Source organism: Blautia sp. SC05B48 (assembly GCF_005848555.1).
Taxonomy (GTDB): domain Bacteria; phylum Bacillota; class Clostridia; order Lachnospirales; family Lachnospiraceae; genus Blautia_A.
The window spans coordinates 57,672-288,357 of record NZ_CP040518.1 but is presented as its reverse complement, the minus strand read 5'-3'; the positions used below and the strand labels follow the sequence as shown (position 1 = coordinate 288,357).

The window sequence follows — 230,686 nt, the reverse complement described above, 5'->3', positions numbered from 1 at the left end:
CCGACAATACTGAGAACGATCCAGCTTAAGGCAGTGGTAACAAGACCTTCACGGGCGTAGAATGCTTTTTTGGAGGGCTTGCGGCTGACCAGAGGAACACCGATAGCCAGACATGCCAGGATCGTGATCAGGAAGGCAATACCGGATTTTTCGCGGTAGATAAGGGCAGTGATGCCGGGAACCAGCATACAGACAGCCTCCACATTCATGATCCATCCCAGGATATAAATAATAATCGAATAATTCATTTGTCAGTACCTCTATTTTTCCAGTATATCTGTGATGTCGCGAAGCCCCTTGTGAGTGGTTACGATGATCACGGTATCTCCCACCTGGATCATATCCTGACCACGGGGAATGCGGATGCGGCCGTTGCGGTTCAGGCATCCCACCAGAAGATTTTTGCGGAGATTCAACTCTGCAAGAGGGATATAAGTTACGGCAGATTCCTCACGGATCGCAAATTCCAGTGCTTCTGCATTGCCATCCAGAATATGATAAAGAGTTTCTACATTGCTGCCGATGCTGTTCTGAGTGGCGCGGACATACTGCAGGATATAATCAGCAGTGATATTTTTCGGGTAGATGACACTTCCGATATCCAGGGAGTCGATGACATCATCAAATTCCAGACGGTTGACCTTGGCAACCAGCTTGGCATCGGAGATGCTTTTGGCAAAGAGGGCAAGAAATACATTCTCTTCATCCAGATTTGTCAGAGTGACAAAAGATTCGGACTCGGAAAGTCCTTCTTCGAGAAGAAGAGAACGGTTTGTTCCATCACCATTGATGATAGTCGCATCCGGAAGCAGTTCGCTTAAGTGCTCGCAGCGATTTTTGTTCTGCTCGATGATCTTGACATCGATCTTCATATCGAGAAGTGCATGGGCAAGATAGTATGAAATGGTTCCGCCACCTACGATGATACAGTTTTTGACCTGATTGGTCTTGAGACCGATCTTACGGAAAAATGCCGCTGCATTAAGCGGAGAGGCCAGAATGGAAACCATATCTCCGTCGTGTATAATGTGATCACCACCAGGAATGGATACATTGTCACGGCTCTCGATCGCGCAGACCAGAATATCACTTCGGAAAGCATCTGAGATCTGGGAAACGCTCATTCCGTCCAGCTTGAATTCCGGGAGAACTTTAAACTTGAGAAGTTCTACACGACCACGTGCAAAGGTGTCAATCTTGATCGCAGATGGAAAACGGAGAAGCCGTGAAATTTCCTGGGCAGCAGCAAACTCCGGGTTAATGATCATGGTAACACCAAGACGTTCTTTGATGAATCCGATTTCTTTTTCATAAATGGGATTACGGACGCGGGCGATAGTCTGGCAGTGGTTGGCCTTCTGCGCGATCAGACAGCAGAGAAGGTTCAGCTCGTCAGAAGCGGTAACTGCGATCAGGATATCTGCAGTATCAACACCTGCCTCCATTAAAGTATTGATGCTGGCACCATTACCGACGATTCCCATAGCGTCGATATTTTCGCAGAGATCATTGATCTTGTCGGCAATAACGTCGACAAGAGTGATATCAATATCCTCTGCCTGAAGCTGCTCTGCAAGATTTCTACCGACTTTTCCGCAGCCTACAATAATTACCTGCATAATTTCCTCCTTCAATAGCCGGTCAGGCTACAAATCATAAGTAAAAGCGCCCATCCGTGTAAAGATAGGCAAGGATATTATAGCACTGTATATCTGATTTTTAAACAGTAATATTTTCCTGTATATATAGAAAAAAATGGCAGAAAGACAGATATATGTGAAGGAAAGTGAACATTCCCGTTTTCACAAGTTTAAAAAACGGTCATAAAATATAGCGTGATCATGAATGAAAGGATTTCGATTATGGACCGATTTCAGATGAATCGTTCGGGCTGCCGGCCATATCAGTATACCTGTGGGATGAATAGCGGGATGGCAGGCCGGACGGATCAATCATTTTCTGATATGGCAAAACAGGTTCCTGCAATGGCGTATGTGCCATATCAGGAATTTGCGCCTACCTTTGAACTGAAAAAAGCTCTTCAGGTCGGAACTATCTTCCCTGAGCTTTGCAAGCCGTTCTGCGGCAGGAGAGGAGGGTGCCGATGATGTCCGGAAATTGTACTTCAAAAAAAGAACTGCTGCAGTTTATTGACCAGGTAAGCTTTGCCATTGACGATCTTCTCCTTTTTCTGGATACGCATCCAAAAGAAAAAAGGGCTCTTGAATATTACAGTGAGCTTTCAGCCAGAAGAAATGAGCTCCTGGAAAAATATGCAAAGTTTTATGGACCGCTGACCATTGATACCGGAAACGACAGCAATCTTAAGTCATGGCAGTGGATGGAACAGCCGTTTCCATGGGAACAGGAAGGAGGGTGCAGATAAGGTATGTGGAATTATGAAAAAAGACTCCAGTATCCTGTAAATATCAAGACGCCCAATGCAAAGCTGGCACAGTTTATATCCAGCCAGTATGGCGGACCGGACGGAGAAATAGGAGCTTCCATGCGGTATCTTTCCCAGCGTTTTACCGCACCGAACCGGATGGTCGCGGCTGTGCTCAATGATGTGGGAACAGAAGAACTGGCACATTTGGAAATCGTGTCCACCATTGTCCATCAGCTGACAAAGGATCTCTCGATGGAAGAAATTGAGAACAGCGGACTTGGGCCGTATTATATTGACCACACGGTGGGAATCTGGCCGCAGGCTGCAGGTGGAGTTCCGTTTAATGCATGCGAATTCCAGAGTAAGGGTGATCCGATCACGGATCTGTTTGAAGATCTGGCAGCAGAACAGAAGGCACGCTCCACCTACGATAATATCCTCCGGGTGGTGAAAAACATCCCGGAAGTTGCAGATCCCATACGTTTCCTTCGGGCAAGAGAGGTGGTTCATTTCCAGCGCTTCGGTGAAGCATTGCGTTCTGTGCAGGAGCAGCTGGATGCTAAAAATTTCTATGCCTTTAATCCGAGCTTTGATGCTCCGTGCAAAGCCTCCTGTGAAGAATGATGGATCAGAGAAAAACATCTGTCTGACAGGAATCATATCTGAAATAAAAAGAGCTGCACAGCCGACAGTGATCCTGCGGCTGTGCAGCTTTGAATTTGTTTTTTGGGAAAAAATATTTGTAACCTGCATTTATTGTTATGCGTCTTTTTTATCGTTTTTATGCAGATTCTTCTGTGCTGTGGAAAGCATAAGCTTGATCCTGTTCAGCTGATTTACTTCGCTGGCACCTGGATCGTAGTCGATGGCAACAATGTTGGCTTCCGGATGCTCACGGCGAACTTCCTTGATGACACCTTTTCCTACGATGTGGTTCGGCAGGCATCCAAAAGGCTGGATGCAGACGATGTTCGGGACACCGCCGTGGATGAGTTCCATCATCTCTCCGGTCAGGAACCATCCCTCACCGGTCTGATTTCCGGCAGAAACGATGGGCGCAGCCATTTTTGCAAGATCACGGATATCTGCGGCCGGTGTAAAGTGGCGGCTCTGCTCCAGGGCCTCATTTGCTGTTTTTCTCAGCCAGTCGATGGCTCTGAGACCAAGATTTGCGATGGTTGCCTTGGATTTCTTGAATCCAAGCTTTTCAACCTTGAAATTCTGGTTGTAGAAGCAGTAGCAGATAAAGTCGATAAGATCCGGAACAACCGGTTCAGCACCTTCTGCCTCCAGAAGATCTGCCAGGTGGTTGTTGGCAGCAGGCAGGAACTTGACCAGGATCTCACCTACGATACCAACGCGAGGCTTTTTCTCATCGGAAATCGGGATCGTATCAAAATCATGGACCATCTCACGGCACATTTTTTTGAAGGTACCATGGCTGACGCTGCTGCCTGTTACGAAGGCAATGACGCGCTGCTCCCAGATCTTGTGCTTGCGGTTTACGATACCCTTTTCCAGTTCGTAAGGGCGCATGCGATATACGCATTTCATCAGGATATCACCAAATACGGCACCGTAAACGATACGCTTGATCAGCGGCAGTGTCAGCTTAAAGCCAGGGTTGCTCTCCAGTCCGCTTAAGTTGAGGGAGATAACCGGGATCTGCTCCATGCCGGCTTTTTTCAAGGCACGGCGGATGAATGCGATATAGTTGGAGGCACGGCAGCCGCCGCCTGTCTGAGACATGATGACTGCAGTTTTGTTCAGGTCATATTTGCCGGAAAGAAGAGCATCCATGATCTGTCCCACAACCATCAGGGACGGATAGCAGGCATCGTTGTTTACATATTTAAGGCCCACATCAACAGCATGCTTGTTGTCGTTGGGGAGGACTTCCAGGTTATAGCCGGATGCCTTAAAAGCAGCCTCAAAGATTCCGAAATGGAATGGAGACATCTGCGGGCAGAGAATGGTGTACTCCTTACGCATCTGCTTGGTAAAGGATATCTTCTCAATGGAAGCCGGCTTGATGTTCCTTTTTTTATTCTGTGCCTGTTTTGCACGGATAGCAGCGATCAGGGAACGGATACGGATCCTTGCCGCACCCAGGTTGTTGACCTCATCGATCTTCAGGCAGGTGTAGATCTTGTCACTTCCATCCAGGATCTCATAAACCTCATCGGTGGTAACGGCATCAAGTCCGCATCCGAAGGAATTCAGCTGGATCAGATCCAGATCCTCTCTTGTTTTTACAAAATTTGCGGCAGAGTAGAGACGGGAGTGATACATCCACTGGTCGTTGACACGGATGGGACGCTCCAGATGTCCAAGGTGTGCAACGGAGTCTTCGGTAAATACGGCGATTCCGTAGCTGTTGATCATATCCGGGATACCGTGGTGGATTTCCGGGTCAATATGGTATGGACGGCCTGCAAGAACGATTCCGCGGCGGCCGGTTTCTTTCAGGTACTGCAGGGTTTCCTCACCCTTTTTCTGGATATCCGTATGTACGGCTGCAAGTTCTTCCCAGGCCTTATGGGCAGCAGCTTTGACCTCGGCAGCAGGAATATCCTGAAATTCTTCCACAAGGCGGTTTGTCAGGATATCCTCGGAAGTAAATGCCAGGAACGGGTTGCGGAAGGTGATGGATGGATCACTGAGCTCGTCCACATTGTTTTTGATATTTTCCGCATAGGAAGTAACGATCGGGCAGTTATAATGGTTGACCGCATCCGGGAACTCGTTGCGTTCGTAAGGGATGCAGGGGTAGAAGATAAACTTCACACCGTTACGGATCAGCCATGTGACATGTCCGTGCGCAAGCTTGGCCGGGTAGCATTCGGATTCACTTGGGATGGACTCAATACCCAGCTCGTAGATCTTACGTGTGGAAGTAGGAGAAAGCACCACCTGGTATTTCAGCTCTGTGAAGAAGGTATACCAGAACGGGTAATTCTCAAACATATTCAGAACACGTGGGATACCAACCTGTCCACGGGTAGCCTTATCTGCGGAAAGAGGTTCATAGGAAAAAATCCTTTTATATTTGTAATCGAAAAGGTTCGGGATATGATCCTTGTTCTTTTCCTTTCCAAGTCCGCGCTCACAGCGGTTTCCGCTGATGTATTTACGGCCGCCGGAGAATTTGTTGATGGTCAGACGACAGTTGTTGGTACATCCGCGGCAGTTTGCCATGGAGGTGGTGTACTGGAGGCTGTTGATCTGATCGATGGAAAGCATGGAGGTTTTTTCACCCTCCTGATAGCGCTCCCTTGCGATCAGAGCAGCACCGAAGGCACCCATGATCCCGGCGATATCCGGACGGATGGCCTGGCAGTTGGCAATCTTCTCAAAGCTGCGGAGAACTGCGTCATTATAGAAGGTACCACCCTGTACAACGATATGCTTGCCAAGCTCGGAAGCATCGGAAACCTTGATAACCTTATAGAGGGCGTTTTTGATAACGGAGTAGGCAAGACCAGCGGAGATATCGGAAACCTCAGCGCCTTCCTTCTGGGCCTGCTTAACTTTGGAATTCATAAATACAGTACAGCGTGTTCCAAGATCAATGGGATGTTTTGCAAAAAGAGCTGCTTTTGCAAAGTCCTGTACTGTGTAGTTCAGAGATTTTGCAAAGGTTTCGATAAAGGAACCGCAGCCTGAGGAACATGCTTCGTTGAGCTGTACACTGTCAACAGTCTGGTTACGGATCTTGATACATTTCATATCCTGACCGCCGATATCCAGGATGCAGTCTACTTCAGGATCAAAGAAAGCAGCTGCGTAATAATGGGAAACGGTTTCGACTTCACCTTCGTCAAGAAGAAGTGCCGCTTTGATCAGGGCTTCGCCGTAACCGGTGGAGCAGGAAAAAGCAATTTCTGCATCTTCCGGAAGAAGGCTGTAAATCTCCTTGATGGAGTTGATGGTGGTTTTCAGCGGGTTTCCGTTGTTACTGCTGTAGAAGGAATAAAGAAGAGTTCCGTCTTCGCTTACCAGCGCGGTTTTTGTTGTGGTAGAGCCGGCGTCGATCCCCAGGAAGCATTTTCCCTTATAGGTGGAAAGATCTCCGGTTTTTACCCTGTAGGCACTCTGACGGTCATGGAAAGCCTGGTAGTCGTCCTCTGTGGCAAAAAGCGGCTCCATACGTTCTACCTCAAAATCCAGCTTGATGGTGGTCCGCATGCGTTCCTTCAGTTCAGTCAGGGAAACGGTAACATCCTGCTTTGCATTCAGGGCGGAGCCGATGGCTGCGAACAGATGAGAGTTGTCCGGTGCGATAATATGTTCATCATCCAGCTTCAGGGTTCGGATAAAAGCAGTCTTCAGCTCAGAAAGGAAGTGAAGAGGCCCGCCAAGGAAGGCAACGTGTCCGCGGATCGGTTTACCGCAGGCAAGACCGGAAATGGTCTGGTTGACAACTGCCTGGAAAATGGAGGCAGAAAGGTCTTCCTTAGTTGCTCCGTCGTTGATCAGTGGCTGGATATCTGTTTTTGCGAAAACACCGCAGCGTGCCGCAATGGGATAAAGTGCCTTGTAATGTTTGGCGTATTCATTAAGACCTGGTGCATCGGTCTGGAGCAGAGATGCCATCTGGTCAATGAAGGAACCGGTACCGCCGGCACAGATGCCATTCATACGCTGCTCTACATTTCCGTTTTCGAAATAGATGATCTTGGCATCCTCGCCTCCAAGCTCGATAGCAACATCCGTCTTTGGTGCCAGCTTCTGCAGGGAAGTGGATACGGCGATAACCTCCTGTACAAAAGGTACTTCCAGATGATTGGCAAGTGTCAGTCCGCCGGAACCTGTAATGACCGGACAGAGTGTCAGTTCACCAAGCTGATCCTCAGCTTTCTGAAGAAGATCTGCAAGGGTTTCCTGGATATTTGCAAAATGTCTCTCATAGTCGGAGAAGACAAGCGTATCGTTTTCGTCTAAGATCGCAATCTTAACAGTGGTGGAACCAATGTCAATTCCAAGTGTGTGTTTCTTCATAAAAAATTGATTTCCTCCTCGTTGTATCTATACAGGGGTTTCCCGACTCTGACATTTCTGTCAGATGGGAGTTGTTTCTTCTTATTATAAAGGATTTTTAAGCGAATATTCTATATTATACGATATCGTTTAAAAAATGGCAATGTAAAAGTTTAACAATCAGTAGCCGTAAAGAAAAAAATGTGTTATGATATTGACTAAAAGTTTTGAAAGATATTTGCATCGGCAGCTGGTTATGGCTGTACTTGTAACACAGATGCCGGACAGGGACAACTTTAAAATGTTTTTAGAAGGGAAATGAAATGGCAGAATATAAACTGATCACAACAGAAGGAAGAGCGAAAAGGGGCGAGTTTAAGACGGTCCACGGAACGATCCAGACTCCTGTTTTTATGAATGTAGGAACGATTGCAGCAATTAAAGGCGCAGTTTCCACTGTGGATCTTCATGAGATCGGTACACAGGTAGAGCTGTCCAATACCTATCATCTTCATGTGCGCCCTGGTGACAAGGTGGTAAAGCAGCTGGGAGGTCTTCATGAATTTATGAACTGGGATAGACCGATCCTTACCGATTCCGGCGGATTCCAGGTGTTTTCGCTGGCGAAGCTTCGTAAGATCAAGGAAGAGGGCGTGTACTTTAACTCTCATATCGATGGTCATAAGATTTTTATGGGACCGGAGCAGAGCATGCAGATCCAGTCAAATCTGGCCTCTACCATTGCAATGGCCTTTGATGAGTGCCCAAGCAGTGTGGCAGACAGGGATTATGTACAGAAATCGGTAGCGCGTACAACACGCTGGCTTAAAAGATGCAAGGATGAGATGGCTCGTCTGAACAGTCTGCCGGATACCATTAACAAGAACCAGCTTCTTTTTGGCATTAACCAGGGGGCTGTTTATGAAGATATCCGTATTGAGCATGCCCAGGCTATCGCGGAGATGGATCTGGACGGCTATGCAGTGGGCGGCCTTGCAGTTGGTGAAAGTCATGAGGAGATGTACCGGATCCTGGATGAGGTGGTTCCGCATTTGCCACAGAACAAGCCGACGTATCTTATGGGGGTTGGTACCCCGTCCAATATCCTGGAGGGGGTTGAGCGTGGTATTGACTTTTTTGACTGTGTATATCCCAGCCGTAACGGCCGTCATGGTCACGTGTATACCAATCATGGCAAGATGAATCTTTTTAATGCAAAGTATGAGCTGGATTCCAAACCGATCGATGAGGAGTGCCAGTGCCCGACCTGCCGTCATTACAGCAGAGCGTATATCCGTCATCTTCTGAAGGCGAAGGAGATGCTTGGTATGAGGCTTTGTGTTCTGCATAATCTGTATTTCTATAATCATATGATGGAAGAAATCCGGGATGCGCTGGATGCAGGGAATTTTGCGGCTTATAAGAAGATGCGTCTGGAAGGCTTTGAGGAAGGCAGGATCAACGGGAACCGGTAAATTTTATTTATAAAATTTGTGTAAATTGCTTTGATTTTATAAGAAAACCCTTGAAGGTTTTTGGGTTTTTGTGTATGATAGTACGAAGTGACACTTTTAGAGGTCAGTAACGGCGGGGGTACCGCAGATTATTTGTTTTTAGCAGGAGGAATTTGAAATGATCGCATCATCTACAGCGGCAGCTGGCGGACTTAGCGCGGGTCTTGGTATTGTCTGGATCGTAGTTCTGTTTGGAATTATGTATTTTATGATGATCCGTCCGCAGAAGAAGGAGCAGAAGAGAACTCAGACTATGTTGAACAGCATGGAGGTTGGTGACAGTGTTGTTACTACCAGTGGTTTTTATGGTGTTGTTATTGATATGACTGAGGAAGATGTTATTGTTGAGTTTGGTAATAATAAGAATTGCCGTATTCCTATGAGGAAGCAGGCGATTGCTGAGGTTGAGAAGGCTGATCAGGCTTCTGCCTGATGCTTTTTTCGCAATAACGGGAATATGTGAAAGGCACTGCGTTTTTTGTGACGCGGTGTCTTTTTTTGTATGTGTATGGACGGATGAAGGTACGCCGGGGAAGGGGATGCTGGATGGTCTGCGGCTTCGTCGGGGGCTGGCTTCTAGGACGCCGAAAATCTGCTAAAAACGTTTTTAAAAAGTCCGAACTCGCGGCCTGCTGCCGCTCAGACAGCGGACTTTTGAAAAACAACGCAGATTCCCGCCGTCCAAGAATCAGCTCCCCTCCTGCAGAAGCAGAGCCATCCAGCATCCCCTTCCCCGGCTGGTGCTTCCGGTGAGAAATAGTGTCGTTTGACGGTTGGTTGTGGGTCGTCAGCGCTGCGCTGGACGACTGCAGTGGATGAGTTTGGGTTTGGGTGATGGGACGGCTGAGGCGCTGCGCTGTCAGCCTGGGATTGTGGATGTGCCTGGGATTGTTGATGTGCCTGGGATTGTGGATGTGCCTGAGATTGTGGATGTGCCTGGGATTGTGGATGTGCCTGGGATTGTGGATGTGCCTGGGATTGCGGATGTGCCTGGGATTGTGGATGTGCCTGGGATTGCGGATGTGCCTGGGATTGCGGATGTGCCTGGGATTGCGGATGTGCCTAGAATTGCGGATGCGATGGGAATATGACAATTGTAATATTGTATAGAAATAAGTGGATTTTTGGTAAAATTCGTGTAATAATGATGTTACTATCAGAAATGAGAGTGACGATAGCTTTGGAATATCGTAAAATCGTAAATAAGAATGAATTTTCAGAAAGGGGTTGGAGTTATGGGTCTTATCAGAGCAGCTGTGGGTGCAGCGGGTGGTACGTTGGCGGATCAGTGGAAGGAGTTTTTTTACTGTGAGGCTATGGATAAAGAAGTGATGGTTGTGAAGGGGACGAAGAGGTCTTCTTCCAGGTCTTCCAATAAGCATGGGAGTGATAATATTATTTCCAGCGGCAGCGGGATCGCTGTGGCGGATGGACAGTGTATGATGATCGTGGAGCAGGGGAAGGTTGTTGAGGTTTGCGCGGATCCGGGAGAGTATACGTATGATGCTTCTACGGAGCCGAGTATTTTTTCAGGCAGTCTGGGTGACGGAATCAGGAAGACCTTTGATACGATCGGGAAGAGGTTTGCTTTTGGCGGTGATACGGGTAAGGATCAGAGGGTGTATTATTTTAATACCAAAGAGCTTGTGGATAACAAGTTTGGTACTGCTAATCCGATCCCGTTCCGGGTTGTGGATTCCAGGATCGGGCTGGATGTGGATGTGGCTGTGAGATGTCATGGTGTTTATTCCTACAGGATCGCAGATCCCCTTCTTTTTTATACGAATGTGTGTGGGAATGTGGAGCGGGAGTATACCAGGGAGGAGCTGGACGGACAGCTGAAGGCGGAGTTTATCAGTGCGCTGCAGCCTGCTTTCGGAAGGCTTTCGGAGCTGGAGATGCGTCCGAATCAGATCGTGACTCATAATACGGAGCTGGAGAATGCCATGAATGAGGTGCTTTCTGCCAAGTGGGAGGAGCTTCGTGGGCTTAAGGTGGTCAGTGTGGCACTTGGTTCTGTGACATTGCCGGATGAGGATGCCGAGATGATCAAGCAGGCTCAGCGTACGGCTATGATGCGTGATCCTGCTATGGCTGCGGCTACTCTGACCGGGGCCCAGGCGGATGCTATGAAGGCTGCGGCTTCTAATTCAGCAGGGGCTATGACTGGTTTTATGGGCATGGGTATGGCTGCTAATGCAGGTGGCCTGAATGCTCAGCAGTTGTTTGAGATGGGTCAGAAACAGCAGGCGCAGCAGCAGAGTGTACAGCAGCAGGCAGCGCAGCCGGTTTCGCCGGCAGGGAACGGAGCAGGGGCTACGGCTGGTTCCTGGACCTGCAGTTGTGGTGCGGTTTCTTCGGGAAAATTCTGTCCGGAGTGTGGTGCATCGCGTCCGGTGGAGGACAGCTGGACCTGTTCCTGCGGTACGGTGAATAAAGGCAAGTTCTGTATGAACTGCGGAGCGAAGAAACCGGAGAAGAAGATGCAGTATCGCTGCAGCAGGTGCGGATGGGAACCGGCAGATCCGGAGAATCCACCGAAATTCTGCCCGGAGTGCGGCGATCCGTTCGGACCGGAGGATGCAGTATAGATCAGAAAGAGAGATGGTCAGGAGCAAAATGCAGGGTAACTCCTGCCGGTTGTTGGATACAGAATGATGAAGAGAGGTGAATATATGGCGAAGATGCAGGAGTTTAAGTGTCCGTGCTGTGGTGGCTCCATAGAGTTTGACAGTTCTGTGCAGAAGATGAAGTGTCCGTTTTGTGATACGGAGTTTGATGTCGGGACGTTATCGGAATATGCCCAGACTGTGGAGGAAGAGCAGCCTGAGGATATGAGCTGGTCGGATGAGGCCGGCAGTGAGTGGCAGGACGGGGAGAGTGAGGGGCTGCGTACCTATGTTTGCAAGTCCTGTGGCGGTGAGATCGTGGGAGATGTCAATACGGCAGCAACGGCCTGCCCGTTTTGCGGAAGTCCGGTGGTAATGACCGGGCAGCTGTCCGGTGCACTGAAGCCGGATTATGTGATCCCGTTTAAGCTGGACAAGAAAGCGGCAAAGGAGAGGCTGAAAAAGCATCTTACCGGTAAGAGGCTTCTGCCGAAAGCATTTAAGTCAGAGAATCATATCAGCGAGGTTAAGGGCATCTACGTTCCGTTCTGGCTGTATGACACAGACGCAGATGCAGATATCCGTTACCGTGCAACAAAGACCCGGTTCTGGAGCGATAGTGATTATGATTATACGGAGACCAGCTATTATGCAGTGCACAGAAGTGGTTCTCTTGGTTTTGATCATGTGCCGGTGGATGGCTCTGCAAGCATGGAAAATGATCTGATGGAGTCTATAGAGCCTTTTGATTTCAAAGAAGCGGTAGATTTTCAGACTGCGTATCTGGCTGGATATTTTGCAGATAAATATGATGTGACAGCGAGCGAGTGTGAGGAACGTGCCAATGAGCGTATCCGCCGCAGCACAGAGGCTGCATTCCGGGATACGGTGAGAGGATACGTCAGTGTGGTACCGGAGAACACCAGTATCCGGCTTCATAACGGGACAACGAAATATGCGTTATATCCCGTATGGATCCTGCAGACGAAGTGGAAGGGCAATAATTACATATTTGCCATGAATGGTCAGACAGGGAAATTTGTGGGAAATCTGCCTACAGACAAGAACGCTTTTGCACGATGGTTCCTGGGAACAACGGGGGTCGTGGGTGTGATCGCTTATATTATCCTGTATCTGATCTGGGTTTTGTAGGGAGGTGGATGCCATGAAAAAAAGAATATCCGTATTTTTGATATCAATCCTTTTGTGTCTGGCATGCGCTTTTCCGGTATGGGCAGGCACCGTAAGCCGTCTGGATGACCAGGCGGGACTTCTGGATGCAGAGCAGAAGGAGAGCCTGAGCAGTACTCTGGATGAGATCAGTGAGCGGGAACAGGTAGATGTTGTGATCGTTACCGTTAACAGTCTTGAGGGAAAAACAGCCCAGGCGTATGCTGAGGATTATTTTATTGACCGTGGATATGGACAGGGGGAAAATGGTGACGGTATTTTATTCCTGTTGGATATGGGAGACCGTAATTGGGCCATTGCAACACACGGATATGCGATAGAAGTGTTTACTGATGCCGGACAGTCCTACATCATGGATCAGGTGAAGCCTTATTTAAGTGACGGTGACTATAACGAAGCGTTTCATAAGTTTGCCACGGAATGCGACGATTTTATCACACAGGCAAATGAGGCAGAGCCATACGATGTGGAAAATCTTCCGAAGGAGCCTTTTGATGTGGGGGTAAATCTGCTGATCGCTCTTGCAGTGGGGCTTGTAGCAGGATTACTGGTGACCGGAAATATGAGAAGAAAGCTGAAAACTGTGCGAAAACAGGATCGGGCGGCTTCTTATGTGCGACAGGGCAGTATGGAGGTGACCAGAAGTAATGATTTTTACCTCTACAGTACAGTATCAAAATCCGCAAAACCGAAAAATGAGGATAGTAACGGTGGTTCCAGCACCCATACATCATCTTCCGGTGATACCTTCGGTGGTTCCAGCGGGAAATTCTGAGAAGATTATCAGGAAAAATAGAATATGATAAAAAAAGTAAGACTGCTGTACCGTAATGGTAGGGCAGTTTTTCTTTTTCTGTTGCGAAAGGATGTCTCCGCAGCGGCAGAAACAGCGAATTACTGTTTTTTTTGCATTCCGGAAATAACTTTATCTATTTAATAGGTTGAAATCCGTCGAAAAGTGCGTTATGATAATAACAATTATCCACACCAGTGCGTTAAAATTTTACAGCACAGGGGAAATCGGAGGAGTGAATAAAATGGAGTACAAAATTGCCCTGATTCCGGGAGACGGAATCGGTCCGGAGATTGTTGCCGAGGCCAAAAAAGTTTTAGACAGAGTATGTGAGAAATACAGTCATAAATTTTCATACACAGAGGTTCTTTTAGGAGGGGCATCCATTGATGCTCACGGAGTACCCCTTACAGAGGAAGCCATTGCCCAGGCAAAAGCTTCTGATGCAGTACTGATGGGTTCCATTGGCGGTGATGCCAAGACATCCCCGTGGTATAAGCTTGAGCCATCCAAACGTCCGGAGGCAGGTCTTCTTGCGATACGTAAGGCGCTGAACCTGTTTGCAAATCTTCGTCCGGCTTATCTTTACAATGAGCTTCGTGATGCATGCCCGCTCCGTGATGAGATCATCGGAGATGGTTTTGACATGATCATCGTAAGAGAGCTTACAGGAGGTCTTTATTTCGGAGCAAGAAAGACTACTGAGGAGAACGGAGTCCGCACAGCAGTAGATACTCTTTCTTATAATGAGAATGAGATTCGCCGTATTGCAATTAAGGCATTTGAGATCGCACGTAAGAGAAGAAATAAGGTTACAAGTGTAGATAAAGCCAATGTTCTTGATTCTTCTAGACTCTGGAGAAGTGTAGTGGAGGATGTGGCAAAGAATTATCCGGATGTAACACTGGAGCATATGCTGGTTGATAACTGTGCAATGCAGCTGGTACGTGACCCGAAGCAGTTTGATGTTATCCTTACAGAAAACATGTTTGGAGATATCCTCTCTGATGAGGCAAGTATGGTGACCGGTTCTATCGGAATGCTTTCCTCCGCAAGCTTAAATGAGACAAAGCTTGGTCTCTATGAGCCGAGCCATGGTTCAGCACCGGATATCGCAGGCCAGAACAAGGCAAACCCGATCGCAACCATTCTTTCCGCTGCCATGATGCTGAGATATTCTCTGGATCTTGATAAAGAAGCAGATGCTGTGGAAACAGCAGTACAGAAGGTTCTTACAGATGGTTACAGAACAGGAGATATCATGTCTGACGGATGCAAGCTTGTCGGAACCAAAGAGATGGGCGATCTGATCGCAGATGCCATCGCATAAATAAAGACGAACAAAACGAAACAGAACAAAAAGAACCGATATCAGGTAAAAGAAGACAATAAGCAGATACCGGATCATATCGTAAAAAATAAAAAGGAGAGACCCTGAAAATGAGAAGTGATACCGTAAGAAAAGGCACACAGCAGGCACCACATCGTTCCCTGTTCAATGCCCTTGGAATGACAAAGGAAGAAATGGACAAACCACTGGTAGGAATCGTAAGCTCTTATAACGAGATCGTACCGGGACATATGAACCTTGACAAAATTGTAAATGCTGTGAAACTTGGCGTTGCAATGGCTGGCGGCACACCGGTTGTATTTCCGGCGATCGCAGTATGTGACGGAATCGCAATGGGACACGTTGGAATGAAATATTCCCTTGTAACACGTGACCTGATCGCAGATTCCACAGAGGCCATGGCACTGGCTCATCAGTTCGATGCTCTGGTCATGGTTCCCAACTGTGACAAAAACGTACCTGGCCTTCTGATGGCAGCGGCAAGGATCAACGTTCCGACTGTATTCGTAAGCGGCGGTCCGATGCTTGCCGGCCACGTAAAAGGACACAAAACAAGCCTTTCCAGCATGTTTGAGGCAGTAGGTTCCTATGCAGCAGGAACTATCACTGCAGATGACCTGGCAGAGTTTGAGAACAAAACCTGTCCGACCTGTGGCTCATGTTCCGGTATGTACACTGCAAACAGTATGAACTGCCTGACAGAGGTTCTCGGTATGGGACTGAAAGGAAACGGTACCATCCCGGCCGTATACTCCGAGCGTATCCGTCTTGCAAAACATGCAGGAATGCAGGTAATGGAAATGTACAGAAGGAACATCCGCCCAAGAGACATCATGACAAAAGAGGCAGTTTTAAATGCTCTTACCGTAGATATGGCACTTGGATGCTCCACAAACAGTATGCTTCATCTTCCGGCTATTGCACATGAGATCGGAATGGACTTTGACATCAGCTTTGCAAATGAGATCAGTGAGAAGACTCCGAACCTTTGCCACCTTGCACCGGCAGGCCCGACTTATATGGAAGACCTCAACGAGGCCGGCGGTGTCTATGCGGTTATGAACGAGCTGAACAAGCTTGGACTTCTCCATACAGAGTGCATGACAGTAACCGGAAAAACAGTAGGTGAGAATATCAAAAACTGTGTAAACCTGAATCCGGAAGTTATCCGCCCGATCGACAATCCGTATACAAAGACAGGCGGACTTGCCGTACTGAAAGGAAACCTTGCACCGGACGGCGGCGTTGTAAAACGTTCTGCAGTTGTACCGGAGATGCTGGTACATGAAGGTCCTGCACGCGTATTTGACAGCGAGGATGACGCAATTGTTGCCATCAAGAGCGGTAAGATCGTAGAGGGAGATGTTGTGGTTATCCGCTACGAGGGACCAAAGGGTGGCCCTGGAATGAGAGAGATGCTGAACCCTACATCTGCTATCGTGGGAATGGGACTTGGTTCTTCCGTAGCCCTGATCACCGACGGACGTTTCAGTGGTGCATCCAGAGGAGCCGCTATCGGACACGTATCACCAGAGGCAGCAGTAGGCGGCCCGATCGCACTGGTTGAGGAAGGCGATATCATCAGTATCAATATTCCGGAGCTGAAACTGGAGATCAAGGTTTCAGATGAAGAGATGCAGGCCAGAAGAGAAAAATGGCAGCCAAGAGAGCCGAAGGTGACAACCGGATATCTGGCAAGATACGCTGCCATGGTAACATCCGGAAACCGTGGCGCGATCCTGGAAGTACCGAAAGCAAAATAAGGAGGAACGAAAGATATGCAGTTTACAGGTGCAGAGATCATCGTAGAATGTCTGAAGGAACAGGGCGTTGATACCGTATTTGGATATCCGGGCGGCGCGATTCTGAATGTTTACGATGCCTTATATGAATACAAAGATGAGATCACACATGTACTGACCTCCCACGAGCAGGGTGCATCCCATGCTGCTGACGGTTATGCAAGAGCGACCGGAAAGGTAGGGGTCTGCCTGGCAACATCCGGTCCGGGAGCAACTAACCTGGTAACAGGAATCGCGACTGCATACATGGATTCCGTACCGATGGTAGCCATTACTGCAAACGTAGGAAGACCACTCCTGGGAAGAGATTCTTTCCAGGAGGTTGATATCGCAGGTATCGTAATGCCTGTAACAAAATACAGTTTCATCGTAAAGAATATCGAAGATCTTGCAGATACGTTAAGAAGAGCATTTTATATTGCAAAAAGCGGAAGACCCGGTCCGGTGCTTGTGGATGTCCCGAAGGATATCACAGGAATGAAATATGAATATGAGCCATGTCATCCGGCTACTGTTAACCGTGAGATCAAAAGTATCCGTAAAGAAGATATTGATCAGGCACTGGAAATGATCAGAGAGGCAGAGAAACCGTTTATTTTTGTTGGCGGCGGATGTGTGATCTCCGGTGCTGACCAGGAAGTACGTGAGCTGGCTCGCAGGATCCAGGCTCCTGTCTGTGATACTCTGATGGGCAAGGGTACTTTCCCGGGAGAAGATCCTCTCTATACAGGTATGGTAGGTATGCATGGAACCAAGGCTTCCGATCTTGGCGTAACAGAGTGCGATCTTCTTATTGTTCTTGGTGCACGCTTCAGTGACCGTGTAACAGGAAATACAAAAACTTTTGCACATAATGCAAAAATCCTTCAGATCGATGTGGATGCTGCGGAGATCAATAAAAATATCAAAGTGGATGCCAGTGTGATCGGTGATGTGAAGGAAGTGTTGAAACGTCTTCTGGAGGAAATCCCGAAGAAAGAACATCCGGAGTGGACCGCACATATCCAGGAGCTGAAAGAAAAATATCCGCTGAATTATGATCACACACAGCTTACAGGTCCGTATATTATAGAGAAGCTTTATGAGCTGACCAACGGTGATGCGATCATCTCCACAGATGTTGGACAGCACCAGATGTGGGCGGCACAGTATTATAAATACAAAGAGCCGAGAACTCTTCTTACTTCCGGCGGCCTTGGAACTATGGGCTACGGCCTTGGCGCTGCAATTGGCGCGAAGATGGGCAGACCGGAAAAAACAGTTGTAAATATAGCAGGTGACGGATGCTTCCGTATGAATATGAATGAGCTGGCAACAGCTGCACGCTGTGGCAGACAGCTGATCCAGATTGTTATGAACAATCATGTACTTGGAATGGTGCGTCAGTGGCAGACGCTCTTCTATGGAAAGAGATACTCTTCTACAGTACTGGATGACGCCGTTGATTTTGTGAAATTATCAGAGGCGTTGGGTGCAAAAGCCATTCGTGTGACAAAGATGGAGGATGTGGAGCCTGCACTTAAGATGGCACTGGCAGCAGAGGGACCTGTCGTTCTGGATTGCTGGATCGATCAGGATCTGAGTGTGTTCCCGATGGTACCGGCCGGTGCGAACCTTGATGATGTATTTGATGAGGAGGATATGAAGAAACATGAGTAGAGTGTATAATTTTTCTGCCGGACCGGCAGTGCTTCCGGAGGAAGTACTCAAAGAAGTAGCTGATGAGATGATGGACTATAACGGCACAGGAATGTCTGTTATGGAAATGAGTCACAGAAGTGCAGCTTTTCAGGAGATCATTGATACTGCAGAGAAAGATCTCCGTGAGCTTATGAACATTCCGGACAACTACAAAGTACTTTTCCTTCAGGGAGGAGCATCCCAGCAGTTTGCCATGATCCCGATGAACCTTATGAAAAACAAGGTCGCAGATTATATCGTAACAGGACAGTGGGCAAAGAAAGCTTATCAGGAAGCTCAGAAATACGGAAAAGCAAACAAGATCGCATCTTCTGAAGATAAAACCTTCAGCTATATCCCGGACTGCAGTGATCTGCCGATCAGCCCGGATGCAGACTACGTATACATCTGTGAGAACAACACCATTTACGGCACAAAATTCAAAAAACTTCCAAACACAAAAGGCAAGACGCTGGTAGCAGATGTATCCTCCTGCTTCCTGTCTGAGCCGGTGGATGTAAGCAAATATGGTATTATCTATGGCGGTGTTCAGAAGAACATCGGACCGGCAGGTATGGTTATCGTGATCATCCGTGAGGACCTGATCACAGAGGATGTTCTTCCGGGAACCCCAACCATGCTTACTTATAAGACACATGCAGATGCAGGCTCTCTTTACAATACGCCGAATGCTTACTGCATCTATGTATGCGGAAAAGTATTCAAATGGCTGAAGAAGATGGGCGGTCTGGAAGTGATGAAGCAGCGCAATGAGGAAAAAGCAAAAATCCTTTATGATTACCTGGATTCCAGCAAGCGGTTCAAAGGAACTGTAGTTCCGGAAGACAGATCTCTTATGAATGTACCGTTCGTAACCGGTGACAAGGAAATGGATGCCAAGTTTGTCAAAGAGGCAGCTGAAGCAGGACTTGTAAACCTGAAAGGACACCGTACTGTTGGCGGAATGCGTGCCAGCATCTACAATGCCATGCCAAAGGCCGGCGTAGAGGCCCTGGTTGCATTCATGAAAAAATTCGAGGAGGAGAATGCATAATGTTCCAGTATCATTGCCTGAATCCTATCGCTGAAAAAGGTCTGAAATTTTTTGGCGATAATTATAAAAAAACAGAGACAGCTGACCAGTGTGATGCAATCCTTGTAAGAAGTGCAAAAATGCACGACATGGAGCTTGCGAAGAGTGTTTGCGCAGTTGCACGTGCAGGTGCAGGCGTCAATAATATTCCGGTTAAGGAGTATGCAGAGAAGGGTGTTGTTGTATTCAACACACCTGGAGCTAACGCAAACGGCGTGAAAGAGCTGGTACTTGCAGGTATGCTCCTTGCATCCAGAGATATCGTAGGAGGTATCGAGTGGGTTGCACAGGAGAAAGATAAAGAGCACATCGGCAAGCTTGCCGAGAAGCAGAAAAAACAGTTTGCAGGATGCGAGATCAGTGGCAAAAAGCTTGGTATCATCGGACTTGGAGCCATTGGAGCCATGGTGGCAAACGCAGCATGCGGTCTTGGTATGGAAGTATATGGCTATGACCCATATCTTTCTATTGATGCGGCATGGAACCTGTCCAGAACCATCAAGCACAGCAAGAGCCTGGATGAGATCTACAGCCAGTGCGATTATATCACCATTCATGTTCCGCTTCTTGACAGCACTAAGAAGATGATCAACAAAGAAGCTTTCGATAAGATGAAGGATGGCGTGGTTCTTCTGAATTTTGCAAGAGATCTTCTTGTTGATGAGGATGCGCTGATCGAGGCTGTTGAGAGTGGCAAGGTTAAGAAGTATGTAACTGACTTTGCAAATGAGACAGTTGCAGGACGTGAGGGTATTCTGGTAACTCCGCATCTTGGCGCGTCTACAGAGGAATCAGAAGAAAACTGTGCAGAGATGGCTGTAAAGGAGATTCGCGATTACCTTGAGAATGGTAATATCAAAAATTCAGTTAATTATCCGAACTGTGATATGGGTACCTGTGTGGCTGTCGGAAGAATCTCTCTTGCGCACAGCAACACACCGAATATGATCAGTCAGGTTACAAAGATCCTTGGTTCCGAGGGATTGAATATTGCGGATATGACCAATAAGAGTAAAGGGGAGTTTGCTTATACTCTTATTGATCTTGAGAGTGCGGCGTCTGCTAAGGCGTTGGATGAACTCAAGGAGATTGAGGGAATGTACAGAGTGCGTGTTGTTAAGTAACAAAATGTAAAAAAATACTTTTGAAAAATACTGTGTTTCGTTCGGGGTGGCGAACGGACGCAGTATTTTTTTGCGAAAATAGGAAAACCGCAAAGGGGCCGCAAAGCCGCGGCCCCTCTGCACACCCCTCGGGCTTTTTTTTGAGTGCTTGGTTGTGGAGGGTGGGAGTTTTGTTGACTTGTGTCTGTATGCAGCGGTATTGGATACGGAAGGTTGAGCCGATGGAGGAGAACGGCCTGAGGGGGGTGGTAGGTCTCGATGTGCGGGGCACATCTGCGGATTTTTTGGAATATTATAGAAGTGAATTTGAATGGTAAATATATCAAATGGGAATATATTAAATGGGAATATATTAAATGGGAATATATCAAATGGGAATATATTAAATGGGAATATATCAAATGGGAATATATTAAATGCGAATATATTAAATGGGAATATATTAAATGGGAATATATCAAATGCGAATATATCAAATACAAACATAATGTGTAAATATAATATACGTAATGGTAGTGGATATAAATTTTTATACGATAAGATATTAATAAAAATATATGATATAACAGGGAAAATATGTAGAACATTTAATAATTGGCGGACAGGCGCGAAGCGCCGCCTCCGCGGTACGTGCCCGGAAAGAGGGGGTGCAGGGGGAGAAAAGCGGGCTTCGTAACTCCGAGTGCTTTCTCCCCCTGCGGTTTTCCTCAGCTTTTCAAAGCTAATAAATAAGAACTATAAGAAAAAATAAAAACTAATTACTTGCGAGATGCGATGAAGTCAAGAACTTCATCCCTTGCAGGCATCACGCGAAGCGCGCCCTTCTTTGTTGTGATAAGAGAAGCTGCCGCATTTGCAAAAGTAAGCAGTTCTGCAAGGTTCTCGTCTGTGAGATCATCAAGCCCGTGCTCAAGTACATAGTTCAATGTGCTTGCGCAGAAGGTGTCACCGGCGCCGGTGGTTTCGATGGTGTGTTCCTGAAGGAAAGGAGCAGCCTCAACCTTCCGTCCGCGATAATAAGCGCGGCTTCCATCTTTTCCCATTGTGATCAGCACAAGCGGGATATGATATTTTTCTTCGATAAGGGCAGCACCCTTATCATAATCTGTTGTGTCAAAAAGAAATTCCACTTCATTATCAGAAATCTTCAGTACATCACAGCGTTCCATGCCGTATTCGATCTCTTTGCGGGCATCGTTCAGATCCTTCCAGAGTGGAGGGCGTAAGTTCGGGTCAAAGGTGATGATGCATCCGGCTTCTTTTGCCACGTCAAGAGCATAACGGGTTGCTTCACGGACACCCTCATGTGTGGAAGAAAGTGTGCCGAAATGGAAGATCTTGGAATTGCGGATCAGATCAGCATCTACCTCATCCTTTGTCAGCATCATATCTGCACCTGGATTACGGTAGAAAGAAAAATCACGGTCTCCGTCCGGGTAAGTATGTACAAAAGCAAGGGTAGTGTGAATTTCATCGTCCATGACAAGATTTCTGGTATCAATGCCGCATTCTTCTACGGCAGCCTTCAGCTGCTTGCCGAACATGTCGTTTCCGACCTTTCCGATAAATGCAGTTTTTTTGCCAAGACGGTTCAGCATGGCAAGAACGTTACAGGGAGCTCCGCCCGGGTTTGCCTCAAAAGTAGGATTTCCCTGGGAACTGTCACCGTTTTCTGTGAAGTCGATCAAAAGCTCGCCGAGAGCTGTTACATCATACTGTCTGTTTTCCATTGATGATTCCTCCTGATAGGTTATTTGTTTCATATTCTGTTTCATATTATAATCGTTATACATGATTTTGGGAAGAACCAAATCGAATTATTTTCTATTCGGTTACCGGTTACTTACAGCACTTTTTGTGAAGATTAGAGTTGTTAGCTTTATTTTTCAGTAAAAAAGTGGTAAACTGGGTCTATAAAACAACAAATATGATGGAGGAGACGATTATGGCTGATAAAGCATATGAATATATGGATTGGCCCCGGATCGAGGCGATCGTTTACGGGGAGGAGGCATCACCTCGTGATGTGATGCAGCCAAGGGTAACAGAGGATGGCGTTCTGATACAGGGATTTTTTCCGGGAACGGATTCTGCAGAGGTTGTTGTAGGGGAAAAAAGTTATCCGATGACCCTGGAAGATGAGGCTGGTTATTATGCTGTAATGCTTCCGCTGAAAAGGATTCCGGAATATCGTTTCCGTGTGATAAGAGGAAGCAGGAAAGAGACTTTTTACGATGCTTATGAATGTCCATGCCAGATCACGGAAGAGGAGGAACGAGCTTTTTGTGCCGGTGTCTATTACAAGGCATATGAGAAGCTGGGAGCGCATCCTGGGACCTGTGGCGAGGTAGAAGGAACATATTTTGCTGTCTGGGCACCCAATGCGATCAGTGTAAGTGTGGTCGGTGATTTTGACAGGTGGGATGGAAGGCGTCTTCCGATGCATCGGATGCCAATGTCCGGAATTTTTGAGATTTTTGTTCCAGGTGTACAGGCAGGGGCCTCTTACCAGTATGAGATCAAGATCAAAGGCGGCAAGGTACAGAGGAAATCGGATCCTTATGGAAATGGAACCCAGGGAGCGCCGTCTGTGATTTCTGTTGTAACAGAACTGGGAGAGTTTTCCTGGAAGGATGAAGCGTGGATGAAGAAACGTGAAGGGTTTGCCAGTCGTGAAGTTCCGGTTTCCATTTATGAAACTGATGTAACCGAGTGGAAAAACAGTGGCGAACTGGTGGAGTTTCTGAAGGAAACCGGTTATACGCATGTAGAATTTCGTCCGGTGATGGAGTATCTTGACCGAAGTTCAGGAGGATATTCTACGTCTGCATATTATGCTGTGACTACCCGTTTTGGGACTGCGGCAGATTTCCGGACACTGGTGGAGGATCTTCATCAGGCAGGGATTGGTGTGATCCTGGACTGGACACCGGCTCAGTTTCCTCGGTTTGATGCAGGGCTTGAAAAATTTGACGGAACTCCTCTTTATGAAGTACAGGATCCGGCTATGGCGGTTCATCCGATGTGGGGCACCATGCTTTATAATTATGGAAGTCCTATGGTCAAAGATTTTCTTATTTCCAATGCGTTTTTCTGGCTGGATGAATTTCATGTGGACGGATTTCGGATGGATGATGTAGATGCGATGCTGTATCTGGATTTTGGAAGAGAGGCGGGACAGTGGACGGCTAATCTTTATAGTTCCAATGAGAATCTTCAGGCACTGGAGTTTCTGAAGCATCTGAATTCTATTGTGAAGAAGCAGTATCCGGGGATTCTTCTGATTGCACAGGAGGATGGTTTATGGCCGCAGCTTACAGACAGTGTGGAGAATGATCATCTGGGATTTGACTATAAATGGAGTGGTGGTTGGACAAAGGATCTTCTTTCTTATCTGGAAGCAGAGCCTTTGGACAGACGAAATTATTATGATCAGCTGACTCTTTCCATGATGTATGCATACAGTGAGCATTATGTGCTGACGCTTGGTAAGAGAGATGTGGGTACGTTAAAAGAGTTTCTGGAGAAGCTTCCGGGTTCTTCCAGACAAAAGGATGCTCAGCTGCGTGCTGCGTATGGTTATCTGATGCTTCATCCGGGTGTGAAAATGACTGCGCCGGATGGAGATGTAGGGCCGGAAATGAAGGCGTATCTTCATGATCTGAATGAACTTTACAGGAATCATCCGGCGTTGTATGCAATGGATGGTAATTCGGATGGGTTTGAATGGATTCAGTTTACCAGCTATGATGAGAATGTGGTTGCGTTTCTTCGCAAGACGGAAAAGTCGGAAGAAACGATTCTTGCGGTGTGTAATTTTTCGCCGGTGTCTTATGACAGTTATCGGGTTGGTGTGCCTTTTGCGGGGAAATATAAGGAAATTTTCAATAGCGATAGTGAAAAGTTTGGCGGACAGGGTGTGGTGAACGTACGGGCGAAAGCTGCTGTTCATATGGAGTGTGATAACAGGGAGTTTTCTTTGAAGCTGAAGCTTCCGGCTTATGGTGTGGCGGTATTTGGGTGTACACCGGAGAAGGGGGATGTGAAGAAAAGTTCTGTGAAGAAAGGAAATGTGAAAAAGACTGCGGGGAAAAGTAGTGGAAAGCGTATGGATAAGGCGAGAATGACGGTGGTTGAAAAATCTGCGGCTGTAAAGGATGCGGTAAAGGTTGTGAAACGGGTGGCTTCTCGCAGGAAGGGTTCTTCCGGGGATGAGTGATGGTTTGTGAACATGGGAACATGTTTGTGGATGATCGGTGTGATGAGGATTTAAACGGATTGTAGGAAAAAGGGCTTGCATTTTTTGTAAAATACGGTATAATATCAGTTGTGTTTAGCACAAGCTGGAATAGCTCAGTCGGTAGAGCACTTCACTCGTAATGAAGGGGTCGTGAGTTCGAGTCTCATTTCCAGCTTATATATGACTGATGGGAGTCCGGTGTCTTTGGAATATGAAGATGCCGGGCTTTTTTTGTGTGTATGGATGTGGTTGAGGGAGGCCGGGGAAGGTGGCATCGGTCCGGGGGTGGATGGAGTTGTGGATGCTGTTGAGGTTTTGTGGGGTGGATGGAGAGAGGGACGCCAGAGGAAGGTGGCATCGGTCCGGGCAGGGACTCCGTCGGGGGATACTACTAGGGCTCCGTGAGACGGCTAAAAGCATTGCGGCAGGGCCAGAACTCGCCTTCGGCTCAGACAGCAGACCCTGCCGCAATAACGCCGTCTCCCGCAGCCCTAGTAGTAATCACCCCTCCTCCGCAGCAGCCCGGCCCGATGCCACCTTCCTCTGGCTGACGCTTCCAGCCGACAGGAAAAAAACATGCGGGGGATGGAAGCGGACTGGGCGTCCTGTCCTGATGTTGTGGAAGTGAAGCTGTGTCGACGTGTTGTTTCACTATAAGCAATGAAAAATCCAGGAAGCAGGTCAGCACAGCGTTCCATCATAAGTCCCGAAGAATCCCAGGAAGCAGGTCAGCACAGCATTCCACCATAAATATCGAAGAATATAGGAACCAGATCGGCGTAGCGTATCACTATAAATATCGAAGAATACAGGAACCAGATCGGCACAGCGTTCCACTTTGAGTACCGCAGCATACAGACAAAAGTCAATAACGCAGCACACACAACAACGAAGAACTACTTCCGTGCCCAACGGGGTGGGAGCGCGAGGGAGGGCGTTCGGGCTACGGAACTCTGAGATCGCCTTCCCTCGCACTTACCGCATTGAAAATGCGACCGGCGTAGCGCCATCCAGCGAAGAGACTTATTATTAAAAAACAACACGATAAACAACACAATAAACAACAATAAAGATAATCCTAAAATTACAAATAAGAATAAAAAATTGTCCTATAAAAATAAACTTCCAGGAAAATCTAAAAAAATTGAATTTTATGGTTGACAAGCATAAAACCCTATGGTAATATAACTGAGCTGTCGCAAATAATTGTTTTCAAAAAACAAACAATTAAAAAGAATTTCAGAAAAATGAAATTCACAGTTGACAAAAGACAGAAGATATGATAAAGTATCCAAGTCGTCAACGAAACGACAACAAAATCTTAACTCAAAAATGTTTGAAAAAAACTTAAAAAAGTGCTTGACAAACAAAAAGAGATGAGATAAAATAAACGAGCTGTCTGAGAGACAGACACAACAAACCTTGATAACTAAACAGTGAAACACATACGATTCTCGAAAATTTCTTTACATTTAAAGAACGGTTTAAACAAACCAAAAGCAGTAAAAACGAGAGATAGCCAAACGGTTGTCTTGAGTAAATGAATCAAACATTTTATCAGAGAGTTTGATCCTGGCTCAGGATGAACGCTGGCGGCGTGCTTAACACATGCAAGTCGAACGGGAATTACTTTATTGAAACTTCGGTCGATTTAATTTAATTCTAGTGGCGGACGGGTGAGTAACGCGTGGGTAACCTGCCTTGTACAGGGGGATAACAGTCAGAAATGACTGCTAATACCGCATAAGCGCACAGGACCGCATGGTCCGGTGTGAAAAACTCCGGTGGTATAAGATGGACCCGCGTTGGATTAGCTGGTTGGTGAGGTAACGGCCCACCAAGGCGACGATCCATAGCCGGCCTGAGAGGGTGAACGGCCACATTGGGACTGAGACACGGCCCAGACTCCTACGGGAGGCAGCAGTGGGGAATATTGCACAATGGGGGAAACCCTGATGCAGCGACGCCGCGTGAAGGAAGAAGTATCTCGGTATGTAAACTTCTATCAGCAGGGAAGAGATTGACGGTACCTGACTAAGAAGCCCCGGCTAACTACGTGCCAGCAGCCGCGGTAATACGTAGGGGGCAAGCGTTATCCGGATTTACTGGGTGTAAAGGGAGCGTAGACGGATGGACAAGTCTGATGTGAAAGGCTGGGGCTCAACCCCGGGACTGCATTGGAAACTGCCCGTCTTGAGTGCCGGAGAGGTAAGCGGAATTCCTAGTGTAGCGGTGAAATGCGTAGATATTAGGAGGAACACCAGTGGCGAAGGCGGCTTACTGGACGGTAACTGACGTTGAGGCTCGAAAGCGTGGGGAGCAAACAGGATTAGATACCCTGGTAGTCCACGCGGTAAACGATGAATGCTAGGTGTCGGGAAGCAAAGCTTTTCGGTGCCGCCGCAAACGCATTAAGCATTCCACCTGGGGAGTACGTTCGCAAGAATGAAACTCAAAGGAATTGACGGGGACCCGCACAAGCGGTGGAGCATGTGGTTTAATTCGAAGCAACGCGAAGAACCTTACCAAGTCTTGACATCCCTCTGACGGACTCTTAACCGAGTCTTTTCTTCGGGACAGAGGAGACAGGTGGTGCATGGTTGTCGTCAGCTCGTGTCGTGAGATGTTGGGTTAAGTCCCGCAACGAGCGCAACCCCTATCCTCAGTAGCCAGCATTTAAGGTGGGCACTCTGGGGAGACTGCCAGGGATAACCTGGAGGAAGGCGGGGATGACGTCAAATCATCATGCCCCTTATGATTTGGGCTACACACGTGCTACAATGGCGTAAACAAAGGGAAGCGAACCCGCGAGGGTGGGCAAATCCCAAAAATAACGTCCCAGTTCGGACTGTAGTCTGTAACCCGACTACACGAAGCTGGAATCGCTAGTAATCGCGGATCAGAATGCCGCGGTGAATACGTTCCCGGGTCTTGTACACACCGCCCGTCACACCATGGGAGTCAGTAACGCCCGAAGTCAGTGACCTAACCGCAAGGAAGGAGCTGCCGAAGGCGGGACCGATGACTGGGGTGAAGTCGTAACAAGGTAGCCGTATCGGAAGGTGCGGCTGGATCACCTCCTTTCTAAGGAAAAAAGTAGAGAAACAAGATGTGTTTTACTGTTTAGCTATCAAGCTAAGATATTTCTGGTGCCGATGCGGTTGGGGGACACACCCGTTCCCATCCCGAACACGACGGTTAAGACCCAATCGGCCGATGGTACTGCACTGGAGACGGTGTGGGAGAGCAGGTGGGCGCCAGATCAAAAAAAAGAAAAACAGGAGAGATCCTGATGAGGATAGATGCTGGTTTTACCAGTGATCTGAGAGAAAAAGCTATTTTCCTTTCAGATGGCTGATAAAACATCAGCCAGTATTGTACCTTGAAAACTGCATACATGAGATTTGATTAAGTTAATCAAATATCCTTAAACGCAAAGTATTAAGAAATTAATGCAAACGCAAAGATAGAAGACATCGATTTATCTGTTATTGAACAGAGTAATCAAACACCGTTGTAAAACGCGAGAGCGTGATACAACAGAGAATCAAGAGACCGCATCACCTACGCTAGGGTGATGAAGCGAAAGGTCAAGCAATAAGGGCACAGGGCGGATGCCTTGGCACTAAGAGCCGATGAAAGACGTGATAAGCTGCGAAAAGCTTCGGGGAGGAGCAAATATCCCGTGATCCGGAGATGTCTGAATGGGGAAACCCGCATGAGCAGACCTCATGCATCCATACGCCAATCCATAACGTATGGAGGGGAACCCGGGGAACTGAAACATCTAAGTACCCGGAGGAAAAGAAAGAAACATCGATTCCGTAAGTAGCGGCGAGCGAACGCGGAGGAGCCTAAACCGGTGTGCGTGCATGCCGGGGTCATGGACTGCATTTAAGATTCAGCGAAGTTAACAGAACGGTTTTGGGAAAGCCGGCCGGAGAGGGTGAAAGCCCCGTACGTGAAAGCAGAGCTGACTGAGCAGGATCCGGAGTACCACGAGACACGAGGAACCTTGTGGGAAGTAAGGGGGACCACCCCCTAAGGCTAAATACTACTTAGTGACCGATAGCGCATAGTACTGTGAAGGAAAGGTGAAAAGGACCCCGGGAGGGGAGTGAAAGAGAACCTGAAACCCTGTGTCTACAAGCTGTGGGAGTACTTTATATGTACGACCGCGTACTTTTTGTAGAACGGTCCGGCGAGTTACGCTTACTGGCAAGGTTAAGCACTTCAGGTGTGGAGCCGTAGGGAAACCAAGTCTTAAGAGGGCCAGAGTCAGTAGGAGTAGACCCGAAACCGGGTGATCTATCCATGTCCAGGTTGAAGCTGCCGTAAGAGGTAGTGGAGGACCGAACCCACATCCGTTGAAAAGGGTGGGGATGAGGTGTGGATAGGGGAGAAATTCCAATCGAACCCGGAGATAGCTGGTTCTCCTCGAAATAGCTTTAGGGCTAGCCTCGGTGTGAGTCTTGCGGAGGTAGAGCACTGAATTTCCTAGGGGGCGTCAAAGCCTACCGAAGAATATCAAACTCCGAATGCCGTGTAGATATCACCGGGAGTCAGACTGCACGAGATAAGTTGGGCGGTCAAAAGGGAAAGAGCCCAGACCTACAGTTAAGGTCCCAAAGTGCGCGTTAAGTGGAAAAGGATGTGGGATTTCGAAGACAACCAGGATGTTGGCTCAGAAGCAGCCATACATTCAAAGAGTGCGTAATAGCTCACTGGTCGAGAGGTCCTGCGCCGAAAATGTCCGGGGCTGAAACGCGCCACCGAAACTAAGGAATCTGAAAAGATTGGTAGAGGAGCATTGCATGCGGGAAGAAGCAGTACCGAAAGGAGCTGTGGACTGCATGGAAGAGAGAATGCCGGAATGAGTAGCGAGATAGAGGTGGGAATCCTCTAGGCCGAATATCCAAGGTTTCCAGGGTAAAGCTGATCTGCCCTGGGTGAGTCGGGACCTAAGGTGAGGGCGAGAGCCGTAGCCGATGGACAACAGGTTGATATTCCTGTACTGCAGTATAACAGAACTGTGGGGACACGTAAGGAGAGCGGGAGCCGGGAATGGAAAGCCCGGTACAAGCGAGGTACCAGTACGGTAGGAAAATCCGCCGTGCAATGGGAAGACGTGATGTGGAGCGAAATATAGTAGCGAAGCCCGTGAGCCATGCGTCAAGAAAAGCCGCTATTGTTTATACTGTACCCGTACCGTAAACCGACACAGGTGGATGAGGAGAGAATCCTAAGGCCGGCGGAAGAAGTATTGCCAAGGAACTCGGCAAAATGGCCCCGTAACTTAGGGAGAAGGGGTGCCTGCGAGAGCAGGCCGCAGAGAATAGGCTCAAGCAACTGTTTAGCAAAAACACAGGTCTATGCGAAACCGAAAGGTGAGGTATATGGGCTGACGCCTGCCCGGTGCTGGAAGGTTAAGAGGAGAGGTTAGCAGCAATGCGAAGCTTTGAATTTAAGCCCCAGTAAACGGCGGCCGTAACTATAACGGTCCTAAGGTAGCGAAATTCCTTGTCGGGTAAGTTCCGACCCGCACGAAAGGCGTAATGATTTGAGCGCTGTCTCGGCAATACATCCGGTGAAATTGAAGTGCCAGTGAAGATGCTGGCTACCCGCGCCAGGACGGAAAGACCCCATGGAGCTTTACTCCAGTTTGGCACTGGGGTCCGGTGTTGCATGTACAGGATAGGTGGGAGGCTGAGAAACGGTAACGTCAGTTGCCGCGGAGCCGCTGTTGGGATACCACCCTTGTGATATTGGGCTTCTAACCAGCCGCCGTAATCCGGCGGTGGGACAATGCCAGGCGGGGAGTTTGACTGGGGCGGTCGCCTCCGAAAGGGTATCGGAGGCGCCCAAAGGTTCCCTCAGAATGGACGGAAACCATTCGAAGAGTGCAAAGGCAGAAGGGAGCTTGACTGCGACACCGACGGGTGGAGCAGGTACGAAAGTAGGGCTTAGTGATCCGGTGGTATTAAGTGGGAATGCCATCGCTCAACGGATAAAAGCTACCCTGGGGATAACAGGCTTATCACTCCCAAGAGTTCACATCGACGGAGTGGTTTGGCACCTCGATGTCGGCTCATCGCATCCTGGGGCTGTAGTAGGTCCCAAGGGTTGGGCTGTTCGCCCATTAAAGCGGTACGCGAGCTGGGTTCAGAACGTCGTGAGACAGTTCGGTCCCTATCCGGCGTGGGCGCAGGATATCTGAGAGGAGCTGTCCTTAGTACGAGAGGACCGGGATGGACGGACCGCTGGTGGACCGGTTGGCTTGCCAAAGCCATGGCCGGGTAGCCAAGTCCGGAAGGGATAAACGCTGAAGGCATCTAAGCGTGAAGCCCCCCTCAAGATGAGATATCCCATTCTTAGTGAAGTAAACCCCCTTGAAGACGACGAGGTAGATAGGGCAGAGGTGGAAGTGTGGCAACACATGGAGCTGACTGTTACTAATCGGGTGAGGGCTTGACCAAGAAACGCAGGTTAAGAATTGATTCAAAAAAGATTAACGATCATCAACAGAACATGTATGTAGTTTTGAATATACAATCGTAAAAAAGTGGCTTAAATGGCCACTTTTTTTGTGCTATAATAAAGGAATACTTTACCATCAATTTCTCTGTCAACTGAAAAAAGTTTCTCTATTCACAGTTCACAGCAAAACGAAAGGATTTGTTTATGAAAACATTATACGTATCAGATCTCGATGGGACTCTTTTGAGAAAAAATGAAACTTTATCTCCATATACAATAAAAACGATCAATGCTTTAACTTCTTCAGGCATGTTATTTTCCTATGCAACAGCCCGTTCCTTAAATACGGCAAAAAAAGTAACAGAAAGCCTTAACACACATTTCCCGCTTATTATATACAACGGGGCATTTGTGAAAGATAATATAACAGAGGAAATCCTTATTGCCAATTATTTTGCAGAGGATATATATGAGGTATTGAGGGATCTTTTTGCGCATGAAATATATCCGATCATATATTCATATCAGAATAATATTGAAAAGTTTTCTTATATAGCGGCAAAGGCAACAAGTGGAATGCAGGCATTTTTAAACAGCCGGAAGGGCGACAAACGTACAAATATTGTAACTACAGAATCTGAACTGATGTATGGAGATCTTTTTTATATTACCTGCATTGATAAGCCGGAGAAGCTTGAACCATTTTATCATAAATATAAAAATAAATATCATGTTGTTTATCAAAAAGACATCTATACAGGAGAGCAGTGGCTGGAGATCATGCCGCAAAAAGCATCCAAAGCGCAGGCTGCTTTGCAGTTAAAACAAAAACTGGAATGTGACAGATTAGTTGTTTTTGGTGATGGAAAAAATGATATTGATATGTTTGAAATAGCGGATGAAGCCTATGCAGTGGAAAATGCAGTGAGTGAACTGAAAGCTGTGGCAACCGGGATCATCGGCTCCAATGAAAATGACGGAGTAGCGAAATATCTCCAAAAAATATCTATTTTCAAACCAACTGTTTTATGATATCATATAGCTTAACCTGCGGAAAATGGAGGTTACGAAACATGAATCATATTGAAGAAAAAATCATTCAGACTATAGATGAACATAGAGAAGAAATCATAGCCCTTGCGAAGGATATTCAGAGTCATCCGGAGCCAGGGTTTTATGAGGAGAGAACAGCCGCACACGTAGCGGCTTTTTTGCGTGGCCTTGGACTCCGTGTACATGGGGGACTTGCACGCACAGGGGTTCGCGCTGAGTGGATGGAACAGGACGGACCGAACGTTACTATTATCGGAGAACTTGACGCCATCGGATGTAAGTCGCATCCGATGGCTGATCCCGTTAACGGGACAGCACATGCATGCGGACACCACGCACAGATTGCAGCCATGATCGGCGCAGCATTGGCACTGACCAATGAGGAGGTTCAAGCCTCTCTGTCTGGGTCCGTATCTTTTTTTGCCGTTCCGGCGGAGGAATACATCGATGCAGATAAACGTGCACGGCTTCGTAAAGAGGGAATCGGTTTTCCTGCATCCGGAAAAAGCGAACTGATCCGTCTTGGAGAATTTGACCATTCTGACATTATTCTGACAACCCACGTGCACATGATGCAGGTGGAGGAAGATTTTTACCTGGGGAATGCGGCTTGCAATGGATTTTCCGCAGAACGAGTGACAGTAAGAGGAAAAGCCGCACATGCAGCTATTGATCCATGGGATGGTGTCAATGCATTAAGTATTACTTCCAGTGCCATCCAGATGATGGGACTGATGCGTGAAACGTTCCGGGAGGAAGACCATGTGCGTCTTCACAACGTGATCCGAAAAGCCGGAGATGTGATCAATGCAGTTCCGGACGAAGCGGTGATCGAAACAAAAGTCCGTGCAGCGTCTCTGGATGCGATCCGGGCAACACAGGAAAAAATGGATCGCGCCTATGACGGAGCTGCCTATGCATTCGGTGGTACGATCGAAAGAGAACCGCTTCAGGGATATATGCCGATCCTGCACAGAGGTGCGGATAAAGTGATGGAAGAATCTGTAAAGCTTCTGGATGCTTCATACCGGTGTTCAAAGCCGGCAGATTTTAACAACGCCTGTACCGACGTAGGAGACCTGACCCATCTGTTTCCGGTGCTGAATTTTACATTCGGAGGATTTGCGGGGAAACTTCACGGAGCAGATTTTAAGATCATGGATGAAGAACTGGCTTATATCAAACCAGCCAAGCTTCTGGCACTGACTACGTATCGTCTTCTCTGTGACCAGGCAAAAGAAGCAAAAAAAATCTGTCAGGAATTTAAACCTGTATTTAATAAAGAAACTTATTGTCAGTATATACGAGATAATTTTCATGAAAATGAGTAGTTAACCTATAGCAATCCCATGCGTGGTACAATAAGCAATCCTGAACCAGGAACGCCCTTGCGAGAGTGCAATAAGCAATCTTATATCAGAGACGCCCATGCAGGGAGCAGATATCATGGCAAACAGAAGGAGAACCAGATGTCCGAAATTTCATTAGAACTGAAAAACATAAAAAAGAGCTTCCAGGAAGGTGAGGACATCCTGGAAAGCATCTGTCTTACAGCAAAAAAAGGAGAATTTGTCACCCTGCTGGGGTCTTCCGGCTGTGGAAAAACCACCACACTGCGGATCATTGCAGGTCTGGAACAGCCGGATTCCGGCCAGGTTTTTCTGGATGAAAAGGATGTGACATCTCTGGAACCGAATCAGCGCAATGTGAATACAGTGTTCCAGAATTATGCACTTTTTCCCCATATGAATGTAGCAGATAACATTGGATATGGGCTGAAACTGAAAAAAACACCGAAAGCAGAGATCAGCAGAAGAGTCAAAGAAATGCTGGAGCTTGTTCAGCTTCCGGGCTTTGAGAGGCGTAAGCCGTCAGAGCTTTCCGGCGGTCAGCGCCAGCGCGTGGCCATAGCCAGAGCACTTGTGAACAATCCGGAGGTACTTCTTCTGGACGAACCCCTTGGTGCGCTGGATCTGCAGCTGAGGCGTGCCATGCAGCAAGAGCTGAAGCGCCTGCAGAAGAAGCTGGGGATCACTTTTATCTATATCACCCACGATCAGGAAGAAGCTATCAACATGTCTGATACGATCGCTGTGATGAACCACGGACGCTTTGAGCAGATCGGGACGCCGGATGAGATCTATAATCATCCGAAGACCAGCTATGTGGCAACCTTTGTTGGAAATGCCAATATCCTGACCGGTATTGTGGAAAGCATTGCGGAAGAGGAGATTGACGGTACTTCCGCTCAGATCACCGTAAGAACTGATGCCGGAAAAGTAAAAGTATCAATGAACACCGCAGCCAAATCTGACAGAGGATTTTTTCCGCAAAAAGGAGAAAAGGTTACTATTGCAGTAAGAAGCGAAAATATCCGGTTTGAAGAAAATAAAAAAATTGCACAACAAAGCACGCCAAATTGCACATCAGAAAACACACAAAAGAGTGTACAGGAGCCCGCAGAAAAAACCACAGATGACAGCTGCGATGGCTTAACCGCCGAAGTCATTGAAAAAACCTTCGCCGGCGGCCAGCTCCGTGTTGTTTTGAAAACTTCGGAAGGTCAGGAAATCGTGGCAAGCCGTTACGGCATTGATACAAATGTCAGTGTAGGAGAAAAGGTGCGTTGCTGTTTTCTTCCTACAGATGCAGTGCTGGTAGATAGGGAAGAAAGATCAGAAGAAGTATTGCCGGCTCAGTCAGGTCCCTGTGCAGGAGGAACCAATGCGTAAGCATAGAGCAGGCTCCGTATGGATGATCCTGCCGCTGTATCTCTTCACGCTGATCTTTGTTGCACTGCCCCTTCTGTATGTGGTCGCAATGAGCTTTTCCACAGCAGACGGCGGCTACGGCGTGAACTGGAAATTTACTCTGGATAATTACAAGCAGATCCTGGAGCCTGTATACCTGCAGACCTTTACGGGATCCTTCCGCCTTGCGCTCACCAGCACTTTGATCATCTGTCTGGTGGGCTACCCCTTCGGATACTTTATGGCAAAGCTTTCCGAGGGCAAAAAGAAGCTGGCCATGCTTTTCCTGATGCTGCCTTTCTGGGTGAACTCCCTGATCCGTCTTTATGGCTGGATCATCATTCTCCAGAAAAAGGGCCTTCTGAATTATCTGCTGATGAAGCTTGGCATCATCCAGGAGCCCTTAAAAATCCTGTACAGCTATCCGGCGATCGTGATCGGTATGATCTATGTATTGCTGCCGTTTATGGCACTGTCCGTATATTCCAGTGCGGAAAAGCTGGACTGGTCCCTTGTGGAAGCTGCCAGAGACCTTGGAGCCAGCAGATGGAAGGCCTTCTGGAGCGTCACCTTTAAGCTGACTTTGCCGGGACTTCTTTCCGGAGTGATACTTACCTTTATTCCGTCTATGGGTCTGTTTTTTATTGCGGATATCCTGGGCGGAAACAAGATCGTACTAGTGGGAAGTCTGATCCAGGAGCAGATGACAAGAGGCAATAACTGGCCCTTTGCCGCAGCACTGGCTGTGGTACTGATGATACTGACAACTCTGATGATCGTATTATATCGGAAGCTTACCAATGTGAAGGAACTGGAGGGAATCGGATGAAAAAGAACTCAAAGCTTTCAGGACTGTACCTGGGAATCCTGTTTTTCCTTATGTATCTGCCCATTGGTGTGGTAGTGGTATTTTCGTTTAATGAAGCAAGACTTCCGGTGCGCTTTACCGGATTTTCCCTGAAATGGTATCAGGAACTGTTTCAGGACAGGGATCTGATCCAGGCATTGAAAAACAGTTTGATCCTGGCGGTGTCCAGCTGTGGGGTATCTGCAGTGATCGGAACACTGGGGGCTGTAGGACTTTCCAGGATCCACTGGAAAACAAAAGGGGTGATGGAGTATATTTCCATCCTGCCTCTGATGATCCCGGAAATCATTCTGGGAATGGTACTGATGGCATTTTTCTATATGCTGAACCTGCCATTTGGAATGCTGACACTTCTGATCGGACACACGGTTTTCTGTGTGCCCTATATTTTGATGGAGGTAAAAGCAAGGCTTGTGGGAATGAATCCGTCCCTAGAAGAGGCAGCCAGAGATCTTGGTGCTGGTTCCTTTCGGGCCTTCTGGGACATTACCCTGCCGCTGATCATGCCGGCTGTTATATCCGGCTCTCTGCTGGCCTTTGCCATGTCCATGGACGATGTGGTGATCAGCATTTTTGTAACCGGGCCACGTGTATCCACGCTGCCGATAAAAGTTTACACACAGATGAAAACAGGCGTTACGCCGGAGATCAATGCACTTTGTACCATAATGCTGGGAGTGATCCTTCTGGTACTGGCAGTATATCTGATCGCAGAAAAACGCGGGAAAGGGAATATAAAAGATGAGCAATAAACTGATCGAGTTAAAAAATCTCACAAAAAACTTTGATGACCAGCAGGTGCTCCGGGGTATTAATCTGGACATCCACGAAAACGAATTCCTTACGCTTCTGGGCCCCAGCGGCTGTGGAAAAACAACAACCTTAAGAATTATCGCAGGATTTGAGGAGCCAAGCGGCGGAGAGGTGCTGTTTAACGGTATTGAGATCTCCAAGCTGCCTCCATATAAAAGAGAGATCAACACGGTATTCCAGAAATATGCATTGTTTCCGCATCTCAATGTTATGGACAATATCGGTTTCGGCCTGAATCTGAAAAAGGTAGATAAATCTGTTATTGAGCAGAAGGTAAAAAGAATGCTGAAAATGGTAGGGTTGGAAGGCTTCGAAAAAAGAGATGTCACACTTCTTTCCGGTGGACAGCAGCAGCGAGTTGCCATTGCCAGAGCTCTTGTCAATGAGCCGAAAGTCCTTCTGCTGGATGAGCCGCTTGGTGCTCTGGATGCCAAGATCCGTAAGCAGATGCAGATCGAGCTGAAAAAAATCCAGAGAGAGGTAGGGATCACCTTTATCTATGTCACCCATGACCAGGAAGAGGCACTTTCCATGTCTGATACCGTAGTTGTTATGAACAACGGTGAGATCCAGCAGATCGGCAGCCCGACAGATATCTACAATGAGCCGGAGAACCGTTTTGTGGCAGGATTTATCGGAGAGTCCAATATTATAGAAGGAACTATGATCAAAGATTTCCTGGTGGAATTTGATGGTTTCCGGTTTGAATGTGTGGATAAAGGATTTGAGGACAACGAAGCCATTGAGGTTGTTCTCCGCCCGGAGGATCTGGATATTGTGGAACCGGGGCAGGCCAAGATCAGAGGAACTGTACGGAACATTACGTTCAAGGGCGTGCATTATGAGATCCTGATCGAGACGGAGCTTCGCACATACATGGTTCACACTACCGATTATGCAGAAGTGGGACGTGAAGTGGGACTGAAGTTTGGTCCTGAGGATATCCACGTTATGTGCAGAATGGGAGGATACTAATGAAACAGTTCAAGCATCTGATCAAGCCGTATATCATCTGGGCTTCGATCCTGATCGTGGTACCATTGATCCTGATCGTGCTTTATGCATTTACCTCAGATGGAAATGAAGTTCTGACCCTGCATTTTACATGGGCGAATTTTGCAAAATTTCTGGAAGCTACATATTTAAGTGTTATCCTGAAATCCTTCCGCCTGGGTATCCTGACCACACTGATCTGCCTGGTCTGCGGGTATCCGCTGGCGTACATTATCTCCAAATATTCCGAAAAGGTGCAGAGCTTTCTGATCCTTATGGTCACCATTCCCATGTGGATCAACATGCTTCTCCGTACCTATGCATGGATGAACATTCTTTCTGACAATGGTCTGGTGAACAACCTTCTGAAAATGCTGGGAATCTCACCGATCACCATGATGTATACAGATTTTTCCGTTATCGTGGGCCTTGTCTGTAACTTTATGCCGTTTATGATCATTCCGATCCATACATCCTTAAGTAAAATGGACAAGTCACTGATCGAAGCGGCCAACGACCTTGGTGCCAATCCCTTCCAGACCTTCTGGAGGATCACCTGGAAGCTTTCCATGCCGGGTGTTGTCAATGGTATCATGATGGTATTCCTTCTGTCCATATCAACCTTCGTTATTCCAAAGCTTCTCGGCGGCGGCCAGTACATGCTGATCGGTAATCTCATCGAGTCACAGTTTATTTCTGTAGGCGACTGGAACTTCGGAAGTGCCATCTCTCTGATACTGGCAGTGATCATCCTGATCTTTATGAGCCTGATGAAGAAGATGGATACCCAGGACGATTAAAGGAGGCAGGAGATGAAAAGAAAAAATACCATATTTTCAAAATTATACGTAGTGCTGTGTCTGGCATTTTTTTACCTTCCGATCCTTGTGACCATGATCTTTTCCTTTAACTCATCCAAGTCCCTGACCAGATTTACAGGATTTTCCCTGCGCTGGTACGGGGAGCTGATAAACAACATGGAGATCAGTAAGGCGGTTTATGTTTCGGTCACAGTGGCAATTCTGGCAACCGTTATTTCCACAGTGCTGGGAACCATCACAGCCATCGGACTTTCAAAATCCAGAAAGGTGCTGAAGGAGATGGTCCTTACCATCAATAACTTTCCGATCCTGAACCCGGAGATCGTAACCGCAATTGGTCTGATGCTGCTGTTTTCTTCGCTGGGAATGACGAAAGGCTATCTGACCATGCTGCTGGCACATATCGCATTCTGTACGCCCTATGTGATCACCAGCGTATATCCGAAGGTACGAAGCCTGGATCCGAACCTTGCCAATGCAGCCATGGATCTTGGCGCAACGCCATATCAGGCACTTACCAAGGTTATTGTGCCTATGATCAAAGAAGGGATTTTTGCGGGAGCGCTCCTGGCATTTACTATGTCCTTTGACGATTTTGTAATTTCCTACTTTGTTTCCGGAAACGGAGTAAAAAATATTTCCATTGTTGTATATAATATGACAAAGCGTATCAATCCCACCATCAACGCTCTTTCTACCATTGTGATCGTGGTTATTGTACTGGTGCTTCTTTTTGCAAATCTGATCATGCCGAAGCTACAGGCTTCCACCGTAAAAAAAATGGATCCGAAAAAAAGAAGGATCGTTGCGGTTATCACAGCTGCTGCGGTTGTTCTGGTATTGGGAAAGTGGACGATTGTAAGCCAGGGAAACCACGTGCTTCGTGTATATAATGCCGGAGAATATATGGACCTGAGTCTTCTGGACAAATTTGAGAAGCAGTATAACTGTACTGTTGTATATGAAACCTTCGAGTCCAATGAGATGATGTACACCAAGCTGGCCAGTGGTGAAACCTACGATGTTCTGGTTCCGTCAGATTATATGATCGAAAGACTGATCAAGGAGGAATATCTTCAGGCCCTTGACTGGAAAAAGATCCCAAACAGCAAAAATCTTCTTCCCGAGGTACAGAATAAGGACTATGATCCGGGAAATCGTTATTCCTGTCCGTATTTCTGGGGAACTGTAGGAATCCTTTATAATAAGAATGTAGTCTCTCAGGAGGATCTTGACAAAGAGGGCTGGAATATTCTCTGCGATGAAAAATATAAGGGAGATCTTTATATGTATGATTCCGAAAGGGATTCCTTTATGATCGCCCTGAAAGCGCTGGGGTATTCCATGAACACAAAGAATCTTGATGAGATCCAGCAGGCTTATGAGTGGCTGATCCGGCAGAGAGATACCATGGATCCAATCTATGCAGGTGATGATGTGATCGACAACATGATCTCAGGAAACAAGGCAATGGCGGTTGTTTATTCCGGAGATGCTTCCTATATTATCAGCGAAAATCCGGAGCTTGGCTATTATACTCCGCAGCAGGGAACCAATACCTGGTATGATGCCATGGTCATCACTAAGGACTGCAATGAAGTAGATCTGGCTCATGAGTTCATCAATTTTATGCTGGATGATGAAAATGCTCTTTCCAATACCGAAGAAGTAGGATATACTTCTACTGTAAAGAGTGCATTCGAGGAGATGAAGAACGGAACTTATGAGGGAATTTCTTCCTATATTCCGCAGATCGACAATCCAAAGAATGAGATCTTCGGATACCAGAAGCCAAAGATCAAACAGAAATTCGCAGAGCTTTGGACAAAGGTAAAAGCAAAATAACAAGACGTCAGAGAGAGACATGAAGGAGGTTCTATGAAATCAAAAAAAGCAGCAGCGATCATGTTATGTGCGATACTTGGAACATCTATGATAACAGGTGTCAGTGTCAGTGCAAAGGATAAGGATGAACTGGTACTTTATACATGGGACGGAATGTTTCCGCAGGAAGTGCTGGATGATTTTGAAAAAGAAACAGGGACCAAGGTGGTATATTCCAACTTTGATACCGATGAGACCATGCTTGAGAAGCTTTCCCAGGCAAAGGGCGGCGATTACGATGTGGTAATTGCAGATGATTACATTATCGACAGCGCGGTAAAAGAGGGACTTGTTCAGAAGATCGACAAGGATACCGTTTCCAATTTTAAGAACATCAACCCCCTTTATCAGGGACAGTTTTATGATCCGGATGACGAATATACAGTACCTTACGGAGCAGGAATCCCACTGATCGTTTATGATCCGGAGCAGGTAGATATCGACATTAAAGGATACAAGGATCTCTGGGATAAGTCTCTGGAGGACAGCATTGCCATCGTAGGTAATTACCGCGTGATCTGTGGCATCACACAGCTTTCCATGGGAGAGAGCATGAACGAAGAAGATGTATCCGTGATCGACAAGACCGGTGAGAAGCTGAAAGAGCTGGCACCGAACATTCGCATGATCCAGGATGACAATACACAGAATGCACTTCTCAACGGAGAGGCAAGTGTGGCATTTCTTTATACATCACAGGTAACACAGGCACTGAAGGATAATCCGGATCTTAAGGTGGTTTATCCGGAGGAAGGTCTTGGATTTGGTATTATGGGAATGTTTGTGCCGAGTGAAGCACCGAATGCGAAGGCTGCCAATGAATTTATCAATTATATCCTGGAGCCGGAAGTATCTGCACAGTGCATCAACTATATCGGATACTACAATACAAACAAGGCAGCAGATGATCTGGTAGACGAGAGCCTGGTTGTTCCGGACAGTGTGACAAAGGGTGAGATCGTACAGAATGTAAGCCAGGAAGCAGAGCAGGAATACAATAAGATCTGGACAGAGTTTAAAGCTGCCTGCGATTGAGCAGACGGACCAGTAAGGGGGTTTTTCAGTTGGAGATATACAAAGGTACATCCGCTTTTTCCGGAATAGCCATTGGAAAAATACTGTATTACCACAGAGGCGAATATCAGATCCGTCAGTCCATGGTAGACAATGTAAAAAAGGAACTGGATCGTCTGGATAATGCAAGAACAGCGGTAAAGAACCAGATCCAGCATATGTATAAAAACGGAGCACCCCTCCCAAAAGAGCAGGAGCTGACCCTGAAACGGCAGCTGAAGCTCTTAAGTGGCGGCAGCTTCCAGCGGGCCGTGGAAAGCATGATCACGACAGAAAAGGTCAGTGCAGCTTACGCAGTCCAGATAACCAGGGATGAGCTTGCCAATGTGTTCCGCAAGCTGGAGGACGAGGCTGTCAAAGAACAGATCGAAAATATCAGGGAGATCTCCGAGCTGCTGATCGGCGCCATGGGTGGCTCCCATGCACGGATCAATCTGGGAGATGAGCCGGTGATCCTTGCAGCAGAGCAGCTTTCCCCCAATGAACTTCTGGAGATGAACAAAGCCAGTCTTCTGGCGGTAGTCATGCATCAGGGGTCTGTTATTTCCCATGTATCGATCATGGCAAAATCCATGGAAGTCCCCACCCTGGTCGAGGTGGAGATAGAGAAAGAATGGGATGGCCATATGGCTATTGTAGATGGGTATACAGGAACACTGTATATCGATCCGGAGCCGGAGCTTCTTAAGGAATATGAGATCCGTCATGCAGCAGATAAGGAAGAACGGGAAGAACTTTTGAGACTTCGGAACCAGAAGGATATCACAGTCGATGGCAAGGAGATCAAGCTTCTGGCAAACATCGGAAATCTGGACGATCTGAATACGGTTCTTTATTACGGAGCGGCAGGTATCGGCCTTCTCCGAAGTGAATTCCAGTATCTCGGAAGAGAGAATTATCCAAGAGAGAATGAGCTGTTCCGTGCCTATAAAAAAGTAGCCGAGGGTATGGATGAACGTCCGGCAGTGATCCGTACCGTGGACTTGGGGGCAGACCGTCAGGCAGAATATATGGCAATTCCTGATGAGGTCAATCCTATGATGGGAAACCGTGGCATCCGCCTCTGCCTTGATCGCAAAAAAATGTTCAAAGCGCAGCTTCGGGCTATTTACCGTGCAAGTGCCTATGGAAATATCAACCTGATGTATCCGATGATCACGTCCGAGGATGAGCTGGATGAGATCGAGAAGCTGATCCGGGAGGTAAAAAAGGGTCTGGATGAGAAGAACATTCCTTACAAAAACATCCGTACCGGAATTATGATCGAGACACCGGCAGCGGTCATGATCAGTGAAGAACTTGGAAAACGTGTAGATTTTCTGAGCCTTGGAACCAATGACCTGACCCAGTATACTCTGGCCATGGACAGGCAGAATCTTCTTTTGAAGGATAAATACAACGATCATCATCCGGCGCTTGTAAAGATGATCCGCATGGTAACAGAGGCAGGACATAAGTCAGGATGTGAAGTTTACATATGCGGAGAGCTGGCAGCAGATTCCAATCTTACCGAAGCTTTTATCCAGATGGGAGTGGACGGCCTTTCCGTTGTTCCCGCCTGTGTACTTCCTGTGCGAAAAGCAATCCGCAGCTCCTATGCGGATGAGGCAAACCGGCCGGCGGAAGCAGTAAAAGAGAAATAATATCCGAAAAAACAAAAATCCTGAGAATTTCTATGTTGATATCTGTTGATATCTCACATAGGATCCTCAGGATTTTTTTGACGGAATCTTCCACTCACGGCTTATTGCTGTTCTCAATTGAAGCAGTGCGTGGAAACATATCTGTTCCGGTTAAAGTTATCGAAGTCCAAGCACCTGCGCGGTTTCCGAAATAAACTCCGGTGTGGTACCACAGCATCCGCCGATCACGGAGGCACCGTTGTCCACAAGCACCTTCATATAACCTGCAAAATCAGCAGGCGTCATGCTGTAAACTGCATTTCCAAGATCATCGATCTGGGGCATTCCCGCATTGGGTTTGGCGATGACAGGAATGGAAACGTTCTCTTTGATATTGCGGATAACCGATACCAGCTGATCCGGGCCAACCGAGCAGTTGATGCCGACAGCGTCTGCACCTGCAGCTTCCAGGGACATGGCAGCCTCTATGGCATTTCCGCCGCTGAAGATACTTCCGTCTGCTTCTACAGTCACGGTACAGATGATAGGAAGCTCGCAGACACTCTGGCAGGCGTCTACAGCAGCCAGTGTCTCCTCGATGTTGATCATGGTTTCCGCTACGATCAGGTCCACACCTGCGTCACGGAGATAGCCGATCTGTTCCTGATAGACTTCGAAGGCTTTTTCGTAAGTCATGTCACCGGCCGGTGCCATCATCTTGCCGGTGGTGGTGATATCACCTGCTACTAAAACACCCTCCGGTGCAATCTCCTTTGAATAGCCGGCCAGGGTATGATTGATCTGTTCGATCTGATCCTCCAGCCCGTGCATAGTGAGGTTAATACGGTTTCCGCCGAAGGTAGGCGCATAGATGATATGGCTTCCCGCCTCGATGTATGCCTTCTGCAGGGACTGGATCACATCCTTGTGCTCAAGCACCCAGCTCTCTGTGCAGACACCACGTGGCATGCCGGCCTTCATCAGGTTGGAGCCGGTAGCACCATCCAGCAGCAGGACATGATCTTCGGTCAATTTCTGAAATTCCTGTTTTGTCATATGTTTATATCCTCCTTATGGCAGCCAATCACGGTTGGCAAAAAATAAGGCTCCTCCTGTAACCGCTGCACTCATTGCCGTGGGTTTATTTTAACACAGGGAATAAAAATAATCTATCCTGTTTCTGAGTCGGAAAATAAAAATTAGGCAAATTGTACATATTTGGCGGCTTTTCTGTCGAATAAAGAACTTGCGTATTAAGAAATGAGATTGTATAATAATCTGTAGACATGCCCAAGGGGCAAGACTGTCATCAGATAGAACATAAAGGTAAAGGTGAAAAGGAATTATGATTAAAGTTAAACTGAGCAACTGGAAGTCTGATCACCAGATGGATGAGGCTTATAAAGCTCTGCGAACAAATATCCAGTTCTGCGGAGCAGATAAGAAAGTGATCGCACTTACCAGCTGTACTCCTAATGAGGGAAAGAGCAGTGTGGCATTTAATCTTGCTGCCTCTCTTGCTGAGAGCGGCAAATCTGTGCTTCTGATCGATGCCGATCTGCGTAAATCCGTTTTGATGGGACGTGTGACAGTAGACCAGGAGGTTATGGGACTTGCCCATTATCTTTCCAAGCAGGCCAAACTTTCCGACGTGATCTGTGCCACTACACTTCCGAAGTTCCATATTATCTTCTCCGGTATCGTACCTCCGAACCCGGCAGAGCTTCTCGGAAACAGACTTTTCAAGGATATGATCCGTGTGGTAAGAGATGTTTATGATTATGTTATTGTAGATACACCGCCGCTTGGACTGATCATCGACAGTGCTATCATAGCAGATTCCTGTGACGGATCTGTAATCGTCGTTGAATCCGGTACCATCAGTTATCGTTTTGTACAGGAAGTAAGAGATCAGCTTGCCAAGAGCAACTGTCCGATCCTGGGAACTATCCTGAACAAGGTGGACTACAGCAAGGCCGGCAATTACGGTCACTATGGCAAGTATGGTAAATACGGCAAGTACGGCAAGTATGGTTCCTACGGAGATTATGGTGAGAGCAGCAGTAAATAAAAAGACATTGACAACAGAAATGAGTGGGTTATTTTAATGAAGGGACTTTATGATATTCATTGTCATATCCTCCCCGGGGTGGATGACGGTGCAAGAAACATGGAAGAATCACTCTGGATGCTCAATAAGGAGTATCAGGAGGGCGTACGTCATGTGATCCTGACACCACATTTCCGGTATGATATGTTTGAGCCGCATATGAACATTGTGACAAGACAGTTCATGCAGCTGCGCAGAGCAGCCATGAATATTGGTGATGAAGGCATGAGGCTTTATCTGGGCTGTGAACTCCATTCCAGTATGGATATGGTGGAATGCCTTAAGAAGGGACGGCGGCTTACCCTTGCAGGTTCCAGATATGTGCTTGTGGAATTCAGCAACGGAGATGAGAAAAATTATATTGAAGAACGGGTCAGAAGTCTTCTGATGAATGGTTTTATCCCGATCATCGCTCATGTGGAACGTTATAAGGCTACCCGGAACGATATCGGATTCCTGACAGAGCTGAAGGATATGGGAGCACATATCCAGGTCAACGCAGATACCATCAGCGGTCAGGACGGATTCGGGGCAAAAACCTTCGCACGGAAAGTCATGAAGCATGGGCTTCTGGATTTTGTCGGTTCCGACGGACACCGTAAGACGGAGCGTATCCCGGAGATCGGCAAATGTGTCGCCAAAATGGAAAAAACAATGGGGAGCGAATATGTAAAGAAGATCTTTATCAAAAATCCCCGGAAAATCACAGGGTAATGGAGAAAAGAAATGGAAAATCAGACTGTTAACAACAACGACGAAGTAGAGATCGATCTTGGTGAGGTATTTCACCTGTTACTGAGCAAGCTGGGTGTTATCATTTTATCCGGTATTGTTTTCTGCCTGGCAGCTGTTATGGGAACCATGCTTCTGATCACACCGAAGTATGAATCCACAACCAAGATCGTGGTACTGTCCAAGCAGGACAGCAGCACACTGACCAATCAGGATATCCAGACGAGTACATCACTGACAAAGGACTATGCGGAGCTGATCAAGAGCCGTACAGTTACCGAGGGTGTGATCGCACAGCTGAACCTGGATATGACACATGAGAAGCTCCTTAAGAAGCTTTCCGTAGATACACCAACCGATACACGAGTAGTATCCATCACAGTTACAGATACCGATCCTTATACAGCGGCAGAGATCGCAAACGCAGTAAGAGATATTGCTTCCAAGCATATCCAGCAGGTTATGGATATCAAGGCAGTAAATGTGGTAGAGACAGCAAACATTCCGGATGAGCCGTCAAGCCCAAGCGTACCGAAAAACGGTGTGATCGGCGGACTTCTGGGTATCCTTCTGGCAGCAGCCGTTGTGATCATCGTATATCTGACAAACGATACCGTAAAGACACCGGAAGACGTAGAGAAATATCTTGGATTAAGTGTACTTGGTACGATTCCGTACTCTTCCAAAATGGGCAAGAAATCCAAAAAGAAAAAGAAACGTCACGCATAAAAATAACAACAACGGATCAAAGTGTTGGGAAAGGCCGGGAGCAGCAAAAATATGAAGAAATTTTTTGTGTTTTTATTAGTGGTCATCTGCCTTGGTATGGGAGCCGGTGTAGTATACATGAAGAGCTCTGAGGATAATGAAGGACCGAAGATCACATTTGAAGAGGGAAAAGATACAAATTATATATCCGATATGACAGAAGAAGATCTTCTGAAGGGTGTAAAGGCACAGGATGACAGGGACGGAGATGTTACAGATTCTCTTACCGTAGAAACCATATATCCGAAGAACGACGGAAAACAGGTTTCCGTTATCTTTGTTGCAAAAGACAAAAACAACAATGTAACAAAAAAAGAATTTACCATGGAGGCTCAGGACGGCAGCGCCGAAAATCCGCAGCTGGGACTGATCGATAATGATGGACTCCCAGAGGACGGAGATTCCACAGACACCACAGAGCCGGTAGAAGAGACAGATATGCAGGATGGGACAGAGGCAGACAGCACAGATGCTGAAAGCGGAGATTCCACAGAAGGAGAACTGACCCCGGAGGAACAGGCGCAGAAGACACAGGAAGACAAGATCGAGCAGCTCTCTCCGCAGGATCCAAAGATGTATCTGACTACCTATTACGTAGAGGTACCAGTAGGAACTACGTTGGATAAATTAAGCTACGTAAAGGATATCCAGGATGATACAGACTCAACCAGTGATCTTTTCAAAAAAATCCAGATCACCGGTGATGTAAATACAGCCGCACCGGGAACTTACGAGCTTACATATTATGTAGTCGACAACAGTGGAAACAGCTCCAACGGAGCCGTACTGACTGTTGTTGTAAAATAGTGCATGATACCCCTCCTTGGTCTTCAAAATACCGGGGGGGGGGTAAAATAAACACAGTATAACATACTGTAAGCGAGGGAAGGCGTATAAAAGGATATGTATCAAAAAGAAAACAGTAGCTGGGTAAAACATGCGGATTTTGCGATCTGCGATATGCTGTGTCTGCAGCTTGCGTTTGTACTTGCATACTGGATCCGAAACGGGATCGATCAGCCATACGAGACTGAGCTGTACCGAAATGTGGCAGTGGTGATGTTTCTTATCCAGCTGATGGTCACATTTTTTAATGAGAGCTTCAGCGGAGTTCTGCGAAGAGGAATGCTGGTGGAACTGAAGAAAACCTTTGAACAGTGTACACTGGTCTGCCTTCTGGTTCTGGCATATATGTTTCTTTTAAGAATTGGAAACAATTATTCCAGAATGATCCTGCTGATCACCTATGTGCTTTATACCTGCTTCAGCTATTGCGGCAGACAGGCACTGAAGAAATTCCTGAAGGATCGCAGATACGAAGAAAGCGAGAAACGATCTCTGCTGATCGTTACAGTCAGTGAAGATGCAGACAATGTGGTGGAAACCATCCGCAAGAATAATTACGGAACCTATCATCTGGCAGGAATTGTTTTTATGGATTGTGACAGGAAGGGAGCATCCGTCTGTGGAGTTCCGGTAGTAGCCGGGAAGGAGGATATGATCTCCTATATCCATAAGAACTGGATTGACGAAGTATTTTTTGCAGTACCTAAGCAAATTCCGATCCCGGAGCAGATGATCAAGGATTGTTCTGCAATGGGAGTTGTCATCCATATGAGACTGGCAACCATGAAATCCCTTGGCAAGAACCAGGTGGTGGAGGAGCTTGGTGGATATACCGTGCTTTCCAGCAGTATCCACATTGTAACGCCGCGCCAGATGTTTGTTAAGAGAGCCATGGATATAGCAGGCGGTCTGGTAGGCTGTCTTTTTACAGGAATCGCAGCGATCTTTCTGGTTCCGGCCATCAAGATCAAATCTCCGGGTCCTGCATTTTTTTCACAGGTCCGCATGGGAAAGAACGGTCGTCCGTTCAAGATCTATAAATTCCGCTCCATGTATATGGATGCAGAAGAACGCAAAAAAGAACTAATGAAACAGAATAACGTAAAAGACGGAATGATGTTCAAAATGGATGATGATCCACGAATCATCAAAGGAGTAGGACATTTTATCCGAAAGACATCCCTGGATGAATTTCCGCAGTTCTGGAATATTCTGAAAGGAGATATGAGCCTTGTAGGAACCAGACCGCCGACAATGGATGAGTGGGAGAAGTATGAGCTTCACCATCGCAAACGTCTGGCCATCAAGCCGGGACTTACCGGTATGTGGCAGGTAAGCGGCCGAAGTGATATCACGGATTTCGAGGAAGTCGTAGAGCTTGATACGAAGTATATTGCCGAATGGTGTCTGAAGCTGGACATTGAGATCCTGGTTAAGACAGTTATGGTCGTTTTCCGCGGAAGCGGCGCGAAATGATCAATACATATTGAGATTGAATATAATGACCCGGACTGCGGAGGTGCAGTCCGGGGATAAAAATAAATTAGATAAGTTATAAATATAAAAGAGGAAGTTAAAAATGCAGATTTTATTGATCATGCTGATCGTAGTACTTCTCGCGTTCTTGGTCCTGCTTCTGGCACTGGCAAAACAAAGTCCCAGAGAAAAGCAGACAGAAGACAAAGAGCAGGAAGAATACATCAGGGATTATGCAGAAACAGTAAGACAGACCGGAGGAAGTATGAAGAAGTTAGAACATTGGAAAGTAATTGCGATATATCTGATCATCTATGACGTGATAGCTGTTAATTTTTCTTATTTTATGGCGCTGCTGGTGAGATTCGATTTTCGGTATTCCTTGATCCCCACAGATTATTTTGCTGCATGGAGGAGTTTTGCACCAATCTATACCATTATCATTCTGGCAGTGTTCGGATGCATGCATCTGTATAACAGTGTATGGCGTTTCGCAAGCTTCCATGAGCTGATCAAGATCACGGTAGCAACTGTGATCACAGGCGTTCTGCATATTGCGGGTATCACGATCTTCTGGGAACGGATGCCCGCCTCCTATTATCTGATCGGTATCATGCTGCAGTTTTTCCTGACTGTAGGCGTACGTTTCTCCTATCGTTTTGTACTTCTTGAGCGGAACCGCAGAGAAAAGAGTGAGCGTGAGGAGCGGAGCAAAAACGTGATGATCATCGGTGCAGGAGAAGCGGGAAGAACCATTGTCCGGGAGCTTCAGAATGCAAAGGAAACCAATTCCAGAGTACGCTGCCTGATCGATGACAATCCGAATAAATGGGGAAGATACATGGAAGGAGTTCCGGTGGTAGGCGGAAGAGACGATATTTTTCTCAATGTGGACAAGTATCATATCAATCAGATCCTTCTTGCAATCCCGACGGCAACACCGCATCAGAAGCGGGATATCCTGAACATCTGCAAGGAAACCGGGTGCGAGCTGAAGCAGCTTCCGGGTGTATATCAGCTTGTAAACGGAGAAGTATCCTTGAGCAAGATGAAAAAAGTAGCAGTGGAGGATCTTCTCGGACGAGACACCATCAAAGTCAACATGTCAGAAATCTTTCAGTATCTGAAGGGCAAAAGGATCCTGGTAACAGGAGGCGGCGGCTCCATCGGAAGCGAGCTCTGCCGTCAGATCGCAGGTCATGAGCCGGAGCTTCTGGTGATCTTCGATATTTATGAAAATAATGCTTACGACATTGAACAGGAGCTGAAGGCCAGTTATCCGAACCTGAACCTGAAGGTACTGATCGGCTCCGTCCGTGACAGCAAAAGGATCAACTGGGTATTTGAAACCTACAAGCCGGAAATCGTATATCATGCAGCCGCACATAAGCACGTGCCGCTGATGGAGAACAGCCCCTGTGAGGCGATCAAGAACAATGTGGTAGGAACCTATAAGACTGCGTATGCGGCAATGATGAACGGCTGTCAGCGATTTGTGCTGATCAGTACCGACAAGGCCGTAAACCCGACAAACATCATGGGCGCCAGCAAACGACTCTGCGAAATGGTAGTCCAGAGCATGAACATGGTCAGCCACAACGGACACACCGACTGGCTGCCACGACTTGGCGGACACAGAAAGGATACCCTGGATGCACTTCACGATAACGAAGGCCAGGCATATGTAAGTGAGAACCCTGCACCGGAAGCAGGAACCGGCACAGAATTCGTAGCTGTACGATTCGGAAACGTTCTCGGCAGCAACGGAAGCGTGATCCCGCTGTTCAAGCGCCAGATTGAAAAAGGCGGTCCTGTCACTGTCACACATCCGGACATCATCCGTTACTTTATGACCATCCCGGAGGCCGTAAGCCTTGTCCTCCAGGCAGGAACCTACGCCAAAGGCGGCGAGATCTTCGTCCTGGACATGGGCGCCCCGGTAAAGATCGACACCCTTGCCCGAAACCTGATCAAGCTTTCCGGCTACACACCGGATGTAGACATTAAAGTCACCTACACCGGTCTCCGCCCGGGCGAAAAGCTCTACGAAGAAAAGCTGATGGCCGAGGAAGGCATGGAGAAAACTCCAAACGACCTCATCCACATCGGCAAACCCATCGAAATGGACGTACAGGAATTCTTCAAACAGCTGGAAGTCCTGGCAGCATACGGCTCCGCCAACAGCGAAAAGATCCGAGACATTGTAGCCGCGATCGTACCGACCTATCACTCTGCGGATTCCGACCTGAAGCTGCATAAGAAGGTGTATGAGGAGCTGATGAGTGAGGCGGCTGTGGCTGCGGAGAAGAATTGATAACTGATCAATAATTTACATATAAGAAAACGAAGGAGTGTTGAAAAAATGAAAATCCCATTTTCACCGCCAGATATTACAGAGGCAGAAATCGAACAGGTAGCAGAAGCTTTAAGATCTGGATGGATCACCACAGGACCGAAAACAAAAGAACTGGAAAGAGAAGTAGCGGATCTGTGTGGTACCAGCCGTGCAGTCTGCCTGAATTCACAGACAGCATGTGCGGAAATGACATTACGTCTTCTGGGAATTGGTGAAGGAGATGAAGTGATCACATGTGCTTACACCTATACTGCAAGTGCATCTGTGGTGTGCCATGTCAGTGCAAAACTTGTTTTGATTGATACACAGAAAGATTCTCTGGAAATGGATTATAGCAAGCTGGCAGAAGCTATTACAGAAAAAACAAAAGTGATCATTCCGGTGGATCTTGGCGGAGTGCCATGCGACTATGACAGGATTTTCTCTATCGTAGAAGAGAAAAAGAAGCTTTTCCATCCAGACAATAAGCTTCAGGAAGCAATCGGAAGAGTCATTGTAATGGCAGATGCGGCACATGCATTTGGTGCGACCTGGCATGGAAAACCAGTGGGCAGCATTGCGGATTTTTCAAACTTCAGCTTCCATGCAGTGAAAAACTTTACAACAGCGGAAGGCGGCGCTGTGGCATGGAGAGATATCGAAGGAATTGATAATGAAGAAATCTATCATCAATATCAGCTGTTATCACTTCATGGTCAGTCAAAGGATGCCCTTGCCAAAACGCAGCTTGGAGCATGGGAGTATGACATTATCGGACCTTGGTTTAAATGTAATATGACCGATGTAGTTGCCGGAATCGGACTGGCGCAGATGAAACGGTATAAAGCTTTGCTTGCAAGAAGAAAAGAAATCATCAGCAGATATGATGCAGCATTTAAACCACTTGGCATCGAAGTACTGGATCATTACAACGAAGAGCATCAGTCCTCCGGACACCTGTACATCACCAGGATCCCGGGGATCGCTCTGGAGCAGAGACACGAGATTATCGTCAAAATGGCAGAAAAAGGTGTTGCCTGCAACGTACATTACAAACCACTGCCAATGATGACTGCTTATAAAAATATGGGATTTGACATTAAGGATTACCCGAATGCTTATAAGCGATTTGAAAATGAGATTACATTGCCGCTGCATACAAGACTCAAAGATGAAGAAGTGAAATATGTGATTGAACAGTATTGCAAAATTGTAGGGGAGCATTTATAAAAATAGATTGAGATGGGAGATTGTTATGTTACGAGAATGGGATAAACTGCCAAAGAGTATGCGGACAGAAGCTGTCCGTCCATATTATGAAAGACTGAAAAAGAAAAAAGTAAGCCTGGCATTAAAAAGAATTTTTGATGTGATTGCATCCTCTATTATGCTTGTAATACTTTCTCCCCTGCTGCTCATCATTTCAATTCTGATTGTGACAGATTCAAAAGGTGGAGTATTTTACCGTCAGGAGAGAGTTACCCAGTATGGAAAGAAATTCAAGATATTTAAATTCCGGACAATGGTAGCAAATGCGGATAAAATCGGAACGCAGGTAACGGTATCAAATGATAATAGAATCACAAAAATTGGTGCTATGATTCGGAAATATCGTATTGATGAGATACCACAGCTGCTTAATATTCTGGCCGGTGATATGTCACTGGTAGGTACCCGCCCGGAAAGTGTGCATTATGTAAAACATTATACTCCGGAAATGATGGCAACATTGCTTCTACCAGCAGGTGTGACATCAGAGACGAGCATCCTTTATAAAGATGAGGCAGAACTGTTGGATAAGGCAGATGATGTAGATAAAGTTTACATAGAAAAAATCCTTCCAGAGAAGATGAAATATAATCTGGAAAGTATTAAGAAATTCAGTTTTATCCGGGAAATAGAAACAATGATTAAAACTGTTATAGCGGTGGTTAGGTAGGAGAATATGGAAAAAGGATTAGTGTCAGTTATTACGCCAACATATAATTGTGCGAAATTTATAGGGGAAACAATTGAATCTGTTCAGGCACAAACTTATCAGCAATGGGAAATGATTATTGTTGATGATTGCTCGACAGACAATACAAAAGAAATTGTCGATAAATATATAAAAGAAGATAGTAGAATAAAATATTTTTGTTTGAAAAATAATTCTGGAGCTGCCGTTGCAAGAACTAAGGCAATGGAATTGGCAAATGGGGAATATATGGCTTTTTTGGATTCTGATGATATTTGGACAGAAGAAAAATTGAAAAAGCAATTAGCATTTATGAAAAAGCATGATGTTGCATTTTCTTGTACAGCGTATGAACAAATTGATGAAAATGGGAAATTATTAAATAAAATTATAAAGACAGTACCAAAGGCTGATTATAATCGAGTGCTTTTAGATTGTCCGGTAGGAAATTCTACGGTTATGTACAACGTAGAAAAGATGGGGAAATTTGAAGTACCTAATATTAGAAAACGAAACGATGATGCTTTGTGGCTTCGAATGTTAAAAAAAGAAAAGTACATTTATGGTATGAAATCGGTGCTTATGAAATATCGAATAAGACAGAATTCTATTTCAAGTAATAAATTCAAAGTGATTAAATATCATTGGATTTTATATAGAAATATAGAACATCTTAGTATAGTTAGAAGTATTTTTCATATTGCATATTGGTGTGTGATTAAATTGTTAAAAATTAAGTAAGGAAGTAAATATGAAAATATCAGTATTAGTTCCTACGTTAGGAAAAAGAGAAAAGGAAATTAGACGATTATTAGAAACATTGGAAAAACAGTCATATAAAGACTTTGAAATTATATTTGTAACGCAGGATAATCATGAAATTGTAAAAGATATAATTTGTAAATATGGTAATTTGGATATAAAGCAAATTGAAATGAGTGTAAAAGGACTATCACGAGCTAGAAATAGAGGATTAGAGCAGGCATCAGGCGAGATAGTAGTATTATCCGATGATGATTGTTGGTATCCTACAAATGCATTTGAAATTATTGTAAATGCGTTTGAAAAAAGACAAAGTGCGATAATTGTATTATCACAGATTTTTGATCCAGAAAAAAATATTTCATATAAAAATTATACTTCCAACGAAGAGTATGTAAGAAACAAATTACAGCTCATGTCAAAATCGTCTATTGAAGTTGCATTCAAGAAAGATTTAGTGATGAATAAAAAATTTGATGAACGTTTAGGTTTGGGAGGCGAATTTGTATGTGGAGAAGAAGTGGATTTCCTTTTAAGTAATTATGAAAAAAATGCAATTTTTTATATACCAGAGGTAACGGTTTATCATAAAAAGAAAGAAAATGGTAGTAGTAACAAACAAATTATTGCTAAAGGGGCAGTTTATGGAAAGAATTTTAATATATTTATTTGCTTATTAGTTTTACTTAGAGATTTGGTGCTAAAAAAAGAAAAGAATTTTAAATACTTTTTTGAGGGATATAATGAATATTTTAAAAGAACAAATTAAACTGTCAGTAGCTTATCCTGGATGGCGCTCGGCAATAAAAAAATTAAGATTAAATAAAAATAAAAAGATTTTTTTATTTGGAACGCCTATGCATGGCAACTTGGGAGATCATGCAATCGCAATTCAAGAACAATATTTTTTTGAAGATTTTTTTTCAGATTATGACTATTTTGAAATATTGATGCCTATGTATCATACACAAAAAGAAATAATAAAAAATACAGTAACGCCTGAAGATTTAGTTGTAATTTCGGGTGGTGGATGGATGGGAAATTTATGGATACATAATGAATGTGTTATACGTGAAATTGTGCAAAACTATCCAAATAATAAGATTATTATTCTTCCACAAACAGTATATTATACTTCAGATGAACTGGGAGAGAAGGAATACAGAATAACAAATGAAATATTAAAAAGACATAGTAATTTACATATATTTGTAAGAGAAAGAAAGTCTTACAATTTTATAAAACAAAAATTTGAATTTACAGGAAACTCAAATATATATTTAGTGCCAGATATGGTTTTGTATGGAAAAAATATAATAACAAGGGAAAAATGTACTGGATATGAGAAAGTGATAAATGTATGTATTCGAGAGGATTGCGAATCTGAGCAAGAAAATATTGATGATTTTTATGAAAAAATAAAACAAAATTATAATATTAGAAAAGTTAGTACTGTTATAAAATCGCCAGTTGTTTTAAGAAAGCGAATAAGTGAGTTGCAAAAGTCGTGGGAAACTTTTGAAAATGCGGAAGTTACTATAACAGATCGTTTACATGCAATGCTGTTTTCTGTATTAAATGGGACTCCATGCATTGTTTTAAATAATAAAACAGGTAAAGTTTTTGGAGTGGCAGATTGGCTTGACGATACAAATATGATTGTAAGAGCTAATTCTTTAAGTGAAGTGCTTGAGAAATTAGAAAGAACAACTATATGGGAACATAAAAAATATAATAGAGAAAAATTGCTAAACTATTTTGAAAAAATGGCAGACGTAATACGAAAGGATTAAATATGAAAATTAAAAGATTGTTAGTTATCAATGTACCAATTAAGAATTGTAATCTTAAATGTGAATATTGTTATATTTCAGCGTTGAAAGAAAATGAAAAAGGAGCAGCTAAATTTTTATATACTCCAGAGCATGTTGGCAAATGTCTTTCAAAAGAAAGGTTAGGAGGTACTTGTATTATAAATCTAACGGGAGGAGGGGAAACACTTATTCCAAAAGAAATGCCGCAATATATTTATCAATTATTATTACAAGGGCATTTTTTAGAGGTTGTAACAAATGGAACATTGACAAGTCGATTTGATGAAATTGCTGAGTTTCCAAGAAATTTGTTAGAGCATTTGGAATTCAAATTCTCTTTCCACTATGCTGAGTTAAAGAAAAAAGGATGGCTAGATAGATACTTTTCAAATGTGAAAAAGATGTGGGAAAAGGGATGTTCGTTTACTGTTGAGTTAATGCCATATGATGGATTGATTGATGATATTGATGAAATTATAAATCTTTGTAAATTAGAACTAGGAGCAGCATGTCAAATTACAGTAGGACGAAATGATTTGACGGAGAAAAAAGATCTTTTGACATCTATGTCAAGAAAAGAGTATGAGTCTGTTTGGAGAAAATTTGATTCTACAATGTTTGATTTCAAATTGGATATTTTTCAGAAAAAAATAGATAATTTTTGTTATGCGGGAGTTTGGACTTTGTATGTTGATTTGGGAACAGGGGCATCTAAGCCATGTTATGGACAGCTTAGTAATCAAAATATATTTAACAATCCTGAACAACCAATAATCTTTAATCCAGTGGGAAAACATTGCAGGCAGCCATATTGTTATAATGGTCATGCATTTTTAACCTTGGGAGTAATTCCAGAATTAGAAACACCAACATACGCTGACATTCGTAACAGAGTATGTGAAGATGGTAGAGAATGGTTATCGAAAGAAGTTAAAGATGCATTTTCACAAAAATTAGCTGATAACAATGAAGTATGGGATGAAGAGAAAAAGAATAGTTATGAAAGAAAGTATCCGTTTATATTTTTCAAAACGGCATTGTATGACTGGAAAGAAATATATAATAAAGTTATAAGAAAACACAAGAAGTAAGGTGCGATATGAGTAATGGACAAAGAAATATAAAACAGAAAAGTACAATACTTGCAATTATATTGGTAATATATATTTATGTTCCATACTTTGCGAATATTTTAGAAAACACTTTTAAAATTTCATCGTTATATGAATATATAATTTATATGATGCTTGCGATAATAGCAATAGGAGCGACAATGAGCATGAATAAACGTGTGCTTACATTTTTGTTTATTTTTTGTTTGGCGATAATCATTAATTATATGGCAGTGTCTTATCAGTATTATGTATTTATAGAAGGTATACAAGCGTTGGTTGGCATAGCAGTTCCATGCTTGTGTGTTTCAAATAATATATTTGATTTACGAATATTTGTTGAAAAATGGTGGAAATTTTCTAAATTAAATTTACCATTAGTATTAGTTGCGGTTGTCTTACTTAAACAAGGGCTAGTGCATTATTCAATATTTACAAGTATATGCGTACCAAATGTATTTATTGGTTCTTACATGGTGTTTCAGGGAATTGAAAAAAGAAAATGGCTATATATTAATGTAGCCATTAATATTCTTGTGACTGCAATTTTGGGTGGACGTATGTCGGCAGTAATATCAGCGTGCATGATTTTATTTGCATATGTATATTCAGGTAAAATAAAGTTATGGAAGAAACTAATAATTATTGTAGGACTGGTAGTAGCGGCATATATTTTGCTAAACAATTTAATAGATATTTTATATTGGGTAAGCCAAAAACTAGCACAATATGGAATGCAATCTCGAAGTGTTACTTTGTTGATAAATCAAATAAAAAGCAATGAGATATACTTGACTAATAGAGATTATATTTATACGGCATGTGTAGAGTATATAAGAGGTAGAGTCGGTTTGCCAGGAGGATTTGGAATTCCGCTATATATTACTTCGGGTGAATATTATTATGCACATAATGTTGTTTTACAATTTTTAATATTTTTCGGAATATGGGGGACTATCATTATTCTTGGAATTACATTGATTCGTGCAAAAACGATAAAGTATATTGCACCTTTAAAGTGTAAAAAATTTATGTATTTTATGCTGCTATGTTATATAGGCATCGGAATGACAGGATCAAGCATATGGATTCATTATTTATCAACTATTTTTATTGCTATTTTCTTTTTTGGAAATAGCAAGATTTATCAGTCAATAGAAGTGAGTTAGATATGAAATTTTTTCTTAAAAAAATCATAAAAAAATATAGAGATATGTCAGTAGAAATGAAAGCTGCGTCTTGGTATGCAGTGGGAAATATAATACAAAAAATTGCGCCTTGGTTGGTAATGATTATACTGACACATTACTTAGCTACTGAGGAATATGGAATATATAGTATATTTATGTCCTGGCTAGAAATATTTGAGATTATTATAACATTGAGGATATACAGCAATGGTTATGTCGCAGGATTAGTAAGGGACGATGAAAATAGGACAACATATACAGCAACTATGCAATCATTGAGTATTGTATTGATTGCGATTTGGACGTTAATATATTTAATGTTTCACAAGGGCATTAATTATATTACAGGAATACGGACCACATTAAGTATACTGATGATATGTTCTTTTATAGGAACTATCAGTTTCGGATTGTGGTCATCAAGACAAAGAGTTGATAACCAATATAAGAAAATGTTATTTGCAATAATTGTATATGGTCTTATCGGACCTATCGTTGGTGCATTAACTGTTTTCCTTAATTTGGATAATCCTATATTTTATGTTGTGGCTACAAGGACAGTAATCCAGTTAGGTGTTGCAATTCCGTTTTTTATATCAAATTATAAAGGAACATCCACATTATGGAAAAAAGACTACGCAATAGATGCATTGAAATATAATTTGCCATTGATGCCATATTACTTATCGATGATATTATTAAATCATTCGGATCGTTTGATGATACAAAAAATTGATGGTTATGAAGATGCTGCTTTATATAGTGTATCATATAGTGCAGCTATGGTCATTTTTGTTATAAGTGGTGCGTTGAATTTATCTTTACAGGCATGGCTGTTTAAGGAATTAAAGTTAAATGATTCGTCGAAAGATAAAAGTAGATTGATAACAGTCGGGACAATTATAGTTGCTTTTTGTGCTATTGCGGAAATTGTGATGGCTCCAGAAATTATTTTGATTTTAGGGGGAAAAAAATATTTAGAGGCAATATGGGTTATGCCGCCATTAGCAATCAGTGTTATTGTTATGTATATATATCAACAATATGTAAATGTCTTGTTTTACTATAAAAAGACAAAATTTATTTTGTTTGCGTCAGTATTTGCAGCAGTGTGCAATATAATTTTAAATGCTATTTTTATTCCGATTTTTGGATATGTTGCTGGTGGATACACGTCATTAGTAAGTTATTTAATAGTCATGATTTTATATTTTGTATTAGCAAGAAAAGAATGTATTAATAATGAGATACAAATGAAAAAATATTTTAATACAAAATTGCAAATGACAATACTTATAGGTACGAGTATTTTGGCATTGGCTATGGTTGCTGTATATAAAAATGCAGTTGCTAGATATTTGTTGGTTTTAATGATGTTTGTACTGTTGGTTGCAACAAGGAAAAAATGGATACCAGAACTGAGAAAAGGAAAGAAAGTATGAAAAAGAAAAAACAATTAATTTTTATGTTATTTTTTCTCATAATACTTTTTATAGTAGGATATATAATTTTACCACGTATTAGAATAAAAATTGAACAAGAGAAATGTGACAAAATATATGCAAATAAGATATTAAAATTACCGGACAAAGAAAAAAACAATGTAGGATTTACGTGTACAGGGCTTTATTGGGATAAAGAAGAAGAGTACTTTTTTATAGGGAATGCAGGTAAATATAAGCCTAACGATAAAACTTTCCAGGCTTCTATCGAAATAGTTGAAAAGGATTTTTCGATTATTAAAGGAGATATACCTTGTTATTTAAAGTTTGAGAATATGAGAGATATACAAGGAGTTACTAAGTCAATAGATGGAACTATTTGGTTATGTTCTTATGGAGAAAATAAAGTTCGTCATATAGATGAAAAAGGAAATGAAATAGGATATTTTGATATAAAAGAACCATCTGGCATTGCAAATGATAGTAGGAGTAATACGCTTTGGATTTTGACAAATAATTATTTATATAATTGTTCATATGATGGTGTAGTACAAAAAACAGTTAAAATCCATATAAAAGGACAAGATCAATTATTTTTAGACGAAAAAAATGATTTGATATATTTTTCAGCAGGTGCAGACTATCACGGAGATAGCTATATTTATACAGTTGACTTGAAAACAAATAGAGCTAAACCATTGTATGTATTGAAAGATTCATATGCAATTGAAGGGATTACAATTGTTGATGATGTGTTGTACGTACTTAATGATGGTTATTATCATGACGCTGAAACGTCAGTTAATCAAGTTAATATATATTTTTTAAATAAGATACAAACTAAAGAAAATTACCAGTAATTAAAAGAGGAAAAATACAATGAAAATAGCAGTAGCCGGAACAGGATATGTTGGCTTGTCCATTGCAACATTATTATCGCAGCATCATGAGGTAATGGCAGTTGATATAGTCCAAGAAAAGGTAGAAAAGATTAATAAAAAAATCAGTCCAATTCAGGATGAGTATATTGAAAAGTATTTAAAGGAAAAACAGTTAAATCTGACAGCTACGTTAGATGCAGAAACAGCATATAAAGATGCGGATTTTGTAGTTATCGCTGCACCTACAAACTATGACAGTAAGAAAAATTTTTTTGATACATCAGCGGTAGAAGCTGTAATTAAGCTGGTTATTGAATATAACCCGGATGCAATTATGGTAATAAAATCTACAATTCCGGTAGGGTATACCGCAAGTATTAGAGAAAAATTTCACTGTGATAATATCATTTTCAGTCCAGAATTTTTACGAGAGTCAAAAGCATTATATGATAATCTGTACCCATCCAGAATTATTGTGGGAACAGATGTTGAAAATGCTAGACTTGTAAAAGCTGCGAATACATTTGCCGGATTATTACAGGAAGGTGCTATTAAAGAGAATATTGATACTTTGATTATGGGATTTACAGAAGCGGAAGCAGTGAAGTTATTTGCTAATACATATTTGGCTCTTAGAGTATCATATTTTAATGAGCTTGACACATATGCCGAAATGAAAGGGTTGAATACACAGCAGATCATTAACGGTGTGTGTCTTGATCCAAGAATTGGATCACATTATAATAATCCGTCATTTGGTTATGGTGGATATTGCTTACCGAAAGACACAAAGCAGTTGCTGGCAAATTATGCAGATGTTCCGCAGAACATGATGTCAGCAATCGTTGAATCTAACAGAACAAGAAAAGATTTCATAGCAGATCGTGTTTTGCAGAAAGCAGGATATTATGCTTATGGAGATGAGAATACATATGATGCTTCTATGGAAAAAGAAGTTGTAATTGGTGTATATCGTCTTACAATGAAATCAAATTCAGATAATTTCCGTCAGTCTTCTATACAAGGTGTGATGAAGCGCATTAAAGCCAAGGGTGCCACCATTATTGTTTATGAACCGACATTGGAGGATGGAACAACATTTTTTGGAAGCAAAGTCGTAAATGATCTTGAGGCATTTAAAGAGCAGAGTCAGGCAATTATTGCAAATAGATATGATAAATGTCTGGATGATGTAAAAGAACGAGTATATACAAGAGATATCTTTTACAGAGATTGAAAGATAAGTTATAAATTTAAATGGATATTTATAAAACAATTACTAAGCAAAATCCTAGTTGGGGAATAACTGGGGTTTGTTGGTTTTTCGTACTTTTATCGTGTTTTAGCCGGATCATAAAACAGTCATACAAAAGTAACAGAATTAGTTTTTCACAAAGTCTGGCATATGTCGCAATTTATATATATATTTGGACAGTATTGGAATCTACAGTTTTTACCCGCATTCCACAGGCATATCCTCAATATGAACTTCATATATTCTGGTCCTGGAAAGCACTTTTTGTATATCATCACAATGAGATGCTGAAGGAAAATATTCTAAATTGCATATTATTGATGCCGTATGGCTGTTTATTGCCAGTTGCTTTGAATAAGAGAATCAGCTGGAAAAGAGGTTTGATGATTGGAATGGGAACATCGTTTGTGATAGAACTATTGCAGTTGATTACTTTTCGAGGATTGTTTGAGTTTGATGATATTATCCACAATGGGATTGGATGTATGATGGGAGCTGTTTTGGGTTCCTGGTGCTGGCTGAGAATGTTAAAGAAATTTAAAATGCCCAGGAAGCTTCACGCTTCCTGAGCATTTTCTCAAATTCATCATTTCTCCCGCAATTTCAAAACATCCTCAAGTGGAAGTCCTGAGAATCTGCTGATATCCTCCGGCGAGAACCTGGGATCCTGCAGCATGCGTTGCGCAGTGAGTAGAGCCTGGTCCTGAAGGCCTTGGGCGTGACCTTCGGATAGTCCGGAGGCATGACCTTCTGCGCGTGCGTCATCACACATTTCCTGAACAGCCTGACACATATTAACGCTCCTTTCTGTTTCTGTGAAACGTAAGTTGATACCGGTTATGGAGTCAATGACCCGGGCTGCTTTGAGCTCGAGTGACTGGAAACTGGAGTTCTCGGATGTGAGCTCCTTAAGTTTCCGTTTATCTTTGGCATACTTGATGAAGAGCATGACTTCTCTTAGATTACTCTGAAGTTTATTAAGTTCTTCATCCTTTATCTCGGCAGGTGAGAAGAGATTAATCCGGTAATCTGGGACCAGAGAAAGAATCTCGGGATCCTGGACAGAGAGCATTTCGTGGAGGCTCCTGGGAGCTTTCCAGGTATCGGAGCCGAAGTATACGACTACGGTGATGACCGGAATCAGCCGGTCATCTTTGTAGAAGCCGGTGAGATATTCTCCGGATGTGGAGGGCCATTGTTTTGCTTCTCTGTGGGTTGTCAGCCATGTAATCTTTGGTGATGGTATCCTTTGTACCCATAGGTTTCACCACCTTCGATCTTGTTATGTGATCAGAGTTATTTTATCATCTGATCCATTTTCAAGGTAACATAGTTTATTGCTTTTGGAAAGAGGATTTTTGTGAAAAAGCTTCAGAGCTTCGCAGGTAAAGCGGATATGTTTGTCGAACGGAGTCGAAATAAATCAATAGACAAAAAGAGCGTATTGTGCTACTCTGAAAGCACGAATTATATATAGCATTGTAAGAAAAAATAGGGGTGAGATACAGATCATGCTAGAAAATGATGTTCTTATGGAGAAAAGCACAGTTCAGATACAGCAGGAAGAGGCATCCGAGGAATATATAAAACGGTTTCCGACAAAGTTGCATGAGATGTTAAAAGACTCAAGGGTAAGAGATAAATTTTTTAAAAGTATATCCAAAGAATATGCGGACATAATTGTATATAGAGGAATTCATCGAGAGAATAGAATTGAGAGAGATGATTTTCTGGGAAACCTGGATGAAGCAGAGTTGTATGATCGTCCTGTCAGGAAATCGACATTTCAAATGTGCGGTGTTTCAGTTAATGAAGATCCGATGCAGTTGATCAAGGCGCTACATATTCCGAATCCTGGAAGACCAACTCTTGGAATAGTCAGAGGAATCATGAAATGTCAGTATGGACCAGCAGATTTTCAAGAGGGAAAAACACATCATAATTGGTATTTATTCGAAGATAAAATTGATTCAGCTAGCAGTGAATTCAAAATCATAGAGGTGGACGAACTATGCCAGAAGAATATTGGGACGAAATCAGGGGAATAGGTAAATTATATGTAGAAGAGGAACTGGTTGTGGGGATAGAACCTGTACTCCTTGTATGTATTGATGATAAGAATAATAGATATTTGGTTATGACATATGATTCCTACAACGGAATATATATATATCGGAAAATAGAATCTGATGAATTGTTGGATATGTTGGAAAATCGCAATACAATGGAACGTACTTTCCGTTTAGGTAAAAGAATTTATAAGACATTTATAGAAGAAAATAGCAATATACTTGGCGTAGAAGAATATGATTCGCAAACATTTTCGGGATCAATGCTTCCAGATGTGGGAGAATATTACGAGATACACTCGGAATATATACAAAAATATATTGAAAAGTTGCGAGGTTGTAAAATCAATCAAAGATAAGAACAATTCTGATTAACCCTGTATGACACAACCATATATGAGATAAGTTATAAATATTAACACACAAAGGAGAACTGAAATGGGAAAATATTTTGGTACAGATGGCTTCCGTGGAGAAGCGGGTGTTTCGTTGACGGCGGATCATGCATTTAAGATCGGGCGTTTTCTGGGATGGTATTATAATGAACTGCGCAGGAGGGCCGGAGAGACGGCTGCAGCCAGGATCGTGATCGGCAAGGATACCCGACGTTCCAGCTATATGTTTGAGTATTCGCTGGTTGGCGGACTGGTGGCGTCCGGAGCGGATGCTTATCTTCTCCACGTGACAACAACGCCGTCTGTGGCTTATGTTGCCCGTACCGATGGCTTTGACTGTGGTATTATGATCTCTGCCAGCCATAATCCCTATTATGATAACGGGATCAAGCTGATCAATGGCCAGGGTGAGAAAATGGAAGAGGAGATCATCGCTCTGGTGGAGGATTATCTGGATGATCGTCTTCAGCTGTTCGGACAAAAATGGCATGAGATTCCTTTTACAAAGGGCGGTGAGATCGGCAGGACGGTGGATTATTCGGCAGGCCGGAACCGTTACATAGGATATCTGATCTCCCTGGGAGTATATTCCTTTAAGGGAATGAGGATTGGTCTGGACTGTGCCAACGGAAGTGCATGGAATATCGCAAAGGCGGTTTTTGATGCGCTGGGAGCGAAGACTTATGTGATCAATGCTGAGCCGGATGGTACCAATATCAATAACAATGCCGGTTCCACCCATATCGAGGGTCTCCAGAAGCTTGTAGTGGAGAAGGGGCTGGATGTTGGATTTGCCTACGACGGAGATGCGGATCGTTGTCTCTGTGTGGATGAGAAGGGAAATGTGGTCAGCGGGGATGCGATCCTTTATGTGTACGGCCGTTATATGAAGGAGCGCGGAAAGCTTCTCACCAATACAGTTGTAACTACGGTAATGTCCAATTTTGGCCTTTACAAGGCTTTTGATGCTCTTGATATCGATTATGCGAAGACGGCAGTAGGGGATAAATATGTTTATGAATATATGATGCAGAATGGTTGCCGTATTGGTGGTGAGCAGTCCGGGCACATTATTTTTTCCAAGTATGCATCTACCGGGGATGGTATCCTTACAAGTCTGAAGATGATGGAAGTTATAATGGCAAGGAAGAAAAAGCTCAGTGAGCTTACCGCTGATCTGGCAATCTATCCCCAGGTTCTTGAGAATGTGCGTGTCCATGACAAGGCAGCGGCGCAGGCAGATGTGGATGTGCAGGCAGCAGTAGAGAGTGTGGCTGAGGTGCTTGGAGACACCGGAAGGATCCTGGTGAGAGAATCCGGCACAGAACCCCTGCTCCGTGTTATGGTAGAGGCAGAGAGCGAGGAGCTTTGCAGAAAATATGTGGATCAGGTGGTTGAGATCGTCCGTAAGAAGGGGCATGTGGCAGAGTAATGTCCTGGATGCAGACCGCAGGTGTCTGAAGAACGGAGCAGTCAGAAGAATATAAAAATGCAATAAGAGGAGAAAAAAATCATGTGTGGAATTGTAGGTTTTACAGGCAGGCATCAGGCAGCACCCATCCTTCTGGACGGGCTTTCCAAACTGGAATACAGAGGATATGATTCCGCCGGCATCGCAGTGCGTGACGGGGAAAAGGATATCGAGATCATTAAGGCGAAGGGGCGTCTGAAGGTTCTTCTGGAGAAAACAAACGCAGGTGAATCTGTTCCGGGTATGTGCGGAATCGGTCATACCCGCTGGGCAACTCATGGAGAGCCATCAGAGGTCAATGCCCATCCTCATGTCAGTGATAACGGAAATGTGGCAGCTGTGCATAACGGCATTATCGAGAATTACCAGGAGCTGAAGGAGAAGCTTCTCCGCAGGGGATATTCTTTTTATTCTTCCACAGATACGGAGGTTGCTGTGAAGCTGGTGGATTATTACTACCAGAAATACGGCGGATCTCCGGTTGAGGCAGTGCGTCATGCCATGGTGCGTATCCGTGGTTCCTATGCGCTGGCAATGATGTTCCGTGATTATCCGGAAGAGATCTTTGTAGCGAGAAAAGACAGCCCTATGATCCTGGGGGTGGAGAATGGAGAATCCTATATCGCATCGGATGTTCCTGCGATCCTGAAGTATACAAGAAATGTTTATTATATCGGAAATCTGGAACTGGCATGTGTAAAACCGGGTGAGATCACTTTCTACAATCTGGATGGTGAGGAGATCGAGAAGGAGCCTAAGATCATTGAGTGGGATGCAGAGGCGGCGGAGAAAGCCGGTTTTGAGCATTTCATGATGAAGGAGATCCATGAGCAGCCGAAAGCAGTTGCAGATACACTGAATTCTGTTATCCGGGAGGACAAGCTGGATCTGACAGAGATCGGTCTGGATGATGAGAGGATCCGCAGCATCAGCCAGGTTTATATCGTGGCCTGCGGCTCTGCTTACCATGTGGGAATGGCTGCACAGTATGTGATCGAGGATCTGGCAGGTCTTCCGGTGCGTGTGGAGCTTGCTTCGGAGTTCCGTTACCGGAAGCCGCTTCTGGATCCTGATGGCCTGGCAGTGATCATCAGTCAGTCCGGTGAGACTGCGGACAGTCTGGCTGCACTTCGGGAATGTAAGGAGAAGGGGATCCGCACGCTGGCTATTGTCAATGTGGTGGGCTCTTCCATTGCAAGAGAGGCGGATCATGTATTTTACACACTTGCAGGACCGGAAATCTCGGTCGCTACCACCAAGGCGTACAGTACACAGCTGATCGCTTCCTATGTGCTGGCATTGCAGATGGCACTGGTCCGCGGAAAGATCTCAGAGGAGCAGTGTGAGTCCTACATTAAGGAACTGAAGACACTTCCGGACAAGATCAGCAGGATCATCGAGGATAAGGAAAGGCTTCAGTGGTTTGCCTCCAAGCAGGCCAATGCAAAGGATATCTTTTTTATCGGAAGAGGGATCGATTATGCCATCAGCCTTGAGGGCAGCCTTAAGATGAAGGAGATCAGCTACATCCATTCTGAGGCGTATGCGGCTGGCGAGCTGAAGCATGGCACCATTTCCCTGATCGAGGACGGCACTCTTGTGATCGGTATCCTGACACAGCCGGAGCTTTATGAGAAAACAGTCAGCAATATGGTGGAGTGCAGAAGCCGCGGGGCATATCTGATGGGGCTTACTACGTTTGGAAACTATAATATCGAGGATACTGCTGACTTTACGGTTTATATCCCGAAAACAGATCCGCATTTTGCAACTTCGCTGGCAGTGATCCCGCTGCAGCTTCTGGGCTACTATGTCAGTGTAAATAAAGGTCTGGATGTGGATAAGCCGAGAAATCTTGCCAAGAGTGTTACCGTGGAATAAGGAGATCCATTTTACAGAAGGAACATTTTAGCGGCAGTTCCGTGACATCGTGAGAGCATAAAAGAATCATGATATCACGGAACTGTTTTTGCATTTGGCGATTTACGATATTTCTTGCTTTTATCAGTAAAAAAGCGTAAAATGATTAGGATATTTGAATCTGTACAGAGAGTGTCCATATGGAATATTTTCTGTACCAGCAAAAATGGAGGATTGCATATGAGAAAAATGGGAAAACATATCCCAGGGCTGATCGTGACGCTTGTGGTTCTGATCACAGCGATCGTATTTGCGGTCATGCTTCTGAATATGAAGGTGATCCCGACGAAGTTCATTGCAGTGATCGGACTGGTAATGCTGGTTCTGGTCGTGATCGTCGGAGCGCTTGTATGGAGTACGGATGGTAAGATAAGATTTGTAGTGGGAGTGATCCTTGCAGCAATCTTTGCAGCAGTATTCATTCTCGGAAGTATGTATGTTTATAAGACACATTCCACACTGGCAGGGATTTCCGGTGTGAACACAGAGATTACGGAGGTCGGCATTTATGTCCGTGCAGATGATTCTGCAGATTCCATAGGGGCTACAGCAGATTATGTGTATGGTGTGCTGACAGATCTTGACAGAGCCAATTCTGACAAGGCTATCCAGGAGGTGGATTCCGAGACAGGCAAGACCGTGCAGGTCCAGGAGTTTGCAGGACTTACAGAGCTGGTTGACGGTCTTCTGAACGGACAGACAGGTGCGATCGTGCTGAACAGCGCATATTTAAGCGTTATTGAAGAGATGGATGGATATTCCGATATTTCTTCCAGGATCAGAGAGCTGACTGTGAAGAAGGTGGAGACGACCATTGAGCCGCAGGAGACAGAGGCGAAGGTAGAAGAGAATACCAATGGCGGTTCTGTATATACCATCTTTATCAGTGGTATCGACAGCCGTAGCGGCCTTGTTGCAAAGAGCCGAAGCGATTCCAATATCATTGCTACGGTAAATACAGCTACCAGACAGGTGCTTCTGGTTTCTACACCTCGTGATTATTTTGTACCGCTTTCTATTTCAGGCGGACAGAGAGATAAGCTGACACATGCAGGTATCTATGGTATCAATGTATGTATGGATACTCTGGGAATGCTTTACAACGAGGATGTCAACTATTATTTCCGTATCAACTTTGCAGGATTTGAGCAGCTGATCAATGCGCTTGGCGGAGTTACCGTTTATTCTGACTATGACTTTGATTCCAAGAATGAGACAGGATATCACTTCAATCAGGGAGAGAACTACCTGAACGGTGAGCAGGCTCTGGTATTCAGCCGTGAGCGTTATGCCTTTAAAGAGGGCGACCGTCAGCGTGGCAAGAACCAGATGGCTGTGATCAAGGGTGTGATCAACAAGGCTCTTTCACCGGAGCTTCTGAAGAATTATTCTTCCGTTCTTTCCAGCATCCAGGGATGCTTTGAGACCAATATCTCCTACGAGGAGATCGCCAGACTGCTCCAGCAGCAGCTGAACAACGGCGGTGACTGGAACATCGTAAGCTACAGTGTAAATGGTACCGGTGACACACAGAAGCCGTATTCTATGAGTCAGAAGGCTTACGTTATGATTCCGGATGAGTCTACTGTTCAGAAGGCAGAGGCCATGATGAAGAAGGTTCGTGACGGAGAGACTGTTTCCCAGGAGGAGGCAGACAGTGCAACATCAGCGGCAGTAGCTACGGATAATGATGCACAGGCAGCTGCAGAGGGAAGTACAGCAGAAGCGCAGGGTGAGACTGCAGATGCCACACAGAATGGCACAGCAGATGCCCAGAGTGCAGACGGAACTGTTGCACAGCAGTAAGATAAAATTATTAAATTTTAGCATAAGAACAGCCGGGGAAGCGTAAAACTTTCCACCGGCTGTTTTTTCATGAGAAACAGAACGAAAAAAATCCACCGGCGATCACCGATGGATTTTTTTTACAGGATCTCTTTCAGATATCTTTCCAGGGCATCCTGCCATGTTGGAAGTGGCTGGAAGCCGTTTTTTACAAGCTTGGATTTATCCAGGCGGCTGTTGAATGGACGTACAGCCTTGGAAACGCCGTACTCTGCAGTTGTGACAGGAGATACCTCTACTTTTTCGTATTCCTTGTGGCCGAGGGCAGCAGCCTGGCGGAAGATCTCTTTAGTGAAATCATACCAGCTGATGAAGCCGCCTTCGTTGGTTGCGTGATAGTAGCCGTATTTCTCTGTCTCGACCATGTCTACCAGAAGACGTGCAAGGTCGTAGGTGTAGGTCGGAGTTCCAATCTGGTCACTGACTACGGTAAGCTTGTCATGGGTTTTTCCCAGATTTACCATAGTACGGATAAAGTTCTTGCCGTTTTTGCCGAATACCCATGCAATACGTACGATAAAGAATTTATCTACAGTGCCGGATACTGCCAGTTCACCGTCAAGCTTGGTCTGACCGTATACGTTCTGTGGAGCGTAGTCCTTGCAGTCCGGATCCCATGGTGTGGTTCCCTGGCCGTCAAAAACGTAGTCTGTGGAAATATACATCATCTTGATGCCAAGCTCCTTGCAGATGTCCGCAATGTTCTGTGTTCCTACAACATTGACAAGACGTACCTTTTCACGGTTTTCCTCGTCCTCTGCAGCGTCTACGGCTGTCCATGCGGCACAGTGTACCACTGCATCAGGCTTTACCTCACGGATGGTTTTTGCTACCGCTTCTTTATCTGTGATATCAAGCTGCACATAAGGCATGGTGGTAACAGGAGTACCATCAGCGATGCCGCTGTAGGAAGGAGCAATGTCACTTCCTACGCCTTCATGTCCACGGCCGGACAGTTCATTCATTACGTCATGGCCAAGCTGGCCGCCAACACCTGTTACGAAAAATCTCATGCTTTAACCTCCTCGCGGTTTCCATACATTTTTTCGTAGTAGTTCTGATACTCACCGGAGATGATGGTTTCCCACCATTCCTTGTTGTCAAGGTACCATTTGATGGTCTTTTTGATTCCGTCTGCGAATTTTGTTTCAGGAAGCCATCCAAGCTCGTTGTGGATCTTGGTCGGGTCGATAGCGTAGCGCATGTCATGGCCTTTACGGTCTGCTACATGTGTGATCAGGCTTTCCGGTTTGCCAAGCTCCTTGCAGATCAGTTTTACGATATCGATGTTTTTCATCTCGTTATGTCCGCCTACATTGTAAACCTCGCCTACACGTCCTTTGTGGATGATCAGGTCGATGGCACGGCAGTGATCCTCAACATAGAGCCAGTCGCGGACATTTTCACCCTTTCCGTAAACCGGGAGTGGTTTGTCGTTCAGAGCGTTGGCGATCATCAGCGGGATCAGCTTTTCCGGGAAGTGATACGGGCCGTAGTTGTTGGAGCAGCGGCTGATGGTCACAGGCAGGCCGTAGGTTCTGTGGTATGCGAGAACAAGAAGGTCAGCACCTGCTTTGGAGGAGCTGTACGGGCTGCTTGTATGGATCGGAGTTTCCTCTGTGAAGAAGAGGTCCGGTCTGTCAAGAGGAAGATCTCCGTAAACCTCATCTGTGGAAACCTGATGATAACGCTGGATTCCGTATTTACGGCAGGCATCCATGAGAACAGCAGTACCCTTGATGTTGGTGTCAAGGAATACCTCCGGGTTTTCGATGGAACGGTCTACGTGGCTCTCAGCTGCGAAGTTTACCACGATGTCCGGATGCTCTTCCTCAAAAAGCTTGTAAACAGCGTCACGGTCTGTGATGCTCTCCTTTACAAAGCGGAAGTTCGGTTTGTCCATAACCGGTGCAAGAGTGGAAAGGTTTCCTGCGTAAGTCAGGCAGTCCAGGCATACGATACGATAGTCCGGATGAGCCTCCATCATATGAAAAATAAAGTTGCTTCCGATAAATCCGGCACCGCCGGTAACAATGATTGTCATAAAAAATCTCCTTTATAATATGAATGATTGATCTTATGCGGATTCCGTCGGAACGGAGCCCGCCGGTAAATACAGTGTTAAAAAACAGATCGGCTCAGTGAAGAGCGTCCAGATATTTTCCGTCCAGAACATCCTTGAGATACTGACCGTACTGGTTTTTCTTAAGGATTTCGTAAACCTTGAGCACGTCCTCCTTTGTGATCCAGCCGTTTAAGTAAGCAATCTCCTCAAGGCATGCGATCTTGCGGTGCTGATGCTGCTCCATGGTTTTTACGAAGTTGGTTGCCTCTACAAGGCTTTCGTGTGTACCGGTATCCAGCCATGTGAAGCCCTGGCCCAGAAGCTCAACGTTCAGCTGTCCCTTCTCAAGGTAGATACGGTTCAGGTCTGTGATCTCAAGCTCGCCTCTTGCGCTTGGCTTCAGATTTTTTGCGTACTCTACAACCTTGTTGTCGTAGAAGTAGAGACCGGTTACACAGTAGTTGCTTTTTGGCTTTTCCGGTTTCTCTTCAATGGAAACAGCTTTTCCGTTCTGGTCGAATTCCACGATGCCGAAACGCTCCGGATCATCTACATAGTATCCGAAAACAGTGGCACCTTTGCCTGTTTCTGCATTGTCTACAGCAGCTTTCAGGCGCTTTTTGAGGCCATGTCCTGCGAAAATGTTGTCACCAAGGACCATACATACGGTATCGTTGCCGATGAATTCCTCGCCGATGATAAATGCCTGAGCAAGTCCGTCCGGGCTTGGCTGTACAGCATAGGTAAGGTTGACACCGAACTGATGGCCGTCACCGAGAAGCTCCTCAAATCTCGGGGTATCCTGCGGGGTGGAGATGATCAGGATATCACGGATGCCTGCGTTCATAAGAACAGACATAGGATAGTAGATCATCGGTTTGTCAAAGATCGGCAGAAGCTGTTTGGAGGTCACCATGGTAAGCGGGTAAAGACGTGTTCCGGAGCCTCCGGCTAAAATAATTCCTTTCATATGTTTTCTCCTTTGCGTGATGATGTGCAGCATAAGTCGTGCCTGCACATAACTTTGTTACTGTAACTGTATTATAAAAGGTGACGCAAGGTCACCTTCAAGAGCTTTTTTCATATTTTTTATTTTTGGCTATTTTTCACAAAGAAATACGCCGGCATCCTTGGTAATGCGGAATCCTTTGGCAGTTTTTCTGGCGGTGTAGGCCCGGAATTCCTTGTAACGGTCCAATATATACTGATTCTGGTTGCCGTGGCAGGAGAGGACGTAGGAGATCAGCGGCTCCGCATCCTGGACCAGAAGGCAGTCTTCATAAGAAAGCCACTGAGCCTTTGGGAAAAAAGGCGTCAGGATACTCTGGCCGTTTTCACGTCCGAACCGCTCATAAAGCCGGTCTGCGGAAAGCACGATCCGTTCATCAAAATCCTGCACCAGCTGGCTGACCTCCTGCATATGTGCCTTTCCGTAAGCGCTGCAGAGAAATCTCCCGCAGGGAGCGAGGACACGGCGAACTTCTTTCAGGACGGAGGGAATATCATCGCAGTAAAAAAGCACGTGATTGGCGATCACCAGATCAAAGCTTTCGTCCTTGCAAGGGATTTTTCTGCAGTCAAAGGCCCGGAACGCAAACCGGGTATCCGAGGAACCGATGGCTCGTCTGGCATCGCGGAGCATACCGCTGGAAATATCGGAAAGTGTGATGGAGATATCCTCCGGAAGAAGGGAAAGATTGTCAGTCCATAACGTTCCGTCACCGCAGCCCAGCTCCAGAATACGAAGACCGGGTGAGATCCGGCATTGCTCAAAGATCCAGGGAAACCATCCCTGTTTGTTCTGGGAGTACAGGCTGTGGAGGTTGATCCTGGAGGAAATGTTGGTAGCATTCTGATACTGATTCTTGAGGCTTTTTTCCATGCCGGTCAGGTGGATCAGGTTCAGCATCTGGCTCCAGTCAATGGTGTGCTGTTCATTTATCACCTGTGCGGTATCCTGGATCGCTTTTTCTACCAGCTGCATTTGTTCGATCCGGTCACGGACCAGACGAAGCTGGATATTCAGAGAATTCAGCATGAAATGATAATCGGAATCACCGATGGTCATTTCACGGATGTCATCCAGGGAAAAGCCCAGGTATTTCAGAAGGAGGATCTGCTGAAGCCTTGCAAAATCCTCGTCTGTATAAAAACGTGCGCCGGATTCGGTGACGAGAGAGGGTTTCAGGATATCCTGTTTATCATAATAGCGGACAGTACGCAGAGTTACATGTGCCATGCGTGCAAATTCGCCGGAAGAATAGTAGCCGTCTTTTTTCATAAAAAAATAGAATCCTTTCTGAGGAAATAACAAACATCCTGTCATGAAGTCATAAGAGAATTATAATTCAGATCCGGAAGCCGTACAAGAGTAAACCGCATAAGAGTAAACCGTACAGGAGAAAACAACATTGACAAAATTCTGCTGGTTTGTTAGTATATCGTTTCGAAAAAAGGAAACCCCGGAATTATATTTCCGGGATAAGCGTTCGATATAAAAAGGAGTAATTTTTATGCGAAACTGTACTCTGGATATGGTAAAGGCAATCAGTGCTTATGCAGTTGTGCTTCTTCATGTCCATTTTCCGGGAAATGCCGGAATCATAGCCAATGTACTTGCCAGATTCGCAGTACCTGTTTTTTTTATGGTATCCGGATATTTCTGCTTCCGTGGCGATGATACGGAATTTGTAAGGACTGGAAAAAAGATCCGGCATGTTCTGAAGCTGATGCTTGTGGCATTTCCGGTCTGCTGTCTGTGGGAGCTGATCCAGAACCACATCGACGGAGCAAGCCAGAAGGAATGGCTGGAAGCCCTGGTTTCGGGGGAACATATCCGTCAGTTTCTTCTATATAATAACAGTTCTCAGGTGAAATGGCATCTGTGGTTTCTCCCGGCACTGCTCTATTGTTATCTTCTTTTTGCCCTGACAGCAAGATTTCGGCTCTGTAAACAGGCATATGTTCTGATACCGGTGCTTCTTCTGATCCATTTCGGAATGGAGGAATTTTCGACCTTCCTGTTCCCGGAAAAGCATTTCCGTGTTATGCAGTTTCGAAACTATCTGTTTACCGGATTTCCGTTTTTTATGTTGGGACATTTGATACACAGACATCAGGAAAAGCTGGAAGCCTGGTTTGCCGGAAAAAAAGTGCTTTTTTTGTATGGCATGGTAGCTGGCGGCGGGATCGTAAGTCTGCTGGAATACAGGTATTTTGGCAAACTGGAATTGTTTCTGGGTTCAGTATTTATGGCTGTTGGTCTTTTTCTCATTGCGATCATGGGAAAGAATCGGAAAGTGCCCGAGATTCCGGCAGCCATCGGTCAGAAATATGCATTTTTTATTTATCTGTTCCATCTCTGTGTGGCTGATATCCTGAAGGATGTGGCTGTGGCAGCAGGAATTCAGAAAAATCTTTTATATCTGTGGATGAGACCTGTGATGGTCTGTGTTCTTGTGACTGCTGTGGCGGTAATGTATGGATATGGAATGAGGATCTGCCGGAAATAGAAGAGTTTATGGGTTATTGTTCACTGGTAATATTTCGCGAAGCGTGTTACTGAGAACGGAGTGAACAGTAAAGTTTATGGTATTTTCATATTTATGCGCTGTGATTTTGTACCAAAATATGCTAAAATATCCTTTATTGATAAGTCACAGCACCCACCCGGAGGATGCGGGGAAAGCGACTGGAATATCCCGCTTCAGGGTAAAAAATACTGAGACATGAAAGAAAAAGGAGATTTTTATGGATTTACAAAACAGAGCGGAGGCCGGCAGTGACGGACACGATGAGAGTGTACTGAATCCGGAGATGCCCAACGAAACTGATCTGACGAAGAAGGAACGCCGCCGGATCGAAAGAGAGAAACTGAAGGGAATGGGAACAGGGAAGAAGATTCAGTATATCTGGATGTATTATAAGATACATATGCTGTGTGTGCTTCTTGCCATTGGCGGAGTCTGCCTGGGAGTGAATATTTACCGGCACGCACAGATGAAGACGGTGCTTTCCATTGCGGTGGTGAATGCAGGGAATTACGACTCTGAGAAGGTGGAAGAGGATGCTCTGAAGACACTGGGAACAGAGGATAAATATGCAGAAGTCAGTGTGGCGCAGAATCTGATGACGGACGAGACAGGAGAGGATTTTGATTACTATGCCAGGATCGCATATGTGACGGAAATCCAGAGTGCTACCGTTGATGTCCTGATCATGCCGAAGGAGCTCTATGAACATGAGAAAGACAGCGGAATGTATGCAGATCTCAGGGAAACGTTTGGAGATGAGGTGTTTGAGTCTCTGGGCGCTGTGGATGATCAGCATCTGGAGCTTGACGGCAGCAGTAGTGTTGCTCAGGAATTTGGCCTGAGATATGATCCGGTGTGCATCTGCCTTCCGGGTAATGTGAAGAATAAAGATAATGCGTTGAAATGGATCCAGTCTGTTCTGAAATGATGGATCCATATGTCTGGCTGAGTACAGAGATAAATAGGGCCTCCGGTTCATAACACAGGAACCGGAGGCCTTATTATATATGAATATTACAGTGTATCGTTACGTTTGATGTAGCCGGGCTCATCTGCAGGACAGATGATCTCCTTGGCATGTGTGATCTTGGCATGCTTGTCTACGACCAGATTTTCGATATGGACATTTTCACCGATGGTGCAGTCTGCAAGAACTACACAGTTCTTGATAACAGCGCCCTTTTTGATGGTACAGCCACGTCCGACAATAGAATTCTCTACAGTTCCCTCGATCATGGAGCCGTTGGAGATAACGGAGTTGGAAACATTGGCTGTGTCAAAGTAATGGGTCGGGCAGGAGTTATTGGTGCGTGTATAGATCGGCCAGTTATCATGGAAAAGATCGGTTGCAGTTTTGTAGTCGATCAGATCCATATTTGCATCGTGATAGCTCTTGAAATCAGTGATCGTTGCAAAATATCCGCGATGAGATACACCACGCACATCCAGCTCACCGTCTCTGCAGCCGGCATTGATCACGTCTGCAAGGGTATAAAGAGAGGAGATCTCTTTTGCCTTATGGATGAGGCTGATGAAAAGCTCCTTGCTCATTACGTAGGTATCCATGAAAATGTTGCGGTTCTTCGCATTGCCGTGGTTGTGCTCAATGGAGAGAACACCCTTCTGACGGTTCAGGTTCAGGATGTGGCAGTTCAGATGGTTCTCCTTGGCATTATCAACGGAATGATAAAGCATGGTCACATCTGCACCGGATTCGATATGGGCATCGATCAGCTTGGAGTAGTCGGTAGTGTAGATCATGTAATTCGGGGCGATAACAACATACGGATAATGAACTGCTTCGATGCACTCCAGATTGGAGTAGTAGTTGTCGATATCGGTGTTATAGATATCGTTGACTCCGGAATGCTCTGAAAAGAGAATCTGGAGATTACCACTCTTGGAATTGATGTTGTAGTGACGTCCGGTTCCGAGATGTTCCACAAGAGAACGGGGTTTGTTCTTTACATAGACCTGAATGTACTCAATTCCGCTGTTGGTCATATTTGAGATCGGGAAGTCGATGACACGATATCTTCCGAGAAATGAAAAGGCGCCGATCGCACGGTAGTCCTGAAGCCCCTCCACATGAATATTTCTTTCTGAGGAATTCACGATTCCAAATGCTTTAAACATATTACTCAGCCCCCTTTACACGTTTTGATACAAGTTCGATGTGCTCACTGTCTTTGGAACCGACACGAGCATTGGCACCGATCACGACTCCGCCTGCAACGAGAGCACGCTGGACAACGGCACCTGCCTCAACAACAACACCCGGCATCAGGACACTGTCGATGATCTTGGCACCAGGACCGACTTTGACGCCTGTGAAAAGTACGGAGTTGGTGATCTCACCCTCCACAACACAGCCCTGAGTGATGAAAGCATTGTTGATCACAGCTGTATCACAGATATACTGTGGAAGAGATGTAGCATCCTCAGTGTAGATCTTCCAGGTAGGATCGTTAAGATCAAGTTCACTGTTTGGACTGAGAAGATCCATGTTTGCTTCCCAGAGGGAATCGATGGTTCCTACATCCTTCCAGTAGCCTTTGAACTTGTAGGCGTAGAGCGCCTTGTCCTGTGCAAGGAGTGTAGGGATGATGTCTTTACCGAAATCGTGATTGGAATCCGGATTTTTGATATCTGCCAGCAGGAGTTTGCGCAGAAGCTTCCAGTTGAATATGTAGATACCCATGGAGGCAAGATTGCTCTTCGGGTGTTCCGGTTTCTCCTCAAATTCCACGATGCGGTCATCTTCACCGGTGTTCATGATACCGAAACGGCTGGCTTCCTTCATGGGAACCTCGATAACTGCAATAGTCGCATCTGCCTTATGCTGGATATGGTCATCAAGCATTTTTGCATAATTCATCTTATAGATGTGGTCACCGGAAAGGATCAGAAGGTATTCTGGGTTCTGTGAGTCGATGAAATCAATATTCTGAGAGATCGCATCAGCTGTTCCACGGTATACATCCAGACCGGCATCAGCCTTCTCACGTGGAGGAAGTACATAAACTCCGCTGTCCTTGGCATCAAGGCCCCAGCGGCCACCGGCTGCTACATAGCTGTTCAGTAAAACTGATTCATACTGTGTCAGTACACCTACGACATCAATGCCACTGTTGGCACAGTTACTGAGCGGAAAATCCACGATACGGTATTTACCACCATAACCAACGGCTGGCTTGGCAACTTTATTCGTCAATTCGTGAAGACGACTTCCTCTTCCACCGGCCAGGATCATTGCTAACATACTGTTTTGTTTCATGGCGAATCCTCACTTTCATTTCTTGTTTACTGCCAGGTGTCTTTAACCATAAAAACAATAAACTTTGTTAATATTATACACCTTTTAAAAAAGAAAATCCAGTTTTTTGTGCAAAAAAACGTTATTTTTATGTTAAAAAATTAGACGAATTTGGAAAAATTGCCGGAGGATCTGTCGAAAAAAGAAACGTTTAAGAAGGTTCCGGGATGCTGAAAAAAAGTAACATTGGAAATATCCGGATTTCGGATACATCGGCGAAGATTCTTGCGGAAAATGTGAAAGCAGTGTATTCTGTAAAAAAAGTCCGGAATACAGCGGAGGAAGAATATCGATATCAGACAGGAGAAGACAGGATGAAAGAAGAAAGAATGTCCAACTATGTAAAACTATGTGAAGAGTGGGCACAACGCTTTTTGAAGATGGACCAGGCAGATCTGCATAAACGGGTGCCGGAACTGAAGGAAGAAAACGGGTTTCTCACGATCATTCATTTCGGAAGAAAATATGGGGTGAGTCTGGAAGACGGCAGTATCCGGAGCCTGGATGGACAGAGAGAACCGGATACTACGGAGATGCTGAATATTTATACGCTTCTGGGGTATGCGAAAGAGGGGGCTTTTATTATGGATAAGTGGGTCCCTTTTGCTGATCTCAGGAATGCAAGACCATTTGCGCCGGCGTATCAGATCGGAGAGACGGATGTGTTCGGTGCTACATTTTCCGGTCATGAAAAGGAACTGAGGGAAGCGTTTCACAAGCTTGACGGAAGGGAACTGCCCCAGGGTGATGTGGGATATGAGATCAGGGCCTTTGACTGTATGCCTATGAGATTCTTCTTCTGGGAGCGGGACGAGGAGTTTGAAGCTCAGGGAAATATCCTGTTTGATTACAGTGCCACAGATTTCAATCATGTGGAGAGTGCGGTATCCATAGCAGATTCCGGGATCAAAAGGCTTGCGGAGCTTGCCGGAGTCCCTCTCAGGGGGAAATCTTTTCAGATGCGCTGATAACCGAAATATAATAAAACCAATATGAAAAATAAAAATAAATAATTACGAAAGATAATTGCGATTATCAGAAAAATCGTATACAATGAAGGCATATTTGCGGATTTTGAGACAGTAACTGTCACGAAGGATCTATGAGAAATTTACGAATCCGGAGGTGATGATTGTGGGGAAAAATACATCAGGAATGTATGTCATAGATGAGGATTATAAGATTATCAGCTATAATCAGGCAGCACGTGAGCTCTATCCGCAGCTGAGAAGTGGCGAGAAATGCTATCGCTGTCTGAGAAACAGAGAAACTCCCTGTGAGGTCTGTCCGATCATTAACGGGATCAAAGGTCCGAAGAACTATCTGGAACCGGGACGGAATATCCTGCGTGTGGTTGATGCTGTGGAGATTCCGCTGGAATCCGGCGGGACAGGACATGCCCTTGTTTTTTCGGATACAGAGACTAATGCTGAGATCAGCAGCGGAATGATGGAGAATCCACTTCTTATGGGGATCATTAATGTCCTCGGAAAAAATTTTGTCAATATCTACTCTGTTGACAGAGAAACTCATAAGGTCCAGGTGTACCGCTTCCAGGGGCAGGGCGGAGCTTATGTGGAAGAGGGACTTCGCAGGGATGAATCCTATGAGAAGATCATGGATATTTATATTGAGAGCAGTGTTGCGGCGGAGGACAGGATCCGGATGCATCAGATGATGGATTTTGAGAAGATATGCCAACGCCTTACCAGGATTCCCCAGTTGATGGTACATTATCGTGTACGCCGAAGCAACGGGAGGATTGAATATTTCTATGTGAAATGTGCCAGAGTAGGAACGGCTGAGGATTTTCAGGCCGTGGTGTTTGCTTTTGCCAATGAGGATATGGATGTACGGTACAGTGAGATGGAGGCCATACTGGAACCAGGAGGAACAGCATCCGGAAGAAAACTCCTTATCGTAGCGAATGACGAAACGGATCGGAAAGCGCTTACAGAACATCTGGAGGGCAGTTTTGAGGTTATCACTGCGATGAATGAAGCAGAGGGGATGAAGTGTCTGTCTGAGAATTACAGAACCCTTTCTGCAATTCTTCTTGATATGAGTGTGCCGGTATGTGATGAATTTCAGTTTCTGGAGTTGATCCGTGATGATGTGATGCTGACCTCTGTACCTGTGATCATCATAACCGGAAGTAACCGGTTGGAGGATGAGGTGCGATGTCTGGAACTGGGAGCAGTGGATTTTGTACGGAAACCGTATAATGTCCGCATATTAAAAAGTAAGATCAACAATGTGATCAAGCTGAGAGAGTCCGTGATGGTCCTCTCAGCTCTGGAATATGATGATCTTACAGGGCTTTATACCAGATAGGCCTTTTTCCATCATGCAAAGACGCTGATGCGCTTTAATACGAATCAGTATTTTCATGTGGTGGTGGCAGATATAAAGAACTTTAAATGGATCAACGGAACCTATGGAGAGAAGACCGGAGATCAGGTTCTTACCTATCTGGGAGATACGTACAGAAATCAGGTTCGCTACGGGACGGTGGGCAGATATGGAGGAGACCAGTTTGTAGCCATCATATATGGAAAGAAAGAGATACGTATGGCAGATATGGAGAAATTTATCCACAGGGTCGAGAGCGGAGCGCCGATTCCTAATCTGGTGGTCAACTATGGGGTCTATGAGAATGTGGATAAGACACTGCCTTTTACCCTGATCTGTGACAGAGCTTTTCTGGCCATGAAGAGTATCCGGGATGATTATGAGCACCAGATCGCTTTTTATGATGATGAGATGAGACGGAGACATATCCGTAACGGACAGATAGAGAATGCTTTCGAGGAGGCTATACGCAATGAAGAATTCGTAGTCTACCTGCAGCCGAAATACAGTGTGGAGACAGAAGAGATCGTTGGGGCGGAGGCACTGGTGCGCTGGAAGAGAGCGGAAGGGACTATAGTTTCGCCGGGAGAATTTATCCCTCTTTTTGAGAAGGACGGTCTGATCGTACGCCTTGATGAATATGTTTTCCGAAAAGTATGCAGCATTCAGGGGGAACGTATAAGATTAGGGAAAAAGATACTTCCGATTTCGGTGAATCTGTCACGTGCCAGTATCCATTACGATAATATGATCTGTCGTTATGTGAAGATCGTGGAAGAAAATGGCATTCCGTTTTCTTCTGTTCCCATTGAATTGACAGAAACTGCTGCGTTGTATAATGATCAGATCAGCAAGATCATAGAGAAGATGGTGGATGCAGGATTCAAGCTGCATATGGATGATTTTGGCTCCGGCTATTCATCTATGACAAGCCTGACCCAGCTGCCGTTCGATACTCTGAAGCTGGATAAAAGTCTGATCGATTACATAGAAAATTTTCGTGGGCAGCAGGTGGTCCGTCATACCATTTCGCTGGCACACAGCCTGGGAATGAAGGTTCTTGCCGAGGGCGTGGAGAAAGCAAAACAGGTGGAGATCCTGCGAAGCCTGCACTGCGATGGGATCCAGGGCTTTTATTATGCACGGCCTTTGCCGTGGGAAAACTTTGAAACAGAGGTTATAAGAGCAAAAGGGGCGTGTAAAAAATGAGAGATCATTTTTACACGCCCTTTTTACAGCTAATGCTTTCGGACCTGCTTTTCAATAAGATAAAGTGCAAAATACAGCAGCATGGCAATGATGCAGAGGATCACAATGGACATCAGGACCCATGTAAGCCTGAATGTCTGGCTTCCGTAAATGATCAGGTATCCCAGGCCTTTTCGGGCACCGATAAATTCTCCGATGATCACGCCCACCAGGCAAAGCCCGATGTTGACCTTCATCACACTCAGGATAAGAGGAACGGAGGAGGGCAGGACGATCTTCAGAAGCTTTTCCTTTTTGTGTCCCCCCAGAGTTTCGATCAGCTTCAGCTTTTCCGGATCTGCCTGGCAGAAGCCTGAGTACAGATTGATAACGGAGCCGAAGATGGCTACAGACATGCCGGCGACCACAATGGTACGTTCGTTGGCACCAAGCCATACGATCAGAAGAGGGGCCAGTGCAGATTTCGGGAGACTGTTCAGTACCACCAGACATGGCTCCAGGATCCGTGCGATCCGTCGGGAGCACCAGAGAAGTACTGCGGTTCCTACACCCAGGATCACAACAAAAAAGAAACTGATAAGAGTTTCTGCCAGTGTCACGGCAATATGTGTAAACAGGGACTGATCCCTGCACATGGAAAGAAAGGTCTCTGCGATCAGGGAAGGACTGCTGAAGATAAAGGAATCGATCCATCCAAGATCAGAGGATATTTCCCAAAGTCCCATAAACAGGACAAAAAGAAGTATCCGTGCAGTAAGGATGATGTGTTTTTCTTTTTTTTGCTGTGCAAGATATTGTTTCTGTTGTCTGGAAATTTCAGGCATTTTCATTGAGCTCCTTCCATATGATGTTAAAATATTTCTTGAAATCCGGAGCATTTCTGGAGGAGAGGGGAGTGCGGTCGCTGATATCCAGATCGATATCAATGATCTTTCGTACAGTGGCAGGACGTGCAGAAAGGATCAGTACCCGGTCGGCCATGCTGATGGCCTCTGAGATATCGTGAGTGACCAGGATCGCAGGCTTGCCGGAGCTTTTGAGAATTTTTCCGATATCATCACTGACATTTAAGCGGGTCTGGTAGTCCAGTGCAGAAAAAGGTTCATCCAAAAGAAGGAGTTCCGGTTCCAGCACAAGGGTCCGGATCAGTGCAGCACGCTGGCGCATTCCGCCGGAAAGCTGGGAAGGGCGGGCATCGCGGAAACGGTCCAGACCGTAGGTCTGAAGAAGGGCTTCTGCATGTGCCAGCTTTTCGGGTGTGAGCTCTTTCCGGATCTCCAGGCCGAGAAGGATATTTTTGTAGATGCTTCGCCATTCCAGAAGATGATCCTTCTGGAGCATATATCCTACAGCGGCACTGCCGGAGGATACCGGCCGGCCTCCCAGAGTAATGGAACCGTGCTCCGGAGTGAGCAGGCCGGCAATGAGATTCAGAAGAGTGGATTTTCCGCATCCGGAAGGTCCTACAATGGACAGGAATTCACCGGGCATCAGGTCAAAGGATATATGAGAAAGGGCGGGTGTCTCACCGGACAAGGTGTGATAGGAGAGACACACGTCCCGCACTTTCAGGACAGGATTCATGGATGTTGCCTCCTTTTCGTAGATAATGGTATAATATTATCATATGTCTGAAACGGGAGAAGGCCAATGGCAGGGATGTATACTCCGATGTCTGCCTGAAAACAGTCATAGAGAAAGGAATTACAAACATTGAACAAGAGAAATTACCAGAAAGAACTGGATAAACTGATTGAAAGAAACCGGAAAGAGGGGAAAACTCCCAGACTTTTTCTGCATGCCTGCTGTGCGCCATGCAGCAGCTATGTGATGGAATACCTGTCACAGTATTTTGAGATCACGATATTTTTTTATAATCCCAATATCGCACCGGAGGAGGAATATTCACACCGTGTGGCTGAGATCCGCCGCCTGATCGGGGAGATGGAATTTGTCCATCCGGTAACTCTTATGGAGGGCCGGTATGACCCGAAGGAATTTTATGAGATGGCAAAAGGCCTGGAAGATGTTCCGGAAGGAGGAGAGAGGTGCTTTCGGTGTTACCGCCTGCGGATGGAAGAGGCGGCAAAACTGGCGAAGGAGGGAGGATATGATTATTTCACCACAACCTTAAGTATCAGTCCTCTGAAAAATGCACAGAAGATTAATGAGATCGGTGAGGAACTGGCGGAAATCTATAAAGTGCCACATCTGACTTCAGATTTCAAGAAAAAGAATGGCTACAAGCGTTCTATTGAGCTGTCTCATGAGCATGCTCTGTACCGGCAGAATTACTGCGGCTGTGTATTTTCAAAGAAAGAAGCCATGGACAGAGAACGGCTGGTTACTGAGAACAGAGTGAACAGTAACAACGGCTGAAGGCAGCAAACGTATAATTATGAAAAACTTTGCATTTTTATAAAAATATGTTACACTAACACAGAAAAGTGCAGACGTCCGGGAGACGGATCTCATATATGTCCGGATAAGATAGTTCTGCCGCAAAAAAGAAAAGTGAGGAAGAATTAATATGGCACAGTTATGGGGAGGCCGTTTCACAAAAGAAACGGACAAGCTGGTTTACAATTTTAACGCATCCATTTCCTTTGATCAGAAATTTTACAGACAGGATATCCGCGGAAGCAAGGCACATGTTGCCATGCTTGCAAAGCAGGGGATCCTGACAGAGGAAGAAAAGAAGCAGATCACAGAAGGACTGGACGGTATCCTTGCAGACGTGGAAGCAGGAAAGCTGGAGATCACAGCTGAGTATGAGGATATCCACAGCTTCGTGGAGGCGAATCTGATCGATCGTATCGGAGACGCCGGAAAGAAGCTTCATACAGGGAGAAGCCGTAATGACCAGGTAGCTCTGGATATGAAGCTTTATGTCCGCGACGAGATCGATGAGACAGATAAGGAACTGAAGGACCTTCTTCTTGCCCTGCAGAAGATCATGGAAGAGAATGTTCACACCTACATGCCGGGATTTACTCACCTTCAGAAGGCACAGCCGGTAACTCTGGCACACCATGTAGGCGCATATTTTGAGATGTTCCGGAGAGACCGTGACAGACTTTTTGATATCCGTAAGAGAATGAACACCTGTCCTCTTGGAGCCGGAGCACTGGCAGGAACCACTTATCCGCTGGATCGTGCCTATACTGCAGAGCTTCTCGGCTTTGATGCACCAACCAGAAACAGTATGGATTCCGTATCTGACAGAGATTATGTCATTGAGCTTCTCAGTGCATTCTCTACGATCATGATGCATCTGAGCCGCTTTTCAGAAGAGATCATTCTGTGGAATTCCAATGAGTACCGTTTCGTTGAGATCGATGACGCATACAGCACAGGCAGCAGTATCATGCCGCAGAAGAAGAATCCGGATATCGCAGAGCTTGTCCGTGGAAAAACAGGCCGTGTTTACGGAGCGCTGACATCTATTCTTACAACCATGAAGGGAATCCCGCTTGCATACAACAAAGATATGCAGGAAGACAAGGAGCTGACCTTTGATGCCATTGACACCGTAAAGGGCTGTATCGCCCTGTTTACCGGCATGGTTTCCACTATGCAGTTCAACAAAGCCAATATGGAGGCAAGTGCAAAAAGAGGCTTTACAAACGCCACAGACGCAGCAGACTATCTGGTTAACCACGGTGTACCGTTCCGTGATGCTCACGGCATCGTCGGAAGACTGGTCCTTCTCTGTCTGGATAAGGGAATCTCTCTGGATGAGCTTCCGCTTTCCGAGTACAAAGAAATCAGTCCTGTGTTTGAGGAGGATATTTATGAGGCCATCAGTATGAAGACCTGCGTGGAAAAACGTGTGACTTTGGGAGCGCCGGGACCGGACGTGATGGAGCAGGTGATCGCTCAGAATAAAGAATATCTTGAAAAAAATTAAGATAATGCTTGCATTTTCGGAAAAATTGGTATAGTATTTACAGAAAAGACAAATGTGTGCCATAGAGGGACACGAGATGAGGAGAGTTTTATTATGAGTGAAAAGCTTAAAGTCGGTATTTTAGGTGCAACTGGAATGGTTGGTCAGAGATTCATTTCTCTTCTGGAGAATCACCCGTGGTTTGAGGTGGTTACTGTAGCTGCAAGTCCGAGAAGCGCAGGTAAGACCTACGAGGAGGCTGTAGGCGGCAGATGGAAAATGGATACTCCGATGCCGGAAGCAGTAAAGAAGCTGGTTGTTATGGATATCCACGAGGTTGAGAAGGTTGCAGCTACTGTTGACTTTGTATTTTCAGCAGTTGATATGACTAAGGATGAGATCAAGGCGATCGAGGAAGAATATGCAAAGACAGAGACACCGGTTGTGTCCAACAACAGCGCACACCGCTGGACACCGGACGTTCCGATGGTAGTTCCGGAAATCAATCCGGAGCACTTCGAGGTTATCGAATTCCAGAAGAAACGTCTCGGAACAAAACGCGGCTTCGTAGCTGTTAAACCGAACTGCTCTATCCAGAGCTACGCTCCGGTACTTACCGCATGGAAAGAGTTCGAGCCGTATGAAGTAGTTGCCACTACATACCAGGCTATTTCCGGAGCAGGAAAAACATTCAAGGACTGGCCGGAGATGGAGCACAACATCATTCCTTACATCGGTGGTGAGGAAGAGAAGAGTGAGAAGGAGCCATTAAGACTCTGGGGCAAGATCGAGGACGGCGTGATCGTTCCGGCTACCACACCTGTCATCACATGCCAGTGTGTACGTGTTCCGGTCCTCAACGGACATACAGCAGCTGTATTCGTTAAATTCCGCAAGAAACCTACCAAAGAGCAGCTGATCCAGAAGCTGGTTGAGTTTAAGGGACTTCCGCAGGAGCTTGAGCTTCCAAGCGCTCCGAAGCAGTTCATCCAGTATCTTGAGGAAGACAACCGTCCGCAGGTACAGATGGATGTGAACTATGAGAATGGAATGGGAGTATCTGTAGGACGTCTTCGTGAGGATACTGTTTATGATTACAAGTTCATCGGACTTTCCCATAACACAGTAAGAGGTGCCGCAGGCGGAGCAGTTCTCTGTGCAGAAACTCTGAAAGCGAAAGGATATATCCAGGCTAAATAAGAACTGGATCCTTTACAGGAAATAAAGAAAATCATCAGAAACGGGATATCGGTTTTTCCGGTGTCCTGTTTTTGCGTGTGTGGAAGGAACAAAGGAGATATGCGAAGAAAAGTAATTACTACAGTTGTGACATTTTCCACAACCACGGCTGCCATGAAAATGGAAAGAACGGCCAAGGAATCTGAATTTCCGGGAAGGCTGATCCCGATCCCTTCAGAGATCAGTGCCCAGTGCGGACTGGCATGGAAATGCGTGGAGCAATCAGAGGAGGAAACAGAAAATTTCCTGAAAAAAAAGGAACTGGCCTGGGATGGCATCTATCGTGTTCTGGTATAAAACGGATATTGTTTGTTGTATGTAACAAAACGGAAATTTTTGAAAATTTTCGCATTTTCATTGTGGAATAATTGGTAAAGTGTTACAATATAACAAGCAGATTTCCGGAAAGCGTGTTACTGTGAACAAAGAAGCAGTAACAAAGTGCCACGCTTGCTAAAAATATGTGGAGGTGCTATTTATGAACAGGGAGGATGTAGAGAAACTGTCAACCGCTGCGAAGGGTAAGATAAACTTACTGAACAGCAATTTCGGAAAATACTTTATGCGGGCGATCATGGCCGGATTTTTTATTGATGTGGCGATGATCTACAGTAACGTTGTTGGAAATGTATTTTCCAAAACTTTCCCGGAATGGGGGAAATTCCTTGGAGCCATCGTGTTCTCCATTGCGGTCTTGCTGATCGTAATGGTAGGAGGAGAGCTGTTTACCGGTAACAATCTGGTAATGGCTTTTGGTGCGTATGACAAGAGCGTATCATGGAAAGACGTAGGCAAGGTCTGGGGAATCAGTTACATCGGCAATTTTGTGGGATGCCTGATCCTGGCGCTGATCTTTGCAGGTGCAGGAGCGTCCGGTACAGCAGATTATTTTGCCGGATTTATAAACGGAAAACTGAGTATTCCGGCAGGACAGATGTTTTTCCGTGCGGTACTTTGTAATTTCTTCGTCTGTCTTGCTGTTCTCTGCGGCATTAAGCTGAAGAGTGAGTCAGGCAAGTTCCTGATGATCGTGATCTGTATTTCAGGTTTCGTTGTCAGCGGATTTGAGCATTGTATTGCAAATATGGGTATTTTTACAGTTGCATTCTGTATGGTGCCAGGATTGTCTGTCGGCGCTATGCTTAAAAGCATGGTGATCGTAACACTGGGAAATATAGTTGGCGGAGCTGTGCTTCTGGCATGGCCGCTTAGAAAGATGAGTGCAGATAAATAGTATGGCAAAGGCTTTATACATAGCGGAGAAGCCCAGCGTGGCACAGGAATTTGCGAAGGCTTTGAAGATCAACGGTCAGAGAAAAGACGGATATCTGGAATCTGATGATTCTGTGGTAACCTGGTGTGTAGGACATCTGGTTACCATGAGCTATCCCGAAAAATATGATATCAAGTTTAAAAGGTGGAGTTTTGATACCCTGCCTTTTTTGCCGCGCGAATTCAAATATGAAGTGATCCCCGGGGTCAAAAAGCAGTTCGAGATCGTAAAAGGACTGCTGAACCGGCCGGATGTGGATACCATTTATGTGTGTACCGACTCCGGACGTGAGGGTGAATATATCTACCGTCTGGTAGCCCAGATGGCAGGAGTAAAGGGAAAAGTCCAGAAACGTGTGTGGATCGATTCCCAGACAGAGGAAGAGATCTTAAGAGGGATCCGTGAAGCGAAGGACATCTCGGAGTATGATAATCTGGCAGCGTCTGCGTATCTCCGCGCAAAGGAAGATTATCTTATGGGAATCAATTTTTCCAGAGTTCTGACCCTGCGCTACGGAAGCAGTGTCACCAATTATCTCCATTCCAAATATCAGGCTATTGCAGTTGGGCGTGTGATGACCTGTGTTCTTGGCATGGTGGTGCGGAGAGAACGGGAGATCCGTGTCTTTGTGAAGACACCCTTCTATCGTGTCCTTGGCAGTATTGGACTTGCAGGCGAAAATTTTGACGGTGAATGGAGAGCTGTGGAAGGCAGCAGGTATTTCCAGTCCCCGTATCTTTATAAAGAAAACGGCTTCAGGAAAAAAGAGCATGCACAGATGCTGATCGATCAGCTGATGGTGAACCAGCCCCTTTCCTGTATTGTGGAAAAGGTGGAACGAAAAAAAGAAAACAAAAATCCGCCGCTTCTTTTTAACCTGGCGGAGCTTCAGAATGTGTGCTCAAAGCTGTTTAAGATCAGTCCGGATGAGACACTCCGGATCGTACAGGAGCTTTATGAGAAGAAGCTGGTGACTTATCCGAGAACGGATGCCAGAGTTCTTTCCACGGCAGTGGCCAAGGAGATATACAAGAATATATCCGGTCTTCGAAATTATCAGCAGGCCGGTGCTGCGGCGGCAGAGGTTTTGGGGATGGAATCCTGGAAAAGCATTGCAAAGACCAGATATGTGAATGACAAGCAGATCACAGACCATTATGCGATCATTCCTACCGGTCAGGGATTGAATGCGCTTGGAAGCGTGTCTCTTACTGCGCAGCGTGTGTACGAGACTATTGTACGGAGATTTTTGTGTATTTTTTATCCGCCGGCCGTTTATCAGAAGGTGAGTCTTGTGACGAAGCTGGACGGCGAGGCATTCTTTTCATCCTTTAAGGTTCTCAAAGAAGAAGGCTATCTGAAGATCGCCACCAATTCTTTTTCGCGGAAAAGGGCTTCAGACAGTGAGAAAAACAGAAATGGAGAGGAAGACGAGGTTTCCTGTGATACTGTGCTCCTGGAGGCGTTGCAGAAGCTGAAAAAGGGTGATATACTTCCTGTGAACGGTTTGAGTATCAAGGAGGGTGAGACTTCACCGCCCAAACGATACAATTCCGGTTCCATGATCCTTGCCATGGAAAATGCAGGACAGCTGATCGAGGATGAGGAGCTTCGAGCCCAGATCAAGGGAAGTGGGATCGGCACCAGTGCTACCCGTGCCGAGATCCTAAAGAAGCTTTTTAACATCAAATATCTGGCACTGAACAAAAAGACCCAGGTAATCACTCCAACGCTTCTTGGGGAAATGATCTTTGATGTGGTAAATTGTTCTATCCGGCAGCTTCTGAACCCGGAGCTTACGGCAAGCTGGGAAAAGGGGCTCACCTATGTGGCAGAGGGCAGCATCACGGAACAGGAATATATGGACAAGCTGGAGCATTTTGTGCGGGTACGTACCCGGCAGGTGGAGGCAAGCAATTATCAGTATAACCTGCGGCAGTTTTTTGATGTGGCCGCTGTAAACTACAGGAAGCCGGAGCGAGCTTCCGGACAGGGAGGAAAGAGATCATCATGATGAAAGATTTTACTATCAGCAATATGCTGGATCTGAATGAGACCATTGCAGCAGAGCTTTTTGAGGGAAAAACCTATCCGTGGGAGGTTCTTCCGGAGATCGGAGATTTCATTATTAAGCTGGGAAAAACACTGGATCCTTCTGAATATGAGGAGAAGGGCGAAAATGTATGGATCGCAAGATCCGCTACAGTTGCGCCGACTGCAAGTATCACCGGACCGGCTATCATTGGCAGAGACGCCGAGGTGCGCCACTGTGCATTTATCCGCGGCAAGGCTATCGTTGGTGAGGGCGCAGTTGTGGGAAATTCCACAGAGCTTAAGAATGCAGTGCTGTTTAACAAGGTTCAGGTTCCTCATTATAATTATGTTGGAGATGCTGTGCTGGGATATAAGTCCCACATGGGTGCCGGATCGATCTGTTCCAACGTAAAATCAGACAAGAAGCTGGTTGTCGTAAAAGACGGGGATGAAAAGATCGAAACCGGTCTTAAGAAATTCGGAGCGATGCTCGGAGATCATGTTGAAGTCGGATGCGGTTCTGTGCTGAATCCCGGTACTGTGATCGGACGGAATTCCAATATCTACCCGCTGTCACCGGTACGTGGATGTGTTCCTGCAGATTCCATTTATAAAAATGCAAAAGAGATCGTAAAGAAAAAATAAGAAACAGATTCTTCTGGACACGCATTTAGGCTGCACTTTTGAGAGAGTGCAGCTTTTTTTGATGGGGTGATGGATGCAACAGTATTGGTCGTGGAAGGATGAACCGACCGGGAGCGGGCGGGATTAAGATAAAAACAAAAGCTGTCGAAGTATGACCAGTCCTATAATATGGACTGGGTAAAACCAGTAAAAGAAATATTTTGCTGATTTTCCGCGGATGAAGCCTCTTTTTTCATTGTACAGGTTAATGGACAGAAAGGCAAAGGAGGCTCTCCATTCATAGTAAAGCCAGCAGCTTCCGAGGATTGCCTGGCCTGGCTTATCGTTTCGCATATAGTACATGATCAGCAGGAAGATATACCCCCGCCATCCATAGTCTGCTTTCAGAAAAATGGAAATGACAAGCAGTCCCAGGATGCAGAGAAGCTGCATCGAAGGTCTGGTCTGGAAATATTCGATGGCACAAAAGGCCAGATATCCGAGGAAAAGCGTGAAAAACACATTTTGTCTTTCGTAACGCAGCGTATTTGTAAACATCAGATTCCACGGAATTTCTGAGAGCAGCGCAAAAAGAAGGAGATTTCTTCCATAGAGGAACCGGCTCCGTGTATGACGGAAGCCTTCCAGCAGGAGAAAACAGAAGATGGGAAAAGCAGCTCTTCCGATATCGCGGAAAATAAGATATACAGTATATTCTCTGCCGAAAAGTGTAAACAGGATTTTCTGTGCAGGCTGATACATACTGAGCAGCACAGCTCCGATATGATCGATCAGCATGGTGATGACCGCGATCATCTTCAGAGCGCTTCCGCTGAGAATGCGGTATTTTTCTGGAAAAACAGAATCCACAGATGCATTCATGAAAAATATACCTCCAGGGTTAAACTTGCTAATATATTATCACATACATACAGCAGTTGCCAGAAATATTTGACAGTTAGGCATGCAATACTGCCGGAATAACTACCAATATTATGCGTTTTATGGCAAAATTTTATTAAATATGACTGGACGAAACAAAGGTTTTGTGAGAAAATAGCGATAGGGTGTTATCGAACTTTTTTTCTCAATAACATCGGTCAATCTATACTTGAAAGGAGTTTTAAAATGATTTATTCACGCGAAGTAGAAGAAATGTGTCCAGTGGCACAGGGCGTACATCATGGTGCCGCTCCGATCCCGGAAGAAGCAAAATGGGTTCAGGCAAAAGAAGTAAAGGATATCTCCGGATTTACACACGGTGTTGGCTGGTGTGCTCCGCAGCAGGGTGCTTGTAAGCTTTCCCTTAACGTTAAAGAGGGAATCATCCAGGAGGCACTTGTTGAGACAATCGGATGTTCAGGAATGACTCACTCTGCAGCTATGGCTTCTGAGATCCTTCCAGGACTTACCGTTATGGAGGCACTGAACACAGACCTTGTATGTGATGCAATCAATACAGCTATGAGAGAGCTTTTCCTTCAGATCGTTTACGGACGTTCCCAGTCTGCATTCTCCGAGGACGGACTTGCAGTAGGCGCTGGTCTTGAGGACCTTGGAAAAGGACTTCGTTCTCAGGTTGGTACAATGTATGGAACTCTGAAAAAAGGACCTCGTTACCTTGAGATGGCTGAGGGTTATGTTACAGGTATCGCTCTTGATGAGAACGATGAGATCATCGGATATCAGTTCGTAAGCCTTGGAAAAATGACTGACTTCATTAAGAAAGGTGATGACCCGAACACAGCATGGGAGAAAGCAAAAGGTCAGTACGGCCGTGTTGCAGATGCTGTTAAGATCATCGACCCAAGAAAAGAGTAATTACACTTCGTAAGGTAAAAATATCAGGAGGTTACAGGAAATGGCTTTATTTGAATCATATGAGAGACGAATTGACAAGATCAATTCTGTTTTAAACAGCTATGGAATCGCTTCTATCGAAGAAGCTGAGAAAATCACTAAAGACGCAGGACTGAACGTTTACGATCAGATCAAAGGCATTCAGCCGATCTGCTTCGAGAACGCTTGTTGGGCTTACACAGTAGGTGCAGCTATCGCGATCAAAAAAGGCTGCAGAAGAGCCGCTGACGCAGCAGCAGCTATCGGAGAAGGCCTTCAGGCTTTCTGTATCCCGGGATCCGTTGCAGACACACGTAAAGTAGGTCTTGGACATGGAAACCTTGGAAAGATGCTTCTTGAGGAAGAGACAGACTGCTTCTGCTTCCTTGCAGGACATGAGTCTTTCGCAGCAGCTGAGGGTGCGATCGGTATCGCAGAGAAAGCAAACAAGGTTCGTAAAAAACCTCTTCGTGTTATCCTGAATGGTCTTGGAAAAGATGCTGCTCAGATCATCTCCCGTATCAACGGCTTTACATATGTAGAGACAGAGTATGATCCATATAAGAACGAGGTTAAGGAAGTATTCCGTAAATCCTATTCTGAGGGACTTCGTGCAAAGGTTAACTGCTACGGCGCTAACAGCGTTCCGGAAGGTGTTGCGATCATGTGGAAAGAGGGCGTTGACGTTTCCATCACAGGAAACTCCACAAACCCGACTCGTTTCCAGCATCCGGTAGCAGGAACATACAAAAAAGAGTGCAACGAGAAAGGCAAAAAATACTTCTCCGTTGCTTCCGGCGGTGGTACAGGACGTACACTTCATCCGGACAACATGGCAGCAGGTCCTGCTTCCTACGGTATGACTGATACACTTGGACGTATGCATTCTGACGCTCAGTTCGCAGGATCTTCTTCCGTACCGGCTCACGTAGAGATGATGGGTCTTATCGGCGCTGGAAACAACCCGATGGTTGGTATGACAGTTGCTGTAGCTGTTTCCGTACAGGAAGCTGCAGACGCTGGCAAGTTCTAAAACACATAGGCTGAAAAGCATAGGAAAAGGCGCAAACTCAAGGGTTTGCGCCTTTCTTTGTGCCTGGAGAAAAATAGAACAAAATATTCTTAAAAAGTGCGGAAAAACAGTAATAGTGAACACGTGGCTAACATTTTTTTTGAATTTATGCGCCAGAAGAAAGCCGCTCAGAACAGGATGAAGGTAATTTGCGGAAATGCCATAATTGAGATTCGGAGAAAATATATCATAAAAAGGAAGGACACATCATGCATGAGCAGATGTATCCTTCCTTTTTGAATTGGTTATTTATGCATTTTTCAGTGCCTGATCCAGATCTTTGATAATATCATCCACATTTTCGATACCGATGGAAAGACGGATCATTCCAGGAGAAACTCCTGCTTCAACCAACTGCTCGTCGTTCATCTGGCGATGTGTATGGCTGGCTGGGTGAAGGACCATAGTGATGGAGGCGGCAACGTGAGTTGCGATGGTGGCAAGCTTCAGACTGTCCATAAAACGGACTGCTGCATCACGGCCACCGGTCAGTTCAAAGGAGATAACGCCGCAGGTACGACCATCCTTCATATATTTCTGAGCCAGTGCGTGATATTTATCCTCCGGAAGTCCTGCGTAATTTACATGAGAAACCTTTTCGTGTGCGTTCAGGTATTCTGCAATTTTCTGGGCGTTGGAGCAATGGCGTTCAACACGCAGCGGAAGCGTTTCCAGACCAAGGTTCAGAAGGAAGCAGTTCATCGGAGACGGAATAGAACCCAGATCACGCATCAGCTGGGAAGTAGCCTTAGTGATGTAAGCTTTTTTTCCGAACTGCTTTGTATAGATGACGCCGTGATAGGATTCATCCGGCTCTGTCAGGCCGTGATATTTATGGCCGTAGGCATCCCAGTCGAAGTTACCGCTGTCGACAATGGCGCCGCCTACCTGAACGGCATGTCCGTCCATATATTTGGTGGTGGAGTGGGTAACGATATCTGCACCCCACTCGAAGGGACGGCAGTTTACCGGTGTGGCAAAGGTGTTATCCACAATAAGAGGCACGCCGTTCTGGTGTGCAACGTGTGCAAATTTCTCGATGTCCAGGACGACCAGAGCCGGATTAGCGATGGTTTCTGCAAAGAGAACCTTTGTGTTCGGTTTAAATGCGGCAGCGATCTCTTCTTCTGTTGCATCGGTATCAACAAAGGTGCAGTCAATGCCAAGTTTCTTGAAGGTGACGGCAAGAAGGTTGAAGGTTCCTCCGTAAATGGTAGAAGCGGCAACAACGTGATCGCCTGCCTCACAGATATTAAAAACTGCGTAGAAGTTGGCTGCCTGTCCGGAAGAAGTCAGGATTGCAGCAACACCGCCTTCCAGATCTGCGATCTTTGCGGCTACGGCATCGTTGGTAGGGTTCTGGAGACGGGTGTAAAAATATCCGTCTGCCTTCAGATCAAATAACTGGCCCATTTCGTCGGTGGTGTCATATTTGTAAGTGGTGCTCTGATAGACAGGAAGTGCACAGGGCTCGCCTTTGGATGGGGTATAGCCGGAGTGGATACATTTAGTCTCTAAATTATAGTCGCTCATAGGGATAAGTCCTTTCTGCTGTGTTTTTCGTATGAATCTAACCGAATCAGGGAAGTTTGCTGCTTCAGATGCGGATACCCCATTGATCTGGATTAAGGAAGCTTCCTGTATTTCCGGATACTTCATTCCTGTATTATGCGTTTCAGGGATTTCTGAGAGAAGCTTTGATCCTTATAGTTCGGCTAAATAAAGTATGAAAAGTGCATTTGTGTATTTTAAATAAAACTACATATAAGTATAACTCTTTATGTGTTGAAATACAACAATATTCTACATAAACTCTACTAGAGTATAAGGAAACTAAAATGTTGCGTTCTGGTGCACATAATAAAATGACATATGATCAACGTTTGTAATAACATAGTAAGTCATTTTATAGATGCGAAAATATGATCAAATGCCGGAAAAATACTGTAAAACAAACAAAATATGTGAATAAAGTAACAAATGGTGAAAATCGCATAAAAACAAAATGGAAATTTTGTACAAAAAAGATATTGCGTTCACGTGCACAAAATGATAATATAACATCATCAAAAAGAACACAAAAACAGAAAACAATAAAAAATAAAAAAATGAACGGAGGAATTTAAAATGTTAAGAGTAGGAGTTATCGGATGCGGCGGAATGGGAAGAGATCATATCAGAAGACTGACAGAGAAGATCCAGGGAGCAGAAGTAGTAGCTGTTTCCGATGTATTTGAGGAAAGTGCCAGGAAAGCAGCCGAGATCTGCGGAGCAAAAGTCTATGCAGACAGTAAGGAGCTCATCAATGCAGAGAACGTAGATGCAGTATTTATCGTATCTCCGGGCTTCGCACATGTAGATTCTCTTCTTCAGGCAATTGAGGCCGGTAAGAGGATTTTCTGTGAGAAACCATTATGTACAACTGCTGAGGACTGCCTGAAAGTAGTAAAGGCAGAGGAGGCAGCCGGCAAACACCTCATCCAGCTTGGATTTATGAGACGCTATGACAAGGGATACCAGCAGATCAAGGAAGCACTTGCAACAGGAGAGTACGGCGAGCCGCTAATCCTTCACTGTACACACAGAAATCCGGAGGTAGGTACCAATTACAACACACCAATGGCTGTGCACGATACCGCAATCCATGAGATCGATGTTCTTCACTGGCTTGTAGATGATGAGTATGAATCAGCACAGGTAGTAATGCCAAGAGTGACGAAATATTCCCACTCTGAGCTGAAAGATCCGCAGATCATGATGCTTCGTACTAAAAAAGGTGTGTGCATTGATGTAGAAGTATTTGTAAACTGCAAGTTCGGATATGATATCAATTGTGAAGTTGTATGCGAGGACGGTGCACTGAAAATGGCACAGCCGGCTTACCCGTCTATCCGCAAGAATGCGGCAGTGTCCACTGCTATTGACACAGACTGCTTCGTAAGATTTAAAGACGCTTATGATAAAGAGGTTCAGGATTGGGTTGATAATGCAGAGGCAGGAGTGATCACAGGACCGAATGCATGGGATGGATACCTGGCAGCGATCACTGCAGATGCTCTTGTAAAAGCGCAGGAAACCGGACAGATCGAGAAAATCGTTACAGCAGTTGAGAAGCCGGAATTTTATAAATAAATATATTTTACGAGCTCCACCTCATCAAGTGTGAGTTATCATACCAACTTATTGCTGCAGGCTTCCCCAATGAGTCTGCGGCGGCAGTTACCGGCAGGCTCCGATTCCGCTACGGCTTTGTTGAAACTGCGGCGGAAAACCTGCCGGTGAGATTAACTGGAAAAATTGGCTGAAAAGTAAAAACATATGGAGGGTATTGAAGATGAAATTAGGATTTAATGAAGCAACTGCACTGGAATGCAAAGGACAGTCTCTTATGGCAGACCTGGAGATGTGCGAGAAATATGGCTTTGATTATATTGAGATCCGTTTTGACTGCGTAAAGGATTATCTCAAAGAGCATACACTGGAAGAGCTTGCAGACTGGTTTAAGAACCATAATCTGAAGCCATGGGCATATAACACTCTGATCTTCTTTAACCAGAGAGATGAGGCAGGAGAAAAAGAAATCGACGAAGAGGTTGATTTTATCCTGCAGGTTTCCAAAGCGATCGGAATGAAAATGCTGATCACAGTTCCGAGCTTCGACGTAAAAGACAAATCTGTCAGTGAGATCAAAGAAGAAGCAGTTGCACGTCTTCGTTATCTTTCCGATAAGGTTGGCGCAGACATGAAAATTTCTCTGGAGTTCTGCGGTGCACCGAATTGCTCCATCAATCAGTTTGGAACAGCCTATGATGTGGTAAAAGCAGTAGACAGAGATAATGTAGGCGTTACTGTGGATACCTTCCATTTCCATGAGATGTGCTCCCACCTTGAGGACCTGAGAGCTGCGGATGGAAAGAAGATTTTTGCATATCATTTAAATGACTGTGAGGATCTTCCGCTTGGCTCCTGCGGAGATGACAAGAGACTGTGGCCGGGTGAGGGTGTTGCAGATCATGCAGGAATCGCAGCTGCACTGAAGGAGATTGGTTTTGATGGCGTTTGCACCATTGAAGAGTTCCGTCCGGAATACTATGCAATGAGCCATGAGGACAACGTGAAAAAGGCTGCGGAAGTTACCAGAGACTTTGTGCAGAAATATTTCGGATAATTCATTCAGAAAGGTCCGACCTTAAACCGATAGGAGGTAGATACTATGGCTGGTAAGGGAATCCCTGAATTGTTGAATTACAAGCAGAAGGGGAAAGACTTGAATGAATTCATCAAGGTTCCGTTGTCGGAAAAGCTGGCATACTGTTTTGGTGATCCGGCACTGACCTTGATGTATACCATGACTACAACTCTGCTGATTTATTTTTATACCAACGTTGTTGGAATATCAGCAGGTGCGGTAGGAATGATCATGCTTTTGTCCCGTGTTTTTGATGGATTTTCCGATGTGCTGATGGGAACTATTATCGACCGGACTCATTCCAAGTATGGAAAAGCTAGGATCTGGATCTTAAGACTTGCGGTTCCTTATGCGCTGGCAGCGGTGCTTTTGTTCACTATGCCGCCAATGGGAAATATGGGAAAGATCATCTATGCTTTTGTTACCTATAATATCATGAATACGGTTGTATACACTGCTATCAGCCAGCCATTCCATGCACTGGGATCTCTGATGAGCCGTGACCGTCGTGAACGTGATGTGATCTGTAACATCCGCATGGTATTGTCGATCACAGCAAGTATGATCATTACTGCGTTCACACTGCCGCTGATCAATATCGTAGCGAATATTACCGGCAATCAGCAGATGGCCTGGATCCTGGTAACTGCCGGCTATGCGATCATTTCTGTCGGTGTACTTGTGAATACTTATATGGTCTGTACAGAGCGTGTTTCTGCAGCAAAACAGGAAAAGGAAGATATTCCTTTTGTGGAAGCATTTAAAGCAACCGTTACCAACCGGTATTTCCTTATCGCTCTGGGGCTGATGATCTTTTATACCGCATATCAGATCATTATCGGAACGGACCTTACCTATTACTGCCAGTATGTACTCGGAAATGTAGACCTCGTCATGCCTCTTTCCGCAGCTGAGAAACTGGCAACTGTGGCAGGAATTGCCCTTCTGCCGAAGGTGCTTCCCCGCTATGGAAAAAGAAATCTCATCTGTGCCGGCTGCATCCTGGGTGTTGCAGGACAGCTGCTGTTCCTGATGAATATTACCAGTGTTTCGCTTGGTGTTGTAACCTGTATCATGAGAGGTATCGGAATCGCCCCATTCTATGGTGTGCAGTATTCTCTTCCAAGCGATGCAATTGAGTATGGCCAGTGGAAAACAGGCAAGCGTGTGGAGGGCCTGATGTTCTCATCTATGAGCATGGGCCAGAAGGCCGGTTCCGGACTGACTTCTGCTATTATGGGCGGGATTCTTTCGGCGGCATACTTTGACGGAACAAAGGCGACAGCGGCAGAGCAGTCTGCAGAGGCAATCCGCGTGATCAAGGGATTTTATCTGTATGTTCCGATAGCAATCTGGGTAGTGATGTTTGTGATCGCAGCATGCTACCAGCTGGACAAAGTTTATGACAAAATGATGCGTGAACTGATCCAGCGAGAATCGGGAGAGGAAAGCGTCTCTGTGCCGGGCGAGATTCAGTCCATGCCGTTACCGGAAGCTTCCGGAAACCGGATCAATGTGGCAATTGGAAGACTGTATGGCAGCAGTGGAAGAAAGATTGCCGAGGATGTTGCAAAAGCACTGGACTGCAAGGTTTATGATCGTCAGATCATCTGTCTTATGGCAGAAAAGTTCGGTATGGAAAAAGCAGATCTGGAAAGTGTAAGGCAGTATCTGGATTCCTACAATTATGAGGATTCTGAGCTTACATTTTCCCCGTATGGACATTCATCGGCAGGTGCGGCAGCAGATTATACAGGTGTTCAGATGTTTGAGGTGCAGAGCCGGATCATCCGTGAGCTTTCTGAGAGAAGACCAGGTGTATTCCTGGGAAGATGTGCCAACTATGTGCTTCGTGGAGAGCCGCATACATACAGCTTTTTCGTTTATGCAGATGATGCTTACCGGGAAAAAGAGGGCCAGGAATATTATAAAGGCCAGTCTCTTGGAGAACTGAAGAAACGTGATCAGATCCGAAATGAATATTATGAGAAGTTTACCGGAATCCGCAGAGACGATCCCCATTATTACGATATGGTGATCAATGTATCCAAAACAGGTGTAGCCGGAGCGGCCAGCCTGATCCTGGATTATATCCGGAATAAAGAAGAGGAAAAAGGAGGGAATGCATCATGAAGATTGCATTTGACGTAGATGTTCTTGCGAAACAGATGGATATCAACCGTATGGTCCATCAGGTGGCAGACTGGGGATATAAATATATTGAACAGTCTCCGCATCCGAGGATCAATCCGTTCTATAAGCATCCGTTGTTTTCAAAAGAATGTGAACAGGAATACAGACAGGCTCTTAAAGAGACTGGTGTTGAGATTTCGTCCTTTATCGTGGTGTATCGCTGGTCTGGTCCGACGGAGGAACAGAGACAGTTTGCAGTTGCAAACTGGAAACGGATGATCCAGATCGCCGGAGATATGGGAGTGAAGGTTATCAATACAGAACTTTCGGGTGATCCGAACCAGCAGGAAATCTGCAATGGAATGTGGTTTAAATCCATGGAGGAATTGCTTCCGCTGATCGAGCGTGAGGGCATCCGCGTGGAAATCCAGTCTCATCCTTATGATTTCTGTGAGTTGAATAATGAGACCTGTGATATGGTGAAATCGTTTCGTTCTCCAAACCTTGGTTATGTGTATTCTTCTCCTCACGGCTTCTTCTACGATGAGGGTAAAGGTGATGTGCGGTCCATGCTGAAATATGCGGGAGATGAACTGACCCATGTACTTTTTGCGGATACCTTTAACCAGACCATGGACTGCAGGTACATTTTAAATCCGCCGTGGCTGAATGGCCGTGGAAAAGCGGATGTGACGGTGCATCAGCATCTTGCAATGGGTGAGGGAGATGTGGATTTTGATGGTATTTTTGAAACATTGAGAGAAATGGATTTTGCCAGCAAGCAGCTGAAACCGGATGCACCGAAAGCCGGCGGCGATAACATTGCCTGCGTTTCCATGTTTGGTTTTCCGGAAAAGATGGATAAGCAGGCACCGGAAGCAAGAGAGAGGATTGAGAGAGAACTGCTGGGGAAATGATCGGGTGATCGCGGCAGATCAGAAAGAAAGCTGCAATAAATGAGCAGCTGACAGTACGCAGAACGGTGAAAAAGACTGATAAAATAATGAACGCGTGCAGAAACACGGTTTTCAGGATGAAAGTTTCATTGTGGAAACCGTGTTTTTGATGCCTTTCTTTACAAAAAAACTTTACATATATCAAACAACTGTCTTGTCACATGTAAAGTGTTGTGGTATTATGTGTAAGATGTTTTGAAAAAAGTTGCATGATAATTAAAAAGCAGATCAGAAGCATCTGCATAATAAAGACTAGTACAGCAAAAGCAGGAATTCAAAAAAAGAAATCCTGCAGGAAAGGTGAAAGATAATGACAGTTGCAGAAGAAATCCAGAAATTAAAAAAAGAAAAAGATGCCATCATCCTTGCACACTACTATGTGCGTCCGGAAGTGCAGGATGTAGCTGACTATATAGGAGATTCCTTTTATCTCAGCAAGATCGCTGCCAGCGCGAAAGAGAAGACGATCGTGTTCTGTGGAGTAGGATTTATGGGAGAGAGCGCGAAGATATTAAGTCCGGATAAAACTGTTCTGATGCCTGCCATGGATGCAGACTGTCCGATGGCTCATATGGCAACAGAAGAAGGCATCCGCAAGGTGCGGGAGGAATATGATGATGTGGCAGTTGTCTGTTACATTAATTCCACAGCTGCATTGAAGGAGTTTTCTGATGTATGTGTTACTTCCGCAAATGCAGTAAAGATCGTAAAAGCGCTTCCGAACAAAAACATCTTTTTTATCCCGGACAGAAACCTTGCACATTTTATTGCAGAACAGGTTCCTGAGAAGAACTTTATTTATAACGAAGGTTTCTGTATTGTCCATGAATTTATGGATCCGGAAGAAGTAAAAGCAGCAAAAGAAGCGCACCCGGATGCACTGGTTCTGGCACATCCGGAATGTCCTCAGACAGTTCTGAAACAGGCTGATTACATCGGAAGTACATCGGGGATCATCAAATATGCACAGGAAAGTGACAACAAAGAATTTATCATCTGCACAGAATGCGGTGTTCAGTACAAGCTGGAAACTACCTGCCCGGATAAAAAATTCTACTTCACAGAAACCGTACCGGTCTGCAAAAACATGAAAAAAGTACTTCTGGAAAAAGTCCTCCACGTTCTGAAAACCGGGGAGAATGAGGTCCATGTAACAGACGAGACACGTGAAAACGCGAAGAGACCGCTGGAGCGGATGCTGGAACTGGCAAAATAAAGAAAACACATTTGTATAAAGATTTGTCTGAGTTGGCTGAAAAGAGAAATCAAGACAGAGAGGCGAAAAGCAATGAGAATTAAAACAGACGTAGTGATCGTAGGAACAGGTGTTGCAGGTATGTTCAGTGCATTGAAGCTTCCGCGGGATAAAAAGATCGTGATCATCACAAAAGAGGATATGAGAAGCAGTGATTCTTTCCTGGCGCAGGGTGGAATCTGCGTGCTCCGTGATGAAAATGATTACGACAGTTATTTTGAAGATACCATGAAGGCAGGACATTACGAAAACAGAAAAGAGTCGGTAGACATTATGATCCGAGGCTCCAGGGACATCATTAATGACCTTGTTGGATATGGCGTGGATTTCAAGATGGATGGAGATGATTTTGCCTATACAAGAGAAGGTGCACATTCCAGACCGAGGATCCTTTATCATGAGGATATCACAGGAAAAGAAATTTCCGAAAAGCTTCTCCAGCAGGTGCTGAAGCTTGATAATGTAACAATTCTGGAATATACTACCATGCAGGATATTCTTGTGGAAAATGGCAAATGTACAGGCCTGAAGGCAGTTTCTTCAGAAGCGAACAGGGTACGTCTCGAAGCTATGGAAGCCGGAAAAGCAGTGAAAACCCAGGAAGAGATCCAGCCTGGCGGAGAGATCCCGGTAGAGATTTATGCACAGGATACGATCCTGGCCAGCGGCGGGATCGGAGGAAGATATGCGCATTCCACCAATTATCCGCATCTTACAGGGGATGCTCTTGATATTGCAAAAAAACACAATGTGCGTCTGGAACATCTGGATTATGTGCAGATCCATCCGACAACGCTGTATTCCAAGAGACCAGGCCGCAGATTCCTGATCTCAGAATCAGTCCGCGGAGAAGGTGCAGTGCTTTATAACAGCAAAAAAGAGCGTTTTGTCAATGAACTTCTTCCAAGAGATGTAGTAACAAATGCGATCCGGGAAGAAATGAAAAAAGAAGGAACAGACCATGTATGGCTTTCCATGGAAAATATTGATGAAGATACGATTCTGAACCATTTTCCGAATATTTATCAGAGATGCCTGGAAGAAGGCTATGATGTGACAAAAGAATGCATCCCTGTTGTTCCTGCCCAGCATTATTTCATGGGCGGTATCTGGGTGGATTCTGACAGCAAGACCAGCATGGATCAGCTTTATGCAGTGGGAGAGACCAGCTGCAACGGTGTACATGGCGCGAACAGACTGGCAAGTAATTCCCTGCTGGAAAGTCTTGTATTTGCAAAACGTGCAGCCAAAGCAATCTCAGCAGAAAAGAAAAGCGCTGCAGGTGCGGCGTGAATGCAGCCTGCAATATAAATATCCGTATTATGAAAGACGGGAGCAGCCTTGTTTCAGAGAACGGGGCTGCTATGATAATTAAGAAAGAGAAGGTATTGTAAAATGAATAAAATTACAATGACACTTCAGGTAGATCACCTGATCCTGGAGGCTTTAAAGGAAGATATTTCAAGCGAAGACGTTACCACAAACTCTGTTATGAAAGAAGCAGTTCCGGGAGAGGTAGATCTGATCTGTAAAGAGGATGGAATCATTGCGGGACTGGAAATCTTCAGCCGTGTATTTACGCTTCTGGATGCTGACACAAAAGTGGAACTGTTCTGTAAGGACGGCGATGAAGTAAAAAAAGGTCAGAAAATGGGAAAAGTTACAGGAGATATCCGCGTGCTTCTTTCCGGCGAGCGTGTGGCACTGAATTATCTTCAGAGAATGAGCGGGATCGCAACTTACACACATTCGGTTGCGTCTCTTCTTGAGGGAACAGGGATCACTTTGCTGGATACCAGAAAAACAACGCCGAATATGCGTATTTTTGAGAAATATGCAGTTCGTGTAGGTGGCGGACAGAACCACAGATATAATCTTTCAGATGGAGTCCTTCTGAAAGACAATCACATCGGAGCAGCAGGAAGCGTTGCGAATGCTGTAAAAATGGCGCAGGAGTACGCTCCTTTTGTCCGTAAGATCGAAGTTGAGGTGGAAACTCTTGCTCAGGTAAAAGAAGCTGTTGAGGCTGGAGCAGATATCATCATGCTTGACAATATGACTCCGGAAATGATGAAAGAAGCAGTAAAACTCATTGACGGAAGAGCGAAAACAGAATGTTCCGGAAATGTTACAAAAGAAAATATTGCAAAGATCAGGGATGTTGGTGTAGACTATGTATCAAGTGGTGCATTAACACATTCCGCACCGATCCTTGATATTTCGCTTAAGAATCTTCATCCGCTTTCCTGAAAATCACAGAATTTTGCAAAATACCGAGAGCTGTGACAGGAAATATCCGGAATATCAGAAAAAAAGAAGCGAGAATTGTCGGAAGCAGATGCATAACAGGTAATATCTGAGCCGGGTGGGAGATATTGAGAGAATGAAGGAGAGAGGTACAGGAACAAAAAGTACAGGCACAGCCAGGAAAGGGGAACTTAAATGACTGGTTCAGAACGCAGGACAGCGATCATGGATCAAATTAAAAATAGTGACCGGCCGGTCTCAGGAAGTGCTTTGGCCAGAACATTTCAGGTCAGCAGACAGGTGATCGTGCAGGATATTGCGTTGATACGCGCGGAGGGGAATGACGTGATCTCCACCAACAGAGGATATATTTTTACTGCTCCCCATACTGTGAGCCGGATATTCAAGGTGCATCATACAGATGCGGATCTGGAGAACGAGCTCTGCGGGATTGTGGATCTTGGCGGAAAAGTGATCAACGTAATGGTGAATCACAGAATTTACGGACATATCGAGGCAGAACTGAATATCAGTTCCAGACGCCAGGTTGAGAATTTTATGGAGGATATCCGAAGCGGCAAGTCCAGTCCTCTGAAGAATATCACATCTGATTATCATTATCATAAAGTAGAAGCAGAATCCGAGGAAATCCTGGATATGATTCAGGATATGCTGAAACGGCGAGGATTTCTGATCGAAGCAGAATAGCAGAAGTCTGAAACAAAAAGAAAAGATATACAGAATGAGAAAATTCTGTTAATATGAAAATATAGTGATCACGAAAATAGGAGAAGGAATCCTGCATGGCAGGGTTCCTTCTTGCACCCTGCAGAAATGTGCACCCTGTGGAAATGTACAGACAGGGAAAACAGGATGCAGATATTAGGGTGAGAAAAAATACGGTCGGACATGTATGGAGGGGAAAATGGATTATCAGAGTATGTTTACATTTATGCTGGAGATGGCAGGAACTATTGCGTTTGCTGCTTCCGGAGCTATGGTGGGAGCACAGAGAGGAATGGATATTTTCGGGGTCTGCGTTCTTGGCGTGGTAACTGCAGTGGGAGGCGGAGCTACCAGGGATATTATTCTGGGAATCGTGCCACCGGGAATGTTTCAGAATCCGCTGTATACCATTGTGGCAACAGTGACATCCTGTATTGTTTTTGCAGTGATGTACTGGAAACAGGAGCTTCTGGAAGGCGGGAACCGGCTGGTCTATGATAAGGTGATGCTGGTGATGGATACGGTTGGACTTGGCGTATTTACCGTTATGGGTGTTGATAAGGGGATTTCCCAGGGATATATGGGAAGAATATTTTTTCTTGTATTTCTTGGAACTGTCACAGGAGTTGGAGGCGGTCTGATCCGTGATATGATGGCAGGAGTACCGCCATATATTTTTGTGCGCCATATTTATGCCTGCGCATCCATTGTAGGGGCTATTGCATGTGTCTGGACATACAGGCTGTGGGGAGGAGTGCCTGCCATGGTGATCGGAACGATAGTAGTGATCCTGATCCGGTATCTGGCGGCACATTACCGGTGGAATCTGCCGAGACTGAGGAGAGAATAAAAAAAGAAATGTTGATATCGAAATGCAGATACCCGATCTGCATGGTCAGATGAGGCAGCCGTTTGAAATAATGAAGGGCTGCTGCCGGATAACAGGAATGGATATATGAAAAGCTCCGGATCATTTAAGGAATAATGTTCCGGAGCTTTTTATCTTATATTTGGTTTATATTGCGTAGAAAAATCTTATCTGTTTTGATCATAAGAGGATTATGCGTCTGTATCCTGCAGAGCCAGGAAACCTTCCTCGCCGGTACGGATCTTGACAACGTTTTCGATATCGTAAACGAAGACTTTACCATCGCCGATCTGACCGGTATGAAGAACTTCTTTGGCAGTATCAATAACCTTCTGAACCGGTACAAGACTTACAACGATCTCAATCTTAACCTTCGGACGGAGGTTCATGTCAACCTCAACACCACGATAGTAGGTTGGAGCACCCTTCTGAACACCACATCCCATAACGTTTGTGATAGTGATACCGGTTACGCCAATCTCGTTCATAGCCTGCATAAACTCATCCAGCTTGTTCTGACGTGTGATGATAACAACCTTTGTCAGTTTGTGTACGCCGTCTGCAGGAATCTCAGGAACAGATTCAGCAGGAGCAGAAGGAGCATGTTTTACAACAGGGGCTTTTACGGAAGTTCCCATTGGAGTCGGAGCCTTTGTCATGGTATCCTGTACAAAGAATCCATCGTATGCACTTGCGAGGCCATGCTCTTTCATATCCAGACCTGCGATCTCTTCCTCAGCGGAAACACGAAGTCCGATAGTGTGTTTGATCACCTGGAAGATGATTGTCATAGTAACAGCAACCCATGCGATCGTGATAGCCATACCAATAAACTGAACACCGAAGCCATGGAAACCACCGCCTGTGAGAAGACCTTTCCATCCGGTACCTGCACCGTCGGAGAAAAGACCTACAGCAAGAGTTCCGAAAGCACCGTTAAGACCGTGAACGCCAACAGCACCAACCGGGTCATCAATTTTGAGAACTTTATCAATAAATTCAATACCAAATACTACAATGAATCCGGAGAGGATTCCGATGATAGCTGCAGACGTAGGAGATACGGTATCGCAGCCTGCGGTGATGGCTACCAGTCCCGCAAGAGAACCGTTCAGGGACATGGAAACATCCGGTTTTTTGTAGCGGATCCATGTGATCAGCATGACTGTTACAGTAGCGACAGCAGCGGCAAGGTTTGTTGTTACGAAGATTTTTCCGGCGCTTACAATGGCGTCGCCTTCCATGCTGACAGTAGATGCACCGTTGAAACCGAACCAGCAGAACCAGAGGATGAATACACCAAGCGCACCAACAGTAAGGTTATGTCCCGGGATCGCTCTGGATTTACCGGATTTGGAATATTTTCCGATACGAGGTCCGAGGATGATGGCACCGATGAGTGCAGCAACACCACCAACCATATGAACAGCACAGGAACCTGCAAAATCATGAAATCCCATCTGGCTGATAAATCCGCCGCCCCAGATCCAGTGACCGGATACCGGATATACAACGAGACTGATCAGCAAACTGTAGATACAGTAGGAGATGAACTTGGTACGCTCTGCCATGGCACCGGATACGATGGTAGCAGAGGTAGCGCAGAATACAGTCTGGAAGATGAGAAATGCCCAGAAAGGAACTCCATCCGGAAGCATTGCGTTTCCGTAGTTTGCCTCTGAGGCGATTCCGCCGATCTTGCCGAAGAAACCGTTTCCTGCACCGAACATGATGCCAAATCCAACCAGCCAGAAGACCGGTGTACCGATACAGAAGTCCATCAGGTTTTTCATAATGATATTGCCTGCGTTTTTTGCTCTTGTGAATCCTGTTTCGACCATTGCGAATCCAGCCTGCATGAAGAAGACCAGTGCTGCGCCGACGAGGACCCAAGTTGTGTTTACTGAAGAATACATAGTAACACTCCCTTTCCCAATTTTTTTCCTTCTTATTATATATGAAAGGATTATTTATAATACCGGACAGAAAAAAGACAGAATCTATCCAGCATCAGTATAACGAAAAAGCGCAGGAGAGAGGAAATTCTCTTCCGCGCCTTTACGAAATCAAAATAGTTATATGTAAAACAGGGGATATCTGTATCGTGTGATTAATGGATGAGGAAATCGATAATGAATTATGAAGTAGAGTTCATAAGGGATATCCCCCGTATTTACCGTATGAAATTTTTATCTGATATCTGTGATCAGATTGAGAATAACAGCTCGTCGTAGGTCGGATATGGAAGTAACTCATCCGGGATCAGAGCCTCTGCCTCATCAGCAGATTTTCTTAAAACTTCCATATCTTCCAGAACAGTTCCCTGATAAGCCTTAGAGCATGCAAGCACATCGTTAGAAGAAGCAAGAGCTTTTGCTGTGTCTGCCTTCAGAGTTTCCAGATCCTTTGCCATGGTGTCTGCAAGTGTACTCAGTTTGGAGATCAGAGCAGCTTCACTTGCTACAGAAATATCAGCTACTACGGATTTCTTAGCAGCTGCAGTATCTGCAAGCTTTTCAACATATGTATATACAGAAGGAATTACCTGCTTCTGGATCATCTCAGCCAGAGTGTTGGATTCGATATTGATGGTCTTGTAATAGTTCTCAAGCCAGATATCGTAACGGGAGAAGAGTTCTTCCCTTGTAAAAATGCCATGCTTTGTAAACAACTCAATGTTCTTCTCAGCAATGAAATGCGGAAGTGCATCCGGAGTTGTTTTAAGATTGTAGAGACCACGTTTCTCAGCTTCTTCAACCCATTCGTCTGTATAGCCGTTTCCGTTAAAGATGATGCGTTTATGCTCTTCAATGGTCTTCTTAAGAAGTGCATGTACTGCGCTTTCCATTTCTTCCTCCGGAACATCCTTAAGAGATGCGCTGAATTCTGCAAGAACCTCTGCAACAGCGGTATTCAGTACGATGTTCGGGTTTGCAACAGATGCTGCAGAACCAAGCATACGGAACTCAAATTTGTTTCCGGTAAATGCAAATGGTGAAGTACGGTTTCTGTCTGTGGTATCCTTTATGAAGTGCGGAAGTACCTTTGCTCCGATATCCATCTGTACCGCATGCTTATTGCTGAAGAAGGTATCGTTTTCAATAGATTTCAGTACGTCTGTCAGCTCATCTCCAAGGAAGATGGATACGATCGCAGGCGGTGCCTCGTTTGCTCCGAGACGATGATCGTTTCCGGCGCTTGCAACAGATACGCGGAGAAGATCGGCATAATCGTCAACGGCTTTGATGACAGCTACCAGGAATACCAGGAACTGTGTATTCTCTGCCGGTGTTTTTCCCGGATCAAGAAGGTTTACACCTGTGTCTGTGCTCATGGACCAGTTGTTGTGTTTACCGCTTCCGTTGATTCCCTCAAATGGTTTCTCGTGAAGGAGGCAGACCATGTTGTGCTTGTCGGCAACCTTCTTCATGATCTCCATGGTCAGCTGGTTGTGGTCAACAGCAACATTTGTGGTATCAAATACAGGAGCTAGTTCGTGCTGTGCAGGAGCAACCTCGTTATGTTTTGTTTTTGCCGGAATGCCAAGCTTCCAGAGCTCTTCGTCAAGATCATGCATGTAAGCAGCAACGCGAGGCTTCAGGGCTCCGAAGTAATGATCTTCCATTTCCTGTCCTTTTGGTGCAGAAGCGCCCAGAAGAGTACGGCCGCAGAAGATCAGGTCTTTTCTCTTCTTGTAAAGATCCTTGTCAACCAGGAAGTATTCCTGCTCAGGTCCTACGGTTGTGTCGATGTGACGGACCTCTTTGTTTCCGAGGATGTGAAGGATACGAACCGCTTCTTTGTTCAGAACATCCATGGAACGGAGAAGAGGAGTTTTCTTATCCAGTGCCTCTCCGCTGTAGGAACAGAATGCAGTAGGAATGTAAAGAGTTTTATCTTTGATGAATGCAGGTGAAGTAGGATCCCATGCTGTATATCCTCTTGCTTCAAAAGTAGCACGAAGTCCGCCTGACGGGAAGCTGGATGCATCCGGCTCACCTTTTACCAGCTCTTTACCGGAGAAATCCATGATCACCTGTCCGTCACCTGTAGGGGAGATGAAGCTGTCATGCTTCTCAGCAGTTACGTTTGTCATCGGCTGGAACCAGTGTGTGTAATGTGTCGCACCATTTTCAGTAGCCCACTCTTTCATTGCAACTGCTACGGAATTTGCAACATCCAGTTCCAGATGAGTTCCGTTTTCAATTGTTTTCTTTAATGCCTTGTACATGTCCTTTGGCAGTTTACTTCGCATCACTTTGTCATTGAATACAAGGCTGCCATACATTTCAGGGATACTCTGTGCCATATAGGTACACTCCTTTCGATTTCACTCATTCATTATAATTTTTAATTATTTTATAAGGACCGCCGCCGGAAGAGCCGGGTATAAACGGACCGAAAACAAAAAAAGCGCTTCAGATACTTGTCGTATCCAAAGCGCCTTTGCTTTATGTGATGCAGTATACACCAAAATAAAATAATGTCAAGAGCTTTTTGGAAAAAATCTAAAAAATCGACCGGAGCGATGGGACTGTCGGAAAATAGGCAGGGTTGACAAATCTTGTCTTTTTATTATAATCTGATATCGTAGTTATACAGTTGAAAAGTCATTGATTTCTATAGAAAGAGCTTTTTGACCAGTAACCAAGACACACAACACGGAAAGAACAGATGGAGGAAAATATGTCAGGAGTAAAGGAAGAATGTGGCGTATTCGGGATTTATGATCTGGATGGAGGGAATATTGCACCATCTATTTATTATGGTCTTACCTCGCTGCAGCACAGGGGACAGGAGTCCTGCGGAATGGCCGTTTCAAGGACGGACGGAGAAAGAGGAAACGTACAGTTCCATAAAAATCTCGGACTGGTAAGCGAAGTTTTGCGAAAAGATGTTGTACATAATATGAATGGTGATATCGGAATCGGGCATGTTCGTTATTCCACAACCGGAGAATCTGTTGCAGAGAATGCACAGCCGCTGGTACTTTCTTATATCAAGGGAAGTCTGGCACTTGCGCACAACGGAAATCTGGTTAATACAGAAGCTTTGAAATGGGAGCTGATCCAGACAGGCGCAATTTTCCATACAACTACCGACTCAGAGGTTATCGCGTTCCATATCGCAAGGGAACGTGTGCATTCTGCCACTGTAGAGGAAGCAGTACATAAAACCGTAGAGAAGATACGCGGAGGATATGCTCTTGTGATCATGAGCCCTCGGAAGCTGATCGGTGCCCGTGATCCTTACGGACTGAAACCCCTCTGTCTTGGAAAAAGAGATAATGCCTATGTCCTTGCATCTGAAAGCTGTGCGCTGACATCTGTAGGGGCGGAATTTATCCGTGATATTGAACCGGGTGAGATCGTCACGATCACCAAGAACGGATTGAAATCCAGCAAACTGACTGAGAAGAAAAAACATGCTCATTGTGTTTTTGAATATATTTATTTTGCAAGACTGGACAGCACCATGGATGGAGTGAAAATCTATGATGCAAGGATCCGTGGAGGAAAATCTCTTGCAAAATCCTATCCGGTAGAAGCGGATCTGGTAACCGGTGTACCGGAATCCGGACTTCCGGCAGCAAAAGGCTATTCTGAGGAATCCGGAATCCCGTTTGGCTTTGCATTCTATAAGAATAGTTATATTGGAAGAACTTTTATCAAGCCTACACAGCAGGAGCGAGAGTCCAGTGTCCATTTGAAGCTGAGCGTTCTGGAATCCGTGGTTAAGGGGAAGAGAATCGTTCTGGTGGATGATTCCATTGTCCGCGGAACTACCATTGCCAATCTGATCCACATGCTGAAAGAAGCAGGAGCAAAAGAAGTCCATGTACGTATCAGCTCCCCGCCATTTTTACATCCCTGTTATTTTGGTACCGATGTGCCGTCCAATGACCAACTGATCGCAGCACAGCACAGCACGGAAGAAATCCGTAAGATGATCGGCGCAGACTCCCTGGGTTATATGCAGATCGATTATCTGGAAGGCATGGCAGGCGGACTTCCGCTGTGCAAAGCATGTTTTGATGGCAATTATCCGATGGAAATACCGGCAGAAATCAAACAGGATTAATAAACTATGTGGAATTAATCTCACAGTAAAAAATAATGGATTGAAAAACAAAAATGTGAAAACTACACAATAAACATATAAAAACCCGGATTTTGTTATGCAAAATCTGGGTTTTTATAGATGGACTCTTAAAAACGATAAAAAACATCAACTTGACAAATCTGACAATATGAGACATAATGTGGGACGACCAGATAAGAAAAGACCGCTGGTCTGGAAAATACAGGAAAATAGCGCGGTCGAAATAAGGCCGGTTTTTTGCCGAGATAAAAGAGAGGATGATATTTATGTCTAAAAAAATTAGATTGAATGCGACAGAGGATGTTAAAGAATTTGTTAAGGCTGCAAGTAAATGTGATTTTGATGTAGATATTTCATATAACAGAATTTTAATTGATGCAAAATCTATTCTTGGAATCCTCAGCATGGATCTGACTAAGGTTCTTACAGTAACCTGTCAGGGAGAGGATTATGAGTTTAACTGCTTCCTTCAGAAATATGCAGTTGCCTGACAGACAGTGCAGAGACAGATAGGATATCATAAAAAGAAAAGGCAGACGTGACTGCAGAGACGGGAGATCAGATGAAAATCCCCGGCAGGCGTCTGCTTTTTTCTTTACAACCATTTCATAGGAAGAAATTCCGCAGACTATATGAAAAATCAGTGTTACTGTTCACTGGTAATATTCCGCGAGGTGTTTTTTGTGAGTGAAGGTCACAGAAAACCCGAGACATACCGCGCGAATTTATGCGATTAGCATAAATTCTGTGCATCGCGAAGCGTGTTGCTGAGAACGGAGTGAACAGTAACAAATCAGTTATTGACAAATAAAAAAAAATAGTTTATAGTAAACCATATTTTATATGAAAGATAACTGACAAAGGCGTCAGGAACGGATACCACAGGGGAGTTCTCACCCCTTGGAACCTGTTCCGGACGCCTTTTTGTTGTGGAACACAAAATGGAGGAGGAAATCGAAGATGGCAGTAAAGTATGTTTTTGTAACGGGTGGAGTTGTTTCCGGTCTGGGAAAAGGAATTACAGCAGCGTCTCTTGGGCGCCTTCTGAAAGCCAGAGGATATCAGGTGACTATGCAGAAATTTGATCCCTACATCAATATCGACCCGGGAACTATGAATCCCATTCAGCATGGAGAGGTTTTTGTAACCGATGACGGTACAGAGACAGATCTTGACCTTGGACATTATGAGCGTTTCATTGATGAAAGCCTTGATAAAAATTCCAATGTGACAACCGGTAAGATTTACTGGTCTGTTCTCCAGAAAGAGCGTCATGGCGATTTCGGCGGTGGTACCGTTCAGGTGATCCCGCATATCACCAACGAGATCAAGAGCCGTTTTTACAGAGCAAAATCCGCAGACGAAGACAGAATTGCGATCATTGAGGTTGGCGGTACAGTCGGTGATATTGAGAGCCAGCCATTCCTTGAATCCATCCGTCAATTCCAGCATGATGTGGGACATGACAATGCGATCCTTATCCATGTAACTCTGATCCCATATCTTCGTGCTTCCGGAGAGATGAAGACCAAACCCACCCAGGCCAGTGTAAAAGAACTTCAGGGAATGGGGATCCAGCCGGATGTTCTGGTATGCAGAAGTGAGTATCCTCTTACCGAGGATATCCGTGGAAAGATTGCCCTGTTCTGTAATGTGCCTGTAAGCAATGTGCTTCAGAACCTGGATGTGGAATATTTATATGAAGCTCCTCTTGCAATGGAGAGAGAAAAGCTTGCAGACGTAGTACTGCAGAGCTTAAGACTGGAGAATCGCAAACCGGATCTTACAGACTGGGAAAATATGGTAGAAAATCTCCGCCATCCGGATAAAACTGTGAAGATTGCCATGGTTGGTAAATATACACAGCTTCATGATGCATACCTGAGTGTTGTGGAAGCACTGAAGCATGGCGGGATCTCTTGCCGTGCAAAGGTTGATATCACCTGGGTGGACTCCGAAGAACTCAATGAAAAAAATCTGGATCAGACTCTCCATTCTGTAGATGGAATCCTGGTTCCGGGGGGATTCGGAAATCGTGGTACAGAAGGAATGATCCTTGCGGCACAGTATGCAAGAGTTCATAAGATCCCATACCTCGGGATCTGCCTGGGAATGCAGATGGCTATTGTGGAATTTGCCCGCCATGTGCTTGGATATGAAGATGCCAACAGTATTGAGCTGGCACCGGAAACAACACATCCGGTCATTGCCCTGATGCCGGATCAGGAGGATGTGGAAGATCTTGGAGGAACCCTTCGTCTTGGAAGCTATCCGTGTGTGCTTGCAGAAGGCTCCAGATCCTATGAGCTTTTTGGAAAGAAAGAGATCCAGGAACGTCACAGACATCGTTATGAGGTAAACAACGCATTCCGTAAGGAACTGGACGAAAAGGGAATGTCCATTGTAGGAACATCCCCGGATGCTCACATTGTTGAGATGATCGAAATTGCCGGACATCCGTTCTTTGTGGGAACACAGGGACATCCGGAATTTAAATCCAGACCAAACCATGCACATCCGCTGTTCCGTGGATTTGTGCAGGCGGCAGTTGATAAAAAGACGGCAGAAGAAGCTGCAATGAAAGGATGAGAAAAATGAGAGAAGTAGTAAATCGGCAGCAGGGCCTCTACCGCCCTGAATTTGAACATGATAACTGCGGTATCGGAGCCGTTGTTAATATAAAAGGAAAGAAAACACATGATACAGTTGCCAATGCTCTTAAGATCGTAGAGAATCTTGAGCATCGTGCTGGTAAGGATGCAGAAGGAAAAACCGGTGATGGTGTCGGTATCCTTCTTCAGATCTCCCACAAATTTTTTAAGAAGGTCTGTAAAAAAGAAGGCTTTGATATCGGCGGAGAGAGAGAATACGGTGTAGCCCAGCTCTTTTTCCCGCAGCAGGAGATCAAACGTGCCCAGGCAAAGAAGATGTTCGAGATCATCGTGGAAAAAGAGGGTCTGGAACTTCTGGGATGGCGTACAGTGCCGGTTTTCCCGGAGGTTCTCGGTCATAAAGCGAAAGAGTGCATGCCGTGCATCATGCAGGCATTTGTTAAAAAGCCGGAGGATGTGGAAAAAGGTCTTGCTTTTGACCGTATGCTTTACATCGCACGTCGTGAATTTGAACAGAGTAATGATAATACTTACGTGGTTTCCATGAACAGCCGTACCATCGTATACAAAGGTATGTTCCTAGTAGGACAGCTCCGTACCTTCTTTGGCGATCTTCAGAGCCAGGATTACGAGTCTGCCATTGCAGTGGTACATTCCCGTTTCAGTACCAACACGAATCCAAGCTGGGAGAGAGCACATCCGAACCGTTTCATCGTACATAACGGTGAGATCAACACGATCCGCGGAAACGCCGATAAGATGCTTGCCCGTGAGGAAAATATGGAGTCTCCGTATCTGAAGGATGAGCTTCACAAGGTCCTTCCTGTAGTTAACCGCAATGGTTCTGACTCCGCAATGCTTGACAATACCCTGGAATTCCTGGTTATGAGTGGAATGGATCTTCCACTTGCAGTGATGATCACAATTCCGGAGCCGTGGGCAAACAACGATACGATCTCTCAGGAGAAGAGAGATTTTTATCAGTACTATGCGACCATGATGGAGCCATGGGACGGCCCTGCGTCCATTCTGTTCTCAGATGGTGATGTGATGGGAGCAGTTCTTGACAGAAACGGTCTTCGTCCATCCAGATACTATATCACATCTGATGGCTATATGATCCTTTCCTCCGAGGTTGGTGTTCTTCCTGTGGATGAGGAGAAGGTCGTATTAAAAGAACGTCTTCATCCGGGAAAAATGCTCCTGGTTGATACCGTTCAGGGTCGTGTCATCGATGACAATGAGCTCAAAGAAAAATATGCGAAAAAACAGCCTTATGGTGAGTGGCTGGACAGCAATCTGGTACAGCTTCGTGATATCAAGATCCCGAATCAAAGAGTTGTCGAATACACTCCGGAAGAGAGAGCACGCCTTCAGAAAGCTTTCGGATATACTTATGAGCAGTACCGTACTTCAATCCGAAACATGGCATTAAACGGCTCAGAAAGCATCGGAGCCATGGGACATGATACTCCCCTTGCAGTATTTTCCAAGGAACATTATCCGCTGTTCGATTACTTCAAGCAGCTTTTTGCCCAGGTAACAAACCCGCCGATCGATGCGATCCGTGAAGAAATCGTTACTTCTACAAGTGTATATGCAGGTAAAGACGGAAATCTCCTGATCCAGAAGCCGGAGAACTGTCAGGTGCTGAAGATCAACAACCCGATCCTGACCAACACCGATATGCTAAAGATCAAGAATATGAAAAAGGACGGCTTCAAGGTTGTGACCATTTCTACCTTATATTATAAGAGCACAAAGCTCGAACGTGCCATTGACCGTCTGTTCGTAGAGGTAGACAAAGCCTTCCGTGAGGGAGCAAACATCCTGGTTCTTTCTGACCGCGGCGTGGATGAGAACCATATGCCGATCCCGTCCCTGCTGGCGGTTTCCGCAGTACATCAGCATCTTGTAAAAACAAAGAAGAGCACTTCCCTTGCCCTGATCCTGGAGTCCGGTGAGCCAAGAGAAGTTCATCATTTCGCAACACTTCTCGGATATGGTGCAAGCGCAGTCAATCCGTATCTGGCACTGGATACTATCCATGAGCTGATCGATACACATATGCTGGATAAGGACTATTACGCAGCCGTTGATGATTACAATCATGCGGTGATCAGCGGTATCGTAAAGATCGCTTCCAAGATGGGTATTTCCACTATCCAGTCCTATCAGGGATCTCAGATCTTTGAGGCGATCGGAATTTCCCAGGATGTGATCGATCGTTACTTTACAGGAACTGTAAGCCGCGTAGGCGGAATCACACTGGAAGATATCGAGGATAATGTAGAAAAACTTCATTCTGAGGCATTTGATCCCCTTGGACTTGCCACAGATCTTACACTGGACAGCGTAGGTGCCCATAAGATGAGAAGCCAGGGTGAGGAGCACAAATATAACCCGCGTACCATTCATCTTCTCCAGCAGTCCACAAAACAGGGCAGCTATGAGATGTTCAAGGAATATACAAAGCTGGTAGATGACGAGGGACATGGAAACTTAAGAGGTCTTCTGGACTTCAAGTTTGCCAAGGAGCCTATTCCGATCGACCAGGTTGAGAGTGTTGAGGACATTGTAAAACGATTTAAGACAGGTGCCATGTCCTACGGTTCTATTTCCCAGGAAGCACATGAGACACTGGCTATTGCCATGAACCATCTCCATGGAAAATCCAATACCGGTGAGGGTGGTGAAAGCGATGAGCGTCTGGATTCTGCAGGAACAGACAATGACCGGTGCTCAGCGATCAAACAGGTAGCCAGCGGACGTTTCGGCGTTACCAGCCGTTATCTGGTTTCCGCAAGAGAGATCCAGATCAAGATGGCACAGGGTGCAAAGCCGGGTGAGGGCGGACATCTTCCTGCAAAGAAGGTATATCCGTGGATCGCAAAAACCCGTCATTCCACACCAGGAGTCAGTCTGATCTCTCCGCCGCCACATCATGATATATACTCTATCGAGGATCTGGCAGAGCTGATCTATGACCTGAAAAACGCCAATAAATATGCGGATATTTCCGTAAAGCTGGTTTCTGAGGCGGGCGTTGGTACGGTTGCAGCCGGTGTTGCAAAGGCCGGAGCACAGACTGTTCTGATCTCCGGATATGACGGAGGTACAGGAGCAGCGCCAAGAAGCTCTATCCATAATGCAGGACTTCCATGGGAGCTTGGACTTGCAGAAACACATCAGACGCTGATCATGAACGGACTTCGTAACCGTGTACGTATCGAGACAGACGGTAAGCTGATGAGCGGCCGTGACGTTGCCATTGCAGCACTTCTCGGTGCAGAGGAATTCGGCTTTGCAACAGCGCCGCTTGTAACGATGGGCTGTGTGATGATGAGAGTCTGCAATCTGGATACCTGCCCGGTAGGTGTGGCTACACAGAACCCGGAGCTTCGTAAGAGATTCCGCGGAAAACCGGAGTATGTGGAGAACTTCATGCGCTTTATCGCACAGGAGCTGAGAGAGTACATGGCACGTCTTGGTATTGCCACCATTGATGAGATGGTAGGTCGTACAGACCTTCTTACAGTTTCTGACAGTGTGCAGGAGCCGCATAAGGGTAAGGTTGACTTAAGTGCCATCCTGAATAACCCATATGCAGGAAAGGGCAAAGTAACCTTTGATCCGAAGGCTGTATACAATTTCAATCTTGAGAAAACTCTGGATGAAAAAGTTCTGGTCAGGAAATGTGCACCGGCGATCCAGAAGGGTGAGAAAGTTTCTGTTGATGTAAACGTTACCAATACAGACCGTGCATTTGGTACCATCCTCGGATCTGAGATCACAAGAAATCATAAGAATGGACTTCCGGAGGATACGGTAACTGTAAACTGTACAGGTGCAGGCGGACAGAGCTTCGGTGCCTTTATCCCGAAAGGACTGACATTGAAACTGACCGGTGACAGCAACGACTACTTCGGAAAAGGCCTTTCCGGTGGAAAGCTGATCGTTAAGGTTCCGGAGAAGGCCGGATACAAGGCTGAAGAGAACATCATCGTCGGAAACGTGGCACTCTATGGTGCGACCAGCGGAACTGCATTTATCAACGGTGTTGCCGGTGAGCGTTTTGCAGTACGTAACTCCGGTGCGGTTGCAGTTGTTGAGGGTGTTGGCGAGCATGGCTGCGAGTACATGACAGGCGGCCGTGTGGTAGTTCTTGGAAAAACAGGAAAGAACTTTGCAGCAGGTATGAGCGGCGGTATCGCTTATGTCCTTGATGTGGATAACGTTCTTTACAAGAACCTCAATAAAGCAATGATCTCCATTGAAAAAGTGGATAATAAATATGATAAAAAAGAGCTTCGTGATCTTATCGAGGCTCATGTGGAAGCAACAGGCTCTGAGATCGGTAAGAAGGTGCTGGCTGATTTTGATTCCTATCTGCCTCACTTCAAAAAACTCATTCCGGATGAGTACAAGAGAATGATCACATTAAGTGCAAAGCTGGAAGAAAAAGGTCTGACCAGCCAGCAGGCACAGATGGAAGCGTTCTATGAGAGCATCGGCGTGAAACATTAAGGAGGATGAGGAAATGGGAAAGCCAACTGGATTTTTAGATTATAAAAGAGAAACGGCAAAGGTTTTGCCGCCAAAGGAACGTATTCAGAATTTCAACGAATTTCGTATTCCGTTAAATAAAGAAAAACAGAAACTTCAGGGAGCACGCTGCATGGCCTGCGGCGTTCCCTTCTGTCAGGCAGGTATGATGATCGGCGGAATGGCTTCCGGCTGTCCGCTTCACAACCTGGTTCCGGAGACCAACGATCTTGTATACACAGGAAACTGGAAACAGGCATTCCTTCGTCTGAACAAGACGCACAGTTTTCCGGAGTTCACATCCAGAGTGTGTCCGGCGCTCTGTGAGGCGGCATGTACCTGCAACCTGAACGGAGATCCGGTCAGCACAAAGGAGAATGAGAAAGCGATCATTGAGACAGCCTATGCAGAAGGATGGGTAAAACCGCAGATCCCGCCTGTCCGCACAGGAAAGACGATCGCAGTCATCGGAAGTGGTCCTTCCGGACTGGCAGCAGCACAGCAGCTGAACCGCCGTGGCCACAGCGTAACCGTATTTGAGAGAAACGACCGTATCGGAGGACTTCTCCGCTACGGCATTCCGAACATGAAGCTGGAGAAAAAGGTCATTGACCGCAGACTGAAGCTGATGGAAGAGGAAGGCGTGAAATTTGTTACCAATATCAATGTTGGTGTTGACATCACTGCAGAACAGCTTTTGAAGGATTATGACCGTGTCCTTCTCTGCTGTGGAGCTTCTCATCCGAGAGATATCAAGGTTCCGGGAAGAGATGCTAAGGGAATTTACTTTGCAGTGGATTTCCTGAAGCAGGTAACAAAAAGTCTTCTGGATACAGATTTTGCAAAATTCCCATATGAGCTTGCAAAGGGCAAAAATGTTCTGGTCATCGGCGGTGGTGATACCGGTAATGACTGTGTGGGAACATCCATCCGTCTGGGGGCGAAATCTGTAGCACAGCTTGAGATGATGCCGCAGCCTCCTGCAGCAAGAACTCCTTCCAATCCATGGCCGGAGTGGCCGAAGGTCCTGAAAACCGATTACGGCCAGGAAGAGGCTATTGCAGTATTCGGCCATGATCCTCGGATCTATCAGACAACCGTTACCGAGTTTATCAAGGACAAAAAAGGAAATGTCTGCAAGGCCAAGATCGTAAAACTGAAAAGCGTAAAGGATGAAAAGACCGGAAGATTCAATATGGTACCGGTTGAGGGCAGTGAGGAAGTGATCCCTGCAGATGTGGTTCTTATTGCGGCAGGCTTCCTTGGCAGCGAGAAATATGTGACAGATGCTTTCCGTGTAGCGCTTACACCAAGAACCAATGTGGAAACAAAACCGGAGCAGTATGCAACAAGCGTAGATCGTGTGTTCACAGCAGGTGATATGCATCGTGGACAGTCCCTTGTCGTATGGGCGATCCATGAAGGACGTGAGGCTGCGAAAGCAGTGGATGAATCACTGATGAGCTATTCATATTTACAGTAAAATAACAGATACCAGGGGCAAAAGATCAAAAAAACTGTTCGTGTTTCCGCGATAAAGCTTTTGAACTTTTGCCCCTTTTAAAAAATGGTTGACAAAGAATTGACCGATTGCTATAATTACGTCCATGAACAAGGGTGTTCTTCAGGAGCGGAAGCTCTCTGAAGTGCACCCTTTTTCTGATTTTGAGGGTAATTATTTTGTGTGATGAGGAAATAAAGGAGAGAATACTATGGGGAATTATACCAGAGAAGAGATTCTTGCAATGGCAGAGGAGGAAGACGTAGAGTTCATCCGCCTCCAGTTTACAGATATGTTTGGAACTCTGAAAAATATTGCGATCACAGCAAGAGAGCTTCCAAGAGCCCTGGATAACCAGTGCGTTGTATATGGCTCTCATATTGCGGGCATTGTGGGAGAAAAGGAGCCGGATCTGATCCTGTATCCGGATTATAATACTTTTTCAATTCTTCCATGGCGTCCTCAGCAGGGAAAGGTTGCAAGACTGATCTGTGATATGCGCCGTGCAGACGGATCAGAGCATGAGATGAGCTCCAGATATATTCTGAAAAAAACAGCGCAGGCAGCAGAGGAGGCAGGGTATACCTGTTATGTTGACCCGGAATGCGAGTTTTTCCTGTTTCATATTGATGATAACGGAATGCCTACAACGGTTTCTCACGAAAAGGCCGGATATCTGGATGTAAGTCCGGTGGACTTAGGCGAAAATGCAAGACGTGACATGGTACTGACTCTTGAGGATATGGGATTTGAGGTGGAATCCTCTCATCATGAGACAGCACCTGCACAGCATGAGATCGCCCTTCATTACGGGGAAGCACGTGAGATGGCAGACGAAGTTATAACCTTTAAGATGGCAGTAAGAACTGTAGCCAAACGTCATGGACTTCATGCGACATTTATGCCGAAGCCAAGACGGGAAGTAAACGGTTCAGCCATGCATATCCATTTTTCACTGTTTAAAAATGGAAAAAATATTTTCGTGGATCCGGAGGATCCGTCCAGATTAAGTGAAGAGGCATACTATTTTATCGGAGGTCTTCTGGCTCACAGCCGTGAGATGACTCTGATCACCAATCCGCTTGTAAATTCTTATAAGCGTCTTGTACCTGGATTTGATGCGCCTACAGAGCTGACCTGGACGAGAAATAACCAGAATTCACTGGTAAGGATCCCGAGAGTCAATGGTGCTGATACCAGGATCGAGCTTCGAAGCCCGGATGCTGCATCCAACCCATACCTTGTTTTTGCGGTATGCCTGGCAGCGGGCCTGGATGGAATCCAGAAGAAGATCTATCCTACAAAAGCTTCTAACCGTTCTCTTTCCGAGTCGGATCAGAAGGAACAGGGTATCGAGAATTTACCGGAGAACCTGCGGGAAGCGATCACACTGTTTGAGGACAGCAGCTGGATGAAGGAAATCCTTGGAGAAGCTTTCTGCAAACAGTATGCGCAGGCAAAGAGAAAAGAGTGGCTGCGTTATTCCCAGGAGATTTCCGACTGGGAGATCGAGGAGTATCTGTATCGGATCTGATGAACGAGGCATAATGGGACGAAAGAGAGTGGCGGCTTATGAACACGAGTATCGTGATTGCATTACCGAAAATAGAAGATGCAAAAAAGATCCGCACAGTCCTTAACCGATATGGATTCACGGTGGCGGCAGTATGCAATTCAGGTGCCAATGCCCTTGCCAGTATCTCGGAGCTTGATGGCGGCGTTCTGCTTTGCGGTTATCATCTTCAGGATATGTACTACCGTGATCTTCTGGACTATATGCCGGATTATTTTGAAATGCTGCTTATGGCCTCCCGGGGAGTGATCAGTGAGGCGCCAACATCCGTTTTATGTGTGGGAATGCCTCTGAAAGTCGGAGATCTGGTAAATACGGTAAGCATGATGCTTTCCCAGATCGAAAGGCGTTGGAAAAAAGATAAGAAAAAGCCGAAGCAGCGTTCATGGAAAGAACAGAATTATATTTCAAATGCAAAGATGCTTCTAATGGAAAGAAATCACCTGAGCGAGGATGACGCATATCGCTATATCCAGAAATGTAGTATGGATTCCGGGACCAATATGGTTGAGACGGCCCAGATGGTTCTGATGCTTTTATATGATTCTGTGTAAAAAAAACAGGGCGGACAGAAATGATCTGCTCTGAATGCCTGATATCACACCGGATCGGGAAAAATTCCGCAGGGGATTTCCTGATTCGGTGAAACTACTTTGAATTGGAGGATGAGGGAATGGAATTTATGGATGGAATCTGTAAGACTAGAGAATGTGCCTGGGACGTGCTTCTTTCTGAAAGCATGAAAGACCAGGAAGCGACAGTGGAAGGAGCAATACACAGCATCCGTAATATGGGTGATGTGGCATTTGTGATACTTCGAAAAAAAGAGGGACTTTTTCAGACAGTATATGAGAACGACAAAACAAATGTTTCCATTCATAATCTGAAAGAGGCAATGTGTGTGCGCCTCACAGGAACTCTTCATGAGGAAGAAAGAGCGCCTCACGGAAGAGAACTCCGCATCAGCCATGTGGAGATCCTTTCCTCACCTGCAGAGCCTCTTCCACTGGCCATCGACAAATGGAAGCTGAACACTTCACTGGAGGCAAAGCTGAATTATCGTCCTATCGCCCTGCGTAATGTGCAGGAGCGTGCAAAATTCAAGATCCAGGAGGCTCTGGTGCGGGCATTTCGTGATTACCTCTATGAGAAGGGGTTCACCGAGATCCACACACCGAAGATCGGAGCCAGAGGTGCAGAGGGTGGTGCAAACCTGTTCAAGCTGAGTTATTTCCATAAACCGGCAGTTCTGGCACAGAGCCCGCAGTTTTATAAACAGATGATGGTAGGTGTTTTTGACCGTGTATTTGAGACCGGCCCTGTATTCCGTGCAGAGAAGCATAACACAAAACGTCATCTGAACGAATATACAAGCCTTGATTTTGAGATGGGCTATATCAACGGATTTGAGGATATCATGGAGATGGAAACCGGATTTCTCCAGTATGCGGTAGAGCTTCTTAAGAAAGACTACGCTCATGAGCTTTCCATTCTGAAGGTGGAGCTTCCGAAGGTGGACAAGATCCCGGCAGTACGTTTTGACAAGGCCAAAGAGCTGGTAGCTGAAAAATATAATCGTAAGATCCGCAACCCATATGATCTGGAGCCGGAGGAAGAAGCGCTGATCGGAAGATATTTCAAAGAAGAATATGATGCTGATTTTGTTTTTGTCACACATTATCCGTCTAAGAAGCGTCCGTTCTACGCAATGGATGATCCGTCAGATGAGAAATTTACATTAAGCTTTGACCTTCTGTTCAAGGGACTTGAGGTAACTACAGGCGGACAGCGTATCCATGATTATCAGATGCTGAAGGATAAGATCGCAGCCCGTGGTATGGATGAAGAGGGTATGGAGCAGTACCTGGATACCTTCAAGCATGGAATGCCGCCTCACGGAGGACTTGGAATCGGACTGGAACGTCTTACCATGCAGATCCTCGGAGAAGAAAACGTTCGTGAGACCTGTCTGTTCCCACGTGATATGAACAGACTTGAGCCGTAATAAGGAGAAAAAAGATGGCAAAGATAATCGATGATGAAACAATGGAAAATGTCTGCATCCTTGCAAAGCTTTCTCTGACAGAGGATGAAAAGGAAAAAGCAAAAGAGGACATGCAGAAGATGCTGGACTATGTAGACAAGCTGGATGAGCTTGACACCTCTTCCGTAGAGCCCATGTCCCATATTTTTGAGGACGAAAACGTATTCCGTGAGGATGTTGTGACAAACGGAGATAATCATGAGGCAATGCTTGCCAATGCACCGAAGAAGAAAGAAAACCAGTATCAGGTTCCGAAAACAATTGGATAAGACAGGAGACAGGACATGGATTTGGGAAAATTAACCGCATTACAGCTTGCGGAAAAGATCAAGCAGCATCAGATAAGCGTCCTGGACGGTGTGAAATACGTATTTGATCAGATCGAAGCAAAAGAGGACAAGGTCCACGCTTATCTTGATACTTACAAAAAAGAAGCCTATGCAAGAGCAAAAGAGGTACAGAAGGGCATTGAGGATGGAACCTATACAGGACCTCTTGCCGGTGTACCTATTGCAATTAAGGATAATATCTGCATCAAGGGAAAAACAACTACCTGTGCATCAAAGATCCTTGAGAATTTTGTGCCGCAGTACAATGCCGAGGTTATTGACCGTCTGGAACAGGCAGGTCTTGTGATCATCGGAAAGACAAATATGGATGAGTTCGCCATGGGAAGTACCACAGAAACATCCGCTTACGGCGTCACCAGAAACCCGTGGGATCTGGAGCATGTTCCGGGCGGCTCCTCCGGCGGCTCCTGTGCGGCAGTGGCAGCAGGGGAAACTTACCTGGCACTTGGCTCCGATACCGGCGGTTCCATCCGTCAGCCAAGTTCCTACTGCGGTGTTACCGGAATCAAACCGACCTACGGAACAGTATCCCGTTACGGACTGGTTGCCTACGCATCCTCCCTGGATCAGATCGGACCGGTAGGAAAGGATGTTGCAGACTGTGCGGCACTTCTTGAGATCATTGCCGGACACGATGCCAAGGACAGCACCTCCATGAAGAGAGAGGATCTTGACTTCTCCGCTTCTATGACAGATAAGATCGTGGGAATGAAATTCGGCGTGCCGAAGGAATATCTCTCAGAGGGACTGAACCCGGAGGTAAAAGAGGCCTTTATGAATACGCTGAAGAGCCTTACCGAGATGGGCGCAGTGGTAGAATTTTTCTCCATGAAGACAACAGAATATATGATCCCTGCCTACTACATCATTGCCAGCGCAGAGGCCAGCTCCAATCTGGAGCGCTTTGACGGTGTGAAGTACGGCTTCCGTGCAAAAGAGTACGAGGGACTTCATGATATGTACAAGAAGACAAGGACTGAAGGTTTCGGCGAGGAGGTAAAGCGCCGTATCATGCTTGGCTCCTTTGTGTTAAGCTCCGGTTACTACGATGCTTACTATCTGAAAGCACTTCGCACAAAAGCCCTTATCAAAAAGGAATTTGATCAGGCCTTTTCCAAATATGACGTTCTTCTTGCCCCGGCATCACCCTTTACGGCGCCGAAGCTGGGAGAGAGCCTGAAAGATCCTCTTGCCATGTATCTTGGCGATATTTATACGGTAGCAGTAAACCTGTGCGGACTTCCCGGAATCACCGTTCCATGCGGAAAAGACGTAGCAGGCCTTCCGATCGGGATCCAGATGATCGGTGACTGCTTCAAAGAAAACAACCTGTTCCGCGCAGCACACGCCTATGAGAAAAAACGCGGTGATTTCGGAACAGCAATGGAAGGGGGAGAAAAGGCATGAAACAGTATGAGACAGTCATAGGACTTGAGGTGCATGTGGAGCTTGCCACAAAAACAAAGATCTTCTGCGGATGCTCCACAGAATTCGGAGGCGCACCAAATACACATACCTGCCCGGTCTGCACCGGTATGCCGGGCTCTCTTCCGGTCCTCAACAAAAAAGTGGTAGAGTTTGCCATCAAGGCAGGTCTTGCGGCAAACTGTCATATCCATCAGTACTGTAAGTTTGACCGTAAGAACTATTTTTACCCGGATAACCCCCAGAACTACCAGATCTCTCAGCTGTATCTGCCGATCTGCTATGACGGAGCTGTTGAGATCGAGACTTCCGCAGGCAAAAAGACCGTACGTATCCATGAGATGCATATGGAGGAGGATGCTGGTAAGCTGATCCATGATGAGTGGGAGGACTGCTCCCTGGTTGACTACAACCGAAGCGGTGTACCGCTGATCGAGATCGTATCCGAGCCGGATATGAGAAGCTCCGAGGAGGTTATCGCATATCTGGAAAAGCTCCGCTGCACCATGCAGTATCTTGGAGTTTCTGACTGTAAGCTCCAGGAGGGCTCCATGCGTGCCGATGTCAACCTTTCCGTCCGTGAGGTGGGAAGTGAGACCTTCGGAACAAGAACAGAGATGAAGAACCTGAACTCCTTTAAGGCCATTGCGAGAGCAATCGAAGGAGAGAGAGAACGTCAGATCGAGCTTCTGGAAGAAGGCAGAGCCGTTGTCCAGGAGACAAGAAGATGGGATGACAACAAAGAGTCTTCTCACGCCATGCGTTCCAAAGAGGATGCCAAAGATTACCGTTACTTCCCGGACCCGGATCTTCCGCCGATCCATATTTCCGATGCATGGATCGAAGAGCTGCGTACTTCCATTCCGGAGCTTCGTGAAGCCAAGATGGAGCGTTATCAGAAGGAGTATGAGCTTCCGGCTTATGATGCAGGGATCCTGACCGAATCCAGACATCTGGCAGGACTTTTTGAGGAGACAGCAGTTCTTCTCGGAAACCCGAAAAAGGTGGCAAACTGGTTTATGGTGGAGGTTCTCCGCCTGACAAAGGACAAGGGCCTTGATCCGGAAAGGGTAAGCTTTACCCCGAAGCATCTGGCAGACCTTCTTTCCATGGTGGAGAAAAAAGAGGTCAGCGCACAGAATGCCAAGAAAGTATTTGAAAAAGTGTTTGACGAGGATATTGATCCGGTTGTATATATAGAAGAGAATGGCCTTAAGATCGTAGAAGATACAGGCCTTCTCACCGAAACTGTGAAAAAGATCGTAGATGCAAACCCCGGACCGCTGGCAGAGCTTCTGGGCGGCAAGGATAAGGTTATGGGATTTTTTGTAGGACAGCTGATGAGAGAACTGAAAGGCAAGGCAAATCCTGACAGCGTCAGAAAAGCACTGGCAGAGGAAATTGAGAGAAGGAGATAAAATACTATGGTTACAGTAAATCAGAATTATTTAAAACTTCCGGGAAGCTATCTGTTTTCCAATATCGCAAAGAAGGTAAGCGCATATAAGGAGGCCAATCCGGAATTTAAGGATTCTGTGATCAGTCTTGGAATCGGTGATGTGACACAGCCCCTTGCACCGGCGATCATCGATGCCCTTCATAAATCCGTAGACGAGATGGCACACGCAGAAACCTTCCACGGATATGCTCCGGATCTCGGATATGAGTTCTTAAGAAGTGCCATTGCAAAAAATGATTATCAGTCCAGAGGCTGCGACATCAGCGCAGACGAGATCTTTGTTTCCGATGGAGCAAAAAGTGATTCCGGAAACATCCAGGAGATCTTCGGACTGGATAACAAGGTTGCAGTTTGCGACCCGGTTTATCCTGTATATGTAGATACTAACGTTATGGCTGGACGTACTGGCCTTTATAACAAAGAGCGTGAGAACTTTGACGGTGTGATCTACATGCCCTGCAAAGAGGAGAATGGTTTCCTTCCGGAGATTCCGGCAGATGAGGTACCGGATCTGATCTATCTCTGCTTCCCGAACAATCCCACCGGTGGTGCTATCACAAAGGCAGCTCTTCAGGAGTGGGTCGACTACGCCAACAAAAACGGCTGCGTGATCATCTATGATGCAGCATATGAGGCATATATTTCTGAGGAGGATGTCCCGCACAGCATTTATGAGTGCGAGGGTGCGAGAACCTGTGCCATCGAGCTTCGAAGCTTTTCCAAAAATGCTGGCTTTACAGGCGTTCGTCTTGGATTTACTGTTGTTCCGAAGGAACTGGTGCGTGATGGCGTAGAGCTTCACAGTCTCTGGGCAAGACGCCACGGAACCAAGTTTAACGGTGCTCCGTACATTGTACAGAGAGCAGGCGAGGCTGTTTACTCTCCGGAGGGAAAAGCACAGCTGAAGGAGCAGATCGCTTATTACATGCGTAATGCAAAGACGATCCTCGAGGGCCTTTCCGCAGCAGGATTTTCCGTGTCCGGTGGAAAAAATGCTCCATATATCTGGCTGAAAACACCGGATCAGATGACCTCCTGGGAGTTTTTTGATTATCTCCTTGAGAAAGCACACATCGTAGGAACACCAGGTTCAGGCTTTGGTGCACATGGTGAGGGATATTTCCGTCTGACAGCATTCGGAAGCTATGAGAATACTCTTGAGGCAATTGAGAGAATTAAAAATCTGTAATATGAGTATAAATTGCGGAGCAGGTCTTTGTAAAAGAGCTGCTTCGTTTTTTTACCGAATCAAAGAAATATTCTGCTTCATTGCGAATATCCACTTGATCTGGATCAAAGAAGCTCCCGGCAGGGTTGCGAAAAGCAATAAGCAGTGGGGAAAATTTGCCTGTAAGTTAATTTGTGAAAATAACAATAAGGATTGCGAAAATTTATCATATCATTTATAATTGTACAGGAAGTAAGGCACAGGCCGCAGAAAGCCTGTGTTCATAAAATTTCACAAATTTACGCAATCACGAAAGGGGATTTTATCATGGGTATCAGAAGAGTAGAAAATATGTGCGGCGGTAAAGGCCATGTGATCATCAAAGACATTCTTGAGGGAGACGAGCTGAAGGGAAAATGCGGACTTTACGCACAGGTTACCATCGAAAAAGGATGTTCTCTGGGATACCATGAGCATCATGGCGAGACAGAAACCTACTATATCTTAAGCGGTGAAGGCGAGTACGACGATAACGGTGTGAAACGCCCGGTAAAGGCCGGCGACATCACCATCACACCGGATGGAAAAGGACATGGTCTTACAAATACAGGCGACACAGATCTTGTGTTCATGGCACTGATCATTTTTGACTGATCCATATAGAAAAAAACAGAAGTGAGACAGAAGGGCGGCCTTTTTGAAGAGGCTGCTCTTTTTACGACTGAGGCGTAACCGGTGTCGTAGTATAAATTCTGGGATGAAAAATTAGCTGTCTCAGATTGTTATTGAACGAAATGTATTAATTGTATAAACAAAAAATATTTTTGGATTTTTTTAGAAAAAACTGTTGACATACAAAAAGCACTTTGCTATACTATCACTTGTCGCGAGGGAGAGAATAAAAAATCCCAAAGAAATGCGATATGCGGAAGTGTCGGAACTGGCAGACGAGCAAGACTAAGGATCTTGTGAGCATTGCGCTCGTGTGGGTTCAAGTCCCATCTTCCGCATTATTATTTTGAGAGCCTTGTAAATCTGATGGTTTACGGGGCTTTTTGTTTTGCTTATCTATAGGTTATCGCTGAACTACATTTTCAGGACAGCCCCTTCTTAAAAATTTCTTTTTTATTCTGAAATCAACCAATCAATCAAGTTGATGGATTTAATACCATCGTAGGAAGAATCCATTCCGGTATTTAAGGATAGAACTATTTTTTCGTAGTTATCGCTGATTTTCTGGAGTGGTGCTAATTCGCGTTTGCGAACATCTTCGCTGGTCATGGATTCTGTGACCTGAACATAAAGTTTGTCATCTACTTTTGTTGCGATAAAATCCACTTCGGAATTATCCACTTTGCCGATAGAGACATCATAGCCTCTACGTAGCAGTTCAAAGTAAACAACATTTTCTATTGCATGTCCGCTATCACGGTCTCTGAATCCAAGCAGATAGTTTCTAAGTCCGATATCAACGATGTAATATTTTCCAAGAGTACGTAAGAATTCCTTTCCTTTAATATCAAATCTCTTGATGTCATAGAAGAAGTATGCTTCCAGTAGTGCATTCACATAGGCCTGAACGGTGTGAGCGCTTGGAGTTCCTTTTCGCTTTCCATCTTCTAGAAGACCTTCATTAACTAAGGTGTTGCCAATGGAAGAAACAGAAATACTGCTTCCGATGTTATCTGCAAGAAACATGACAATCTTTTTCAAAAGCACAGGGTCGGTGATTCTCTTTTGACCTCTGCGATTTTCACGTTCGAGAATATCTCTCATAATAACAGTTGAGTAGATACCCTCAAGTAGCACCAGAGCCTTTTCTTGGTCCAGTCCAACATCAGCAATTCCCGGCATTCCGCCAAAACGCATGTAAGCATCGAAAACCTCTCGGAGTTCATAGTGTTCGCCGGTTTTATCAAATGCTTGCTTGCGTGTGCCACCTAACGCACTTTTGGTTTCTCTTATTTCAAAATCATGGAATGTTAAAAATTCAGAGAAAGACAATGGAAGCATCTTTATCTCTACGCATCTGCCTGATAAATAGGTAGCATATTCAGAGGAGAGCATATAAGCATTCGAACCAGTGACATAGATATCGCAATTGAAGTCAATACGGAAAGAGTTGATTGCATCCTCCCAGTTAGGAACCCGTTGAACCTCATCAAAGAAAAGGTACATTCTTTTATCTGGCTGGATGTGCTGCTTGACGTATTCGTAGAGAGAATCGCTAGTCATGTTCTTAAATTTATGTGACTCAAAATTCATTTCAAGGATCTGGTTGTCTGTGATTCCGGTTTCTTTCAAATGAATAGTCATTAGTTTGAGTAGGCTGGACTTGCCACATCTACGAATTCCAGTTACAACCTTAACTGGCTCGGTATCTTGAAATGCTATAATCTTATTTAAGTATAAATCTCTTTTTTTGAGTTCGTGAGTATCTATCATTTGGCATTCCTCCTTGTGAAAAGAGTATAGCATAAACTTACAGAAAAAACAAGTTTATGCACTGAAATGCAGAAACTATTAAAATTCGACAATTTTTGCATTTTATAAGAAGGGAATGCCTCTATCATCGTAGACAGAAGCACCGGATGACCACCGTGAGCCAGCGTTAGCTTCATGAGTTCTTTTGTCGGTGGAGACATATCCTTAAATCCCTGACCAAATGGAACAACAGTAAAGCACATCGAGACAATGCAATAAAAAATGAGTATAATCTCTCTTTGTCCGGAATCACAGCCGGATTCCTTCTTTTGCATAGGATAGTATGCCAGAGATATCTTTTTTCGGTCGATAATAGAAAGAGGAATGCTGTTTTTTTTTGAATCGGATCTGCCGTTTGGATGATTGCTGTTTGTAAGCACGGTTGATTCTGTTACAGGATATCCTTTGCAGGCGGGATTCTTTTTTGTATGTGGTGTGTGGGAATCTGTGACAGAAGTGGGCGCTTTTTCTTTCAAAAGGAAATACAGGATAGAAAACATTCCAACTGTACGTTCAAAGTGCCGGCATCCAAAGTAACTGCATACAAAAAACTCCTGAAAGCAAAAGGAGCAGGGCCAAAGATAAAAGTGACAAAATAACAGAAAAAACAAGAAAATACAAAACTTTTGAAAAAAGGTGTTGACATACAAGATCCACTTTGCTATACTATCACTTGTCGCGAGGGAGAAAATAAAAAATCCCAAGGAAATGCGGTCATGCGGAAGTGTCGGAACTGGCAGACGAGCAAGACTAAGGATCTTGTGAGCATTGCGCTCGTGTGGGTTCAAGTCCCATCTTCCGCATTGGAAGTTTCCAATGAAATGCGATATGCGGAAGTGTCGGAACTGGCAGACGAGCAAGACTAAGGATCTTGTAAGCATTGCGCTTGTGTGGGTTCAAGTCCCATCTTCCGCATGACTTTAAAACAGAGCTGTGAATCGCAGCTCTGTTTTTGGCTATATGAAAGTAAATTATTGCCTGCCTGTACTGACGGAGAAGCTGAAATGGAAGATTTCCGTGATATATTTGTATTCATTTCATATACAATAGGATAATTTTGGACATCTTAAGGGCTGATCAGACCGTAACTCCAATATTTTTTGAATTATTTTTTCAGAAAAGAGGAATTTGTGGTTTTGTGTAGAATATAATTAACAGAGGGTATTTTGTCGCCGCTGTTTGTCAGACTGTGGAGGAAATGCTTATGAACATCAGAGAGAGCATGGAACAGAGAGAACGGGAGCTTTTGAGTCCTTATGCTTCGCACAGCGCAGATACCAGAGGCCGGGAGCACCCGGAAGAGGAATGCGATGTGCGGACAACGTATCAGAGAGACAGAGACAGGATCCTTCACTGTAAGGCTTTTCGCCGTATGAAGGATAAGACACAGGTGTTTCTGGCACCACAGGGAGATCATTACCGGACCAGACTGACACATACACTGGAGGTATCGCAGATCGCCCGGACTATTGCCAAGGCACTTCGCTTAAATGAAGATCTGGTGGAAGCGATCGCTCTGGGACATGATCTGGGGCATACGCCTTTTGGACATGCAGGAGAGAGAGCGCTGGATCAGGTACATCCGGGTGGCTTTGCCCACTATAAGCAGAGCGTCCGGGTTGTGGAAGTACTGGAGAAAAACGGAAACGGGCTGAACCTTACCTGGGAAGTCCGCAATGGGATCATGAATCACCGCACCAGCGGAAATCCTTTCACACTGGAAGGACAGGTGGTACGTTTTTCTGACAAGATCGCCTATATCCACCATGATATGGACGATGCCCAGCGGGCAGGGATCATCACAGAAGATGATATTCCGGTCACAATGAGAACTTTTCTGGGCTATACCACGAGAGAACGGCTGAATACTTTCGTACATAATATTATAGAGAACAGTATGGGGAAAGACAGCATCTCCATGTCGCCGGATGTTTTTGAGGCGATGATGGAGCTTCGGGCGCTGATGTTCCGGAATGTCTATGAGAATCCGGTTGCCAGGAAAGAAGAGGATAAAGTGATCCAGATGCTGAGTGAACTGTACGGATATTATACCGACCATCCGGAGGCAATGTCCCGGGAATACAGGGAACTGGTGGAATACCGGGGAGTACCTAAGGGACAGGCAGTATGTGATTATATTTCGGGAATGACGGATCAGTATTCCATGGAGAAATTCAGGGAGATCTATATACCGAGAGCCTGGGAGGTCTATTAAATGGAAAAGAGGGATAAGCATGCGATATTCAGATGACATCATAGAAGAAGTCCGAATGAAAAATGACATTGTAGACGTGATATCCCAGTATGTGAAACTGACACGGAGGGGGAGTTCCTATTTTGGGCTGTGTCCCTTCCATAATGAAAAAACCCCTTCCTTTTCCGTAACACCATCCAAGCAGATGTATTACTGCTTTGGCTGCGGGGCAGGAGGAAACGTATACAATTTTATCATGGAGTATGAGAATTACTCGTTTGGTGAGGCTTTGTCACATCTGGCTGACCGGGCAGGGGTAGAGCTTCCGAAGATCGAGTATTCCAGAGAAGCCAGAGAAAAAGCAGAACAGAGAGCAAATCTTCTGGAGATCAACAAGCTGGCAGCACAGTATTTTTATTATCAGCTCCGGAGAGAAGGCGGAAAGACGGCTTACGGATATCTCACGGGAAGAGGTCTCTCCGAGGAAACCATCCGTAAATTTGGTCTTGGATATTCAGACAAGTATAGTGATGATCTGTACAAATATCTTAAGGGTAAGGGCTACAGTGATGAACTTCTCAGGGAATCCGGCCTGTTCAATGTAGATGAGCGGCGAGGCATGTATGATAAGTTCTGGAACCGTGTGATCTTCCCGATCATGGATGTAAACAACCGGGTCATTGGTTTTGGAGGTCGTGTCATGGGAGATGGCAAGCCCAAGTACCTGAATTCACCGGAGACGAAGATCTTTGATAAGAGCCGGAATCTTTACGGGCTGAATGTGGCCAGGACCACCAGGAAGAATTATCTGATCCTTTGTGAGGGATATATGGATGTGATCGCCATGCATCAGGCTGGCTTTACCAATGCAGTGGCGTCGCTTGGAACTGCACTGACCTCCGGACATGCAAGTCTTGTGAAACGTTACACCAAGGAAGTTCTGCTTCTTTATGACAGTGACGGTGCAGGAATCCGGGCAGCACTTCGTGCGATCCCGATCCTGCGGGAGGCGGGAGTCACGTCCAGGGTAGTAAGCCTGAAGCCCTGGAAGGATCCGGACGAGTTCATCAAGAACGAAGGAGCGGAGGCCTTTGAGGAACGTCTGAACCGGGCCATGGACAGCTTTATGTTCCGTGTGCACATTGCGGAACAGGAATTTGCCATGGATGCACCCCAGGGACAGAATCAGTTTTTTGAGCGGTGTGCCGGGATGCTCCTGGAGCTTTCCGATGAACTGGAGCGGAATCTTTATATAGAAGCCATCGTAAAGGAATATGGACGCTATGGAGTGGGCACGGAGGATATCCGGAAAAGGGTCAACACACTGGCTCTGAAGGGGACGCCTGCAGAGAAACGGATCCAGCCAAAGTCCGGGACTCCGGAAACAAAGAAAAAGGAATCCGCCGCAGACAAAGCGCAGAAGCTGATGCTGACCTGGCTTGTGAATTATCCGGGTATTTTCGAACAGGTGGAAAAATACATTTCCCCTTCCGATTTTGTGGTACCGCTGTATAAAGAGGTAGCCCAGATGCTGTTTGACCAGCATAAGGAAGGAGAGACCAATCCGGGAAAGCTTCTCAACGCCTTTACAGACAGTGAGGAGCAGCGGGAGGTGGCATCTCTTTTTAACGCTACCATTCATCTGGAAAACGAAGGAGAACAGCAGAGGGCTTTTTCCGATGCGCTGCTTCGGATCAAGGAAGAAAGCCTCAAAGAAAAAAACCGTACCTGGGATCCGTCAGACATGACCGGGCTTCAGGAACTGATAAAAGCAAAAAAAGAACTGGAAGACCTTGGAAGAAAGAGGCAGCAGCTGCATATTTCTTTCAATTAAGGATAAAATATAAACACTATATGGAGGTATAGAGCACCTATGGAAATGAATATGGCAAAATTCAGCGAGAAACTTGTAGAGCTTCTTGAACTTGCGAAAAAGAAAAAGAATGTGCTGGAATATCAGGAGATCAGCGACTTTTTCAAGGACTCTCCACTGGAAGTGGATCAGATGGAGAAGGTTTTTGACTTCCTGGAGGCCAGCGGTGTGGACGTTCTCCGTATCACAGAAAACAGCGGTGACGAACTCCTCCTTGATAACGATATGGATATGGATGGGATGGAAGATGAAGAAGAGGTAGAGCTTGATAAGATCGACCTCTCTGTACCGGAAGGTGTCAGCATTGAGGATCCGGTCCGTATGTACCTGAAAGAGATCGGTAAAGTCAGTCTGTTAAGTGCAGATGAGGAGATCGAGCTTGCCAAGAGAATGGAAAAGGGTGATGAAGCTGCCAAGAAACGTCTGGCAGAAGCCAATCTCCGTCTTGTTGTCAGCATTGCAAAGCGTTATGTTGGACGTGGAATGCTGTTCCTTGATCTGATCCAGGAGGGAAATCTTGGTCTTATCAAAGCCGTTGAAAAATTTGATTACAGAAAAGGCTACAAGTTCAGTACCTATGCAACCTGGTGGATCCGTCAGGCTATCACAAGAGCCATTGCAGATCAGGCACGTACCATCCGTATCCCTGTGCATATGGTTGAGACTATTAACAAGCTGATCCGTGTTTCCCGTCAGCTGCTCCAGGAGCTTGGACGTGAACCTACGCCGGAGGAGATCGCTGAGGAGATGGACATGCCGGTGGACCGTGTACGTGAGATCCTTAAGATCTCCCAGGAGCCGGTATCTCTGGAAACTCCTATCGGTGAGGAGGAAGACAGTCATCTTGGCGATTTCATCCAGGATGATAATGTTCCGGTACCAGCAGATGCAGCTGCATTTACACTTCTGAAGGAGCAGCTGGTAGAAGTCTTAAGTACGCTTACTGACCGTGAGCAGAAGGTTCTCCGCCTCCGTTTCGGACTGGACGACGGACGTGCCAGAACTCTGGAGGAAGTTGGTAAAGAGTTCAATGTCACAAGAGAGCGTATCCGTCAGATCGAGGCAAAAGCTCTGCGCAAGCTGCGTCATCCCAGCCGCAGCCGCAAGCTGAAGGATTATCTTGACTGATAAAAATATATCTGTACAGCTTTCCATGCGTCTTCGTGCTATTGCCGGTATGGTAACAAAAGGAAACCGGCTGGCAGACGTAGGATGTGACCATGGCTATCTGTCGATCTGGCTTGTCAGTGAAAAAACAGTTCCGTCAGCCATTGCCATGGATGTACGTCCGGGACCGCTTTCAAGAGCCAGGGAGAATATTACCCGTTATGGCCTTGAAGATTACATAGAGATCCGTTTGAGCGACGGGCTTGCGAAGCTTGAGCCGGGAGAAGGTGATACCCTGGTGATTGCGGGAATGGGTGGTCCTCTGATGGAAAGGATATTGAAGGATGGAGCGAAGGTCCGGGAGGGGTTTCAGGAACTGATCCTGCAGCCTCAGTCGGACCTTCCTCATTTCCGGCATTTTCTTTCTGAGATCGGCTGGGAGATCGTAAGGGAAGAAATGATAAAAGAAGACGGAAAATTTTATCCTATGATGAAAGCGGTACGCAACAATTCGGGAAAAAAGACTGTTTACACAGAGGAAGAGGCCTGGTTTGGACCGCTCCTTCTGGAAAAACGTCACCCGGTCCTTAAAGAGTATCTTCTCCGAGAGGAAATGATCCGTAAGAAAATACTTGCCGGTCTTTCCGGGGCAGAATCTGTTTCCGCAAAAACTCGTCTGGCAGAAGTAAAGGAGGAAATGGAGCTGATCCATACAGCTCTGAAACGATATGAAAGCATATGAACTGATCGAATGGCTGAATGAGCACCACCCGCAGAAATTTGCGGAGGACTGGGATAATGTGGGACTGCTGGTGGGAGATGACCAGAAAGAGATTTCCCATGTATTTCTTGCACTGGATCTTACAGAACCGGTGCTGGATGAGGCGGTTGCGTCCGGTGCGGACATGATCCTTACCCATCACCCAATGATCTTTTCCGGGATCAAAAAAATCAATAATCATACCTTTACCGGAAGAAAGATCCTCCGTCTGATAAAGGAGGATATCCCGTATTTTGCCATGCATACCAATTATGATGTGATCGGAATGGCAGATCTAAGCGCAGATCATCTGAAGCTTCAGGATACAAGGGTGCTTACAGTTACCGATGGATCCGGTGAGCAGCCGGAGGGATTCGGAAGAGTGGGAAAGCTTTCCCATGTTATGACTCTTGGTGAGTTTGGAAAATATGTAAAAGAATGCAATCATATTCCGGATGTGCGGGTTTACGGTGATCTGGACCGGAAGATCGAGACTGTGGCGATCTGTACAGGAAGCGGAAAGAGTATGATCGGTGATGTAATGGCCGCCGGTGCGGATGTATATGTGACAGGAGATATTGATTATCATACTGCCATCGATACTATGGCAGATGGTCTGGCGATCGTAGATGCCGGACATTACGGTACGGAGTATATTTTTGCGGAAGCTATGGAGAGGGAGCTGAATGAGGCATTCCCTGCGCTTAAGACAACCTGCGCCAGTGTGAAAAATCCATATACTGTTTTATGAACACAGATCGTAAAAGAATCGCGTTCATGATATGTGACAGCAGTACAAATATAAGCCTGTGGAGGTGATCGTTATGGAACAGACAATGATTAAAGTGACCATAAACGGAGAAACAAGGGAATATCCCAAAATGACACCGTATTCTGAGATCATAAGGGATTATGAGGGCAAAACAGAGTATCCGGTGATCCTTGTGACTGAGAACGGAAAGCTCCGTGAGCTTCACAAGAAGCTGAGGCATGACTGTACACTGGGATTTATAACCGCAAAGGACAGTGCCGGTCGAAAAACCTATCGGAGAAGTGCGATCTTTATTCTTTTGAAGGCAATTTTTGATGTAGCCGGAAAAGAGAATGTGGATCATGTTGTGATCCATTATTCTATTGGAAATGCTCTTTATTTTACCATGAAAGGCAGTGCTACCCTGGATCAGGAGCTTCTTGACCGGGTGAAGGTGCGGATGCGGGAATTGGTAGACCGGAAGCTTCCAATCTGCAAACGCAGTGTCAGCACGGATGATGCCGTTTCCATGTTCCACAGGCATCATATGTATGATAAAGAAAAGCTGTTCCGTTATCGGCGGGTTTCCAGAGTGAATATTTACAGCCTGGAAAATTTCGAGGATTATTTTTACGGATTTATGGCACCGGATACCAGCTATGTGAAGTATTTTGATCTGCAGCTTTATGATGAAGGTTTTGTGCTGATCCTTCCGAGGCAGAAGAACCCGGATGTGCTGGAGCCTTTTGAACCCCAGGATAAGATCTTTCGTGTGCAGAAGGAATCGGAAGAGTGGGGCGATAAGCTGGATGTTGCCACTGTGGGAGATCTCAATGACCGGATCACAAGAGAAGGTGTGCAGAGCCTGATGCTGATCCAGGAGGCACTTCATGAGGCCAAGATTTCTTCAATCGCCGAGGAAATCCGGAGAAGGGGCAATGTAAAGTTCGTAATGATCGCAGGCCCGTCTTCTTCCGGAAAGACCAGTTTTTCTCACAGATTATCGATTCAGCTTTCTGCTCATGGCCTGAAGCCGCATCCTATTGCTGTGGATAACTATTTTGTGGATCGTGAACATACGCCGTTGGATGAATTCGGAGAAAAGAATTATGAGTGTCTGGAAGCTATTGACACGAAGCAGTTTAATGAAGACATGCTGAATCTCCTTTCGGGAAAAACTGTGGATCTTCCTACATTTAATTTCAAGACCGGATGCAGGGAATACCGAGGAGACCAGCTTCAGCTTGGAAAAGATGATATCCTGGTCATCGAAGGCATTCACGGGCTTAATGACAAACTGAGTTATGCCCTTCCAAAAGAGAGTAAGTTTAAGATTTATATCAGTGCGCTGACACAGCTAAACATTGATGAGCATAACCGGATTCCCACAACAGATGGAAGGCTGATCCGCCGAATTGTCCGTGATGCACGTACACGTGGAACTTCCGCAAAGGATACCATTGCAAGGTGGCCTTCTGTACGGAGAGGCGAGGAGCAGAATATTTTTCCGTTCCAGGAGGAAGCAGATGTGATGTTTAATTCTGCTCTTGTGTATGAGCTTGCCTGCCTGAAGGTTTATGCGGAACCGCTGCTTTTTGGAATTGATAAGAGTGAACCTGAGTATCAGGAGGCGAAGCGGCTTTTGAAGTTCCTGGATTATTTTGTGCCGGTGCCCAGTGAAGGTGTTCCGTTTAATTCGCTTCTGAGAGAGTTTATTGGCGGTAGTTGTTTTAATGTATAAATTAATTGTATAAATAAAAAAAGCTATGTGTAGATATAAGGCTCTATACAGTGCAGATATCGGTTGGTGCAAAGATGAGAAGATCAGGATTTCTCTGTGCATGGGATCTGTGGTGTGTGGAGTCTTTTGAGGGTGAATCGGAAAAGGTAAAGTCCTCTGTGGTACTGCGGATAGACGACGGGATTTACAGGGCTTAAAGGAAAGGGAAAGTGATCATGAAAGAAAAAGTACAACTGACAAAACTGGCTCCAAATTGTGGCTGTGCAGCTAAGGTAGGACCGGGGACTCTGGCGGGAGTTCTTGGCGGGCTGCCAAAGTTCTGTGATCCGGATCTTCTGATTGGAACGGACACTTCAGACGATGCGGCCGTTTATAAGGTTTCCGAAGATCTGGCACTGATCCAGACACTGGATTTTTTTACTCCGGTGGCAGATGATCCTTATGATTTCGGGCAGATCGCGGCGGCCAATGCATTGAGTGATGTGTATGCTATGGGTGGAACTCCGAAGACAGCTTTGAATATTGTGGCGTTTCCGAAGGATATGGATGTGGAGATCCTCGGGGAGATCCTGCGTGGTGGTGCGGATAAGGTGATGGAGGCTGGTGCGGTTCTTGCCGGTGGCCATACGATCCAGGATGACACACCAAAGTATGGGCTCAGTGTGACGGGTTTTGTAGATCCGAGGAAGTTCTGGAAGAATTTTGGAGCGCAGACCGGGGATAAGCTGATCCTGACGAAGGCGCTGGGTGCGGGGATCGTGAATACGGCGATCAAGGCGGATCTGGTGACGGAAGGTGCACGTAAGGCGGTTTTGGATTCCATGAAGAAACTGAACCGAGATGCCTGTGAGGTTTTTAAAGAGTTTGAGGTTCATGCCTGTACAGATGTGACGGGGTTTGGTCTTGGGGGACATGCTACGGAGATGGCTGTGGCCAGTGACCGGACGATTGTGATCGATACGGAGAAGTTGCCGGTGCTTCCGGATGTGGAGGAGTTTGCTTCTATGGGATTGATTCCGGGTGGGGCTTACAGGAACCGGGAGTTTGCTGAGAAAACCGGAGTGAAAAGTGTGGCAGAGCTCTGGAGGGAGGATCTGGTGTTTGATCCGCAGACTTCCGGGGGATTGCTGGCGGCGGTTCCGGAGAGGGATGTGCCGGAGATTATGAAGCGGTTGGATGAGTCTGGTTTGCAGGCCGGGGTGATCGGTGAGGTTGTGGATCGACAGGAGTGGACGTTGGTGCTCCGGTAGGGCTTGAATTGACGAGCGGACGCCTGGCAGGAAAATATAAGCTCTGTATTTTTTTATATATTGTTTGCCTGAGAGATAAAAGCGTGGTATCATCATATGGGCGGAAATTGAGAAGACATAAAGAAAGAATATGAAAAATGTGACGGGAAAGGAAGAATTATGGAGAAACACAAACATGAGAGAAGTACATTTTCCGGGAAGATCGGATTTGTGCTGTCTGCAGCCGGTGCTTCAGTAGGGCTTGGGAATATATGGAGATTCCCTTATCTGGCGGCAAAGTACGGCGGTGGAATTTTTTTACTGATCTATATCATTCTGGCATTGACTTTCGGATATTCTATGATCGTGGCAGAGACAGCTCTGGGACGCATGACAAAGAAAAGTCCGGTAGGTGCGTTTGGAGCTTTTGGTAAATCAAAGTGGCTGTCTTTGGGCGGTTGGATCAATGCGATCATACCGGTTCTGATCGTGCCGTATTATTCCGTGATCGGTGGCTGGGTAATTAAATACCTGGTGGAGTATGTAAAGGGAGGCAGTCAGACTCTTGCCGAAGACGGATATTTTTCTGCTTTTATAGCGGATGGATTTTCTACAGAAACCTGTTTCCTGTTCTTTGCACTGCTTACGCTGGTGATCATTTATGCAGGTGTGCAGAATGGCGTGGAACGAGTTTCCAAATTAATGATGCCGATACTGGTATTTTTGTCTATAGTCATTGTCGTTTATTCGGTAACAAGACCAGGAGCACTGGAAGGCGTGAAATATTTTCTGATACCAAATATCAAAAACTTCTCTTGGATGACAGTGGTTGCGGCAATGGGACAGATGTTTTATTCCCTGTCGATCGCAATGGGTATTCTGGTAACTTTTGGTTCTTATATGAAAAAGGATGTGTCTATTGAAGGTTCTACACAAAATGTAGAAATTTTTGACACAGCGATCGCAATGATGGCAGGTCTGATGATCATTCCGGCAGTGTTTGCATTCTCCGGTGGAGAACCGGATACGTTACAGGCAGGACCGGCACTGATGTTTATTACGATTCCGAAGGTATTCGCAAGCATGGGATTTGGAACTCTGGTTGGAATCCTGTTTTTTGTACTGGTTCTCTGTGCAGCCTTGACCAGTTCTATTGCACTGACTGAGAGTGCAGTATCTACTTTTCAGGATGAACTGAAATGGGGACGCAAGAAGGCAACAGTATTTATCGGAGTTATCATGGTTGTTCTCGGAAGTCTTTCTTCTCTTGGCTATGGTCCTCTGGCGTGTGTTAAGATCATTGGAATGCAGTTCCTTGATTTCTTTGATTTCCTGACGAACTCTGTCATGATGCCGATTGCAGCGATTGCTACCTGTATTCTGATATCCAGAGTAGTCGGTATAAAGAAGATTGAAGATGAAGTACTGCAGGAAGGTGGCACTTTCCGCAGAAAACGAATCTTTAATTTTATGATCCGGTATCTTTGCCCAATCTTTGCGGCAATTATTCTTTTCAGCTCTGTGGCAAATGCATTTGGATGGATTTCCATGTAGCAGAAACAAATTCCAACTTTACAAGTCTATACACCTGTGTTAAAATAGCAGGTGCGCAGCCAGGCCAGGTGATCGCGGCTGGACAGACGAAAGGGTCCAGACGAGGAAAGTCCGGGCTTCACAGGGCAGGATGCCGGATAACGTCCGGTGGAGGTAACTCCCAGACCAGTGCAACAGAAATAAACCGCCCCGTTTTGCGGGGTAAGGGTGGAAAGGCAGTGTAAGAGACTACCGCCGCTGTGGTAACAGAGCGGGCACATGTAAACTCCATTCGAAGCAAGACCGAGAAGAAAGCCATACGGCGGCCCGTCGTGCTTTCAGGTAGGTCGCTGGAGCCTTCTGGCAACGGAAGGCCTAGATAGATGATCACCCAACGACATAACCCGGCTTATCGGTCTGACTGTGTATGATAATAAGCACATAATAAAAGCAACTGTGTTTTGCAGATATGTTCTGTAAAATGTCAGTTGCTTTTTTGTAAAAAACTTTTCTATGAAAACACAGCGCCCGGTCCCCGCTTCGATATTCAGGCCTTCGCAGGAGCCGTACGCGTCCGTTTGTCAATAATTCCCGCAGGAATCCCTGAATCCCTATTTATTCCGTTTACCTCGATATTTCTCCTCACAATACTTACACCGGTAAACCTCATTCTCTTCATCTGCAAGAACAAAAATCTGATCCAGTCCCTGCTCGATGGAAGTAATGCAGCGAGGATTCTTGCATTTGATCACGTTCACAACCTGCTTCGGCAGCTTCAGCTCTTTCTTTGCAACGATCTTTTCGTCCTTGATGATATTTACGGTAATATTATGATCGATAAAACCAAGGATATCCAGATCCAGGTCCTCGATGGGGCATTCAACCTTGATGATATCCTTTTTTCCCATTTTCTTGCTGCGGGCATTTTTGATAATAGCAACCGTACAATCCAGCTTATCCAGCTTCAGGTCGTGATAGATCGTCATTGCTTTGCCGGCTTTGATATGATCCAGAACATAACCCTCACGAAGAGCACCTACGTTTAACATGGCAGTTCCACCTCCAGTAATGTAAGAATCAGGGCCATACGGACATACACACCATACTGGGCCTGTTTGAAATAAGCGGCACGCGGATCAGAGTCCACTTCAACAGAAATCTCGTTAACACGTGGGAGTGGGTGAAGGATATACATATCCTTCGGTGCAAGCTCCATTTTCTGTTTGTCCAGAACATAGAAATCCTTCATGCGGACATAATCCTCTTCGTTGAAGAAACGTTCCTTCTGAACACGAGTCATGTACAGGATATCCAGATCCGGAAGTGCATCCTCCAGACGTTCCTCTTCGACAAACTCGACATTGTTGCGTTTCAGAACATCCTCACGGATATAGCTTGGAATACGAAGCTCCTCCGGAGAGATCAGAACAAATTTCACATTTTCATAACGGACCAGAGCCTCGATCAGAGAGTGAACGGTACGACCAAATTTCAGGTCACCGCAGAGGCCGATGGTAATATTGTCAAGTCTGCCCTTCAGGGAACGGATAGTTAAAAGATCGGTTAATGTTTGGGTAGGATGCTGGTGGCCGCCATCACCGGCATTGATCACCGGAATATTGGATGACATAGAAGCTACAAGCGGAGCACCCTCTTTCGGATGGCGCATAGCACAGATATCTGCATAACAGGAAACAACGCGAATCGTATCGGCAACGCTCTCGCCTTTGGATGCAGAGCTGGAATCAGCAGAAGAAAAACCGAGAACCTTTCCTCCAAGATTCATCATGGCTGCTTCGAAGCTTAAACGTGTACGTGTACTTGGTTCGTAAAACAATGTCGCAAGCCTTTTATCATCACAGGTATGCGCATACTTTTTTGGATTTTTCCCGATGTCGTCGGCAAGATTCAGAAGCTTATCAAGCTCTTCGACCGAGAGATCCAAAGGACTCATTAAATGTCTCATGTTGTACCTCCAATTATTTACTGGAAATAAGATTCCTTCCAATTATCATATAATATAACTGTGAGATTTTCAAGAGACTTTCCGAGGATTTTGTCGAAGAAGCCATTCAAAAAAGAGACCGGTAAAAAACCACAGAGGAGCATAGTCCAGTCGGATCACTCCTTTATACTGAAGCGGAACATGAGAATAATCCCAGGGACAGATGTGAAGCTTCTGAAAAAAAGATCCGCTTAAAAATTCCACGAAAAAAATCCCGCAGCTGTAAATGATCCCCCGTACCATAACCGGAAAGCGGGCAAGCTTGTAGTAAGCCGGACGGATCAGTGCTGCAAGTCCGTAAACAGGGAACATCAGAAGAGAGGTTTTGCCCATCATAGTAAAATGTCCGGTGACAAGAGAGTGCAGTCCTGTCCATAAGATCTCCAGACACCAGCCTGTAAAACCGCACAGAAAAAAATCCTTCTTTTGCATTTTAAAGCTCCTTCTCATCAGCAGAAATCCTGCGCTTTCCGGAAAATGTTAGTTTAACTGGATTAAGAAAGTTCCCTGCGGGGTTGTGAATATCCGCCTGGACTTTACATATATTTAACGTGGAAAAGCGTCTTTAATAGCCTTCCCTGCCTTGAAAAAAATATACACGTGGGTTATAATGAACAAAATTATTACTGCAAAGTGAAAAAGCAGTAATGGATTATCAACACATGCGGAAGGAGAAAACAGACGATGAATTATGAAGAAAGTCGTGCCTACATCAGAGCCGCGGAACTGAAAAAGGGAATTGTTCTGGGCCTGGAAAATATGAGAGAGATGATGAGGCGGCTTGGAAATCCCCAGGATGAACTGAAGTATGTTCATGTAGCGGGAACTAACGGAAAGGGTTCGGTGATCGCATATCTGTATTCCGCTTTATCAGGTGCAGGTTACCGGGTCGGAAGATATATTTCCCCGGCGGTCTATTCCTACAGAGAGAGGATGGAGGTTAACGGAGAACCTGTCAGCAGAGAGAAATTTGCAGCATATGTGACAAGGATCGCGGAGGTGATCGATGAGATCGTAAAAGAGGGAAAACCGCATCCGTCAGTATTTGAAATTGAAACTGCAGCCGCATTTCTTTATTTTCAGGATGAGAAATGCGATCTGGTATTAATGGAAGTTGGTATGGGCGGCGATCTGGATGCCACCAACATTATACGTACTACAGTTCTTTCCATTCTGGTATCCATCAGTATGGATCATACGGCATTTCTTGGAAATACCCTGGGCGAGATAGCAGAAAAAAAGGCCGGCATCATTAAACCGGACAGTCATATGGTAACTGTAAAGCAGCAGCCGGAGGCAGAGGCGGTCATACGGAGAATATGTGAAGAACAGAATGTGCCGTACGAGGCAGCAGACCGGGACAGCGCAGAGGTACTGGAAGCATCCATAACCGGTCAGACCTTTCTTTATAAAGGAGAAAAATATACAATATCCCTGGCAGGTGCCTATCAGAAAGAGAATGCGGTGGCAGCGCTCCGGGCACTGGAAATCCTGAATGAACAGGGATATCCCACAACACTGGTCCAGAGACAGGATGGACTGAAGCGTACCACCTGGCCAGGAAGATTTGCACTTCTCGGGACAGAACCGGATTTTGTGGTTGACGGAGCTCATAACCCTGCAGCAGCAGACATGCTGGCTGCGTCCATTGAGCGGTATTTTAAGGGGAAAAGGATCATCTACATCATGGGAATGTTCCGTGACAAGGATTACCGAAAGGTCATCCGGAAAACAGAAAAATATGCAGATACCATCCTGACGATTGCGGCACCGGATAACCCCAGGGCTCTGACCCCGCAGGAACTGGCAGATGCGGTGCGGGAATTTCATTCTGATGTAAGACCCTTTGACAACATCGAAGCTGCAGTGGCAGAGGCCTATCATCTGGCAGGAAAAGAGGATGTGATCATTGCTTTTGGTTCCCTGGCGTTCCTGGGGAACCTTACAGAAATTATCAGGAACCATAACGGAGGAAACCAATGACGGATTTGGAAAGATACAGAGACGAGATCGATGAGATCGACAGTGAGATCGTACGTCTCTTTGAAAAACGAATGAAGGTGAGTGAGGAAGTCGCTGAATATAAAATAAAAACCGGTAAGCAGGTACTGGATCCGGCACGTGAGAGCCAGAAGATCCATACGCTGAAAAACAAGGCTCACGGAGACTTTAACAGCCTCGGCGTGCAGGAGCTTTTCCGTCAGATCATGGCCATCAGCCGTAAGAGACAGTACCAGCTGCTGACAGAGCATGGGATTTACGGAGAGCGCAATTTCACAACTGTGAAGCATGTTCCCCTTGAAAACGCAACGGTTGTGTTTCAGGGGGTAGAGGGAGCTTACAGCTATGCGGCTATGCGGCAGTACTTTGGAAAAAATATTGAAAGCTACCATGTAAAAACATGGAGGACAGCTATGGAGGATGTAACCCATGGCAAGGCCGATTATGCGGTACTTCCTATTGAGAATTCTACTGCAGGTATCGTGGCTGATATCTATGACCTTCTTATGGAATACAAGCTGTATATCGTGGGCGAGCAGATCATCCGTGTGGATCATGTGCTTCTGGGAATGCCGGATGCACAGATCAAGGATATCAGGGAAGTATGCTCTCATCCCCAGGGACTTGCCCAGTGCAAAGCGTTTCTGGAGGAAAACCCTTCTTGGAAAAAGAAAGAAGTGGAAAACACCGCAGGAGCGGCAAAAAAGGTCAGTGAAGTGGGAGACAAAGGTGTGGCAGCTATCGCAAGCCGTGAGGCTGGTGAGGTATTCGGTCTGAAGGTCCTTGCAGAAAATATCTGCAGAGAAAAAGCAAACTCCACACGTTTTATTATTGTAAGCAGGAAACCGGAATATGAGGAAAAGGCCGGGAAGATCAGCATCTGTTTTGAACTGCCTCATGAAAGCGGAACTCTTTACAACATGCTTTCCCATATCATTTACAACGGTCTGAATATGACCAAGATCGAATCCCGTCCGATTCCGGGAAAATCCTGGGAATACCGTTTCTTCGTGGATTTCACAGGGAAGCTTGGCGAAAGCGCTGTGGAAAATGCGTTAAGAGGAATCGAGGCGGAGGCGAATGTTCTCCGTGTTCTTGGAAATTATTAAGATACAGAGGAGTTAATTATTATGTTGGCAAGAATTCAGGAATGTATCCTTTACCGTGAATTTTCAAACGGCGAGATACTGAACGATATGGCAGAGCTTATCAATCTTTATGAATCTGATGAAGAAGCACTCAAGGCAAGAGAAGACCAGTTTTTCAAAAGTGTCAACGGGCTGGTGGAGCTGGCAGGAATGTACGGCTTTTCCGGAAATATCTGGCATACATATCTTACATTCCTTCTGGTAAATCATGAGAACGCTTTCAGTATGGCAAGCGAGATCCGGGGAGCGATCAAGGGCAGCATTAATGACCTGGCAAAAAATGATTTCCAGATTTTCAAGGAACTGTATGATTTTGACATCACGGTCTTTGACAAAGTGTTCGGAACTGTATGCTGCAGGGTGATCTGTGATTACCAGACACCGGATGAGAACAGCAAGCTCTTTAACACCAGGATCCGTGACCGGATCTGCCAGATGAGCAAAACCCTGGCAGCAGCCACCACAACCGAAGAATTTATGGATGACATGGTATCCTTCTATAAAGATTTCGGTGTTGGCAAGCTTGGCCTTCATAAGGCATTCCGTATCGGCCACGATGAAGAGGGAAAGGTGGAGATCCAGCCTATCACAAGAATCGCACATGTGAAGATCGATGACCTGGTAGGATATGAGATCGCCAAGAAAAAGCTCATTGATAATACAGAGGCATTTGTACAGGGGAGAAAGGCGAACAACTGTCTGCTCTTTGGCGATGCGGGAACCGGCAAATCTTCCAGTATCAAGGGAATCCTGAACCAGTATTATGATCAGGGACTTCGTATCATTGAGGCCTATAAGCATCAGTTCCAGGATCTTAATGAAGTCATCGCCCAGATCAAAAACCGTAACTATCGTTTTATCATTTATATGGATGATCTTTCCTTTGAGGAATTTGAAATTGAATATAAATACCTGAAAGCAGTGATCGAGGGCGGGCTTGAGAAAAAACCGGACAATGTCCTGATCTATGCCACAAGTAACCGGCGTAATCTTGTCCGTGAGCGTGCCACAGACAAGCTGGAGATCGCAGATGACAATGATCTGCATTCCTCCGATACCGTACAGGAGAAGCTTTCTCTGGTATATCGTTTTGGGGTTCGTATCTACTTTGGCAAACCGGACAAAAAACAGTTCCAGGAGATCGTCCGTACACTGGCAGCCCGTTATGGAGTTACCATGCCGGAGGAGGAACTGCTTCTGAAAGCCAACCAGTGGGAGATTTCTCACGGGGGACTGACCGGACGTGCAGCGCAGCAGTTTATTGATTACATTGTGGGAACAGAGGAAGAAAAAAAGAAATAGTTTACCTGTGTATTGGGGGAAAGGATGAAAAACTATGGCGGTGACAACCTTTGCAGCAATTGATATAGGCTCCTATGAAGTCAGTATGAAGATTTTTGAAATGTCAAAGCGGATCGGCTTCCGGGAGATCAATGATGTCCGTTACCAGCTGGAGCTGGGCCGTGGAACTTATGCTGCAGGACGGCTGGAGATGGAGACTGTGGATGAGCTCTGCGGGATCCTTAATGATTTTAAACGCATGATGGCTGAATTTGGGGTGGAAAGCTGGCGTGCGTGTGCAACAAGCTCTCTCCGTGAGCTGGAAAATCCGGTGATCATCCTGGAGCAGATCTATCAGAGAACTGGTATCCGGGTAGAGATCCTGAGTAATGCGGAACAGCATTTCCTGGGATATAAATCCATTGCTGCCATTGAATCCGGCTTCAAAAAGGCTATTCAGAAGGGTACGGCGATCCTGGATATCGGAGGAGGAAATCTGCAGATTTCTCTCTTTGACAAAGATGCTCTGGTGCTGACCCAGAGTATCCGTATGGGAAGTCTTCGTATCCGCGAACGTCTGAAAGAACTGGAGAAAACAACTCCACATTATGACCGGCTGATAGAGGAATTTATCCGAAATGATCTGATAAGCTTTCAACGCCTTTATCTTAAAGACAAGGAAATCTCCAATCTGATCCTGATGGGAGATTTTCTCACAGATACGATCTTTCAGGACAGATCCGGAGAGAATATCATTACAAAGGAGGAATTCCTGAAGAAATACGAGACCATTGTAAACATGTCCGATCATGACCTTGCCGAATCCATGGAGCTGGAACCGGAATATGCGTCTCTGATCGTGCCGAACATGGTTATCATTCGAAACTTTATAGAAATCTTTCAGGCAGAAGCACTCTGGATCCCGGGTGTTTCTCTTCTGGACGGGATCGCCTATGACCATGCGGAAAAAAATAAATATCTGAAAAGTGTACATAATTTTGAAAATGATATCCTGGTGGCATCCAGGAACATTGCCAAAAGGTATTCCAGCGGAAAGAATCACATTGCAGGAACTACCGATGTGGCACTGGATATTTTTGACAGCACAAGGAAGATCCACGGCATGGGAAAACGTGAACGGCTTCTTCTGCAGATCGCAGTTCTTCTTCATGACTGCGGAAAATATATCAGTATGAGTGAGGTGGCAGAATGCTCTTACCGGATCATCATGGCTACGGAGATCATAGGTCTTTCCACAGAGGAGCGGCAGGTGATCGCCAGTGCGGTAAGGTACAATACCAGAGAATTCGGCTGCTACGAAGAGATCAACCGTGAAACATCCATGAGCAGGGAAAATTATCTCCTGACTGCGAAGCTGACCGCAATTCTCCGTCTGGCCAATGCTATGGACAGAAGCCATTACCAGAAGGTAAAAGCGCTTAATGTAACCTTAAAAGACAGGATTCTTTACCTGGTGGTGGATTCCGCAAGGGATGTTTCGCTGGAGCTGGGGCTTCTGAAAGATAAAAAGGAATTTTTTGAAGAGGTGTTTGGCATCCGGCTTGTAATGAGACGGAAGGGAAAAAGATAACGGAGGAGGCTTTTGTATGAAATTTAAGGAATTTGATAAACCGGAGTATTTTGTAAACAGAGAACTGAGCTGGATCAAATTTGATGATCGTGTGCTCAGTGAAGCCAGAGACAAAAATCTGCCTCTGTTTGAGAGACTGAAATTTTTGAGTATCACCTCATCCAATCTGGATGAATTTTATATGGTCCGTGTTGCATCCCTGAAGGATCAGGTTCATGCAGGGTACAAAAAAACAGATATTGCAGGAATGACAGCCAAGGAACAGCTGAAAGCCATCAGCCGGCAGACACATGAGCTTGTTCACGTACAGTACAGTACATTAAACCGGTCTCTGATTCCTGCACTTGAAAAAGCAGGACTTCATGTGATCTTTGAGCACGAGGCATTTTCCGAGAAGCAGAAAGAGTTTGTGGATCAGTATTTTGAGGACAATGTATATCCGGTCCTGACACCAATGGCAATGGATTCTTCCAGACCGTTTCCTTTGATCCGTAATAAAACGTTGAATATCGGAGCACTTCTTTCCAAAAAAGATACCAAAAAAGGAAAAGAAGAGATTGATTTTGCCACTGTACAGGTGCCTTCTGTACTTCCAAGAGTAGTGATCATTCCATCTGAAAAAAAAGGCCATACAACCGTAACACTTCTGGAACAGATCATTGAGCGCAACATCGACAAGCTGTTCTTAAGCTATGATGTGATCTGTGCCCATCCGTACAGGATCATGCGTAATGCGGATCTTCCTATTGACGAGGATGAAGCAGAGGATCTTCTGGTTGAGATCCAGAAACAGCTGAAAAAGCGCCAGTGGGGAGAGGTGATCCGCCTGGAAGTGGAAGATAAGATGGATCCGCGGCTTCTGGATATTCTGAAAATGGAGTTTCAGGTTCATGGAGATGATATCTTTTTTATCAACGGACCGCTAGATCTGACCATGCTGATGAAGGTTTATGGTATTGACGGATACGATCAGTTCAAGGAACCGAAATACAAACCGGCAGCAGTGCCGGCATTTCAGAATGACAAAGATATTTTCCAGGTGATCAGGGAGGGTGATGTGTTCCTGCATCATCCGTATATGAGTTTTGATCCGGTGGTGAATTTTGTGCGTCAGGCGGCAAAGGACCCGGATGTACTGGCGATCAAGCAGACTCTGTATCGCGTCAGCGGCAATTCACCCATCATTGCGGCACTTGCTCAAGCCGCAGAAAACGGCAAGCAGGTTTCCGTTCTTGTAGAACTGAAGGCGCGTTTTGATGAGGAAAACAATATCGTCTGGGCAAAAATGCTGGAAAAGGCAGGCTGTCATGTGATCTATGGTCTGGTGGGGCTGAAGACACACAGTAAGATCACTCTTGTTGTGAGAAGAGAAGAAAACGGGATCCGCAGATATGTGCATCTGGCAACCGGAAACTATAACGATTCCACAGCCAAGCTTTATACAGACTGCGGTATATTTACCTGTGACGAACGGTTTGGAGAGGATGCAACTGCTGTGTTCAACATGCTTTCCGGATATTCCGAGCCGAAGCGCTGGAATCGCCTGATCGTTGCGCCGATCTGGATGAAGGACCGTTTTGTAAAAATGATCGAAAGAGAAGCGGAGCATGCGAAAAAGGGAGAAGAGGCTCACATTGCGGCAAAGATGAATTCTCTGTGTGACCCTGAGATCATAGCAGCGCTGTATTATGCTTCTTCCTGTGGCGTAAGGATCGATCTTCTGATCCGCGGCATCTGCTGCCTGAAGGTGGGCATTCCGGGTATCAGCGAAAATATCCACGTGCGTTCGATCGTCGGCAATTTCCTGGAGCACAGCCGTATTTTCTATTTCCGCAATGGCGGTTCCGATGAAATCTATATGGGAAGTGCGGACTGGATGCCGCGTAACCTTGATCGTCGTGTGGAGATTGTTTTCCCTGTGGAAGATGAGCGGATCAAGGAAGAGATCATGCATGTGCTGGATCTGGAATTCCGTGACAATGTAAAAGCACATATCCTGCAGCCCTCCGGTTTGTATGAGAAGCAGGACAAACGTGGCAAAACGCTGATAAATTCCCAGATGGAATTCTGCAGGGAGGCTACCGAGCGTGCCAGGGCAGCAAAAAAGGAGAAAAAAGAAAAGAAGAGAGTTTTCGTACCGGCTGAACCGGCGGAGGATATTATAAAATAGTAAAAGAAAAGGACAGCCTGTCATATCGATTTATGATAGGCTGTCCTGCGTCAGCGCGCCTGCGGACGTTTCTAATAACACTTCTTGCAGGCTTCATACCCTGCAGCTTCAGCCTGGGAGCGTGTCATCTCTGTGGCATTATCCGGATTCATATTTCCACAGTTAGGGATCCGGTGGTACTTGCTCCCGGTAGCGGAGATCCAGACCATATCACCCACTGACTCCGGATCAGCCTGCACTCCGGTCTGAGGATCTGCAGCAGCCGAAGCAGAAGATCCATAGCCGGACGCACCGGAATCCTTATAAGCGGAGGAAGGCTGTGTGCCGGTATCCGATTCATCTCCGGCAGAATAATCATTACAGGGACTCTGGTTCCACTGGATATTGCTTCCGTCGCTGACTGCGATCACCGTGCCCTGCTTATCAGTACGAAATACCTGTATTCCCATATCAGCAAGTTTATCCATGGTATCCTTATGAGGATGTCCGTAGGAATTACCGGCGCCGCAGCTGATCACGGCATATTCCGGAACAGTCTGCTGGAGCAGATCCCAGGTGGTGGCAGTGGCAGAACCGTGATGTCCCGGAACGATCACATCGCAGGAAAGATCAAGTCCCAGATTGCAGATCGCTTCCTCCCCGGCAGATTCTGCATCCCCGGTAAAAAGAAAATGGTTGTTTCCGTTTTCCAGCCGGATCGCAACAGAATTGTTGTTATCGTTGCTGCTGATCGATTGAGGAGAAAGAACTGTAAATTTCCCGCCTCCGAAAGCAAAATCCGTTCCGGGCTCCGGATGCTGCACAGTTAATCCCTGAGCGGCAACACTGTTTTCAAAAGACTGATAGATTTTTGTATCCTGTACATAATCTGCACCGATCACATTTTTTACGGAAAAGCTGTCCAGGCATCCTACAAGACCAGCCACATGGTCCTCGTCATAATGGGAGGAGATCATATAGTCGATGATGGAAATATTCTGCTTCTGCAGATAGGAAACCACGAAACTGGAATGTTCCCGGTCACCGCCGTCATACAGGAGATTCTGCCCCTGTGACTGGACCAGGATCGAAAGCCCCTGCCCCACATCCAGAAAGTGTACAGCCATTGTTGTGTCAGCAGAAGCAGCCTCAGCTGTATAAGCAGCAGAGGGAACTCCTGCGACTGTCAGCAGAACAAGCAGCAGAGAAAGAAAAAACGTCTGCAGCTTTCTGCGAAAAGAACGTTTGTGATGCATGAGAAGTCACCCCTTATCTTAAGTATTTTCAGGGGAAATTATAAAACAGAAGAGAAAGAAATGCAAAAATAATATATGTGAAAATACAGAAAACAGATAAACAGGAAGAACGAGATTTTTATATGCAACGTTCGGAATAAAGTTTGAACGCGATAACAGGAAAAAATGAAGTATAACAATCACAAAAAAAGCAGCCAGAATAAAAATCCTAACTGCTTTCAACTAATAGCCAGTACGGGAATCGAACCCGTGTTTCCGCCGTGAGAGGGCGGCGTCTTAACCCCTTGACCAACTGGCCATATTCATTTGTGTCGTTTGCGTTAGCTTTCTGTTGTTTTCCGCAACCGACTTCGTTAGTATATAATACTTTCTTGCAAAATGCAAGCACTTTTTTCACTTTTTTGAAAAAAAATTTCATTCTGTTTTTGACATTTTTTTTGACGGAAAAATCTATTGATGATATGATAGGTACAAAACGGAATGGAATAAAAAATATAAAGAGGAAGAGTATGGATGACAGAAAAAAGAAAAATTTGATATGGAAGGTAGAAGCCGTTCTTTTTGGTGTGGTGCTGCTGGTTTTTGGCGCGATCTTTGCAGCGACCCACACAGGGGGGCTGATCCAGCATCAGGACAGTGTACAGTTTCTTAACAAAGGTTGGTACTACATAAAAGACGGAAAAAAACAGGAGATCACCCTGCCTGCGGAAATTCCGGCAAAAACAGGCGAAAAGCTGATCCTGTACAATGAAAGTCTGGGAGCGGAAAGCAGAGGAATGACCGTGGTTTCTACAGGAGCCCAGTACGATCTGGTGATACGCCTGAATGGAAAGATCCTGTATGAATATAAGGAGGCCATGTTTTCCAAAAATGTGCAGATGCGTTCCAAGGTGCAGTGCATCGCCGCTTTGGGTAATGACACAGAGGGAAAAGTCCTGACGTTTAGCTATTCTGCGCCTCAGAGAGGAAAATATGTTATAGAACCGGTATGCATAGGAACCGGAAGTGCAATAGCCTGGTATCAGATCAGAAAAGCAGCCATTCCTTTAGGGGCGGCAACGATCATGATCGTATTAAGTATGATCGCTCTGTGTATCTGCATCTATATGAGAATAAGGCAGATGCCGGACAGTCGGTTCCGAGATGTGGCACTGTTCCTTATGATGTGCAGTATCTGGCTGGTGACGGACTCATCACTGGCACAGAGCTACAGCAGATGCCCCGAAGCATTATGTCTCATTTCTTTTTATATGTTCATGCTGCTGGCAATTCCGATGCTGCGTTTTTTGCAGAACATCGGAAACATGAAAAAATACAGGATCCTGGATCTTGGAATCTTTACATTTTATCTGAATGCTGCTTTACAGGGAGTCCTGGTGATCCTGGGAGCCTTTGAATTTAAGGATATGCTGTTTGTGACGCATATTCTGCTGGTTGTGTGGGTCCTGATATCAGCGGTACTTCTGATCCGGGAGTACCGGAAGCATAAACAGCGTGAGATACGTCTGCTTCTCATTGCATATATCGTCGTGGGAGCAAGCGGTATCATAGCACTGATCCTGTACTGGCTGTTCGAGATTTCCTACTATGGATCTATTTTTGAACTGGGAAATCTTGTGTTTCTTGTGCTTGTCATTGCAGACGCAGTCATGCTGATGACAGATAACGTTCGTTACCGTCTGGAATCCCAGGCTTACGAACGACTGTCCAGAGAGGATGGGCTGACAGGACTTGAGACGAGAGTTAATTTTGAGAAAAAATTGGAAAGTATTTCCGCAGATATGGGCAGATACCGGGATATCCTTCTTATGTATATCGATATCGATCAGCTTCGCGTGATCAACGAAGAGTACGGACGGGCTGCAGGAGACGAGATGGTGGTGAGCTCTGCCAGATGTGTGGAGAACGTTTTCCGGGAAAAAGGAACCTGCTACCGCATCGGCGGGGATGAATTTGCGGTTCTGGTCTATGATCCGGAAGTACCGGACGAATTCTGGCCGGAACGCCTGAGAGAAGAGCTCCGGAATATCGGGAGAGGATGCAGGCATCGTTTTTCGTTGTCCCTGGGAGGCAGCCATCTGCGAAATAAGGATGGCTCTCTGAAATCCATGGGAGAATGGAAATATGAGGCAGACAGGAAGCTTTATGAGAACAAAAAGAAGGGGGATTTGAAAAATGGAGTATATTAACTGTTTTCAGATTACATCCCTTGTTCTGGTGACGATGATCGCAATACATTATTTTTCTCATAAAAGACTGAACAATGCGGAAAACAGGAATTTTGTATGTTTTCTGGTTTTCAGCGGCGTTTACGTGGTGTTGGATATGCTGAGTGCGGTAATCGCAGGAGGCGGCAGCAGTGAAGGCTGCAGAGGTTCAGCGCTGGTCCTGACTCTCTATTATTTCTGTGATGTCATACTTACTTACGGGCTTTTCTGCTACATTCGGATCGTCACCGGAAGACAAAAGGAGAAATATAAATGGCTGAAAACCTGCTGGGTGGTCCTGCCGGCTGCAATGCTGCTGGCAGTTACAGCAAACTTACGGACGGGATGGCTTTTTTATTTTAACCAGGAAGGTAGATTTATCCGGGGAAGTTTTCATTTTCTGATCTATGGATATGTATTCTTTTTTATGCTGGTGATCGTTGCATTTATGTTCCGTTATGGAAAAACAGCAAAAAAAGAAACACGGCGCACCATATGGAGATTTTGGTTTATCGAAGCAGCCTGCCTGTTTCTCCAGATTGCCACGGAAAGAATACTGCTTACCGGTTTCGGGCTTTCTGTAGGACTTTGGCTGATCTATCTTACCATGAACAATCCGGGTGAATATACGGACAGTATGACAGGTTTATTTGACAAACAGTATTTTGACAAATGGATCGGAGAAAAGCTCTATCGAAAAGAAAGCTTTCATCTGCTTGCTGTGGATGCCTGCAATATGAAGCAGATCAACAGGATCTACGGGACCAGAGTGGGAGATCAGCTGCTGATCCGGGCGGCGAAGGGGTTCCGGGAGATCACGGATTCGGTGCAGATCTTTCGTATCACAGGCAATTGCTTTCTGGCAGTGCTGGACTCGCTGACAGATTATGAAAAAGCCAGAGACGGAATAGAAGAATTTCTGAAAAAGCCGTTTTTTATCGAAAACGAAAAGGTGTCGTTCCATGCCGCGATCTGCGGGATCATGAATGCGGAAAAACTGGAAAAAGAGGATAGTATTCTTTCTTATATCGAATATATGATATCTCTGATACAGAACCGGCAGGATACGGTCCTGATCCAGTCGGACAGCAAGATCCTGGAGGGCTTCCGCTATGAGCAGGAAGTGGAGCATTTTCTTCAGAAAGCGGTGAAAGAGGATCTGTTCGAGGTATATTATCAGCCGGTATATTCCATAAAAAACAAGGATTTTATTACTCTGGAGGCACTGAGCCGGCTGAAACATCCTGTTCTGGGAATGATTCCGCCGGATGTGTTTATCGGGATCGCGGAAAAACAGGGAATGATCTCTGCAGTGGGATGTCTTCAGCTTCACAAGGTCTGCCGTTTTATAAAAGAACATGAATATATCATGAAGAAGATCCGGAATGTGAAATTCAATCTTTCTCCTTCCGAACTGATGAAACCCGGATACAGCCACGTGCTTATCGGGATCATACAGGAGTATGGATTAGATCCGGGATATTTTCAGTTTGAGATCACGGAAAACGTGGCAACCGAATACAGCGAAAGCTTCTGCACAGCCATTGATGATTTTGCAGAAGTGGGGATCCACATGTGCCTGGATGATTTCGGTTCCGGTTATGCAAATCTGAACGCAGTTCTTCGCATTCCGTTTTCAGCGGTAAAAATGGACCGTTCTCTTCTGTCCGGGATCAGCAGCGATCCTCAGACGGCTACTTTTTATCGCAGCATTGTCATGATCCTGCAGCATATGGGATATAAGGTGATCGCAGAAGGTGCTGAGACCGAAAAGGAGGTAAAACTTCTGGAAAAATGGGGCGTGGATATGATACAGGGATATTATTTTTCCAGGCCCCTGTGCGAGGAGAAGCTTCTGGAAAAAATTTCCTGAAATGATCAGAAACAGGCGGAAAACATGCTTCCATAAAAAGCAGGGTTTTCCGCCTGTTGTATTCTGACAGACACAAATTGCTTGAAGTTTACAGATACTTTTGATAGAATAGATAGGCTGTGGCGGCTGAAGAAAGCGATTTTTCGGAAGACCGGTTCCTTGAACTGCCACGAGTATCTTTTGGAAAAATTGCAGAGAAAAGATGATCATGTGGACTTTACAAGTACATATATTTTGAGTATAATACAAACAAACGTTCGAATATAAAAAGAAAGGAATCAGTGGAATGGCAAAAAAAGACACTTATGATGCGGGCAGTATCTCTGTCCTGGAGGGCCTCGAGGCCGTGCGAAAGCGCCCCGGTATGTATATCGGAAGCGTATCCAGAAAGGGACTGAACCATCTGATATATGAGATCGTAGACAATGCGGTGGATGAGCACCTTGCAGGGTACTGCAGCCGTATCCATGTAGTTCTTGAGAAGGACGGTTCCTGTACAGTAGAAGATAATGGACGAGGGATCCCGGTGGATATGCATGCCAAGGGAATATCTGCGGAGCGTCTTGTTTTTACAACTCTTCATGCAGGCGGTAAGTTTGACAATTCCGCATATAAGACAAGCGGCGGACTTCATGGTGTAGGTTCTTCCGTAGTGAACGCATTATCTACGTATCTGGATATTAAGATCAGCCGTGATGGTTATATACATCATGACCACTATGAGAGAGGAATCCCTACCATTGAACTGGAAGCAGGACTTCTCCCCAAATTAGGGAAGACCAGAGGTACTGGAACTTGTGTGAATTTCCTTCCGGATCCGGAGATTTTTGAGAAAACAAGATTCGGAGCAGCGGATGTAAAGAGCCGTCTCCATGAGACTGCCTATCTGAATCCGGAGCTTACCATCCATTTTGAGGATCGAAGAGGGGATACTCCTGAGGATATCGAGTATCATGAACCGGAGGGAATCGTAGGCTTTATCCGTGACCTTAACAAGAATGCACAGCCTCTCCATGATCCGGTTTATTTTAAAGGAGAGGCAGACGGGATCCAGGTGGAAGTTGCTTTTCAGTTTACCAATGAGTTCCGTGAGAATGTTCTGGGATTCTGCAATAATATCTACAATGCAGAGGGAGGAACTCATCTGACCGGATTTAAGACTACCTTTACAACGGTAATGAACACCTACGCACGTGAAATCGGTGTACTGAAGGATAAAGACCCCAATTTTACAGGTGCAGATATCCGAAACGGAATGACTGCTGTAGTCTCCATCAAGCATCCGGCACCCCGATTTGAGGGACAGACCAAGACCAAGCTGGACAACCAGGACGCATCCAGAGCCACCGGCAAGGTGGCAGGAGAACAGCTGGTACTGTTTTTTGACCGAAATCTGGAAATACTGAAGACCGTCCTTTCCTGTGCGGAAAAAGCGGCCAAGATCCGTAAGACCGAGGAGCGTGCCAAAACAAACCTTCTTACCAAACAGAAATATTCTTTTGATTCCAACGGCAAGCTGGCCAACTGTGAGAAGAAGGATCCGTCACAGTGTGAGATCTTTATCGTAGAGGGAGATTCCGCCGGCGGTTCGGCCAAGACAGCCAGAGACCGTAACTATCAGGCAATCCTTCCAATCCGCGGTAAGATCCTCAACGTAGAGAAGGCTACCATCGACAAGGTGCTGGCCAACGCAGAGATCAAGACTATGATCAATGCCTTTGGCTGCGGTTTTTCCGAGGGCTACGGAAATGATTTTGATATCACGAAGCTTCGCTATGACAAGATCGTGATCATGGCCGATGCGGATGTGGATGGTGCTCATATCTCTACTCTGCTTCTGACTTTGTTTTACCGTTTTATGCCGGAGCTTATCTATGAGGGACATGTGTATATTGCCATGCCACCTCTTTATAAGGTAATGCCGAAGAAGGGACAGGAGGAATATCTCTACGATGATAAGGCCCTTGAGAAATACCGTAAGAGTCATAAACCAGGAAGCTTCACACTCCAGAGATACAAAGGTCTCGGTGAGATGGACGCCCAGCAGCTCTGGGAGACTACCCTGAACCCTGAGACAAGAATGATGAAGCGTGTGGAGATCGAAGATGCCCGCATGGCCTCCGATGTGACAGAGATCCTGATGGGAAGCGATGTTCCGCCGCGTAAGGCATTCATTTATGAGCACGCGACAGATGCGGAACTGGATATCTGATAGATAATGAGCAGGATTTGTTACTGTTCATAGGGAATATTCTGCGAGGTGGTTTTTGTGAGCGAAGGTCACAGAAAAACCGAGAATTGTAACCCGGAATTAGATTGGGAGAATTGAACAATGAATACGAAACAGGACAATATCATCCGCACTGACTATGCGGAGATCATGCAGAAATCATATATCGATTACGCCATGAGCGTTATCATTTCCAGAGCGCTGCCGGATGTACGTGACGGACTGAAGCCGGTACAGCGCCGTACCCTTTACGATATGTATGAGCTGGGCATCCGCTACGACCGCCCGTACCGTAAATGTGCCCGTATTGTAGGAGATACCATGGGTAAATATCATCCCCACGGTGATAGCTCCATTTATGATGCGCTTGTAGTCATGGCGCAGGAATTTAAAAAGGGTCGTACACTGGTGGACGGACATGGAAATTTTGGTTCTATTGAAGGCGACGGAGCTGCAGCCATGCGATACACAGAGGCCCGCCTGGAGAAACTGACCCAGGAGGTTTTTCTGGAAGATCTTGATAAGAACGTTGTGGACTTTATGCCGAACTTTGATGAAACAGAGAAGGAGCCGGTAGTACTTCCGGTGCGTATTCCCAACCTTCTTGTAAACGGAGCCGACGGAATCGCCGTTGGTATGGCAACCAGCATCCCGCCGCACAACCTGGGTGAAGTGGTAGATGCGGTGAAGGCATATATGAAGAACAACGACATCAGCACCAGAGGACTGATGCGCTATCTCAAGGGACCGGATTTTCCTACCGGCGGCATCGTGGTAAACAAGGACGATCTTGTAAAGATCTACGAGTCCGGAACCGGCAAGCTCCGTATCCGTGGACGTGTGGAAGTGGAGAAATTAAAAGGCGGCCGTCAGCAGCTGGTGATCACAGAGATCCCATATACCATGATCGGTGCCAACATCGGAAAATTCTTAAACGATATCGCAACTCTGGTAGAAACCAAGAAGACCACAGATATCGTGGATATTTCCAATCAGTCCTCCAAAGAAGGAATCCGTATCGTTCTGGAACTGAAGCGCGACGCAGATGTTGAGAACCTTACCAACATGCTCTATAAGAAGACCCGACTGGAGGATACCTTTGGTGTCAATATGCTGGCAGTTGCAGACGGAAGACCGGAGACACTGGGACTGAAGCAGATCATTGCTCACCATGTGGACTTTGTATTTGAAGTAAATTCCAGAAAATATACAACCCTTCTTGCCAAGGAACAGGAGAAAAGGGAGGTTCAGGAAGGCCTTATCAAAGCCTGTGATGTCATTGACCTGATCATTGAGATCCTCCGTGGCAGCAAGAGTCGCGACCAGGTAAAGAAATGTCTGACCGATGGTATCACAGAAGGGATTAAATTCAAGACCAAGACATCCGAAAAAGCGGCAAGATCCCTGAAATTCACAGAGAAACAGGCCACAGCTATCCTGGACATGCGTCTTTACAAGCTGATCGGACTGGAGATCGATGCTCTGATGAGGGAGCATGAGGAAACCATGAAGAACATTGCTGCTTATGAGGATATCCTGAATAATTATGACTCCATGGCAGCAGTGATCATGGGTGAACTGGATCAGATTAAGAAGGAATACGGCAGTAAGCGTAAGACTTCCATTGAAAATGCAGAGGAAGCTGTCTATGAGGAGAAGAAGATGGAAGAGACCGAAGTCTGCTTCCTGATGGATCGTTTCGGATATATGCGTCTCATTGACAAGAATGCCTACGAGCGTAATAAAGAAGCCGCCCATGCAGAGAGCCGTTATGTCTTTACCTGCATGAATACGGACAAGATCTGTATCTTTACAGATACCGGCAAGCTCCACACAGTGAAGGCAGAGGATATTCCGCTGGTGCGTTTCCGTGATAAAGGTGTTCCGGCAGATAATCTGGGTAATTATGACAGTACTTCCGAGCAGATCCTCTATGTGGCACCGCTGAGTCAGGTAGTAGCCTCCACGGTACTCTTTGTTACAGAGAACGGCATGTGCAAGCTGGTAAAAGGAGAAGAGTTCCGTGCTTCCAAGCGTACCATTGTTTCCACCAAGCTTGCGGAGGATGACCGCCTTGTATTCGTAGGAGCAGCCGACGAGATGGATCAGGTTGTGTTCCAGTCTGAGAAAGGTTACTTCCTCCGTATCCTGAAAACCGAGATCTCCGTCACCAAGAAAAACGCCCTGGGTGTCCGAGGCATGAAGCTTACCGGCGAAGACCGTATCCACCACGCCTATCTCCTGGAAAGCCGCCAGGAATATGCCATTGAGTATCATGATAAGCCGTATGTACTGAATAAAGTGAAGCTGGCCAAGAGAGATACGAAGGGCGTGAAGCCGAGGATCTGATGTAAGCTTATACGGATGTTAAATAATTTTTGATATGCTCCGGAAGGATAACAGATGCAGATTGCCTTTACAAAAAAGAATAATTAGGTTATACTTAGCATAGACAATAAAGGCTTTACCCAAAGAATTATTGAAGTAGAGATTGTGCTGCTACACACCCTCGCGGTCAAAAGAAATGTGGGAAAGGGCACACCCACCAATAATTCTTTGGTTTAGCAGATATATTGAGAAATATGAGCACACCCGGAATTATAGCAGCATCCGGGTGCGTTTTGCTTATATGGAGTGATGATTTATGAAACAGCTTGATAATTTTTCTGCCCGCCTTAGGATACTGAAAAATGCAGATTTCAGACTGACAGATTACGATGATATTTACAGAATGGGTGTGATGAGACTGTTTGACCAGACGTTTTTCCTTGCCTGGAAAGCACTTCAGGAGATCCTGCGGCTCCACGGGGCAGAAGAAGCAGACACCGGTTCACCGAGAGAAATCCTGCAGCTTGGCTATAAGCTGGGCTTCGTAAACGATTCAGCAGTGTGGCTGCTCATGCTGAAAAAGCGTAACACATCTGTCCATATATATAATGAGCAGGAAGTAGATGAGATGATCCTTCTCATCCGTGACAGCTTCATTCCGGCATTTGTGGCTCTTGAGAAAACATTGAAGGAGAAGCTGGCAGAAGCAGAGAGCGACTGGACGTAAAAGCAGTGATCCTGAAAGATACAGGACAAACAGGAGCGTGATCATATGACAATGAAAAAAAAGAAGCTGCCTATAGGAATTGAAAATTTTGAAGAGCTGCAGAAAGAGGAGTTTTATTATGTGGATAAGACGAATCTGATCAGGGATTTACTGATGCAGTGGTCAAAAGTAAATCTTTTTACGCGCCCGCGCAGATTTGGAAAATCTTTGAATATGAGTATGCTGAAATATTTCTTTGAACCGGGTGGAGATAAGGAAATATTTAAAAAACTTGCAATCTCAGGGGAAACGGAAATTTGTGAGAAGTACATGGGAAAGTTTCCGGTAGTGTCAATTTCGTTGAAAGGAATAAATGGGGAATCTTACGAGAAGGCATGTGCAATGGCGGTGCAGGTGATTCAGAGTGAAGCGAGGCGTTTTCAGTACCTTCTGGAAAGCGAACGTCTGACCGCTTATGAAAAGAAAGTGTTTGCTTCTCTGCTGCAGGCAGATATGGGAGAGGATCTTTTATGCAGCAGCCTGAAAATTATGTCTGAGCTTCTTGAAAAACATCATGGATGCAAAGTGATTCTGCTGATCGATGAGTACGATGTGCCATTGGCAAAAGCTTTTGAGCGAGGCTATTATGATCAGATGGTCATATTCATCCGAAATATGTTTGAGTATGCCCTGAAAACAAATGACAGTCTGAAATTTGCGGTACTGACCGGGTGTATGCGCATTTCAAAAGAAAGTATTTTTACAGGATTGAACAATATTAAAGTTCTGTCTGTGGCAGACGTACAGTTTGATGAATACTTTGGTTTCACAGATCAGGAAGTAAAGGATATGCTGGATTATTACGGCTTTTCTGACAGGTATGATGAGGTAAAAGAATGGTATGATGGTTATCAGTTTGGAAATGTCGGAGTGTACTGCCCGTGGGATGTGATCAATTACTGTGACACTCTGAAAGCAGATCCGGATGCACAGCCGAGGAATTACTGGCTGAACACCAGCAGTAACGAGGCGGTTCGAAGATTTATCCGGGAGTCAGATCATGCAGCCACCAGACGGGAAATCGAAAATCTTGTGGCAGGAGAGGCGATCACGAAGGAAATCCATCAGGAACTGACATATAAAGATATGTATGATTCCATTGATAATTTGTGGAGTGTCCTGTTCACAACGGGATATCTTACCCAGAGGGGAAAGCCAGACGGAGATAACTTCCGGTTGGTGATCCCGAATGTTGAGATCAGAAAAATCTTCACTTCACAGATCATGGAGTTGTTCAAAGAAAGTGTTCCCAAAAACGGAGAAGCCCTGAGGAATTTTTGCCAGGCCCTGAGAAACGGGGACGCAAAGAGTGTGGAACGTCTGCTGGGAGAATATTTGAGAAAGACCATCAGTATTCGTGACACCTTTGTAAAAAGGCAGATGAAGGAGAATTTTTATCATGGTATTCTGATTGGCATCCTGGGATTTGCGGATACATGGAGCGTTTCTTCTAACAAAGAGTCCGGTGATGGTTACAGTGACATTCTGGTAGAAACGGATGATGGAGAAACCGGCATTATTCTGGAACTGAAATATGCGGAAGATGGAAAACTGGATGAATCCTGCCGAGAAGCGTTACGGCAGATAAATCTGCGGCGGTACGAAGAAGAACTTCTCGATGAAGGCGTTGAACATATTTTAAAATATGGGATTGCATTTTATAAAAAAAGATGCCGGGTAATGCTTGCTGATGTTGATACAGATAATTAAGCAATATATATTCCCACCGACCAGGTACAAACCAACCCCGGGCGGTGGGGATTTTTTTGCCCTCTTGACAGAAAACCTCCCCATCTCCTATAATAACAATTAGCCTGAACTAACATAGCCGCAAATACAAATAAAGTTCAGTACAGAAAAACCATGAAAAATGATCAGGATTTCACAGAAGAACTGGGCCACAGCATGCCTTCTTCCAAAAGAGAAACCGAGGAAGACATGCTGGAAGAGCTCTGTTCTCTTGCAAAAAAGGACGCCCGGATCACCATTCCGGAGATCTGCGGGCGGATGGAGATGACCCGGCGGGAAGTGCTGGCCTATCTGAAACAGCTCTCCGCACGGGGCTATGTAAAAACAGAAGAAAACAAATCCTACGTCCGTCTTACAGAGCTGGGATGCATCCGCGGAGAAGAATGCCGCCACCGTCATGAAACCTTCACCCAGTTTCTGGAGTATGTAGGCGTAAACAGCGAAACTGCAGAAGAAGACGCCTGCCGCATGGAACATGTGGCAAGCGAAGAGACCGTGCAGCAGATCCATAATTTCATCAACTACGGAAGCACCTTTGAGCGTGTCATGAAAAAAACAGACCTCCGGTATTACTACGAACCGGGAGACTACACCTTCATGATGGGCATCTACTACATGGAAAAAACCTGCCCGAGAAGACTGACCACAGAATTTAAAGACTACCGGGAACAGATCAGCCTCCACGTAAAAGAAGAAGACAGCTGCTTCGAACTCCTCCGCACAGACCAGACCAAGAACCGTCTGGATCTCTGGTACCGGGATCCGGAGACCGGCTGGATGAAAGCTGCCGAAAAAGACGGCAACCCGCTGATCCCTACTGGCGTATTTCAATATTTTCTCCGGCATCACGATCCGGTCATAGAAGGAACCGCCCTGGTGGCATTTGCCAGAGAAGGAGAGAACCCCATGGAGTGGAACAGCCGGGAGCTGGATGTACATATCTGGTAGGAGGATGATATAAGTAACTAAATATATTGTAAAAAGATATTAAATGTGTTTAAATATACTTATGGAGGTATATTATGAACACATCAAATATCACAAATTATAAACCAAAAGATTTTGCTGGATTATTAGGTGTTTCTGTAAAAACGCTTCAGAGATGGGACAGAGAGGGAATCTTAAAAGCAAACCGAACTCCAACAGACAGGCGTTATTACACATATGACCAGTATCTTCAATTTAAAGGTATAAATATAGAACATGATAAACGAAAAGTTGTTATTTATGCAAGAGTATCTACCAAAAACCAAAAGGATGATCTTCAAGATCAGACAGCATTTCTGCGTCAGTTCTGTAATGCCAGAGGAATGATCGTAGACCAGTGCATTGAAGACTATGGAAGCGGACTTAATTATAACCGCAAGAAATGGAATGGATTACTGGACGAAGTCATGGAGCAGAAGGTCAAAACCATAGTGATCACGCATAAAGACAGATTTATCCGTTTTGGATACGACTGGTTTGAAAGATTCTGCATGAGATTCCACACAACGATACTGGTGGTGAACAATGAAGAACTGTCACCACAGGAAGAACTTGTACAGGATATTATTTCCATCCTTCATGTGTTTTCCTGTAGATTATATGGACTTCGTAAGTATAAAAAACAGATAGAAAAGGATGAGGAGATTGCTGAAGAGCTTCAAGACAGAGATCGATCCTACAGAAGAGCAGAAGATCAAAATACATAAGACAATCAGCACATGCAGATATATTTATAATTTCTACCTGTTTCATAATAAAGAACGTTATGATGCCGGTGAAAGATTTATGAGCGGCAAGTCGTTCAGTGTATGGCTGAACAATGAATACCTTCCAAGGCATCCGGAATATTTCTGGATCAGAGAAGTCAGTTCCAAATCGGTAAAGAATGCAATCGAAAATGCCTGTACCGCTTTTTCAAGATTTTTTCATCATCAGAGTAGTTTCCCGAGATATAAGAAAAAAGGAAGATCTGATGTAAAAATGTATTTTGTAAAGAATAATCCCAAAGACTGTCTCTGTGAACGTCACAGGATCAAGATCCCAACACTTGGCTGGGTAAGGCTGAAAGAAAAAGGTTACATTCCGACCTCTAAGGATGGATATGTGATCCGAAGCGGGGCAGTTTCCATGAAAGCAGGCAGATATTATGTGTCTGCACTTGTCGATATACCTGCTCCGGAAGCAGATGGAAATCTCACTGATGGGATCGGAATCGATCTGGGGCTGAAAGACTTTGCAGTTGTGTCAAATGGAACTGTATACAGAAATATCAATAAAACAGCACGGATCAGAAAACTTGAGAAACAATTAAGACGGGCACAGCGAAAGCTTTCCCGCAAATATGAGGATTTAAAGAAAGGAGAGTTCACTCAAAGAGCAAATATATGCAAACAAAAGCTTAAAGTACAGAAACTTCATCATCGGATAGAAAATATCCGTACAGATCATATCAACAAGGTAATATCTGAGATAGTGAAAACCAAGCCGTCTCATATAACGATTGAGGATCTGAACATATCCGGGATGATGAAGAACCGGCATCTCTCAAAAGCAGTTGCGTCCCAGAAATTCTATGAATTCCGGACAAAATTGAAAACAAAATGTGCTGAAAATGGAATCGAACTGAGGGTAGTTGACCGATGGTATCCATCTTCCAGGATCTGCCACTGCTGCAGCTGTATAAAAAAAGATCTGAAACTTTCAGACAGGATCTACAGATGCACATGTGGATATATTGAGGACAGAGATCTCAATGCAGCACTGAATCTGAGAGATGCAGAGACTTACGAAGTTGCATGATCCCGCAAACGTAAGTATGTACCGAAGGCTATTTCGGGAATTAACGACTGTGGAGTGTACTTAGGATCTGTGAGTAGAGATAACTCCGGTTACTCAAAAGCATACACAAAGAAACAGTAAGCGGTATTCGTGAGAATCTGCATTATCTCGATGTGAGTATGTTTAATCACATTTTGAGTGGCAGGAAGCTTATGGAAAAAGAAAACACTGAAGGACTGCTCCATCCATCCATGCTGCAGATTCGCTATCTGACAGAACTGGCAAAAATAGGCAAAAAACGAGGCAGCGTGGCGCTGATCGCCGATACCTGCGGAGTCAGCCATGGCCCGGTAAGCCGCTTTTTTAAAGAATGCATTGGTGCAGGATACCTGAGTGAAGGCTATGAATTTACCGAAAAGGGTACCCGCGCACTGAAAACATACCAGAGGATCCTGAAAGAAGTCGGCGCCTATCTGGAACGGATCGGGATCGCGGCATCCGAGATCCCCGAAAAAACAAGACAGCTCATTGAGAACGTAGATTACAGCCTTCTCATGACAATGACCAGAAATTCCGGCCAGGTAAAGGAATCCCGAAACCAGACAAATGCAGAAAAAGGAAGCCTCTATTATCTGGATCATGTGCTGGAAAAAGGCCGCTTCGAAGTAGGAATTGCCATTTATCAGCTGAACACAGAAGGCACAACGAAGCTTTCCATGGCAAACAACGGGTTCGAGCATCTGGCCTGCATCCGGAACAATACCCGAGGAAGCTGGCTGGAATTGACCACCCGTGAGATGCACGCCCATTCCCGGATCGACGGGGCAGATATGCGGGGAAGGCTCTCATCCCTGAAATACGTAGACCAGGGCCAGCTCTACGAAGCCGCCATCCGGGAGGGCAAAGTTCGCATTCCCCTAAGTGCCTGCCGCTTCATGAAGACCCACCTGGGAAACGTAAAGGGAATGGTCTCCATCACCGTTACCTGCAGCGTAGGCAAAGCCCATATGCCGGAGAGCACCGCACTTCTGATGTTCTGGCTGTAGAAAATAATCAGACCGATTAAAAGCCGAAATGAAAAAAAATCGGCTTTTTTTTGTGCCAAAAATCCGGAAATGCCCATGTTTACGGGATTTTTGAAAAATATAAATGGTTCCCGCAGGGAACGGAAAACGAAAAAATAGTTGACCCAAACTAACACTTGTGATTAAATGACAGCAGAGAGTTAGACATGGGTAACAGGAGAGAATGTGCCCTGGCCTGCTTAAAAGAAGGGTGTGCGACACCTTACCACATAAGGAGGAAAGAAATGAGAAGAAAGAATTTATGGCTTCGCCTGTCATCCTGTACGATGGCAGCCTTGATTGCAACAACATCCATCGTGCCGGTATCTGCGGCAGAAGTGGATTTCCAGGATGAAGCTTCCGCAGACATTGCAGAGGAAGCTGCAGAAGAAGTACAGGAAGCAGCTGGCGATGAGACAGAGGACGTGACACTTGCTACCGACGAGAATGCAGAGCAGGGAGAGACAGAAGACGCAGCAGAGGCTGAGCTTGCTGTCGAGGACGGCTTCTCTGACGGAGAAAGTGATGCGGCGCTGGTACAGGAGAGCCCGGCAGCTGAACTTACCGGTACGGTACAGACTGGTTTTGGAAGCACAAACACCAATCTGGAAAAAGGCAGCTACGAAGTAACGGTATCCATGATGAAGGCAGACGATACCACAGCAGCATCCATGGCAAACGCCTGCATCGCAGGAAAAGGAACTCTGGTAGTAGCAGAAGACGGAAGCGCTAAACTGACCGTACCGATCCAGGCCATCACCATGATGGGACAGACTGTTTATGCAACAGACTGGAAGGTATACAAGGGAGCTGTAGGAACGGAAGCGACAGCAGCAGAGTATACAACCGATAAAGACGGAAATGTAAACAGCATTACATTCGCAATCCCGGATAAAGCCCAGGACGGCGTATATGTAACCATGACTATGGCAGCAGGAAGAACACAGGATGCATTTCTGAAAGCTGATTATGCAAACGCAGAGAAGGATGCCGCAGCAGTAGACACATCCGCACTGGAGGCAACCATCGCACAGGCAGATGCCCTTGATGAGATGGCATACACCAAGGCATCCTGGGACGGAAATAAGGATGCCATTGATGCAGCTAAGACAGCAGCCAAAGCAGCACTGGAGAAAAAAGAATCTCAGGAGGCTGTGGATGCGGCGAATACTGCACTGGCAGATGTAGTAAGCAAACTTGAAGCAGCTGGTGACCCGGCAGAACTTCTGGCACTTCTTGACCAGGCAAAAGCAATGGTAGAAACAGATTATACTGTAGAAAGTGTACAGCAGTGGTGGAAAAATCTTCAGACTTCGATCACAAATGCGGAAACAGCAATCAATGGCCGTGAGACAGAAAAGGTTCTTGCAAGCAAGAAAAGTTTTCTGAACACTCCGATAGGACGTCTGGTAAAAGCTTACGATACAACAGTATTATTACAGAAGCTTACAGAAGCAGAGGCACTGAAAGAGGAAGATTATACGGAAGACAGCTGGAAAGAGGCAGGCCTTGCAACTGTGATTCAGAGAGCAAAAGATGTCATTGACAATCGTGGAAGTAAAGATGAGGTAAAAGGTGCTGCCAATGAACTGGAAACAGCAATGGATAAACTGATAGCAGTTTCCATGGAAGTGACAGTTGGACGTGGAGATTTCGTAAAGAAACTCACACCTGGAACCTACAGCCTTCCGATCAATCTTCTGAATGCAGGACATATTGATGCTACACAGCAGTATACAACCAAAGATTACATGAAACATACATCCATGGCATCCGGATGCTTCACAGGAGATGCAACTCTGGTAATCCATGAAGATGGAACTGCAACTCTTACAACTGGTTTAGGAGCAGTTACTTCTGATGCTTTGGGATCTGCACAGTCCGGTGGTGCAGATGACTGGTCCATTTATGAAAATACTCAGGATTTCCTCAATGGAACTGCAAATTCTGCTAAAGGTGCCCGTTATAAAGCACATGTAGATAAATTGGGTATCCTTGGAGGAAAGAGAAAACCGACCAAGATTAGCTTTACTGTGCCGGATCTGAAACAGAACGTAGTTGCAACCCGTATGCACATTGAGATCATGGGCGTTTATCAGGATGCCTGCATTGGCCTTGACTGGAATAATGTAAAGAAAGTAAGCGATGATACAAGTGCAACTTCTACCGTAGAAAAAACTTACGAGATCGCACCGGATGTACAGACACAGCTTGAGAACATGAAAGCAGGAAGTACTGTAAAACTGGATGCAGATGTGACTCTCAGTGATGACTTGATCATCCGTGGCGGTACCTTGGATCTCAATGGTCATGCACTGAACCAGGCAGACAACCTGATCCGTATCAAAGGTGATGTAACGATCATCGACAGCAGTACGGAAAAAACAGGTAAGCTCACCCGTGAGAAATATGTAAGCAATACGAATTCCAGTGCTTCCATTACTGTAGAAAAGGGATCCTTGTCTGCAGAAGGTGTTACGATTGACGGACAGATTGGAAATGCAATGTCTTATAATTCACTGAATTATCTGGCTGGACTTCCTCGTGTTGCGGTATCACTGAAAAACTGTGCACTGGTTAATACATTACAAGCTGTAGGCAATACTACAAGTAATAATAATGTATATTTTAGTAATATGTCCAACGGAATTGATGTGACAGTAGATAATTGTACATCTGATAAGGGAATGGAAGTTTCCTCCTGTGTGGGAGAAAAAGTTTCGGTTACAAATTCAACACTGTGGAGCTATAGTCAGTATAGTAATGAAGGTGGTGTTGCAACATTTACCGGTAATACAGTAAGTGGTAGTGTTACTATTAAAGCAGATGAACTCACGGTCAGAGCTGATAAAATCAGCAATGGTATAACCTTTAGTGGTAATGGTGATGTTACACTGGAAAACATGGATGTTTCAACTAATGACTCCCGTGGAGCAGCTGTTAAATCATACGGAACAGGAACTGTAACAATCAAAAGCGGTGTTTACACTTCTGAAGGTAAGAGAGGCTATGCAATCAATTCGTCTGGAGCACCGGTAGTAATCGAAGGTGGTTATTTCAAGAGTGCGAATAAGCTTGTAAATAATAATTCATACAAAACTCCTGCAAATAAAAAACTGGGAGAAGTAACAGAAGGTGATTATGCCGGATATTATACACTGGTAGATGATCTGGATGGAACTGTTGCAGATCCGGTAGCAACCATCTACAATGCAGATGGCAGTGAAGCAGAGAAACTGGGAGAGGATAAAGCAGACCTGATCGTTTCTTTTGCCGGTGAAGGACAGACAGTAAAACTGAACAAAGATATCAGCACAAGTTCTGAAACAAACTACAAGAATATGACACTGGATCTGAATGGACATACACTGACACTTGCACAGGGAATGGTTTCTTTTAGTGGAACTTGCCGTGTGATTGACAGTTCTGCAGATAAGAGTGGAAAATTGGTGGCTAATGGATGGGCATTTACTTCTCAGCAGAATTTTGACTCTGGCCTGATTCTTGATAATGTAACTTGTGAAACACCAGTGCTTCAGTATGTTTCTATTGGTAAATTATACGTTATCAATGGTACTAAAATTATTGGAACAACAGTAATTAATCCGGCAATAGGTTCCGGCGCTGCATATGTTCAGGATAGTACATGGACATTTGGAGCGCAGGATGAAGACGGAAATGCTGTAGATGGACAGGCCCTTCTTGAAAATACAGTAAGAGCTGCCCAGTATACAATTACCAAGAACGAAGATGGTTCTTTCTCAGTAGCATCTACAAATCTTGGTAAAAACATGAGAGCTTTTGAAGCTCTGGATGCTTCTGCTTACACCAAGGCAAGCTACAAGGCAGCAAAAGATCTCTATGACACACTGGATGGAACAATCGATGAGGATATCACAGAAGAGCAGATCAAAGCATTCAACGATGCAGTAACCGCTCTTCAGCCGGTAGCTACAGAGACTTCTATCAACGCTCTGAAATCTGCCATCACAGCAGCCAAAAAGGTAAAAGCAGCAGACTACACCGCAGCATCCTACAAGACATACAAAGCAGCCATCACAGCCGCAGAGACAGTCCTGAATGGTGAAGATTTCTCCGATACAGAGGTAACAGCAGCAACCAAGGCTCTTACCGATGCCAAGGCAAAACTTGTCAAGCTGAAAACACAGTCCATCACCGTTTCTGTAAAGAACACCAAAAATGTGGTTTCCAAGAAATACGGTGACAAGGCATTCTCCCTTGGAGCAAAAGCGAAGACTACTTTAACTTACAAGTCTTCCAACACAAAGATCGCAACTGTAGACAGAAAAGGTAAAGTTACCATCAAAGCTGCCGGTACTGTAAAGATCACCATCAACGCAAAAGCAACCAGCACTTATAAAGCAGCAACAGCCAAAGTACTGACTATCAAGATCGCCAAGAAAGCTCCGACCATCAAAACAAAGATCGGAACCAAGAACCTTTCTTACAACACTCTTAAGAAGAGAGCACAGGTATTCACACTTGGCACTTCTGTAAACAGCAAAGGTACTTTAACTTACAAGAAACTTTCCGGATCCAGTGCAGTTTCCGTAAACAGCAAGACCGGCAAGCTCACAGTTAAGAAAGGCCTCAAGAAAGGCACTTACAGAGTAAAAGTTCAGATCAAGTCTGCAGCAAAAGGCAACTACACTGCAGGAAGCAGAACTGTAACCGTAACTGTAAGAGTTAAATAATTTACGGATCTTCGGATCAACAGATTCCACTTATGTGAAATCCCCCGGCTTTTTCTCCTGAAAGCCGGGGGATTTTGTCAATATCGATTAAAGGCCGAAATGAAAAAAAATCGGCCTTTTTTTGTGCCGAAAGTCCGGAAAAGCCTGTATTTAAAGCATTTTTAAAATTTTAAAACCGTTCCCGTAAGGAACCAAAGGCGAAAAAACAGTTGACTGAGACTAACAATCGTGGTTACAATGCCAGTATAGAGTTAGCCTGAGACAACAAGCGGCTATTTGTCCGGGCACAAAAGCACAAATAACAGAAAGGCAGAGAAAGAATGAAAAAGAAAGTAATCGCAGTTCTTCTTGCCTCCATGATGGCAACTTCCATGGTTCCGGTAACGGCCATGGCAGAGGATCAGCCTGACGTAGTGAGCGCAGAAGAGACACAGGACCAGGGATTTTTTGAAGAAGAAACCGATGTGCAGGAAGCGGAGACAAAAGCTCCGGCAGAAGAGGAATCCCAAGAAGAAGATTCCCGTGACGCTGTAGAGCTGGAGAAGAGCGAAGATGCAGATTCTCTGGATCTTTCCCAGGATACGTTAGAGAGCGATTCTGATGAGGCAGATCCTTTCGGCCTTACCGATGGAACCGCACCGGCAGCAGAAGCAGCCGGAACAGTGACTCTTAACGGAGTTGCTTTTGATACTGCAAAAACCTACATCGTTCCGCTGACTCTGAAAAATGCCCACAATCTGGAGCAGGACAGTGCGGCAGTTGCATGCCCGGGTAAATTCGGAACCCTGACATTTGACGCAGACGGAACTCCGAAGATTTCCACAAACCTTCGAAGCGTAACCGTGGGAACGCTTACCGATTATGCCTATGATTTCAAGATCTATCAGGGAACAAAGCCGTCTGGGGAGACGGTGGCTGCGGATATCGTGGCAGCACAGACGGTAGGCAAGGCAGACGGAAACGGAAACCATGAAGTTCCGGAAACCATCTCCTTTGCCATTCCGAAAGATGCGTACAACACAACAGGCGTATACTTAAGCATGTATGTAGATGCCATGGGCTATGCGCCGGATGCTTATCTTCAGATCGACTATGCAGGCGCAAAGGAATCCGGGGATCCGTCTCTGAATTTTACTACAGAGATCAGCACAGCCGAGGTGGAGCAGTTTGGTAATTACAACGTTACCTCCCAGGTGACGGTAAAGGATGGCCGTATTACCGATGTTGCCCTTGCAGGAAATGATTTCAAGGGAACCCATGCGGACGATAACCAGATGTACCTGAACAAGGCCATCAATGGTCTTGGCAGCACAAAGGGTATGAAGGAAAAGCTTACCGGTCTCTATATGAACGATGCCCAGAAGCTCAACGATCTGGATACTGTTTCCGGAGCAACCTATTCTTCCAACGCCATAAAGAACGCCACCATGAATGCCCTTGGCGTAAAGATCGAGCAGGAGGTGATCCCGGATGCCCCGACAGAAAAACCGGCACCAGGACTTTACTACATCGAGATGAAAGACCGTACAGATGTGGTTGACCACGGACTGGTTGGCGAGAGCAAAAAAGCTGGCGCATACCTTCGTGTAGACAATGACGGAAAAATGTGGCTGACCTATAAGATGGTTTCCGGAACGACCGGAGAGCCGCTGTATGTTCTGGGCTATAACGGATATTATCCAAACGGTGATACTACACAGCCTCTTACAAAAGAAGGCGTAACATATTCCACAGAGAGCGCAACAGCTCCGACCATCGGTGACTGTACGGTTGTTACGGATATCACAGTTCCTCTTGACGGTATCAGCCAGACCTATGTGAACAACGTATATCTCTATGTGGATGCCATGAAGAACCTGAACGGCGAGGTTTCCGGCGTAAACTTTGACGCAGGTAAGTTCAACATCAATTCCACCATCACTCTGTACTGGGATACCCTGTATAATCTTTCTGAGGATTCCAGCGCAGCAGAGCTTGCAAAGCTTTCCGATGGTGTATACAAATTAACAGGTGAGATGGTAAAAGTGAACAAAGTGGACATGTCCATGAGCAACAATGCCATCAACCACAACATCAAACTGGTAGTAAAGAACGGTGTTCCATATGTGAACATGAACTTTAACAGCCTGACCATCACTTCCCTGAAGGGATATCTGAAGAACCTGAGCTACTATGCAAGTGGCTATGAGGTTTCCAAGACCGGAGAGCCAAGCGGAACTCTGGTTCCGGTAACTGTAAATTCTCTTCAGAAGTTCTCTAACGGAAAGACTCTGAAGGATGATTTCGGAACGGATTATCCGAATGATATTACGTTCCCGCTGTGTGAAGAGGCTCTGGAAGGAAACAATGAGATCCCGCTTCAGGTATTCGTTCCGATCATGGATGCCATCACTCCTGGTTCCGGAAAACAGAACGTTTATCTGCGCCTGGATTATTCCACACTGAAAGAGACCACAGATGCAGATGCAGATTTCGCTGAGACTGAGAAGGCTCCGACAGATCCTTCCACCATCAAGAAACAGGCAGCACAGAGCATCACAGTTGCAGTAAAGAACACCAAAAATGTGGTTTCCAAAAAATACGGTGACAAGGCATTCTCCCTTGGAGCAAAGGCAAAGACAGCCATGACTTACAAGTCTTCCAATACAAAAGTTGCCACTGTAGACAGAAAAGGTAAAGTGACTATCAAAGCTGCCGGAACTGCAAAGATCACCATCACTGCAAAAGCGACCAGCAGTTACAAAGCTGCCACAAAGACCCTGACTGTCAAAGTTGCCAAGGCAGCACCGGTCCTGAAGACAAAGATCTCATCCAGAAATATTTCTTACAATGCACTTCGTAAGAAAGCACAGGTATTTACCCTTGGTGCTTCCGTGAGCAGTAAGGGAAAAATGACCTATGCAAAAACAGCAGGAAGCTCTGCATTTACCGTAAATAAGACAAACGGAAAGATCACGGTAAAGAAGGGCCTGAAGAAAGGTACCTACAAGATCAAAGTGAAGATTTCCGCAAAAGCAACTGCAAAATACAATGCAGGAACAAAGACAGTTCTTGTTACAGTAAGAGTGAAATAAGCTCTGAAAAATCAGTAACCTGATAAAATTCCCCCTCATCCGGCTCCGATGCTTCCCCTGGCATGCGGCAGGACAGAGGGGGATTTTTTGCAGAGGGTATGTTATACTTGATACAGCGGAGGAGTTTTTACAGATCGATACAGACAGGAGAAGGGTTTTTATGAAGATTACGATAACAGCGGTTTCCGTACCTGCCCTCCGGCAGATCCAGGCATTCCGGAAACGCTATGAACAGCAGTACCCGGAGGATGATCTGACCATCGTCTGTTTCTATGTTGCGGGACAGGAACAGCGATACGTTCTGGAACCGGAAAAGATTATAACTGATATCGCTACGGCAGATGTGGCGGTGGTGGATACCATGGGGGCTTCCGAAGAGCTTCAGGAGATCGTGGTAAAAGGCCTCGAAGCCTGTAAGGGCCATCGGATCGTCATTGGAAACGCACTTCGGGACTATATCCGCCTGGGTTCTTTTTCCATGGGTGCCATGGGAAAAATGATGAAAGGTTCCGGCGGGAAAAAAGATTCCGGGAATGTGTCCGGGACGTCCGGCACCGATGGCGCAGAGGTATCCGGCAACGGTGAGAAAAAATCCTCCGCCGGTGCACTTACAAAAATGCACCGGATGCGGCGGATGGCAATGATGATGGGAAATGTGCTGCCTTTTGGTGTCACCCGGGATATGAAGAACGTGTTTCTTCTGATCGATTACTGGCAGCAGGCCACCAGGACAGATATGGAATCTTTTATGCATCTTATCCTCCGGCAGTACGGCGGACGAAAACTTCTCCCGAAGGAGAAACCCTGTACCATGGAGTACGGCGTCTATCTGAAAGATCCTTTTTCCATGGAAACCTGGGATACACCGGCGAAATTCTGGAAGAAGGCGGCTTTTGACAGTCAGCGGGAAACCGTGGCCCTGCTTTTTTACGGACATTCCTATCCCAATGATTTTCTGCCGGTAGTACAGGCTCTGGCAGAGAAACTGGGAGAGAGGTACAATCTGCTTCCCATTGCATTTTCCCAGAATGAGGACGGGGATCTGAAGAAACTGCGGGCATTTCTCACGCAGAAGAAAACACCGGTTTCGGCAGTGGTCAATCTGATGCCCTTCCGCCTGGGTGCAGGGCCCATGGGTGGAGATGCGGATCAGGCGGTGGAAATCCTGAAAGAACTGGATGTTCCCTATTTTAAACCCTTCTGCCTGACCAGAGTTTCCGGGGAGGAATGGGAGCGGGCAGATGCCGTGAATCCCGGAGAGTTTCTTATCAGCATCCTGCTTCCGGAGCTGGACGGCGGGATCCTTACGTTTCCGGTGGGGGTCATGGGAAGTGGAAGCACAGAGGGAGAAGAACCGGTCTTTCCACAGCTGGAACCCATAGCGGAGCGAGTCGATATCTTTGTGGCGCGCCTTTCCCGGATGCTGGAACTTAGAAAGAAAAAACGGGAAGAGAAGCGGCTGGCGGTGATCTTCTATAATTATCCCCCGGGGGAGAGCAATGTGTTCGGAGGAGCATTTCTGGATACCTTTGCCTCGGCATTCAGATTGCTTGAGGGGCTGAAAGAGGCCGGCTATGATACAGAGGGACGCTCTCCCGAAGAGCTTCAGGAAGTGTTTGTCACAGGCGGACACTGCAACCTGCCCCAATGGTGCGAGGAAGGGGAAGGAGGGATCACCTGGGAGTTTGAGGGAGAAGAATATCCCATCCGGGGGATCTGTGTGGGAAATGTTTTTCTGGGACTGCAGCCCCTTCGCGACCCGGAGGGAGAAAGCGGGGATCCGGGAAGATATCACGACCGGAACCGGAAGCCTTCCGGGGAATATCAGGCCTTTTATCACTGGATCCGTGAGAGATTTCAGGCGGACGCCATGATCCACTTCGGCACCCACGGCACACTGGAATTTCTGCCCGGAAAAGATAACGGCATGACCGGAAGCTGCTGGCCGGATCAGCTGGTGGGAGAGATCCCACATTTCTATTACTATTATATAGGAAATCCTTCGGAGGCCATGATCGCCAAGCGCCGTTCCCTGGCAACGCTTGTAAGCTATCAGGCACCGGAGCTTAAAAAGAGCGGTCTGTATGGAGATTATCAGGAACTCAGGGAAATGATCGGAGAGTACCGGGAGAGCATCCAGAGTGCACCGGAGCGGTGCGGGGATCTTCTTTTGAACATCGCAAAAGCAGGGAAGAGCTGCGGATTTCTGGAAGGAGATTCCGGAGAAAACTGCTCGGAAAAAGATCTGGATCTTCTGGAAGAGAGGCTTTATGAATATGAAAACAGTCTGATCACCGATGGTCTTCACGAGATCAACGAGACAGAACTTAACGGGCTGGTACATGGACTGGACGGCGGCTATGTTCCGGTGGGAACGGCAGGAGATGTGGTAAAGAATCCGTCGATCCTGCCTTCCGGACGGAATCTGGTGCAGTTTGACCCAAGGCTGGTGCCCACCAGAACGGCCTGTGAGCGGGGAATGAAGGCGGCGCAGCTTTCGGTGGAGGCTTATCATGAGAAGACGGGGACGTATCCGGACACTACGGCGCTGATCCTCTGGGGACTGGAGACTTCCAGAAGCCAGGGTGAGACTATCGGACAGATCCTGTATTATCTGGGCATCCGTCTGAAAACGGAAAAGAGCAGTTACGATGACCGGCTGGAGGTGATCCCCACCGAGGAGCTGGACCGGCCACGTATGGACGTGGTGATCCACATCTGCGGATTTTTCCGGGACATGTATCCCAACCTGATCAATAACTTAAATGCCATGCTCCGGCAGATCCTCCGGCTTGAGGAAGGACCGGAAAAGAGTTATTTTACGGCAAATACCAGAAAGATGGCAGAAGAGATCCAAAGATCTCATCCCGAAATGGAGGAACGGGAGGTCTGGGATCTGGCATCCTGCAGGATCTTTGGCCCAAAAGAAGGGGAGTATGGAACCCGGCTTACGGATGTTGTGCGAAAAGGCAGCTGGAAGGATGCGGCAGAGATCGGAAGTTCTTTTACCGAGGATCTCTCTTACGGGTATTCCTTCCGGAGGCGAGGGGTGAAAGCCGAAGAAGTGCTGGCCGGACAGTATGACCATGTGGATTTTATTTCCCAGGTGCGCAACAATGTGGAGTATGAGCTGACAGATCTGGATCACTATTATGAATTTTACGGCGGACTTGCCAGAGCCGTGGAGAACAAAAAAGGCAGCAAACCGGTCATGCTGGTGGCTGATACCACCGGTGAGGCGGTGAAGGTGCAGGATCTTAAGAGTTCTCTGGAGCGTGGGATCGCCACAAGGCTTCTAAACCCTGAATGGATTCAGGGGATGATGCGCCATGATTATCACGGTGTGCAGCAGATCGCGAAACGGTTTGAGAATGTGATGGGGTTTGCAGCCTCCACCGATGCGGTGACAGGCGAGACCTTTTCCCGGATGACCCGGTGCTATGCCGGGGATGAAAAACTCCGGAAACAGATGCAGCAAAGCAACAAATGGGCATACATGAAGATGATGGAGCGGCTGATGGAGGCCAGAAACCGAGGCTATTTTGATGCAACGGAAGAAGAACTGTCCCAGATCCGTGAGGCATATCTGGAGGCAGAAGGAGAGGCGGAAGAATGATGCGGGAAAAAACTTATGATTATCCATTTACGGCCATTGTAGGCCAGGAACCTATGAAGGAGGCCATCCTTATCAATCTGGTGAACCCGTCTGCAGGCGGGGTGCTGATCCGTGGACAGAAGGGAACGGCCAAGACCACTGCGGTGCGTGCCATCCCGGGACTTATGAAGGACTGCCGGGTGGTGGAGATCCCTGCCAATGCCACAGAAGACCGTGTGGCAGGAACCATCGACATCGAAGCCGCACTGAAAGACGGGGAAAAACAGTTCCAGCCAGGTCTTCTGAAAGAGGCAGACGGAAATATCCTCTATGTGGATGAGATCAATCTTCTGGACGACCATATCGTGGATCTGTTACTGGATGCGGCGGCAACGGGGCGCAATACCGTGGAGAGGGAAGGGATTTCCTGTACCCATTCTGCCCGGTTTGTACTGATCGGTTCCATGAACCCGGAGGAGGGAAACCTGCGGCCGCAGCTTCTGGACCGTTTTGGCATGGTGGTGGATGTGGAAGCAGAGACAGACGTGGATAAGCGGGTGCAGATCATTGAGAACCGGATGGCCTATGAGAAAAATCCGGGGTATTTCTGCCGGAAGTACAAAGAGTCTCAGGAAGAGCTTTCCGAGAGGATCCGCAGTGCCAGAGAGTTTCTGCCGACGGTGCGTGTCCCAAAGGAGCTGTTAAGGCTGGCGGCACAGATCTGTGTTGCCTACGGCACTGACGGCCACCGGGCGGATATCGGAATGATCCGGACTGCACAGACCATTGCCGCACTGGAAGGCCGGAAAAAGGCTTCCCGGGAGGATCTTGAGCGGGCTGCCCGGTATGTTCTGCCTCACCGGATGCGGAAAAATCCTCTGGAAGACGGACAGATGGATCCTCAGGTGATGGAAGAAATTCTTTCCGCCGGGAAAAAGAGCTCCAGGGAGCCGGAAGCTTCCGGGGAGGGTGACTAGATCCGGGAAAAGGAAGACGGGCAGATTCTGAGGAAGTATTCCTTCCGGTAAAACAGAGCGGAAGAGAGTATTCGGTACTGGAAGTTCTGGAGGGGATGAAACAGGAGATCTTTCTGAAAAGAGAGCAGCAGCCCCGGAAAGAATGGCTGCCGGGTGGGAAGCACAGTGGTTCTCTGGTGATCTCCTCCGGTCAGGAAGAGATTTTGCGAGCCGGAGAGGTGGATCTTCCGGCGTCTGTCCGGGCGGCGCTGGAGAGCGGCAGGATCGGGGGAGAGGACCGGGAGATCAGAGCGTGTGACCTCCGGCTGAAACGCTTCCGGAGAAAAAATAAGGTGTCTATTTTATTTCTGGTGGATGCCAGTCGTTCCCAGGGGGCAAAAGAGAGGCTTTCTTTTGCGAAAAGTGCGGTACTTTCCATCCTGCGGCGGGCGTACAGTGACAGGGACCGGGCAGGAATGGTGGTTTTCGGGAACCGAAAAGCAGAACTGATCCTGCCTTTTACCAGAAGTGTGGATTTTGCGGCAAGGCCTATGGAAGAGCTGAAAGCCAGAGGGAATACCCCTCTTGCCATGGGAATCCGAAAGGCTCTGAAAGTTCTGGAGGCGGAAAAACGGAAGAATCCGGAAGAGACCGGGATTCTGGTGATGCTCACTGACGGCAAGGCCAATTTTGACACCCGGGAGGGAAAGCCCTGGTCTCTTGCCCTTAAGGCGGCTGAGGAGCTGAAACGAAAAGGCGTGCCGGTGTTGGTGATCAATACGGAAAATTCCGTGTTCGGCATGGGGCTGGCCAGACAGTTATCCGATGCGGCAGGCGGGAAATATGTGAAGCTCTGACCGGAAGCTCTGTGTGAAAAAAGCCGGATATCCAGGTGTATCCGGGATCTTGATTAAAGACCGAAATGAAAAAATTTCGGTCTTTTTTTTGTCGAAAAATCGGGAACATGGCGGATTTAAAGGATTTTTGAGATCATCGAACCGTTCCCTGTGAGCACGGTTTGGACGATAGTATGTTGACATTAACTTTTCCTCATGATACGGTTAATCATGGCTAACAAGTGCTCATAGGAGGATGATGGGTATGAAGATAAAAAAATTTAAGCGAAGCAGTGCTTTTTTTATGGCGGCTGCACTGTGCCTGGGGAGCACATCCGGTGTTTATGCCATGGATGCGAGTGAACTTTCCAGGATCATCGAAGAGGCGAAGAACACAGATACTTCCGGGTATACACCGGAGAGCTGTGAGAGCCTTCAGGCTGCTCTTGAAGGAGCGGAGAACCTTCTTTCAAAAGAAAATGTAACAGAGGAAGAGCTTGGGGCAGGCGGAATGATGCTTCAGGCAATCCTGGAAAATGGTCTGGTGGCTCAGGCGGACAAGTCTTCTCTGACGGCGGTTCTTTCGGAGGTGGCTGCATACACAGACGACACACAGGATGGATATGAAGTACTGGATCAGGTACGTGCCCAGGCTCAGGCTGTGCTTGAGGATGGTAATGCCACCCAGACAGAGACCGACGGCGTGGCATCCGCAGTGGCCCAGGCAGAGGAGAACCTTGGGGGCGGTATCGACAAGACTGTGTTAAGTGACCTGATCACCCAGGCGGAAGCGGTGGATACTTCCGGCTCAGATGACGCTTCCGTACAGCAGTTAAAGTCTGCCATTGCGTCTGCAAAACAGGTGGCTGCAAACCCGTCTGCCACACAGAGCCTGGTGGATAAGCATATCCAGCTTCTTCAGGCGGCTGCGGAGGCACTTTATCAGAAGACGGACTCCAATACGGTTTATGACGGGGTATACCAGATCGGCGGACTGCTCCACCATGCTACCGCAGATCAGGTTTCCATGGGAAACTCAGCGCTGGTAAAACCCTTCCAGCTGATAAAAAAAGGAAATGATATCCATCTGCGGATCGAATGTACGTCCCTGACTACCAAGCTTGGCAAGCAGAATTTTACCGGCTATCTGGCAAGCATGTGGTATTTTCCGGGATTTACCAGTGAAGATACCCTGCCTTATGCGGCCGCAGAGGAAGGCCAGGCTGTAGATACCGGTGAGACGCAGAATGCGGCGGAGACAGAAGCTGAAGATCCAGAAGAGGCGCAGAGTGCAGAGACGGAAGCTGCGGAAGAGAGTTCTCAGGCACAGACAGAGGATGCAGCAGAAGACGAACTTTTTATGGATGGAGAGGAAGCTTCCGGGGACAGCGATGGTGCAGCGACTGGAGAAGAGGCTTCTGCGGCTCAGGAAGAAACACAGTCTCTGGATGAGAATGAAGTTCCGGCGGCAGAGGCTGCCACAGCAAAAGCAGTGGGTGTGGAATCCTACTATGACATTTATGATTCCTACAACGATCCGAAAAAAGGCACCGATGCCACAGTAAAAGGGAAAAAATATCCCCATTACATAACCATTCCGGTAGAGCTGAACCAGAGCATCGTATGGACCAGGATCTATGTTCCGGTCATGGAAGCCATCAATGCAGGTGGCGGAAAGCAGTATGCGAAAATGTATCTGGACTGGAATGACCTGAAACAGATCAGCGGAACGGAAACGGACAAGGCGGCCCTGAAAAAACAGGTCACAAACGCGCAGAATGTCCAGAAATCCCTTAAACAGGACAGCCAGGGCTATGCCGGTGAGCAGCTTGCCATGCTTGCAGATGCCATTGCGGCAGCTCAGGCAGTTTATAAAAACATGAACATCGACCAGACTGTTGTGGACAATGAGGTAAAAGCCCTTACCATGGCGGTAAATGCGGTGACCAAGGTCAAGGTAGATTCTGATAAGAGTGAGCTTAAGAAAGCCATCGAGACCGCCGACAGTTATCTGAATGAGACGGATGTAGAGTATGAAACATCGACCCGTGAGGCGTTACAGCGGGCAAGAGATAAGGCCAGTCAGGTCTATGACAATGAGGAGGCTTCTCAGACAGAAGTCAACAAGTGTGTCACTGCCATAGACAATGCCATCCAGGGACTGATCATCCAGGGAACGGACCGCCGTGAGATCAAAAAAGCGCTGACAAAGGCGGAAACTTATCTGAAAGATACAGCCCATTATACAGCCGCAGATATGGATGTGCTCCGTTCTGTTTATGAAACGGCAAAGGCGGTTTACGGGAACAAAGAGTCCAGTCAGGAAGAGACCGATGCCCAGACCGGTATCCTGGATTATGTGATGAAAAACATGAAGAAGGCTTCCCAGACAAAGGTGGATAAGACCGGACTTCATGAGATGCTTCTCACGGCTTCCAATATGGCAGGCAGGGAAGATACCTATACGGCCGACACACTGAAGACATTAAACTCTGCGATCACTGCCGCAAAGACGGTTTATGATAACAGCAGTGCCACCCAGAGCCAGGTCAATACACAGATCAAAAAGCTTTCCAAGGCAGTCAGCGGACTGAAGAAGAAGTCTTCCGGCAGCAGTTCGAACAGCAGTAATAATAATGGTAATAACAGCAGCAACAATAACAACAACAGCAATAATAACGGCAGCAACAGCAGCCTGGATGTGAAGAACCTGGCGGACGGTGTGTATTCCGTCACAGGCTCCATGGTAAAGATTGACAAAACATCTGCATCCATGTCCAACGAAGCCATCAATCACACCATCAAGCTGACGGTAAAGAAAGGAAAATATTCCATTACCATGGACTTCAAGGGGCTGACCATTAACGGACAGCTTGGATACTTAGGTACCCTGAAATATTTTAAGACCGGCTACAAGCTGGATAAATATGGCGCACCATCCGGTTCTCTTGGCAATGTAACGGTGGATTCCTATCAGAAATACACCAACGGCAAGCTGGTTACGGACAATTTCGGAACCAATTATCCGGATGTGGTCACATTCCCGCTGATCGATGAGGCAAAAAATGACGGTTATGTGCCGCTTCAGGTTTTTGTTCCCATTATGGATTCCATTACCAAAGGCACCGGAACCCAGCCTGCCTTCCTGAAACTGGACTGGAGCACCCTGAAAAAGACGGACAGCAAGGATCCTGGTTTCGAAGGCGATAACAACAATGGCGATGGAAGCAACAGCGGAAATAACAGCACCGGAAACGGTTCTCTCAGCGGAAATAATGGCAGCTTAAGTACCAACAGCAACGGTTCCTTAAGCGGAAGCGGTTCCAAACTCGGCAGCAACGGTTCCTTAAGCGGTAGTACTTCCAAGTCTGGAGGAAGCTCCTTAAAGAGCAGCGGTTCCCTGAAATCTTCCGGAACCACCACCAAATCCACATCCACAAAGAAATCAGCAGGAACTACTGCGCTGAAATCCGGAAAGAGCATCGGCAGCAAATCGGATTCCAAAGATACGGGAACCACAAAGCTTACCAGCAGCGGCCTTTCCGATGCGTCAGATCAGGATCAGGAGACAACCACTTCCGGCGAAGCTTATGCAGATACCGAGACTGGTACCGGGGAATCTTCCGGAAATATGAGAAAAGTGGCAGTTCCGGTATCCGTCAGCGCGCTGGCGGCACTGGCAGGTGTTTTCTATAAGATCAAGAGCAGAGGGGGAAGCCTGAGAAAGAAGGCAGGAAAGAAGAAATGAGAGAGAAAAATTGGAAAAAAAATCTACTGACCTGTTTTGGAGCGGCAGTACTCTTCGTGGCGGCAACTCTGGGATTTCCGGTAACTTCCGTCCACGCGGAGTCGGGAAGTGTGTATTCCTGTACCATTAACCGGTGTTATTCCCATCCGGTGACAGGAGAGATCGAAGACTCCGGCGGTGAGGCATCCTACGCCACCGGACAGGGTATGGTAGAAGGTGCGGTTTATGCAAGTGGTCTGATGGAAGTGACGGACTCCGGCAATTATTATCTGACGATCCGCATGAGCCTGATCGATTATACGTCCGGTCACAGTTTCAGCGTACAGAATGTAGGAGATTCCGGCTGGTCCGGCACAGGCGTCGCGGTAACCGCAAATGGTTCAGACAGCAACGGAACCACCTCCGATATCTGTATCCAGGTTCCAAGCGAGAACTGCATCGTCCGGGTCAGCATGTATGTAACCCCGATGGGAAGAAACGTTACATTTTATCTGTATCCAAGCGATTATTCCGAGGGAAACAGTGTGGGTATGAATCCTGCTTTTGTAACAGAAGAAGCAGCATCTGCCGAGGCTTCCGGAAGCGGCGAGGCAGTTGCCAACAGTACCCTGGATACGGGAAGTGCCCAGGAAACGGACGGAACAGAAAGTACGGATGAGGCTGCGCAGGACAATGAGAAGGAAACTCAGAATGATGCGGCGGCCACCCAGGCAGCAGCTGCACAGAGCACTGCAGAAAGCGGCTCCACAGGAAATGCGGATGCCATGAATTCCGGGAACACCGTAGCGGCAGCACAGAAACAGGCAGCAGCTTCCAAAAGCTCTGACGAGTCCGATACAGACAAGGAACTGAACAGCGCCCAGGGACTAAATTTTTCCACAGCGGAAGAGGACAGCATCACTTCCGGGGAAAAGAAATCTGACGGCGAAAGCAGCGTAAAGATCAATACGGTCTTTGCCATTGCTCTGGCAGTGACAGGCTCCGGTCTGGTTCTGATCCTGGTAACTGCACTGATCATCTGGTACTTCCGTAAGAACTGGCACAGATGGGGCGGAGAGGATGATGACGATGATGAATATTAAATCCTGCATCAGCAGAGGAATTCTTGTCACAGTCCTGGCGGCAGCGTCCCTTCTTCTCACCGGCTGTGTGGATCAGCACCCGGAAGGCACGAAAACAACCACACAGACAGAGACGGTGGAGTCCATGCTGGAGATCACGGACCCTGTGGAAAAACAGGCAGTGGAAGTGGCAAAAGCCAAGGTACGATCCATGGAGGGATCCCCGAAGATCGTAGCTACTTCTCCGGCAGTTGCGGATATCTGTGACAAACTGGAACTGGATCTGGTTGGGGTATGCTCCAGCAGCATTTCCACCATTCCGGAGCGTTATAAAGCTGTAACCACCGTGGGTACAGCCATGAGCCCGGATATGGAGATCGTGGCTTCCCTGAAACCGGACTGGATTTTAAGCCCGATCTCTCTTCAGTCAGACCTTGAACCCAAGTACGAAAATATCGGCGTGGACTGGGCGTTTTTAAATCTTCGCAGTGTACAGGGGATGTACCGTTCCATTCAGGAACTGGGAGAGATTTTTGACAGGGAAGAGCAGGCAGGCACGCTTGTAAAAGAGTTCCGGGATTTCTACGAAGAATACAAAAAGAAGAACGAGGGAAAAGACCATCCCAAGGTGCTGATCCTGATGGGACTTCCGGGCAGCTATATCATTGCTACCGAAAATTCCTACGTGGGAAGTCTTGTGGCTCTGGCTGGCGGTGAAAATGTTTATACAGATACAGATCAGGAATTTCTTACGGTAAACACCGAAGATATGAAGACCAAAGAACCGGATATCATCCTCCGTGCGGCTCACGCACTTCCGGATCAGGTCGTGGAGATGTTTAACGAAGATTTCAAGACCAACGATATCTGGAAACATTTCGACGCGGTAAAAAATGGCAGGGTGTATGACCTGACTTATGAAAATTTCGGAATGAGCGCAACTTTCCGTTATCCGAAAGCACTGGATGAGCTGCAGCCGATCCTTTATCCGGAAAGTGACGAGGATCTGGAAAAAGCGAAAAAGAACAGTGAAAACGCGCAGAAAAATGCAGAGAAATCCAATGCGACCCAGAAATATGAAGACGCGCAGAAATCCGGCACATCCGGAAAAACTGCAGCCGAAGATTCCCAAAAGACCACAGAAAAGGAGAAGTGACAAAAATGGATGAAAACAGAGAAAAAAGAAAGCGGCTCCGTGCAGTGCTCTCCTTTGTGCTCATGGCGGTGCTTCTGATGGTATTGTTTTTTGCAGCCATCAATATCGGAAGCCTGAAGGTTTCCTTCGAAGAGCTGATGAGAGGACTTTTTGTGGAGCGTATTGACGAAGTGGCAACCATCTATGACCTTCGTTTTCCGCGTATCATCATTTCCATGCTGGCAGGAGCCGCCATTGCGGTTTCCGGTGTTCTGTTCCAGGCGGTCCTTAAAAACCCACTGGCAGACCCTGGTATCATTGGTATTTCCAGCGGTGCCAGCTTTGCGGCAGTTCTGATCACAGCTTTTGCACCGGGACTGTATTTCTTTACCCCGCTGGTGGCGTTTTTTGGCGGCGTGGTCGCCTTTTTGATGGTTTACTGTCTGTCCTGGAAGGGCGGCTTAAGTCCTCTTCGTATCATCCTCACCGGTGTGGCAGTAGATGCATTGTTTGCCGGACTTTCCAGCGCTTTTAACAGCATGAGCGGTGGAAATATGTCCGGCGTGGCTTCCATCGTAGAAGCCAATATCACCCAGAAAACCTGGGATGATGTGACAACACTGGTTCCTTATGTTGTGGCAGGGCTTTTCCTGGCATGCCTGTTTATCGGAGAGTGCAACCTGATGTCTCTGGAAGATAAGACAGCACGAAGCCTGGGACTGAACGTCAATGCCACACGAATCGTGATCTCCCTGATCGCGGTACTTCTGGCAAGTATTTCCACAGCCATCGCAGGTGCCATCAGTTTCCTTGGGCTGATCGTGCCACATATCGGAAGGATCCTGGTGGGAAGTGACCACAGGGCACTGGTTCCGTTTTCCGCACTTGCGGGAGCCTTTACCTTCCTTCTGGCAGATACCATCGGAAGGACCATTGCAGCTCCCTATGAGATCAGTGCGGCAGTTGTGATGAGCGTGGTAGGTGGTCCGTTCTTTATCATTCTCTTAAGGAGGTCAAAAAAATATGGTGACTGATACACAGAATACGGAAAAAAAACGACCTGCCATGGAGGTAAAGAATGTATGCTTTTCCTATGGTAAAAACGAGATATTAAAAGGCGCGTCCCTTAAGATCGAAAAAGGCAAGGTGACGACCATTATGGGAGCCAACGGATGCGGTAAATCCACACTTTTTTCCCTGATGACCAAAAACCTGGACCCTGCAAAGGGAAAAGTCCTTCTGGGAGGAAAAAACATCGCAAGGTTGCGTCTGAATGAATTTGCCAGAAAAGTGGCCATTGTACATCAGTACAATACGGCGGCGGATGACATCACCGTGGAGCGTCTGGTTTCTTTCGGAAGAACGCCTCATCTTGGTATGATGGGGATCCGTGGAGAAGAGGATGAGCGGTATGTGAACTGGGCCATGGAAGTGACCAATGTTTCCCAGTTCCGTGAGAGGGAATTATCCAGACTTTCCGGCGGACAGCGCCAGCGTGTGTGGATCGCCATGGCGCTTGCACAGGGAACCGAGATCCTTTTTCTGGATGAGCCGACTACATATCTGGATATCCGATATCAGATCGAGATTCTGGAGCTTGTGCGGAAGCTGAACCGGGAATTTGGCATGACCATCGTTATGGTCCTTCATGACATCAACCAGTCGATCTATTTTTCCGACAAGATCATCGGTCTCGCCGGTGGAAAAGTCATCGTGGAAGGTGAGCCGGAAGAAGTGATCACGGAGGAAAGCATTCATGAACTTTATGGTATTGATCTAAAGGTGGCCCGGGTGGACGGCCGGAAATTTGTACTGACAGTATGAGATACCATCGGGATAAGAACCCGGGAAAGGAAAGAAAATGAGAAATCCATTGAAAATATTCTGGATCCTGCTGGGGTTTCTTTGCCTTGGACTTGGCACCATCGGAGTTGTCCTTCCGATCCTGCCTACGGTTCCCTTTTATATGGCAACGCTGTTCTGCTTTGCAAAAAGCTCGGAACGGCTCCATACCTGGTTTATAGGAACAGACCTTTATAAAAAACATCTGGACAGTTTTGTGCAGAACAGAGCCATGACGCTTGGAACCAAATGCAAGATCATCGGCATGGTGACCGTAGTTATGGTCATCGGATTTATCTGCATGAAAAATGTGCCTGTGGGAAGAATCTGCATAGCCGTTGTGTGGGTATGCCACATTCTGTATTTCTTCCTCAGGGTAAAAACTGTGGAGCCGGAGGTGTGAACAGCCAATGATCAAGACAAGACTGGTGGGACTTTTGTCCCACGCAAAAAAATATATCGTGTATACGATCCTGTGGCAGTGGCTTGCCCTGCTGTCCCAGGTGATCGCCGTTTTTTCCATTGCAGGGCTGCTGGAAAAAGTGATTTACGGTTCCGTTACTTCAGAAAGTGTAAAACGGACAGTTCTTACGCTGATCCTGGTTGTTGTAATCCGCTTCTTCTGTGAGCGGATGGGCGCAAGGTCGTCCTATCTGGCCTGCGTGGATGTAAAGCGGATCCTCAGAGAAAAAATTTATGAAAAAATGCTGAAGCTGGGTGCTTCCTACAGAGAGCAGGTTTCCTCCTCTGAGGTGGTGCAGGTTTCCACAGAAGGTGTGGAGCAGCTGGAAACCTATTTCGGAAAATATCTCCCCCAGCTGTTTTACAGCCTGATCGCACCGGTAACACTCTTTGTGATCCTCTGCCGGGTGAGCTTAAAAGCCAGCGTGGTACTTCTGATCTGTGTGCCGCTGATTCCCATTTCCATTGTGGTGGTACAGAAGATCGCCAGGAAGCTTCTTAACAAATACTGGAGCATTTATACAGGACTTGGAGATTCCTTCCTGGAAAATCTTCAAGGTCTGACTACCCTAAAGATCTATCAGGCAGACCAGCAGAAAGCAGACGAGATGGATGCGGAGTCCCAGCGGTTCCGCCAGATCACCATGAAGGTTTTAACCATGCAGCTGAATTCCACCAGTGTGATGGATATTGTGGCTTACGGCGGTGCGGCCATTGGTATGGCGGTGGCGGTGACGGAGTTTCTACATGGGAATTTAAACCTTTCCGGAACCCTCTGCATTGTGCTTCTGTCCAGTGAGTTTTTTCTGCCGTTGCGGCTGCTTGGATCCTTTTTTCATATTGCCATGAACGGTATGGCTGCCAGTGATAAGATTTTCCGGATATTGGATATTTCGGAGCCGAAAGCCGGAGAGAAAACTCTGCCGGAGGGCGGTCTGGATATTTCTTTTCGGGATGTGCATTTTTCCTATGAGAAGGACCGTGAGATCCTTGGCGGGATCGATCTTCAGGTTCCTGCGGGAAGCTTTGTTTCCCTGGTTGGAGAGTCCGGCTGTGGTAAGAGTACCATTGCGGGAATCCTCTCCGGAAAGAACCGGGAGTTTTCCGGTGATATCCGTATCGGAGGAGTTGCCCTCGGGGACGTTCGCGAAGATGAGCTGATGGAACATGTGGTTCTGGTGCGCCACAACAGTTATCTCTTTAAGGGAACAGTCCGTGAAAATCTTCAGATGGCAAAAACGGATGCCACGGATCAGGAAATGCGTGAGGTCCTTAAGAAGGTCAATCTCCTTGGATTTCTGGATACCCAGAACGGGCTGGATACGGTCCTTCTGGAAAAGGCGGGAAATCTTTCAGGCGGACAGTGCCAGCGCCTTGTGATCGCCAGGGCACTTCTTGCGGATGCCCCTGTGTACATTATGGATGAAGCCACCTCCAACATTGATGTGGAAAGTGAAGAGCTGATCATGGATGTTATTCATGAGATGGCAAAAACCAGGACTGTACTTCTGATCTCCCACAGACTTGCCAATGTGGTACAGTCCGATCAGATCTACTTCCTGAAGAACGGTGAGATCAGAGAATGCGGAAAGCATGAGGAACTGATGGCCCTGGGTGGCGATTACTGTCATCTGTATGAGAGCCAGAGTGCGCTGGAAAATTATGGGAAGGAGGGAAATGTGTGATGAGTGACAATAACGCACGTGAAATGGCTGAAACTCAGAAAAATATATACAGGCAGAAGACAGATATGGCCATGGCGGGAACAGATACAGCGAAAAAGCGAAGAAGTGCCATTGCTATCATGAGAAGTCTTATTGGTCTGGTGAAACCCCTTCTCCATATTATGCTGGCGGCTATTCTTTTGGGAACCGTGGGATACTTATGTGCTATTTTCCTGACCATCCTGGCAGGGCAGGTGATCCTCCATGGCCTGGCAGGAAGTGCAGCAGGTGCCGGGATTCCTGGTATTCCGGAGGTTGTTATAAAGAGTACCTGGCTTGCCGGAACTTCTGTGAAAGGGATCATTGCCGTTATGATCCTGATTGCGGTGCTCCGTGGTATCCTTCATTATGTGGAGCAGTATTGTAACCATTTTATCGCGTTTAAACTTCTGGCGATCATCCGCCATAAGGTATTTGCGGTTTTGCGTAAGCTCTGCCCTGCGAAGCTGGAAGGTCGTGACAAAGGGAACCTGATCTCCATTATCACCACGGATATTGAACTTCTGGAAGTTTTTTATGCGCATACCATTTCCCCCATTGCGATTGCAACACTGACTTCTGTGATCATGGTAGTTTTTATCGGAAGATATCATGTGCTTGCCGGAGTTCTGGCTCTGGCCGCCTATCTGATCGTAGGTGTGGTGATTCCCCTGTGGAATGGAAAGCATGGAAGTCAGAAGGGTATGGAATTCCGTACGGAGTTTGGTGAGCTGAACAGTTTTGTGCTGGATTCTCTCCGCGGCCTTGATGAAACCATCCAGTACAATCAGGGTGAAAAGAGAAAAGGCCAGATGTCTGACCGCTCCCGGAAACTTGCAGGAATGCAGGAAGACTTAAGCCGGATGGAAGGTTCCCAGAGATCATTTACCAATCTTATGATCCTGCTTGCGTCCTTTGGAATGCTGGCGCTGACGATCCATCTTTATGGAAAAGGTAAGATCGGTTTTGACGGAATCCTGACCTGTACCATTGCCATGATGGGATCTTTTGGCCCGGTTGTGGCACTGTCCAGCCTTTCCAATAACCTGAATCAGACTCTGGCAAGTGGTGAGCGTGTGCTTTCGCTCCTGGAGGAGAAACCACTGGTGGAGGAGATTCCGGATGGAATCGAGTTTCACGCAGTTGGAAGGTTTAATGATGTGGAGAAACAAGATGAATCCGGTGATGGATTTACAGGTGCAGAAGCCTCTCATGTGACATTCGCATATGAAGATGAAACCATCCTGGACGACTACTCCCTGAAACTTGCACCGGGTAAGATCACCGGTATCCATGGAGCCAGCGGTTCCGGAAAATCCACACTTTTAAAGCTTCTGATGCGTTTTTGGGATGTAAGTGCAGGCAGCATTTTCGTAGATAACAGAAATGTAAAAGAGATCCCGACACGCAGGCTGCGGGATCTGGAAAGCTATGTGACACAGGAAACCCACCTGTTCCACGATTCCATCGCAAACAATATCGCCATCGCAAAACCAGGCGCAACCCGTGAGGAAATCATGGAGGCCGCAAAAAAAGCTTCCATCCATGAATTCATCATGACCCTTCCAAAAGGATATGACACAGAAGTCGGAGAACTGGGAGACACACTCTCCGGCGGCGAAAAGCAGAGAATCGGTATTGCAAGAGCCTTCCTTCACGACAGCCCGCTCCTTCTTCTGGACGAGCCAACCTCCAATCTGGATTCCCTGAACGAAGGCATCATCCTGAAGTCCCTGAAAGAAGATAATGCCAACCGTACCGTCGTGCTGGTGTCACACAGAACTTCTACAATGAATGTTGCAGATGTGGTGTATGAGATGGAGAATGGGAGAGTGTCATGATATGGATGCTCTTGTGAGAGTAAAATATATTGCGATTTCCGATACACATTTGCTATAATAGCTCCAGGAGACTATTGTGTTAAGTCCGATCTGAAAAGGAGCGCATATGACCTTATATCATGGAAGTAAAGATATAGTAGAGTATCCGGAAATCAGAAAAGCCCGATTTAACAAAGATTTCTATTTTGGCTTCTATTGTACGAACATCGAAAAACAGGCAGAACGGTGGGCAACAAGGTACGGAGAAAAGGGATACATCAATAGGTACGAGTATACAGAAAATACAGAATTAAAAATTCTTAAATTTGAGAAAATGACAGAAGAATGGCTGGACTTTATTATTTCCTGTCGAAGTGGACAAGCACATCAGTATGATATTGTGGAAGGACCAATGGCAGATGATACGATCTACAATTATCTGCAAAACTATCTGGATGGTAAGATCTCAAGAGCTGCTTTCTGGGAACTGGTAAAATTTAAATACCCCACACATCAGATCAGTTTTCATACAATTTCGGCATTGGATACTTTGGAATTTGCAGGAAGTGAGGTCATATATGGCGAAAAAAAATAATAACAATTTATTTTTTACCTGTAGCCTGATTGAGTATATAGGACGAAACAGAAAACAACATCGGCGGGAAATCACAGATTATCTTGGCAGGGAAAACATAAAGAGAATATACGATTATGCGGATGTATTTCACTGTGAGCCAATACAAAAAGTTGCAGCAGAGTTTATGGAGCAATGCAATATTCCGGAAGGGGAATTTGACAATGTATCCATGTGCAGATATACGGTTCCGGATTACTGGGATATTGGAGAAGTATATGAGCGATTAATAGAAGACATATATGATGATGCGGAAATCGAAAAAGGAATATGGGATATTTATCATTCCTGGATTGATGCACATATTTCGGACTATAATACAGATTTTTATTATCAGCCGAGAGATTATATAGCAGCATGCTATAAAGCGGGAGAAATCCTGTAAAAGATAAACAGAAATTCAAATCACAATTAATACTTGCATTTAACAGACATTGGTGTTACAATGAACGAAACTAAGAACTTGTTGGCATAGGAGTGGGCGAGAGCCCGCTCCTATTTGCTGAGAAGGAATTTGTTCAGAAATAGGCAGAAATAGGAAAGGCAGGTGGGAAGCATGAGCAGACGGGAAGAATATGAACAGAAGACAGAGGCAATCCTTACACCGATCGTGGAGTCCAGGGGCTTTGAGCTGGTAGACGTGGAGTATGTCAAGGAAGCCGGAACCTGGTATCTCAGAGGCTATATCGACAAGCCGGGCGGAATCACAGTCAATGACTGCGAGGACGTAAGCCGTGCATTCAGCGATATACTGGATGAGCAGGATTTCATCGAGGACAGCTACATTATGGAGATCAGTTCTCCGGGACTTGACCGGCCTCTTAAAAAAGAAAAAGACTTTAAGAGAAGCCTTGGCAAGCTGGTGGAGATCCGTACCTACCGGCCCATCGAGAAACAGAAAGAATTCTGCGGTATTTTAAATGCATATGATAGTAACAGTGTGACAATCGATGAAGACGGCACAGAACGTACCTTTGATAAAAAAGATATTGCCCTGATTCGTCTCGCGATCGAATTCTAAAAGAGAATCGAATCTGTAAAATTCAGGAGGAAAAAAGGAAAATGAGCAGAGATTTAAGAGATGCGCTGGATGTTCTCGAAAAAGAGAAAAACATCAGTAAGGATACACTGCTGGAGGCAATTGAGCAGTCACTGATCCAGGCATGTAAAAACCATTTCGGAAAGGCAGATAACGTTCACGTTATGATCGATCCGGAGACCTGTGACTTCAGTGTTTACGCTGACAGAACTGTTGTAGAGCATGTGGAGGATCCAGCTCTTGAGATTTCTCTGGTGGATGCACAGAAAACAAACACCAACGCAGAGATCGGCGATGTTATGAAAGTTGAGATCCAGTCCAAGGAATTCGGACGTATCGCAACTCAGAACGCAAAGAACGTCATTCTTCAGAAGATCCGTGAGGAAGAGCGCAAAGTTCTCTACGATCAGTACTACGGAATCGAAAAAGAAGTAGTAACCGGTATTGTTCAGAGAGTAATGGGCAAAAATGTCAGCATCAACCTCGGTAAGGCAGACGCAGTCCTCACAGAGAACGAGCAGGTAAAAGGCGAGACATTCCAGCCGACTGAGCGAGTAAAAGTTTACATCCTTGAGGTAAAGGACACACCGAAGGGACCACGTATCCTGGTTTCCAGAACACATCCTGGTCTTGTAAAGAGACTTTTCGAGTCCGAGGTTGCAGAGGTGAGAGATGGTACCGTTGAGATCAAGAGCATTGCCCGTGAGGCAGGGTCCCGTACCAAGATCGCCGTATGGAGCAACGATCCGGATGTAGATGCTGTGGGAGCATGTGTTGGTATGAACGGCGCCCGTGTAGGTGCGGTTGTCAACGAGCTTCACGGTGAGAAGATCGATATCATCAACTGGGATGAGAACCCGGCGATCCTTATCGAGAACGCATTAAGCCCTGCAAAAGTTATCGCAGTTATGGCTGACCCGGATGAGAAGACCGCACTGGTCGTAGTTCCGGATTACCAGCTTTCCCTTGCTATCGGCAAGGAAGGACAGAACGCACGTCTTGCTGCAAGACTTACAGGCTTCAAGATCGACATCAAGAGCGAGACACAGGCAAGAGAGTCCGGTGACTTCTACGATGATTACGATGAGGAACACGAGGAAGCAGAGGAAGAAATGACAGAAGAGGCTGTTTCCGAAGAGATTGAAGAAGCAGAGGAAGATACAGAAGAGACAGAAACAGAAGCTGAAGAAACAGCAGATGGAGATGCCGAAGAATAATGAAAACGAGAACCAAGATTCCCATGCGTCAGTGTACCGGCTGCAGGGAAATGAAAAGCAAAAAGGAAATGATACGAGTTCTCAGGACAGCAGAGAATGAGATCATCCTGGACGCTACAGGTAAGAAAAACGGACGCGGCGCATACCTTTGTTTCTCAGAGGAATGCCTGGAAAAGGCTATCAAAAACCATGGCCTGGAGCGTTCCTTGAAAATGGCAGTTCCGGATGAAGTGTATCAGAACCTCAAAAAGGAGTTTGGATCAATTGAAAAACAATAAGGTTTTATCACTCATCGGACTTGCGACAAAAGCAGGAAAAACAGTGAGCGGAGAATTTTCCACAGAAAAATCCGTAAAAACAGGAAAAGGTTTCCTGGCACTGGTGGCAGATGATGCCTCCGAAAACACAAAAAAGAAATTTCGGAATATGTGTACCTATTATGAAGTTCCGTTATATTTCCTTTCAGACAAAGAGAGCCTGGGCAGAGCAATGGGCAAAGAATTCCGTGCCAGCCTTGCCGTGCAGGACGAAAATTTTGCAAAGGCGATCATGAAGGCGCTGGAAAAAGAATCCGGCAGATAACCTGCATGATACAGGCGTCTGTAAGGAGGTTTGACGTTAGAAATGATAAAAGATAAATTCAACAGATCGGGAAAGGAGCAATATAGACAATTGGATACTCCAAAAACAGAAGAAAAGACAACAACGGTGAATACAGAGGGTAACAAGTCTGAAGCACCGAAAAAGAAAAAAAATATCATCCGTGTATTTCATGCACAGAATGCCAGCGATGGCGGTAAAGGAAGAAGAAAACCGGCAGCGGGCGAGAGAAAGGGACCGGCACGTCCACAGAACGGCGGTCAGAGAAGCACAGGAGCAAACACAAGAAACGGTGAGGCCGGTGAGCAGAGAAACGGTCAGAGTGGACAGAATCGCACTCAGGGCGGAAGAACGCAGGGCAACCGTCCGGAAGGAAGAAGAGACGGAAATCGTGACGGAAGAACCTTCGAAGGAAGAAGAGACGGTGGAAATCGTTTTGGCGGAAACCGTTCCCAGAATGGCGAGGGACGTCCGGCAAGACAGGGCGAGGGAAACAGAGGCCCACGCCAGAATGACGGAAGAGGCGGAAGCCGTTTCAGCGGTGGAGCAAACCGTGGCCAGGGTGGTCAGGGCGGAAGCTTTGAAGGAAGAAGAGACGGAGGAAGCCGTTTCGGCGGCGGAGCAAACCGTGGCCAGGGAGGCCAGGGCGGACGTTCCGAAGGCGGAAGAGGCGGAGATAACCGTTTCGGCGGAGCAAACCGTGGTGGCCAGGGCGGCGGACAGCGTCCGGGACAGAGAAGAAGCGGTGGCTCTTCAGATGCTGTATTCACCCCGGAGCTGACCAAGACATCCAAGGACAGCAAGCGTGAGCGTGACAGAGAGAATAAGAACAAGAAGAAAGAATTCGAGAAAGGTACCCAGGGCGGACGCAGACCAAATCAGGGCGGACGCAGACCGAATTCCAGAATTCCGAAAGCACTTCAGAAACCGAATCCACAGCCGAAGCAGGAAGAGAAGAAACCGGAGATCAAGGAGATCACCATTCCGGAGAAGCTTACTATCCGTGAGCTTGCGGATGCGATGAAGATGCAGCCGTCAGTGATCGTTAAGAAGCTTTTCATGGAAGGGGTCATGGTAACCGTAAACCAGGAAATCGACTTTGAAAAGGCAGAGGAGATCGCACTTGGCTTTGATATCATTGCTGAGAAGGAAGAAAAGGTGGATGTGATCGCAGAGCTCCTCAAAGAGGACGAAGAGGACGAGGATGATATGGTTCCGAGACCTCCGGTAGTCTGTGTTATGGGTCACGTTGACCATGGTAAAACATCTCTTCTGGATGCTATCCGTAATACAAACGTAACCAGAGGCGAGGCCGGCGGAATCACACAGCACATCGGTGCTTACGTGGTAAATATCAAGGGCCAGAAGATCACATTCCTGGATACACCGGGACATGAGGCGTTCACAGCTATGCGTATGCGTGGTGCCAACGCTACAGATATCGCAGTTCTGGTCGTTGCCGCAGACGATGGTGTAATGCCGCAGACAGTAGAGGCGATCAGTCATGCAAAGGCAGCAGGTGTTGAGATCATCGTTGCCATCAATAAGATCGATAAACCAAGTGCAAATGTTGAGCGTGTAAAACAGGAACTTTCCGAGTATGAACTGATTCCTGAGGACTGGGGCGGAAGCACCATCTTTGTTCCGGTGTCCGCACATACAGGAGAAGGAATTGAGAATCTTCTTGAGATGATCCTTCTTACTGCTGAGGTTTCCGAGCTCAAAGCCAATCCGAACCGTGAGGCAAGAGGTCTTGTTATTGAGGCTCAGCTTGATAAGGGTAAAGGACCGGTTGCTACTATTCTTGTTCAGAAGGGTACTCTTCATGTGGGAGATTTTATTGCTGCAGGTGCATGCAACGGTAAGGTACGTGCAATGATGGATGATAAAGGACGTCGTGTAAAAGAGGCAGGTCCGTCTACTCCGGTTGAGATCCTCGGACTTGGCGATGTTCCCAATGCAGGTGAGATCCTGATGTCCTTCGAGAGCGATAAAGAAGCCAAGAACTTTGCAGGCGCATTCGTTACAGAGAACAAGAGCCGTCTTCTCGAGGAGACCAAAGGCAAGCTTTCTCTGGATAACCTGTTTGACCAGATCCAGGCCAGCGATCTTAAGGAGCTTCCGATCATCGTCAAGGCCGATGTACAGGGATCTGTTGAGGCTGTAAAACAGAGTCTTACCAAGCTTTCCAACGAGGAAGTTATCGTTAAGGTGATCCATGGTGGCGTAGGTGCCATCAATGAGTCTGATGTTAGCCTTGCTGCAACATCCAATGCTATCATCATTGGCTTTAACGTACGTCCTGATACCACAGCAAAACAGCTTGCTGAGCAGGAGGGTGTTGACCTTCGACTTTATAAAGTCATTTATCAGGCAATCGAGGATGTAGAGGCAGCCATGAAGGGTATGCTGGATCCTGTATTCGAGGAGAAGGTTATCGGTCACGCAGAGGTTCGTCAGCTGTTCAAGGCATCCGGTGTCGGAACCATCGCAGGAAGCTATGTGCTGGATGGTACATTCCAGCGTAACTGTAAGGTTCGTATCACACGAGGTGAGGACCAGATCTTCGAGGGTGAGCTTGCATCCCTGAAGAGATTTAAGGATGATGTCAAGGAAGTTCGTGCCGGCTATGAGTGCGGCCTTGTATTTAATGACTTTAATGATGTCAAAGAAGAAGATAAAGTCGAAGCATATATCATGGTAGAGGTACCAAGATAGGAGTGATTCGTAATGAGAAAAAACAGCATTAAAAATACACGTGTGAATGGTGCAGTTCAAAAAGAACTCAGCACCATCATACACAGCGAGATCAAGGATCCCAGAATTCATCCGATGACCTCTGTGACAGCTGTTGAGGTGGCACCGGATCTTAAGACCTGCAAAGCCTACATCAGTGTGCTGGGCGAGAAACAGGCCAAGGATTCCACCCTCCGGGGCTTGAAGAATGCAGAGGGCTATGTTCGGAGAGAACTGGCCAGAAGACTGAATCTCCGCAATACACCGGAGATCCGTTTTGTTCTGGATGAGTCTATTGAATATGGTGTAAATATGTCAAAGAAGATCAATGACGTAATGAGTGGGATGGAAACAGAGGAATAGGTGGAAAAAATGAAAAACATTTCAGAAATACTGGAAAATGTAAAAACCGTTGGCATTGGCGGTCACATCCGTCCGGATGGGGACTGCATTGGTTCCTGTATGGCTCTGTATCTCTATATCCGGAAATATTTTCCTGATATAGAAGCAGATGTTTATCTGGAAGACCGAAAACCTGTATTTGATTACATTGACAGAATGGATGAGGTTAAGACAGAAGCAGAAGAAGATAAGGTGTATGATCTTTTTATCACCTGTGATGTCAGCGCACTGGACAGGCTTGCAGTTGCCCGGAAATATTTTGATGCAGCAAAAAAGACAGCCTGCATTGACCATCATGTGAGCAATAACGGATTTGCGGATGTCAATCATGTAAGAGGCGAAATCAGCTCTGCCAGTGAAGTTCTTTACGGACTTCTGGATTCAGACAAGATCGATCGTTCCATTGCGGTTCCTATTTATACGGGAATGGCACATGATACCGGCGTGTTCCAGTATTCTTCCACAACACCGGAAACCATGAGGATCGCCGGAGAACTGATGAAAACAGGATTTGATTTCAGCAGGATCATCGATGAGTCCTTTTACCAGAAAACATATCTTCAGAATCAGGTCATGGGACGTGTCCTGGCAGAGAGTATTCTCCTTCAGGGCGGTAAGTGTGTGGTCGGATATCTGAAAAAACGGGAGATGGATTTCTACAGTGTGGAAGGAAAGGATCTGGAGGGAATCGTGAGCCAGCTCCGTCTGACTGCTGGTGTGGAGGTTGCGATCTTTATCTATGAGATGCAGACGCAACTCTTTAAAGTATCTCTCCGTTCCAATGGTAAGGTGGATGTAAGCAAGATTGCCGTATTTTTCGGAGGCGGCGGACATGTGCGTGCGGCCGGCTGTGATATGCAGGGCTCCATGTACGATGTGATCAACAACCTTACCGCTGAAATTGAAAAACAGCTTGCAGAGGAGTAAAGATAAGATCATGGACGGAATACTTGTGATCCGAAAGGAAAAAGGTTATACCTCTCATGATGTTGTTGCAAAGCTGCGTGGGATTCTCCACATGAAAAAGATCGGCCATACCGGGACTCTGGATCCGGCAGCAGAGGGAGTACTTCCTGTTGCACTGGGCAAGGGGACCCGGCTGGTGGAACTTCTTACAGAAAAAGAAAAAACATATGAGGCGGTTTTAAGGCTGGGAGTTTCCACAGATACCCAGGACATGACCGGAGCTGTTCTTTCTGAGAAACCTGTGACCGTCACGGAAGAGGAAGTCCGTGAGGCAGTGGGATCCTTTGTGGGAGAACAGCAGCAGGTCCCTCCTATGTATTCGGCCCTGAAGGTAAACGGAAAGAAGCTTTACGAACTGGCCAGAGAAGGAAAAACCATAGAGCGTAAGCCGCGCCCTGTGGTTTTTTATGAGATAAGGATACTGGATATGGAGCTTCCGCTGGTACGCATAAGCGTTACCTGCAGCAAGGGCACCTATATCCGTACACTTTGCAATGACATCGGAGAAAAATTAGGCTGCGGCGGAGCCATGGAAGAGCTGCTTCGGACCAGGTCCGGAAATTTCACTCTGGAAGAGAGCATGACACTTTCCCAGGTGGAGGAGGCGGTTGCCGATGGGACCATCGGGGAAAAGCTTGTTTCCATCGAGGATGTACTTTCCAAGTATCCGGTCCTTACCTGTACACCGGAGGGAGACAGACTTCTCAATAACGGAAACCCGCTTCCGGAAGAACTGGTACAGGGAGGCAGCAGGGAAGAAAAAGTCCGGATGTATAAAAGCAGCGGAAATTTCACAGGAATATACGGCTGGGATGAAAGAAAACAGAAATACGTACCCATCCGCATGTTTTTTGTATGACACTTTATAAAAACTTGCAGGAGCAGCAGAAGATATGGAATACTTGAAGATCGACGGAGAATTTCCGCGCCTTTCAAAGAGTGCGGTGACACTTGGAAAATTTGATGGCATACACCGTGGACACCAGAAACTGGTGGAGAAGATCCTGGAACAGAAAGAAAAAGGTCTGCAGACAGTCCTTTTTTCTCTTGGCATCGGCAGTCAGATGATCTTTACAAAAGAGGAACGATGTCAGCTTCTTGAGAAAGCAGGCGTGGATGTGCTGATCGAATGTCCGCTGGATAACCGGATCCGTCATATGAAGGCGGAAACCTTTATTAAAGAGATCCTGGTGGGAGATCTTCAGGCGGAGCATGTTGCAGTGGGAGAAGATTTCAGGTTCGGGTATGAACGCAAGGGAACACCACAGCTTCTGGAGACTATGGGAAGGAAGCTTGGCTTTACTGTGGATGTTGTTCCGAAAGAAATGGAAGGCCGCAGAAAGATCAGCAGTACATTTATCCGTGAGGAACTGAAAAAGGGAAATATGGAAAAGGTTAATGATCTGCTGGGAATCCCCTTTTTTGTGGACGGTGTGATCGAACATGGAAGAGGAATGGGACATAAGGTCCTTCTTCCCACTACTAATATCGTTCCTGCAAAAGAAAAGCTGATGCCGCCAAATGGCGTTTATGATACAGTGTCCCATTTTAAGGACAGAACCCTTTGCGGGATCACAAACGTAGGATATAAGCCAACCATCGGAGAGAAATTCCTGGGTGTTGAGACCTATCTTTTTGACTGTGAGGAGGATCTGTACGGAGAGCCCTGCAGAGTGGAATTCTTTCATTATTCCAGACCGGAGAAGCGCTTTTCGTCCATAGAAGCACTAAAGCAGCAGCTCCTGAAGGATGCAGAAAAGGGAAAGGCTTATTTCCGCAGTCTCGAAAAATAAAAACTTTCGGGAAAAACTTTTCGAAAAAAACAGTTTACAGGTCAGAAACCGTGTGCTATACTGTTCGAGGTGAAAAAAGCCAGTATTCAGAAGCCGGAGACTCCGACCACTTCTTAATACCCGGCGTTTGATTAAAATTTCAAGGAGGAAACAACAATGATTTCTAAAGAGAAGAAAACAGCGATCATGAAAGAGTATGCAAGAACAGAGGGTGACACAGGTTCACCGGAGGTTCAGGTTGCAGTTCTTACAGCAAGAATCCAGGAGCTCACAGAGCATCTTAAAACACACCACAAAGATCATCATTCCAGAAGAGGTCTTCTGAAAATGGTAGGTCAGAGACGTGGCCTTCTTGCTTATCTTAAGAAAACAGACATCGAAAGATACCGTGCACTGATTGAGAAATTAGGTTTAAGAAAATAATTGCTACGGGAGGGGCGGATGATTCCATCCGCCCCATTTTAACATGTGTGATAAACACAGACGGAATTACCGCAGGAGTGATTTCCGAGACTACTGAAAAGCCCATTTCCGGTCGAGATCTTTTTCAAAGGAAGTGGTCTTTTCAGTTGTTTCGGGCTCCTGTCAGATATTATTATAATAAGAAAAGGAGAACGAATATGTACAAAAGTTATTCCATGGAACTTGCAGGAAGAACACTGACTGTAGATATCGGACGTGTAGCGAAACAGGCCAATGGTGCTGCTCTTATGCACTACGGTGATACTACAGTTCTTGCTACTGCTACCGCATCCAAAGAGCCGAGAGAAGGAATCGATTTCTTTCCTTTAAGTGTTGAGTATGAGGAGAAGATGTATGCAGTAGGAAAGATCCCGGGAGGCTTCAACAAGAGAGAGGGTAAGGCAAGCGAGCATGCGATCCTTACATCCCGTGTTATCGACCGTCCGATGCGTCCGCTGTTTCCAAAGGATTACAGAAATGACGTAACTCTGGTAGATATGGTTATGTCTGTTGATCCGGAATGCAATCCGGAGATCCCGGCTATGCTTGGTTCTTCCATTGCAACCTGTATTTCTGATATCCCATTTGACGGTCCATGCGCAACCACACAGGTTGGTATGATCGACGGCGAGTTTATCATCAACCCAACACTTGCACAGAAGGCAGTTTCTGATCTTCAGCTTACTGTTGCTTCTACAAGAGAGAAGGTTATCATGATCGAGGCCGGAGCTAATGAGATCCCGGAAGATAAGATGATCGAGGCTATCTACAAGGCCCATGAAGTGAACCAGGAGATCATCAGATTCATTGACCAGATCGTAGCAGAGTGCGGAAAAGAGAAACATTCCTACGAGTCCTGTGCAGTACCTCAGGAGCTTTTTGATGAGATCAAGAAGATCGTTCCTCCGGAAGAGATGGAGGTGGCTGTATTCTCTGATGACAAGCAGACACGTGAGAATAACATCAGCGAGATCACTGATAAGCTGAAAGAAGCTTTTGCAGACAATGAGGAATGGCTTGCCGTTCTCGGTGAGGCTGTATATCAGTACCAGAAGAAGACTGTCCGTAAGATGATCCTCAAAGATCATAAACGTCCGGATGGACGTGAGATCAGACAGATCCGTCCGCTGGCTGCAGAGACAGATATCATCCCGAGGGTTCATGGTTCTGCCATGTTCACAAGAGGACAGACTCAGATCTGTACCGTTACTACACTTGCTCCTCTTACAGAGGCACAGCGTCTTGACGGACTGGATGAGTTTGAGACATCCAAGAGATATATGCACCACTACAATTTCCCGTCCTACTCTGTAGGTGAGACCAAGCCTTCCAGAGGACCGGGACGTCGTGAGATCGGTCACGGAGCACTTGCTGAGAGAGCACTGGTACCGGTACTTCCTACAGAGGAAGAATTCCCATATGCGATCCGTACCGTATCTGAGACATTTGAGTCCAACGGCTCCACATCCCAGGCAAGTATCTGTGCATCTACCATGTCACTGATGGCTGCCGGTGTACCGATCAGAAAACCGGTTGCAGGTATTTCCTGCGGACTTGTTACAGGTGAAACAGACGATGATTACATCGTTCTTACAGATATCCAGGGCCTTGAGGACTTCTTCGGAGATATGGACTTCAAGGTAGCCGGAACACATGACGGAATCACAGCGATCCAGATGGATATCAAGATCCATGGTCTTACAAGACCGATCGTTGAGGAAGCGATCCGCAGAACAAAAGAGGCAAGGGAATATATTTTGACAGAAGTTATGGAGAAATGTATCGACAAGCCTCGTACAACTGTTGGTGAGTTTGCTCCGAAGATCATCCAGATCCAGATCGACCCGCAGAAGATCGGTGATGTAGTCGGACAGAGAGGAAAGACTATCAATACGATCATCGAGCGTACAGGTGTGAAGATCGACATCACAGATGACGGCGCAGTTTCCATTTGCGGAACAGACCAGAAGGGTATGGATGAAGCAAAACGTATGATCGAGATCATCACTACCGAGTTTGAGGCAGGACAGATCTTTACAGGACGCGTAGTCAGCATCAAAGAGTTTGGCGCATTCCTTGAGTTTGCACCGGGCAAGGAGGGAATGGTACACATTTCCAAGATCTCCAAACAGAGGATCAACCGTGTTGAAGATGTTCTCACACTTGGCGACAAAGTTAAGGTTATCTGCCTTGGCAAGGACAAGATGGGAAGAATCAGCTTCAGCATGAAGGATGTACCGGAAGAAGCATAAATGATGAGATACCACAATATTACCAAGGACGATATGTTAAACGGAGACGGACTTCGTGTAGTGCTCTGGGTAGCCGGCTGTTCACACGGCTGCCGGGAGTGTCAGAATCCCATTACCTGGGATCCGAATGGAGGTCTGCCCTTTACGGACAGCGAGCGAGCTGAGATATTTGCAGAGCTGGACAAGGATTATATCAGCGGGATCACCTTCTCAGGAGGCGATCCGCTGCATCCTTCCAATATCGCTGAGGTAACAGCTCTTGCACGAGAGATCAGAGAGAAGTATCCGGATAAGACGATCTGGCTGTATACGGGTTCTCTCTGGGAAGAAATCCAGCAGTATGAGATCATCCATTATCTGGATGTGTGTGTGGACGGGGAATTTCAGGTGGATAAGAAAGAAGTTCTTCTGAAATGGAAAGGCTCCTCAAATCAGAGGGTGATCGATGTACAGGCGTCACTTCGTGAGAACCGTGTGGTTCTGTATGCGGAGTGATCAGAGGTTTTTTCTGAAATTACCTATTGGGAGTGGAACGAAAAATGAAAAGAATTGCGAAATTTCACAAGGTAAGTTTTGAACAGTTTGCAAAGGACTGGAAAGATACCTTTGAACAGTATTCAGAAGAGGAAATCCGAAATATCTACGACAGTCTGAAGCTTCCGAAGAGAGCTACGACCGGAAGTGCAGGATATGATTTTTATGCACCTGTGGATGTGACCATGAAGCCAGGTGAGATCGTAAAGATACCGACCGGTATCCGTGTAGAGATGGAAGAGGGCTGGGTCCTGAAATGTTATCCGAGAAGCGGACTGGGATTTAAATTCCGGCTGCAGTTGAATAACACAGTGGGAATCATTGACAGCGATTATTTCTTTTCTGACAACGAAGGCCATATTTTTTCCAAACTGACCAACGATACAAGAGAAGATAAAACTATCCAGATCCCGGCAGGAACCGGTTTCATGCAGGGAATCTTTGTAGAATACGGAATCACCGTGGATGACGATGCGGACGCAGTAAGAAACGGTGGCTTCGGAAGTACCACAAAATAAAACGAAAGCCCGGAAGGTAGAGGTGTGATGACTACACACATCCGATTTCCGGGCTTGTTTTGTGTAATTACTATCTCTGGTAAATGCCTTGTTTAGCTGAGAAGTGTGTCGGCTTCCTCGTCTGCACGTGCTTTTTCAACGACTGCGTTAAAGGCATTTGCGGCAGCGTCGTACTCTTCATCATCTTCAATGTTTGCCAGCATCGGATCGCCGTCTGCTGTGCGGGAGAAGCTGTAGAGATAAACCTCGCCGGTCTCATTCTGGCCGTTTTCATCCAGTGGGAGAAGTGCGATATATTCTTTGTTCTCTACAGGGAAAATAGTAAGGATGGCACATTCTACCTCAGTATCATCATCCATAGTCAGGGTGATGGTATGATGTGCCTCATCTACCCTGCTTTCACAGTTAGCTGTGCAGGAAGCGCAGTCACTTGGTGCACATCCGCTTTTGTTAAATTCATCACTCATAAAAGAAATCCTCCGTTCTGCTGCTGCCTGTAAATAAGAGTGCAGCTCTGCATGATATAGAGAACATTTTAACATATATGACGTAGAACAGCAACAAAATAGTTATTGTTCACTTGTAGTATTCCGCAAAGCGTGTTACTGAGAACGGAGTGAACAGTAATACAAAATATTTGAGAGCCTGAGAAAACTTTCAAAATATTTTTGCTTAATCCGACAATGTGAGATATAATAAAAATATGACGAAAAAATGAGGAGAAAATATAAAAATATGAAATTTATTTCCTGGAATGTAAATGGGATCCGGGCCTGTATCACCAAGGGCTTTGAGGAACGCTTTCATGAGCTGGATGCGGATATTTTCTGCCTGCAGGAGACGAAATGCCAGCAGGGACAGGTGAAACTGGAACTTCCCGGATATCATCAGTACTGGAACTACGCAAACCGCAGAGGCTATTCAGGTACAGCCATTTTTACAAAGAGGGAGCCATTGTCTGCAGTTTACGGGATTGGGATAGAGGAACATGATAAAGAAGGACGTGTCATCACGCTGGAATTCGAAGAGTATTATTTTGTGACTGTATATACTCCCAACTCCCAGAGCGAGCTCCGCCGTCTGGAATACCGTATGAAATGGGAAGAGGATTTCCTGGCTTATCTCCTGAAACTGCAGGAGAAGAAACCGGTGATCTGCTGTGGCGACCTTAATGTGGCACATCAGGAGATCGATCTCAAGAATCCGAAGACCAACCGCAAAAATGCAGGCTTTACTGATGAAGAGAGAGCCTGCTTTACCAGAGCTCTCGAGAGCGGCTTTATTGATACATTCCGATATTTTTATCCGGATAAAGAGGGTGTTTACTCCTGGTGGTCCTATCGCTTCCGTGCACGAGAGAAGAATGCCGGCTGGCGTATTGACTATTTCCTTGTTTCCCCTTCCCTGAAAGAAAAGCTTCAGGATGCGAAGATCCACGGAGAAATCATGGGATCCGATCATTGCCCGGTTGAGCTGGATATTGATCTGTGACGGATTCGGCGAAAAGGATTTCTATGGATTTGAATAATAAAAAGGGAAAAGGAGGAGTTGCTTTGGCAAGCCGCAGATTAGGTCGAGTGGAGAAAGGTCAGCCGCTGATACTTGGAGCCAACAAAATGGAGGGCGGTTATAATTTTGCAGTGGAGGCATCGGAAGATTCCGAAGTGTCCCTGCTTTTATATAAAAAAAGAGGAGCTGCCTCACCGGTGGAGATTGTTTTTCCAAAGGATTTCCATACAGGACGAGTGTGGGCACTGAAGCTGTGCAGTGCTTCTCTGAAGGATTTTGAATATAATTATAAAATAGACGGTGAGATCGTGCAGGATCCGTATGCATACGGACTTCACGGGAGAGAGCATTTCGGAGTACCTTACGATCCGGAAAAGGATGTCCGCTGTCGCTTCCTTAATGAGAATGTTTCCGGCTGGGAAAATGAAACTGCACCGGCAGTAGAATATGAAAATATGATCCTGTACAAGCTTCATGTCCGTGGTTATACGAAGCTTGCCAGAAAGATGGTTTCCCATAAGGGGACCTTTCTTGGCCTGACAGAGATGATCCCTTACTGGAAAGAACTAGGGATCAATGCCATTGAACTGATGCCTGCCTATGAATTTTGTGAGGTTCCGATCAGTAAACCGAAGGAAAGTAGTGAACACATCAAGACTCGCCGAAAGGAAAATGTAGTGAATTACTGGGGCTATGCATCCGGCTTTTATTTCAGCCCGAAGAGTGCTTACTGCAGTACCAGAGAACCGGAGCAGGAATTTCGGTATATGATCCGGGAACTGCACAAGAACGGCATTGCCTGTATCATGGAATTCTATTTTCCAGAGGAAACAGATAGCCTGATGGCTCTTCGAGCCCTGCAGTTCTGGAGAGATTTTTACCATGTAGATGGATTTCATGTGCTGGGAGAGGGATTTAACCGGGAGATGCTTCTTCGGGACGGAATCCTTTCCGGAGCAAAACTGATCTTCCAGGGCTTTGATTTTGATCATTTTTACAGAGGAAAGCTTCCGGCCAGACGTTGCGGAGCGGAGAGCAATATGAATTTTCTCCAGGATATGCGCCGTTTCCTGAAAAGCGATGAAGGTATGGTGGAGGCTGCAGCATGGCATATCCGTCATAACAGCGAGAATCATGGAGTGATCAATTACATGGTCTGCCAGGATGGATTTACCATGAATGACCTGGTGAGCTACAATTATAAGCATAATGAGGCCAATGGCGAGGGCAATCTGGACGGAAGCAGCTATAATTATTCCTGGAACTGCGGTGTGGAAGGTCCTACCCGTAAGGTTTCCGTCCGTCAGATGAGGGAGCGCCAGATCAAAAATGCCTTTCTGATGATGCTGTTGAGTCAGGGTGTTCCCATGATCTATCACGGTGATGAATTCGGCAATTCCCAGAGCGGAAACAATAATGCCTACTGTCAGGATAATGCTACCGGATGGACAGACTGGAAGGGCTTTTCCAGAAACCAGGGACTGAGGGAATTTGTAAAGGATGCCATTGCTTTTCGTAAGGTCCATCCCGTTCTTCATATGCCGGTGGAACTGAAAGGGGTAGATTATCTGACCAAGGGGTTCCCGGATGTGTCTCTTCACGGGGAACGTGCCTGGTATCTGAGCTATGAGAATACCAGCAGGCTTCTCGGTATGATGTATTACGGAGCCTATGCAAGGGAAAAAGAGGATCTGGAGGCTGCAGAGGATGATTTTATTTACATCGGCTATAATTTCCACTGGGAAAACCGAAGCCTTGCTCTGCCCAATCTCCCGGAAGGTATGTGCTGGAAAAAAATCGCAGATACCTCTCTTCACGGAACAGGATTCTGTCTGGAGGAGGAAGAAGAATATAAAAAATCAATCGAAATAGGTCCCCGCGCCATTGTGGTATTGCTGGGCAGACAGGAGGCGGAGAAAGATGCGATCATGGCACCCGTGGCTGCACTTCAGGACCATCACGAGGCATAAGCTTCTGGTGATGAAATATTGTTTTCGTATCGGGTTATATAAGCAGGGGTTGCTTCATGACCTGTCCAAATATTCCCCGACGGAATTTCTGGTAGGCTGTAAATATTATCAGGGGACAAGAAGTCCTAATAACGCAGAACGTGAGGCAACCGGCGTATCCATGTCCTGGCTGCACCATAAGGGAAGAAACAGACACCATTTTGAACATTGGGTAGACTATTCCCTTGACGGTGAGCATGTGATCATGGGAGCCAGAATGCCCAGAAAATATGTGGCGGAAATGGTCATGGACCGGATCAGTGCATCCAGAAATTATCTGGGAGAGGAATATACCTATCATGAACCATTACAGTATTTTCTGAAAAGCAAGGAGAAGCTGTGGTTTATCCACCCACAGACAAAGAAAGAACTGGAGGGACTTCTCCGGATCCTGGATAAATACGGAGAGGATAAGACCCTATGGTATATCCGCAATGTATATCTATGTGATAACCGTGGAAAAAGAGTGAAAAGCCCCAGGAAAAAGCTTCGAAATCACAGATAGGGGTGTATTTTTGGCAGGTTGTCTGATATAATATTCAGATATCAGGAGGAAGAATGAATGGATACACCAACAATTGCGAAATACTATAGAGAGAAAGATCCCATGGAGCGTCTGAAGCTTCTGGAGCAGTCCATTGCAGCAGGAGAAGAACCGGAAGAAAACAGGATCCGCAAGGAACTCTGGGAGATCCGTTACAGCGATAAAGCTGAGACTGGTGATACCAGGGCAGACGGTTATCTCGGACTCTGGATGACCATGGAGTTTAACCGGAATTCCGCTTCCAGATTCTTTGGTACAAGAAGTGCGAAGAAAGAGATAGGCAAGTATCTTAAGAAGCTGAAATTTCAGGAACTCCAGGAAAGGGGCGGCCTTTATGAGGAGCTTCTTTACCGGGAATGCTGTCATCTGGTTCTGGTCTACATGGATCTCTGTCAGACAGATAAATCCTATAACACAATGATTTTCGGCCTGATCCACATCAAGGAGGACAGTGCGAAGGCAAAGGTCCAGAGAGACATCAGGGAAACAGCTGTGGAGCTTCCGGCTAATCTTGGAATGGAAGCTGAGCTTGGAATCATCACAAGAGCTGCCAGAGAGATCTATAGGCAGTATTATCCCAACGAAGGAAACATTTAGGAGGCCGGAGCGCTTCCGTTTCAGGCTGTCTGAATACTCAGGCAGCCTTTTGTTGCCATGCATCCGATAAAATATTCTGAGACTGTTTGAACGAAGAGTCATATCGGGTGTGAAGAGAAACATTCAGGAGGTTACTATTTTATGAATCCCAATCATCTGAACGCATATGAAGTCCTGAAGGAAGAAGAGCTTCAGGATATTCATTCAAAAGGATGGCTTCTGAGACACAAAAAAACAGGAGCCAGAGTGATGCTCATCGAGAATAGTGATGAGAATAAGGTTTTTAACATTGCATTCCGTACACCGCCGAAAAACAGCACAGGTGTTGCTCATATACTGGAACACAGCGTACTGTGCGGCTCCAGGGAATTTCCGCTTAAGGATCCTTTTGTGGAGCTGGTAAAAGGTTCTCTTAATACCTTCCTTAATGCCATGACCTATCCGGATAAGACCTGCTACCCGGTAGCAAGCTGCAATGACCGGGATTTCCAGAATCTGATGCATGTATATCTGGATGCAGTATTCTATCCGAATATTTACAAAAAAGAAGAGATCTTCCGTCAGGAAGGCTGGAACTACCATCTGGAGAAAAAAGAAGGCCCGCTGAAATACAACGGTGTCGTTTACAATGAAATGAAGGGTGCTTTTTCCTCACCGGATGATGTTCTGGAGCGAGAGATCATGAATTCGCTGTTCCCGGATACAACCTATGGCTGTGAGTCCGGCGGAGATCCTGTAAATATTCCGGATCTCAGCTATGAGGAATTTCTGGATTTCCACAGACAGTACTATCATCCGTCCAACAGCTTTATCTATCTCTACGGAAACATGGATATGGAGGAGAAGCTGGAATTTCTTGACAGCCATTATCTGTCTGCCTTTGATTCTCTTGCCATTGATTCTGAGATCCGGGATCAGGAAACCTTTGCTCAGGTAAAGGACATTCAGAAGCCTTATCCGGTATCAGAGGATGAGGGAGAAGAGGATAACACCTATCTTTCCTACAATATGGTTGTGGGTGAAGCGGCAGATATCAACCTGAGTCTTGCTTTCGAGGTTCTGGATTATGCTCTCCTGAGCGCACCGGGTGCACCACTGAAGCAGGCACTTCTGGATGCAAAGATCGGCAAAGATATTTACGGCTCCTTTGAGGATGGCATCAAGCAGACTTATTTTTCCATTGTAGCAAAAGGAGCAAACTTAAACCAGAAAGAGGAATTCATAAAGGTGATCCGTGACACTCTCACAAAGATCGCAGAGGAGGGAATTGATAAAAAGGCAGTAACAGCCGGGATCAATTACTACGAATTCCGTTTTCGCGAAGCAGATTTTTCTTCTTATCCGAAGGGACTGATGTATGGCCTGGATATTTTAAGCAGCTGGCTTTATGATGATACGAAGCCGTTCTGCGAGGTGCAGCTTCTGGAGGGCTTTGATTTCCTTAAGAAAGCCCTGGAAGAGGGATATTTTGAGGAGCTGATCCGGAAATATCTTCTGGATAATACTCATGGTGCGATCCTTTCTCTGGTACCGGAGAAGGGCCTTGCGGCAAAGAGAGATAAGGAACTGGAAGAAAAGCTGGAGAATTACAGAAAGAGCCTTTCTGATGAAGAGCTTACCCGGATGGTAGAGCACACCAAAGCGCTGGAGGCTTATCAGGAAGCAGAGGAAGCTCCGGAAGCGCTGACCTGCATCCCTATGCTCTCCAGAGAAGACATCAAAAAAGAGATCACAGGGCTGACAAACGAGGAGCACCACGTAGCTGACAGCCTGTTTCTGTATCATGATGTGTGCACCAATGGTATCGGTTATGCAGACCTTCTTTTTGAAATCCATGACTTTGATGTTGACACAGTCCATTATCTGGGACTTCTGAAATCCGTGCTTGGTGCAGTGGATACGGAGAATTACACTTATGGCGAGCTGTTTAATGAAGTGAATGCGAGAACCGGCGGTATTGCCTATGGAATCGAGGTTTTTGATGATGCTCAGGATACCGATGCATTCCGTGCCATGTTTGCCGTAAGAGGAAAAGCATTATATCCGGAGATGGATTTCATGTTTTCCATGATTCGGGAGGTTCTTACAACTTCGAAGCTGGATGATACCAAACGTCTCTATGAGATCATTGCCAGAGTGAGATCCAGAGCCCAGGCCAGCCTTGCAAGTGCAGGCCATTCCACAGCAGTTCTCCGTGGTGCTTCCTACGCATCTCCGATGGCGGCATTCCAGGATGAGATGGCAGGAATCGGATATTATCAGTTTATCGAAAAACTGGAAAAGGATTTTGACAGCTGCAAGGATGAAATCGTGAAAAATCTCCGTAAGGTGATGGAAGAGGTCCTTCGTCCGGAGAATTTCTGTGTAAGCTATACCGGAGAGAGAGAATCTCTGGATGTAGTAAAAACACAGGCTGCCGGGATCAAAAAAGTCCTGTTTAACGGACAGAAGCCGGAGCCTGTGAAGCAGGCCCCCTGCATAAAGAAAAACGAAGCCTTCAAGACCTCCGGCCAGGTCCAGTATGTGGCACAGAACGGAAACTTCCGCAAAAAAGGCCTGGAGTATACCGGCGCACTGGAAATCCTGAAAGTGATCTTAAGCTACGATTATCTCTGGATCAACCTTCGTGTAAAGGGTGGAGCGTATGGCTGCATGAGCGGCTTTAAGAGAAACGGGGAGAGCTTCCTGGTATCCTACCGTGATCCCCATCTTAAGAGAACCCTGGAAGTATACCAGGGCGTGCCGGATTATATCCGTGCCTTTGAGGCTGATGAGCGTGAGATGACAAAATATATCATCGGAACGATCAGCAACAAGGATGTGCCAAGAACCCCGCAGATGCAGGGAAGTATCTCAAAAACCGCATATTTCTCCAAGGTTACAGAGGATATGCTCCAGAAGGAAAGAAATCAGATCCTCGGAGCGCAGAAGGAGGATATCCAGAAACTGGCAGCTCTTGTAGAAGCAGTACTTTCCGATGATCAGATATGCGTAGTGGGAAGTGAGACTGCAATAGAGAATGCAGAAGATGTATTCATGGAAGTGAAGCCACTGATCGGCTGCTGAGAAACAAAGCCTGCTATCCGTTAAATGGGATAGCAGGCCGTGAAAGAATTATGAGAGGATAAAGAATGGATAACAATTTTAGATCAGGCTTTGTTGCGATCATTGGAAGACCGAATGTTGGAAAATCCACGCTGATGAACCATCTTATCGGACAGAAGATCGCCATCACATCAAACAAGCCACAGACAACCAGAAACAAGATACAGACCGTGTACACCTGTGATAAGGGACAGATCGTATTTCTGGACACACCGGGTATCCACAAGGCAAAAAACAAGCTCGGGGAATACATGGTACAGGTTGCGGAGAGAACCCTGAAGGAAGTAGATGCCATTATGTGGCTGGTGGAGCCGTCCACATTCGTAGGTGCGGGAGAGCGCCACATTGCCGAGCAGCTGCAGAAGGTTGGAGTTCCTGTGATTCTCATCATCAACAAGATCGATACGGTAAAAAAAGAAGAGCTTCTTCCTGCGATCGATACCTACCGTAAGATCTGTGATTTTGCAGAGATCATTCCCTGCTCTGCCCTCCGCGGAAAAAACACACAGGATATCATTCCAAGTATTTTCAAATATCTTCCGTACGGACCGATGTTCTATGATGAGGATACAGTTACCGACCAGCCTCAGCGCCAGATCGCCGCAGAAATCATCCGTGAGAAGGCTCTGCATGCATTGGATGAGGAAATCCCTCACGGGATCGCCGTTGCCATCGACCGTATGAAGAAACGTCCGGGAAGAAGCAACATCATAGATATTGATGCGACCATCATCTGCGAGCGTAATTCCCACAAAGGCATCATCATCGGAAAACAGGGTGCCATGCTGAAAAAGATCGGAAGCAATGCCCGCTATGAGCTGGAGCGTATGCTGGAAGCAAAGGTAAACCTAAAGCTCTGGGTCAAGGTGACTAAGAACTGGAGAGACAGTGATTTCCTGATCAAGAACTTTGGATATGATAAGAAAGAAATCTGAAAATGAGTGATCTGATTACCGTACAGGGAGTGGTACTTTCTGCCATGCCGGTAGGGGATTATGACAAGCGGATCGTCCTTCTCACAAGAGAGAGGGGGAAGATCTCCGCTTTTGCCAAGGGAGCGAGACGACAGAACAGTCCGTTCATGGCAGCAGCTAACCCGTTTGTATTCGGAAGCTTTACTCTTTATGAGGGAAGGACAAGCTATAATCTGAACCAGGTCAGCGTGCAGCATCATTTTGTGGAGCTGGCTACCCGGCAGCCGGGGGTTTATTATGGATATTATTTTCTGGAGCTGGCAGATTATTTTGGCAAAGAGGGAACCGATGAGAAGGAGATGATGAATCTTCTCTATGTGACCATCAAAGCCATTTTGAATCCTCATATAGAAGATCGGCTGGTGCGCTGTATCTATGAACTGCGGACTATGGTGATCCAGGGCGTGATGCCGCAGCTGTTCCAGTGTGCGGGCTGCGGAAGAGAGCTTACGGAGGAAGAAACAGGAGAACTTTTTTTCTCCCAGGACGAGCATGGGATCCTGTGTGCAGACTGCAAAACGATGGCCATGGACAGGAAACGGATCTCAGCGGCTGCCCTGTATGCTATGCGCTACATAGCCGTGTCCCCCTTAGCAAAACTGTATACGTTTACTGTGCGGGATGATGTGCTGCGGGAACTGGAACGCCACATTTACCGGTATACGGAGCTGAATACAGACAAACGATTTAAAAGTCTGGAGATCCTGGAAATGATGAGATAGATCCCTGCCGGCTGCGGAATAACCGTAACGATTTATTTTTCAAAAGCAGGACAGGATGCAATGCATATGGAAATATCCTTGAAAAATCATGAGGATACTAGTATAATAAGACCAAAAATGTAAAAAAGGCAGCTTTTCCGGGGTTTTCCGGACGCATTTGGCGGAACAGCTGCAAGTCAAGAGGAGAGAAATCATGGAAAAGACAATGGAAAAGATAGTAGCTCTTGCAAAAGCCAGAGGATTTGTTTACCCGGGTTCCGAGATCTACGGCGGCCTGGCAAACACATGGGATTATGGAAATCTTGGTGTAGAGCTTAAAAATAACGTAAAACGTGCATGGTGGCAGAAATTCATTCAGGAGTCTCCGTACAATGTAGGTGTTGACTGTGCAATCCTTATGAACCCGCAGACATGGATCGCTTCCGGACATCTTGGCGGATTTTCTGATCCTCTTATGGACTGTAAAGAGTGCCACGAGCGTTTCCGTGCAGATAAGCTCATTGAGGACTTCTGTGCAGAGCATGACATTGCCATTGAGGGAAGTGTAGATGCATGGTCCCAGGAGAAGATGATGGAGTTCATCAAGGAACACGAGGTAGGATGTCCGAGCTGTGGTAAACACAACTTCACAGATATCCGTCAGTTCAACCTGATGTTCAAGACATTCCAGGGTGTTACCGAGGATGCCAAGAATACTGTATATTTAAGACCGGAGACTGCACAGGGTATTTTCGTAAACTTCAAGAACGTACAGAGAACATCCCGTAAAAAGATTCCGTTTGGTATCGGCCAGATCGGTAAATCCTTCCGTAACGAGATCACACCGGGTAACTTCACATTCCGTACCCGTGAGTTCGAGCAGATGGAGCTTGAGTTCTTCTGTGAGCCGGATACAGATCTTGAGTGGTTTGCATACTGGAAGAAGTTCTGCCTTGACTGGCTGAGTGCTCTCGGACTTAAGGATGATGAGGTTCGTTACCGTGACCATGATAAGGAAGAGCTGAGCTTCTACAGCAAGGCTACCACAGATGTGGAATTCCTTTTCCCATTCGGATGGGGTGAGCTCTGGGGAATCGCTGACAGAACAGATTATGACCTGACACAGCATCAGAATGTATCCGGTCAGGATCTCACATACTTTGATGATGAGAAGAAACAGAAATATATCCCATACGTTATCGAGCCGTCACTTGGAGCAGACCGTATGGTACTTGCTTTCCTCTGCAGCGCTTACGATGAGGAAGTTCTGGATGCAGAGAAGAACGATGTCCGTACAGTCCTTCATTTCCATCCGGTACTTGCACCGGTTAAGATCGGTGTGCTTCCGCTTTCCAAGAAGCTTAACGAGGGTGCTGAGAAGATCTACCAGCAGCTTTCCAAGAAGTACAACTGTGAGTACGATGACCGTGGAAACATCGGTAAACGTTACCGCAGACAGGATGAGATCGGTACTCCTTTCTGTATCACTTATGACTTCGAGTCTGAAAATGACGGTGCAGTTACAGTCCGTGACCGTGACACTATGGAGCAGGTACGTGTGAAGATCGATGAGCTTGACGCATACTTTGCTGATAAATTTACATTTTAAGTAAATATATTTTTTAATAAAAAACCTCCGGCTATTTCCTGGCCGGAGGCTTTTTTTCAACAAGTCTGTTTTTCATCCGCCAGTTTCTTGGCGAAATTCCGTATATATTTTTGAAAGCCCGGGAAAAATGCAGCTGATTGGGATATCCGACTGCATTTCCGATATCTGCGATAGACAGGGCTGTGATCTTAAGAAGTTCTGCAGCTTTGGTCATGCGATAGCTGATCAGAAATTCCTGGGGAGAACGTCCGATGGTGTCGTGGAAGATCTTGCCGAAGTAGCTTCGGTTCAGGCCGCAGCAGGCTGCGATATCCTCAATGGAAATATCATTCTGGAAATTCTGTTCAATAAAAGAGAGCGCTTCCTTGATATAAAAATCACGGATACTTCCATCCTGTTTCATGCGGACAGTTTCAGCAGAGCGCATAAAGTAATCCAGAAAAAGCCAGGTATGTCCGATAAGATGGAAGGGTGATTCCTGGGAATTATGGCTGATATAAAGCATTTCCTCCATCATTTTCTGGCGGAGATCTGCAGAGTGGCTGTGATAGACCGGATGGTCCTGACTTAAACCTGCAGTTTCCACGATCTCTTTTGCCCGGAGTCCGTCAAATTCCACCCAGGTGTACTCCCATGGAAAGTCGGTATCTGCAATGTAGGTGTTGATCTGACCGGGAAAAAGCATGAAACCCTGGCCGCTTTTTACCTGATAGGTGATGGTCTCTCCTGCGGAATTGTCTGCCATCAGAGTTCCTGTACCGGAGATCACATAATGAAAAATATAATGGTTTCGTGCGGCCGGGCCGAATGAATGTGCCGGAGTGCAGTGCTCCCAGCCGTATTGATATAGTCCGATATCAACAAAGTTTTCATTTGGAAAAACGGAGAAGAGAAGGTCATTCATATTTTTATCCTTTAGGCGCATGATCTTGTCAGGTTTCAGTAACATTATACATTAAAACAGCAGGGAACTTCAACATATGTATAAAAATGTAATTACAAAGACAGCCTGTAAAATATACAAAAAAGAGAAAAATAATCGATCAAACTTTGTGAGAAAATCAAGTTTCTCGAGAAACCTATTGATTTTCGATAAATCTGGAATATACTAATTTTAGATAAAAGTAGTGATATAGGTATAAAATATATCAAAATGCTAGATGACTTTAATGAAGACAGAGAAAAATTGCATTTTGATATAAAACAAGAAAAACGCTGCTATTTATGCAAGCATAAAGCTATGTTAAAATAGATTTCAGAAAAAAGAAACCAGAGAATAAGTATTGGAGAACCCGGATGGCCATATCAGTTAAATGGGTGATATCCGACTTATCAAATAAAAGGAAAAGGAAGGAGCATTACAAGATGCGCAACAGAAGTAAATGGATCCTCTGTATGGGACTTGCTTTTACCATGGCAGCTTCCGTTACATTGAGCGGATGCGGCACAGGTAAAAAGGACAGCGGAAAGACAGAGATCGAACTTGTGCAGTATAAACCGGAAGCAGTCAAGGCATTTGAAAAGCTGGAAGAAAAATTCAATGCCACTCATGATGATATCCATCTTACCATCGAATCCCCAAACGATGCTATGACTGTGTTGAAGACAAGATTTATCCGTGAGGACAATCCGGATATCATCGGAATCGGAGGCGATGTTAACTTTTCCAATTTTATTGATTCTGATATGCTGATGGATATTTCCGATTATCAGGGACTGGATTCGATCAAAGATGCATATAAAGAAATTGATAAAGCGCTGGAATTCGTTCCGGAAGACGGAGTCTATGCGGTTCCTTACGTGGCCAATGCCGCCGGGATCCTTTACAATCGTGAGCTTTTCAAGGAGCATGGCTGGCAGATCCCGACTACATGGGATGAATTTATGAGCCTTTGCCAGAAAATCCAGGATGCAGGTATCCAGCCGCTTTATTTCGGATTTAAAGATACTTGGACCTGTCTTGCACCGTGGAATTCTATTTCGGTGGATCTTGCACCATCTGATGTATGCCATCAGGTAAACCAAGGAAAAACTACTTTTGAAAAAGAGTATAAGGAAGTAGCAGACCGTATGCTGGAGCTTATCCAGTATGGACCGGATGATCCCTTTGCCTATGATTACAATGGAGCCTGCACCGCTTTTGCAAAAGGGGAAGCTGCCATGTATCCCATCGGAAGCTATGCGATCCCGCAGATCCAGAGTGTAAACCCGGATATGGATATTGATTCTTTTGTGACACCGGCAAGCAATGATCCGTCAGAAAACAAACTGAATTCCGGAGTTGACCTTCAGTTCTGTGTGATGAATGACTGTGAGAATAAGGAAGCTGCCTATGAAGTGCTGGATTTTCTCCTTGAGGATGAAAATGTACAGACATATCTGGATGACCAGAAGGCAGTTCCATGCAAAGAGGGTGATTTCACACTTCCCGCTACTCTGGATGGTATGAAGGAATACATAGAAGAGGGAAGGATGGCCGACTACCAGGATCATTATTATCCTACAGAGATGGCTGTGGATGCACAGATACAGACCTTCCTGATGAAAAAGGATAAAGATGCATTCCTGAAAAAATTTGATACAGACTGGACAAGATATAACCGTGACATTATCCGTAAAGTACAGGACTATGAGGAGAAGAACGGGGAAGGAGAGAACTGATCATGGGAAAAAAATCTATGAGTGGAAGAAAGCTGACCTTTCTTCTGATCACCATTCCGATCGTGGCATTATTTTTCTGCTTTAACACACTGCCTCTGATCAAGGGTGTGATCTACAGCTTTACAAACTTTAAAGGCTATGGAAGCTATGACTGGGTAGGGCTTCGAAACTATAAGGATCTTTTTACAGACAGCCGTGTTGGCGGTTCCTATCTGTTTACCTTTAAGCTGGCCATCGTGGCAACTATCGTAACGAATGTACTCAGCCTGATCCTGGCACTTGGACTGAACAGCAAGATCCGTTTCAAGAGTGCACTGCGTGGAGCTTATTTTATTCCTAATGTACTTGGCGCACTGGTCGTAGGATATATTTTCAATTATTTCTTTACATATATCCTGCCTGCATTCGGAAAGATGGTCGGAAATAAAACATTGTCTTCCAGCATGCTTTCCAGTACGAGCCTTGCATGGGTAGCCATCGTGATCGTGTGTGCATGGCAGTCCATTGCAATGAATACGATCATCTATATTTCCGGGCTTCAGACAGTGCCGGAGGATGTATACGAGGCAGGAGCTATTGATGGTGCTACCGGATTCAGTAAGTTCCGTTACCTGACATTCCCACTGATCGTTCCGTTTTTCAGTATCAACATGGTTCTCTGTGTGAAAAACTTCCTGATGGTATTTGATCAGATCATGGCTTTGACAAAAGGTGGTCCTGCACAGAGTACAGAATCCATTTCCTATCTGATCTATAACAATGGTATGAGTGGCGGTCAGTTTGGATTCCAGAGTGCCAATGCGGTTATATTCTTTATTGTGATCGTGATCATTTCTGCAATGCAGTTGACTATCACAGGGAAAAAGGAGGAGCAGCTGTAATGAAAACGAAAGTAAGGGAAAAAGCGAACTGGCCGGTAACGATCCTTCTGATCCTTGGCCTTATCACAGTGGTATTTCCGCTTTATATGACAATTGTGATCGCATTCAAGCAGCCGACAGAGATGACCAACAGTGTAGCCGGGATCCTGTCTCTGCCGCAGAAATTCAGTCTTGCCAATTTCAGGGAAGCTATGGAGGTAACAGACTTCTGGCATTCTCTTGGAAACAGTGTATTGATCACTGTGATCACAGTGGTTCTTGCTATTGTAATTCATTCACTTTTAGGTTATGCTATAGCCAGAAACAAGAGAAGTAAATTTTATAAATTTATCTATCTCTATGTAGTGAGCGGTATGTTTGTTCCGTTTGCTATCCTGATGATGCCGCTTGTAAAGCAGACTGCTGAGATGGGGCTTGATAACAAAGTCGGTGTGATCATTCTTTATACGGTATTTTATATGCCTATGAACGTGCTTCTTTATTCCGGATATCTGACAAACATTCCGATGGCCCTTGAGGAGGCCGCCTGTGTGGATGGAGCCAGCACCTGGAAAACATACTGGAAGATCATCTTTCCGATCATGAAGCCGATGCATGCCACAGTGGCAGTTCTGACAGCGCTTGGAACTTGGAATGATGTTATGACTCCGCTGGTTATCATGTCCGGATCTACAGGTGGAACCACATTGCCTCTGGCACAGCTGAATTTCCAGACTCAGTTCGGAACAAACTATAACCTTGCGTTTGCCTCTTATCTGCTGGCACTGCTTCCGATCCTTCTGTTTTATCTGATCTGCCAGAAGCACATTTTAAATGGTGTTGTAAACGGTGCCGTAAAATAAAAACACAAGAAAAAGGAGGATTCACATATGGGAATCATCTACTGCGAGAAAGACAGAACGTTTACCCTGCAGACAAAAGAAACTACATATCAGATGCAGGTGGATCAGTACGGATTTCTTCTTCATCTCTATTATGGTAAAAAGGCAGAAGGCTGCATGGATTATCTTCTGACTTACTATGACAGAGGATTTTCCGGAAATCCCTATGATGCGGGAACAGACAGAACCTATTCCATGGACTCTCTTCCACAGGAGCTTTCCTGCTACGGAAACGGAGATTTCCGCAGTGCATCACTGATGCTGGAAAACGGTGACGGAAGCATGAGCTGTGATATGCGTTACAAGAACTATACTATCCGTGACGGTAAATACAGCCTTCCGGGGCTTCCGGCTGTTTATGCGGAGAACGATGAGGCACAGACTCTGGAGATCGTACTGGAGGATCCGGCTACCGGCGTGGAGGCCATGCTTCTTTACGGTGTACTTCCGGAACTGGATATCATTACGAGAAGCGTCTATGTCCGTAATCAGAGCAGTGAGAAGATCTATGTGAATAAGGTGATGTCCGCAGAACTGGATTTTCTTTACGGAGATTATGACCTGCTTACTTTTTACGGAAGACATGCCATGGAACGGAATCTGCAGAGGGTTCCGGTAGCACACGGAAGTCAGATGATCGGCAGTGTCCGTGGTACATCCAGCCATCAGTATAATCCGATGATGATCCTGGCAGAAAAGGACACTACAGAGGATCATGGAGGTTGCTATGCTATGTCCTTTGTATACAGTGGAAATTTCCAGGGTGAGGTTCTGAAGGATCAGTACAATCAGACAAGAATGCTCCTTGGTGTACAGGAGGAGTGCTTCCGGTATCCGCTGGAAGCCGGGGAGACCTTCTATGCGCCTGAGGTGATCTTAAGCTACACAGATCAGGGAATGAACCGTCTTTCCCAGAATCTGCACAGCTGCATCCGTCACCATATCTGCCGCGGCAAATATAAAACAGCGATTCGTCCGGTACTGGTAAACAGCTGGGAGGCAGCATATTTTGATTTTACAGGGGAGACTTTATATAATCTGGCAAAAGAGGCAAAGAGCCTTGGTATCGATATGCTGGTTCTGGATGACGGTTGGTTTGGAAAACGTGACGATGACAACAGTGGTCTTGGGGACTGGTATGTTAATGAGAAGAAGCTTGGAGAGACTCTCGGCGGACTGGTAAAAAGAGTCAATGACCTCGGAGTGAAATTCGGTATCTGGGTCGAGCCGGAGATGATCTCTGAGGACAGTGATCTTTACCGCGAGCATCCGGACTGGGCACTTACGATTCCGGGAAGAAAACCAGTGAGGTCCAGAAATCAGCTGGTACTTGATTTTTCCAGAAAAGAAGTTGTAGATGGAATCTTCGGACAGATCAGTGCGGTATTGGATAATGCCAATATTGAGTACGTTAAATGGGACATGAATCGAAGCCTGATGGATGTATTTTCCGTAATGACCAAGGATCAGGGACGTGTAATGTATGATTATGTCCTGGGATTGTACGATTTTCTGGACCGTATGGTGAACCGTTATCCGGATCTTCTGATCGAGGGCTGCAGCGGCGGTGGCGGAAGATTTGACGCAGGCATGCTGTATTACACACCGCAGATCTGGTGCAGCGACAACTCTGATGCTGTTGACAGGCTTCGAATCCAGTATGGCACTTCCTTCGGATATCCGGTATCGGCCATGGGAGCACATGTGTCTGCAGTGCCGAACCATCAGACAGGAAGGATCACTCCGTTACATACCAGAGGTGTGGTTGCCATGTCCGGAACCTTCGGCTACGAGCTGGATCTTCTGAAGCTGACTGAGGAAGAAAAAGACGAGGTCCGCAGCCAGATCGGGGAATTCCGTAAGTATGCGCCACTGATCCAGAACGGACGATACTATCGCCTGACAGATCCGTTTAAGAGTGAGATCTGTGCATGGGAGATCGTTGGAAATTCTCAGGAAGAAGTTCTGCTCAATGTTGTCATGGAGGAGATCCATGGAAACATGACTGTGAATTATGTGCAGCTTCGCGGACTTGATGAGAGTGCTCTGTATAAGGAACAGGCTACCGGCAGGATCTATTCCGGAGCTGCTCTGATGCATGGTGGAATGCCGCTTCCAGCAGAGTTTGGGGAGTACAGAGCTTATCAGTATCATTTTGTGCGAGAATAAAACAGAGCCTTTTTAATCTGTGAAATAAAGATAAAATAAAAGATCCGCCGGATCGAACAGTTCTCTGATAACTGTCTGATCGGCGGATTTTTTGATCGTTTGTGATGAAATATTATGTATTCTGAGAATTATAAGATCAGTGGACGGTAATCTGATAGCTTTTAATAAACTCTTCATCCGGTTTCAGAACGTTGATATTATTTTTTTCAGAGAGCGATTTTTCAAAACCACAGTCATCACAGCGTCCCATCCACGGCTCCAGGCATACAAAGGGAGCACCGGGTACGGACCAGATACCGAAATTCGGGAAGCCCTCACTGGTAAGTGTCAGATATGGAGTTCCGTCCGGGAAGAGGATACCGGCCTTTTGGATCTGGCCGTTATCAAAAACAAGAGCGTCTTTATCAAACATATGAGGAGCAATGGAACAGGTTCCGTTTTCAAGGGAAAGTGTATGTGGCTCGTCAGCAATGACTGTTCCTGCAGACGTATCGATGAGGAGATAGGTAAGAACGTCCAGGCCTTCAAAAGCAAGACGGTAATCGCTCTGGGATTCTCCTTCACGTACCGGAACACGGAATGCCGGATGGCCGCCGATGGTAAAATACATAGTTTCAGAATCATTATTAACTACTTCCCAGCATACGTCCAGGTCATGCTCCTTCAGAGTGTAGGTGATCTTCAGAGCGAAAGCAAACGGATAAACCTTCAGGGTTTCTTCGGAGGACTTAAGGACAAAGGAAAGGGAAGTATCGGTAATATCCGTGCAGATAAAATCGCTGTCCCTTGCAAAGCCGTGCTGTCTGGAAGGATATTCCTTTCCGTTCAGACGCCAGATATCTTTGTAGTTACGTCCCACGTTGGGAAAAAGTACAGGCGCATGGCGTTTCCAGTAAGCCGGATCTGCCTGCCAGAGGATCTCCCTGTCATTAGTCTTGTCATAGATTCCGGTGAGTTCAGCACCGTGGTCGGAAACGGAAATCTTAAGAAAGCTGTTTTCAATCGTTCGTGTCATGATAAACCTCCTGTATGACAGCATTCGGGTAATATTACCCCGGAATTGCTGCATGTTTTTTTCTATTTTAGCACATTTTACAGACGATAACGAGAAAAATACGATCCATGGAAAAAATAACTGGAAAATCTGTCAGATTTACCAAGAGAAATTGCTGTTTTTTGGAAGAATAACCTTGACTAATGAAGGAGAAATCTATACAATAATTATGTGCGTAGAAAACATACATTTTTATGTTTTAAAGAACAATAATTAGGAGGAAAATGTAAAATGGCAAAATGGGTTTACATGTTTACAGAAGGTAATGCTACTATGAGAAATCTTCTGGGCGGCAAAGGTGCCAACCTTGCTGAGATGACAAACCTCGGTCTTCCTGTACCGCAGGGCTTCACAATCACAACAGAGGCCTGCACACAGTACTACGAGGATGGCAGATCCATCAATGATGAGATCATGGCTCAGATCATGGAAGCAATTACCAAGATGGAAGGAGTTACCGGTAAGAAATTCGGTGACAAAGAAAATCCTCTGCTTGTATCCGTTCGTTCTGGTGCGAGAGCATCTATGCCTGGTATGATGGACACAATCCTCAACCTTGGTTTAAATGAAGAAGTTGTTAACACTCTTGCTGAGAAATCCGGCAATGAGCGTTGGGCTTGGGACTGCTACAGAAGATTCATCCAGATGTATTCTGACGTAGTTATGGAAGTTGGTAAGAAATACTTCGAGGAGCTCATCGATGAGATGAAGACTAAGAGAGGTGTTAAGCAGGACGTTGAGCTTACAGCTGCTGACCTGCATGAGCTTGCTGACCAGTTCAAAGCTGAGTATAAATCCAAAATCGGTTCTGATTTCCCAACTGATCCGAAGGAGCAGCTGGTTGGTGCGATCAAAGCCGTATTCCGTTCCTGGGACAACCCACGTGCGAACGTATATCGTCGTGACAATGATATCCCATATTCCTGGGGTACAGCTGTTAACGTACAGATGATGGCATTCGGTAACATGGGTGATGACTGTGGTACAGGTGTTGCCTTCACACGTGACCCTGCTACAGGTGCTAACGGCCTGTTCGGTGAGTTCCTTACTAATGCACAGGGCGAGGACGTAGTTGCCGGTGTTCGTACACCAATGCACATCTCCGAGATGGAGCAGAAGTTCCCGGAAGCATTCGTACAGTTCAAACAGGTTTGCGAGACTCTGGAGAAACACTACAGAGATATGCAGGATATGGAGTTTACTGTAGAGCATGGTAAACTGTATATGCTTCAGACACGTAATGGTAAGAGAACTGCACAGGCTGCTCTTAAGATCGCTTGTGACCTCGTTGATGAGGGAATGAGATCTGAGGAAGAGGCTGTTGCAATGATCGATCCTCGTAACCTTGATACCCTTCTTCATCCGCAGTTCGATGCAGCTGCTCTTAAGGCTGCTACACCGATGGGCAAAGGCCTTGGCGCTTCTCCTGGAGCTGCTTGCGGTAAAGTTGTATTCACAGCAGAGGATGCTGTTGAGTGGGCTGCAAGAGGAGAGAAGGTTGTTCTTGTTCGTCTTGAGACATCCCCAGAGGATATCACAGGTATGAAAGCTGCTCAGGGTATCCTGACAGTTCGTGGTGGTATGACATCTCACGCAGCTGTAGTTGCTCGTGGAATGGGATCCTGCTGTGTATCCGGATGCGGTGACATCGCTATGGACGAGGAGAATAAGAAATTCACACTTGCTGGTAAAGAGTTCCATGAGGGAGATGCAATCTCCATCGATGGTACAACAGGTAACATCTATGACGGACTTATCCCGACTGTAGATGCTCAGATCGCTGGTGAGTTCGGACGTATCATGGGATGGGCTGACAAGTACAGAACAATGAAAGTTCGTACAAATGCTGATACTCCTGCTGATGCTAAGAAAGCTCGTGAGCTTGGTGCAGAGGGAATCGGTCTTTGCCGTACAGAGCATATGTTCTTCGAGGGCAACAGAATCGACGCATTCCGTGAGATGATCTGCTCTGAGACAGTAGAGGAGAGAGAAGCAGCACTTGCTAAGATCCTTCCGGAGCAGCAGGGAGACTTCGAGAAACTCTATGAGGCACTTGAAGGAAATCCTGTAACCATCCGTTTCCTTGATCCGCCACTTCATGAGTTCGTTCCTACAGAGGAAGAGGACATCAAGAAACTGGCTGACGCTCAGGGCAAGACTGTAGAGCAGATCAAGACAATCATCGCTTCCCTTCACGAGTTCAACCCGATGATGGGACATCGTGGATGCCGTCTTGCTGTTACTTACCCAGAGATCGCTAAGATGCAGACAAGCGCTGTTATCCGTGCAGCTATCAACGTTAAGAAGAATCATCCGGATTGGAACATCAAACCGGAGATCATGATTCCGCTTGTTGGTGACATTAAAGAGCTTAAATACGTTAAGAAATTCGTTGTAGAGACAGCAGACGCTGAGATCAAAGCAGCTGGTTCTGACCTTGAGTACGAGGTTGGTACTATGATCGAGATCCCGAGAGCAGCTCTTACAGCTGATGATATCGCTAAAGAGGCTGACTTCTTCTGCTTCGGTACAAACGACCTTACACAGATGACATACGGATTCTCCCGTGATGACGCTGGTAAGTTCCTTAACGCATACTATGATGCTAAGATCTTCGAGAACGATCCATTCGCTAAGCTTGACCAGACAGGTGTCGGCAAACTTATGAAGATGGCTATCGAGCTTGGAAAACCGGTTAACCCGAAACTTCACGTAGGTATCTGCGGTGAGCACGGCGGAGATCCGTCTTCCGTAGAGTTCTGCAACGAGATCGGACTTGACTATGTATCCTGCTCACCGTTCCGTGTACCGATCGCTCGTCTTGCAGCAGCACAGGCAGCAATCGCTAAGAAGAACGCATAAGTAAGAATACATTTCAGGCTGAAATTTCAGTCTGAGCATATATAAAACTTCTGGCAGTCTGTAGAAATACAGATTGTCAGGAGTTTTTTTCTTTATGATATTTTTTGAAGTATTCCGACGGTTTACGAAAAATAGGATTCATGGTATCATGAAAGAAACAGGGCAGAGAATGCCAGAGGATAAGGAGAATTTTATGAACCAGGAATCACAGACACCACATAAGAGGCGGGTACGATATAAAGGAAAATATCCGAAGAAATTTGAGGAGAAATATAAAGAGCTTCAGCCTGAGAAATATAAAGATACCATTGAACATGTGATCAGCAAGGGGAATACACCGGCTGGAATGCATATTTCCATTATGGTGAAAGAGATCATTGATTTTCTGGAGATTAAGCCGGGGCAGGTTGGATTTGATGCTACACTTGGTTACGGTGGGCATACAAAGGCCATGCTGGAATGCCTGAAAGGTCAGGGACACATGTACGCTACGGATGTGGACCCGGAAGAATCTGCCAAGACAAGGAAACGTCTGGCAGAACAGGGATTCGGAGAAGATATCCTGACAATTAAACTCCAGAATTTCTGTACTATTGATGAGATCGCAGAGGAAGTTGGTGGCTTTGATTTTATCCTGGCGGATCTTGGGGTGTCTTCCATGCAGATCGACAATCCCAAGAGAGGGTTTTCCTTTAAGGTGGATGGTCCTCTGGATTTAAGGCTGAACCAGGAAACCGGGATCAGCGCAGCGGAACGGCTGGATACCATTTCGAGAGAAGAGCTTGCCGGAATGTTGGATGAGAATTCCGATGAGCCGTATTGTGAGGAGATCGCGAAGGCCATCACAGATGAGATCCGAAGAGGAAACCACATAGATACTACTACGAAGCTTCGTGAAGTCATTGAGAAGACATTGTCTTTCCTTCCTGAAAAAGAGAGGAAAGACACGGTGAAAAAAACATGCCAGAGAGTTTTCCAGGCACTGCGTATTGATGTGAACCGGGAATTCGAGGTCCTCTATGATTTTATGGAAAAACTTCCTGGAGCGCTGAAGCCAGGCGGCCGTGTAGCGATCCTTACCTTCCATTCCGGAGAGGACAAGCTGGTAAAGAAAGCCTTAAAGCAGGGCTATAAAGACGGCATCTATTCCGACTATTCAAAAGATGTGATCCGTCCTTCCGCACAGGAATGTGCACAGAATGGCCGCGCCAGATCCACGAAGATGCGCTGGGCTGTGAAGGCCTGAGTGAAGAGTGAAAGAGCAGTTCTGATACAGAAACAGAAAAATCCTGGAATGCGTTGACATCCGGGATTTTTTTTGCTATGTTATATAAGTTTACATATGATAAAGCTGCGGCTTAAACTGAATAGGAGAAAGGATATGGATGTGGAGGAAAAGAAGGACATTTTTGATAAACTGATGCATCTTCCGGTGCTGAATATATTTGAACCTTTTTATAAGAAACATAAGGAAGTTCTGATGTATCTGTTCTTTGGAGGGCTCACATTTTTTCTGAACATTGCGTTGTATGCATGGCTGGATAAGGGGCTGGGTATGAATGCGCTGATCGCCAATGTGATTTGTTGGGTGGTCTGTGTATTGTTCCAGTATTTTACAAACAGGACATGGGTATTCGACGGGCAGGTGGATTCTGCTGCCGGATTTTTAAAGCAGATGGCTTCGTTTTTCGGAGGCCGGCTCTTTACGCTGGTTGTGGAGGAAGCAATCCTTGCGGTATTTATCACCTGGCTTGGATTTAACAGCATGGCAGTGAAGCTTGTCGCTCAGGTGGTCGTGATCGTATTGAATTATGTGATCAGTAAATTAATTGTTTTTAAAAAATA

General features: G+C 46.0%; 176 protein-coding genes, 5 tRNA genes, 3 rRNA genes and 1 other RNA gene (2 of these 185 only partly in view). 158 read left to right on the top strand and 27 right to left on the bottom strand.

Annotated features, from left to right (window positions below; all coding sequences use genetic code 11):
* On the bottom strand, positions 1–248 hold the 5' end (the start) of the coding sequence (locus EYS05_RS01205) for a TrkH family potassium uptake protein (RefSeq protein ID WP_110103206.1). 1,192 nt of this gene lie to the left of the window's left edge; only the first 248 of its 1,440 coding nucleotides appear in the window; the start codon lies at positions 246–248; its stop codon lies off the left edge, out of view.
* A 12-nt stretch (positions 249–260) separates the two neighbouring features.
* Positions 261–1,619: a Trk system potassium transporter TrkA gene (trkA, locus tag EYS05_RS01200; protein ID WP_110103205.1), complete on the bottom strand. Its 1,359-nt coding sequence runs from the start codon at positions 1,617–1,619 to the stop codon at positions 261–263.
* Positions 1,620–1,862: 243 nt separating this feature from the next.
* Between trkA and EYS05_RS01195 the strand changes: the two genes are divergently transcribed.
* Genes EYS05_RS01195 through EYS05_RS01185 form a run of 3 tightly spaced genes read left to right on the top strand, consistent with a single transcriptional unit; the run spans position 1,863 to position 3,013 of the window.
* Entirely contained in the window at positions 1,863–2,108 is a 246-nt protein-coding gene (locus EYS05_RS01195) for a spore coat associated protein CotJA (protein ID WP_110103204.1), read from the top strand.
* The gene (locus EYS05_RS01190; RefSeq protein WP_110103245.1) at positions 2,108–2,386 is read left to right on the top strand and encodes a spore coat protein CotJB; all 279 of its coding nucleotides are present in this window, start codon (positions 2,108–2,110) and stop codon (positions 2,384–2,386) included. Before EYS05_RS01195 ends, EYS05_RS01190 begins: the two co-directional genes overlap by 1 nt.
* A 3-nt stretch (positions 2,387–2,389) precedes the next feature.
* A complete protein-coding gene (locus EYS05_RS01185; RefSeq protein ID WP_015527157.1) occupies positions 2,390–3,013 on the top strand; it encodes a manganese catalase family protein in 624 nt (207 codons plus the stop codon).
* Positions 3,014–3,148: 135 nt separating this feature from the next.
* On the opposite strand, the gene EYS05_RS01180 is transcribed toward EYS05_RS01185, so the two are convergent.
* On the bottom strand, positions 3,149–7,390 hold the full coding sequence (locus tag EYS05_RS01180) for a 2-hydroxyacyl-CoA dehydratase (RefSeq protein WP_138276408.1): 4,242 nt from the start codon (positions 7,388–7,390) through the stop codon (positions 3,149–3,151).
* Positions 7,391–7,692: 302 nt separating this feature from the next.
* Between EYS05_RS01180 and tgt the strand changes: the two genes are divergently transcribed.
* The 12 genes from tgt (at position 7,693) to EYS05_RS01120 (ending at position 21,202) form a co-directional block, all read left to right on the top strand.
* Complete coding sequence (gene tgt / locus EYS05_RS01175; RefSeq protein WP_138276407.1) at positions 7,693–8,844, top strand: tRNA guanosine(34) transglycosylase Tgt; 1,152 nt, start codon at positions 7,693–7,695, stop codon at positions 8,842–8,844.
* A 157-nt stretch (positions 8,845–9,001) separates the two neighbouring features.
* Positions 9,002–9,316 (top strand): preprotein translocase subunit YajC, encoded by a 315-nt coding sequence (yajC, locus tag EYS05_RS01170; protein WP_015527154.1) that lies wholly within the window; start codon positions 9,002–9,004, stop codon positions 9,314–9,316.
* 382 nt (positions 9,317–9,698) lie between these two features.
* The gene (locus tag EYS05_RS17325; RefSeq protein WP_158293291.1) at positions 9,699–9,974 is read left to right on the top strand and encodes a hypothetical protein; all 276 of its coding nucleotides are present in this window, start codon (positions 9,699–9,701) and stop codon (positions 9,972–9,974) included.
* A gap of 144 nt (positions 9,975–10,118) precedes the next feature.
* A complete protein-coding gene (locus EYS05_RS01160) occupies positions 10,119–11,474 on the top strand; it encodes an SPFH domain-containing protein (protein ID WP_138276406.1) in 1,356 nt (451 codons plus the stop codon).
* A gap of 84 nt (positions 11,475–11,558) precedes the next feature.
* Positions 11,559–12,644 (top strand): hypothetical protein, encoded by a 1,086-nt coding sequence (locus EYS05_RS01155; protein ID WP_138276405.1) that lies wholly within the window; start codon positions 11,559–11,561, stop codon positions 12,642–12,644.
* 13 nt (positions 12,645–12,657) lie between these two features.
* The gene (locus EYS05_RS01150) at positions 12,658–13,458 is read left to right on the top strand and encodes a TPM domain-containing protein (protein ID WP_118514325.1); all 801 of its coding nucleotides are present in this window, start codon (positions 12,658–12,660) and stop codon (positions 13,456–13,458) included.
* Between the two features lie 262 nt (positions 13,459–13,720).
* Entirely contained in the window at positions 13,721–14,806 is a 1,086-nt protein-coding gene (leuB, locus tag EYS05_RS01145) for a 3-isopropylmalate dehydrogenase (RefSeq protein ID WP_138276404.1), read from the top strand.
* Between the two features lie 110 nt (positions 14,807–14,916).
* Entirely contained in the window at positions 14,917–16,590 is a 1,674-nt protein-coding gene (gene ilvD / locus EYS05_RS01140; protein WP_138276403.1) for a dihydroxy-acid dehydratase, read from the top strand.
* Positions 16,591–16,605: 15 nt separating this feature from the next.
* Positions 16,606–18,288 carry a biosynthetic-type acetolactate synthase large subunit gene (ilvB, locus tag EYS05_RS01135; RefSeq protein ID WP_138276402.1) on the top strand — a complete coding sequence of 561 codons (1,683 nt, stop codon included), beginning with the start codon at positions 16,606–16,608 and terminating at the stop codon, positions 18,286–18,288.
* The gene (gene serC, locus EYS05_RS01130) at positions 18,281–19,363 is read left to right on the top strand and encodes a 3-phosphoserine/phosphohydroxythreonine transaminase (RefSeq protein WP_138276401.1); all 1,083 of its coding nucleotides are present in this window, start codon (positions 18,281–18,283) and stop codon (positions 19,361–19,363) included. The genes ilvB and serC overlap by 8 nt, the downstream gene beginning before the upstream one ends.
* Complete coding sequence (locus tag EYS05_RS01125) at positions 19,363–20,526, top strand: phosphoglycerate dehydrogenase (protein WP_118514355.1); 1,164 nt, start codon at positions 19,363–19,365, stop codon at positions 20,524–20,526. The genes serC and EYS05_RS01125 overlap by 1 nt, the downstream gene beginning before the upstream one ends.
* 310 nt (positions 20,527–20,836) lie before the next feature.
* A complete protein-coding gene (locus EYS05_RS01120) occupies positions 20,837–21,202 on the top strand; it encodes a hypothetical protein (protein ID WP_138276400.1) in 366 nt (121 codons plus the stop codon).
* Between the two features lie 82 nt (positions 21,203–21,284).
* On the opposite strand, the gene EYS05_RS01115 is transcribed toward EYS05_RS01120, so the two are convergent.
* A complete protein-coding gene (locus EYS05_RS01115; protein ID WP_138276399.1) occupies positions 21,285–22,256 on the bottom strand; it encodes a carbohydrate kinase family protein in 972 nt (323 codons plus the stop codon).
* Between the two features lie 215 nt (positions 22,257–22,471).
* Here EYS05_RS01115 and glgB point away from each other — a divergent pair, with 215 nt between their 5' ends.
* From glgB to ptsP, 15 genes are all read left to right on the top strand, one after another.
* Entirely contained in the window at positions 22,472–24,745 is a 2,274-nt protein-coding gene (gene glgB / locus EYS05_RS01110) for a 1,4-alpha-glucan branching enzyme (RefSeq protein ID WP_138276398.1), read from the top strand.
* Positions 24,746–24,868: 123 nt separating this feature from the next.
* Positions 24,869–24,941, top strand: a tRNA-Thr gene (locus EYS05_RS01105).
* A 1,379-nt stretch (positions 24,942–26,320) separates the two neighbouring features.
* Positions 26,321–27,850 (top strand): 16S ribosomal RNA (locus EYS05_RS01100).
* Positions 27,851–27,911: 61 nt separating this feature from the next.
* Positions 27,912–28,029, top strand: a 5S ribosomal RNA gene (gene rrf, locus EYS05_RS01095).
* Positions 28,030–28,354: 325 nt separating this feature from the next.
* Positions 28,355–31,242, top strand: a 23S ribosomal RNA gene (locus EYS05_RS01090).
* Together the 16S, 23S and 5S rRNA genes form the textbook arrangement of a ribosomal RNA operon.
* A 205-nt stretch (positions 31,243–31,447) precedes the next feature.
* Positions 31,448–32,275, top strand: a complete 828-nt coding sequence (locus EYS05_RS01085) for an HAD family hydrolase (RefSeq protein ID WP_138276397.1) — start codon at positions 31,448–31,450, stop codon at positions 32,273–32,275.
* A 41-nt stretch (positions 32,276–32,316) separates the two neighbouring features.
* A complete protein-coding gene (locus tag EYS05_RS01080; protein ID WP_118625323.1) occupies positions 32,317–33,627 on the top strand; it encodes an amidohydrolase in 1,311 nt (436 codons plus the stop codon).
* Positions 33,628–33,765: 138 nt separating this feature from the next.
* Positions 33,766–35,028, top strand: coding sequence for an ABC transporter ATP-binding protein (locus EYS05_RS01075; protein ID WP_138276396.1), 1,263 nt, complete (start codon positions 33,766–33,768; stop codon positions 35,026–35,028).
* Positions 35,021–35,875 (top strand): ABC transporter permease, encoded by an 855-nt coding sequence (locus EYS05_RS01070; protein WP_138276395.1) that lies wholly within the window; start codon positions 35,021–35,023, stop codon positions 35,873–35,875. The genes EYS05_RS01075 and EYS05_RS01070 overlap by 8 nt, the downstream gene beginning before the upstream one ends.
* Entirely contained in the window at positions 35,872–36,666 is a 795-nt protein-coding gene (locus tag EYS05_RS01065; RefSeq protein ID WP_138276394.1) for an ABC transporter permease, read from the top strand. Before EYS05_RS01070 ends, EYS05_RS01065 begins: the two co-directional genes overlap by 4 nt.
* The gene (potA, locus tag EYS05_RS01060) at positions 36,656–37,702 is read left to right on the top strand and encodes a spermidine/putrescine ABC transporter ATP-binding protein (protein WP_138276393.1); all 1,047 of its coding nucleotides are present in this window, start codon (positions 36,656–36,658) and stop codon (positions 37,700–37,702) included. The genes EYS05_RS01065 and potA overlap by 11 nt, the downstream gene beginning before the upstream one ends.
* Entirely contained in the window at positions 37,702–38,520 is an 819-nt protein-coding gene (locus EYS05_RS01055) for an ABC transporter permease (RefSeq protein WP_015525682.1), read from the top strand. The genes potA and EYS05_RS01055 overlap by 1 nt, the downstream gene beginning before the upstream one ends.
* Before the next feature lie 12 nt (positions 38,521–38,532).
* Complete coding sequence (locus tag EYS05_RS01050; protein ID WP_022426291.1) at positions 38,533–40,386, top strand: extracellular solute-binding protein; 1,854 nt, start codon at positions 38,533–38,535, stop codon at positions 40,384–40,386.
* Between the two features lie 33 nt (positions 40,387–40,419).
* The gene (locus tag EYS05_RS01045) at positions 40,420–41,460 is read left to right on the top strand and encodes a polyamine ABC transporter substrate-binding protein (RefSeq protein WP_138276392.1); all 1,041 of its coding nucleotides are present in this window, start codon (positions 40,420–40,422) and stop codon (positions 41,458–41,460) included.
* Between the two features lie 29 nt (positions 41,461–41,489).
* Positions 41,490–43,142 carry a phosphoenolpyruvate--protein phosphotransferase gene (gene ptsP, locus EYS05_RS01040; RefSeq protein WP_138276391.1) on the top strand — a complete coding sequence of 551 codons (1,653 nt, stop codon included), beginning with the start codon at positions 41,490–41,492 and terminating at the stop codon, positions 43,140–43,142.
* Between the two features lie 156 nt (positions 43,143–43,298).
* Here ptsP and EYS05_RS01035 read toward each other — a convergent pair whose 3' ends face one another.
* Positions 43,299–44,177, bottom strand: coding sequence for a homocysteine S-methyltransferase family protein (locus tag EYS05_RS01035; RefSeq protein ID WP_118608193.1), 879 nt, complete (start codon positions 44,175–44,177; stop codon positions 43,299–43,301).
* A gap of 289 nt (positions 44,178–44,466) precedes the next feature.
* On the opposite strand from EYS05_RS01035, the gene EYS05_RS01030 reads away from it, so the two are divergent.
* The 17 genes from EYS05_RS01030 to EYS05_RS00950 all read left to right on the top strand — a co-directional run bounded on the left by EYS05_RS01030 (position 44,467) and on the right by EYS05_RS00950 (position 62,370).
* Positions 44,467–45,192, top strand: a complete 726-nt coding sequence (locus EYS05_RS01030; RefSeq protein ID WP_015525686.1) for a polysaccharide biosynthesis tyrosine autokinase — start codon at positions 44,467–44,469, stop codon at positions 45,190–45,192.
* A 36-nt stretch (positions 45,193–45,228) separates the two neighbouring features.
* Positions 45,229–45,945, top strand: coding sequence for a CpsB/CapC family capsule biosynthesis tyrosine phosphatase (locus EYS05_RS01025; protein WP_015525687.1), 717 nt, complete (start codon positions 45,229–45,231; stop codon positions 45,943–45,945).
* 12 nt (positions 45,946–45,957) lie between these two features.
* Complete coding sequence (locus EYS05_RS01020; protein ID WP_118608194.1) at positions 45,958–46,692, top strand: YveK family protein; 735 nt, start codon at positions 45,958–45,960, stop codon at positions 46,690–46,692.
* Positions 46,693–46,743: 51 nt separating this feature from the next.
* Positions 46,744–47,538, top strand: coding sequence for an immunoglobulin-like domain-containing protein (locus EYS05_RS01015; protein ID WP_138276390.1), 795 nt, complete (start codon positions 46,744–46,746; stop codon positions 47,536–47,538).
* A gap of 96 nt (positions 47,539–47,634) precedes the next feature.
* Positions 47,635–49,053, top strand: a complete 1,419-nt coding sequence (locus tag EYS05_RS01010) for a sugar transferase (RefSeq protein ID WP_138276389.1) — start codon at positions 47,635–47,637, stop codon at positions 49,051–49,053.
* Positions 49,054–49,318: 265 nt separating this feature from the next.
* Complete coding sequence (locus EYS05_RS01005) at positions 49,319–51,367, top strand: polysaccharide biosynthesis protein (RefSeq protein ID WP_174235857.1); 2,049 nt, start codon at positions 49,319–49,321, stop codon at positions 51,365–51,367.
* A gap of 48 nt (positions 51,368–51,415) precedes the next feature.
* Positions 51,416–52,618, top strand: coding sequence for a DegT/DnrJ/EryC1/StrS family aminotransferase (locus EYS05_RS01000; RefSeq protein WP_138276388.1), 1,203 nt, complete (start codon positions 51,416–51,418; stop codon positions 52,616–52,618).
* Between the two features lie 25 nt (positions 52,619–52,643).
* Complete coding sequence (locus EYS05_RS00995) at positions 52,644–53,327, top strand: sugar transferase (protein WP_138276387.1); 684 nt, start codon at positions 52,644–52,646, stop codon at positions 53,325–53,327.
* A 6-nt stretch (positions 53,328–53,333) separates the two neighbouring features.
* A complete protein-coding gene (locus tag EYS05_RS00990) occupies positions 53,334–54,086 on the top strand; it encodes a glycosyltransferase family 2 protein (protein ID WP_138276386.1) in 753 nt (250 codons plus the stop codon).
* 10 nt (positions 54,087–54,096) lie between these two features.
* Complete coding sequence (locus tag EYS05_RS00985) at positions 54,097–54,876, top strand: glycosyltransferase family 2 protein (protein WP_138276385.1); 780 nt, start codon at positions 54,097–54,099, stop codon at positions 54,874–54,876.
* Entirely contained in the window at positions 54,851–55,900 is a 1,050-nt protein-coding gene (locus EYS05_RS00980) for a polysaccharide pyruvyl transferase family protein (RefSeq protein ID WP_138276384.1), read from the top strand. Before EYS05_RS00985 ends, EYS05_RS00980 begins: the two co-directional genes overlap by 26 nt.
* A gap of 2 nt (positions 55,901–55,902) precedes the next feature.
* Positions 55,903–57,012 (top strand): radical SAM protein, encoded by a 1,110-nt coding sequence (locus tag EYS05_RS00975; RefSeq protein ID WP_138276383.1) that lies wholly within the window; start codon positions 55,903–55,905, stop codon positions 57,010–57,012.
* Between the two features lie 8 nt (positions 57,013–57,020).
* Positions 57,021–58,202, top strand: coding sequence for a hypothetical protein (locus EYS05_RS00970; RefSeq protein ID WP_138276382.1), 1,182 nt, complete (start codon positions 57,021–57,023; stop codon positions 58,200–58,202).
* Positions 58,203–58,204: 2 nt separating this feature from the next.
* The gene (locus EYS05_RS00965) at positions 58,205–59,665 is read left to right on the top strand and encodes a lipopolysaccharide biosynthesis protein (RefSeq protein ID WP_138276381.1); all 1,461 of its coding nucleotides are present in this window, start codon (positions 58,205–58,207) and stop codon (positions 59,663–59,665) included.
* Entirely contained in the window at positions 59,662–60,525 is an 864-nt protein-coding gene (locus EYS05_RS00960) for a hypothetical protein (RefSeq protein WP_243119178.1), read from the top strand. The genes EYS05_RS00965 and EYS05_RS00960 overlap by 4 nt, the downstream gene beginning before the upstream one ends.
* A gap of 19 nt (positions 60,526–60,544) precedes the next feature.
* On the top strand, positions 60,545–61,783 hold the full coding sequence (locus EYS05_RS00955; RefSeq protein WP_138276379.1) for a nucleotide sugar dehydrogenase: 1,239 nt from the start codon (positions 60,545–60,547) through the stop codon (positions 61,781–61,783).
* 20 nt (positions 61,784–61,803) lie between these two features.
* On the top strand, positions 61,804–62,370 hold the full coding sequence (locus tag EYS05_RS00950) for a VanZ family protein (RefSeq protein WP_138276378.1): 567 nt from the start codon (positions 61,804–61,806) through the stop codon (positions 62,368–62,370).
* Between the two features lie 17 nt (positions 62,371–62,387).
* On the opposite strand, the gene EYS05_RS00945 is transcribed toward EYS05_RS00950, so the two are convergent.
* Positions 62,388–62,933 carry an Rpn family recombination-promoting nuclease/putative transposase gene (locus EYS05_RS00945; protein ID WP_243119280.1) on the bottom strand — a complete coding sequence of 182 codons (546 nt, stop codon included), beginning with the start codon at positions 62,931–62,933 and terminating at the stop codon, positions 62,388–62,390.
* A 379-nt stretch (positions 62,934–63,312) separates the two neighbouring features.
* On the opposite strand from EYS05_RS00945, the gene EYS05_RS00940 reads away from it, so the two are divergent.
* From EYS05_RS00940 to EYS05_RS00920, 5 genes are all read left to right on the top strand, one after another.
* Positions 63,313–63,849 (top strand): hypothetical protein, encoded by a 537-nt coding sequence (locus EYS05_RS00940; RefSeq protein ID WP_138276377.1) that lies wholly within the window; start codon positions 63,313–63,315, stop codon positions 63,847–63,849.
* Positions 63,813–64,229, top strand: coding sequence for a hypothetical protein (locus EYS05_RS00935; RefSeq protein ID WP_138276376.1), 417 nt, complete (start codon positions 63,813–63,815; stop codon positions 64,227–64,229). The genes EYS05_RS00940 and EYS05_RS00935 overlap by 37 nt, the downstream gene beginning before the upstream one ends.
* 79 nt (positions 64,230–64,308) lie before the next feature.
* Positions 64,309–65,697, top strand: coding sequence for a phosphoglucosamine mutase (glmM, locus tag EYS05_RS00930; protein WP_138276375.1), 1,389 nt, complete (start codon positions 64,309–64,311; stop codon positions 65,695–65,697).
* Between the two features lie 81 nt (positions 65,698–65,778).
* The gene (gene glmS, locus EYS05_RS00925) at positions 65,779–67,617 is read left to right on the top strand and encodes a glutamine--fructose-6-phosphate transaminase (isomerizing) (protein ID WP_138276374.1); all 1,839 of its coding nucleotides are present in this window, start codon (positions 65,779–65,781) and stop codon (positions 67,615–67,617) included.
* 219 nt (positions 67,618–67,836) lie between these two features.
* Positions 67,837–69,462 (top strand): LCP family protein, encoded by a 1,626-nt coding sequence (locus EYS05_RS00920; RefSeq protein ID WP_138276373.1) that lies wholly within the window; start codon positions 67,837–67,839, stop codon positions 69,460–69,462.
* 119 nt (positions 69,463–69,581) lie between these two features.
* Here the strand turns inward: EYS05_RS00920 and rfbD are convergent, their stop codons facing one another.
* From rfbD to EYS05_RS00900, 4 genes are all read right to left on the bottom strand, one after another.
* Positions 69,582–70,514, bottom strand: a complete 933-nt coding sequence (gene rfbD / locus EYS05_RS00915) for a dTDP-4-dehydrorhamnose reductase (RefSeq protein WP_092069245.1) — start codon at positions 70,512–70,514, stop codon at positions 69,582–69,584.
* The gene (gene rfbB / locus EYS05_RS00910; protein ID WP_015525710.1) at positions 70,511–71,545 is read right to left on the bottom strand and encodes a dTDP-glucose 4,6-dehydratase; all 1,035 of its coding nucleotides are present in this window, start codon (positions 71,543–71,545) and stop codon (positions 70,511–70,513) included. Before rfbB ends, rfbD begins: the two co-directional genes overlap by 4 nt.
* 94 nt (positions 71,546–71,639) lie before the next feature.
* On the bottom strand, positions 71,640–72,536 hold the full coding sequence (rfbA, locus tag EYS05_RS00905) for a glucose-1-phosphate thymidylyltransferase RfbA (RefSeq protein WP_015525711.1): 897 nt from the start codon (positions 72,534–72,536) through the stop codon (positions 71,640–71,642).
* Between the two features lie 129 nt (positions 72,537–72,665).
* The gene (locus EYS05_RS00900; RefSeq protein ID WP_138276372.1) at positions 72,666–73,847 is read right to left on the bottom strand and encodes a MerR family transcriptional regulator; all 1,182 of its coding nucleotides are present in this window, start codon (positions 73,845–73,847) and stop codon (positions 72,666–72,668) included.
* A gap of 232 nt (positions 73,848–74,079) precedes the next feature.
* Here EYS05_RS00900 and EYS05_RS00895 point away from each other — a divergent pair, with 232 nt between their 5' ends.
* A complete protein-coding gene (locus EYS05_RS00895) occupies positions 74,080–75,078 on the top strand; it encodes an acyltransferase (RefSeq protein WP_138276371.1) in 999 nt (332 codons plus the stop codon).
* 238 nt (positions 75,079–75,316) lie between these two features.
* Positions 75,317–76,027: a hypothetical protein gene (locus tag EYS05_RS00890; protein WP_138276370.1), complete on the top strand. Its 711-nt coding sequence runs from the start codon at positions 75,317–75,319 to the stop codon at positions 76,025–76,027.
* An 86-nt stretch (positions 76,028–76,113) separates the two neighbouring features.
* Here the strand turns inward: EYS05_RS00890 and glgD are convergent, their stop codons facing one another.
* Both glgD and EYS05_RS00880 read right to left on the bottom strand, forming a co-directional pair.
* Entirely contained in the window at positions 76,114–77,235 is a 1,122-nt protein-coding gene (gene glgD, locus EYS05_RS00885; RefSeq protein ID WP_118608214.1) for a glucose-1-phosphate adenylyltransferase subunit GlgD, read from the bottom strand.
* Position 77,236: 1 nt separating this feature from the next.
* Positions 77,237–78,376 (bottom strand): glucose-1-phosphate adenylyltransferase, encoded by a 1,140-nt coding sequence (locus EYS05_RS00880; RefSeq protein ID WP_138276369.1) that lies wholly within the window; start codon positions 78,374–78,376, stop codon positions 77,237–77,239.
* A gap of 206 nt (positions 78,377–78,582) precedes the next feature.
* Here EYS05_RS00880 and EYS05_RS00875 point away from each other — a divergent pair, with 206 nt between their 5' ends.
* The 3 genes from EYS05_RS00875 to EYS05_RS00865 all read left to right on the top strand — a co-directional run bounded on the left by EYS05_RS00875 (position 78,583) and on the right by EYS05_RS00865 (position 81,976).
* Positions 78,583–79,383 (top strand): DUF3786 domain-containing protein, encoded by an 801-nt coding sequence (locus tag EYS05_RS00875; RefSeq protein ID WP_227752292.1) that lies wholly within the window; start codon positions 78,583–78,585, stop codon positions 79,381–79,383.
* A gap of 166 nt (positions 79,384–79,549) precedes the next feature.
* Positions 79,550–80,749 carry a response regulator gene (locus tag EYS05_RS00870; protein WP_158293290.1) on the top strand — a complete coding sequence of 400 codons (1,200 nt, stop codon included), beginning with the start codon at positions 79,550–79,552 and terminating at the stop codon, positions 80,747–80,749.
* Positions 80,750–80,776: 27 nt separating this feature from the next.
* Positions 80,777–81,976 (top strand): putative bifunctional diguanylate cyclase/phosphodiesterase, encoded by a 1,200-nt coding sequence (locus EYS05_RS00865; RefSeq protein WP_138276367.1) that lies wholly within the window; start codon positions 80,777–80,779, stop codon positions 81,974–81,976.
* Between the two features lie 29 nt (positions 81,977–82,005).
* Here EYS05_RS00865 and EYS05_RS00860 read toward each other — a convergent pair whose 3' ends face one another.
* Both EYS05_RS00860 and EYS05_RS00855 read right to left on the bottom strand, forming a co-directional pair.
* Complete coding sequence (locus tag EYS05_RS00860; protein ID WP_138277658.1) at positions 82,006–82,800, bottom strand: ABC transporter permease; 795 nt, start codon at positions 82,798–82,800, stop codon at positions 82,006–82,008.
* Positions 82,793–83,560 (bottom strand): ABC transporter ATP-binding protein, encoded by a 768-nt coding sequence (locus tag EYS05_RS00855; protein WP_092069257.1) that lies wholly within the window; start codon positions 83,558–83,560, stop codon positions 82,793–82,795. The genes EYS05_RS00860 and EYS05_RS00855 overlap by 8 nt, the downstream gene beginning before the upstream one ends.
* Positions 83,561–83,689: 129 nt before the next feature.
* Between EYS05_RS00855 and EYS05_RS00850 the strand changes: the two genes are divergently transcribed.
* The 7 genes from EYS05_RS00850 (at position 83,690) to EYS05_RS00820 (ending at position 91,056) form a co-directional block, all read left to right on the top strand.
* Positions 83,690–84,355: an epoxyqueuosine reductase QueH gene (locus EYS05_RS00850; RefSeq protein ID WP_138276366.1), complete on the top strand. Its 666-nt coding sequence runs from the start codon at positions 83,690–83,692 to the stop codon at positions 84,353–84,355.
* A 151-nt stretch (positions 84,356–84,506) separates the two neighbouring features.
* Positions 84,507–85,886, top strand: a complete 1,380-nt coding sequence (argH, locus tag EYS05_RS00845) for an argininosuccinate lyase (RefSeq protein WP_118514908.1) — start codon at positions 84,507–84,509, stop codon at positions 85,884–85,886.
* Between the two features lie 93 nt (positions 85,887–85,979).
* Positions 85,980–87,065, top strand: coding sequence for an aspartate-semialdehyde dehydrogenase (gene asd, locus EYS05_RS00840; RefSeq protein ID WP_015525720.1), 1,086 nt, complete (start codon positions 85,980–85,982; stop codon positions 87,063–87,065).
* 99 nt (positions 87,066–87,164) lie between these two features.
* Positions 87,165–87,401 carry a DUF3343 domain-containing protein gene (locus EYS05_RS00835; RefSeq protein ID WP_015525721.1) on the top strand — a complete coding sequence of 79 codons (237 nt, stop codon included), beginning with the start codon at positions 87,165–87,167 and terminating at the stop codon, positions 87,399–87,401.
* Positions 87,402–87,582: 181 nt separating this feature from the next.
* Positions 87,583–88,338 (top strand): formate/nitrite transporter family protein, encoded by a 756-nt coding sequence (locus EYS05_RS00830; RefSeq protein WP_059086310.1) that lies wholly within the window; start codon positions 87,583–87,585, stop codon positions 88,336–88,338.
* Between the two features lies 1 nt (position 88,339).
* Positions 88,340–90,391 (top strand): DNA topoisomerase, encoded by a 2,052-nt coding sequence (locus EYS05_RS00825; protein WP_138276365.1) that lies wholly within the window; start codon positions 88,340–88,342, stop codon positions 90,389–90,391.
* Positions 90,388–91,056, top strand: coding sequence for a transferase (locus tag EYS05_RS00820; RefSeq protein WP_021651109.1), 669 nt, complete (start codon positions 90,388–90,390; stop codon positions 91,054–91,056). Before EYS05_RS00825 ends, EYS05_RS00820 begins: the two co-directional genes overlap by 4 nt.
* 123 nt (positions 91,057–91,179) lie before the next feature.
* On the opposite strand, the gene EYS05_RS00815 is transcribed toward EYS05_RS00820, so the two are convergent.
* Positions 91,180–91,917 (bottom strand): TraX family protein, encoded by a 738-nt coding sequence (locus tag EYS05_RS00815; RefSeq protein ID WP_138276364.1) that lies wholly within the window; start codon positions 91,915–91,917, stop codon positions 91,180–91,182.
* A 246-nt stretch (positions 91,918–92,163) separates the two neighbouring features.
* Here EYS05_RS00815 and EYS05_RS00810 point away from each other — a divergent pair, with 246 nt between their 5' ends.
* Positions 92,164–92,856: an iron-sulfur cluster assembly scaffold protein gene (locus EYS05_RS00810; protein ID WP_015525726.1), complete on the top strand. Its 693-nt coding sequence runs from the start codon at positions 92,164–92,166 to the stop codon at positions 92,854–92,856.
* A gap of 40 nt (positions 92,857–92,896) precedes the next feature.
* On the top strand, positions 92,897–93,907 hold the full coding sequence (locus tag EYS05_RS00805) for a GGGtGRT protein (protein ID WP_015525727.1): 1,011 nt from the start codon (positions 92,897–92,899) through the stop codon (positions 93,905–93,907).
* Between the two features lie 288 nt (positions 93,908–94,195).
* Here EYS05_RS00805 and EYS05_RS00800 read toward each other — a convergent pair whose 3' ends face one another.
* Positions 94,196–95,479: an O-acetylhomoserine aminocarboxypropyltransferase/cysteine synthase family protein gene (locus EYS05_RS00800; protein WP_138276363.1), complete on the bottom strand. Its 1,284-nt coding sequence runs from the start codon at positions 95,477–95,479 to the stop codon at positions 94,196–94,198.
* Positions 95,480–96,073: 594 nt separating this feature from the next.
* On the opposite strand from EYS05_RS00800, the gene EYS05_RS00795 reads away from it, so the two are divergent.
* The 9 genes from EYS05_RS00795 (at position 96,074) to EYS05_RS00760 (ending at position 106,302) form a co-directional block, all read left to right on the top strand.
* The gene (locus tag EYS05_RS00795) at positions 96,074–97,078 is read left to right on the top strand and encodes a Gfo/Idh/MocA family protein (RefSeq protein ID WP_118625343.1); all 1,005 of its coding nucleotides are present in this window, start codon (positions 96,074–96,076) and stop codon (positions 97,076–97,078) included.
* Between the two features lie 202 nt (positions 97,079–97,280).
* Positions 97,281–98,114, top strand: coding sequence for a sugar phosphate isomerase/epimerase family protein (locus EYS05_RS00790; protein WP_138276362.1), 834 nt, complete (start codon positions 97,281–97,283; stop codon positions 98,112–98,114).
* A 45-nt stretch (positions 98,115–98,159) separates the two neighbouring features.
* Positions 98,160–100,268 carry a cytidylate kinase family protein gene (locus EYS05_RS00785; RefSeq protein ID WP_138276361.1) on the top strand — a complete coding sequence of 703 codons (2,109 nt, stop codon included), beginning with the start codon at positions 98,160–98,162 and terminating at the stop codon, positions 100,266–100,268.
* On the top strand, positions 100,265–101,185 hold the full coding sequence (locus EYS05_RS00780) for a sugar phosphate isomerase/epimerase family protein (protein ID WP_138276360.1): 921 nt from the start codon (positions 100,265–100,267) through the stop codon (positions 101,183–101,185). The genes EYS05_RS00785 and EYS05_RS00780 overlap by 4 nt, the downstream gene beginning before the upstream one ends.
* Before the next feature lie 349 nt (positions 101,186–101,534).
* Positions 101,535–102,440: a quinolinate synthase NadA gene (nadA, locus tag EYS05_RS00775; RefSeq protein ID WP_138276359.1), complete on the top strand. Its 906-nt coding sequence runs from the start codon at positions 101,535–101,537 to the stop codon at positions 102,438–102,440.
* A 72-nt stretch (positions 102,441–102,512) separates the two neighbouring features.
* Positions 102,513–103,772: an FAD-binding protein gene (locus EYS05_RS17540; protein WP_118625353.1), complete on the top strand. Its 1,260-nt coding sequence runs from the start codon at positions 102,513–102,515 to the stop codon at positions 103,770–103,772.
* Between the two features lie 102 nt (positions 103,773–103,874).
* On the top strand, positions 103,875–104,729 hold the full coding sequence (gene nadC / locus EYS05_RS17535) for a carboxylating nicotinate-nucleotide diphosphorylase (protein ID WP_118625355.1): 855 nt from the start codon (positions 103,875–103,877) through the stop codon (positions 104,727–104,729).
* A 192-nt stretch (positions 104,730–104,921) separates the two neighbouring features.
* Complete coding sequence (locus EYS05_RS00765; protein ID WP_118513756.1) at positions 104,922–105,434, top strand: transcription repressor NadR; 513 nt, start codon at positions 104,922–104,924, stop codon at positions 105,432–105,434.
* Positions 105,435–105,651: 217 nt separating this feature from the next.
* Positions 105,652–106,302, top strand: a complete 651-nt coding sequence (locus EYS05_RS00760; RefSeq protein WP_118513796.1) for a trimeric intracellular cation channel family protein — start codon at positions 105,652–105,654, stop codon at positions 106,300–106,302.
* Positions 106,303–106,511: 209 nt separating this feature from the next.
* Here the strand turns inward: EYS05_RS00760 and EYS05_RS00755 are convergent, their stop codons facing one another.
* Positions 106,512–108,236 carry an ammonium transporter gene (locus EYS05_RS00755; protein WP_138276358.1) on the bottom strand — a complete coding sequence of 575 codons (1,725 nt, stop codon included), beginning with the start codon at positions 108,234–108,236 and terminating at the stop codon, positions 106,512–106,514.
* Positions 108,237–108,526: 290 nt separating this feature from the next.
* Entirely contained in the window at positions 108,527–110,629 is a 2,103-nt protein-coding gene (locus EYS05_RS00750) for a glutamine synthetase III family protein (RefSeq protein WP_138276357.1), read from the bottom strand.
* A gap of 377 nt (positions 110,630–111,006) precedes the next feature.
* Here EYS05_RS00750 and purF point away from each other — a divergent pair, with 377 nt between their 5' ends.
* The 14 genes from purF to EYS05_RS00680 all read left to right on the top strand — a co-directional run bounded on the left by purF (position 111,007) and on the right by EYS05_RS00680 (position 130,109).
* A complete protein-coding gene (gene purF / locus EYS05_RS00745; RefSeq protein WP_118513750.1) occupies positions 111,007–112,401 on the top strand; it encodes an amidophosphoribosyltransferase in 1,395 nt (464 codons plus the stop codon).
* Positions 112,402–112,688: 287 nt separating this feature from the next.
* Positions 112,689–112,913, top strand: a complete 225-nt coding sequence (locus EYS05_RS00740; RefSeq protein WP_138276356.1) for an HPr family phosphocarrier protein — start codon at positions 112,689–112,691, stop codon at positions 112,911–112,913.
* Positions 112,914–113,382: 469 nt separating this feature from the next.
* On the top strand, positions 113,383–115,011 hold the full coding sequence (locus tag EYS05_RS00735) for a CTP synthase (protein ID WP_022426745.1): 1,629 nt from the start codon (positions 113,383–113,385) through the stop codon (positions 115,009–115,011).
* Positions 115,008–119,561, top strand: coding sequence for a glutamate synthase large subunit (gltB, locus tag EYS05_RS00730; RefSeq protein ID WP_174235821.1), 4,554 nt, complete (start codon positions 115,008–115,010; stop codon positions 119,559–119,561). The genes EYS05_RS00735 and gltB overlap by 4 nt, the downstream gene beginning before the upstream one ends.
* Before the next feature lie 13 nt (positions 119,562–119,574).
* Positions 119,575–121,062, top strand: a complete 1,488-nt coding sequence (locus EYS05_RS00725; RefSeq protein ID WP_138276355.1) for a glutamate synthase subunit beta — start codon at positions 119,575–119,577, stop codon at positions 121,060–121,062.
* 229 nt (positions 121,063–121,291) lie between these two features.
* Positions 121,292–122,614, top strand: coding sequence for a type I glutamate--ammonia ligase (gene glnA, locus EYS05_RS00720; RefSeq protein ID WP_021651138.1), 1,323 nt, complete (start codon positions 121,292–121,294; stop codon positions 122,612–122,614).
* Between the two features lie 38 nt (positions 122,615–122,652).
* Positions 122,653–123,207: an ANTAR domain-containing response regulator gene (locus EYS05_RS00715; RefSeq protein WP_138276354.1), complete on the top strand. Its 555-nt coding sequence runs from the start codon at positions 122,653–122,655 to the stop codon at positions 123,205–123,207.
* A gap of 119 nt (positions 123,208–123,326) precedes the next feature.
* On the top strand, positions 123,327–124,658 hold the full coding sequence (gene aspS, locus EYS05_RS00710; RefSeq protein WP_138276353.1) for an aspartate--tRNA(Asn) ligase: 1,332 nt from the start codon (positions 123,327–123,329) through the stop codon (positions 124,656–124,658).
* A gap of 14 nt (positions 124,659–124,672) precedes the next feature.
* Positions 124,673–124,966: an Asp-tRNA(Asn)/Glu-tRNA(Gln) amidotransferase subunit GatC gene (gene gatC / locus EYS05_RS00705; RefSeq protein WP_138276352.1), complete on the top strand. Its 294-nt coding sequence runs from the start codon at positions 124,673–124,675 to the stop codon at positions 124,964–124,966.
* A 15-nt stretch (positions 124,967–124,981) separates the two neighbouring features.
* Positions 124,982–126,454, top strand: coding sequence for an Asp-tRNA(Asn)/Glu-tRNA(Gln) amidotransferase subunit GatA (gene gatA, locus EYS05_RS00700; protein ID WP_138276351.1), 1,473 nt, complete (start codon positions 124,982–124,984; stop codon positions 126,452–126,454).
* Positions 126,451–127,890 carry an Asp-tRNA(Asn)/Glu-tRNA(Gln) amidotransferase subunit GatB gene (gatB, locus tag EYS05_RS00695; RefSeq protein ID WP_092069315.1) on the top strand — a complete coding sequence of 480 codons (1,440 nt, stop codon included), beginning with the start codon at positions 126,451–126,453 and terminating at the stop codon, positions 127,888–127,890. Before gatA ends, gatB begins: the two co-directional genes overlap by 4 nt.
* Before the next feature lie 6 nt (positions 127,891–127,896).
* Positions 127,897–129,120 (top strand): LL-diaminopimelate aminotransferase, encoded by a 1,224-nt coding sequence (locus EYS05_RS00690; protein ID WP_021651140.1) that lies wholly within the window; start codon positions 127,897–127,899, stop codon positions 129,118–129,120.
* 306 nt (positions 129,121–129,426) lie between these two features.
* Entirely contained in the window at positions 129,427–129,753 is a 327-nt protein-coding gene (locus tag EYS05_RS00685) for a cupin domain-containing protein (RefSeq protein ID WP_015525755.1), read from the top strand.
* Positions 129,754–130,024: 271 nt separating this feature from the next.
* Positions 130,025–130,109: transfer RNA gene (locus EYS05_RS00680), tRNA-Leu, on the top strand.
* A 115-nt stretch (positions 130,110–130,224) separates the two neighbouring features.
* On the opposite strand, the gene EYS05_RS00675 is transcribed toward EYS05_RS00680, so the two are convergent.
* On the bottom strand, positions 130,225–131,544 hold the full coding sequence (locus EYS05_RS00675) for an ATP-binding protein (protein WP_138276350.1): 1,320 nt from the start codon (positions 131,542–131,544) through the stop codon (positions 130,225–130,227).
* A 757-nt stretch (positions 131,545–132,301) separates the two neighbouring features.
* Between EYS05_RS00675 and EYS05_RS00665 the strand changes: the two genes are divergently transcribed.
* The 11 genes from EYS05_RS00665 (at position 132,302) to rnpB (ending at position 143,199) form a co-directional block, all read left to right on the top strand.
* Positions 132,302–132,386 (top strand) — tRNA-Leu (locus EYS05_RS00665).
* 27 nt (positions 132,387–132,413) lie between these two features.
* Positions 132,414–132,498, top strand: a tRNA-Leu gene (locus tag EYS05_RS00660).
* Positions 132,499–132,787: 289 nt separating this feature from the next.
* A complete protein-coding gene (locus EYS05_RS00655) occupies positions 132,788–133,798 on the top strand; it encodes a deoxyguanosinetriphosphate triphosphohydrolase (protein ID WP_138276348.1) in 1,011 nt (336 codons plus the stop codon).
* Between the two features lie 19 nt (positions 133,799–133,817).
* The gene (dnaG, locus tag EYS05_RS00650) at positions 133,818–135,611 is read left to right on the top strand and encodes a DNA primase (protein ID WP_138276347.1); all 1,794 of its coding nucleotides are present in this window, start codon (positions 133,818–133,820) and stop codon (positions 135,609–135,611) included.
* A 39-nt stretch (positions 135,612–135,650) separates the two neighbouring features.
* On the top strand, positions 135,651–136,778 hold the full coding sequence (gene rpoD / locus EYS05_RS00645) for an RNA polymerase sigma factor RpoD (protein ID WP_021651146.1): 1,128 nt from the start codon (positions 135,651–135,653) through the stop codon (positions 136,776–136,778).
* Positions 136,771–137,499 (top strand): tRNA (adenine(22)-N(1))-methyltransferase, encoded by a 729-nt coding sequence (locus EYS05_RS00640; protein ID WP_227752288.1) that lies wholly within the window; start codon positions 136,771–136,773, stop codon positions 137,497–137,499. Before rpoD ends, EYS05_RS00640 begins: the two co-directional genes overlap by 8 nt.
* A complete protein-coding gene (locus tag EYS05_RS00635; RefSeq protein ID WP_138276346.1) occupies positions 137,486–138,268 on the top strand; it encodes a Nif3-like dinuclear metal center hexameric protein in 783 nt (260 codons plus the stop codon). The genes EYS05_RS00640 and EYS05_RS00635 overlap by 14 nt, the downstream gene beginning before the upstream one ends.
* Before the next feature lie 73 nt (positions 138,269–138,341).
* Positions 138,342–140,009: a nucleoside kinase gene (locus tag EYS05_RS00630; protein ID WP_174235820.1), complete on the top strand. Its 1,668-nt coding sequence runs from the start codon at positions 138,342–138,344 to the stop codon at positions 140,007–140,009.
* A 215-nt stretch (positions 140,010–140,224) separates the two neighbouring features.
* Positions 140,225–141,259: a selenide, water dikinase SelD gene (selD, locus tag EYS05_RS00625; protein ID WP_243119177.1), complete on the top strand. Its 1,035-nt coding sequence runs from the start codon at positions 140,225–140,227 to the stop codon at positions 141,257–141,259.
* A gap of 159 nt (positions 141,260–141,418) precedes the next feature.
* On the top strand, positions 141,419–142,792 hold the full coding sequence (locus tag EYS05_RS00620; protein WP_118513718.1) for a sodium-dependent transporter: 1,374 nt from the start codon (positions 141,419–141,421) through the stop codon (positions 142,790–142,792).
* 56 nt (positions 142,793–142,848) lie between these two features.
* Positions 142,849–143,199, top strand: an RNA gene (gene rnpB / locus EYS05_RS00615) — RNase P RNA component class A.
* A gap of 183 nt (positions 143,200–143,382) precedes the next feature.
* Here rnpB and EYS05_RS00610 read toward each other — a convergent pair.
* The 3 genes from EYS05_RS00610 to EYS05_RS00600 form a co-directional block, all read right to left on the bottom strand.
* Positions 143,383–143,820 (bottom strand): aspartate carbamoyltransferase regulatory subunit, encoded by a 438-nt coding sequence (locus EYS05_RS00610; protein ID WP_118513716.1) that lies wholly within the window; start codon positions 143,818–143,820, stop codon positions 143,383–143,385.
* Positions 143,814–144,737 (bottom strand): aspartate carbamoyltransferase, encoded by a 924-nt coding sequence (pyrB, locus tag EYS05_RS00605; RefSeq protein WP_118513714.1) that lies wholly within the window; start codon positions 144,735–144,737, stop codon positions 143,814–143,816. Before pyrB ends, EYS05_RS00610 begins: the two co-directional genes overlap by 7 nt.
* Positions 144,738–144,806: 69 nt before the next feature.
* Positions 144,807–145,208, bottom strand: a complete 402-nt coding sequence (locus EYS05_RS00600) for a putative ABC transporter permease (RefSeq protein WP_022426606.1) — start codon at positions 145,206–145,208, stop codon at positions 144,807–144,809.
* 252 nt (positions 145,209–145,460) lie between these two features.
* Between EYS05_RS00600 and EYS05_RS00595 the strand changes: the two genes are divergently transcribed.
* From EYS05_RS00595 to EYS05_RS00575, 5 genes are read left to right on the top strand one after another with little or no spacing between them, the layout of a single operon-like run.
* Complete coding sequence (locus EYS05_RS00595; protein WP_118513712.1) at positions 145,461–146,759, top strand: bifunctional folylpolyglutamate synthase/dihydrofolate synthase; 1,299 nt, start codon at positions 145,461–145,463, stop codon at positions 146,757–146,759.
* Positions 146,756–147,886 (top strand): prephenate dehydratase, encoded by a 1,131-nt coding sequence (pheA, locus tag EYS05_RS00590; protein WP_118608260.1) that lies wholly within the window; start codon positions 146,756–146,758, stop codon positions 147,884–147,886. The genes EYS05_RS00595 and pheA overlap by 4 nt, the downstream gene beginning before the upstream one ends.
* A 21-nt stretch (positions 147,887–147,907) precedes the next feature.
* Positions 147,908–149,227 (top strand): ATP-binding protein, encoded by a 1,320-nt coding sequence (locus EYS05_RS00585; protein ID WP_330575514.1) that lies wholly within the window; start codon positions 147,908–147,910, stop codon positions 149,225–149,227.
* Between the two features lie 34 nt (positions 149,228–149,261).
* Positions 149,262–150,797 (top strand): Ppx/GppA phosphatase family protein, encoded by a 1,536-nt coding sequence (locus EYS05_RS00580; protein WP_118513710.1) that lies wholly within the window; start codon positions 149,262–149,264, stop codon positions 150,795–150,797.
* 16 nt (positions 150,798–150,813) lie between these two features.
* On the top strand, positions 150,814–152,967 hold the full coding sequence (locus tag EYS05_RS00575) for an RNA degradosome polyphosphate kinase (protein ID WP_138276345.1): 2,154 nt from the start codon (positions 150,814–150,816) through the stop codon (positions 152,965–152,967).
* Between the two features lie 71 nt (positions 152,968–153,038).
* Here the strand turns inward: EYS05_RS00575 and EYS05_RS00570 are convergent, their stop codons facing one another.
* Both EYS05_RS00570 and EYS05_RS00565 read right to left on the bottom strand, forming a co-directional pair.
* Complete coding sequence (locus tag EYS05_RS00570; RefSeq protein ID WP_138276344.1) at positions 153,039–154,202, bottom strand: ComEC/Rec2 family competence protein; 1,164 nt, start codon at positions 154,200–154,202, stop codon at positions 153,039–153,041.
* A 226-nt stretch (positions 154,203–154,428) separates the two neighbouring features.
* A tRNA-Glu gene (locus tag EYS05_RS00565) sits at positions 154,429–154,500 on the bottom strand.
* A 211-nt stretch (positions 154,501–154,711) separates the two neighbouring features.
* On the opposite strand from EYS05_RS00565, the gene EYS05_RS00560 reads away from it, so the two are divergent.
* The 38 genes from EYS05_RS00560 (at position 154,712) to EYS05_RS00375 (ending at position 207,285) form a co-directional block, all read left to right on the top strand.
* Positions 154,712–156,391 (top strand): GGDEF domain-containing protein, encoded by a 1,680-nt coding sequence (locus EYS05_RS00560; protein WP_138276343.1) that lies wholly within the window; start codon positions 154,712–154,714, stop codon positions 156,389–156,391.
* Positions 156,378–158,282: a GGDEF domain-containing protein gene (locus EYS05_RS00555; RefSeq protein ID WP_227752287.1), complete on the top strand. Its 1,905-nt coding sequence runs from the start codon at positions 156,378–156,380 to the stop codon at positions 158,280–158,282. Before EYS05_RS00560 ends, EYS05_RS00555 begins: the two co-directional genes overlap by 14 nt.
* Before the next feature lie 286 nt (positions 158,283–158,568).
* Positions 158,569–160,494, top strand: a complete 1,926-nt coding sequence (locus EYS05_RS00550) for a DNA gyrase/topoisomerase IV subunit B (RefSeq protein ID WP_110102015.1) — start codon at positions 158,569–158,571, stop codon at positions 160,492–160,494.
* A 120-nt stretch (positions 160,495–160,614) separates the two neighbouring features.
* On the top strand, positions 160,615–162,861 hold the full coding sequence (locus EYS05_RS00545) for a DNA gyrase/topoisomerase IV subunit A (protein WP_138276342.1): 2,247 nt from the start codon (positions 160,615–160,617) through the stop codon (positions 162,859–162,861).
* Between the two features lie 295 nt (positions 162,862–163,156).
* Entirely contained in the window at positions 163,157–163,567 is a 411-nt protein-coding gene (locus EYS05_RS00540) for an HI0074 family nucleotidyltransferase substrate-binding subunit (RefSeq protein ID WP_138276341.1), read from the top strand.
* Between the two features lie 45 nt (positions 163,568–163,612).
* On the top strand, positions 163,613–165,316 hold the full coding sequence (locus EYS05_RS00535) for an AAA family ATPase (protein WP_138276340.1): 1,704 nt from the start codon (positions 163,613–163,615) through the stop codon (positions 165,314–165,316).
* Between the two features lie 153 nt (positions 165,317–165,469).
* Positions 165,470–166,303 carry a metal-dependent transcriptional regulator gene (locus EYS05_RS00530; protein WP_138276339.1) on the top strand — a complete coding sequence of 278 codons (834 nt, stop codon included), beginning with the start codon at positions 165,470–165,472 and terminating at the stop codon, positions 166,301–166,303.
* Positions 166,304–166,392: 89 nt separating this feature from the next.
* On the top strand, positions 166,393–167,049 hold the full coding sequence (locus tag EYS05_RS00525; protein WP_174235856.1) for an IS607 family transposase: 657 nt from the start codon (positions 166,393–166,395) through the stop codon (positions 167,047–167,049).
* Positions 166,979–168,142 carry an RNA-guided endonuclease InsQ/TnpB family protein gene (locus EYS05_RS00520; protein WP_138276337.1) on the top strand — a complete coding sequence of 388 codons (1,164 nt, stop codon included), beginning with the start codon at positions 166,979–166,981 and terminating at the stop codon, positions 168,140–168,142. The genes EYS05_RS00525 and EYS05_RS00520 overlap by 71 nt, the downstream gene beginning before the upstream one ends.
* A gap of 191 nt (positions 168,143–168,333) precedes the next feature.
* Positions 168,334–169,167 (top strand): hypothetical protein, encoded by an 834-nt coding sequence (locus tag EYS05_RS00515; protein ID WP_118513693.1) that lies wholly within the window; start codon positions 168,334–168,336, stop codon positions 169,165–169,167.
* A gap of 263 nt (positions 169,168–169,430) precedes the next feature.
* Complete coding sequence (locus EYS05_RS00510) at positions 169,431–173,900, top strand: FIVAR domain-containing protein (protein WP_138276336.1); 4,470 nt, start codon at positions 169,431–169,433, stop codon at positions 173,898–173,900.
* A gap of 320 nt (positions 173,901–174,220) precedes the next feature.
* The gene (locus EYS05_RS00505) at positions 174,221–176,974 is read left to right on the top strand and encodes an NEAT domain-containing protein (protein WP_138276335.1); all 2,754 of its coding nucleotides are present in this window, start codon (positions 174,221–174,223) and stop codon (positions 176,972–176,974) included.
* 160 nt (positions 176,975–177,134) lie between these two features.
* A complete protein-coding gene (locus tag EYS05_RS00500) occupies positions 177,135–180,590 on the top strand; it encodes a cobaltochelatase subunit CobN (protein ID WP_138276334.1) in 3,456 nt (1,151 codons plus the stop codon).
* Positions 180,587–181,546, top strand: a complete 960-nt coding sequence (locus tag EYS05_RS00495; RefSeq protein WP_306466238.1) for an ATP-binding protein — start codon at positions 180,587–180,589, stop codon at positions 181,544–181,546. Before EYS05_RS00500 ends, EYS05_RS00495 begins: the two co-directional genes overlap by 4 nt.
* A gap of 95 nt (positions 181,547–181,641) precedes the next feature.
* Positions 181,642–182,382: a vWA domain-containing protein gene (locus tag EYS05_RS00490; protein WP_138276333.1), complete on the top strand. Its 741-nt coding sequence runs from the start codon at positions 181,642–181,644 to the stop codon at positions 182,380–182,382.
* Positions 182,383–182,626: 244 nt separating this feature from the next.
* A complete protein-coding gene (locus tag EYS05_RS00485) occupies positions 182,627–186,109 on the top strand; it encodes an NEAT domain-containing protein (protein ID WP_158293289.1) in 3,483 nt (1,160 codons plus the stop codon).
* Positions 186,106–187,191, top strand: a complete 1,086-nt coding sequence (locus EYS05_RS00480; protein ID WP_138276331.1) for a heme-binding Shp domain-containing protein — start codon at positions 186,106–186,108, stop codon at positions 187,189–187,191. The genes EYS05_RS00485 and EYS05_RS00480 overlap by 4 nt, the downstream gene beginning before the upstream one ends.
* Positions 187,172–188,326, top strand: a complete 1,155-nt coding sequence (isdE, locus tag EYS05_RS00475) for a heme ABC transporter substrate-binding protein IsdE (protein ID WP_416385837.1) — start codon at positions 187,172–187,174, stop codon at positions 188,324–188,326. The genes EYS05_RS00480 and isdE overlap by 20 nt, the downstream gene beginning before the upstream one ends.
* A gap of 5 nt (positions 188,327–188,331) precedes the next feature.
* Complete coding sequence (locus tag EYS05_RS00470) at positions 188,332–189,339, top strand: FecCD family ABC transporter permease (protein ID WP_138276330.1); 1,008 nt, start codon at positions 188,332–188,334, stop codon at positions 189,337–189,339.
* Positions 189,329–190,129 (top strand): ABC transporter ATP-binding protein, encoded by an 801-nt coding sequence (locus EYS05_RS00465; RefSeq protein WP_330575512.1) that lies wholly within the window; start codon positions 189,329–189,331, stop codon positions 190,127–190,129. The genes EYS05_RS00470 and EYS05_RS00465 overlap by 11 nt, the downstream gene beginning before the upstream one ends.
* A 37-nt stretch (positions 190,130–190,166) precedes the next feature.
* The gene (locus tag EYS05_RS00460) at positions 190,167–190,550 is read left to right on the top strand and encodes a YbaN family protein (protein WP_138276329.1); all 384 of its coding nucleotides are present in this window, start codon (positions 190,167–190,169) and stop codon (positions 190,548–190,550) included.
* Between the two features lie 7 nt (positions 190,551–190,557).
* On the top strand, positions 190,558–192,294 hold the full coding sequence (locus EYS05_RS00455; RefSeq protein WP_138276328.1) for an ABC transporter ATP-binding protein/permease: 1,737 nt from the start codon (positions 190,558–190,560) through the stop codon (positions 192,292–192,294).
* Positions 192,295–192,365: 71 nt separating this feature from the next.
* A complete protein-coding gene (locus EYS05_RS00450; protein WP_138277653.1) occupies positions 192,366–194,153 on the top strand; it encodes an amino acid ABC transporter ATP-binding/permease protein in 1,788 nt (595 codons plus the stop codon).
* A gap of 106 nt (positions 194,154–194,259) precedes the next feature.
* Positions 194,260–194,727, top strand: a complete 468-nt coding sequence (locus EYS05_RS00445) for a DUF3990 domain-containing protein (RefSeq protein WP_138276327.1) — start codon at positions 194,260–194,262, stop codon at positions 194,725–194,727.
* Positions 194,711–195,151, top strand: coding sequence for a hypothetical protein (locus tag EYS05_RS00440; RefSeq protein ID WP_138276326.1), 441 nt, complete (start codon positions 194,711–194,713; stop codon positions 195,149–195,151). The genes EYS05_RS00445 and EYS05_RS00440 overlap by 17 nt, the downstream gene beginning before the upstream one ends.
* Positions 195,152–195,322: 171 nt before the next feature.
* Positions 195,323–195,787, top strand: a complete 465-nt coding sequence (gene rimP, locus EYS05_RS00435) for a ribosome maturation factor RimP (RefSeq protein ID WP_021650312.1) — start codon at positions 195,323–195,325, stop codon at positions 195,785–195,787.
* 41 nt (positions 195,788–195,828) lie between these two features.
* Positions 195,829–197,022 carry a transcription termination factor NusA gene (gene nusA / locus EYS05_RS00430; protein WP_114001441.1) on the top strand — a complete coding sequence of 398 codons (1,194 nt, stop codon included), beginning with the start codon at positions 195,829–195,831 and terminating at the stop codon, positions 197,020–197,022.
* The gene (rnpM, locus tag EYS05_RS00425) at positions 197,022–197,300 is read left to right on the top strand and encodes an RNase P modulator RnpM (RefSeq protein ID WP_138276325.1); all 279 of its coding nucleotides are present in this window, start codon (positions 197,022–197,024) and stop codon (positions 197,298–197,300) included. The genes nusA and rnpM overlap by 1 nt, the downstream gene beginning before the upstream one ends.
* Positions 197,287–197,604: a L7Ae/L30e/S12e/Gadd45 family ribosomal protein gene (locus EYS05_RS00420; protein ID WP_021650310.1), complete on the top strand. Its 318-nt coding sequence runs from the start codon at positions 197,287–197,289 to the stop codon at positions 197,602–197,604. Before rnpM ends, EYS05_RS00420 begins: the two co-directional genes overlap by 14 nt.
* A 42-nt stretch (positions 197,605–197,646) precedes the next feature.
* Entirely contained in the window at positions 197,647–200,340 is a 2,694-nt protein-coding gene (gene infB / locus EYS05_RS00415; RefSeq protein WP_118513655.1) for a translation initiation factor IF-2, read from the top strand.
* A 12-nt stretch (positions 200,341–200,352) separates the two neighbouring features.
* Positions 200,353–200,721 (top strand): 30S ribosome-binding factor RbfA, encoded by a 369-nt coding sequence (gene rbfA, locus EYS05_RS00410; RefSeq protein ID WP_015525797.1) that lies wholly within the window; start codon positions 200,353–200,355, stop codon positions 200,719–200,721.
* 9 nt (positions 200,722–200,730) lie between these two features.
* Complete coding sequence (locus EYS05_RS00405; RefSeq protein WP_022426620.1) at positions 200,731–201,687, top strand: DHH family phosphoesterase; 957 nt, start codon at positions 200,731–200,733, stop codon at positions 201,685–201,687.
* 7 nt (positions 201,688–201,694) lie between these two features.
* Positions 201,695–202,585: a tRNA pseudouridine(55) synthase TruB gene (gene truB, locus EYS05_RS00400; RefSeq protein WP_420314112.1), complete on the top strand. Its 891-nt coding sequence runs from the start codon at positions 201,695–201,697 to the stop codon at positions 202,583–202,585.
* Positions 202,586–202,619: 34 nt separating this feature from the next.
* Positions 202,620–203,519 (top strand): bifunctional riboflavin kinase/FAD synthetase, encoded by a 900-nt coding sequence (locus tag EYS05_RS00395; protein ID WP_118625419.1) that lies wholly within the window; start codon positions 202,620–202,622, stop codon positions 203,517–203,519.
* 156 nt (positions 203,520–203,675) lie between these two features.
* A complete protein-coding gene (gene rpsO / locus EYS05_RS00390) occupies positions 203,676–203,942 on the top strand; it encodes a 30S ribosomal protein S15 (RefSeq protein WP_015525801.1) in 267 nt (88 codons plus the stop codon).
* Between the two features lie 197 nt (positions 203,943–204,139).
* On the top strand, positions 204,140–206,233 hold the full coding sequence (locus tag EYS05_RS00385) for a polyribonucleotide nucleotidyltransferase (RefSeq protein WP_118625421.1): 2,094 nt from the start codon (positions 204,140–204,142) through the stop codon (positions 206,231–206,233).
* Between the two features lie 3 nt (positions 206,234–206,236).
* The gene (nrdG, locus tag EYS05_RS00380) at positions 206,237–206,728 is read left to right on the top strand and encodes an anaerobic ribonucleoside-triphosphate reductase activating protein (RefSeq protein ID WP_118513778.1); all 492 of its coding nucleotides are present in this window, start codon (positions 206,237–206,239) and stop codon (positions 206,726–206,728) included.
* A 44-nt stretch (positions 206,729–206,772) separates the two neighbouring features.
* Entirely contained in the window at positions 206,773–207,285 is a 513-nt protein-coding gene (locus tag EYS05_RS00375; RefSeq protein WP_138276324.1) for a deoxyuridine 5'-triphosphate nucleotidohydrolase, read from the top strand.
* A gap of 92 nt (positions 207,286–207,377) precedes the next feature.
* Here the strand turns inward: EYS05_RS00375 and EYS05_RS00370 are convergent, their stop codons facing one another.
* Entirely contained in the window at positions 207,378–207,752 is a 375-nt protein-coding gene (locus EYS05_RS00370) for a DUF1292 domain-containing protein (protein ID WP_118513643.1), read from the bottom strand.
* Between the two features lie 268 nt (positions 207,753–208,020).
* On the opposite strand from EYS05_RS00370, the gene EYS05_RS00365 reads away from it, so the two are divergent.
* From EYS05_RS00365 to EYS05_RS00330, 8 genes are all read left to right on the top strand, one after another.
* Positions 208,021–208,776: an exodeoxyribonuclease III gene (locus EYS05_RS00365; protein WP_021977111.1), complete on the top strand. Its 756-nt coding sequence runs from the start codon at positions 208,021–208,023 to the stop codon at positions 208,774–208,776.
* 62 nt (positions 208,777–208,838) lie between these two features.
* Positions 208,839–210,764, top strand: coding sequence for a Type II secretory pathway, pullulanase PulA and related glycosidase (locus EYS05_RS00360; RefSeq protein WP_138276323.1), 1,926 nt, complete (start codon positions 208,839–208,841; stop codon positions 210,762–210,764).
* Positions 210,715–211,308, top strand: a complete 594-nt coding sequence (locus EYS05_RS00355) for a DUF5662 family protein (protein ID WP_227752332.1) — start codon at positions 210,715–210,717, stop codon at positions 211,306–211,308. Before EYS05_RS00360 ends, EYS05_RS00355 begins: the two co-directional genes overlap by 50 nt.
* Positions 211,309–211,365: 57 nt before the next feature.
* On the top strand, positions 211,366–211,944 hold the full coding sequence (locus tag EYS05_RS00350) for a DUF6553 family protein (protein WP_118625423.1): 579 nt from the start codon (positions 211,366–211,368) through the stop codon (positions 211,942–211,944).
* 141 nt (positions 211,945–212,085) lie between these two features.
* On the top strand, positions 212,086–215,010 hold the full coding sequence (locus EYS05_RS00345; protein WP_138276322.1) for an insulinase family protein: 2,925 nt from the start codon (positions 212,086–212,088) through the stop codon (positions 215,008–215,010).
* A gap of 65 nt (positions 215,011–215,075) precedes the next feature.
* Entirely contained in the window at positions 215,076–215,984 is a 909-nt protein-coding gene (gene era, locus EYS05_RS00340) for a GTPase Era (RefSeq protein ID WP_138276321.1), read from the top strand.
* A 2-nt stretch (positions 215,985–215,986) separates the two neighbouring features.
* Entirely contained in the window at positions 215,987–216,745 is a 759-nt protein-coding gene (gene recO / locus EYS05_RS00335; protein ID WP_118625427.1) for a DNA repair protein RecO, read from the top strand.
* Positions 216,746–216,938: 193 nt separating this feature from the next.
* Positions 216,939–218,333, top strand: coding sequence for a glycine--tRNA ligase (locus EYS05_RS00330; RefSeq protein ID WP_118625429.1), 1,395 nt, complete (start codon positions 216,939–216,941; stop codon positions 218,331–218,333).
* A 31-nt stretch (positions 218,334–218,364) separates the two neighbouring features.
* Here the strand turns inward: EYS05_RS00330 and EYS05_RS00325 are convergent, their stop codons facing one another.
* A complete protein-coding gene (locus EYS05_RS00325; protein ID WP_118513633.1) occupies positions 218,365–219,237 on the bottom strand; it encodes an AraC family transcriptional regulator in 873 nt (290 codons plus the stop codon).
* Positions 219,238–219,698: 461 nt separating this feature from the next.
* Here EYS05_RS00325 and EYS05_RS00320 point away from each other — a divergent pair, with 461 nt between their 5' ends.
* Genes EYS05_RS00320 through EYS05_RS00305 form a run of 4 tightly spaced genes read left to right on the top strand, consistent with a single transcriptional unit; the run spans position 219,699 to position 224,925 of the window.
* On the top strand, positions 219,699–220,994 hold the full coding sequence (locus EYS05_RS00320; RefSeq protein WP_118626339.1) for an ABC transporter substrate-binding protein: 1,296 nt from the start codon (positions 219,699–219,701) through the stop codon (positions 220,992–220,994).
* Between the two features lie 2 nt (positions 220,995–220,996).
* Complete coding sequence (locus EYS05_RS00315) at positions 220,997–221,875, top strand: carbohydrate ABC transporter permease (RefSeq protein WP_021651005.1); 879 nt, start codon at positions 220,997–220,999, stop codon at positions 221,873–221,875.
* Complete coding sequence (locus EYS05_RS00310) at positions 221,875–222,717, top strand: carbohydrate ABC transporter permease (protein ID WP_118626343.1); 843 nt, start codon at positions 221,875–221,877, stop codon at positions 222,715–222,717. The genes EYS05_RS00315 and EYS05_RS00310 overlap by 1 nt, the downstream gene beginning before the upstream one ends.
* 27 nt (positions 222,718–222,744) lie before the next feature.
* The gene (locus EYS05_RS00305; RefSeq protein ID WP_118626345.1) at positions 222,745–224,925 is read left to right on the top strand and encodes an alpha-galactosidase; all 2,181 of its coding nucleotides are present in this window, start codon (positions 222,745–222,747) and stop codon (positions 224,923–224,925) included.
* Between the two features lie 136 nt (positions 224,926–225,061).
* Here the strand turns inward: EYS05_RS00305 and EYS05_RS00300 are convergent, their stop codons facing one another.
* Entirely contained in the window at positions 225,062–225,940 is an 879-nt protein-coding gene (locus EYS05_RS00300) for an aldose 1-epimerase family protein (protein ID WP_118513625.1), read from the bottom strand.
* Between the two features lie 270 nt (positions 225,941–226,210).
* Here EYS05_RS00300 and ppdK point away from each other — a divergent pair, with 270 nt between their 5' ends.
* The 3 genes from ppdK to EYS05_RS00285 form a co-directional block, all read left to right on the top strand.
* Complete coding sequence (ppdK, locus tag EYS05_RS00295) at positions 226,211–228,841, top strand: pyruvate, phosphate dikinase (RefSeq protein ID WP_138276320.1); 2,631 nt, start codon at positions 226,211–226,213, stop codon at positions 228,839–228,841.
* 193 nt (positions 228,842–229,034) lie between these two features.
* A complete protein-coding gene (gene rsmH, locus EYS05_RS00290; RefSeq protein WP_118626405.1) occupies positions 229,035–230,087 on the top strand; it encodes a 16S rRNA (cytosine(1402)-N(4))-methyltransferase RsmH in 1,053 nt (350 codons plus the stop codon).
* Between the two features lie 135 nt (positions 230,088–230,222).
* Positions 230,223–230,686: the 5' portion of a GtrA family protein gene (locus EYS05_RS00285; RefSeq protein WP_138276319.1), read on the top strand. It continues 1 nt past the right edge of the window; 464 of the gene's 465 nt are visible here — the first part of the coding sequence; its start codon is at positions 230,223–230,225; only part of the stop codon is in view: it crosses the right edge, with 2 bases visible at positions 230,685–230,686.

Excerpts from the sequence above, each read along its gene's own strand:
- trkA (WP_110103205.1), bottom strand. The coding sequence starts at position 1,619 with ATGCAGGTAATTATTGTAGGCTGCGGAAAAGTCGGTAGAAATCTTGCA.
- EYS05_RS01195 (WP_110103204.1), top strand. The coding sequence starts at position 1,863 with ATGGACCGATTTCAGATGAATCGTTCGGGCTGCCGGCCATATCAGTAT.
- EYS05_RS01190 (WP_110103245.1), top strand. The coding sequence starts at position 2,108 with ATGTCCGGAAATTGTACTTCAAAAAAAGAACTGCTGCAGTTTATTGAC.
- EYS05_RS01185 (WP_015527157.1), top strand. The coding sequence starts at position 2,390 with ATGTGGAATTATGAAAAAAGACTCCAGTATCCTGTAAATATCAAGACG.
- EYS05_RS01180 (WP_138276408.1), bottom strand. The coding sequence starts at position 7,390 with ATGAAGAAACACACACTTGGAATTGACATTGGTTCCACCACTGTTAAG.
- tgt (WP_138276407.1), top strand. The coding sequence starts at position 7,693 with ATGGCAGAATATAAACTGATCACAACAGAAGGAAGAGCGAAAAGGGGC.
- yajC (WP_015527154.1), top strand. The coding sequence starts at position 9,002 with ATGATCGCATCATCTACAGCGGCAGCTGGCGGACTTAGCGCGGGTCTT.
- EYS05_RS17325 (WP_158293291.1), top strand. The coding sequence starts at position 9,699 with ATGAGTTTGGGTTTGGGTGATGGGACGGCTGAGGCGCTGCGCTGTCAG.
- EYS05_RS01160 (WP_138276406.1), top strand. The coding sequence starts at position 10,119 with ATGGGTCTTATCAGAGCAGCTGTGGGTGCAGCGGGTGGTACGTTGGCG.
- EYS05_RS01155 (WP_138276405.1), top strand. The coding sequence starts at position 11,559 with ATGGCGAAGATGCAGGAGTTTAAGTGTCCGTGCTGTGGTGGCTCCATA.
- EYS05_RS01150 (WP_118514325.1), top strand. The coding sequence starts at position 12,658 with ATGAAAAAAAGAATATCCGTATTTTTGATATCAATCCTTTTGTGTCTG.
- leuB (WP_138276404.1), top strand. The coding sequence starts at position 13,721 with ATGGAGTACAAAATTGCCCTGATTCCGGGAGACGGAATCGGTCCGGAG.
- ilvD (WP_138276403.1), top strand. The coding sequence starts at position 14,917 with ATGAGAAGTGATACCGTAAGAAAAGGCACACAGCAGGCACCACATCGT.
- ilvB (WP_138276402.1), top strand. The coding sequence starts at position 16,606 with ATGCAGTTTACAGGTGCAGAGATCATCGTAGAATGTCTGAAGGAACAG.
- serC (WP_138276401.1), top strand. The coding sequence starts at position 18,281 with ATGAGTAGAGTGTATAATTTTTCTGCCGGACCGGCAGTGCTTCCGGAG.
- EYS05_RS01125 (WP_118514355.1), top strand. The coding sequence starts at position 19,363 with ATGTTCCAGTATCATTGCCTGAATCCTATCGCTGAAAAAGGTCTGAAA.
- EYS05_RS01120 (WP_138276400.1), top strand. The coding sequence starts at position 20,837 with ATGGTAAATATATCAAATGGGAATATATTAAATGGGAATATATTAAAT.
- EYS05_RS01115 (WP_138276399.1), bottom strand. The coding sequence starts at position 22,256 with ATGGAAAACAGACAGTATGATGTAACAGCTCTCGGCGAGCTTTTGATC.
- glgB (WP_138276398.1), top strand. The coding sequence starts at position 22,472 with ATGGCTGATAAAGCATATGAATATATGGATTGGCCCCGGATCGAGGCG.
- EYS05_RS01085 (WP_138276397.1), top strand. The coding sequence starts at position 31,448 with ATGAAAACATTATACGTATCAGATCTCGATGGGACTCTTTTGAGAAAA.
- EYS05_RS01080 (WP_118625323.1), top strand. The coding sequence starts at position 32,317 with ATGAATCATATTGAAGAAAAAATCATTCAGACTATAGATGAACATAGA.
- EYS05_RS01075 (WP_138276396.1), top strand. The coding sequence starts at position 33,766 with ATGTCCGAAATTTCATTAGAACTGAAAAACATAAAAAAGAGCTTCCAG.
- EYS05_RS01070 (WP_138276395.1), top strand. The coding sequence starts at position 35,021 with ATGCGTAAGCATAGAGCAGGCTCCGTATGGATGATCCTGCCGCTGTAT.
- EYS05_RS01065 (WP_138276394.1), top strand. The coding sequence starts at position 35,872 with ATGAAAAAGAACTCAAAGCTTTCAGGACTGTACCTGGGAATCCTGTTT.
- potA (WP_138276393.1), top strand. The coding sequence starts at position 36,656 with ATGAGCAATAAACTGATCGAGTTAAAAAATCTCACAAAAAACTTTGAT.
- EYS05_RS01055 (WP_015525682.1), top strand. The coding sequence starts at position 37,702 with ATGAAACAGTTCAAGCATCTGATCAAGCCGTATATCATCTGGGCTTCG.
- EYS05_RS01050 (WP_022426291.1), top strand. The coding sequence starts at position 38,533 with ATGAAAAGAAAAAATACCATATTTTCAAAATTATACGTAGTGCTGTGT.
- EYS05_RS01045 (WP_138276392.1), top strand. The coding sequence starts at position 40,420 with ATGAAATCAAAAAAAGCAGCAGCGATCATGTTATGTGCGATACTTGGA.
- EYS05_RS01035 (WP_118608193.1), bottom strand. The coding sequence starts at position 44,177 with ATGACAAAACAGGAATTTCAGAAATTGACCGAAGATCATGTCCTGCTG.
- EYS05_RS01030 (WP_015525686.1), top strand. The coding sequence starts at position 44,467 with ATGATTAAAGTTAAACTGAGCAACTGGAAGTCTGATCACCAGATGGAT.
- EYS05_RS01025 (WP_015525687.1), top strand. The coding sequence starts at position 45,229 with ATGAAGGGACTTTATGATATTCATTGTCATATCCTCCCCGGGGTGGAT.
- EYS05_RS01020 (WP_118608194.1), top strand. The coding sequence starts at position 45,958 with ATGGAAAATCAGACTGTTAACAACAACGACGAAGTAGAGATCGATCTT.
- EYS05_RS01015 (WP_138276390.1), top strand. The coding sequence starts at position 46,744 with ATGAAGAAATTTTTTGTGTTTTTATTAGTGGTCATCTGCCTTGGTATG.
- EYS05_RS01010 (WP_138276389.1), top strand. The coding sequence starts at position 47,635 with ATGTATCAAAAAGAAAACAGTAGCTGGGTAAAACATGCGGATTTTGCG.
- EYS05_RS01005 (WP_174235857.1), top strand. The coding sequence starts at position 49,319 with ATGAAGAAGTTAGAACATTGGAAAGTAATTGCGATATATCTGATCATC.
- EYS05_RS01000 (WP_138276388.1), top strand. The coding sequence starts at position 51,416 with ATGAAAATCCCATTTTCACCGCCAGATATTACAGAGGCAGAAATCGAA.
- EYS05_RS00995 (WP_138276387.1), top strand. The coding sequence starts at position 52,644 with ATGTTACGAGAATGGGATAAACTGCCAAAGAGTATGCGGACAGAAGCT.
- EYS05_RS00990 (WP_138276386.1), top strand. The coding sequence starts at position 53,334 with ATGGAAAAAGGATTAGTGTCAGTTATTACGCCAACATATAATTGTGCG.
- EYS05_RS00985 (WP_138276385.1), top strand. The coding sequence starts at position 54,097 with ATGAAAATATCAGTATTAGTTCCTACGTTAGGAAAAAGAGAAAAGGAA.
- EYS05_RS00980 (WP_138276384.1), top strand. The coding sequence starts at position 54,851 with ATGAATATTTTAAAAGAACAAATTAAACTGTCAGTAGCTTATCCTGGA.
- EYS05_RS00975 (WP_138276383.1), top strand. The coding sequence starts at position 55,903 with ATGAAAATTAAAAGATTGTTAGTTATCAATGTACCAATTAAGAATTGT.
- EYS05_RS00970 (WP_138276382.1), top strand. The coding sequence starts at position 57,021 with ATGAGTAATGGACAAAGAAATATAAAACAGAAAAGTACAATACTTGCA.
- EYS05_RS00965 (WP_138276381.1), top strand. The coding sequence starts at position 58,205 with ATGAAATTTTTTCTTAAAAAAATCATAAAAAAATATAGAGATATGTCA.
- EYS05_RS00960 (WP_243119178.1), top strand. The coding sequence starts at position 59,662 with ATGAAAAAGAAAAAACAATTAATTTTTATGTTATTTTTTCTCATAATA.
- EYS05_RS00955 (WP_138276379.1), top strand. The coding sequence starts at position 60,545 with ATGAAAATAGCAGTAGCCGGAACAGGATATGTTGGCTTGTCCATTGCA.
- EYS05_RS00950 (WP_138276378.1), top strand. The coding sequence starts at position 61,804 with ATGGATATTTATAAAACAATTACTAAGCAAAATCCTAGTTGGGGAATA.
- EYS05_RS00940 (WP_138276377.1), top strand. The coding sequence starts at position 63,313 with ATGCTAGAAAATGATGTTCTTATGGAGAAAAGCACAGTTCAGATACAG.
- EYS05_RS00935 (WP_138276376.1), top strand. The coding sequence starts at position 63,813 with ATGCCAGAAGAATATTGGGACGAAATCAGGGGAATAGGTAAATTATAT.
- glmM (WP_138276375.1), top strand. The coding sequence starts at position 64,309 with ATGGGAAAATATTTTGGTACAGATGGCTTCCGTGGAGAAGCGGGTGTT.
- glmS (WP_138276374.1), top strand. The coding sequence starts at position 65,779 with ATGTGTGGAATTGTAGGTTTTACAGGCAGGCATCAGGCAGCACCCATC.
- EYS05_RS00920 (WP_138276373.1), top strand. The coding sequence starts at position 67,837 with ATGAGAAAAATGGGAAAACATATCCCAGGGCTGATCGTGACGCTTGTG.
- rfbD (WP_092069245.1), bottom strand. The coding sequence starts at position 70,514 with ATGAGATTTTTCGTAACAGGTGTTGGCGGCCAGCTTGGCCATGACGTA.
- rfbB (WP_015525710.1), bottom strand. The coding sequence starts at position 71,545 with ATGACAATCATTGTTACCGGCGGTGCCGGATTTATCGGAAGCAACTTT.
- rfbA (WP_015525711.1), bottom strand. The coding sequence starts at position 72,536 with ATGAAAGGAATTATTTTAGCCGGAGGCTCCGGAACACGTCTTTACCCG.
- EYS05_RS00900 (WP_138276372.1), bottom strand. The coding sequence starts at position 73,847 with ATGAAAAAAGACGGCTACTATTCTTCCGGCGAATTTGCACGCATGGCA.
- EYS05_RS00895 (WP_138276371.1), top strand. The coding sequence starts at position 74,080 with ATGCGAAACTGTACTCTGGATATGGTAAAGGCAATCAGTGCTTATGCA.
- EYS05_RS00890 (WP_138276370.1), top strand. The coding sequence starts at position 75,317 with ATGGATTTACAAAACAGAGCGGAGGCCGGCAGTGACGGACACGATGAG.
- glgD (WP_118608214.1), bottom strand. The coding sequence starts at position 77,235 with ATGTTTAAAGCATTTGGAATCGTGAATTCCTCAGAAAGAAATATTCAT.
- EYS05_RS00880 (WP_138276369.1), bottom strand. The coding sequence starts at position 78,376 with ATGAAACAAAACAGTATGTTAGCAATGATCCTGGCCGGTGGAAGAGGA.
- EYS05_RS00875 (WP_227752292.1), top strand. The coding sequence starts at position 78,583 with ATGCTGAAAAAAAGTAACATTGGAAATATCCGGATTTCGGATACATCG.
- EYS05_RS00865 (WP_138276367.1), top strand. The coding sequence starts at position 80,777 with ATGCGCTTTAATACGAATCAGTATTTTCATGTGGTGGTGGCAGATATA.
- EYS05_RS00860 (WP_138277658.1), bottom strand. The coding sequence starts at position 82,800 with ATGCCTGAAATTTCCAGACAACAGAAACAATATCTTGCACAGCAAAAA.
- EYS05_RS00855 (WP_092069257.1), bottom strand. The coding sequence starts at position 83,560 with ATGAATCCTGTCCTGAAAGTGCGGGACGTGTGTCTCTCCTATCACACC.
- argH (WP_118514908.1), top strand. The coding sequence starts at position 84,507 with ATGGCACAGTTATGGGGAGGCCGTTTCACAAAAGAAACGGACAAGCTG.
- asd (WP_015525720.1), top strand. The coding sequence starts at position 85,980 with ATGAGTGAAAAGCTTAAAGTCGGTATTTTAGGTGCAACTGGAATGGTT.
- EYS05_RS00835 (WP_015525721.1), top strand. The coding sequence starts at position 87,165 with ATGCGAAGAAAAGTAATTACTACAGTTGTGACATTTTCCACAACCACG.
- EYS05_RS00830 (WP_059086310.1), top strand. The coding sequence starts at position 87,583 with ATGAACAGGGAGGATGTAGAGAAACTGTCAACCGCTGCGAAGGGTAAG.
- EYS05_RS00825 (WP_138276365.1), top strand. The coding sequence starts at position 88,340 with ATGGCAAAGGCTTTATACATAGCGGAGAAGCCCAGCGTGGCACAGGAA.
- EYS05_RS00820 (WP_021651109.1), top strand. The coding sequence starts at position 90,388 with ATGATGAAAGATTTTACTATCAGCAATATGCTGGATCTGAATGAGACC.
- EYS05_RS00815 (WP_138276364.1), bottom strand. The coding sequence starts at position 91,917 with ATGAATGCATCTGTGGATTCTGTTTTTCCAGAAAAATACCGCATTCTC.
- EYS05_RS00810 (WP_015525726.1), top strand. The coding sequence starts at position 92,164 with ATGATTTATTCACGCGAAGTAGAAGAAATGTGTCCAGTGGCACAGGGC.
- EYS05_RS00805 (WP_015525727.1), top strand. The coding sequence starts at position 92,897 with ATGGCTTTATTTGAATCATATGAGAGACGAATTGACAAGATCAATTCT.
- EYS05_RS00800 (WP_138276363.1), bottom strand. The coding sequence starts at position 95,479 with ATGAGCGACTATAATTTAGAGACTAAATGTATCCACTCCGGCTATACC.
- EYS05_RS00795 (WP_118625343.1), top strand. The coding sequence starts at position 96,074 with ATGTTAAGAGTAGGAGTTATCGGATGCGGCGGAATGGGAAGAGATCAT.
- EYS05_RS00790 (WP_138276362.1), top strand. The coding sequence starts at position 97,281 with ATGAAATTAGGATTTAATGAAGCAACTGCACTGGAATGCAAAGGACAG.
- EYS05_RS00785 (WP_138276361.1), top strand. The coding sequence starts at position 98,160 with ATGGCTGGTAAGGGAATCCCTGAATTGTTGAATTACAAGCAGAAGGGG.
- EYS05_RS00780 (WP_138276360.1), top strand. The coding sequence starts at position 100,265 with ATGAAGATTGCATTTGACGTAGATGTTCTTGCGAAACAGATGGATATC.
- nadA (WP_138276359.1), top strand. The coding sequence starts at position 101,535 with ATGACAGTTGCAGAAGAAATCCAGAAATTAAAAAAAGAAAAAGATGCC.
- EYS05_RS17540 (WP_118625353.1), top strand. The coding sequence starts at position 102,513 with ATGAGAATTAAAACAGACGTAGTGATCGTAGGAACAGGTGTTGCAGGT.
- nadC (WP_118625355.1), top strand. The coding sequence starts at position 103,875 with ATGAATAAAATTACAATGACACTTCAGGTAGATCACCTGATCCTGGAG.
- EYS05_RS00765 (WP_118513756.1), top strand. The coding sequence starts at position 104,922 with ATGACTGGTTCAGAACGCAGGACAGCGATCATGGATCAAATTAAAAAT.
- EYS05_RS00760 (WP_118513796.1), top strand. The coding sequence starts at position 105,652 with ATGGATTATCAGAGTATGTTTACATTTATGCTGGAGATGGCAGGAACT.
- EYS05_RS00755 (WP_138276358.1), bottom strand. The coding sequence starts at position 108,236 with ATGTATTCTTCAGTAAACACAACTTGGGTCCTCGTCGGCGCAGCACTG.
- EYS05_RS00750 (WP_138276357.1), bottom strand. The coding sequence starts at position 110,629 with ATGGCACAGAGTATCCCTGAAATGTATGGCAGCCTTGTATTCAATGAC.
- purF (WP_118513750.1), top strand. The coding sequence starts at position 111,007 with ATGTCAGGAGTAAAGGAAGAATGTGGCGTATTCGGGATTTATGATCTG.
- EYS05_RS00740 (WP_138276356.1), top strand. The coding sequence starts at position 112,689 with ATGTCTAAAAAAATTAGATTGAATGCGACAGAGGATGTTAAAGAATTT.
- EYS05_RS00735 (WP_022426745.1), top strand. The coding sequence starts at position 113,383 with ATGGCAGTAAAGTATGTTTTTGTAACGGGTGGAGTTGTTTCCGGTCTG.
- gltB (WP_174235821.1), top strand. The coding sequence starts at position 115,008 with ATGAGAAAAATGAGAGAAGTAGTAAATCGGCAGCAGGGCCTCTACCGC.
- EYS05_RS00725 (WP_138276355.1), top strand. The coding sequence starts at position 119,575 with ATGGGAAAGCCAACTGGATTTTTAGATTATAAAAGAGAAACGGCAAAG.
- glnA (WP_021651138.1), top strand. The coding sequence starts at position 121,292 with ATGGGGAATTATACCAGAGAAGAGATTCTTGCAATGGCAGAGGAGGAA.
- EYS05_RS00715 (WP_138276354.1), top strand. The coding sequence starts at position 122,653 with ATGAACACGAGTATCGTGATTGCATTACCGAAAATAGAAGATGCAAAA.
- aspS (WP_138276353.1), top strand. The coding sequence starts at position 123,327 with ATGGAATTTATGGATGGAATCTGTAAGACTAGAGAATGTGCCTGGGAC.
- gatC (WP_138276352.1), top strand. The coding sequence starts at position 124,673 with ATGGCAAAGATAATCGATGATGAAACAATGGAAAATGTCTGCATCCTT.
- gatA (WP_138276351.1), top strand. The coding sequence starts at position 124,982 with ATGGATTTGGGAAAATTAACCGCATTACAGCTTGCGGAAAAGATCAAG.
- gatB (WP_092069315.1), top strand. The coding sequence starts at position 126,451 with ATGAAACAGTATGAGACAGTCATAGGACTTGAGGTGCATGTGGAGCTT.
- EYS05_RS00690 (WP_021651140.1), top strand. The coding sequence starts at position 127,897 with ATGGTTACAGTAAATCAGAATTATTTAAAACTTCCGGGAAGCTATCTG.
- EYS05_RS00685 (WP_015525755.1), top strand. The coding sequence starts at position 129,427 with ATGGGTATCAGAAGAGTAGAAAATATGTGCGGCGGTAAAGGCCATGTG.
- EYS05_RS00675 (WP_138276350.1), bottom strand. The coding sequence starts at position 131,544 with ATGATAGATACTCACGAACTCAAAAAAAGAGATTTATACTTAAATAAG.
- EYS05_RS00655 (WP_138276348.1), top strand. The coding sequence starts at position 132,788 with ATGAACATCAGAGAGAGCATGGAACAGAGAGAACGGGAGCTTTTGAGT.
- dnaG (WP_138276347.1), top strand. The coding sequence starts at position 133,818 with ATGCGATATTCAGATGACATCATAGAAGAAGTCCGAATGAAAAATGAC.
- rpoD (WP_021651146.1), top strand. The coding sequence starts at position 135,651 with ATGGAAATGAATATGGCAAAATTCAGCGAGAAACTTGTAGAGCTTCTT.
- EYS05_RS00635 (WP_138276346.1), top strand. The coding sequence starts at position 137,486 with ATGAAAGCATATGAACTGATCGAATGGCTGAATGAGCACCACCCGCAG.
- EYS05_RS00630 (WP_174235820.1), top strand. The coding sequence starts at position 138,342 with ATGGAACAGACAATGATTAAAGTGACCATAAACGGAGAAACAAGGGAA.
- selD (WP_243119177.1), top strand. The coding sequence starts at position 140,225 with ATGAAAGAAAAAGTACAACTGACAAAACTGGCTCCAAATTGTGGCTGT.
- EYS05_RS00620 (WP_118513718.1), top strand. The coding sequence starts at position 141,419 with ATGGAGAAACACAAACATGAGAGAAGTACATTTTCCGGGAAGATCGGA.
- EYS05_RS00610 (WP_118513716.1), bottom strand. The coding sequence starts at position 143,820 with ATGTTAAACGTAGGTGCTCTTCGTGAGGGTTATGTTCTGGATCATATC.
- pyrB (WP_118513714.1), bottom strand. The coding sequence starts at position 144,737 with ATGAGACATTTAATGAGTCCTTTGGATCTCTCGGTCGAAGAGCTTGAT.
- EYS05_RS00600 (WP_022426606.1), bottom strand. The coding sequence starts at position 145,208 with ATGCAAAAGAAGGATTTTTTTCTGTGCGGTTTTACAGGCTGGTGTCTG.
- EYS05_RS00595 (WP_118513712.1), top strand. The coding sequence starts at position 145,461 with ATGAATTATGAAGAAAGTCGTGCCTACATCAGAGCCGCGGAACTGAAA.
- pheA (WP_118608260.1), top strand. The coding sequence starts at position 146,756 with ATGACGGATTTGGAAAGATACAGAGACGAGATCGATGAGATCGACAGT.
- EYS05_RS00585 (WP_330575514.1), top strand. The coding sequence starts at position 147,908 with ATGTTGGCAAGAATTCAGGAATGTATCCTTTACCGTGAATTTTCAAAC.
- EYS05_RS00580 (WP_118513710.1), top strand. The coding sequence starts at position 149,262 with ATGGCGGTGACAACCTTTGCAGCAATTGATATAGGCTCCTATGAAGTC.
- EYS05_RS00575 (WP_138276345.1), top strand. The coding sequence starts at position 150,814 with ATGAAATTTAAGGAATTTGATAAACCGGAGTATTTTGTAAACAGAGAA.
- EYS05_RS00570 (WP_138276344.1), bottom strand. The coding sequence starts at position 154,202 with ATGCATCACAAACGTTCTTTTCGCAGAAAGCTGCAGACGTTTTTTCTT.
- EYS05_RS00560 (WP_138276343.1), top strand. The coding sequence starts at position 154,712 with ATGGATGACAGAAAAAAGAAAAATTTGATATGGAAGGTAGAAGCCGTT.
- EYS05_RS00555 (WP_227752287.1), top strand. The coding sequence starts at position 156,378 with ATGGAGTATATTAACTGTTTTCAGATTACATCCCTTGTTCTGGTGACG.
- EYS05_RS00550 (WP_110102015.1), top strand. The coding sequence starts at position 158,569 with ATGGCAAAAAAAGACACTTATGATGCGGGCAGTATCTCTGTCCTGGAG.
- EYS05_RS00545 (WP_138276342.1), top strand. The coding sequence starts at position 160,615 with ATGAATACGAAACAGGACAATATCATCCGCACTGACTATGCGGAGATC.
- EYS05_RS00540 (WP_138276341.1), top strand. The coding sequence starts at position 163,157 with ATGAAACAGCTTGATAATTTTTCTGCCCGCCTTAGGATACTGAAAAAT.
- EYS05_RS00535 (WP_138276340.1), top strand. The coding sequence starts at position 163,613 with ATGACAATGAAAAAAAAGAAGCTGCCTATAGGAATTGAAAATTTTGAA.
- EYS05_RS00530 (WP_138276339.1), top strand. The coding sequence starts at position 165,470 with ATGAAAAATGATCAGGATTTCACAGAAGAACTGGGCCACAGCATGCCT.
- EYS05_RS00520 (WP_138276337.1), top strand. The coding sequence starts at position 166,979 with ATGAGGAGATTGCTGAAGAGCTTCAAGACAGAGATCGATCCTACAGAA.
- EYS05_RS00515 (WP_118513693.1), top strand. The coding sequence starts at position 168,334 with ATGGAAAAAGAAAACACTGAAGGACTGCTCCATCCATCCATGCTGCAG.
- EYS05_RS00510 (WP_138276336.1), top strand. The coding sequence starts at position 169,431 with ATGAGAAGAAAGAATTTATGGCTTCGCCTGTCATCCTGTACGATGGCA.
- EYS05_RS00505 (WP_138276335.1), top strand. The coding sequence starts at position 174,221 with ATGAAAAAGAAAGTAATCGCAGTTCTTCTTGCCTCCATGATGGCAACT.
- EYS05_RS00500 (WP_138276334.1), top strand. The coding sequence starts at position 177,135 with ATGAAGATTACGATAACAGCGGTTTCCGTACCTGCCCTCCGGCAGATC.
- EYS05_RS00495 (WP_306466238.1), top strand. The coding sequence starts at position 180,587 with ATGATGCGGGAAAAAACTTATGATTATCCATTTACGGCCATTGTAGGC.
- EYS05_RS00490 (WP_138276333.1), top strand. The coding sequence starts at position 181,642 with ATGAAACAGGAGATCTTTCTGAAAAGAGAGCAGCAGCCCCGGAAAGAA.
- EYS05_RS00485 (WP_158293289.1), top strand. The coding sequence starts at position 182,627 with ATGAAGATAAAAAAATTTAAGCGAAGCAGTGCTTTTTTTATGGCGGCT.
- EYS05_RS00480 (WP_138276331.1), top strand. The coding sequence starts at position 186,106 with ATGAGAGAGAAAAATTGGAAAAAAAATCTACTGACCTGTTTTGGAGCG.
- isdE (WP_416385837.1), top strand. The coding sequence starts at position 187,172 with ATGACGATGATGAATATTAAATCCTGCATCAGCAGAGGAATTCTTGTC.
- EYS05_RS00470 (WP_138276330.1), top strand. The coding sequence starts at position 188,332 with ATGGATGAAAACAGAGAAAAAAGAAAGCGGCTCCGTGCAGTGCTCTCC.
- EYS05_RS00465 (WP_330575512.1), top strand. The coding sequence starts at position 189,329 with ATGGTGACTGATACACAGAATACGGAAAAAAAACGACCTGCCATGGAG.
- EYS05_RS00460 (WP_138276329.1), top strand. The coding sequence starts at position 190,167 with ATGAGAAATCCATTGAAAATATTCTGGATCCTGCTGGGGTTTCTTTGC.
- EYS05_RS00455 (WP_138276328.1), top strand. The coding sequence starts at position 190,558 with ATGATCAAGACAAGACTGGTGGGACTTTTGTCCCACGCAAAAAAATAT.
- EYS05_RS00450 (WP_138277653.1), top strand. The coding sequence starts at position 192,366 with ATGGCGGGAACAGATACAGCGAAAAAGCGAAGAAGTGCCATTGCTATC.
- EYS05_RS00445 (WP_138276327.1), top strand. The coding sequence starts at position 194,260 with ATGACCTTATATCATGGAAGTAAAGATATAGTAGAGTATCCGGAAATC.
- EYS05_RS00440 (WP_138276326.1), top strand. The coding sequence starts at position 194,711 with ATGGCGAAAAAAAATAATAACAATTTATTTTTTACCTGTAGCCTGATT.
- rimP (WP_021650312.1), top strand. The coding sequence starts at position 195,323 with ATGAGCAGACGGGAAGAATATGAACAGAAGACAGAGGCAATCCTTACA.
- nusA (WP_114001441.1), top strand. The coding sequence starts at position 195,829 with ATGAGCAGAGATTTAAGAGATGCGCTGGATGTTCTCGAAAAAGAGAAA.
- rnpM (WP_138276325.1), top strand. The coding sequence starts at position 197,022 with ATGAAAACGAGAACCAAGATTCCCATGCGTCAGTGTACCGGCTGCAGG.
- infB (WP_118513655.1), top strand. The coding sequence starts at position 197,647 with ATGATAAAAGATAAATTCAACAGATCGGGAAAGGAGCAATATAGACAA.
- rbfA (WP_015525797.1), top strand. The coding sequence starts at position 200,353 with ATGAGAAAAAACAGCATTAAAAATACACGTGTGAATGGTGCAGTTCAA.
- EYS05_RS00405 (WP_022426620.1), top strand. The coding sequence starts at position 200,731 with ATGAAAAACATTTCAGAAATACTGGAAAATGTAAAAACCGTTGGCATT.
- EYS05_RS00395 (WP_118625419.1), top strand. The coding sequence starts at position 202,620 with ATGGAATACTTGAAGATCGACGGAGAATTTCCGCGCCTTTCAAAGAGT.
- rpsO (WP_015525801.1), top strand. The coding sequence starts at position 203,676 with ATGATTTCTAAAGAGAAGAAAACAGCGATCATGAAAGAGTATGCAAGA.
- EYS05_RS00385 (WP_118625421.1), top strand. The coding sequence starts at position 204,140 with ATGTACAAAAGTTATTCCATGGAACTTGCAGGAAGAACACTGACTGTA.
- nrdG (WP_118513778.1), top strand. The coding sequence starts at position 206,237 with ATGAGATACCACAATATTACCAAGGACGATATGTTAAACGGAGACGGA.
- EYS05_RS00375 (WP_138276324.1), top strand. The coding sequence starts at position 206,773 with ATGAAAAGAATTGCGAAATTTCACAAGGTAAGTTTTGAACAGTTTGCA.
- EYS05_RS00370 (WP_118513643.1), bottom strand. The coding sequence starts at position 207,752 with ATGAGTGATGAATTTAACAAAAGCGGATGTGCACCAAGTGACTGCGCT.
- EYS05_RS00365 (WP_021977111.1), top strand. The coding sequence starts at position 208,021 with ATGAAATTTATTTCCTGGAATGTAAATGGGATCCGGGCCTGTATCACC.
- EYS05_RS00355 (WP_227752332.1), top strand. The coding sequence starts at position 210,715 with ATGCGATCATGGCACCCGTGGCTGCACTTCAGGACCATCACGAGGCAT.
- EYS05_RS00350 (WP_118625423.1), top strand. The coding sequence starts at position 211,366 with ATGGATACACCAACAATTGCGAAATACTATAGAGAGAAAGATCCCATG.
- EYS05_RS00345 (WP_138276322.1), top strand. The coding sequence starts at position 212,086 with ATGAATCCCAATCATCTGAACGCATATGAAGTCCTGAAGGAAGAAGAG.
- era (WP_138276321.1), top strand. The coding sequence starts at position 215,076 with ATGGATAACAATTTTAGATCAGGCTTTGTTGCGATCATTGGAAGACCG.
- recO (WP_118625427.1), top strand. The coding sequence starts at position 215,987 with ATGAGTGATCTGATTACCGTACAGGGAGTGGTACTTTCTGCCATGCCG.
- EYS05_RS00330 (WP_118625429.1), top strand. The coding sequence starts at position 216,939 with ATGGAAAAGACAATGGAAAAGATAGTAGCTCTTGCAAAAGCCAGAGGA.
- EYS05_RS00325 (WP_118513633.1), bottom strand. The coding sequence starts at position 219,237 with ATGAATGACCTTCTCTTCTCCGTTTTTCCAAATGAAAACTTTGTTGAT.
- EYS05_RS00320 (WP_118626339.1), top strand. The coding sequence starts at position 219,699 with ATGCGCAACAGAAGTAAATGGATCCTCTGTATGGGACTTGCTTTTACC.
- EYS05_RS00315 (WP_021651005.1), top strand. The coding sequence starts at position 220,997 with ATGGGAAAAAAATCTATGAGTGGAAGAAAGCTGACCTTTCTTCTGATC.
- EYS05_RS00310 (WP_118626343.1), top strand. The coding sequence starts at position 221,875 with ATGAAAACGAAAGTAAGGGAAAAAGCGAACTGGCCGGTAACGATCCTT.
- EYS05_RS00305 (WP_118626345.1), top strand. The coding sequence starts at position 222,745 with ATGGGAATCATCTACTGCGAGAAAGACAGAACGTTTACCCTGCAGACA.
- EYS05_RS00300 (WP_118513625.1), bottom strand. The coding sequence starts at position 225,940 with ATGACACGAACGATTGAAAACAGCTTTCTTAAGATTTCCGTTTCCGAC.
- ppdK (WP_138276320.1), top strand. The coding sequence starts at position 226,211 with ATGGCAAAATGGGTTTACATGTTTACAGAAGGTAATGCTACTATGAGA.
- rsmH (WP_118626405.1), top strand. The coding sequence starts at position 229,035 with ATGAACCAGGAATCACAGACACCACATAAGAGGCGGGTACGATATAAA.